This window comes from Bacillus sp. XF8 (assembly GCF_017498755.1).
GTDB lineage: Bacteria > Bacillota > Bacilli > Bacillales > Bacillaceae_G > Bacillus_A > Bacillus_A bingmayongensis.
Genome location: NZ_JAGDQK010000002.1, coordinates 57672 through 288357, shown reverse-complemented (window position 1 = coordinate 288357; position 230686 = coordinate 57672). Strand labels below are relative to the sequence as shown.

The 230686-nt window shown below is 35.7% G+C and carries 239 protein-coding genes, 4 pseudogenes, 6 riboswitches and 3 other annotated features (1 of these 252 running past the window's edge); of the genes and pseudogenes, 59 read left to right on the top strand and 184 right to left on the bottom strand.

The annotated features are described in order from the left end of the window. Nucleotides 1–152: 152 nt before the first annotated feature. The 22 genes and pseudogenes from J4P91_RS01930 to J4P91_RS01825 all read right to left on the bottom strand — a co-directional run bounded on the left by J4P91_RS01930 (nucleotide 153) and on the right by J4P91_RS01825 (nucleotide 20569). Nucleotides 153–689 (bottom strand): ReoY family proteolytic degradation factor, encoded by a 537-nt coding sequence (locus J4P91_RS01930; protein ID WP_017152508.1) that lies wholly within the window; start codon nucleotides 687–689, stop codon nucleotides 153–155. Nucleotides 690–762: 73 nt separating this feature from the next. Continuing rightward, a complete protein-coding gene (locus tag J4P91_RS01925) occupies nucleotides 763–2025 on the bottom strand; it encodes a tetratricopeptide repeat protein (RefSeq protein ID WP_017152509.1) in 1263 nt (420 codons plus the stop codon). A gap of 122 nt (nucleotides 2026–2147) precedes the next feature. Then, nucleotides 2148–3425, bottom strand: coding sequence for a 3-phosphoshikimate 1-carboxyvinyltransferase (gene aroA, locus J4P91_RS01920; RefSeq protein ID WP_207992723.1), 1278 nt, complete (start codon nucleotides 3423–3425; stop codon nucleotides 2148–2150). A gap of 383 nt (nucleotides 3426–3808) precedes the next feature. Beyond that, the gene (gene hisC / locus J4P91_RS01915) at nucleotides 3809–4921 is read right to left on the bottom strand and encodes a histidinol-phosphate transaminase (protein WP_017152511.1); all 1113 of its coding nucleotides are present in this window, start codon (nucleotides 4919–4921) and stop codon (nucleotides 3809–3811) included. 104 nt (nucleotides 4922–5025) lie between these two features. After that, nucleotides 5026–5196 (bottom strand): chorismate mutase, encoded by a 171-nt coding sequence (locus J4P91_RS01910; RefSeq protein WP_017152512.1) that lies wholly within the window; start codon nucleotides 5194–5196, stop codon nucleotides 5026–5028. Further along, nucleotides 5193–6284: a 3-dehydroquinate synthase gene (gene aroB / locus J4P91_RS01905; RefSeq protein ID WP_207992722.1), complete on the bottom strand. Its 1092-nt coding sequence runs from the start codon at nucleotides 6282–6284 to the stop codon at nucleotides 5193–5195. Before aroB ends, J4P91_RS01910 begins: the two co-directional genes overlap by 4 nt. Further along, nucleotides 6284–7456, bottom strand: coding sequence for a chorismate synthase (aroC, locus tag J4P91_RS01900; RefSeq protein ID WP_207992721.1), 1173 nt, complete (start codon nucleotides 7454–7456; stop codon nucleotides 6284–6286). Before aroC ends, aroB begins: the two co-directional genes overlap by 1 nt. Nucleotides 7457–7942: 486 nt before the next feature. Further along, nucleotides 7943–8389 (bottom strand): nucleoside-diphosphate kinase, encoded by a 447-nt coding sequence (ndk, locus tag J4P91_RS01895; RefSeq protein WP_017152515.1) that lies wholly within the window; start codon nucleotides 8387–8389, stop codon nucleotides 7943–7945. Between the two features lie 125 nt (nucleotides 8390–8514). Then, complete coding sequence (gene hepT / locus J4P91_RS01890; protein WP_207992720.1) at nucleotides 8515–9477, bottom strand: heptaprenyl diphosphate synthase component II; 963 nt, start codon at nucleotides 9475–9477, stop codon at nucleotides 8515–8517. 31 nt (nucleotides 9478–9508) lie between these two features. After that, on the bottom strand, nucleotides 9509–10222 hold the full coding sequence (locus J4P91_RS01885) for a demethylmenaquinone methyltransferase (RefSeq protein ID WP_207992719.1): 714 nt from the start codon (nucleotides 10220–10222) through the stop codon (nucleotides 9509–9511). 30 nt (nucleotides 10223–10252) lie between these two features. After that, nucleotides 10253–11008 carry a heptaprenyl diphosphate synthase component 1 gene (locus tag J4P91_RS01880; protein ID WP_207992718.1) on the bottom strand — a complete coding sequence of 252 codons (756 nt, stop codon included), beginning with the start codon at nucleotides 11006–11008 and terminating at the stop codon, nucleotides 10253–10255. A gap of 436 nt (nucleotides 11009–11444) precedes the next feature. Beyond that, complete coding sequence (gene folE, locus J4P91_RS01875) at nucleotides 11445–12014, bottom strand: GTP cyclohydrolase I FolE (RefSeq protein ID WP_017152519.1); 570 nt, start codon at nucleotides 12012–12014, stop codon at nucleotides 11445–11447. 121 nt (nucleotides 12015–12135) lie between these two features. Further along, nucleotides 12136–12408 (bottom strand): HU family DNA-binding protein, encoded by a 273-nt coding sequence (locus J4P91_RS01870; protein WP_001043860.1) that lies wholly within the window; start codon nucleotides 12406–12408, stop codon nucleotides 12136–12138. A gap of 412 nt (nucleotides 12409–12820) precedes the next feature. Then, the gene (gene spoIVA / locus J4P91_RS01865) at nucleotides 12821–14299 is read right to left on the bottom strand and encodes a stage IV sporulation protein A (protein ID WP_017152520.1); all 1479 of its coding nucleotides are present in this window, start codon (nucleotides 14297–14299) and stop codon (nucleotides 12821–12823) included. A gap of 237 nt (nucleotides 14300–14536) precedes the next feature. Further along, on the bottom strand, nucleotides 14537–15247 hold the full coding sequence (locus J4P91_RS01860; RefSeq protein WP_207992931.1) for a hypothetical protein: 711 nt from the start codon (nucleotides 15245–15247) through the stop codon (nucleotides 14537–14539). A gap of 109 nt (nucleotides 15248–15356) precedes the next feature. Continuing rightward, nucleotides 15357–15560, bottom strand: coding sequence for a DUF2768 domain-containing protein (locus J4P91_RS01855; protein WP_017152522.1), 204 nt, complete (start codon nucleotides 15558–15560; stop codon nucleotides 15357–15359). A gap of 483 nt (nucleotides 15561–16043) precedes the next feature. After that, on the bottom strand, nucleotides 16044–16295 hold the full coding sequence (locus J4P91_RS01850; RefSeq protein ID WP_000369751.1) for a stage VI sporulation protein F: 252 nt from the start codon (nucleotides 16293–16295) through the stop codon (nucleotides 16044–16046). A gap of 119 nt (nucleotides 16296–16414) precedes the next feature. Continuing rightward, a complete protein-coding gene (locus J4P91_RS01845; protein WP_207992717.1) occupies nucleotides 16415–17437 on the bottom strand; it encodes an NAD(P)H-dependent glycerol-3-phosphate dehydrogenase in 1023 nt (340 codons plus the stop codon). An 18-nt stretch (nucleotides 17438–17455) separates the two neighbouring features. Then, nucleotides 17456–18766, bottom strand: a complete 1311-nt coding sequence (gene der / locus J4P91_RS01840) for a ribosome biogenesis GTPase Der (RefSeq protein ID WP_017152524.1) — start codon at nucleotides 18764–18766, stop codon at nucleotides 17456–17458. Between the two features lie 124 nt (nucleotides 18767–18890). Further along, nucleotides 18891–19076: a capping complex subunit for YIEGIA gene (locus J4P91_RS01835; protein ID WP_017152525.1), complete on the bottom strand. Its 186-nt coding sequence runs from the start codon at nucleotides 19074–19076 to the stop codon at nucleotides 18891–18893. Continuing rightward, complete coding sequence (locus J4P91_RS01830) at nucleotides 19073–19966, bottom strand: YIEGIA family protein (protein ID WP_017152526.1); 894 nt, start codon at nucleotides 19964–19966, stop codon at nucleotides 19073–19075. Before J4P91_RS01830 ends, J4P91_RS01835 begins: the two co-directional genes overlap by 4 nt. Then, a pseudogene (locus tag J4P91_RS01825) lies at nucleotides 19959–20569 on the bottom strand (YphA family membrane protein). The gene J4P91_RS01830 and the pseudogene J4P91_RS01825 overlap by 8 nt, the downstream one beginning before the upstream one ends. 119 nt (nucleotides 20570–20688) lie before the next feature. On the opposite strand from J4P91_RS01825, the gene J4P91_RS01820 reads away from it, so the two are divergent. Then, nucleotides 20689–20823, top strand: a complete 135-nt coding sequence (locus J4P91_RS01820) for a YpzI family protein (protein WP_017152527.1) — start codon at nucleotides 20689–20691, stop codon at nucleotides 20821–20823. A 500-nt stretch (nucleotides 20824–21323) separates the two neighbouring features. On the opposite strand, the gene fni is transcribed toward J4P91_RS01820, so the two are convergent. From fni to J4P91_RS01800, 4 genes are all read right to left on the bottom strand, one after another. Then, nucleotides 21324–22373 carry a type 2 isopentenyl-diphosphate Delta-isomerase gene (gene fni / locus J4P91_RS01815; protein ID WP_207992715.1) on the bottom strand — a complete coding sequence of 350 codons (1050 nt, stop codon included), beginning with the start codon at nucleotides 22371–22373 and terminating at the stop codon, nucleotides 21324–21326. A gap of 12 nt (nucleotides 22374–22385) precedes the next feature. Then, complete coding sequence (gene rpsA / locus J4P91_RS01810; RefSeq protein WP_017152529.1) at nucleotides 22386–23534, bottom strand: 30S ribosomal protein S1; 1149 nt, start codon at nucleotides 23532–23534, stop codon at nucleotides 22386–22388. Between the two features lie 354 nt (nucleotides 23535–23888). Continuing rightward, complete coding sequence (gene cmk / locus J4P91_RS01805; protein ID WP_207992714.1) at nucleotides 23889–24566, bottom strand: (d)CMP kinase; 678 nt, start codon at nucleotides 24564–24566, stop codon at nucleotides 23889–23891. Between the two features lie 133 nt (nucleotides 24567–24699). Continuing rightward, nucleotides 24700–24873, bottom strand: a complete 174-nt coding sequence (locus J4P91_RS01800) for a DUF5359 family protein (protein ID WP_017152531.1) — start codon at nucleotides 24871–24873, stop codon at nucleotides 24700–24702. Nucleotides 24874–25083: 210 nt separating this feature from the next. On the opposite strand from J4P91_RS01800, the gene J4P91_RS01795 reads away from it, so the two are divergent. Further along, a complete protein-coding gene (locus tag J4P91_RS01795; protein WP_207992713.1) occupies nucleotides 25084–26058 on the top strand; it encodes an asparaginase in 975 nt (324 codons plus the stop codon). Nucleotides 26059–26084: 26 nt separating this feature from the next. Here J4P91_RS01795 and J4P91_RS01790 read toward each other — a convergent pair whose 3' ends face one another. The 11 genes from J4P91_RS01790 to J4P91_RS01740 all read right to left on the bottom strand — a co-directional run bounded on the left by J4P91_RS01790 (nucleotide 26085) and on the right by J4P91_RS01740 (nucleotide 36173). After that, entirely contained in the window at nucleotides 26085–27068 is a 984-nt protein-coding gene (locus tag J4P91_RS01790; protein ID WP_017152533.1) for a YpdA family putative bacillithiol disulfide reductase, read from the bottom strand. 112 nt (nucleotides 27069–27180) lie between these two features. Further along, nucleotides 27181–27711 carry a peptidoglycan recognition protein family protein gene (locus tag J4P91_RS01785; RefSeq protein WP_207992712.1) on the bottom strand — a complete coding sequence of 177 codons (531 nt, stop codon included), beginning with the start codon at nucleotides 27709–27711 and terminating at the stop codon, nucleotides 27181–27183. 77 nt (nucleotides 27712–27788) lie between these two features. Then, the gene (locus J4P91_RS01780; RefSeq protein WP_207992930.1) at nucleotides 27789–28025 is read right to left on the bottom strand and encodes a DUF3961 domain-containing protein; all 237 of its coding nucleotides are present in this window, start codon (nucleotides 28023–28025) and stop codon (nucleotides 27789–27791) included. Nucleotides 28026–28446: 421 nt separating this feature from the next. Continuing rightward, nucleotides 28447–29730, bottom strand: coding sequence for an NAD-specific glutamate dehydrogenase (gudB, locus tag J4P91_RS01775; protein WP_017152536.1), 1284 nt, complete (start codon nucleotides 29728–29730; stop codon nucleotides 28447–28449). 258 nt (nucleotides 29731–29988) lie between these two features. Continuing rightward, nucleotides 29989–30591, bottom strand: coding sequence for a genetic competence negative regulator (locus J4P91_RS01770; protein WP_017152537.1), 603 nt, complete (start codon nucleotides 30589–30591; stop codon nucleotides 29989–29991). Nucleotides 30592–30668: 77 nt separating this feature from the next. Next, nucleotides 30669–31568 carry a MerR family transcriptional regulator gene (locus tag J4P91_RS01765; RefSeq protein WP_207992711.1) on the bottom strand — a complete coding sequence of 300 codons (900 nt, stop codon included), beginning with the start codon at nucleotides 31566–31568 and terminating at the stop codon, nucleotides 30669–30671. 29 nt (nucleotides 31569–31597) lie between these two features. After that, a complete protein-coding gene (locus J4P91_RS01760) occupies nucleotides 31598–32374 on the bottom strand; it encodes a metallophosphoesterase (protein WP_207992710.1) in 777 nt (258 codons plus the stop codon). Between the two features lie 139 nt (nucleotides 32375–32513). After that, a complete protein-coding gene (locus tag J4P91_RS01755; RefSeq protein WP_207992709.1) occupies nucleotides 32514–33008 on the bottom strand; it encodes a LysM peptidoglycan-binding domain-containing protein in 495 nt (164 codons plus the stop codon). Between the two features lie 22 nt (nucleotides 33009–33030). Then, nucleotides 33031–33594 (bottom strand): CPBP family intramembrane glutamic endopeptidase, encoded by a 564-nt coding sequence (locus tag J4P91_RS01750; protein WP_207992929.1) that lies wholly within the window; start codon nucleotides 33592–33594, stop codon nucleotides 33031–33033. Further along, nucleotides 33575–35122, bottom strand: a complete 1548-nt coding sequence (locus tag J4P91_RS01745) for a RecQ family ATP-dependent DNA helicase (protein ID WP_207992708.1) — start codon at nucleotides 35120–35122, stop codon at nucleotides 33575–33577. The genes J4P91_RS01750 and J4P91_RS01745 overlap by 20 nt, the downstream gene beginning before the upstream one ends. Next, nucleotides 35112–36173, bottom strand: a complete 1062-nt coding sequence (locus J4P91_RS01740) for a YpbB family protein (protein WP_207992707.1) — start codon at nucleotides 36171–36173, stop codon at nucleotides 35112–35114. The genes J4P91_RS01745 and J4P91_RS01740 overlap by 11 nt, the downstream gene beginning before the upstream one ends. 227 nt (nucleotides 36174–36400) lie before the next feature. On the opposite strand from J4P91_RS01740, the gene J4P91_RS01735 reads away from it, so the two are divergent. Continuing rightward, nucleotides 36401–36649 (top strand): ferredoxin, encoded by a 249-nt coding sequence (locus J4P91_RS01735; RefSeq protein WP_017152544.1) that lies wholly within the window; start codon nucleotides 36401–36403, stop codon nucleotides 36647–36649. 118 nt (nucleotides 36650–36767) lie between these two features. On the opposite strand, the gene J4P91_RS01730 is transcribed toward J4P91_RS01735, so the two are convergent. Then, a complete protein-coding gene (locus J4P91_RS01730) occupies nucleotides 36768–37346 on the bottom strand; it encodes an ECF transporter S component (RefSeq protein WP_207992706.1) in 579 nt (192 codons plus the stop codon). A gap of 163 nt (nucleotides 37347–37509) precedes the next feature. Beyond that, a riboswitch (FMN riboswitch) is annotated at nucleotides 37510–37647 on the bottom strand. Between the two features lie 356 nt (nucleotides 37648–38003). On the opposite strand from J4P91_RS01730, the gene J4P91_RS01725 reads away from it, so the two are divergent. Then, entirely contained in the window at nucleotides 38004–38690 is a 687-nt protein-coding gene (locus J4P91_RS01725) for a hypothetical protein (RefSeq protein WP_017152547.1), read from the top strand. A gap of 28 nt (nucleotides 38691–38718) precedes the next feature. Here the strand turns inward: J4P91_RS01725 and J4P91_RS01720 are convergent, their stop codons facing one another. The 14 genes from J4P91_RS01720 to J4P91_RS01655 all read right to left on the bottom strand — a co-directional run bounded on the left by J4P91_RS01720 (nucleotide 38719) and on the right by J4P91_RS01655 (nucleotide 52439). After that, nucleotides 38719–39333 (bottom strand): peptidoglycan DD-metalloendopeptidase family protein, encoded by a 615-nt coding sequence (locus tag J4P91_RS01720; protein WP_017152548.1) that lies wholly within the window; start codon nucleotides 39331–39333, stop codon nucleotides 38719–38721. An 83-nt stretch (nucleotides 39334–39416) separates the two neighbouring features. Further along, nucleotides 39417–39998, bottom strand: coding sequence for a cob(I)yrinic acid a,c-diamide adenosyltransferase (locus J4P91_RS01715; protein ID WP_207992705.1), 582 nt, complete (start codon nucleotides 39996–39998; stop codon nucleotides 39417–39419). Between the two features lie 392 nt (nucleotides 39999–40390). Further along, a complete protein-coding gene (locus J4P91_RS01710; protein ID WP_017152550.1) occupies nucleotides 40391–42166 on the bottom strand; it encodes an ATP-binding protein in 1776 nt (591 codons plus the stop codon). Continuing rightward, the gene (gene resD / locus J4P91_RS01705; RefSeq protein ID WP_002056252.1) at nucleotides 42166–42882 is read right to left on the bottom strand and encodes a DNA-binding response regulator ResD; all 717 of its coding nucleotides are present in this window, start codon (nucleotides 42880–42882) and stop codon (nucleotides 42166–42168) included. The genes J4P91_RS01710 and resD overlap by 1 nt, the downstream gene beginning before the upstream one ends. Nucleotides 42883–43236: 354 nt before the next feature. Further along, nucleotides 43237–44394 carry a c-type cytochrome biogenesis protein CcsB gene (ccsB, locus tag J4P91_RS01700; protein WP_207992704.1) on the bottom strand — a complete coding sequence of 386 codons (1158 nt, stop codon included), beginning with the start codon at nucleotides 44392–44394 and terminating at the stop codon, nucleotides 43237–43239. A 14-nt stretch (nucleotides 44395–44408) separates the two neighbouring features. Continuing rightward, nucleotides 44409–46034 carry a cytochrome c biogenesis ResB family protein gene (locus tag J4P91_RS01695; RefSeq protein WP_207992928.1) on the bottom strand — a complete coding sequence of 542 codons (1626 nt, stop codon included), beginning with the start codon at nucleotides 46032–46034 and terminating at the stop codon, nucleotides 44409–44411. A gap of 150 nt (nucleotides 46035–46184) precedes the next feature. Beyond that, the gene (resA, locus tag J4P91_RS01690) at nucleotides 46185–46706 is read right to left on the bottom strand and encodes a thiol-disulfide oxidoreductase ResA (protein WP_017152554.1); all 522 of its coding nucleotides are present in this window, start codon (nucleotides 46704–46706) and stop codon (nucleotides 46185–46187) included. Between the two features lie 185 nt (nucleotides 46707–46891). Then, a complete protein-coding gene (rluB, locus tag J4P91_RS01685; protein ID WP_017152555.1) occupies nucleotides 46892–47620 on the bottom strand; it encodes a 23S rRNA pseudouridine(2605) synthase RluB in 729 nt (242 codons plus the stop codon). A 288-nt stretch (nucleotides 47621–47908) separates the two neighbouring features. Beyond that, a complete protein-coding gene (gene spmB / locus J4P91_RS01680; RefSeq protein ID WP_017152556.1) occupies nucleotides 47909–48439 on the bottom strand; it encodes a spore maturation protein SpmB in 531 nt (176 codons plus the stop codon). After that, nucleotides 48436–49032, bottom strand: coding sequence for a nucleoside recognition domain-containing protein (gene spmA, locus J4P91_RS01675; RefSeq protein WP_207992703.1), 597 nt, complete (start codon nucleotides 49030–49032; stop codon nucleotides 48436–48438). Before spmA ends, spmB begins: the two co-directional genes overlap by 4 nt. Then, entirely contained in the window at nucleotides 49025–50146 is a 1122-nt protein-coding gene (locus tag J4P91_RS01670) for a D-alanyl-D-alanine carboxypeptidase family protein (RefSeq protein WP_207992702.1), read from the bottom strand. The genes spmA and J4P91_RS01670 overlap by 8 nt, the downstream gene beginning before the upstream one ends. A 109-nt stretch (nucleotides 50147–50255) precedes the next feature. Further along, a complete protein-coding gene (locus J4P91_RS01665) occupies nucleotides 50256–51170 on the bottom strand; it encodes a superoxide dismutase (RefSeq protein ID WP_207992701.1) in 915 nt (304 codons plus the stop codon). Nucleotides 51171–51534: 364 nt separating this feature from the next. Continuing rightward, nucleotides 51535–52026 carry a DUF3907 family protein gene (locus tag J4P91_RS01660; protein WP_017152559.1) on the bottom strand — a complete coding sequence of 164 codons (492 nt, stop codon included), beginning with the start codon at nucleotides 52024–52026 and terminating at the stop codon, nucleotides 51535–51537. Nucleotides 52027–52049: 23 nt separating this feature from the next. Then, nucleotides 52050–52439 (bottom strand): hypothetical protein, encoded by a 390-nt coding sequence (locus J4P91_RS01655; RefSeq protein WP_207992700.1) that lies wholly within the window; start codon nucleotides 52437–52439, stop codon nucleotides 52050–52052. 217 nt (nucleotides 52440–52656) lie between these two features. On the opposite strand from J4P91_RS01655, the gene mprF reads away from it, so the two are divergent. Next, nucleotides 52657–55233: a bifunctional lysylphosphatidylglycerol flippase/synthetase MprF gene (gene mprF / locus J4P91_RS01650; protein ID WP_207992699.1), complete on the top strand. Its 2577-nt coding sequence runs from the start codon at nucleotides 52657–52659 to the stop codon at nucleotides 55231–55233. A 5-nt stretch (nucleotides 55234–55238) separates the two neighbouring features. On the opposite strand, the gene J4P91_RS01645 is transcribed toward mprF, so the two are convergent. Continuing rightward, nucleotides 55239–56006: a hypothetical protein gene (locus tag J4P91_RS01645; RefSeq protein WP_207992698.1), complete on the bottom strand. Its 768-nt coding sequence runs from the start codon at nucleotides 56004–56006 to the stop codon at nucleotides 55239–55241. A 329-nt stretch (nucleotides 56007–56335) separates the two neighbouring features. On the opposite strand from J4P91_RS01645, the gene deoD reads away from it, so the two are divergent. From deoD to J4P91_RS01625, 4 genes are all read left to right on the top strand, one after another. Further along, nucleotides 56336–57043, top strand: coding sequence for a purine-nucleoside phosphorylase (gene deoD, locus J4P91_RS01640; RefSeq protein WP_207992697.1), 708 nt, complete (start codon nucleotides 56336–56338; stop codon nucleotides 57041–57043). 188 nt (nucleotides 57044–57231) lie between these two features. Beyond that, nucleotides 57232–59046 carry a sensor histidine kinase gene (locus J4P91_RS01635; RefSeq protein WP_207992696.1) on the top strand — a complete coding sequence of 605 codons (1815 nt, stop codon included), beginning with the start codon at nucleotides 57232–57234 and terminating at the stop codon, nucleotides 59044–59046. Between the two features lie 107 nt (nucleotides 59047–59153). Continuing rightward, on the top strand, nucleotides 59154–59684 hold the full coding sequence (locus J4P91_RS01630) for a tyrosine-type recombinase/integrase (protein WP_017152564.1): 531 nt from the start codon (nucleotides 59154–59156) through the stop codon (nucleotides 59682–59684). Nucleotides 59685–59816: 132 nt separating this feature from the next. After that, a complete protein-coding gene (locus tag J4P91_RS01625; RefSeq protein ID WP_017152565.1) occupies nucleotides 59817–60011 on the top strand; it encodes a DUF3924 family protein in 195 nt (64 codons plus the stop codon). Between the two features lie 334 nt (nucleotides 60012–60345). On the opposite strand, the gene J4P91_RS01620 is transcribed toward J4P91_RS01625, so the two are convergent. Then, nucleotides 60346–61191, bottom strand: coding sequence for a DUF72 domain-containing protein (locus J4P91_RS01620; RefSeq protein ID WP_207992695.1), 846 nt, complete (start codon nucleotides 61189–61191; stop codon nucleotides 60346–60348). A 161-nt stretch (nucleotides 61192–61352) separates the two neighbouring features. Between J4P91_RS01620 and J4P91_RS01615 the strand changes: the two genes are divergently transcribed. Both J4P91_RS01615 and J4P91_RS01610 read left to right on the top strand, forming a co-directional pair. Beyond that, nucleotides 61353–62606: an ATP-binding protein gene (locus J4P91_RS01615; RefSeq protein WP_207992694.1), complete on the top strand. Its 1254-nt coding sequence runs from the start codon at nucleotides 61353–61355 to the stop codon at nucleotides 62604–62606. A gap of 449 nt (nucleotides 62607–63055) precedes the next feature. Then, the gene (locus J4P91_RS01610; protein ID WP_207992693.1) at nucleotides 63056–63490 is read left to right on the top strand and encodes a hypothetical protein; all 435 of its coding nucleotides are present in this window, start codon (nucleotides 63056–63058) and stop codon (nucleotides 63488–63490) included. Between the two features lie 100 nt (nucleotides 63491–63590). Here the strand turns inward: J4P91_RS01610 and J4P91_RS01605 are convergent, their stop codons facing one another. Further along, nucleotides 63591–65609, bottom strand: coding sequence for a transglycosylase domain-containing protein (locus J4P91_RS01605; protein ID WP_207992692.1), 2019 nt, complete (start codon nucleotides 65607–65609; stop codon nucleotides 63591–63593). A gap of 313 nt (nucleotides 65610–65922) precedes the next feature. Here J4P91_RS01605 and J4P91_RS01600 point away from each other — a divergent pair, with 313 nt between their 5' ends. From J4P91_RS01600 to J4P91_RS01590, 3 genes are all read left to right on the top strand, one after another. After that, a complete protein-coding gene (locus J4P91_RS01600) occupies nucleotides 65923–66543 on the top strand; it encodes a DUF47 domain-containing protein (protein WP_000231447.1) in 621 nt (206 codons plus the stop codon). Between the two features lie 11 nt (nucleotides 66544–66554). Further along, nucleotides 66555–67553 (top strand): inorganic phosphate transporter, encoded by a 999-nt coding sequence (locus J4P91_RS01595; protein WP_017152571.1) that lies wholly within the window; start codon nucleotides 66555–66557, stop codon nucleotides 67551–67553. 117 nt (nucleotides 67554–67670) lie between these two features. Further along, a complete protein-coding gene (locus tag J4P91_RS01590; RefSeq protein ID WP_207992691.1) occupies nucleotides 67671–68471 on the top strand; it encodes a sulfite exporter TauE/SafE family protein in 801 nt (266 codons plus the stop codon). Between the two features lie 291 nt (nucleotides 68472–68762). Here J4P91_RS01590 and J4P91_RS01585 read toward each other — a convergent pair whose 3' ends face one another. Beyond that, nucleotides 68763–68987, bottom strand: a complete 225-nt coding sequence (locus J4P91_RS01585) for a hypothetical protein (protein ID WP_003196257.1) — start codon at nucleotides 68985–68987, stop codon at nucleotides 68763–68765. 196 nt (nucleotides 68988–69183) lie between these two features. On the opposite strand from J4P91_RS01585, the gene J4P91_RS01580 reads away from it, so the two are divergent. Further along, nucleotides 69184–69696, top strand: coding sequence for a Crp/Fnr family transcriptional regulator (locus J4P91_RS01580; protein ID WP_207992690.1), 513 nt, complete (start codon nucleotides 69184–69186; stop codon nucleotides 69694–69696). 21 nt (nucleotides 69697–69717) lie between these two features. Here J4P91_RS01580 and hmpA read toward each other — a convergent pair whose 3' ends face one another. From hmpA to J4P91_RS01565, 3 genes are all read right to left on the bottom strand, one after another. Beyond that, complete coding sequence (gene hmpA / locus J4P91_RS01575) at nucleotides 69718–70926, bottom strand: NO-inducible flavohemoprotein (protein ID WP_207992689.1); 1209 nt, start codon at nucleotides 70924–70926, stop codon at nucleotides 69718–69720. Between the two features lie 219 nt (nucleotides 70927–71145). Beyond that, nucleotides 71146–71667 (bottom strand): hypothetical protein, encoded by a 522-nt coding sequence (locus J4P91_RS01570; protein WP_207992688.1) that lies wholly within the window; start codon nucleotides 71665–71667, stop codon nucleotides 71146–71148. A gap of 153 nt (nucleotides 71668–71820) precedes the next feature. Further along, nucleotides 71821–72918: a site-2 protease family protein gene (locus J4P91_RS01565; protein WP_207992687.1), complete on the bottom strand. Its 1098-nt coding sequence runs from the start codon at nucleotides 72916–72918 to the stop codon at nucleotides 71821–71823. Nucleotides 72919–73035: 117 nt separating this feature from the next. Here J4P91_RS01565 and J4P91_RS01560 point away from each other — a divergent pair, with 117 nt between their 5' ends. Then, nucleotides 73036–73233: a hypothetical protein gene (locus J4P91_RS01560; RefSeq protein ID WP_017152577.1), complete on the top strand. Its 198-nt coding sequence runs from the start codon at nucleotides 73036–73038 to the stop codon at nucleotides 73231–73233. Between the two features lie 53 nt (nucleotides 73234–73286). On the opposite strand, the gene J4P91_RS01555 is transcribed toward J4P91_RS01560, so the two are convergent. Beyond that, entirely contained in the window at nucleotides 73287–74138 is an 852-nt protein-coding gene (locus J4P91_RS01555; protein WP_207992686.1) for a YhfM domain-containing protein, read from the bottom strand. A 110-nt stretch (nucleotides 74139–74248) separates the two neighbouring features. Between J4P91_RS01555 and J4P91_RS01550 the strand changes: the two genes are divergently transcribed. Continuing rightward, nucleotides 74249–75025, top strand: a complete 777-nt coding sequence (locus tag J4P91_RS01550) for a class I SAM-dependent methyltransferase (protein ID WP_207992685.1) — start codon at nucleotides 74249–74251, stop codon at nucleotides 75023–75025. A 34-nt stretch (nucleotides 75026–75059) separates the two neighbouring features. Here J4P91_RS01550 and J4P91_RS01545 read toward each other — a convergent pair whose 3' ends face one another. Then, nucleotides 75060–75269, bottom strand: coding sequence for a hypothetical protein (locus J4P91_RS01545; RefSeq protein WP_207992684.1), 210 nt, complete (start codon nucleotides 75267–75269; stop codon nucleotides 75060–75062). Between the two features lie 483 nt (nucleotides 75270–75752). Between J4P91_RS01545 and J4P91_RS01540 the strand changes: the two genes are divergently transcribed. Together J4P91_RS01540 and brnQ3 are read left to right on the top strand one after the other, a co-directional pair. Then, a complete protein-coding gene (locus tag J4P91_RS01540; protein WP_207992683.1) occupies nucleotides 75753–77291 on the top strand; it encodes a bifunctional metallophosphatase/5'-nucleotidase in 1539 nt (512 codons plus the stop codon). Nucleotides 77292–77334: 43 nt separating this feature from the next. Further along, nucleotides 77335–77593, top strand: a binding site (T-box leader). A 57-nt stretch (nucleotides 77594–77650) separates the two neighbouring features. After that, nucleotides 77651–79006 carry a branched-chain amino acid transport system II carrier protein BrnQ3 gene (gene brnQ3 / locus J4P91_RS01535; protein ID WP_207992682.1) on the top strand — a complete coding sequence of 452 codons (1356 nt, stop codon included), beginning with the start codon at nucleotides 77651–77653 and terminating at the stop codon, nucleotides 79004–79006. A gap of 28 nt (nucleotides 79007–79034) precedes the next feature. Here the strand turns inward: brnQ3 and J4P91_RS01530 are convergent, their stop codons facing one another. From J4P91_RS01530 to gltP, 9 genes are all read right to left on the bottom strand, one after another. Continuing rightward, nucleotides 79035–79298 carry a DUF3992 domain-containing protein gene (locus J4P91_RS01530; RefSeq protein ID WP_207992681.1) on the bottom strand — a complete coding sequence of 88 codons (264 nt, stop codon included), beginning with the start codon at nucleotides 79296–79298 and terminating at the stop codon, nucleotides 79035–79037. 117 nt (nucleotides 79299–79415) lie between these two features. Then, nucleotides 79416–80048, bottom strand: a complete 633-nt coding sequence (locus J4P91_RS01525; protein ID WP_003196238.1) for a response regulator — start codon at nucleotides 80046–80048, stop codon at nucleotides 79416–79418. Nucleotide 80049: 1 nt separating this feature from the next. After that, nucleotides 80050–81102: a sensor histidine kinase gene (locus J4P91_RS01520; RefSeq protein ID WP_207992680.1), complete on the bottom strand. Its 1053-nt coding sequence runs from the start codon at nucleotides 81100–81102 to the stop codon at nucleotides 80050–80052. Continuing rightward, nucleotides 81102–81842 carry a cell wall-active antibiotics response protein LiaF gene (gene liaF / locus J4P91_RS01515; RefSeq protein WP_017152585.1) on the bottom strand — a complete coding sequence of 247 codons (741 nt, stop codon included), beginning with the start codon at nucleotides 81840–81842 and terminating at the stop codon, nucleotides 81102–81104. Before liaF ends, J4P91_RS01520 begins: the two co-directional genes overlap by 1 nt. Nucleotides 81843–81949: 107 nt before the next feature. After that, nucleotides 81950–82612: a PspA/IM30 family protein gene (locus J4P91_RS01510; RefSeq protein ID WP_207992679.1), complete on the bottom strand. Its 663-nt coding sequence runs from the start codon at nucleotides 82610–82612 to the stop codon at nucleotides 81950–81952. A 44-nt stretch (nucleotides 82613–82656) separates the two neighbouring features. Continuing rightward, nucleotides 82657–83013 (bottom strand): lmo0954 family membrane protein, encoded by a 357-nt coding sequence (locus J4P91_RS01505; RefSeq protein WP_207992678.1) that lies wholly within the window; start codon nucleotides 83011–83013, stop codon nucleotides 82657–82659. Nucleotides 83014–83183: 170 nt separating this feature from the next. Then, complete coding sequence (locus J4P91_RS01500; protein WP_207992677.1) at nucleotides 83184–84500, bottom strand: Na+/H+ antiporter NhaC family protein; 1317 nt, start codon at nucleotides 84498–84500, stop codon at nucleotides 83184–83186. Between the two features lie 94 nt (nucleotides 84501–84594). Continuing rightward, a riboswitch (SAM riboswitch) is annotated at nucleotides 84595–84700 on the bottom strand. 145 nt (nucleotides 84701–84845) lie between these two features. Then, on the bottom strand, nucleotides 84846–85370 hold the full coding sequence (locus J4P91_RS01495) for a ribonuclease FAU-1 family protein (protein ID WP_207992676.1): 525 nt from the start codon (nucleotides 85368–85370) through the stop codon (nucleotides 84846–84848). Nucleotides 85371–85432: 62 nt separating this feature from the next. Next, nucleotides 85433–86704, bottom strand: a complete 1272-nt coding sequence (gene gltP / locus J4P91_RS01490; RefSeq protein ID WP_017152590.1) for a glutamate/aspartate:proton symporter GltP — start codon at nucleotides 86702–86704, stop codon at nucleotides 85433–85435. A gap of 420 nt (nucleotides 86705–87124) precedes the next feature. Between gltP and J4P91_RS01485 the strand changes: the two genes are divergently transcribed. After that, nucleotides 87125–88417, top strand: a complete 1293-nt coding sequence (locus J4P91_RS01485) for a murein hydrolase activator EnvC family protein (protein WP_017152591.1) — start codon at nucleotides 87125–87127, stop codon at nucleotides 88415–88417. Nucleotides 88418–88614: 197 nt separating this feature from the next. Here the strand turns inward: J4P91_RS01485 and J4P91_RS01480 are convergent, their stop codons facing one another. From J4P91_RS01480 to J4P91_RS01425, 12 genes are all read right to left on the bottom strand, one after another. After that, on the bottom strand, nucleotides 88615–89973 hold the full coding sequence (locus J4P91_RS01480; RefSeq protein ID WP_207992675.1) for a sodium-dependent transporter: 1359 nt from the start codon (nucleotides 89971–89973) through the stop codon (nucleotides 88615–88617). A gap of 111 nt (nucleotides 89974–90084) precedes the next feature. Further along, nucleotides 90085–90332 (bottom strand) — a binding site (T-box leader). Nucleotides 90333–90669: 337 nt separating this feature from the next. Beyond that, nucleotides 90670–91287 carry an NAD(P)-binding protein gene (locus tag J4P91_RS01475; RefSeq protein WP_207992674.1) on the bottom strand — a complete coding sequence of 206 codons (618 nt, stop codon included), beginning with the start codon at nucleotides 91285–91287 and terminating at the stop codon, nucleotides 90670–90672. Next, entirely contained in the window at nucleotides 91262–92014 is a 753-nt protein-coding gene (locus J4P91_RS01470) for a sirohydrochlorin chelatase (protein ID WP_017152594.1), read from the bottom strand. The genes J4P91_RS01475 and J4P91_RS01470 overlap by 26 nt, the downstream gene beginning before the upstream one ends. Before the next feature lies 1 nt (nucleotide 92015). Then, on the bottom strand, nucleotides 92016–92792 hold the full coding sequence (gene cobA / locus J4P91_RS01465) for a uroporphyrinogen-III C-methyltransferase (protein ID WP_207992673.1): 777 nt from the start codon (nucleotides 92790–92792) through the stop codon (nucleotides 92016–92018). A 221-nt stretch (nucleotides 92793–93013) separates the two neighbouring features. Next, a complete protein-coding gene (locus tag J4P91_RS01460; protein WP_017152596.1) occupies nucleotides 93014–93226 on the bottom strand; it encodes a DUF3906 family protein in 213 nt (70 codons plus the stop codon). A gap of 11 nt (nucleotides 93227–93237) precedes the next feature. Beyond that, nucleotides 93238–94860, bottom strand: a complete 1623-nt coding sequence (locus J4P91_RS01455) for a nitrite/sulfite reductase (RefSeq protein ID WP_017152597.1) — start codon at nucleotides 94858–94860, stop codon at nucleotides 93238–93240. A gap of 11 nt (nucleotides 94861–94871) precedes the next feature. Next, the gene (gene cysC, locus J4P91_RS01450; protein WP_207992672.1) at nucleotides 94872–95465 is read right to left on the bottom strand and encodes an adenylyl-sulfate kinase; all 594 of its coding nucleotides are present in this window, start codon (nucleotides 95463–95465) and stop codon (nucleotides 94872–94874) included. A 12-nt stretch (nucleotides 95466–95477) separates the two neighbouring features. Beyond that, entirely contained in the window at nucleotides 95478–96614 is a 1137-nt protein-coding gene (gene sat / locus J4P91_RS01445) for a sulfate adenylyltransferase (RefSeq protein ID WP_017152599.1), read from the bottom strand. Between the two features lie 45 nt (nucleotides 96615–96659). After that, complete coding sequence (locus tag J4P91_RS01440) at nucleotides 96660–97364, bottom strand: phosphoadenylyl-sulfate reductase (protein WP_207992671.1); 705 nt, start codon at nucleotides 97362–97364, stop codon at nucleotides 96660–96662. A gap of 84 nt (nucleotides 97365–97448) precedes the next feature. After that, on the bottom strand, nucleotides 97449–97592 hold the full coding sequence (locus J4P91_RS01435; RefSeq protein ID WP_003196202.1) for a YezD family protein: 144 nt from the start codon (nucleotides 97590–97592) through the stop codon (nucleotides 97449–97451). 69 nt (nucleotides 97593–97661) lie between these two features. After that, nucleotides 97662–97769, bottom strand: a riboswitch (SAM riboswitch). Between the two features lie 114 nt (nucleotides 97770–97883). Then, complete coding sequence (gene lysA / locus J4P91_RS01430) at nucleotides 97884–99200, bottom strand: diaminopimelate decarboxylase (protein WP_017152601.1); 1317 nt, start codon at nucleotides 99198–99200, stop codon at nucleotides 97884–97886. A 182-nt stretch (nucleotides 99201–99382) separates the two neighbouring features. Beyond that, nucleotides 99383–99565: riboswitch (Lysine riboswitch) on the bottom strand. An 88-nt stretch (nucleotides 99566–99653) separates the two neighbouring features. Next, nucleotides 99654–100049 carry a DUF3888 domain-containing protein gene (locus tag J4P91_RS01425; RefSeq protein ID WP_017152602.1) on the bottom strand — a complete coding sequence of 132 codons (396 nt, stop codon included), beginning with the start codon at nucleotides 100047–100049 and terminating at the stop codon, nucleotides 99654–99656. Between the two features lie 207 nt (nucleotides 100050–100256). Between J4P91_RS01425 and J4P91_RS01420 the strand changes: the two genes are divergently transcribed. Together J4P91_RS01420 and pssA are read left to right on the top strand one after the other, a co-directional pair. Further along, nucleotides 100257–102143 (top strand): LTA synthase family protein, encoded by a 1887-nt coding sequence (locus J4P91_RS01420; RefSeq protein ID WP_207992670.1) that lies wholly within the window; start codon nucleotides 100257–100259, stop codon nucleotides 102141–102143. A 623-nt stretch (nucleotides 102144–102766) separates the two neighbouring features. Then, complete coding sequence (pssA, locus tag J4P91_RS01415) at nucleotides 102767–103474, top strand: CDP-diacylglycerol--serine O-phosphatidyltransferase (RefSeq protein ID WP_026049256.1); 708 nt, start codon at nucleotides 102767–102769, stop codon at nucleotides 103472–103474. A 31-nt stretch (nucleotides 103475–103505) separates the two neighbouring features. Here the strand turns inward: pssA and J4P91_RS01410 are convergent, their stop codons facing one another. From J4P91_RS01410 to ilvE, 20 genes are all read right to left on the bottom strand, one after another. After that, nucleotides 103506–104477: an NAD(P)-dependent oxidoreductase gene (locus J4P91_RS01410; RefSeq protein WP_207992669.1), complete on the bottom strand. Its 972-nt coding sequence runs from the start codon at nucleotides 104475–104477 to the stop codon at nucleotides 103506–103508. Nucleotides 104478–104626: 149 nt separating this feature from the next. Continuing rightward, nucleotides 104627–104791, bottom strand: a complete 165-nt coding sequence (locus J4P91_RS01405) for a DUF4025 domain-containing protein (protein WP_017152606.1) — start codon at nucleotides 104789–104791, stop codon at nucleotides 104627–104629. Between the two features lie 69 nt (nucleotides 104792–104860). Continuing rightward, entirely contained in the window at nucleotides 104861–105883 is a 1023-nt protein-coding gene (locus J4P91_RS01400) for a histidinol phosphate phosphatase domain-containing protein (protein ID WP_207992668.1), read from the bottom strand. A 12-nt stretch (nucleotides 105884–105895) separates the two neighbouring features. Beyond that, complete coding sequence (gene hisE / locus J4P91_RS01395) at nucleotides 105896–106219, bottom strand: phosphoribosyl-ATP diphosphatase (RefSeq protein ID WP_017152608.1); 324 nt, start codon at nucleotides 106217–106219, stop codon at nucleotides 105896–105898. Nucleotides 106220–106233: 14 nt separating this feature from the next. Continuing rightward, nucleotides 106234–106539, bottom strand: a complete 306-nt coding sequence (gene hisI, locus J4P91_RS01390) for a phosphoribosyl-AMP cyclohydrolase (RefSeq protein ID WP_017152609.1) — start codon at nucleotides 106537–106539, stop codon at nucleotides 106234–106236. Next, nucleotides 106536–107294, bottom strand: coding sequence for an imidazole glycerol phosphate synthase subunit HisF (hisF, locus tag J4P91_RS01385; RefSeq protein WP_207992667.1), 759 nt, complete (start codon nucleotides 107292–107294; stop codon nucleotides 106536–106538). The genes hisI and hisF overlap by 4 nt, the downstream gene beginning before the upstream one ends. Next, a complete protein-coding gene (hisA, locus tag J4P91_RS01380) occupies nucleotides 107288–108007 on the bottom strand; it encodes a 1-(5-phosphoribosyl)-5-[(5-phosphoribosylamino)methylideneamino]imidazole-4-carboxamide isomerase (RefSeq protein WP_017152611.1) in 720 nt (239 codons plus the stop codon). The genes hisF and hisA overlap by 7 nt, the downstream gene beginning before the upstream one ends. Continuing rightward, the gene (gene hisH, locus J4P91_RS01375) at nucleotides 107980–108609 is read right to left on the bottom strand and encodes an imidazole glycerol phosphate synthase subunit HisH (protein WP_017152612.1); all 630 of its coding nucleotides are present in this window, start codon (nucleotides 108607–108609) and stop codon (nucleotides 107980–107982) included. The genes hisA and hisH overlap by 28 nt, the downstream gene beginning before the upstream one ends. Continuing rightward, a complete protein-coding gene (gene hisB / locus J4P91_RS01370) occupies nucleotides 108610–109194 on the bottom strand; it encodes an imidazoleglycerol-phosphate dehydratase HisB (protein ID WP_207992666.1) in 585 nt (194 codons plus the stop codon). Further along, on the bottom strand, nucleotides 109194–110483 hold the full coding sequence (gene hisD / locus J4P91_RS01365; protein ID WP_017152614.1) for a histidinol dehydrogenase: 1290 nt from the start codon (nucleotides 110481–110483) through the stop codon (nucleotides 109194–109196). Before hisD ends, hisB begins: the two co-directional genes overlap by 1 nt. Nucleotides 110484–110498: 15 nt before the next feature. Next, complete coding sequence (gene hisG, locus J4P91_RS01360; RefSeq protein ID WP_207992665.1) at nucleotides 110499–111134, bottom strand: ATP phosphoribosyltransferase; 636 nt, start codon at nucleotides 111132–111134, stop codon at nucleotides 110499–110501. After that, complete coding sequence (hisZ, locus tag J4P91_RS01355) at nucleotides 111110–112372, bottom strand: ATP phosphoribosyltransferase regulatory subunit (protein ID WP_017152616.1); 1263 nt, start codon at nucleotides 112370–112372, stop codon at nucleotides 111110–111112. Before hisZ ends, hisG begins: the two co-directional genes overlap by 25 nt. Before the next feature lie 351 nt (nucleotides 112373–112723). After that, entirely contained in the window at nucleotides 112724–113302 is a 579-nt protein-coding gene (gene leuD / locus J4P91_RS01350; protein WP_017152617.1) for a 3-isopropylmalate dehydratase small subunit, read from the bottom strand. After that, nucleotides 113280–114674, bottom strand: coding sequence for a 3-isopropylmalate dehydratase large subunit (leuC, locus tag J4P91_RS01345; RefSeq protein WP_017152618.1), 1395 nt, complete (start codon nucleotides 114672–114674; stop codon nucleotides 113280–113282). The genes leuD and leuC overlap by 23 nt, the downstream gene beginning before the upstream one ends. After that, the gene (gene leuB / locus J4P91_RS01340; RefSeq protein ID WP_207992664.1) at nucleotides 114674–115738 is read right to left on the bottom strand and encodes a 3-isopropylmalate dehydrogenase; all 1065 of its coding nucleotides are present in this window, start codon (nucleotides 115736–115738) and stop codon (nucleotides 114674–114676) included. Before leuB ends, leuC begins: the two co-directional genes overlap by 1 nt. An 88-nt stretch (nucleotides 115739–115826) precedes the next feature. Further along, nucleotides 115827–117347, bottom strand: coding sequence for a 2-isopropylmalate synthase (locus J4P91_RS01335; RefSeq protein ID WP_207992663.1), 1521 nt, complete (start codon nucleotides 117345–117347; stop codon nucleotides 115827–115829). Between the two features lies 1 nt (nucleotide 117348). Further along, nucleotides 117349–118359: a ketol-acid reductoisomerase gene (gene ilvC / locus J4P91_RS01330; RefSeq protein ID WP_207992662.1), complete on the bottom strand. Its 1011-nt coding sequence runs from the start codon at nucleotides 118357–118359 to the stop codon at nucleotides 117349–117351. 27 nt (nucleotides 118360–118386) lie between these two features. Further along, nucleotides 118387–118899, bottom strand: coding sequence for an acetolactate synthase small subunit (ilvN, locus tag J4P91_RS01325; protein WP_016113993.1), 513 nt, complete (start codon nucleotides 118897–118899; stop codon nucleotides 118387–118389). Then, complete coding sequence (gene ilvB / locus J4P91_RS01320; protein WP_207992661.1) at nucleotides 118896–120596, bottom strand: acetolactate synthase large subunit; 1701 nt, start codon at nucleotides 120594–120596, stop codon at nucleotides 118896–118898. The genes ilvN and ilvB overlap by 4 nt, the downstream gene beginning before the upstream one ends. Before the next feature lie 72 nt (nucleotides 120597–120668). After that, nucleotides 120669–120897, bottom strand: a binding site (T-box leader). A 24-nt stretch (nucleotides 120898–120921) separates the two neighbouring features. Further along, nucleotides 120922–121818, bottom strand: coding sequence for a branched-chain-amino-acid transaminase (gene ilvE / locus J4P91_RS01315; protein ID WP_207992660.1), 897 nt, complete (start codon nucleotides 121816–121818; stop codon nucleotides 120922–120924). A 413-nt stretch (nucleotides 121819–122231) separates the two neighbouring features. On the opposite strand from ilvE, the gene J4P91_RS01310 reads away from it, so the two are divergent. Together J4P91_RS01310 and J4P91_RS01305 are read left to right on the top strand one after the other, a co-directional pair. After that, nucleotides 122232–122471, top strand: a complete 240-nt coding sequence (locus tag J4P91_RS01310) for a DUF3911 family protein (RefSeq protein ID WP_017152624.1) — start codon at nucleotides 122232–122234, stop codon at nucleotides 122469–122471. Between the two features lie 205 nt (nucleotides 122472–122676). Further along, the gene (locus J4P91_RS01305; protein WP_017152625.1) at nucleotides 122677–122916 is read left to right on the top strand and encodes a YkuS family protein; all 240 of its coding nucleotides are present in this window, start codon (nucleotides 122677–122679) and stop codon (nucleotides 122914–122916) included. Nucleotides 122917–123300: 384 nt separating this feature from the next. Here the strand turns inward: J4P91_RS01305 and J4P91_RS01300 are convergent, their stop codons facing one another. Continuing rightward, nucleotides 123301–123390 (bottom strand): hypothetical protein, encoded by a 90-nt coding sequence (locus J4P91_RS01300; RefSeq protein ID WP_017152626.1) that lies wholly within the window; start codon nucleotides 123388–123390, stop codon nucleotides 123301–123303. A gap of 114 nt (nucleotides 123391–123504) precedes the next feature. Then, nucleotides 123505–123906, bottom strand: coding sequence for a GerW family sporulation protein (gene ytfJ, locus J4P91_RS01295; protein ID WP_207992659.1), 402 nt, complete (start codon nucleotides 123904–123906; stop codon nucleotides 123505–123507). 234 nt (nucleotides 123907–124140) lie between these two features. Here ytfJ and J4P91_RS01290 point away from each other — a divergent pair, with 234 nt between their 5' ends. Continuing rightward, nucleotides 124141–124503 (top strand): imidazole glycerol phosphate synthase, encoded by a 363-nt coding sequence (locus J4P91_RS01290; RefSeq protein WP_207992658.1) that lies wholly within the window; start codon nucleotides 124141–124143, stop codon nucleotides 124501–124503. Between the two features lie 33 nt (nucleotides 124504–124536). On the opposite strand, the gene J4P91_RS01285 is transcribed toward J4P91_RS01290, so the two are convergent. From J4P91_RS01285 to J4P91_RS01270, 4 genes are all read right to left on the bottom strand, one after another. After that, a complete protein-coding gene (locus J4P91_RS01285) occupies nucleotides 124537–125880 on the bottom strand; it encodes a TrkH family potassium uptake protein (protein ID WP_207992657.1) in 1344 nt (447 codons plus the stop codon). A gap of 954 nt (nucleotides 125881–126834) precedes the next feature. Then, a complete protein-coding gene (locus J4P91_RS01280; RefSeq protein WP_000184937.1) occupies nucleotides 126835–126990 on the bottom strand; it encodes a hypothetical protein in 156 nt (51 codons plus the stop codon). Continuing rightward, entirely contained in the window at nucleotides 126977–127129 is a 153-nt protein-coding gene (locus J4P91_RS01275) for a hypothetical protein (protein ID WP_207992656.1), read from the bottom strand. Before J4P91_RS01275 ends, J4P91_RS01280 begins: the two co-directional genes overlap by 14 nt. Nucleotides 127130–127243: 114 nt before the next feature. After that, nucleotides 127244–127663: a MarR family winged helix-turn-helix transcriptional regulator gene (locus J4P91_RS01270; protein WP_017152631.1), complete on the bottom strand. Its 420-nt coding sequence runs from the start codon at nucleotides 127661–127663 to the stop codon at nucleotides 127244–127246. A gap of 372 nt (nucleotides 127664–128035) precedes the next feature. Between J4P91_RS01270 and J4P91_RS01265 the strand changes: the two genes are divergently transcribed. Both J4P91_RS01265 and J4P91_RS01260 read left to right on the top strand, forming a co-directional pair. Beyond that, nucleotides 128036–128479, top strand: coding sequence for a YrvL family regulatory protein (locus J4P91_RS01265; RefSeq protein WP_207992655.1), 444 nt, complete (start codon nucleotides 128036–128038; stop codon nucleotides 128477–128479). A gap of 66 nt (nucleotides 128480–128545) precedes the next feature. Further along, a complete protein-coding gene (locus J4P91_RS01260) occupies nucleotides 128546–129100 on the top strand; it encodes a thioredoxin family protein (RefSeq protein ID WP_207992654.1) in 555 nt (184 codons plus the stop codon). 24 nt (nucleotides 129101–129124) lie between these two features. Here the strand turns inward: J4P91_RS01260 and uppP are convergent, their stop codons facing one another. Further along, on the bottom strand, nucleotides 129125–129916 hold the full coding sequence (gene uppP, locus J4P91_RS01255; protein WP_017152634.1) for a bacitracin resistance undecaprenyl-diphosphatase: 792 nt from the start codon (nucleotides 129914–129916) through the stop codon (nucleotides 129125–129127). 194 nt (nucleotides 129917–130110) lie between these two features. On the opposite strand from uppP, the gene J4P91_RS01250 reads away from it, so the two are divergent. From J4P91_RS01250 to J4P91_RS01240, 3 genes are all read left to right on the top strand, one after another. Continuing rightward, on the top strand, nucleotides 130111–131469 hold the full coding sequence (locus tag J4P91_RS01250; protein ID WP_207992653.1) for an MATE family efflux transporter: 1359 nt from the start codon (nucleotides 130111–130113) through the stop codon (nucleotides 131467–131469). A 74-nt stretch (nucleotides 131470–131543) separates the two neighbouring features. After that, nucleotides 131544–131717 carry a 2-isopropylmalate synthase gene (locus tag J4P91_RS01245; protein WP_207992652.1) on the top strand — a complete coding sequence of 58 codons (174 nt, stop codon included), beginning with the start codon at nucleotides 131544–131546 and terminating at the stop codon, nucleotides 131715–131717. 17 nt (nucleotides 131718–131734) lie between these two features. Continuing rightward, a complete protein-coding gene (locus tag J4P91_RS01240; protein ID WP_207992651.1) occupies nucleotides 131735–131884 on the top strand; it encodes a hypothetical protein in 150 nt (49 codons plus the stop codon). A gap of 32 nt (nucleotides 131885–131916) precedes the next feature. Here the strand turns inward: J4P91_RS01240 and J4P91_RS28715 are convergent, their stop codons facing one another. Further along, nucleotides 131917–132186, bottom strand: coding sequence for a BlaI family transcriptional regulator (locus tag J4P91_RS28715; RefSeq protein WP_243763661.1), 270 nt, complete (start codon nucleotides 132184–132186; stop codon nucleotides 131917–131919). Between the two features lie 513 nt (nucleotides 132187–132699). On the opposite strand from J4P91_RS28715, the gene J4P91_RS01230 reads away from it, so the two are divergent. Then, nucleotides 132700–133608: an aminoglycoside phosphotransferase family protein gene (locus tag J4P91_RS01230; protein WP_207992650.1), complete on the top strand. Its 909-nt coding sequence runs from the start codon at nucleotides 132700–132702 to the stop codon at nucleotides 133606–133608. Here J4P91_RS01230 and J4P91_RS01225 read toward each other — a convergent pair. The 5 genes from J4P91_RS01225 to J4P91_RS01205 all read right to left on the bottom strand — a co-directional run bounded on the left by J4P91_RS01225 (nucleotide 133605) and on the right by J4P91_RS01205 (nucleotide 136679). Then, complete coding sequence (locus J4P91_RS01225) at nucleotides 133605–133766, bottom strand: hypothetical protein (protein ID WP_207992649.1); 162 nt, start codon at nucleotides 133764–133766, stop codon at nucleotides 133605–133607. The genes J4P91_RS01230 and J4P91_RS01225 overlap by 4 nt on opposite strands. 97 nt (nucleotides 133767–133863) lie before the next feature. Beyond that, nucleotides 133864–134637: a hypothetical protein gene (locus tag J4P91_RS01220; RefSeq protein ID WP_207992648.1), complete on the bottom strand. Its 774-nt coding sequence runs from the start codon at nucleotides 134635–134637 to the stop codon at nucleotides 133864–133866. Nucleotides 134638–134660: 23 nt separating this feature from the next. Next, nucleotides 134661–135107 carry a flavodoxin gene (locus J4P91_RS01215; protein WP_017152642.1) on the bottom strand — a complete coding sequence of 149 codons (447 nt, stop codon included), beginning with the start codon at nucleotides 135105–135107 and terminating at the stop codon, nucleotides 134661–134663. Continuing rightward, nucleotides 135100–135258 (bottom strand): hypothetical protein, encoded by a 159-nt coding sequence (locus J4P91_RS01210; protein WP_207992647.1) that lies wholly within the window; start codon nucleotides 135256–135258, stop codon nucleotides 135100–135102. The genes J4P91_RS01215 and J4P91_RS01210 overlap by 8 nt, the downstream gene beginning before the upstream one ends. 242 nt (nucleotides 135259–135500) lie before the next feature. Beyond that, nucleotides 135501–136679 carry a M20 metallopeptidase family protein gene (locus tag J4P91_RS01205; protein WP_374192004.1) on the bottom strand — a complete coding sequence of 393 codons (1179 nt, stop codon included), beginning with the start codon at nucleotides 136677–136679 and terminating at the stop codon, nucleotides 135501–135503. Nucleotides 136680–136988: 309 nt separating this feature from the next. Between J4P91_RS01205 and J4P91_RS01200 the strand changes: the two genes are divergently transcribed. The 5 genes from J4P91_RS01200 to dltD all read left to right on the top strand — a co-directional run bounded on the left by J4P91_RS01200 (nucleotide 136989) and on the right by dltD (nucleotide 141307). Next, nucleotides 136989–137135: a teichoic acid D-Ala incorporation-associated protein DltX gene (locus J4P91_RS01200; RefSeq protein WP_003206349.1), complete on the top strand. Its 147-nt coding sequence runs from the start codon at nucleotides 136989–136991 to the stop codon at nucleotides 137133–137135. A 12-nt stretch (nucleotides 137136–137147) separates the two neighbouring features. Continuing rightward, the gene (dltA, locus tag J4P91_RS01195; protein WP_207992646.1) at nucleotides 137148–138662 is read left to right on the top strand and encodes a D-alanine--poly(phosphoribitol) ligase subunit DltA; all 1515 of its coding nucleotides are present in this window, start codon (nucleotides 137148–137150) and stop codon (nucleotides 138660–138662) included. Beyond that, complete coding sequence (gene dltB, locus J4P91_RS01190; RefSeq protein WP_207992645.1) at nucleotides 138659–139825, top strand: D-alanyl-lipoteichoic acid biosynthesis protein DltB; 1167 nt, start codon at nucleotides 138659–138661, stop codon at nucleotides 139823–139825. Before dltA ends, dltB begins: the two co-directional genes overlap by 4 nt. A gap of 70 nt (nucleotides 139826–139895) precedes the next feature. Then, nucleotides 139896–140135, top strand: a complete 240-nt coding sequence (gene dltC / locus J4P91_RS01185) for a D-alanine--poly(phosphoribitol) ligase subunit DltC (RefSeq protein WP_016113973.1) — start codon at nucleotides 139896–139898, stop codon at nucleotides 140133–140135. Next, entirely contained in the window at nucleotides 140132–141307 is a 1176-nt protein-coding gene (dltD, locus tag J4P91_RS01180) for a D-alanyl-lipoteichoic acid biosynthesis protein DltD (RefSeq protein WP_207992644.1), read from the top strand. Before dltC ends, dltD begins: the two co-directional genes overlap by 4 nt. Nucleotides 141308–141325: 18 nt before the next feature. Here the strand turns inward: dltD and J4P91_RS01175 are convergent, their stop codons facing one another. Then, nucleotides 141326–142426, bottom strand: coding sequence for an NAD(P)H-dependent flavin oxidoreductase (locus J4P91_RS01175; RefSeq protein WP_207992643.1), 1101 nt, complete (start codon nucleotides 142424–142426; stop codon nucleotides 141326–141328). 120 nt (nucleotides 142427–142546) lie between these two features. Between J4P91_RS01175 and J4P91_RS01170 the strand changes: the two genes are divergently transcribed. Continuing rightward, a complete protein-coding gene (locus J4P91_RS01170; protein WP_207992642.1) occupies nucleotides 142547–143464 on the top strand; it encodes a S66 peptidase family protein in 918 nt (305 codons plus the stop codon). Nucleotides 143465–143625: 161 nt separating this feature from the next. Here J4P91_RS01170 and J4P91_RS01165 read toward each other — a convergent pair whose 3' ends face one another. The 3 genes from J4P91_RS01165 to J4P91_RS01155 all read right to left on the bottom strand — a co-directional run bounded on the left by J4P91_RS01165 (nucleotide 143626) and on the right by J4P91_RS01155 (nucleotide 145133). Beyond that, nucleotides 143626–144024: an SseB family protein gene (locus J4P91_RS01165; protein ID WP_017152650.1), complete on the bottom strand. Its 399-nt coding sequence runs from the start codon at nucleotides 144022–144024 to the stop codon at nucleotides 143626–143628. Between the two features lie 112 nt (nucleotides 144025–144136). Further along, the gene (locus J4P91_RS01160) at nucleotides 144137–144706 is read right to left on the bottom strand and encodes a cysteine hydrolase family protein (protein ID WP_207992641.1); all 570 of its coding nucleotides are present in this window, start codon (nucleotides 144704–144706) and stop codon (nucleotides 144137–144139) included. A 10-nt stretch (nucleotides 144707–144716) separates the two neighbouring features. Next, the gene (locus J4P91_RS01155; protein WP_243763660.1) at nucleotides 144717–145133 is read right to left on the bottom strand and encodes a carboxymuconolactone decarboxylase family protein; all 417 of its coding nucleotides are present in this window, start codon (nucleotides 145131–145133) and stop codon (nucleotides 144717–144719) included. Nucleotides 145134–145256: 123 nt separating this feature from the next. Between J4P91_RS01155 and J4P91_RS01150 the strand changes: the two genes are divergently transcribed. After that, nucleotides 145257–145715 (top strand): Lrp/AsnC family transcriptional regulator, encoded by a 459-nt coding sequence (locus J4P91_RS01150; protein WP_003196118.1) that lies wholly within the window; start codon nucleotides 145257–145259, stop codon nucleotides 145713–145715. A 95-nt stretch (nucleotides 145716–145810) separates the two neighbouring features. After that, entirely contained in the window at nucleotides 145811–145993 is a 183-nt protein-coding gene (locus J4P91_RS01145) for a DUF3913 family protein (protein WP_017152654.1), read from the top strand. A 48-nt stretch (nucleotides 145994–146041) separates the two neighbouring features. On the opposite strand, the gene J4P91_RS01140 is transcribed toward J4P91_RS01145, so the two are convergent. After that, complete coding sequence (locus J4P91_RS01140) at nucleotides 146042–147058, bottom strand: CPBP family glutamic-type intramembrane protease (protein WP_207992925.1); 1017 nt, start codon at nucleotides 147056–147058, stop codon at nucleotides 146042–146044. Nucleotides 147059–147185: 127 nt separating this feature from the next. Here J4P91_RS01140 and J4P91_RS01135 point away from each other — a divergent pair. Beyond that, nucleotides 147186–148157, top strand: a pseudogene (locus J4P91_RS01135) (alanine/glycine:cation symporter family protein); the annotation flags it as partial. A gap of 180 nt (nucleotides 148158–148337) precedes the next feature. Here the strand turns inward: J4P91_RS01135 and J4P91_RS01130 are convergent. From J4P91_RS01130 to J4P91_RS01060, 15 genes and pseudogenes are all read right to left on the bottom strand, one after another. Continuing rightward, nucleotides 148338–148640: pseudogene (locus tag J4P91_RS01130) on the bottom strand (ABC transporter permease); the annotation flags it as partial. A 33-nt stretch (nucleotides 148641–148673) separates the two neighbouring features. Further along, complete coding sequence (locus J4P91_RS01125; protein WP_207992639.1) at nucleotides 148674–149891, bottom strand: acyl-CoA dehydrogenase family protein; 1218 nt, start codon at nucleotides 149889–149891, stop codon at nucleotides 148674–148676. A gap of 13 nt (nucleotides 149892–149904) precedes the next feature. After that, nucleotides 149905–151092: a CaiB/BaiF CoA transferase family protein gene (locus tag J4P91_RS01120; RefSeq protein WP_207992638.1), complete on the bottom strand. Its 1188-nt coding sequence runs from the start codon at nucleotides 151090–151092 to the stop codon at nucleotides 149905–149907. 99 nt (nucleotides 151093–151191) lie between these two features. After that, nucleotides 151192–152574: a putrescine aminotransferase gene (locus tag J4P91_RS01115; RefSeq protein ID WP_207992637.1), complete on the bottom strand. Its 1383-nt coding sequence runs from the start codon at nucleotides 152572–152574 to the stop codon at nucleotides 151192–151194. Then, entirely contained in the window at nucleotides 152575–154068 is a 1494-nt protein-coding gene (locus tag J4P91_RS01110) for an aldehyde dehydrogenase family protein (protein WP_207992636.1), read from the bottom strand. A 206-nt stretch (nucleotides 154069–154274) separates the two neighbouring features. Next, nucleotides 154275–156404 carry a sigma 54-interacting transcriptional regulator gene (locus J4P91_RS01105; RefSeq protein WP_207992635.1) on the bottom strand — a complete coding sequence of 710 codons (2130 nt, stop codon included), beginning with the start codon at nucleotides 156402–156404 and terminating at the stop codon, nucleotides 154275–154277. A 142-nt stretch (nucleotides 156405–156546) separates the two neighbouring features. After that, nucleotides 156547–156795 (bottom strand): biotin/lipoyl attachment domain-containing protein, encoded by a 249-nt coding sequence (locus J4P91_RS01100; RefSeq protein WP_207992634.1) that lies wholly within the window; start codon nucleotides 156793–156795, stop codon nucleotides 156547–156549. A gap of 27 nt (nucleotides 156796–156822) precedes the next feature. Further along, complete coding sequence (locus J4P91_RS01095) at nucleotides 156823–157113, bottom strand: SAV0927 family protein (RefSeq protein WP_207992633.1); 291 nt, start codon at nucleotides 157111–157113, stop codon at nucleotides 156823–156825. An 18-nt stretch (nucleotides 157114–157131) separates the two neighbouring features. Next, a complete protein-coding gene (locus J4P91_RS01090; RefSeq protein ID WP_207992632.1) occupies nucleotides 157132–158412 on the bottom strand; it encodes a Glu/Leu/Phe/Val family dehydrogenase in 1281 nt (426 codons plus the stop codon). Between the two features lie 208 nt (nucleotides 158413–158620). Continuing rightward, the gene (locus J4P91_RS01085; RefSeq protein ID WP_207992631.1) at nucleotides 158621–159970 is read right to left on the bottom strand and encodes an APC family permease; all 1350 of its coding nucleotides are present in this window, start codon (nucleotides 159968–159970) and stop codon (nucleotides 158621–158623) included. Between the two features lie 393 nt (nucleotides 159971–160363). After that, nucleotides 160364–161332 carry a class 1b ribonucleoside-diphosphate reductase subunit beta gene (nrdF, locus tag J4P91_RS01080; RefSeq protein ID WP_207992630.1) on the bottom strand — a complete coding sequence of 323 codons (969 nt, stop codon included), beginning with the start codon at nucleotides 161330–161332 and terminating at the stop codon, nucleotides 160364–160366. 181 nt (nucleotides 161333–161513) lie between these two features. Further along, a complete protein-coding gene (nrdE, locus tag J4P91_RS01075) occupies nucleotides 161514–163598 on the bottom strand; it encodes a class 1b ribonucleoside-diphosphate reductase subunit alpha (RefSeq protein WP_207992629.1) in 2085 nt (694 codons plus the stop codon). Then, nucleotides 163585–163944, bottom strand: coding sequence for a class Ib ribonucleoside-diphosphate reductase assembly flavoprotein NrdI (gene nrdI / locus J4P91_RS01070; protein ID WP_207992628.1), 360 nt, complete (start codon nucleotides 163942–163944; stop codon nucleotides 163585–163587). Before nrdI ends, nrdE begins: the two co-directional genes overlap by 14 nt. 549 nt (nucleotides 163945–164493) lie before the next feature. Beyond that, on the bottom strand, nucleotides 164494–164811 hold the full coding sequence (locus J4P91_RS01065) for a hypothetical protein (RefSeq protein WP_207992627.1): 318 nt from the start codon (nucleotides 164809–164811) through the stop codon (nucleotides 164494–164496). A gap of 24 nt (nucleotides 164812–164835) precedes the next feature. After that, the gene (locus J4P91_RS01060; protein WP_017152671.1) at nucleotides 164836–165030 is read right to left on the bottom strand and encodes a hypothetical protein; all 195 of its coding nucleotides are present in this window, start codon (nucleotides 165028–165030) and stop codon (nucleotides 164836–164838) included. Between the two features lie 217 nt (nucleotides 165031–165247). On the opposite strand from J4P91_RS01060, the gene J4P91_RS01055 reads away from it, so the two are divergent. Beyond that, on the top strand, nucleotides 165248–165826 hold the full coding sequence (locus tag J4P91_RS01055; protein ID WP_207992626.1) for a GNAT family N-acetyltransferase: 579 nt from the start codon (nucleotides 165248–165250) through the stop codon (nucleotides 165824–165826). A gap of 36 nt (nucleotides 165827–165862) precedes the next feature. Here the strand turns inward: J4P91_RS01055 and J4P91_RS01050 are convergent, their stop codons facing one another. Both J4P91_RS01050 and J4P91_RS01045 read right to left on the bottom strand, forming a co-directional pair. Next, nucleotides 165863–166465 (bottom strand): histidine phosphatase family protein, encoded by a 603-nt coding sequence (locus tag J4P91_RS01050; protein WP_207992625.1) that lies wholly within the window; start codon nucleotides 166463–166465, stop codon nucleotides 165863–165865. A 94-nt stretch (nucleotides 166466–166559) separates the two neighbouring features. Further along, nucleotides 166560–166718 (bottom strand): hypothetical protein, encoded by a 159-nt coding sequence (locus tag J4P91_RS01045; RefSeq protein ID WP_017152674.1) that lies wholly within the window; start codon nucleotides 166716–166718, stop codon nucleotides 166560–166562. 231 nt (nucleotides 166719–166949) lie between these two features. On the opposite strand from J4P91_RS01045, the gene J4P91_RS01040 reads away from it, so the two are divergent. Next, the gene (locus tag J4P91_RS01040) at nucleotides 166950–167135 is read left to right on the top strand and encodes a YkvS family protein (protein WP_000683952.1); all 186 of its coding nucleotides are present in this window, start codon (nucleotides 166950–166952) and stop codon (nucleotides 167133–167135) included. A gap of 49 nt (nucleotides 167136–167184) precedes the next feature. On the opposite strand, the gene queF is transcribed toward J4P91_RS01040, so the two are convergent. The 4 genes from queF to queC are packed head-to-tail and all read right to left on the bottom strand — an operon-like array spanning nucleotide 167185 to nucleotide 169586. Continuing rightward, nucleotides 167185–167682: a preQ(1) synthase gene (queF, locus tag J4P91_RS01035; RefSeq protein WP_017152675.1), complete on the bottom strand. Its 498-nt coding sequence runs from the start codon at nucleotides 167680–167682 to the stop codon at nucleotides 167185–167187. Between the two features lie 38 nt (nucleotides 167683–167720). Beyond that, on the bottom strand, nucleotides 167721–168437 hold the full coding sequence (queE, locus tag J4P91_RS01030) for a 7-carboxy-7-deazaguanine synthase QueE (protein ID WP_017152676.1): 717 nt from the start codon (nucleotides 168435–168437) through the stop codon (nucleotides 167721–167723). Then, on the bottom strand, nucleotides 168430–168924 hold the full coding sequence (gene queD, locus J4P91_RS01025) for a 6-carboxytetrahydropterin synthase QueD (RefSeq protein ID WP_207992624.1): 495 nt from the start codon (nucleotides 168922–168924) through the stop codon (nucleotides 168430–168432). The genes queE and queD overlap by 8 nt, the downstream gene beginning before the upstream one ends. Further along, entirely contained in the window at nucleotides 168924–169586 is a 663-nt protein-coding gene (gene queC, locus J4P91_RS01020) for a 7-cyano-7-deazaguanine synthase QueC (RefSeq protein ID WP_207992623.1), read from the bottom strand. Before queC ends, queD begins: the two co-directional genes overlap by 1 nt. 93 nt (nucleotides 169587–169679) lie before the next feature. After that, nucleotides 169680–169723: riboswitch (PreQ1 riboswitch) on the bottom strand. Between the two features lie 233 nt (nucleotides 169724–169956). Between queC and J4P91_RS01015 the strand changes: the two genes are divergently transcribed. Next, on the top strand, nucleotides 169957–171165 hold the full coding sequence (locus J4P91_RS01015) for an ATP-binding protein (protein WP_207992622.1): 1209 nt from the start codon (nucleotides 169957–169959) through the stop codon (nucleotides 171163–171165). Nucleotides 171166–171176: 11 nt separating this feature from the next. Here J4P91_RS01015 and J4P91_RS28710 read toward each other — a convergent pair whose 3' ends face one another. The 4 genes from J4P91_RS28710 to J4P91_RS01000 form a co-directional block, all read right to left on the bottom strand. Further along, nucleotides 171177–171293: a DUF6254 family protein gene (locus J4P91_RS28710; protein ID WP_000018497.1), complete on the bottom strand. Its 117-nt coding sequence runs from the start codon at nucleotides 171291–171293 to the stop codon at nucleotides 171177–171179. Between the two features lie 281 nt (nucleotides 171294–171574). After that, a complete protein-coding gene (locus tag J4P91_RS01010; protein WP_207992621.1) occupies nucleotides 171575–172108 on the bottom strand; it encodes a DinB family protein in 534 nt (177 codons plus the stop codon). Between the two features lie 140 nt (nucleotides 172109–172248). Beyond that, a complete protein-coding gene (locus J4P91_RS01005; RefSeq protein WP_207992620.1) occupies nucleotides 172249–173943 on the bottom strand; it encodes a M3 family oligoendopeptidase in 1695 nt (564 codons plus the stop codon). A gap of 470 nt (nucleotides 173944–174413) precedes the next feature. After that, a complete protein-coding gene (locus J4P91_RS01000; RefSeq protein WP_207992619.1) occupies nucleotides 174414–174860 on the bottom strand; it encodes a MarR family winged helix-turn-helix transcriptional regulator in 447 nt (148 codons plus the stop codon). Nucleotides 174861–174937: 77 nt separating this feature from the next. Between J4P91_RS01000 and J4P91_RS00995 the strand changes: the two are divergent. Then, nucleotides 174938–175755 (top strand): annotated as a pseudogene (locus J4P91_RS00995) (ATP-binding protein); the annotation flags it as partial. Nucleotides 175756–175784: 29 nt separating this feature from the next. On the opposite strand, the gene J4P91_RS00990 reads toward J4P91_RS00995, so the two are convergent. Next, nucleotides 175785–176066 (bottom strand): aspartyl-phosphate phosphatase Spo0E family protein, encoded by a 282-nt coding sequence (locus tag J4P91_RS00990; protein ID WP_017152684.1) that lies wholly within the window; start codon nucleotides 176064–176066, stop codon nucleotides 175785–175787. A gap of 556 nt (nucleotides 176067–176622) precedes the next feature. Here J4P91_RS00990 and J4P91_RS00985 point away from each other — a divergent pair. After that, the gene (locus J4P91_RS00985) at nucleotides 176623–177390 is read left to right on the top strand and encodes a divergent polysaccharide deacetylase family protein (protein WP_017152685.1); all 768 of its coding nucleotides are present in this window, start codon (nucleotides 176623–176625) and stop codon (nucleotides 177388–177390) included. 60 nt (nucleotides 177391–177450) lie between these two features. Here the strand turns inward: J4P91_RS00985 and cbpA are convergent, their stop codons facing one another. The 10 genes from cbpA to J4P91_RS00935 all read right to left on the bottom strand — a co-directional run bounded on the left by cbpA (nucleotide 177451) and on the right by J4P91_RS00935 (nucleotide 187939). Continuing rightward, nucleotides 177451–178074 (bottom strand): cyclic di-AMP binding protein CbpA, encoded by a 624-nt coding sequence (gene cbpA / locus J4P91_RS00980; RefSeq protein WP_207992618.1) that lies wholly within the window; start codon nucleotides 178072–178074, stop codon nucleotides 177451–177453. 123 nt (nucleotides 178075–178197) lie between these two features. After that, complete coding sequence (locus J4P91_RS00975; protein WP_207992617.1) at nucleotides 178198–178827, bottom strand: class II aldolase/adducin family protein; 630 nt, start codon at nucleotides 178825–178827, stop codon at nucleotides 178198–178200. 910 nt (nucleotides 178828–179737) lie between these two features. Further along, nucleotides 179738–180520, bottom strand: a complete 783-nt coding sequence (locus tag J4P91_RS00970) for a DeoR/GlpR family DNA-binding transcription regulator (protein WP_207992616.1) — start codon at nucleotides 180518–180520, stop codon at nucleotides 179738–179740. 83 nt (nucleotides 180521–180603) lie between these two features. Next, complete coding sequence (locus tag J4P91_RS00965; protein ID WP_207992615.1) at nucleotides 180604–181788, bottom strand: saccharopine dehydrogenase family protein; 1185 nt, start codon at nucleotides 181786–181788, stop codon at nucleotides 180604–180606. Beyond that, a complete protein-coding gene (phnW, locus tag J4P91_RS00960) occupies nucleotides 181785–182882 on the bottom strand; it encodes a 2-aminoethylphosphonate--pyruvate transaminase (protein WP_207992614.1) in 1098 nt (365 codons plus the stop codon). The genes J4P91_RS00965 and phnW overlap by 4 nt, the downstream gene beginning before the upstream one ends. A 14-nt stretch (nucleotides 182883–182896) precedes the next feature. After that, on the bottom strand, nucleotides 182897–183691 hold the full coding sequence (gene phnX / locus J4P91_RS00955; RefSeq protein ID WP_207992613.1) for a phosphonoacetaldehyde hydrolase: 795 nt from the start codon (nucleotides 183689–183691) through the stop codon (nucleotides 182897–182899). 16 nt (nucleotides 183692–183707) lie between these two features. Further along, nucleotides 183708–185465 (bottom strand): putative 2-aminoethylphosphonate ABC transporter permease subunit, encoded by a 1758-nt coding sequence (locus tag J4P91_RS00950; RefSeq protein WP_207992612.1) that lies wholly within the window; start codon nucleotides 185463–185465, stop codon nucleotides 183708–183710. Continuing rightward, nucleotides 185466–186467, bottom strand: coding sequence for a putative 2-aminoethylphosphonate ABC transporter ATP-binding protein (locus J4P91_RS00945; RefSeq protein ID WP_207992611.1), 1002 nt, complete (start codon nucleotides 186465–186467; stop codon nucleotides 185466–185468). A 15-nt stretch (nucleotides 186468–186482) separates the two neighbouring features. Next, nucleotides 186483–187559, bottom strand: coding sequence for a putative 2-aminoethylphosphonate ABC transporter substrate-binding protein (locus tag J4P91_RS00940; RefSeq protein ID WP_207992610.1), 1077 nt, complete (start codon nucleotides 187557–187559; stop codon nucleotides 186483–186485). Between the two features lie 227 nt (nucleotides 187560–187786). Next, nucleotides 187787–187939, bottom strand: a complete 153-nt coding sequence (locus tag J4P91_RS00935; protein ID WP_000240797.1) for a hypothetical protein — start codon at nucleotides 187937–187939, stop codon at nucleotides 187787–187789. Between the two features lie 173 nt (nucleotides 187940–188112). Here J4P91_RS00935 and J4P91_RS00930 point away from each other — a divergent pair, with 173 nt between their 5' ends. Beyond that, nucleotides 188113–188448, top strand: a complete 336-nt coding sequence (locus J4P91_RS00930) for a DUF3905 domain-containing protein (RefSeq protein WP_207992609.1) — start codon at nucleotides 188113–188115, stop codon at nucleotides 188446–188448. 38 nt (nucleotides 188449–188486) lie between these two features. On the opposite strand, the gene J4P91_RS00925 is transcribed toward J4P91_RS00930, so the two are convergent. The 5 genes from J4P91_RS00925 to phaR all read right to left on the bottom strand — a co-directional run bounded on the left by J4P91_RS00925 (nucleotide 188487) and on the right by phaR (nucleotide 193781). Further along, complete coding sequence (locus J4P91_RS00925) at nucleotides 188487–189836, bottom strand: TrkH family potassium uptake protein (protein WP_017152697.1); 1350 nt, start codon at nucleotides 189834–189836, stop codon at nucleotides 188487–188489. Between the two features lie 23 nt (nucleotides 189837–189859). After that, a complete protein-coding gene (locus J4P91_RS00920) occupies nucleotides 189860–191053 on the bottom strand; it encodes an NAD(P)/FAD-dependent oxidoreductase (protein ID WP_207992608.1) in 1194 nt (397 codons plus the stop codon). 178 nt (nucleotides 191054–191231) lie between these two features. After that, complete coding sequence (phaC, locus tag J4P91_RS00915) at nucleotides 191232–192317, bottom strand: class III poly(R)-hydroxyalkanoic acid synthase subunit PhaC (RefSeq protein ID WP_017152699.1); 1086 nt, start codon at nucleotides 192315–192317, stop codon at nucleotides 191232–191234. An 83-nt stretch (nucleotides 192318–192400) separates the two neighbouring features. After that, complete coding sequence (locus J4P91_RS00910) at nucleotides 192401–193144, bottom strand: acetoacetyl-CoA reductase (RefSeq protein WP_017152700.1); 744 nt, start codon at nucleotides 193142–193144, stop codon at nucleotides 192401–192403. Between the two features lie 154 nt (nucleotides 193145–193298). After that, nucleotides 193299–193781 (bottom strand): polyhydroxyalkanoic acid synthase subunit PhaR, encoded by a 483-nt coding sequence (gene phaR / locus J4P91_RS00905; protein ID WP_207992607.1) that lies wholly within the window; start codon nucleotides 193779–193781, stop codon nucleotides 193299–193301. 198 nt (nucleotides 193782–193979) lie between these two features. On the opposite strand from phaR, the gene phaQ reads away from it, so the two are divergent. From phaQ to J4P91_RS00870, 7 genes are all read left to right on the top strand, one after another. Then, nucleotides 193980–194432, top strand: a complete 453-nt coding sequence (gene phaQ / locus J4P91_RS00900; RefSeq protein ID WP_017152702.1) for a poly-beta-hydroxybutyrate-responsive repressor — start codon at nucleotides 193980–193982, stop codon at nucleotides 194430–194432. Between the two features lie 42 nt (nucleotides 194433–194474). Next, entirely contained in the window at nucleotides 194475–194999 is a 525-nt protein-coding gene (gene phaP, locus J4P91_RS00895; RefSeq protein ID WP_017152703.1) for a polyhydroxyalkanoic acid inclusion protein PhaP, read from the top strand. A 101-nt stretch (nucleotides 195000–195100) separates the two neighbouring features. Beyond that, complete coding sequence (locus J4P91_RS00890) at nucleotides 195101–195544, top strand: MaoC family dehydratase (protein WP_207992606.1); 444 nt, start codon at nucleotides 195101–195103, stop codon at nucleotides 195542–195544. A gap of 172 nt (nucleotides 195545–195716) precedes the next feature. Continuing rightward, a complete protein-coding gene (locus J4P91_RS00885) occupies nucleotides 195717–195902 on the top strand; it encodes an alpha/beta-type small acid-soluble spore protein (protein ID WP_000241213.1) in 186 nt (61 codons plus the stop codon). 116 nt (nucleotides 195903–196018) lie between these two features. Further along, the gene (locus tag J4P91_RS00880) at nucleotides 196019–197338 is read left to right on the top strand and encodes a TrkH family potassium uptake protein (RefSeq protein WP_207992605.1); all 1320 of its coding nucleotides are present in this window, start codon (nucleotides 196019–196021) and stop codon (nucleotides 197336–197338) included. A 38-nt stretch (nucleotides 197339–197376) separates the two neighbouring features. Further along, a riboswitch (yybP-ykoY riboswitch) is annotated at nucleotides 197377–197551 on the top strand. A gap of 84 nt (nucleotides 197552–197635) precedes the next feature. Next, on the top strand, nucleotides 197636–198433 hold the full coding sequence (locus J4P91_RS00875) for a TerC family protein (RefSeq protein ID WP_207992604.1): 798 nt from the start codon (nucleotides 197636–197638) through the stop codon (nucleotides 198431–198433). A gap of 276 nt (nucleotides 198434–198709) precedes the next feature. Then, on the top strand, nucleotides 198710–199561 hold the full coding sequence (locus J4P91_RS00870; protein ID WP_207992603.1) for a formate/nitrite transporter family protein: 852 nt from the start codon (nucleotides 198710–198712) through the stop codon (nucleotides 199559–199561). A gap of 239 nt (nucleotides 199562–199800) precedes the next feature. Here the strand turns inward: J4P91_RS00870 and J4P91_RS00865 are convergent, their stop codons facing one another. The 9 genes from J4P91_RS00865 to J4P91_RS00825 all read right to left on the bottom strand — a co-directional run bounded on the left by J4P91_RS00865 (nucleotide 199801) and on the right by J4P91_RS00825 (nucleotide 207944). Then, nucleotides 199801–200055, bottom strand: a complete 255-nt coding sequence (locus J4P91_RS00865) for a cyclic-phosphate processing receiver domain-containing protein (RefSeq protein WP_207992602.1) — start codon at nucleotides 200053–200055, stop codon at nucleotides 199801–199803. Between the two features lie 15 nt (nucleotides 200056–200070). Further along, nucleotides 200071–200793: a prepilin peptidase gene (locus tag J4P91_RS00860; RefSeq protein ID WP_207992601.1), complete on the bottom strand. Its 723-nt coding sequence runs from the start codon at nucleotides 200791–200793 to the stop codon at nucleotides 200071–200073. 113 nt (nucleotides 200794–200906) lie between these two features. Further along, nucleotides 200907–201617, bottom strand: coding sequence for a LutC/YkgG family protein (locus tag J4P91_RS00855; RefSeq protein ID WP_207992600.1), 711 nt, complete (start codon nucleotides 201615–201617; stop codon nucleotides 200907–200909). Beyond that, complete coding sequence (locus J4P91_RS00850; protein WP_017152711.1) at nucleotides 201617–203038, bottom strand: LutB/LldF family L-lactate oxidation iron-sulfur protein; 1422 nt, start codon at nucleotides 203036–203038, stop codon at nucleotides 201617–201619. Before J4P91_RS00850 ends, J4P91_RS00855 begins: the two co-directional genes overlap by 1 nt. A gap of 16 nt (nucleotides 203039–203054) precedes the next feature. Beyond that, the gene (locus tag J4P91_RS00845; RefSeq protein WP_207992599.1) at nucleotides 203055–203774 is read right to left on the bottom strand and encodes a (Fe-S)-binding protein; all 720 of its coding nucleotides are present in this window, start codon (nucleotides 203772–203774) and stop codon (nucleotides 203055–203057) included. Between the two features lie 173 nt (nucleotides 203775–203947). Continuing rightward, nucleotides 203948–204637 carry a FadR/GntR family transcriptional regulator gene (locus tag J4P91_RS00840; protein ID WP_272942955.1) on the bottom strand — a complete coding sequence of 230 codons (690 nt, stop codon included), beginning with the start codon at nucleotides 204635–204637 and terminating at the stop codon, nucleotides 203948–203950. 262 nt (nucleotides 204638–204899) lie between these two features. Beyond that, the gene (locus tag J4P91_RS00835; RefSeq protein ID WP_207992598.1) at nucleotides 204900–206300 is read right to left on the bottom strand and encodes a sensor histidine kinase; all 1401 of its coding nucleotides are present in this window, start codon (nucleotides 206298–206300) and stop codon (nucleotides 204900–204902) included. A 1-nt stretch (nucleotide 206301) separates the two neighbouring features. Beyond that, nucleotides 206302–206976, bottom strand: coding sequence for a response regulator transcription factor (locus J4P91_RS00830; protein ID WP_207992597.1), 675 nt, complete (start codon nucleotides 206974–206976; stop codon nucleotides 206302–206304). Next, complete coding sequence (locus tag J4P91_RS00825; protein WP_207992596.1) at nucleotides 206973–207944, bottom strand: YncE family protein; 972 nt, start codon at nucleotides 207942–207944, stop codon at nucleotides 206973–206975. Before J4P91_RS00825 ends, J4P91_RS00830 begins: the two co-directional genes overlap by 4 nt. Before the next feature lie 256 nt (nucleotides 207945–208200). On the opposite strand from J4P91_RS00825, the gene J4P91_RS00820 reads away from it, so the two are divergent. The 4 genes from J4P91_RS00820 (at nucleotide 208201) to J4P91_RS00805 (ending at nucleotide 213498) form a co-directional block, all read left to right on the top strand. Continuing rightward, a complete protein-coding gene (locus J4P91_RS00820) occupies nucleotides 208201–209316 on the top strand; it encodes a CdaR family transcriptional regulator (RefSeq protein ID WP_207992595.1) in 1116 nt (371 codons plus the stop codon). 188 nt (nucleotides 209317–209504) lie between these two features. Further along, on the top strand, nucleotides 209505–210917 hold the full coding sequence (gene glcD, locus J4P91_RS00815) for a glycolate oxidase subunit GlcD (protein ID WP_207992594.1): 1413 nt from the start codon (nucleotides 209505–209507) through the stop codon (nucleotides 210915–210917). Continuing rightward, complete coding sequence (locus J4P91_RS00810) at nucleotides 210914–212242, top strand: (Fe-S)-binding protein (protein WP_207992593.1); 1329 nt, start codon at nucleotides 210914–210916, stop codon at nucleotides 212240–212242. Before glcD ends, J4P91_RS00810 begins: the two co-directional genes overlap by 4 nt. Before the next feature lie 458 nt (nucleotides 212243–212700). Then, a complete protein-coding gene (locus tag J4P91_RS00805) occupies nucleotides 212701–213498 on the top strand; it encodes a CAP domain-containing protein (protein WP_207992592.1) in 798 nt (265 codons plus the stop codon). A 90-nt stretch (nucleotides 213499–213588) separates the two neighbouring features. Here the strand turns inward: J4P91_RS00805 and J4P91_RS00800 are convergent, their stop codons facing one another. From J4P91_RS00800 to J4P91_RS00750, 11 genes are all read right to left on the bottom strand, one after another. Further along, the gene (locus J4P91_RS00800) at nucleotides 213589–214194 is read right to left on the bottom strand and encodes a DUF1648 domain-containing protein (protein WP_207992591.1); all 606 of its coding nucleotides are present in this window, start codon (nucleotides 214192–214194) and stop codon (nucleotides 213589–213591) included. Between the two features lie 90 nt (nucleotides 214195–214284). Next, on the bottom strand, nucleotides 214285–215208 hold the full coding sequence (locus J4P91_RS00795) for an RluA family pseudouridine synthase (protein ID WP_207992590.1): 924 nt from the start codon (nucleotides 215206–215208) through the stop codon (nucleotides 214285–214287). Nucleotides 215209–215308: 100 nt separating this feature from the next. Then, entirely contained in the window at nucleotides 215309–215725 is a 417-nt protein-coding gene (locus J4P91_RS00790; RefSeq protein ID WP_207992589.1) for a histidinol dehydrogenase, read from the bottom strand. A 269-nt stretch (nucleotides 215726–215994) separates the two neighbouring features. Then, nucleotides 215995–218190, bottom strand: coding sequence for an MMPL family transporter (locus J4P91_RS00785; protein ID WP_207992588.1), 2196 nt, complete (start codon nucleotides 218188–218190; stop codon nucleotides 215995–215997). A 128-nt stretch (nucleotides 218191–218318) separates the two neighbouring features. Next, entirely contained in the window at nucleotides 218319–218966 is a 648-nt protein-coding gene (locus tag J4P91_RS00780; RefSeq protein WP_207992587.1) for a phosphatase PAP2 family protein, read from the bottom strand. A gap of 243 nt (nucleotides 218967–219209) precedes the next feature. Continuing rightward, complete coding sequence (locus J4P91_RS00775) at nucleotides 219210–220259, bottom strand: polyamine ABC transporter substrate-binding protein (RefSeq protein WP_017152726.1); 1050 nt, start codon at nucleotides 220257–220259, stop codon at nucleotides 219210–219212. Nucleotides 220260–220299: 40 nt separating this feature from the next. Then, nucleotides 220300–221100 (bottom strand): ABC transporter permease, encoded by an 801-nt coding sequence (locus J4P91_RS00770; protein WP_017152727.1) that lies wholly within the window; start codon nucleotides 221098–221100, stop codon nucleotides 220300–220302. Nucleotides 221101–221106: 6 nt separating this feature from the next. Beyond that, nucleotides 221107–221952, bottom strand: a complete 846-nt coding sequence (locus J4P91_RS00765) for an ABC transporter permease (RefSeq protein ID WP_207992586.1) — start codon at nucleotides 221950–221952, stop codon at nucleotides 221107–221109. Then, a complete protein-coding gene (gene potA / locus J4P91_RS00760) occupies nucleotides 221949–222932 on the bottom strand; it encodes a spermidine/putrescine ABC transporter ATP-binding protein PotA (protein ID WP_207992585.1) in 984 nt (327 codons plus the stop codon). Before potA ends, J4P91_RS00765 begins: the two co-directional genes overlap by 4 nt. Before the next feature lie 233 nt (nucleotides 222933–223165). Next, a complete protein-coding gene (locus J4P91_RS00755; protein WP_207992584.1) occupies nucleotides 223166–224533 on the bottom strand; it encodes an aldehyde dehydrogenase in 1368 nt (455 codons plus the stop codon). Between the two features lie 295 nt (nucleotides 224534–224828). Continuing rightward, nucleotides 224829–227216, bottom strand: a complete 2388-nt coding sequence (locus tag J4P91_RS00750; protein WP_207992583.1) for an immune inhibitor A domain-containing protein — start codon at nucleotides 227214–227216, stop codon at nucleotides 224829–224831. 377 nt (nucleotides 227217–227593) lie between these two features. Between J4P91_RS00750 and J4P91_RS00745 the strand changes: the two genes are divergently transcribed. Both J4P91_RS00745 and J4P91_RS00740 read left to right on the top strand, forming a co-directional pair. Then, nucleotides 227594–227725 (top strand): anti-repressor SinI family protein, encoded by a 132-nt coding sequence (locus J4P91_RS00745; RefSeq protein ID WP_017152732.1) that lies wholly within the window; start codon nucleotides 227594–227596, stop codon nucleotides 227723–227725. Between the two features lie 82 nt (nucleotides 227726–227807). Then, nucleotides 227808–228131 (top strand): helix-turn-helix domain-containing protein, encoded by a 324-nt coding sequence (locus tag J4P91_RS00740; RefSeq protein ID WP_207992582.1) that lies wholly within the window; start codon nucleotides 227808–227810, stop codon nucleotides 228129–228131. Between the two features lie 94 nt (nucleotides 228132–228225). Here the strand turns inward: J4P91_RS00740 and calY are convergent, their stop codons facing one another. The 3 genes from calY to J4P91_RS00725 form a co-directional block, all read right to left on the bottom strand. Continuing rightward, nucleotides 228226–228819 (bottom strand): biofilm matrix protein CalY, encoded by a 594-nt coding sequence (gene calY, locus J4P91_RS00735; RefSeq protein WP_207992581.1) that lies wholly within the window; start codon nucleotides 228817–228819, stop codon nucleotides 228226–228228. Nucleotides 228820–229216: 397 nt separating this feature from the next. Further along, nucleotides 229217–229966, bottom strand: a complete 750-nt coding sequence (locus J4P91_RS00730) for a DUF4047 domain-containing protein (protein WP_207992580.1) — start codon at nucleotides 229964–229966, stop codon at nucleotides 229217–229219. Nucleotides 229967–230128: 162 nt separating this feature from the next. Further along, nucleotides 230129–230686 carry the 3' portion of a TasA family protein gene (locus J4P91_RS00725; RefSeq protein ID WP_207992579.1) on the bottom strand. The gene runs 30 nt beyond the window's last position, so the window shows 558 of its 588 coding nt (coding positions 31–588); its start codon lies beyond the right edge, outside the window; its stop codon occupies nucleotides 230129–230131.

The following is a 230686-nucleotide window of genomic DNA, read 5'->3' as shown; positions in this document are numbered from 1 at the left end:
CTTTACCTGGTATTCCATTCTAAATGACAGAACTTTCACTTTATATCTATTAAACCATACTAAAACAGGTAAAAAAAGAAAAACTACCTAATATAGGTAGTTTTTCTTTAAATAGTCGGAAATTTGTCAAAATTAAATAAAATGAATATTCCTTACAATCTTTTCAATTCCTCTGTTAACTTACAAAAAGCTTCCTTATCCTGATTGTCCAGCGCCTCATCAATTTGCTTTAACAGTCGATCCCTTCGAAATGAAAATACACTCTCTTCTAAAAATCGTTCTGCAAGTAAACGATCTTTTTCATTTACTTCAATATGCTTTGGTAAATACGGATTTTCTTCTAATACCGCTACATAATTTGCATTTTGAAACGATGATTTAAAATTAAGTTGAATATAAATATCCTCATCCCGATTTAAACGAATGTCATGAAACGATTTTTCTGCATCCGTCGTCATCACATTTTGTTTAAAGAAGTGAAACGGTGTATCTTTTACACAATTTGCTGACATCACTAAGCCACGAGGGCAATATTTTGCATGTTCTACGAAGTGGACTTTGTGCATTAATTGATCATGACTCATTAAATAATTTAAAATCCATACACATTCACGCTGTTTCAGTTGATAATTGTTTAAAAACCATTTTACAAAATCCTTCTTCTCGTTTACAGAAACAGGGGTATTCATAGCGCTTAGTCCCTCCTCTGTCTTTCTCTTTTCTTATTTAAATTCAAGAAGCAGCATTCACTTTCCTTCCAACTTATGAAAAATCCTCTAAATTATATAGCAATTCTTCGATGTGAATTTGTGTCGGGTCCAGTTGTAGTAAGCGTGTAAATACTTCTTTCGCTTCTTTTCGTAAACCTTCTTCTAATAGAAAATAACCGTACTCTTCCAAGAAATCCGGATGATTCTTAAAAGAAGTATATGCACTCTCATAGTGTTTTAATGCATCAGAATACATTTCTAATTGTTTTTTCGCAAATGCCAGATCCCAAAGCAATTGTGTATCTTGCTCTCCACTATCCATTGCATTTTCTACAACAGCAATTAGTTCTTCATATTTTTCTTGTTCTTTTAAGATATATGCATATTTTAATATCGCACCTAAATGTCCTGGATCAAGCTGTAATGCTTTTTGAAGCAACTCTTCCGCTTCTGCTAATTTTCCTATCTTCGCTGCAATGTTTGCAAGTTCTACATAAAGAGGCACAGATAACTCATCAATTTTAATTCCTTCATGAAGTGTTTCATAGCTTTCTTGAAGCATTCCCTCTTTTTCATAGCATTTAGCTAAATACATATATAATGATGCATATTCTGGGTCTAATTCTTTTAATTCTTGCCAAGCCCCAATTGATCTTTGATACTCTTCACCTTGATAAAGTGTAAATGCATAGCCAAATAAAGAATGAATATCTTTCTGTTCTTCTAACCCTTCTTCATAGTAAGTAATTGCTTCTTCCCAGTTTCCAATTGCACTTAACGTTTCTGCTAGGCGAAGGGCAATCACAACACCTCCCATTACTTTGTGATCAGAAAGTAATGACTGATAATAGGCAATCGCTTTTCGCTCTTCCCCTTTACTGCTATAAAGTTCTGCTAGTCCAAAAGTAATAACAGGCTCTTCTGGCATCATTTCTTTTGCTTTTAATAATTTTTGTTCTGCAACATCATCGAAGCCCTGCATTTGAAATAGATCCGCAACAAGTAATAGAGATTGAACATACAGTTCATCATCTTCAGGAATATCATGGAGTACTTCGATTGCCTCATCTTCTTTATCTAAATCAATATATAATTCTGCTAAAAATATTGTAAATTCACTTTCTTCGGGATATAACAAACGTAAATCTTCTGTAATCTCTAGCGCTTCATCAATAAATCCAAGCGTATGGTAGTAACGAGCAATATCATATTTCTCTTCGTCTGTCCCTTGTTTTACCAATTCTTTTAATTGTTCTAATCCTTTTTCTGCTTCGCCGTTTTCAATGTAAGAAACAGCTTGTTCAAACTTTTGCATAAATGTCTCCTTTAACTCTTATAATATTCTCTTCTGTTCATTAATCATAAACAACAGTCGTCATGTAAGCAACTAAAAGGCTGAAGAAAAGAACCTTCCCAAACTGAAAAGATTCTTTTGCTTCACAGAGATTCTAACTGCTCAAAAAAATTCGGATAGGATACAGCGACTGCATCACCATTTTCAATTTGCACTTCCCCTTCTGCTATACAAGACGCAATTGCAAGCATCATGCCAATGCGATGGTCTCCATGACTATTAACAATACTCCCTTGCAACTTCTGATTTCCATTAATGATCATACCATCTGGAGTCGCTTCAATTTCCACTCCCAATTTTCGAAGCTCATCAACAACTGTATCGATACGATTCGTTTCTTTTACTTTTAACTCCTCTGCATCTTTAATAATTGTTGTTCCTATCGCCTGTGTTGCTAGTAAAGCAATAATAGGAATTTCATCAATTAATCTTGGAATCAGTGAACCGCCAATTTCAATTCCTTTCAGTTCAGAAGTTTCAATTGTAATATCTCCACATGGTTCAAACTCTTCATTCCGGATATTACGAATTGAAATAAGTGCTCCCATTTCTGATAACACATCTAAAATCCCTGTTCTCGTTGGGTTTAAACCAACATTTTCCAATATAAGTTTACTATTTGGTACAATTACACCCGCTACTAGAAAAAAGGCTGCTGAAGAAATATCTCCCGGTACCTCTATTCCCCTTCCCACAAGCGATTGACCACCTTTTAAAGAAACCGTTTGCCCTTCTTTATTCACTTCGCAACCAAATGCACGTAGCATTCGCTCAGTATGATCACGTGATTGTAGCGGTTCAGTTACTGCCGTTACCCCTTCTCCTTGCAAACCTGCAAGTAAAATAGCCGATTTTACTTGAGCACTTGCTATAGGAGAATGATAGTGTACACCTTTTATATTTCCTCCACGAATTGATAAAGGCGTATACTGTCCATCTTCCCTTCCATCAATTTTCGCATTCATTTCACGCAGAGGGACTGTGACACGCTTCATTGGACGCTTTCCAATCGATGCATCGCCAATTACAGTACAATGAAAAGGAGTATTTGCTAAAATACCGAGCATGAGACGAATGGTGGTTCCTGAATTCCCTACATCTAGTACCTCTTTCGGTTCCTTTAATCCAGCTAACCCTTTTCCATATACAATGACATCGGTACCATCTTGTTCAATCATCACTCCTAATTTTTGAAAGCAAGCAATCGTACTTAAACAGTCTTCTCCTAATAAAAAATTTGATATTTTTGTTGTTCCTTCTGCTATCGCTCCAAACATCACGGCACGGTGTGAAATAGATTTATCTCCAGGCACAGCAATTCTTCCATTCAAACCATTTTTCCGCCTTATGAGTCTCCTCATTTTTTATCACCTCTATTAAAAATAATATATACTTTCGTATCCCTATATCATCTATATATCCATTTTGATTTTCTAACATATAAGTCGCTGCTACGAAGAACAAAAGATGATCTACGCTCGTTTTCTCTCTTTATTTTCACTTAACATGGGGCAAGTAGAGGAGCTGACCGCTTCTCTACTTGGCCGATGATTTCTCCCACCTAAAGTTTAGGTTTTATGTCGTTTTTTCAATTTGTATGTATATATCTTTTATTGTACTGCTTTCTTTCTTCATCGTGCAAATATGTTTAACTTCTCCCACGGCTAAAGGCGATGGGTTTTCTCGTTCGAAACTTTTATAATCTAAAAGAAAACGACTCCTATAATAGGAGCCGCTGCTTTTCTCAAGAATACGTTTCTTCTTTCTTGTTCTGCTCTTTCACAAGTTCCGTAAGCAATTCAATAATCTCATCATTCTCTTCTTTTAAACCAACCGTAATACGAATACCATCCGGCAAGCCAAACGCAGCACCTGAACGAACAATATACCCTTTTCGCATTAATCTTTCAAATGCTTCATTTCCAGGAATCCCAAGCTTTAAGAAGATGAAATTTGTTTGTGATGGATAATAAAAAACATCGTACTCCTCACAGAACGTATAATATTGATTTAACCCTTCGGCATTTTTCTTCACACACTCATGTAAAAACTCTTGATCTTCTATTGCAACTGACGCTACAACTTGTGCAACAGTCGACGTATTAAATGGTAGTCTCGCTACTTCTAATTGCTGTATGAGTTTTTCATTCCCTACAGCATAACCAATACGAAAAGCGGCTAAACCATATGATTTTGAAAATGTACGTAACACCATGAGATTTTCATACTCTTCAAGAAGTGGCAATGTTTGTGGGTAATCTTTCGCCCCCGCATATTCATAATATGCTTCATCCATAATTACGAGTGTTGACTTTGGAACCGCCTCTAAAAATGAAAGTAATTTTTGCTTTTCTACATATGTTCCTGTTGGATTATTCGGATTACAAATCCATACGATTTGCGTTTTCTCATCAATTTTCTCAAGCATTGCATCCAAGTCATGAATACCATCCTTAAGCGGCACTTCACGAACCTCTGCTCCTTCAATCACAGCATGGTGGTGGTATTGTGAAAATGTTGGATTTGCCATCACAACATTTGTACCTTTTTGTAATAAGGCGCGACTAATCATTTGAATTACTTCATCTAAACCACTACCAAATAAAAGTTGTTCTGGTTTCACATGAAGGTGCGCAGCTACTTTTTCACGAAGTTCAAAAGCTGCTCCATCTGGATATAAAGCATATTGCGTACTTAAGGAAGCTAAAGCTTCCTTTACACGTTTTGAACAGCCAAACGGGTTTTCATTAGATGCTAATTTTACAATTTTAGATAATCCATATTCTCTTTTTACTTCTTCAATGTTTTTGCCAGGTACATATGCTTTCAAAGTTAACAATTGCTCTTTTACTCTCATTTTGATTCCCCCTGTCATTTTACTAGATCAGGCCGCAGTACAATCGCCTTTTCTAAATATACATGCTCTACTTCATGATGTATTTTTTTCCATGACTGTCATCATTACACGAATACATTTATGTCAGCTGTCGTAGAAGTTAACACCGATACAATATCAGTGGGATAAATTCCATTATCATTTGCTATTCTTTTCACTAAACGCTCTGTCGCAGCAAATATCTCCTCAACTTCATTATGTTCGACTGTAATCGCGCCGCGAATTGCGCGAATCAAATGGATTCTCCCTCTCTTTGAAATGCTTCTAATGCAGTATGAACAGTCTTATCTGAAATAGATACGACATTTACTACCCCATATTCCTGCATAAGTACCATACGAATTATTCCTGCGTTCGCCTTTTTATCTTGCTTCATCACTTGTACAAGGCGTTCTATATTTAGATTCTTTGGCATATGCGGATAACCATACTGAGAAAACCAGCGCTTAATTTCTTTAAACCCGAGGTCTACCTTATAAATTTGTTCACTTAAAAATATAGCGAATAACATACCAATCGCTACTCCGTCACCATGTGTAACTTTTCCATACCCCATCTCTTTTTCAAGAGCATGTCCTAATGTATGTCCAAAGTTCAAGTGAGCACGTACACCTTTTTCCGTTTCATCTTGCGCTACAATATTCGCTTTTACAGGAATCGCTCTCTTTAGAATATAGATTAACTTTTCATCTCTTATATCTTCTAATGTCTTCACTTCACGCTTTAACCAATGATATAATTCCACATTACCAATCAGAGCATGTTTAATTGCTTCAGCAAATCCTGAACGCCATTCTTTTTCCGGTAACGAATTTAAAAATGGTGTATGATACAGCACCGCTTCTGGCTGATGAAACGCTCCAATCATATTTTTTCCTAATGGATGATTAATGGCAACTTTCCCACCAACTGCGCTATCATGTGCCAGTAACGTTGTTGGAACTTGAATAAAGCGAATACCACGCATAAATGTCGCCGCAACAAAACCAGCTAAATCACCAATCATTCCTCCTCCAAGTGCAACAACTAAAGAATGTCGATCCATCCCGTTTTCAAGCGCTGACGTATGAGCCGCATAAAAATTTTCAAATGATTTTTCTTTCTCTCCACTTGGAACAACAAATGAAAAAACATGTTTTTCTACTTGCAACGCATCCATAACTTCTTTTAAATGAAATGATGCGACAGATTCATCAGAAATGATCATTACATTAGAAACAGCTGGTTTCATATTTCGAACAAGCGTTGTCAAATGTGACAACACATCTTTCCCTACATATACATCATACTCTTTAGACTGCGTCTGAATATGTATTTTCTCCATTAAAACTCCCTCGCATATTCATTATGTTTCTTAATATTTTCACGAATACAATCCATACGATCCGCTCCAAATTGTTCTACTAGAGCTACTGCCAATTCCCATGCAACAACTGCTTCTGCCACAACGCTAGCTGCCGGTACAGCACAACTATCAGAACGTTCAATGCTCGCTGAAAAAGCTTCTTTCGTATCAATATCAACGCTTTGAAGGGGTTTATACAGAGTTGGAATGGGCTTCATGACACCTCGAACGACAACCGGCATACCTGTTGTCATACCACCTTCTAATCCACCCGCATGATTTGTTCTTCTTGTATATCCATCTTCTTTATCCCAAAGAATTTCATCATGCACTTGACTCCCTGGCTTATGCGCTGCTTCAAATCCAATACCAATTTCCACACCTTTAAAAGCATTAATGCTCATTACTGCGGCTGCTAATTTCGCGTCAAGTTTTCGATCATAATGAACATAACTTCCTACCCCAACTGGCATTCCTTCTACAATTACTTCTACAATGCCACCAATAGAATCCCCACTTGTTTTTGCATCATCAATTGCCTGCATCATTTTTTTGCCTGCCTCTTCATCTAAACAACGAACAGGAGATGCTTCTGTAATTTCTTGTAGTCGTTCTATTGAATCATATGTAAGCTTTTCTGCCTTCACACCACCAATTTCAATTACATGCCCTGCAACCTTTACACCTAACTCTGCTAAAAGTTTTTTCGCAACAGCGCCTGCTGCAACTCGAACCGTTGTCTCACGTGCTGAAGAACGCTCAAGTACATTTCTCATGTCACGGTGTCCGTATTTAATTGCACCATTTAAATCAGCATGACCAGGTCTCGGTCTTGTAATTTGTCTTTTCATTTCTTTTGCTTCTTGTTCAGTTAGCGGATCTACTCCCATAATCTTTGTCCAATGGGCAAAATCTTTATTTTCAACAACGAGCGCAATTGGGGAACCAAGCGTCCGTCCATGTCTGACACCACTGACAATTTGTGCTTGATCTTTTTCAATTTGCATGCGTCTGCCACGCCCGTAACCTTTCTGTCTTCTTGCTAATTCTTCATTTACATCATCTGCTACTAAAGATAACCCTGCTGGAATACCTTCCAAAATTGTCGTAAGCTGCGGACCATGAGATTCACCAGCTGTAATATATCGCATCGGTTATTCCCCTTTTCTTATAATTATTTTATCTCGCATTATTGGGAGATAAGAGGCTCTGACCGCTTCTATGCATGAACGGATTCTATCCCCCTCCTAAAAAGAAAGGTTTTCTATCGTTTTTTTCAATTTGTCTGTATATAAATCTATGGTGATTTGCCAGCATATAAGTCGCGACTATGAAACCAAAAGGAGATCCCCACTCGTTTTATCCCTTTGTTTTCACTTGACATGGGGTGGAAAAAGGATCTGACCGCTTCTATGCATAGGCGGATGCTCTCTCCCTCCTAAAAAGAAAGGTTTTTTATCATTTTTTTCAATTTATATACTTGTATAGAAGTTTCACTTTATGTATCAATATATCATACCGAGCCTTACTTCGTAACTATTTGAAACTAAAAAAGTGCAAGAAGAGTATTCACACTCTCCTTGCACTTTTCACTATTACCACAGTTATTAAAGCGTTTACAAATTATTTTAAAATAATTAGTAAATCCATTGATTCATTAATTTTGAGTAGTCTACCAATTCTTCTTCTTTAAAGAAAATACCAATCTCACGTTCTGCACTTTCTAGAGAATCAGAACCATGGATAATATTTTTCGCAACTGTTACACCAAAATCGCCACGAATTGTACCTGGTGCCGCTTCATGAGGTCTTGTGTTACCCATCATATTACGAGCAGTATTTACTACACCTTCACCTTGCCATACCATTGCAAAAACAGGACCAGATGTAATGAAATCTACTAATTCACCAAAGAAAGGTTTTTCTGTGTGCTCAGCGTAATGTTTTCCTGCAATTTCTGGAGTAACTTGCATTAATTTCGCACCAACTAATTGAAAGCCCTTTTTCTCAAAACGAGCTACAATTTCCCCAATGAAGGCACGTTGTACGCCGTCTGGTTTTACCATTAGAAATGTTTTTTCCATAAAAAATCTCTCCACTTCTGAATTATGTATGTAATTGTATATCCCCACACACATATTAACACCCTTATCACAATTGTGCAATAGTTTTGAAATAGAGAGATTATTTTATTTGTAAAAGAAAATCATTAAAATTTTCGTTTTCCAATATACTTTGCAACATTTTGCAACGCATATTTTGCCTGTCCACGTGGTAAAGGTTTTATCACCTCTAATGCTTTATGTAAATAACGTTCACTAAATGCAAATGCCTGATCGATTGCTGGACTTGTCTTAATGTCGTGAATAATTTCTTTCATCTCACTTGCAGTTGTATTTTCATGAACAGATACAATTTTTTCACGAAGCTTTGGATCTTCCATTGCATACAAAGCTGGAAGTGTGACGTTTCCTTGCAATAAATCTCCACCAGCAGGTTTTCCTAATTTTTCTTCTGTTGAAACGAAATCTAAAATATCATCAATAATTTGATAAGACATGCCAACAAAATAACCATACCAAAACAAACGATTTACAGTATCACGGCTTGCACCAGAAGCAATGGCTCCTAACTGACAACTAGCCGCAATCAACAATGCTGTTTTTCTCTTAATTCGTCGTAAATACGTTCTTAAATTTTGATTATAGTCATACTTATCCTTAATTTGTTCGATTTCACCTTTACATACTTCCAAAATTGTATACGACAATGCCTGGTGAGCTTCAGGAACTTCTAAATTCGTAATGCACTCAAGAGACTTTGCAAACAAATAATCTCCCGTATACATTGCGATACGATCTCCCCATTTTGCATTTACAGTTGCACTACTACGTCGCAGGAGTGCTGCATCAATTACATCATCATGCACAAGAGAAGCCATATGAATGAGCTCTAACGCAACGGCAACATGTTTAATTGCATCTAACTTGTAGTCTCCAAACTTCCCCGCAAGGAGCACAAAAACAGGACGAATTCGTTTACCACCAGCTTCGATAAGCTGTAGTGCCGCATCTTCTATTAGTCGTTGCTCAGAAGCAACAGTCTTTTTTAATTCCTTTTCTATTACATTAATATCCGATCGTAAAAAAGAGTACATAAGTTGTAACTTCATATTGTTCACCTTAACCTAAAAACGTCTTTTTCTATTTTGATTTTGGTTTAAATCCTAAGTGCATAGCTGCTACACCAAAGGTAAATGGTTTCACTTGCACATGTTCAAGCCCTGCCGATTCAAACATTTTTGCTAATTCTTTCATCCCAGGGAATGTGCTAGCAGACTCTTGAAGCCATGAATATTCCTTATAACTTTTCGCAAACATTTTTCCAAATAACGGCATGATGTATTTAAAATATAAAATATACATCTGGCGAAAACCAATCATCGTTGGTTGAGATGTTTCTAAACAAATCACTTTTCCACCTGGTTTGACTACACGCGCCATTTCTTTTAACACGTGCATATAATCTGGGACATTACGCAACCCAAAACCGATTGTTACATAATCGAATGTATTATCTTCAAATGGAAGTTCCATCGCATTCCCATGCATAAGTTCTACATGATTTAACCCTAAAGCTTTTACTTTTTCTTTCCCGACAGATAGCATATTTTCACTAAAGTCTAATCCATATACTTTTCCAGTTGTTCCAACAGCATCAGCAAGTGCAATTGTCCAATCAGCAGTTCCACAACACACATCTAACGCCTTACTTCCAGGCTGTACATCCATAATTCGCATCGTTTCTTTCCGCCATGCTTTATGTCTTTGAAAACTTATAACCGAATTCATTACATCGTATTTATCAGAAATTTTCTCAAATACATCATGTACTCTTTCTTCTTTTGATTGCTGCATGCTCTTACCCTTCTTCCAATATAAAATTGCTTATGTTTTCAATTTACCTTTTAAAGTAGAAACTACATCGCCCACTTCTTTATGACTTTGTAGAAATGTTTGTTCTTGTTTGTTCATTTCTTCCAACCACTCTTTAAAGACGGTTTCCACGTTTCTGTCATCATCATTTGATAGAGTTGCTTGAACCGCTTGAAAAACAGGTGCATTTTGTCTTTCAGCATGCAATTGATACTCTTTTTGAAGACGATTACTCCCTAATGCATACGCTATAAACGGCTTCCAATATGATAAATGAAAATGATCACATGTTTTTTGCAGAAGTGCCGATTCAATTGTCATAACGCTTTCTATTACTTCATCAACTTTTGTATACGCCTTCTGATACAACATAATTTTATGTTCATTAATTTCTTTAATACCTTCAGCCAGTGCACGAATCAGTACAATATCACTATTCATTGAAAGTAAATAATAATACAAACCACTATAATAGTCACCTGCAAGGACTGTAAGCTGACGGCGCTTATGAAATCCGCTCGTTTCTTTATCTGCTTTGTTTGACACCTTTTCATGTGTATCAAGAGCAATTTGCACAAGCATAATCGTTACCACATAGTGATCAATTTGTTCTTTATGTAAATTTGCACTTTTTAAAGCAGCATATAAAAGTACTACTTTTTCTTCATCAATAAATGGTTCTTCAATATAGTTTATAAAATAAGGATGGCGCAGTTTTGCTAGCAACTGCTCCTTTATATCCGCATACCCTCTGTAGATGTCACACACAAAAAATCACCCTTGTTTTCTAATTCATAAAACCTATTATAACACATACACTCTATTTTCTATAACCAAAACTTGGGGAATCAAAACAAACTACAATTTAGATTTCTATTCATACAATACGCATAAAAAACAAAAATTCACTCACCTATAAGTTTATGAACAGCCAGAAAAATATATGTAACTTTTTAAAGACTATATCTACCCCTTCATAAAGTGAAACTTTAATCAGTGGGGGGTTCTCCATCCCCCACTGATTATTAGCCCGCACCAATCGGGCTTTTACGGGCAGTTATCCCCCACCTATCTTTCTCGTTTCTCTCTGAATCTTGAGGTGGGGGTCTTACTCCCCGTTAATGCAGGATAAATAGCCAGAATCAAAAAGAAACTCTTATTAAAATGATATAAATAAAAAAGAAAAGCAGTTTCCCGCTTTCCTTTACTTTGCCTTAATAAAAGACAAGATTTCGCTACGTGCCGCTGCATCATTTTCTAGTACACCGCGCACTGCTGTAGTTACCGTTTTTGCACCAGGCTTTTTCACGCCGCGCATCGTCATACACATATGCTCTGCTTCAACAACTACCATCACACCATGTGGTTCTAGTACTTCCATAATAGAATCAGCTACTGTTGAAGTAATACGTTCTTGAAGTTGTGGACGACGTGCAATTGTATCTACAGTACGAGCTAATTTACTTAAACCCGTTACTTTTCCACCACGTGGAATATACGCAACATGAGCAACTCCATAAAAAGGAACAAGGTGATGCTCACACATCGAATAAAACGGGATATCTTTCACTAATACAAGTTCTTCGTGATCTTCTCCAAACACTTTATGCAAATGTTCCTTCGGATCTTCGTGCATACCTGAAAATACTTCTGCATACATCTTTGCAACACGTTTTGGTGTATCTAGTACTCCCTCACGATTAGGATCATCCCCAATCGCTTCTAAAATGAGGCGCACCGCCTGTTCAATTTGTTCTAAGTTAACTTTTGCCATCCGCAAGCCCTCCCGAAAAACCTAAAAGTGATACGAACACATTCTAGCATATTTATGATTTTAAAAGCAAAAAGAAGAGCTCCCAAAAAGGAAACTCTTCTTCCCTGTTAATATGTAAAGATTATTTAACCGCATCTTTTAACGCTTTACCAGGTTTGAATGCAGGTACTTTACTTGCAGCGATTTCAATTTCCTCACCAGTTTGTGGGTTACGTCCTTTACGAGCCGCACGCTCACGAACTTCGAAGTTACCGAATCCGATCAATTGTACTTTATCACCTTGTTTTAAAGCTTCTAAGATAGAATCAAAAACAGCGTCAACTGCTTTTGTTGCGTCCTTTTTAGAAAGGGAACTTGCTTCTGCAACAGCATTGATTAAATCTGTCTTGTTCATGCCATTCACCTCCTCCCAAAGATAAGACTGTATAATGATCATAAAATGAGTCTTACTTTCATTTGTAGGCAATTTTTACAAATTCTATACTACAAAGATGTAGATAAATCATTATCAACGCCTATATTATACGATTCTCCTGTATAATTCAATATTTTTAAAGAAATTGTTACTGCGAAAATGTGAAAAAACGATGAAACTTGACAATATGCTACAAAGTGTTAGATAATGTCTGTTTATTTGCTACCTGCGCCCCTATAAAGCGAAACTTCCATCACGAACCGGACGTTTACGGACATTTATCTCTCCACCTATCCTCCTCGCTTTTCTTTAAATCTTGCGGTAGGAGTCTTACTCCTCGCGAATAGCTGGATAAAAAAGCAAAAGCCCCCTTCAAGCAGGGAGCTTTTGCTTATAAAATAATGGCAATTAATCCGCCAGATCCTTCATTAATAATTCTTTCGAGCGTTTCTTTTAATTTATAACGTGCATTTTCAGGCATTAAAGACAATTTCGCTTGAATCCCTTCTCGAACAATTGAACTAAGCGAGCGTCCAAAGATATCAGAATTCCATATAGAAAGCGGATCATCCTCAAAATCTTGCATTAAATAACGGACAAGCTCTTCACTTTGTTTTTCAGTACCAATAATCGGCTCAAATGTAGACTCAACATCGACTTTAATCATATGAATAGACGGTGCAACGGCCTTTAATTTCACACCAAATCGCGATCCATGGCGAATAATTTCTGGCTCATCTAGACTCATATCAGCTAAGGCAGGTGCAGCCACACCATACCCTGTTTGTTTAACCATTCTTAAAGCATCTGAAACTTGATCATATTCCGTTTTTGCATGAGAAAAATCAAGCATCAACTTTAACAAATGATCTTTCCCTCTAATTTCTACACCTACAACTTCTTTTAATATTTGATCGTACAACTCATCTGGTGCATATAAGTCAATCTCCGCAACCCCTTGCCCCATATCAATCCCAGCTAAACTCGCCCGATCAATAAACTCATATTGACTAAACTGCCAAACAACGCGATCTACATCACGAAGCCGTTTTATATCTTTAACCGTCTCTTGAACAGCTTCTTGATAACTTTGACGTAACCAATGTCCTTCATTTAACACCATGACCCAGCTTGGTAGATTCACATTCACTTCCAAAACAGGGAATTCAAATAAAGCTTCGCGAAGTACATTGTAAACATCTGTTTCTCTTAAACTCTCCACACTCATTGCTAATACAGGAATATCATGCTCTTCTGATAAACTTTGACGTAACTGTTCTGTATCTGGATGATACGGCTGTACAGTATTAATAATCATGATAAATGGTTTACCTACTTCTTTTAACTCATTGATAACACGTTCTTCAGCTTCTATATAATCCCGTCTTGGAATTTCTCCAATCGTTCCATCAGTTGTAATGACAACCCCAATAGTAGAATGTTCTTGAATTACTTTACGCGTTCCAATTTCAGCAGCCTCATGAAACGGGATAGGCTCTTCATACCAAGGTGTATTAATCATGCGTGGGCCATTCTCATCTTCATACCCTTTCGCTCCAGGAACCGTATAACCTACACAATCTACTAATCGAATATTTACTTCAAGACCGTCATCAACATGGATGGAAACCGCTTGGTTTGGAACAAATTTCGGTTCTGTCGTCATAATCGTACGTCCAGCGGCACTTTGAGGTAATTCATCTTGTGCTCTCTGACGATCTGAATCATTTTCGATGTTCGGAATAACAACAAGCTCCATAAATTTTTTAATAAATGTTGATTTTCCTGTTCGAACAGCTCCTACAACCCCTAAATAAATATCACCGCCTGTGCGCTCAGCAATATCTTTAAAAATATCGACCTTTTCCAAGTGATTCCCTCCCTCAAAATTTTTGGGAATAATACAAGTTTGTATTCACATACAATAACCTTCATTGATGTTTTCTATCATATAAAATATTCTAGAAGTGCGGACAATATATCATATGATTTTGTCCTAAATTCATATGACTATTTAAAAAGAACTTTTTGTGTTCATCATAAGTTGTATTACATGAAAAAACCTTTCTTCTAGAACTTATTCGCTAAAAGAAAGGTTCATGACTTATCATTTAAAAAAAATTGGTTCTCCGTTTCTTACTGTATACGGTAAAGAGTATGCGGGCACAAATGGTGTATCTTTTAAAAGCATATTCCGAATATCTTCTCCCTCTTTCAATTTTTCTCCATTTTTTTGTAATATTTCATATAAATCCATTCGATAATCAACAAAAATCTCTCCTTTTTCATCGATTACAAGCGGTAACCCTTTTCCGGAATATGGACTTGTCACTTGAGGTACATCTTTATATCCCATTTTTTTGAAATCCAGCTCATAAACACCATCTGCAATAACCTTTTTAAAAGGAGGATATTGATGGTCATCGCGATACATTTGCAATTTCAGCTTGACATCTCGTATTTGTTCCGCCATTCTGACATCGAGTAACTTTACCGTTGGATTTGTTTCTACATCTACTAATACGTATTGATACACACCACCACTTTCATACGCATTTCCAGGTGCTTCTTGTATATAACGTGGTGCAATTTTTTGAAAATCAATGGGGTATTTTTGATAAATCGGTGTATTCAGGTCACGCGTTTTAATTGGTAATAAACCACTATTTTGTTCCTTATATGTATTGACTGCCTTTTGAACAGCTTGTAACTGATCTTCATAAGGGACAGCATTTTGTTTCATATTTTCTCTAGGATACATACATCCTGATAAAAGGCTTATACAACAAAATATTAAAATAACATAGTTTTTTTTCACAGACAATCCATCCTTTATTTTCTCACTCACATCCATTAAAGCTTGTTTACACATCTCCACCTACCTCCTCACAATCTACTTGAAAACAAAGAGTGGTGGTTATTCGTTCTTATTGTTCAACCGGTCCACTAAACACTACAAGGAAAATAACAATCCCAGATACAACCATAAGTGTATAAGCAACTATCGCTGTAATCCCTTTCAAAATTTTATTCTTCATTTTATGTCTACTTAATAAAATAAACACCACGGCAATAAACATAAACCCCATAGCCCCTAAAGAAAACCACATTTTTATAAGCCCTTCAGACATATACACACCCCTTAATCATTAAATTGTTTTTATACTATTTTAACAAATTAAAAATTTTAAATAAATAGAATCCACTATTTTATTATAAAACCACTCTTCTATATACACACAAATTGAAAATACGATATAAAACCTTTTTAGGCAGGAGAGAGCATCCGGCCGTGCATAGAAGCGGTCAGACCCTCTACCTGCCCCATACCGAGTGAAAACAACGAGAGTATATGAGTGTCTTCGTAGCAGCAACTTATATGTTGAAAATACAAAATGGATTTATATATAAATAAAATCAACAAAAATAAGCTTTAATTGATGAAAATCCCCGTTCCCCTCACTCCTTTACTTTCTGCTAAACTTTGAGACAAAAATAAAACCGAAGCGAATGTATCATCTTCGCTTCGGTTGACCAAATATGCCCACAAACAGCTCCATTTCCATTTTTCATAGCTATCGTATGCAATCCTCGAATCCATTGTTTCTCATACTTTATTTTTTAAACATTTTACTTAACGAGCTAAAATCAGTTGGCATATTATTATTAATAATCGCTTTTACAATTTGATCTTCTTGCTCTTTTGGTACCTCTCGCCCTGCCATTACTGCGACCTGATGGATTAATTGACGTAGTACTTTCTCATCCCGTAAATTTGCATTTTGTACAGATGACGCTAATTTAAAAATATCGTCTTTATTTACTTTCGCTTCTTTCTCAATATTATTGAAAATGTTATTATCCATTTCCTTCACCCTCTCTTCAAGTTACACTCCATCGTATGCAAAAAGAAATAAATGGTGAAAAGACCTAGAAAAACAAAAAGCTGTATACGTGCTTTTTGTTGCACGCATACAGCTTTTACTTATAATAAATCAGGTATCGCTTCAACTTCATGTTTACGAACACGACCCATCAATGACCCTACTGCATCTTTCACATTATTCCCATTGAATAGTACATCATATAAAGCTGCCGTAATCGGCATTTCAACTTCCATTTTCTCTGCTAATTCGTAAGCAGCCTTTGTTGTTCTTACACCTTCAACGACCATTCCCATACTGTCTAGTACTTCTTCTAAAGAATGTCCTTTTCCAAGCATATTTCCAGCACGCCAATTTCGGCTATGAACGCTTGTACAAGTTACAATCAAGTCACCCATTCCTGTTAAACCAGCAAACGTTAGCGGATTACCGCCCATCTTTCTTCCTAGACGAGCAATTTCTGTTAACCCTCGCGTCATTAAAGCGGCCTTAGCATTATCTCCTAATCCAAGCCCATCTGTGATTCCAGCGGCTAGCGCAATAATATTTTTTAATGCCCCGCCAAGCTCTACCCCGACGATATCGGGATTCGTATATACTCGGAAATAACTGTTCATAAACAAATCTTGCACTTCTTCAGCCGCTTCCATTCGCTTTGCAGCGGCAGTGACAGTTGTAGCTTGACGAAGCCCTACCTCTTCCGCATGGCTCGGTCCTGATAAGACAATAACATCCCGAATAAGATGTGCTGGAATTTCTTCTTCAATCATTTCCGAAATACGTTTTGAAGTACCCGGTTCAATTCCTTTACTTGCATGAATCCAAGTAATCGGCTGTGAAACTATATCTTTCATATTTCGCAATACTTCTCGATACGCTTTCGTCGGCACGACCAAGAGTACTGTATCTACATCTACTAATGCTTCTTCTAAAGAAGAGTAGGCTACGATTGTGCTTGGCAATGTAATCCCTGGAAGGTATCGACTATTCTCATGTTTCATATTGATTTCATCCATGAGCTCCGGACGATTTCCCCAAATGCGTACATCATGACCATTGTCAGCTAATACCATCGCTAACGCTGTTCCCCAGCTACCTGCTCCTACTACTGTGATTTTTTTCATAAAATCACATCCTCTCCATTAGTCTCTTGCTCTAGAAATAATTCGAATTGGCGTTCCTACGAAGCCAAATGACTCACGTAAACGATTCTTTAAGAAGCGCTCATATGAAAAGTGCATTAATTCTGGATCATTTACAAAGACAACAAATGTCGGTGGTTTCACCGCAACTTGTGTCGCATAGAAAATTTTCAGACGACTACCATTATGTGTTGGCGTTGGATTCATTGCCACCGCATCCATAATTACATCATTTAATACATTCGTTTGTACGCGAATGCTATGACTTTCATTCACTTCATTAATAACCGGTAATAATGTCTGTGTACGTTTTTTTGTTTTCGCAGATAAGAATACAATTGGCGCATAATCTAAGAACTGGAAGTGAGCACGAATATTTTCTTCAAATGCTTTCATTGTCTTTTCGTCTTTTTTTACTGCATCCCATTTGTTCACAACAATAATTACTGCTCGCCCTGAGTCATGTGCGTAACCAGCAATTTTCTTATCTTGTTCAATAATTCCTTCTTCACCATCTAATACAACTAAGACAACGTCAGAACGTTCAATCGCTCTCAGTGCACGTAGTACACTATACTTTTCGGTACTCTCGTATACTTTCCCTTTTTTACGCATTCCTGCTGTATCAATGATAACGTAATCTTGACCATCTTTACTATATGGTGTATCGACAGCATCACGTGTTGTTCCTGCTACGTTACTTACGATTACACGTTCTTGACCAAGCAATGCATTTACTAGTGAAGATTTCCCTACGTTCGGACGTCCAATTAATGAGAAACGGATCGTTTCGTCATCGTATGCTTCTTCTTCAATCTTTGGAAAATGCTTCGCAGCTTCATCAAGCAAGTCCCCTAATCCCAAACCATGTGTGCCTGAAATTGGGAATGGCTCTCCAAATCCTAATGCATAAAAATCATAAATTTCATTACGCATCTCTGGATTATCAACTTTATTTACAGCAAGTACAACTGGCTTTTTAGAACGATATAAAATTTTTGCAACTTCTTCGTCTGCTGCAGTTACACCGTCACGACCATTCGTCATAAAAATGATAACATCAGCTTCATCAATCGCTACTTCTGCTTGTTGACGAATTTGTGTCAAAAATGGCTCGTCTCCAATATCAATTCCACCTGTATCAATAATGTTAAATTCGTGATTTAACCATTCTCCCGCACTATAAATACGATCTCGTGTTACACCTGGGATATCTTCTACAATTGAAACTCTCTCTCCAACAATTCTATTGAAAATAGTAGATTTCCCTACGTTCGGGCGTCCTACTATTGCCACTACTGGTTTCGGCATATACTTTCATCCTTTCAACTTGCTTCTGTTTATTATGTAAAAAACCCTTCTTTGTGCAAGAAGGGATTTGCATTCCAGAATATTTCTCATCATATCAAAACATCTCATATTATATCATATGTTACTAATGTTTCACAATAATATATACATTCTCTTGCAAACGATGAGCAATACCGTCTAAAATCGCTTCTAAATTATTTGCTACAAATTCCATTTCTTCTTTTGAGCCACAAATAAATAAAGGTGCTCCCCCAGCAAACTTTTCTGGCGTCGTTGTAATTACAGCAAGAATATAGCTTTCTAATATCATCGCAGATCTCCCCTTCCTTTTGGGGCCTCTGATGACATATGAACCGCACTTTCTAATGTTGGTACATTTCCTATTACCGCAATCGCTTTTTTTACATCTTGATCTTGCGGGAGTACAAATACTCCTACTCTTCCATCTTCCAAATCACGCTTAGCTAATGGGACTAACGCCGGGGTTCCAGAATCTCTAAATATGCCTAATGCAACTGAAACATCATGCAAAATTGCTTGTCGTTGTCCAAGATTAGAAATCGTTACCCTTGCGTCAATAGACTTAGGCTTTAAAATAAAACCCATTCCATACTTCATAATTTCTTCTTGCCTTGCTGGCAATCCAATATTCATAATATAAATATTATCAATATATAGTCCTGCTCCTTCAAACCGGAGAGGAGCATGCTCAATGTCTACAAGATCACGTAACCTTTTACCAGACATCAATATTCTTGAAATAACGAATCCCGATATACCAGCAACTACACCAGCAATCCACGAATGAAAGCCTATATATATAAATGTTGTCACAAATGCTGTTAGCATCGCTAAATAGTTGCGACTTTCAAACACAAGAGCTATCCCCTCAATATATGTGTTTCCACGTGGTACAAGTTCATACCCATCTAATTGCTGCAGTGTATTTCTTTCCATATTTCGCACATCTCGGAATTGAGACGCAGCCAACGTCAAGAAAGTAATTGCTGAAAAATCCTTCTTCAAAATAGACGGAATAGCAATTGCTCCTAAAGCTGCTGCGATTAATCCCATAGCAATGTGAATGATTTTTCCATGTAAACGTGTCGGATACTGCCTCGTATCTGTGCGAAGCATCAAAATTCGCGTTACTGTTCCAGCAATGACGCCACATAAAATGGCTGGTGTATATTCAGTCATGTATTATCCTTGCCTTTCTTTTACATGTTTTTTTCTAAATTGTCCTCTATACGCCGATACTTTTACGATGTAAGACATCATCATAACAAGTAGTGTAGAAACAGCAATGATATCAAAAAATGTCAAACTACCAATTTCATATGGAAAATGCAGCCTGCGAAAAATAAACGTTACCAATATTTCTCCTTGTAGCGCTCCGGCATATAAAGAACATAGACGTAATAAACGATCTCGATGTAATAAAATTGACGCGTATACAAGAGCACCACTTAACATAAAGGTTCGATCAATAATAATCCAAATCGGATCATACACCTCTAATAAATGAAAGCTTGTATATAGCATAGCAATAATAAGCGCTGACAATAAGGCGTACATTTTTTTCCATATAGAATATAGAGCAATCCCAAAAAATGAAATACTGCCGAGTATAAGTGCATTTATTGATACAATGAAAGAAGCAATGGATACGGTTATTTGTGAACAAATAATAAATATTAGTATAACCGCACTAATTTTCCAGCGAACTTCATCTTTTTTCAAAAAAAATGTTGTAACAATCCAGCCCATCCACGCTAAAAAATAAAAATAACTTCCATCCATATTTTCCCCTCCTATCATTTCCATTATGGGAACTTTTTATGAAAACTAATCCTTTTCTTCTTTTTGCATAGTTTTTTCTTATAACAGCAACACTTTCTATTGAGGGGGTGTAGATAACGATGGGAAAAGACCGTCAAGAAAAGAAATTAAAACAATCACGCCGCGTTGAATCGGATCGTGATCAATCATTGCAATATCCTGGTGCAACTAGTCTGGATACACCAGAGCAAGCTCGTCAACAAAATCAGCATTAAACTTAAAAACGTCACTACTTTGCAAAGATTCAAAAGACAAGACCTAAAATTTAGCATGACATTAAATTCAATTTAGCTCCTGATGGACACAAAAAAAGATGGTTTCGGTACAGCACCGAAACCATCTTTTTATCACTTAAACTCAAAAAACTTTTCATTTAATTTTTAGATGTAGTGCATTTTCGCTAAACTGCATGATTTTAACTAACTTTAGGTAAAAAAACTCCCACCTCTAAGCGCTAGCATAGGTGGTAAGTAGTTCACAATAACAAACATCTATTCAAAATACAGTTTTTTCGTTTCTGCATTATAAATCCTATCACTTTGGTAAGCGTCAATTAAAAGGCTTTTTCCTGTAACAAAAGTATATGATCTTTACATTTTTTCCAAACAAGTCAAAATAAAATCTCCACCTGTACCAATGAACTACATATTATATCTTGCATATACACAAAAGAAAAAACCAACCGAATGGTTGATTTTTTCATCTCCTATTAATCCTATCTCATACTGTAATTCTTCGTATCAATCCCTCGCTGCGACAACCAATGATACGTATCACCTTTTACAATAAGCGGCACTCGCTGAAGCTCAGAAAGTGTGCTCGCTCCAAGAGCCGTCATAATAAATTGTAAGTCCGTATGTAAAAGTTCTATTTCTTCGATTAATTTGTCTACACCGTCATTCATTAATATACGTAAAAAATAGCCAGCAAAAGCCGTTGCCCGTGCACCAAGTGCGATCGCTTTTGCTACATCAAGCGCTGTTTGTATGCCACCAGATGCAATAAGAGAGAGGTTTTTATTTATTGAGGATGCTTCTATTATAGAGGCTGCCGTCTGAATGCCCCAATCGTTAAAATAAGAAAGCATTCGCTGCCTTCGTTCATTTTCAACTGCAGCAAAGTTTGTGCCACCATAACCACCAATATCTACAGCTGTAACGCCAACATTAGCTAGTTGCTGTACTGCTTCTTTACTCATACCAAACCCTACTTCTTTCACTATAACCGGAACCTGCGAACTTATAACAATTTGCTCAATCCGCTCTAATACGCCTGTAAAATCCCGATCCCCTTCTGGCATCGTTAGTTCTTGAATGACATTCAAATGAATTTGCAAAGCATTTGCTTCAACCATATCAACCGCTCGCTTTGCTTGTTCAACACTCGCTTCACTACCTAAATTTGCAAAAATGATGCCATTTGGGTTTACCTTTCGAACAATTCGATAAGAGGATGCTTCTCTTTCATCTTTTAACGCAGCCATTTGAGAACCGACAGCCATCGCAAGATTATGATGCTTGGCCACATGCGCTAGCTGTTCATTAATATGTAATGTGTGATCTCCACCACCACCAGTCATCGCATTGATAAAAATCGGCGAACTTAATGAAAGTTCGCCGATTTCCGTTTCAAATGTAATACTTTCATAACATGAATTTGGCAAGCTTTGATGGACAAAAGCAATGTCATGAAAGCCATGTATACGAGACTGTCCGGTGGAAAGAGCGTATTCAATATGTTCTAATTTTCGTTTTGCCCTTACCACTTGTACCCCTCTTTATTTCTTTAATTTTTTCAGTTGTTCACCAATAATATCACTAAATTGGAAAGTTGCAGATTCAGAAGTTGGCTCATATTGGCTGTAATCTTCTGTTTCATTATTTTCTTCAACAGCTTCTTTTATACTTAAAGAAATGCGTTTTTCTGCTGCATGTACCTCAAGTACTTTCACTTTCACTTCTTGTCCCATTTCTAATACTTCATTTGGATTTTTCACGTGGCGATTTGCAATTTGTGATACGTGCACAAGTCCTTCTACGCCTGGTAAAATTTCAACGAAAGCACCGAATGTAACAATACGCTTTACTATACCTTCTCGAACATCACCCGCTTTAACTTCAGCAGCAACATTTTCCCAAGGTCCTGGCTGAGCGGCTTTAATCGATAAAGAAATGCGCTGCGTATCTGCATCAACTGATAACACTTTGACTTTAACACTTTGTCCTTGTGTTAACACATCAGAAGGCTGTTCAACGCGATCATGAGAAATTTGTGAAATGTGTACTAAACCATCTACGCCACCAACATTCACAAAAGCACCGAAGTCAGTTAATCGTTGAACTGTACCTTCCACAACATCTCCTTCTTTTAAAGAAGAGATCGCTTCTTTTTTCTTCGATTCTAATTCTTGTTCTACAACTGCTTTATGTGAAAGAATAACACGATTCTTTTCACGATCTAATTCAACGATTTTCACCGCTAATGTTTTTCCTTTATAATCAGTAAAATCTTCTACATAGTGCATTTCTACAAGTGAAGCTGGAATAAATCCGCGGACACCAAGATCCACAACTAAACCACCATTGACAATATCTTTTACAGTAACATCAAACACTTCACCTGAAGTGAATTTTCCTTGCAGCTCTACCCATGCTTTTTCTGCATCAACAGCACGTTTCGATAATACAAGATCATCATCTTCTAATTTAATAACTTTTAATTCAAGAGTTTGGTCTAATTCTACAACATCGCTCGCTTTTTCAATATGAACGTTAGCTAATTCACTAATCGGAATAACGCCATCTGTTTTGTATCCAACATTTACAAGAACTTGTTTTTCTTCAACTTTCGTTACAGAACCTGTAACAACGTCACCCACTTGTAATGCTTTTGAATCCACAACTTCTTCATTCATTTTCTCTACCATGGAAATACCTCCCTACAGAATTGACAAAGCTTTTTTATGTATATACGAAATGAAAACAAATGCTTTCATTTGCATGTTATAAGAAATTTTTAGCATATACTCACTTTCAATACATACAGCAACCTACTTTTTGCCATACACTTCATAGAAGATATAGAAACCTATATAAATAGTATACAGCAAAATCTCCTTGAATAAAGTATGTTTTAAAATATAATAGCGAATATATTCTGACAGTTTCTCTTCTTTTACTAACTTCTTACAAATTGACTTATTTGTCAAGGAAAGCGTCTCACCATTCTCCACTATGCTAATATTTTTTAAAATAAAAAAGAAAGGGGCTTCCCCCTTTCTTTATTTTGCAAATGCTCCAGAAACAATATCCATAATTTTTTTGACAACCTCTTCAATTGATAAAGAAGTTGTATCTAATTCCAATGCATCATCCGCTTTTTTTAGCGGAGAAACTTCGCGCTCTGAATCTAGCTTATCACGCTCAGCAATCTCTTTTTTCAATTGCTCTAAACTAGAAGCAAAACCTTTCTTCGTGTTTTCAAGATGTCTACGCTCCGCTCTCTCTTGAACAGAAGCAAGCATAAAAATTTTCACTTCCGCATTAGGTAACACATGCGTACCAATATCACGACCGTCCATTACTACTCCGCCCTGTTCTGCTAGAGCTTGTTGGCGACGTACCATCTCTTCCCGAACAAGACGATGCTTGGCAACAATTGATACGCGATTTGTTACATTCGGTGTACGAATCGCTTCAGATACATCCTCGCCATTTAAGAAAACTAGTTGTGTATTTTCACCTTGCTGAAACTCAATATTTACATTTTTTAAAACTTCCATTAGACTTTCTTCATTTTCAATATCCACATTTTGCTTAAGAGCAGCATATGTAAGCGTACGATACATTGCACCTGTGTCAATATATACATAAGAAAGTTCTTTCGCAACAATCTTTGCGACCGTGCTTTTTCCAGCAGCTGCTGGACCATCTATCGCAATTGAAATTCGTTTTTCCATTGTAACACCTCATTTTTTTCACTTATATAACAAAATGAAAAGCAGGTACAAATTCCCTGCTTCTCCGTGTTTGTTTCATGTCGATTAAATCCTCAATTATTGTAGCACAATCCTTACTATAAGAAAATGAAAACTACTTATTCACTTGTAAAATATCCGTTGTATTTTTACTTGTAACTCCTTCATAATAAACGATTTTTGATAAATATTTTACTGTGGATTCTTGCATAAAGAGTAATTGAATAATGCACAGACAAATAAATTGAATCAATAATATACGAATTAAAACTCCCTCAATTTTTTTCAAAAAAAATATCCTCTTTTCATTTTTTCTCACTCATTCCAACAATTTACGATTGAAAAAATTTAAAAATCCGCTTACTTTAATTATTTCCAATATACAGTAGCTAACTTTATTTTCATTTCTGGTACAAACTTTTATACATTTCCATTGTCGAATCTAGCAAAAACATGGTATGTTCTAAATGTATTTTTTGATTGGAAAGGGGTATAAGCATTGAAAAAAATCCTAGTTTTACACACAGGTGGAACAATCTCAATGGAGGAAGATAAAGAAACTGGGGTTGTACAACCAGGGGAACAAAATCCTCTTTTAAAATTCATTCCTGATTTAGAGGATGATATTAATTTAATTGTTGAAGATGTCTTTCATCTTCCATCTCCTCATATGACTCCTAGTGAGATGTTACAATTACAAGTCATCATTGACGAAAGAGTTAAACATGAAGACATCCATGGTGTTGTCATTACCCATGGTACAGATACATTAGAAGAGACTGCCTATTTTTTAGATTTAACTGTACAAGCGAACATTCCAATCGTTGTAACAGGGGCAATGCGCTCTAGCAACGAATTAGGCGCTGACGGTTTATATAACTTTTTATCTGCTGTAAAGGTTGCAAGTAGCAACGAAGCACTTGGAAAAGGTGTTCTTGTCGTATTAAACGACGAAATTCACTGTGCAACAAATGTAACAAAAACACATACAAGTAATGTTGCAACATTTCAAAGTCCTCAATACGGACCAATCGGTATGGTGACAAAACGTGGCGTTGTCTTCCATCACGCTCTCGTACATCACGAAACATATATGGTCGGACAAATTTCTAAAAATGTGGTCGTGTTAAAAGCATACGCCGGTATGGATGATACATTATTAGCAGCAATTGAAACCCTACCGGTAGATGGGATTGTAATCGAAGCACTCGGTCAAGGTAATTTACCACCACGAACGCTCCCTAGTTTACAGCGCTTAATAAATAAAGGACTTCCAATTGTTCTTGTTTCCCGCTGCTTTAACGGAATTGTCCAAGACGTATATTCCTATGAGGGTGGAGGAAAACAATTAAAAGATATTGGGATTGTCTTCACCTACGGTTTAAATGCCCAAAAAGCTCGTATTAAACTACTTGTGGCTTTAGAATGTGCTCAATCTCAAGAAAAAATTCAACAAATGTTTATGCACGATTAAAAAATAAGCTGTCGAAATTCGACAGCTTATTTTTGTTCTCTTGATACAACTGTTTGTGTAATTGCTCCGCCATGAAATCTTCCATTCTCAATAAAAATTTCATTCGCATTATTTCCAGCTGCAATAACACCCGCAATAAAGATATTCTCAACATTCGTTTCCATTGTTTCTTCTGTATACACCGGACGCCCTGTTTCTTTATCAATTTCTACTCCCATTTTTGTTAAGAAGCCATGATCTGGATGATATCCCGTCATTGCAAACACAAAATCATTTTGAATCGTAAATGATTCTCCGTTACTTGTATACGTCAGTGTATGTTCGGTAATTTCTTTCACGTGAGCATGGAACCGCATTTGAATTGTACCATTACGCACTAATGCTTCAAATTCAGGTAAAATCCACGGCTTAATACTCTGTGAATATGCTTCCCCGCGATACAACACCGTTACACGTGCTCCAGCTTTTACAAGTTCTAGCGCTGCATCTACACTTGAATTTTTTCCTCCTATTACAACTACATCACGGTCAAAATATGGATGTGCCTCTTTAAAGTAATGGGATACTTTTTCTAAATTTTCTCCAGGAACGTTCATATAGTTTGGATTATCATAATATCCCGTTGCCACTACAATATATTTCGCAGTATATGTCTCCTTATTACCATCACGCTTCGTTGTATTTACTCTAAAGAAGTTCCCGTCTTTTTGCACTTGTTCTACGCGTTCAAATGCATTTACACGCACTCCTTTACGCTTTACCACTTCACGATAATACGCAAGCGCTTGATTACGAACCGGCTTACGATTTTCTGTAATAAAAGCAACATCACCAATCTCTAGTTTTTCACTAGATGAAAAAAACGTTTGATGAGTTGGATAATGATAAATCGCATTCACAATATTCCCTTTTTCAATTACTAGTGGATCGATTCCCTCTTGCTGTAGTGAAATCGCTGCTGCTAATCCACATGGTCCGCCCCCGATTATAATAACTGTTTCTTTTTGCATACTCGGTTCACTCCTAGTCTTCTGCTTCACTCTCTATTTATTACAAAACAAGAAAAAACCTACTTTCAGCAGTAGGCACCTATCTTTATTGTATTCATTTTTCATATATTTGTCATCTAAACGATACGTACATTCGATAGACGTCCGCTAAAAACTGTCTAAATCTTATTCCTTGTTGTCCAAATACATTTTCTGGATCAATCTTTCTCGTAGGATCAAGTTTTTTATGAGATACAATATCCGTTTTAGGATTTAAATTGAATGTATGACATAAATAAGCATGGTACCATGTAAACCGCGTGTAAGAATCCCAAAAATTAACAGTTCCTCCATAACACATTTCAACACCAATTGCTGCTTTATTTGCATCATAACCAAACAAATCGTTATCTGATGGTACACTATATCTTACGTGATATGCTACCTCATCAATTGGGATAATTTCTAAAATGGTTGTATCATCTACAAAAGTATGCGCCGATGCTTTTGGTTGCACTTCGTTAAAGTAATCACGATTTCCTATCGCATTGCTACCAGGATTCCCCGTATCATGACTTACAATAAATCTCACCTTTGAAAGACGGATTCCTGGTCGTGAGCTTCCGTATCCAATATAATTTCGCTCTATAGGGAACATCACCATGTTTATCAACTCCGCTCTAGAAAATTACCTTCTTCCTTATATATGTATTCAATCTCGATATCTATATAGCACATTTCTTACGCAAAGAGAAAATCAAAAATATTTGAAGTAAAGACCATAAATAATAAAATACTTACAGCCGTTCCATAAAACCCATAAAACCAAACACAGTCTTCTTTTGTATCTAAACCGAAAAATTTATTCACGGATTGTAACAAAGATGAACGTTTCACATGTTTTTTCCGTAAAACTTCTACCCGTTCCATAACATCTGTTGGCATCATAAATCTTTGGTCTGCTGTCATTTTCATTATTAATCTCTCCTTATTTTGTTTCCGTTTTGTTTATCTAAGGAAAGTATAGCACAAACGTTCGTACAGAACAAGCGTTCTTTTTTATAATCGAACATCCATTTTCAACATATTCCATCCCATTAACAGTAACTATTTATCCCGCTATTTGCGGACAGTAAGAAAGACCTCATCTCAAAATCCAGCGAAAACAAAGAAGTTAGGTGATGGATTAACTGCCTGTAAAAACCCGATTGGGAAACTTTATCCAATCCATTTTAAAAATAACATTATAATTCTCCATGCAATAGCTATCGATGCCCCAACAATACATACTCCAAATATTTTCAGTTCACTTACCTTTTTTATAATCCTTATTATCTATTTCAATAAAAAACGTGGTTTCCCTGAAGGAAACCACGTTCTCTCTAAACTTTTTGTTCTATTATACCCAACCTCTAAAGCGGCTAGCTTCTGCCATTTTACGTACACCAACCATATAAGCTGCTAAACGCATGTTCACTTTACGAACTTGTGATGTTTCATAAATGGAATCGAATGATCTTACCATTACTTTTTCTAAGCGTTGTTCTACTTCTTCTTCTGACCAGTAGTAACCTTGATTATTTTGTACCCATTCGAAGTAAGATACAGTAACACCACCAGCACTTGCTAATACGTCAGGAACAAGTAAAATACCGCGTTCTGTTAAAATTCTAGTTGCTTCTAATGTAGTTGGACCGTTTGCTGCTTCTACAACAATTTTCGCTTTAATATCCGCAGCATTCTCTTCTGTAATTTGGTTCTCGATTGCAGCTGGAACTAAAATATCACAATCAAGTTCTAATAGCTCTTTGTTTGAAATTGTATTGTTAAACAATTTCGTTACTGTTCCGAAGCTGTCACGACGATCAAGTAAGTAGTCGATATCCAATCCATTTGGATCATGTAGTGCACCGTAAGCATCAGAAATCGCAATTACTTTTGCACCAGCATCATGCATAAATTTAGCTAAGAAGCTACCAGCGTTCCCAAACCCTTGGACAACAACGCGAGCACCTTTAATGTCGATACCGCGTTTTTTCGCAGCTTCTCGAATACAGATTGTTACACCTTTTGCAGTCGCTGTTTCACGACCATGAGATCCACCTAATACAAGCGGTTTTCCTGTAATAAATCCAGGTGAATTGAATTCATCGATGCGGCTATATTCATCCATCATCCATGCCATAATTTGTGAGTTTGTAAATACATCTGGAGCAGGAATATCTTTTGTTGGACCAACAATCTGGCTAATTGCTCGTACATATCCACGGCTTAATCTTTCTAATTCACGGAAAGACATTTCTCGTGGATCACAAATGATCCCACCTTTACCTCCACCATATGGTAAATCAACAATACCACATTTTAAACTCATCCAAATAGAAAGTGCTTTCACTTCGTTTTCTGTTACGTTTGGATGGAAGCGAATTCCACCTTTCGTTGGACCAACAGCATCATTGTGCTGTGCGCGATACCCTGTAAATATTTTAACAGTCCCGTCATCCATACGAACTGGAATTTTCACTGTCATCATACGAATTGGTTCTTTAAGTAATTCATATACCTCGTTTGGATAACCCAATTTTTCTAGTGCTTCACTAATAACAATTTGTGTTGAATTTAACAATTCAAAGTGTTGTTCCCTTTGTTGTGTTTGTGTTTGAGCTCCCTTTTCGGCTACCATAGTAAGTAAACCCCCTGTAATTTCACTTGTTTAGTAAACCTTCATTGCCTAGTATACACCGTTAAATTTGGAATGCAATAGAAAACGCTAACAAATATATACAAACGATTTTTTATTGCAAGCGTTTTCACTATCATTATAGTCCTTTTATCACTTTTAGAAAAGTAAAATACTTAAATATTTAAATGTTTTTTATACTACAATGTATTTTAATCTCTTTAATATCGCAAAACACCAACAAAACCTCAGCTATTTATATTAGCTGAGGTTTTGTTTTAAGATAAAATACTTGTATATTTGCTGAATTGCTTGAGAATCCATTAATTCTTTTCCATATTCCATAATACGATAAATTGTCACTGTAGAAGAATTACCGTATTCCGCTAAAATCGCAATAATATCTGCCTTTAATAATGCTGTTTCTTCTTCCATCCAAAGATAAAAACGTCCATCCCATGTATAAAGTTTCCCTCCGGTTACACCGAGATTATACAAACGATTTGCCAAAGTAATCACATCTTCAAACGTTGCAAATTCATACAATATATGTTCACTCTCATCTAGAGTTACTTGCATTTCAATAAACTCATCACGAAACTCATCTTCTGTATCCGTTTCATGATTTTCTTTTGTAACAATCACAACCATTCCTTGTGCCTGTAAAGAAAAAACTTCAACTGCAATTGGACCATCTGCTTCAAATCCAAGTTCCTTATTTGCTTCTTGCATCATATCGCGAAATAACTGTTGCACTTTCGGAGCATTTTTCCATAAATCCTCCTTCGTCAATCCTCGCTCAGATAAATCGTCAAACGTTAGGAAAATTTTAATTTTATTATAATTCAAACGTTCCAACCTCATCTTGTAACCTCCCTACGTAACCGTTGTATCTAATTTTTATTATATGAAATAGAAAATAGATGGTTCTTTTCGAACAACTATTCCGAAACTTTTAACCATTCATCCCATTCTTTTTTTGTATCGCCAATGAATATATTTTGAAGTTCAACCTTGTCATCATCTGAAACAAACTGGCTTGCAAACCCAACAAGTCCAGTGCGGATCTTTGGATTGTGACTTTGCAACTGCTTAATCAAATTCAGCGCGTCTTTCAAATATCGCTCTTTTGAACATGATATAAACACATATTTAGGTGCAAATCGCTTGATGGCTATATGAATTTCATCTTCCTCTAGGCCTGTCCCCAAATACGTTGCTTGATAGCCTTTCAAACGTAAATATATCGTAAAAACAAAAAGATGTAATGCACTCAATTCTCCTGGTACACATATAGCCAAAGCTTTTGGCAAAATAAAATTAGTATGCGTATTATGATAAATCATTCCAATGCGTGAGCATAAAAACGACTCTACATACCGCTCTTGTACAGCTGTTATCTCATCATTTCTCCGCATAGTTTCTAATTTATCAACAATCAGGACAAATATATGAGTGATTACTTTTTCCATTGTATAAATAACAAATGCCTCGTTTAATAATTCACGGGCATGTATTTCATCAAATTTTAACAAATAACGAAGGATATCGTCCACTAAAAATACTTCTTTACTGTACGTCATCTCAGCTGAATTGTGATTTTGCAATCGATTGCTCTCTAATAACTGAACTGCTTGACCAATTGTAAACCCTTCATTTACTTTATTCATTAACCATTTTAAGATTCTAACATGCTCTTCTGTATATAGGCGATACCCAGCATCATTGCGCTTTGGAGCAATAATATGATATCGTCTCTCCCAAGCCCGCAGTGTACTTGGCTGAATTCCAAGCATATTCGAAACTGCTTTTATATTATATTTTCCTTTTAAAGTTGGCATATTTTCCCCACCTTTAAACCGAATATCTCTTAATTTTTTCCTTGCAACGTAATTAAGTGCGTTTGAGCTGGAGCTCGAAAACGTAACGGTATAAATGTAGTTCCATACCCGTTACTCACAAGTAAAGTTGTATTGGGATACTCATATACGCCACCTTTTAAATAACGTTTAGAATGAAATAAACGAATTTGCCCTCCATGAGTATGCCCACTTAATACGAGGGAAATTTGTTCTTGTCCAGACATTTTGTTTACAATAGCAGGATTGTGGCTAATAAGAATACGAAAACCATCTTCTTGACAATCTGCCAGCGCCAAGTCTAAACGATCTCGTTCTAATCCAACATCATCCACCCCTAATAAGCAAAGCTTGTCGCCACACTCTGATTCAAACAGCACTCGTGTATTATCTAAAATTTTCACACCATGTTCTAGTAACAACGCATCTAATTCATGATAGTCAATTTCATAATCGTTATTTCCCCATACAAAATATATAGGACCAATTTCACTTAATGTTTGAACATTAGCAGCAATTTGTGATAACGATACACCTTTCTCAGCTAAATCACCACCAATAATAACAAAATCAGCATTTCCTTTTACATTTTCAATTAAAGAAGGTGAAATAACTCTCCTATGAATATCTGAAATGAAAAATATCCTGACTTTTCCAAAGCTTTCCGGGAAATTTACAAATGATAAAGTATGCTCTAACAATGTATTACGCAATGCTTCTTTATACATCATAAAAAGACAAATGAAGCCAATACATATGAATGTGCCACCTAATCCAATCCATAACATATACTTTTCTCAACTTCCCTCTCAACAAAATATAATCCCATCAAACTATATTGTCATAAAGGTAAATAAAACCTTATCTGATATTAAAGGCTTCATTCACCTTTTTCAATTCACTCATACAATAATCATTTTACTGCTGCTATTCCTTCTCCACTTTTTCTTTAACAGGAATTTTCAATTCTTTTCCTACCTCTAACTGACCATCTTGTAAATTGTTATAGTTTTTTATAATTGTAGCCCCATCTTCATTCGGAAAATACTGTTTTCCAATACTTTCGAATGTCTCTCCCTCTTTTACAATGTGTGTTTCAAATTTCTCTGACTGTTTCTTTTCTCCTTCACCATGTTTATTTGAATCGAAAAAAATCACTTCAAACGCATTTTTTCCAGAGACATCATCCTTGTTTGCACTTTTTACTTCGATATACTTATCCGTATACCATAAAATACTAAGCGGTAACAAAATAAATAAAAATGTTAAAACCCGAACGAAAAAGTGATTAATCTTAAATTTAGATTTTTTCTTCTCATTATTTCTATGAATCTCACTTCGCGGCGGTAAACCTTCTTCTGTTTGCTCTTCTTCCAACTCTTCTTCCAGCTCTTCTTCAAAATCGGGAATTTGTTTTCTCATGCTGTTCACCACCACCTTCCACTTATTTTCTTAATTGAAGTCCCATTATAAAATCAACAAGAAAGTGTGCAAATATTGTTATAAACAAATTTCCTGTCCATTGAAATACATATCCAAACAGAAAACTAATCATACATACAAAGCAAAATAGAAATGGCTTCCTCACATATCGAATATGCAGAACAGCAAAAATAAGGCTTGCAATTACAAGTCCAAAATGCGTCTGTAATACACCTCGAAATAAAAACTCTTCAGCAAATCCAATAACAAACGTAATAACTAATAATTGTATTACAGAAATTCCTCGGAACATTCGATCATTAATTCCACCATCATCAAACCACCATTCTGGCAACACTTGCATTGCAATATAATCAAATAAAATAACACTGCCCGCAACCACGCTGCCTATTACAAGAATGGAAATGGGCTCCCATTTCCACAAATCATAAAATTCATTCCTATTTGGAAATAATATATAGGCTAACACGCAACCAACACCAATAATTATTAATTGTGTTATATAGAGATTAAGCCGTATTTCTTTCGGACCTATGTCTTCAATACTACGCCTTTGAATGCTCATCATTCCTCCGTTCTCCCATACCAAAGAGCAATTGTAGCTCCGCTTCCCAATTATAGTCGAAATTTGATTGTCTTGCTCGTCTTTTTTTGTAATCTTCTTTTGAAATACCACAGTAATCACAGCAGTTTTTTATCCGGGCTTCCTTCTTATATCCAAAATGATGTAGCATCTGTTCCCGCCTACACCCTTTATACTGTAGCCACGATTTCATATTTTCTAATTGACTATATTTATTCCGAAGACGCCTATCTACTTCTAACATTAATCTTTCCATTGTCTCATCTGACAAGGATTCCATAATGAGCTTCTTCTGTTGTATGATTTTCATCTTTTCTAAATGATAACGTATAAAACGCCAATGTTGCTCACTAAACCTTGCAGCATTATAACAAATTTCTTCCACATCTTCTATTGGCAATACTTTCGTTTGAAACATCTTTTCTTGTAGTAAAGAAAATAAAAATTGAATTTGTTGTTTATTTGGTAACTCATCCTCAATGATAGAAACTGGTAGATCATGATCCAAAGGACTACAAAGTAGAATTGCAATGCTTTCCTCTCCATCCCTCCCAGCCCTACCAATCTCTTGTAAATAAGAAGCAATATTTGCTGGATAATGAAAATGAATAATATACCTTGTATTCGGCTTGTTTACACCCATACCAAATGCGCTTGTACATATAACAAGCTGCAGTTGATCATTCATAAATTGCTGCTGAATTAGCATCCGCTCTTCATGTTCCATTCCACCATGATAAAATGCAACACCTACTATACCTTTACTCCTTAAATATTCTGTCAAGCGCTCCGTCCAAGCTCTGCTAGAACAATAAATGATTCCTGGCCCTTGTAAATAAGTAACATGCGTGAGAAGTGCTTCCTTTTTTTCTTCTATCGTTTGGACAAATTGTACCTCCATTGCAATATTCGGGCGGTCAATCGAATACAAATGCTCGGCTACATTTGTAAGTTTTAAACTGTTTATAATATCTCGTAATACTTCTTTTGTTGCAGTAGCTGTTAATGCCAATACAGGAGGGTGCCCAATAGCCGCTATAACTTGATCTAATTTTTTATAGTCCGTTCGAAAATCGTAGCCCCATTGCGAAATACAATGTGCTTCATCGACAACAAATAGCGAAATATGAATCTTTTTTAGTTCTCTTACTATTACTTCAGATCGCAACATTTCAGGCGAGACAAAAACAAATTTATAAGAAGATAATCTTTTTATCGCTTTCTTTTTTTCAATCAATGTACGAAAACTATTAAACGCGATCACACGGTCCTTCACTACATATTTGAGCTGTGCTACCTGATCTTCCATTAAGGATAGTAATGGAGAAACAATTAGTACTGTTCCATCTTGCATAAGGCCTGGAAGCTGATAACACATTGATTTTCCTCTTCCAGTTGGAAGCATTGCTACAACATCTTTTCCTTGTAATAAATCTGCAATAACCTCTTTCTGCCCTTGACGAAATTCGGTATAACTAAACCACTTATACAAATAATCCTCAAGCCTCATTTACAACCCCCATCTGTGCTAACACAAGACGAATTTCAAAATAAGAAACCGCTTCCCCTACCGCTTGCTTTAACACGCGTAACTTACGTGTTTCTAATGTTTCAATAACGTGCTGCACATGCTTGATTTTATTTTTTTCCATAAACATTTCAATAGAAAAATCTCTTTCTCGTAATGCAATTTCAACAAAATGATCTTCTATTGTTGCAACCTTTAAATTTCTAATTGTTGCAATTTCATCTAAAGAACGCCCTTGCCTCCAAAGTTGATATGTTTTCTGTGTTGATACACTAAACAAATCTGATCTTTCATTCGGATAAGAAATAATCTTTGTTAATAATGGAAAGTCGTTTTTATTATCCCGAACAGATTGAATAAAGAAATGAATAGTACCCCAAAATAAAAGATATACGCGAAATACATCTTGGTTTGTAATTTCTGCAAGTTGCTTTAATGTATATCCAATCCGTTTATACCCAGTTAGCCGATATGTAAAAATTGTTGCTTCAATCGGCAAAGTATCTTGTAGCAGCATATGCATCTCTTTCCATAAACTTTTCGCAAGTTCACTTCTTGCATACGGTATCCCGATGAGAAACTGCTTAACCCACATCATTACCTCTGTATCTTGTTGAATTGGAAGAAACTTGGCATTTTGCTGTTGTAAATTTGACACAGTTTGAATAATTAATGAAAGTCGTTTCCAAAAGATTTCACCAAGATCACCATAGTGCAAACCGTGTAAATACTGCGGAAAAGAACGTGTTTTTTTCCAAGTTTCCAGTTGTTCCATTCCAGTATCAGTTAAAATGTACGTATTTTCATGCACACTCTGAATCCATTCTTTATGTAATACACATTCAATTTCCTGATCATAATCAGAACGTTGTAATGATTTGTATATTCCAAATAGAAAAGAAATGTGAAATATATTTCCGTCTTGTAATGTTTGTGAAGAACGTTTCCCTTTTAAAAGGTGATAAATGGAAGAAACAGTTCGTTCACCATTTAATTGTTTTATACAATATAGTAAAGTATATTGTAACTGCATCACTGCTTCCACCTTTCAATTACATTTATATTTTCTATTGTATCAAACTGTACAGCATTTAGGCATTTTGAAAATCTTGTGAAATAAATCAAAAATAAGTTGACACCCTAATTGATAAGCATTATCATTATAATTTTATGTTGAAAAGTTTGAAAAACCGTTTTACAATAAGGTTATAATTTTTATAGCGAATATTTTCACATACATATTATCAGGAGGGAAAAAACATGGCAAAATATACAATTGTTGACAAAGACACTTGCATCGCATGCGGAGCTTGCGGGGCTGCTGCACCAGACATTTATGACTACGATGATGAAGGTATTGCATTTGTAACATTAGATGATAACCAAGGTATCGTTGAAATTCCAGACGTGTTAATTGATGACATGATGGATGCATTTGAAGGTTGTCCAACTGACTCAATTAAAGTTGCTGACGAAGCATTTGATGGCGACGCTTTAAAATTCGAATAGTCTTTTTATTAACTTCAAAAAATCCCCCTCATTTTTATGAGGGGGATTTTTTGTTATTTCTCTCACTTACAATTTTAAAAGCCATCAGCAGTATACTTACCTCTGATGGCCAAAATTTCTATGCATTTTTCATTTTTGCAAATACCCATACTTTCAAACGTGAAAACAGCGCTACAAACACAACTGTTACAACAATCCCTTTAATTAAATTAAATGGTAGAATTGCCGCTACAATCATTTGCCTCATACTACCGCTAGACATAGCAGGCTGATTTAAAAACCAAGTGTAAGCTGGTAAAATGATGAAATAATTTAACACACTCATAATTACCGCCATAGTAACCGTCCCTAACATTAACCCTGTTGTTAAACTTTTTACTGTGCGATACTTCCGGAATAGGAAAGCTGCTGGCCCAATAAATAGACACCCTGCAATAAAGTTTGCTATTTCTCCAACCGGAACCCCCGTTAAACTCCCTTGAATTCCGTAGTGAAGAATATTTTTTATCGCTTCTACAACTACACCTGCAATCGGACTAAAAATAATCGCTGCAATTAAAGCTGGCACATCACTAAAGTCAATTTTTAAAAACGGTGGAAGTCCTGGAAATGGGAAATCCAACATCATAAGCAAGTACGCAATACTACTAAGCATCGCTACGCTCACCATTTGTACTACACTGTTTTTTTGTTTCATCCTTCTCTCTCCTTTTCCATCGATCATCTCATGGAAAGTGGAAAGGTTCTGCTATGCCTACTTTTTTCTATCATGAAAAAACCCTTTGTGTTTTACACAAAGGGAGAATTTTTAGGCACATCAAACAGACGTTCAAATACTTATCTTTTTTGAACGCTTGAACCTCCATCTTCTCCCATCCAGACTGTACTGTCGGCTTTGGAATCTCACCAAATCCTGCCTTAGCGGCTCGCGGGCTTAGAACGAAAAGTAACTGTTCATCACCGCCGGTCGGGATTTTCACCCTGCCCCGAAGATAGACCGATATTCTATTTTCTCCACCATTATACAACATCATCATACAGTTGTGAATAAAAATGTTTATAACTTATGAATAGTAAGTAATGTTTTTATATGAATACCACATAAAGTGAAACTTTAATCAGTGGGGGGTTCTTCATTCCCCACCTATCTTCTTTACTTTCGCTGAATTTTGATGTGAGGGTCTTACTGCCCCTTAATACGGGATTAAAACAGCTATTGGATTACTTGACAACACAATCCATATTTTTGACAATTCGACTTTTTCCTTCATAATTCCCTAGTCATCCATACAGAAAAGTGATAAGATATTGAATTGTTAAGATAAGAGCATTTTCTTAATACGGAGGAAATGTCATGAGAAAAGAAAAAAGACACTCTATTCAAGAAACAATGAAAAAAAACTTAAGAAAAGAATACTTTTATTTAAAAAAGGAATTACTTTTCTACTGTCCAATTGATTTAGGTGCATTTTCAAGAGAAACATACTACGCTACTTTTGATGAAGAAGGAATTAGTGTTTATCAGTATGATAAAACAACAGAAAGCAAACTAAAGCTATGTGAGCGTCATCCATGGAACAGTTGGGATAAAGTAAAAATTGATCACTATTTAACAACATCGCAATTTATTTTCCAAGGAAAGCGTAATTGGATTCTCTCTCTCTTTCATAAAGGAAAAGAAGCGCAAAAAATAATAGAAGAACATACTTCTTTACAAACAGAAGTTGTTTCCCGATCCTTTTTGAAAAAACTTCCTGGTTTTCGTTCTAATACAATTTTAAACAAATACATTGGCAGCATCTGTTATACTGCACTTATTGCATTTTTATTAAAATGGATTATTCCATTCCAACAAATACAAGTTGCCTTGTATTCTTTTTCTATCGGTTGTATGCTCCTTGGTTTACTTTGCTTGACAATTGGACTAATCGAACCAACCATTGTATTATTTCGAACGCAGGAAAAAACGAGGGCAAAGGTCTTTTATTATTATAGCTATTTAGCTATTTCTGGGTTTATATGTGTCTTTATTTTTTGGTAAAAAAGAGCTAGTTCTGCTAGCTCTTTTTTTAATTTATATATAATTTTTGATTTGGGTAAATTTGATCTTGCCGCAACGCGTTTTTCACTTTTATCTCATAAACAGTCATACCAAACTTACGAGCAATACTGACCAACGTGTCCCCTTTTTGCACAATATATATCGACGATGAAGCCACTTGATTTCTTTCTTCATTTAAAACAAGCAATGGATTCATTGCATTTCTTTTCCCAAACGTCCAAGCACCTTTATGAACTTCTAAGTGCAGATGCGCTCCTCTTGATTCACCTGTGTTGCCCACTTCGCCAATTACCTCACCTCTTGCGATGCGCTCCCCTTGGAGTACATATCTCTTATTTAGATGAGCGTAAACAGCCTCATATTCTCCATGTTTAATAAATACTACATGTCCATAACTATTTGAAAAATAGGATTTCGTTACCGTTCCACCTCGAATCGCTGCAACCGGTGTTCCGATTGAGGCAGCTATATCAATACCATAGTGTTTTCCATTTCTTGTTCCAAAATAGTCACTAATTCTTCCATCTACAGGCCATGTCCATCGTCCGTCCTCAGCATAAGCATATACTTGAGAACTAAAAATCAATCCAAAGACAAGTATCCCGATTTTTAAGCCTTTCATATACATCCTCCGTTTTTTAATAACCGTCACACTTTCTCTATTGTGGGATATTACGGAAAAAAGTATACAAAAAAGAAAGTGAATTATTCCACTTCCTTCTCTTCTTTATTACGAAAAACAATTGCACTTCGTTTATATTCGACGTCGTTCACATTAAGACGAGCGTTTATCACTCTAGCAATTGCAAATAAATAATCAGATAATCGATTGACATATCGTAATACAACTTCATTTATTTCTTCTTGCTTTCCTAACGATACAATATGGCGCTCAGCTCTTCTCGTTACCGTACGTGCAACATGAATCATCGCAGACGCTGAGCTCCCACCAGGCAAAATAAAACGCTCTAGCGGCGGAGCTTCTTCTATGTAGCGATCAATTCGTTCTTCTAAATATATAACCATCTCTTCCGTTACTGTATACGGTAACTTTTGCTGTACAATTGCTAAATCTCCACCGCAATCAAACAACTCATGCTGAATCTTTTCAAGCTCATCATATATGTCTTGAAAGCGTTCTTCTTGAATCATAGTCATCGCATATCCAATATGAGAATTCGCCTCATCAATTGTTCCATACGCTTCTACACGAATATGATTTTTATCAACTCGCCCACCAACAATACTCGTTTGTCCTTTATCTCCTGTTTTCGTATATAGTTTCAAATATTCTACACCTCTCTTTTTAATGTTTACTCATTACACTAACTATCACAAGTATGATATGAAATTGTAAGTAACAAGGAGTATCTGCTTTCACCCATGCATGGAGAGATAAAGTGAAACTTTAATCAGTGAGGGTTTTCTCCATCCCCCACTGATTATTAGCCCTCACCAATCGGGCTTTTACGGGCAGTTGTCCCCCACATACCTTTCTCGTTTCTCTTTGAACCTTGGGGTAAAGGTCTTACTGCCCACAAATAGCAGGATAAAACAAAAAGCTCTAATATTCTTTATTCCATTGAGAAAATATTATAAACTCAAAAAAGAATAAAAATACTAGAACTTTTGTATCCTTTGTTAATGAATAACACCGTATTCACTTACAATAATATCACTTATATTGACTGATCTGGTAAATATACAGAGAATGTTGTCCCTTCTCCAACAACACTTGATATAGAGATTTTCCCATCATGACCTTGCACAATGTTTTTAGCAATCGCAAGCCCTAAACCAGTCCCACCTGTTTTCCCACGTGTTCTTGCTTTATCAGCTTTATAGAAACGATCAAATAAGAACGGAATATCTTCTTCAGGGATACCTGCACCTGAATCTTGTACTTCAAAGACTACTCCATTATTTTTCGTATCAATAACAAGCTTAACATGACCACCTGCATTTGTATGCCTAATTGCATTATCAATTAAGTTCGTTAATACTTGTTCCATACGATCCGGATCAAACGGATGTTGCTCAACCTGGTTACGGAAATCAACGGTTAGCTGCACTTCTTTATCCTGCGCAATTCCTTGGAATTTACGGCCAATTTTCTCAACAAACGGATGAATATCCACTTCAGATATATGCAATTCTACATGACCACTTTCCATCCGAGCTAAATCTAAAAGTTCATTTACAAGGCGTCCTAAACGAACAGATTCATCATAAATAATTTGTACAAACTCGTTTATTTCTTCTTTCGTTTGAACAACATCATCTAAGATCGCCTCACTATACCCTTGAAGCATAACCATCGGAGTACGCAATTCATGGGACACATTTGCAATAAAATCTTTACGCATTTTTTCAAGACGGCGTTCTTCTGTCATATCTCGAAGGACTGCGACAGCACCACGAATTTTCGTTTGATTATATAGTGGAGTCATAAGGACAACGTAGTTACCCTTTTGTAAATTAATTTCAATAACTTGCTGTTGCTCACTCTCTACTACAAGATGGAACAACTCAACAAGCTCAGGTGGTAAATTCCTACTTAACTCTAACTCTTTTTCTTCTTGCCAAACTTGTAAAAAGCGCTCCGCTGGCGGATTGATAACAACAACTTCACCCTCTTGATCCAGCGTTACAACCCCATCTGCCATACTGCTTAAAATACTAGAAAGTTGTTCTTTTTCTTGTTGCAGCGCATTAATATTAAACTTCAATTGTTTTCCCATTTGATTTAACGCCGTTGCTAGCTCTCCTATTTCATCTTGCGAAACCATAGGTGCTTTCGTATCAAATTTCCCGCGTGCTACTTCAAAGGCCACTTCACGCATTTTACGAAGTGGAGCTGTAATTCGTGTCGATAAGAAAAATGCAAAGAACGTTGTTAAAATAATTGCAATTCCCGCTGATAGAAAAATAAAATCTGTCGCTTTTTCCATACCTTGTTTCGGAACTTGCAATGATTGATACACAAACACCGCACTATGGTTCGATGATTGCAGTGGCTTACCAACAATCATAATATCATTTTCAGAATTTTTATTCTTTTTGTCGTTAGACACTTTTTTTATTTTTTCTTTATTTTCTTTTTTATCTATAAAAACAGCTGCTAAATCTTTATCCTTTTTCAGATCTTCTATTGTAAGATCTACCAGCCCTTCTTGTTTCGGTGAAGAAGAAACCTCATGATCCCCTTTCACAATAATAATTCGTGAGAGTGGATCAGCAAACTTATAGGCGATATTTTCAATCGTCTTTTCGTCTGCACCTTCTTCAATTAATTCCGAAACGCTTGTCGCTACTTTTGTAAGCCTTGTTTCACTCATTTCAATATAGTAATTGTCAAAAAACTGTGAAAGCAAAATGGCAACAAAGCCAAGAACAAATGAAACAAGAAGCAATATTGTCATCCATAGCTTTCCTACTACACTTCTCCAAAGCATCAGTCGCTCACAACCTCAAACTTATAACCAACACCCCATACAGTTACAATCATCTTCGCTGCATCAGATGATTTTTTACTTAATTTTTCACGTAAACGCTTTACGTGCGTATCTACTGTACGTAAGTCTCCAAAGAATTCATATTGCCATACCTCTTTTAATAATTGCTCACGATCAAATACTTTATCAGGAGCCTTTGCTAAAAATAGTAACAATTCATATTCCTTTGGTGTTAAATTGACTTCATCACCATCAGCTGTAACGCGATGCGCATCATTATCAATTGTTAAATGCGGGAATACAATAACATCTTTTGTTGTTGTATCTTGTGTAAAGAATGTCGTTGTCACAGAACGTCGTAGTACCGCTTTTACACGAAGAACTACTTCACGTGGACTAAACGGCTTTACGATATAATCATCCGAACCAACTTCAAATCCTTGCACTCTGTTTACTTCTTCACCTTTAGCTGTCAGCATAATAATTGGTGTTGCTTTTTTCTCACGAATCCCTTTACACACTTCAATTCCATCTTTTCCAGGCATCATAATATCTAATAAGATTAAATCATAGTCATTTTGCAATGCTTTTTCTAGAGCTTCATCACCATTATCAGCCTCATCGATTGTATATTGTTCTCTTTCTAAATACATTTTTAATAAACGACGAATACGATCTTCATCATCCACAATTAAAATTCTTGGTTCATTTTCCATTGCTTCCCGCTGCCCGTGAAAACATGACAACGGTTCACACCTACCTTTCTACAATGTAATACTGTTTTTACTCTTATCTCATAATTGACAATTCTAAAGTATTAGGCTTACACCTTAGACATTATGCTTCACAAGAATAATAAAGTTTGTTCATTTCTTTTCCAAAAATATGTATTTTTTTTGAACAGGGCATTTAGGCCTCGACATCATTTTACAAAATCAACCTTTACTTTGCCATGTTTTTCTCAAAAAAGAAAAGAAATTGACAAAAATAAAATAGGAAAGTGTCAACCACTTTCCTATTTTATCATGCTTAACTGAACAGTATGCTCCCTCTAAAAAAGAGATAAAACCTTACGCGTATGAGTGTAAACCAGCAATAATTAAGTTCACGACTATAAAGTTAAACATGATAATGGCAAATCCAATTACCGCAAGCCATGCCGACTTCTCACCATGCCATCCTTTAGATAGACGTAAATGTAAAACGGCAGCATAAAAGAGCCAAGTAATGAGTGCCCACACCTCTTTTGGATCCCACCCCCAAAAACGCGTCCATGCAATTTGCGCCCAAATCATCGCAAAAATTAACGCTCCTAACGTAAAGACTGGGAATCCAATCGCAATAGAGCGGTATCCAATTTCATCAAGTAAATCACTGTTAACGTTTTTCACTACTGGCTGAAGGGCCGCTGATACTCTTTTTCGTAAAATTAATCTCAATACAATATAAAGTCCTGTTCCAATAAACAATGACCAAATCACTGTGTTTAATTTCTTTGCATTTATGATAGCAGGCATTTCTGCAATAGGTTCAAGTTTTCCATTTGTTAGTAACTTCCCTTCATGCGGCCCAACTAGCGCGGGAAGATTATATTTCATCTCGACTTTTTGTTCGTTTTTATCTACCCATTGAAACTTCGCTTCATATTTCGTTGCCGAATAAACTGTTGTTACCGCTATGAATCCAACCGCGCAAACGAGTGTAAAAACGACTGTTTCCAGCCAAAATGTCCGTTTTGTCCTTTTTGACTGATCTACATTTTTAAGCAAATACATAACACCTGTAATAAAACTAATTGCTAAAATAGCTTGTCCAGCTGCTGCCGTTGTTACATGAATATGTAGCCAATTACTTTTCAGCGATGGAATAAGCGGGGAAATCTCTCTTGGAAACATACTTGCATATGCAATTAATAATAGGGCTACTGGTAAAGCGAATAATCCGACTATACTTACACGATACATGAAATACATGACAATAAAAGCCCCAACAAGCATCATGCCGAAGAATGTACCAAACTCAAAGAAGTTACTTACTGGCGCATGGCCTGAAGCTATCCACCTTGTTACAAAGTATACAGTTTGAGCGACAAATCCTAAAATTGTTATGGTTATACCTATATTCGCCCACTTCCGTCCTTTTTCTTTAATTGCTCCTCCGAAGAACAGTGTTGCAATTAAATATAAGATGAAAGCGGCAAATAGGAAATTACTGCTTATTTGCACCATATATTCTCCCCACCTTAACTAATTTTTTGATCATTTACTTTGTCATATGGTTGTGGAATTGTTGTTCCTTCAAGTACTTTTTCAATATCTTTCCGCAAGCCAAACCAGTTTTTATTTGTATGGCCAGCAATCCACCATTCATCTTTAACACGTTGTATCCAGATACGGCGATGATTCCAATACATCCCTTGAATCACACCAACCATGAAGATAAATCCTCCAATTCCAAGAATCCACAGTGTCAAATCTTTTCTTACGACAAGCCCTGTTGCATTGCGCATTTCTACTCCTGCAAAGGTCATTTTATATTGATTGTTTCCTTCTGGTTCTATGTTTTGTTGTATACCTACAAAACTCACTTCCCCTTCTGGCGTCTCTGGTGTAAACATTTTAAAAACAAAAGCTGGGTTGTTTGGAAGTTTTGTTTTTGTATTCGGCTGGCTATTCTCATCAAAATAAAAATCAGGAAAATAACTTAATAATTTTATAGAGTATCCGTCTCCTAAATCATATGTTTCTTTTGGATTTTCTAAGTTGACTTTAATAGGTTTCCATTTTTGCTGATTGTCTTTTTTCTGTAAAGAAAAAGACATACTCTTAAATTCATTTTCTTTAAAATCTAGTTGATATAGAGCAAACTGATCAAATTTAAGCGGTTCATTTACTCTAATTTCACTTTCCTTTACCTTCTCTAACTTTGGTTTTTGTCCCGCAACATTTTCTCCTATAGTTTTGTATAATACGGCGTTCGTTTGATAGTTTTTGACAATCATTTTATCGCCCACACGATCAATTGCATCATTAAATACTTTATCATCTTTACTTTTGTCATAAACTTCTTTTATAAACTTTTCATTCTTCAAATAATATTTTCCATCTGTTCCTGGTATCTCTTTCACTTCTCCATCACGTATCCATAGTGTTTCATCCACATACATGCTTGGAAGAAACCGTAGCATTGCTCCAAATAGAAAAATAATAAGACCAATATGATTCACATATGGACCCCAGCGAGAGAATCTACCTTTTTCTGCTAAAATATTTTCGCCTTCTACTCTTACATTGTAATTTTTTTTCTTTAAATTGGCTTGAATCTGCTCTAGATCCCCCTCTTTCGGAGAGCCTGTCCCATACAACCGTTGTCTCTTTAAAAAACTTGGGTGTCTTTTTACCCCCTGCTTTTTTAAAGCTTTATAAAGTGGTATTACACGATCTAAACTACATATCACAAGCGATACACCAATCGACGCAATTAAAATCATATACCACCATGAGCTATATAAATTATTAAAACCTAATTGGTAATATAGTTGTCCAAGAAAACCATATTCCTGTTCATAATATTCACTTGGTGTAACACCTGGAGGTATGTACATTTCTTGCGGAAATATGGTTCCAACTGCTGATGCTAATAGAGTAATGACAATGAGCCATACCCCTACCTTTACAGAAGAAAAAAAACTCCAAACCTTATCTACGATTGTTTTCGTATGAGTTAGAGAGCGCCGGGCACTCCCCTCATATCGCATATCTAATAATCTCGTACCTTCCTTATTTTCAAAAGGTTTCCCGCAAGCTTCACAAAAAATTGTGCCTATTGGATTTACATGTCCACATTCACACTTTATCTGTTCCAATATTCTCACCGCCTCTTGTTTCTATATATCATTGTATCTTCCAAGTGCAAGTTACCTCAATACTCAGAATTTTCAAGAGAGGTACTAAGACGAAGCAAAGCACCTCCATCTAACAAACACTTTTACTATTACGTTATGTAAAGGCTTTCTTTATTAAGGAGTAATTTTCTTTAAATATTCCTCCATTTGCTCCTTCGTTTGTGTACCCGTAATTTTCTCGATTACATTTCCTTCTTTATCAATCAAAAATGTTGTTGGCAGTGGTCCAACGCCATATGTACCGATTATTTCTTGCCCTTTATCAATTGCAACTGGGAACTTTAATCCGTATTGATTCACAAAATTTTTCACCGCAATATTCGTTTCATCTGCATCTAACGCGATGATTTCAACACCTTTTTCTTTATATTTAGGATATAATTCATTCATGTAAGGCATCTCTTTTTCACACGGTTTGCACCACGTTCCCCAAAAATTTAAAAATACACCTTTTCCTTTCAGATCCTTTAGCTCGATTTTCTTTCCTTCTAAATCTGTAACAACAAAGTTAGGTGCTTTTTTCCCGATTTGCATTTTTTCCTTATCAACAAAAAAACCTTGATAAAGTGTAAACCCTACTGCCACGCTTAAAATAAGCAAAATAAGAATGCGAAATAGTAAGCGATTCTTCTTCATACTCGCTCCCCTCTCTTTGATGAATTTATATGTAAACAATTTCTGCAACTACTAACTTGTCCCTTACTTCAAGCATTCGTTCCTTTTCGTATATATGTCTCCCTAACTACTCGCAAAAAGGTTGGTTTAACTAACCATCCGTGCGGAGATAAAACTCCCCACGGATGGAAGTTTCACTTTACCACTTATCGCGGTTTTGTAGAAGCAAGTGCACGTAGTTGTTTTACTTCATGAGGCGATAATTCTCTCGCATCACCAGGGCGTAAGCTTCCTGCTTCTAAGAACGCATAACGTTCACGTTTTAATTTCATTACTTTACAGCCAAGTGCTTCAAACATGCGACGAACTTGACGGTTACGTCCTTCATGAATCGTTAATTGTACAATTGCCATCTCTTTGCGTTTATCCCAAGAAATAATTTTCACACGTGCTGGCGCTGTCTTTCCATCTTCTAATACAACACCTTTTTCTAACATGCGAATTTTCTCCCCTGTTAATGGTCCTTTTACTTTTGCAACATACGTTTTCTCAACTTTATATTTTGGATGCATTAATATATTTGCAAAGTCACCATCGTTTGTCATAAGTAATACACCAGACGTATCATAGTCTAAACGTCCAATTGGGAATAGACGCTGTGTGATTTCAGGGAAAAAGTCTGTAACAACTTTTCTTCCTTTGTCATCTGATACACTGGAAATGACGCCAGTTGGTTTATATAGCAAGAAATAAACAGGTTCTTCTTTTTCAAGAGGGATATTATTTACTTCTACTTTATCTTGAGGAGTTACCTTCGTCCCTAACTCAGTCACTACTTTACCGTTAACTTTTACTTTACCTTGCTGAATAAGTTCTTCAGCTTTTCTTCTTGATGCAATTCCAGCTTGTGCAATCACTTTTTGTAATCGTTCCATTTCCTTTATTCACCTCAAATTTATCTTACCTTCATTAGAAGGAGTTGGCAACCGCCAGAGCATATGGCAGCCAGCCTAACATATCGTAAACAACATAGCTATGTTTCTAAACTTACAAAGGCCAAATTTGGTTTCAATTCTTTATTATTGTTTACCCTCATATAGTTGTTCACAACAAAAGTTCATTATTTTGTCAAAAATACTCCACAAAAAAACCACTATTAAGCCTACCCTTAATAGCGGTCGTATACGTATTATAAGCGAATTGACTCAAAAAATGAATACCGATTACTGAAACAATAAAGAAACAAACACAATAGAACAAATAATCCCAATCAAATCAGCAAATAACCCTACCTTTAAGGCATCTCCCATTTTACGAATACCAACAGCTCCGAAGTACACTGTTAAAATATAAAACGTTGTATCTGTACTTCCTTGCATCGTGGAAGCAAGCCTACCGATAAATGAATCCGGTCCATATGTAGCAATTAAATCTGTAGTAATACTTAATCCTGCCGAACCAGAAATGGGACGTATGAGCGCAAGTGGCACAATCTCTGCTGGAACATGAATCATATCTAGTACTGGCTTCATGACAGAAATCATAGCATCTAGCGCACCCGATGCCCTAAAAATAGAAATGGATACAAGCATCCCTACCATAAATGGCAAAATAGAAATAGCAATTTGGATCCCTTCTTTCCCACCTTCTACAAATGATTCGTACGTTGGCACCTTTTTTATCGTTCCATATAATAATATAAAGCCAATGACACACGGAATTACCCATAATGAAATCATATTAACAATACTCACTTTTTCCGCCCCTTTCTACTCCGTCTCCGGTAAAAATAGCGGTCAATCCAAATAGCTCCAATCATCGATAATACTTGTGCAATAAACGTAACACCAACAATTTCAGTCGGATTCGCTGATTCATACGTCATCCGAATTGAAATTACAGTAGTCGGTATCAATGTAATTGCAGATGTATTCAAAGCCAAAAATGTCACCATAGAACGACTTGCCGAATCCTTTCCCCCATTCAGTTCCTTAAGCTGTTCCATAGCTTTAATCCCAAGTGGCGTCGCTGCATTTCCTAATCCAAAAAAGTTTGCCATCATATTCGATAAAATAAATCCCATCGAAGGATGGTCTTTTGGTACTTCTGGAAACAACCTTTTTACAACTGGCATAAAAAATGAGACTAATTTCTTTAATAAGCCTGCTTCTTCAGCAATTTTCATTAAACCGAGCCAAAAGACTAAAACACTAATCAGCCCAATACAAATTGTTACTGCATCTTTTGACCCTTCAAAGACTGCTTTATTTACTTCCTCCATCGTTCCGTTCACCATCGCATATACAATTCCAATGATCGCCATCGCCACCCATACGAGGTTAACCATTTGTTCCAACACCTAACATATGAGAAAAGATTTCTCTCACATCATTCCAATATACTCCAGTTGTAGCAACTAACTTTCGCTTGCTATAAAACAAATTACGTTCCCCTACTTTTTCTTCATTAATATAAACAATTGTCTTTCCCACTTTTTCTCCATCTACTAATTTTGCACTCCTATCAAGTTCAACCTTTAACATAACTTGCTTTTTCTCATCTTTCGTTAGCGGTATAGAGAAGTCGTTTTTTGTATAAACATGATTTGCATATTTTTTTTCCTGCAGTCCAGAGAGTGCTCCTTGCCCTAGAACCTTCGTTAACTTATATTGTTTAAATCCTTGGTCAAATAAATACATATGGTCGTCCCAATCATTAGATGCATTCAGTGTCACTACAATTAAATCTAAGCCATCTTTCGAGGCTGTTGTAACAAGTGTACGCCCAGCTTTTTTTGTAAATCCCGTCTTTCCTCCTGTTGCAAATTCATAATAAGAGGTTACAAGTTTATGCTTGTTTTTCCATGGATAATCCCATGCTTTCGATTGATATGTTTTTGTTCCGAAAATTTTCCGAAACGTTTCATTTCCCATTGCATAGCGTGTTAAAAGTGCCATATCATATGCAGACGAATAATGCGTACCATCCCCATCTAAACCATGTGGATTTGAAAAATGTGTATCTTTCATTCCGATTTGTTTTGCCTTTTCGTTCATCAAATAAACAAATCCCTCTATGCTTCCCCCAATATTTTCAGCAATTGCTTGTGCTGCATCATTACCTGAACGAAGCATTAAACCATAAACTAAATCCTCTAGCGGTACTTTTTTTCCAGGTTTTAAATAAATTGCCGAACCCTCTACTCGAACAGCCTTATCACTAATAGGTACAGCTTCTTTCATTCTCCCTGATTCAGCAGCGAGTAAGGCGGTCATAATTTTTGTGATGCTAGCAATCTTTTGTGATTCGTGTTCTAACTTTCCATATAACACACGTCCTGAATGTTCTTCCATCAATATGGCATTATGGGCGCTTACATCATTCATTTGTGCATATGTATGAGTCGGTATAATACTTGCACACATTACAATAAGTGCAATTACAATCCAATTTCGTCTCATATTCCCCCACGTCCTTTTGGCACTTTTTGTACAAGTGTATGCTTGGCCCCTTAAAATATGAACGAAATATTCTTTTCTATACCAGCAAAAAAGACGCACAAATATGCGTCTAATACGGTGTCCACTCAAGTTGTTTCGCTCTTTCAAATCGCTTTTCCACATCGGGCCAATTCACAACATTCCACCAATTTTTAATGTACTCATCTTTTCGATTTTGGTACTGCAAGTAATATGCGTGTTCCCATACATCAAGCACAAGTAACGGTATCGTATCCCACTGTGTAAATAATTGATGAAGGGTACTTTGTAAAATTTCTAACCTTCCCGAACGAGGTACCCACACAAGAATCGCCCAGCCAGATCCTTCTACCTTCGATGCAGCTTCTGTGAAATGTTTTTGAAAACGTAAAAAACTTCCAAAATCTTTCTCGATTTCTCGAGATAATGCACCTCTTGGACTTCCGCCTCCATCCTTTTTCATGTTATTCCAAAATATCGTGTGTAAATAATGGCCTGAACCATGAAAAGCCGCTTCTCTTTCCCAATGCTTTATTAAATCAAATTTGTTTGTTTTCCTTGCTTCTTCCATCATTTTTTCTGCTTTATTCAGTCCTTCCACATAACTACGATGATGTTTATCATGATGGAGCATCATAATTTCTCGAGAAATATATGGTTCCAGCGCATTGTATGGATAGGGTAACGGAGGAAGCGTGTGGCCCCCAATTGGAACAGATCGCTCAGTATACGCTCTTTCATACAATTCATATTGTTCATTTTCTTGCATAAATACTTCTTGTAAGTGGTTCTGAATGTGTTCCACATCATCACTTATCTCATACAGTAATTCAGCATCTGTTTCATACTCATTTTCTTTCATACGGTCTAGTAGCATTTGAATTTTATAAGCAAGCATATGGACGTCATAAACTTCAGTTGCACGACTATCTAATACTTGAAGAACACTTTCACACCAACTTTCTACTTCATGAAAGTAATCTGTAAATACGCTTTGCTGGTTCATACAACGCGACACCTCCTTGATGCTATCCACTTTAACTATATTCAGCGCTTGCATCGTATATACCGTACAAAAAAGCAAAAGAAGCTAGTCTTTCTCTAGCTTCTTTGAGTATTCTCTAACACTTATATAAAACATATACTGGAACTATTCATCCTTACATGCAAGGACAGTAGTATCCTCACCTTATTATATATCCTTTCTGATTTTTCAACATACAAGTCACTGCTATGAAATCAAAAGAAGACCACCACTCATTTTCTCCTTTTGGTTTCACTTGGCATGGGGCTCCAAAAAGATCTGACCGCTTCTATCCACGACTGGATTCTCTCTCCCTCCTAAAAAATAATTTTCTTCCAATCTTATATTAATATTTGTGTAACATCTTTGTTTGATAGTCCGTTTCGTAATACTCCAGCTCCTCACGCATTGTTTGAAACTTACCTTCTAATTCTTGCATTACTTTTTCAATTGAGCGAGGTGGTACTTGTTGAAAAGCAATGGAATTTTTCCCTGTATATGCCGAGCGACTATTTTCATACCACTGATCACTTTTTGGTGAGAAAAATTCAGCAATTACTTGATGATAGATTTTATATAATGTTTTTTCGGCAGCCGTTTTTCGAAATGGTTGACTACTCAATAAAACAAGGCACGCATCCAATCCTTCTTCGCAAAATACAAGTAATCGTCTTAATGATGATAATAAACCTTCATAATAATATTTATTACCTCCTGGTGACTCTTCTAATAAAGAAGGTAATGTATGATAATTTACAAAATCAGTCATTAAAGCAATAACTCCTTCTAAAAATTCAGAAACTTGATGGGTTTGATTTTCAACCATTGAATTAGACATATCCTTTTCTCTCCTTTGCCATTTTACGCTATTTCTGCTTTTTTATTTTTATGTAACTCAGCCATTATGTTTTGTACTTTTACCACTGTTTTATCATCAAAATATTTTTGAAAATCCTCTATTACATTAATATATACACGTTTTTGTCCACGAAGTTCTTTACTTTTAACAAAACAAGCTAATGCAACGATATCACGTAAATATATGTCTTGTTCTTCTATTTTAAAAACTGGATTTCCTTCAAACGGAGTAATTTCTTGTAAAATTTCTTCAAAATAACGGACATATAATACAGAAAATGTTTTTTTTTGTTCCCCAAAAATATAAGTTACTTCAGATCGATTAAAGAAATCTTCTGATGTATTAGGTTGTGCTTTTTCTAGCTCATAGCCTGCGTAACCTATTATAACCATCCACTTTCCCTCTCTTCCTTATTTTGTTTTATTTTAACTCATTTTTCTGAATAAACAAAACTTTAATCCTTCATTAATTCTTAACAAAAATATATGATATTTCCATATTTATATAAAAAATAGTTTTTATATCCTGCGATTTACCTTTTTATTTTTCATGAAGTTTGTCATAATAAGAATATTGTCTCAGTTTTCTTATGCAAGGAGAGTTGTATTTATGTCGTTTTCGTGGAAACGTTTCTTACAAGTTGGAAAAATTATTTTCCCATTTGTTGTCTTGACAATTGTATTCTTTCAAGCTCGGAAAGAATTGTCAGGTATTTCATTTCGAGAAGCAATTGAAACAATTAAAAACATTCCGACTGGAGGAGTCTTTTTATCTATTACGCTCGGTGCATTTGCTGTTTCAACAATGTTCTTTTATGACTTTGTTATGCTCCGCTATTTAAAAGCAGATGTACCTGTTCAAAAGATTTTTCGTGTTTCATGGACTGCCAACACTTTAAATGGATTTCTTGGCTTTGGTGGCCTTGTTGGAGCGGGTGTACGAACAATGTTATATCGGCCCCACGTAAAAGAGAATGGTAAACTTATCAAAAGTATCGCTTGGATGACAACCGCCTTTATTAATGGATTAGCCCTTCTCTCATTCCTCGGTCTTATCGGAATACTAGATACACGTTTTATTCTGCATGAAAAGCCTTGGCTATGGCCTGTACTCGTCTTCTTCGCTCTTTTTGTACCGATATATATCGGGTTTTCTAAACTGAAAAATCGAAAACAAAAAACCGTAGAAGGACAAGAGGAAGAGAAAAACCCAACCGTTTTATACTCCATTGTTTCTTTAGTGGAATGGCTATCTGCCGGTATCGTCATGTATGTTATTTTAATGTTATTTGGAATTGAGATTGATTTCCGGAAGTTTTTAGGAGTTTATGTCATTGCGGCTTTAGCTGGCGTTGTTAGTCTTGTACCAGGTGGCCTTGGTTCATTTGATCTTGTCTTTTTGACTGGTTTAGGACAATACGGTATTGATACAGGCGTATTACTACCCGCTATGTTACTATACCGCCTTGTATACTATATTTTACCGTTTTGCCTCGGTTTAATTTTTGCAGCTTTTGAAATGACAGGAGCTGCTCTTAAAAAGATTGAAGATAAGCCATTTATCGCACCTGCTTTAGAAACAACAGGTGTCATTTGGACATTGCAACGTGATTTTTTAGGAAAACTAGGATCATGGGCATCCGCTGCATTAACTGTTTTTGCTGGCTTAATGGTTATCTTATCCACCATTTTACCGACAAGTATAAACCGTGCTCACGCGTTACATATTTTAGCTCCAAAACATCTCATTCAATTTTCTTTTAGTTTATCTTTAACATTTGGTATCCTTCTTCTTATTCTATCAAGAGGGATTTACTACGGAACGAAACGCTCCTACTATATGACAATTATTTCTTTAATTGGAGCAGCAATCTTTAACACATTAAAAGGAATTGATATTGAAGAGACTTTTATTTTATTAATTGTACTTGCAGTATTATATATGCTTCGCAAAAGATTTGTGCGTGAGAAAATGGAAGTGTCACTCTCTGATGTAGTCAAAGTATTTATATTTTTACTATTAACATTATACTTGTACAAAAACTTAGGCATCCTATTCGCAGGAGCAAAAGAAGCTTTTAAACCGGACTTTGTTGTTCGTAACATTACACAAGTAAAACGCAGTGCACTTGCAGCTGCTTTCTTTGTCCCAACCTTTTTACTTATCGGTTCCCTTATTGCGAATCGCTACCGTAGCGTATTTCCTGGGCAACCAGCAAACGATAAACGTTTGCAAAACTTCTTAGATGAATATGGTGGAAATGTACTAAGTCATTTAGGTTTTTTAGGAGATAAACAATTCTTCTTCAGTAGTGATGGAAAAGCACTTCTTTTATTTTCAACAACAGGAAAACGACTTGTGGTACTTGGCGATCCAATTGGAGATCCGTCTTCTTTCCGCATAGTACTACAAGAATTTTTAGCTGAAGCGGATCGATTCGGATATATTTGCGTTTTCTATCAAATTGAAAGCAAATGGATGAGCTTATATCATGATTTTGGCTATAACTTCTTTAAACTGGGTGAAGAGGCTGTTGTTGATTTAAATACGTTTACTATATCAGGTAAAAAACGTGCTGGATTACGTGCAACTTTTAACCGTTTTGAGCGTGAAGGTTATACATTTTCCATTCATCAACCACCATTTTCAGACGAGTTATATGAGGAATTAAAAAAAGTTTCAGATGCTTGGCTTGGAGGAAAAAAAGAAAAAAGCTTTTCTCTTGGATACTTTGATCGTAACTATATAAATCGTGCCCCTATTGCAACTTTATCTGATGCTGAAGGAAAAATCATCGCATTTACCACATTTATGCCCGTTTACCAAACTGGTGAACTTTCTGTTGATTTAATGCGCTATTACCCGGATGCACCCGGTGGGATTATGGATGCGATTTTCATCCATTTATTCCAATGGGCAAAAGAAAACGATTATCATTCTTTCAATATCGGTATGGCTCCGCTCTCTAATGTTGGTTTATCCACACAATCCTTCTGGTCTGAGCGCGTCGCTGCAGCAATTTTCAATAATGTTCGTTATACGTATAGTTTTAGCGGTTTACGGCATTTTAAAGAAAAATATAAACCAACTTGGAGCGGAAAATATTTAGCATTCCGAAAAAATCATTCCTTGCCAATTACAATGCTTGCCGTAACAAAATTAATAGGAAAACGAAAAAGCAGTTAGCATCACTAGCTGCTTTTTCGCTTCTGAACTTGGAGTATAAACTCTTTTCCATACTTTTTTCCGTTTATATAAAATGTGCCCCATATTTTATACGTCCCTTCTTCTGGGAATGTAATACGATATTGCAGTTCCTCTTCTTCATTTACAGGGACTGCATATAAAAAATGTTCTCGTTTTTCATCGACTATATAAAGTGACCCCTGTTCTCCAGTGCCCGAGCTAAATTTCACACTTTCTCCTTTCTTCATTTGTAGGTGAAATGTCAGTGTAGCTGCTTCATTTGGATGTAACGCTCCAAATAATAGCGACATTTGGTAATCGCCAATTTTTTTTGTAAGCACTGTGTCTTCTATTAAATTCTTTTGCTTCTTTTCTTTTTCCTCTCCCCCAAAATTCTTCTTAGAAAAAGACTGTTCTGTTTTACCATGATCCTCATATAAGAAAACTGTATAAGCTTTATCTTTCGTTCCGCTTGAAGACAGCTTATAAGAACCATTTCCAGCAAATGCAGGGGTGATTTGCTGAATTCCCTTTAACTGCTCGTCCACAATAATAGCTCTAATACGATCATTAACTCCACGAATTTCGTTGTTATTCTTATTAAACAGTTGAAATGTAATATCTGTTTTTTCATTTCCCTTTCTATTTTTTATATCCCATTTTACTTCTTGAATGTTCCCTGCTGTTTCTGTCGTTCCTTTATACTTTTGCATGTAAAAACCACCAGCTACAATAAGTAGTAAAGCAATTAGCCCAATGACAAGATTTTTCAAACAATCACCTGCCGTACTTTTTATAAATCATGAGACAATTATTACACCTATCCCTGTAAACGAAATATTGTTATGAATCCATTCTATGTTTTGTATAAGAATCCTCTATAAAATAAAGGAAAACGTTCACCAAAAGAAAAATTCACCATAAATAGTGAATTAAATAACAAACTATTTAAAACAGTATATCCTGTATATACTACAAACAAGAAAAAGATTTTAACTAACTTTGGATTAACTTAGGTGGTGAGTAGTTCACTTGGTAGGATTCCTAGTGTATAATGCAAATGATGTTGATTTATATCTATACATAACAAAGGAGGATTTTTATGAGCGTTCATATTGAAGCAAAACAAGGTGAAATTGCTGAATCTATCTTACTACCTGGCGATCCACTACGCGCAAAATATATTGCAGAAACATTTTTAGAGGATGTAACTTGCTATAACAATGTACGTGGTATGTTAGGGTTCACTGGAACTTATAAAGGAAAACGCGTCTCTGTTCAAGGGACAGGCATGGGTGTTCCTTCTATTTCTATTTATGTCAACGAATTAATCCAAAGCTATGGAGTGAAAAATTTAATTCGCGTAGGTACATGTGGCGCAATTCAAAAAGATGTAAAAGTACGTGACGTAATTATTGCAATGACGGCTTGTACAGACTCTAACATGAATCGTTTAACATTCCCTGGATTTGATTTTGCACCAGCTGCAAACTTTGATCTTTTAAAGAAAGCATATGATGCAGGAACAGCAAAAGGACTACACGTTCGTGTTGGTAATGTTTTAACGGCAGATGTGTTCTATCGTGAAAGCATGGACATAGTGAGAAAACTTGGCGAATACGGTGTTTTAGCTGTAGAAATGGAAACAACTGCTCTTTACACATTAGCAGCGAAATACGGTGTAAATGCATTATCTGTATTAACAGTAAGTGATCACATCTTCACTGGAGAAGAGACAACATCTGAAGAACGTCAAACTACATTTAACGAAATGATTGAAATCGCTTTAGACGCGGCAATTCAACAATAATACACAAAAGGACTTGTCATACGTCTGGCGAGTTCTTTTCTATTGTTTTCTAAATTAAATAATTACTTTATATGACTTTTTATAAAAAACTCCTCCAGATAGAGACAGATTTTCAGTCTCTACTTTCTTTTATCGTTTGTTATAATAAAGAAAATATTTATGCTAGTATTCTTTTGTGAGGTGAAGAAGTGAAAAAAAGAAGTATTGTCTTTAAACTATTTTTATTAACATCAACATTATTTACTGTTACCTTCCTCCTTTTTTTCCTTGGACAATCATTGTTTTTAGAAAAATTTTATATCAATAAAAAAGTTCAAACCGTCCAAACTGCTTTTGAAAAGTTTATATCAAGTTATGAAAAGAGTAACGGGACATTTGAGGAAATAAGAAAACTCAAACAAGAATTTCACGAAAAAACAAATGCTGAGGTCGTTTTATTAGATCCAAATGGAATTATAAAAGATGAAAATAATTACTATATTGAAATTGTAGATGAATCCAATAAATCGTATTCCATTCCACTGAACAATATTTTAACGAACGATGAATATACTAAATTTATGAATTTACAGTTAAAAAATAATGATATCATTCTTATAGATGGAATTTTAAAAAAAGACGTAATTATACCTGTTACCATTACGACACGTTATAATTCATGGCAAAATGATAACATCATCTCTGACTTTAAATTATTCGATATTGATTGGGCAAGCGCTAAGAAAAACAAATATGTAAAAGATACAAGACTTGGCATCCATACATTTAAGGGGGTTGTATCAAAAATACACCTTCCTTCCAAAAACGACCTCCGTCTCGCAAATAATTTAGAAACATTACAAGGCATTCAGCACTGGGAACTATCCGTAATGCTAGGTAAAACAAATTCAAATGAATTAACAACATTTACAATCGGAGAAGAGGAAAATGGAAAAAGCCAAATTTTTGTAAAGCCAGTCATCGAAAACCGTAAAGTTAAAGAATTTGCTTTTGCGATGACCTCCTTACAGCCTGTTAATGAAGCAATGCTCGTTTTAAAAGATTATTACGTCTATGCTTTAATTATCGTATTTCTTGTTATTATTTTATTATCCTTTTATTATTCAAAAATTATTGTTAAACCGCTTATTAAAATGAATCGAGTTACAAAAAAAATGGCTAATTTTGATTTCACTGAAAAGTTACCAGTTTCAGCAGATGATGAAATTGGCGGTTTATCTAGCAGTATCAATACATTATCTGTAAACTTAAAAGATCGAATAGATCGATTAAACGTTGCAAATACAAAATTACAACAAGATATTGAACGTGAACGCCAATTAGAAAAGACTCGAAAAGAATTTATTTCTGGTGTATCCCATGAATTAAAAACACCACTAAGTGTTATTAGAAGCTTTGCAGAAGGTATTAAAGATGGCGTCAGCAAAGATAACACATACTATACAGATGTTATTTTAGAGGAAACAGAAAACATGAATCGACTCATCGTCGAAATGCTAGAACTGGCGAAACTAGAATCTGGCACGTATAAATTAGAGATGGACCCTTTTTCACTTGGTGAGCTTGTTCAACAAGTATATACAAAGCTTTTATTTAGTATGGAAGAAAAACAATTACAAGTAGAAATCGATGCAAATCCTTATATATATGTCAAAGCAAATCGCAACCGCATTGAACAAGTTGTTGTGAATTTACTCAGCAACGCAATTCGTTATACACCTGACGGGAAAGAAATTCGTATTCGTGTTATAGAACATGAAGACAAAGTAAAAGTAGAAATTGAGAACACTGGTAATCCAATCCCAGATGAAAGTTTACAAAAAATATGGGATCGCTTCTACCGTCTAGATGCCTCCCGTAGCCGTCATACTGGGGGTACCGGACTTGGTCTATCGATTGTCAAAAACATTTTAGAGCTTCATCACGCCGAATATGGTGTGTATAATACCAATGATAGTGTCGTTTTTTATTTTGATTTACAAAAAGTAAAAGAAGTCAAATAATTTGTCTTAATTTCACGAGGAGTTCACATGAAATTCACACTCTCCCTTTATAGTAGTAAACAAGTTAATCCTTTCCTTTACACATATAACAGAGGAGAGTGCGTGAAATGAAACAAGCAGGACAACCTATTCAAAACGAAAAACAATTAGAAAAAATCAAAAATATACTTTTACAATCTTCGAAACGTGATGGCTTATTATTCGTATTAGCTGTAAATTCTGGCCTAAAAGTAAGTGAGATTTTACAATTAAAAGTCGGTGATGTCATCGATGAAAATGAAAATGTTCGTCACTCCATTTTATTTTACAATGAAAAAGTAAAAAAACATAAATGGTTTGCTGTAAACGAAGACTTACAGCATGCAATCGAAGATTACATGAGAGAACGTAAAACGTGGAAACGAAGTGAACCATTGTTAAAGTCGCAAAAAGGAACAAAATCCATTACAAGACAGCATGCATGGTATATTTTAAACAAAGCTGCAAAAGAAGTTGGTTTAGAAGGGATTAGCTCACATACACTTCGAAAAACTTGGGGATATTGTGCATACAAATCTGGTGTTGATATTGCATTTTTACAACACTTCTTTGATCATAGTACTCCATCAAAAACTTTAAAATATATCGGTATTGCATAAAAAAACAAGTATGGTTCTTATACATAAAAAAGGTTACCAAGTTTAAAGTTGGTAATCTTTTTTATGTTTCATTTTCTCTTTCCTTGTTTCTCCTATTTTGTAGTGGTACTCTAGTAATAAGGGGGAGAAATTATGAACACATTAACAATTGAATTACCAAAAGAAACGGTAGAAAAGCTTGGATTGTTAAAACAAGCCTATCAAAAGAAAACAGGTGCTACCATTTCAGAAAGTACACTCGTTCAATCTCTTATCTCAAGAGAGTTTATTCAAGAAATAACTCCATTTGATTTACAACAATATGTAACTGAAAAAGAACAGCTCTAGTAGCTGTTCTTTTTCAATTTCTTCTCTTTCTGCATTCATAATCCATTATATATTACTCTCACTTCTTATCTAGATTCTTATTTTCATTTACATCTGCAGAATTAAATAAATTTTTTATTTTATTTCTGAAAAACTATTGACAATGATAATGATAACCATTATCATTTATTACGAAGCCAACAATTGATGAATCAACCAAACGCTCAGTAACATTGTTACCCCTCTTTTTCATATAGAAAAACACTGTACATTCCCCCTGTTTGTACAGTGTTTTTCTTTTTATCCCGCTATTCGTGGACAGTAATCCTCCACTGATTAAAGTTTCAATTTATATTTATTCAAATAAATTGAGCTGTTCCGGCTTTGGTTCTCCATATGTAATATTCATCATTTCCATGAGATGCTTTGCATTATCCGCAGCATCTCCGCCTGAATTATTGTTAAATAATACATATATGTTCTTTGTCTTCTTCTGTAATTTCTCTAATCGTTCCACCCATTCTTCAAGCTCTTTTTTATTGTAGCGATATAAGCAGCGAACTGCTCGCCAATTTTCTCCTTTATCAAGCCATCCATGAATATTGCGACCATGAAAGCGTATCAGTGCCATTTCAGAATGTGTTGCTTCTAATACAAGTGGAACAGAACCAATTCCAGCTTGTGGTTCATCACAAATCGTATGAATCCATTTTTCCTGTTCTAAAAATTGTAATGTTTTATCATGCATATTGGGATTAAACCACGTTTGATTTCGGAATTCTATGGCACACGGCAATTCTTCCATTTTTTCTTTTGTATAACGAAGTAAATCTACATTTTTCTTCTGACAATCAAACCAAGGTGGGTATTGGAATAATATCGTCTTTAATTTATGTGCTTCTTGAAGCGGAACAATCGATTGTTTAAATGTTTCAAACATCTCATCAATATTTGAAAATGGAATCTCTCCTTGCATATGTCCCGTCATCCCTTGATACGCTTTAACAACAAACGAAAAATCTTTTGGTGTTTCCGTGGCCCATTTCATATAATTTCGAACTGGTTGCATGGCATAAAACGAACTATCGACTTCAACAATAGGAAAATATTCACTATATGTTCGCAATTTATTTCTATTTTCATAGGAATCTGTATATAAAGAATCATGATCTCCCCAACCTGTTAAACCAATTGAAATCAACTTTATTCCTCCTTATCTCGTTTCTGTCAATCAGTACATACCTAATTAGCGAAAACAAATACTTCAGCCTACTTAACAAAGTTTCAACTTTCTTCAAGAGCATCTTTATAAAATATGATATACTAGATGGAAGAATTTTTAAATTGAGGAGTTATTTATTTATGATTCAAGAGGATACTACTTTATCTCATGAAAAGCAAATAAAAGAATTAGAAAAAAAAGTACAGTTTTATGAGCAGTTGGTCAATCAATTACCACATCATTTTACATATGAAAACTCACAACTAGGTTTACAGTTACATAAAAAAGGGACTTCTCATTCCATTAATCGCATACTACAAGAAGATATAGAACCAAATTTTGTACTAACTTGCGATTCCTTATTTCTATTTGAGCAACTTGAAAAGCACTTTGTTCATATTTTTGATGTATTTTCACATCATGTCACTTTCATTGACAATAAAGGTACTATTACATTATGCAACCAATCTGCAGCAGATGATTTCGGAATATCACGGAGCGATATCATTGGCAAACCAATTCAAAAGTTATTAAACTTACCTGAAGAAAAAATTAAAGCTTTAGAAACATTACGAAGTGGAAAAGAAATCTATAATGAAGAAGTTCTAGATCAGAACTATGGGATTTGCAATAATCGTATCATTCGCGATTACAACGGAGAAACTTTCCGTATTATCAGTGTTTTTCATTATCTAAATACCGAGCGTGATGCTGAAAAACTCGCATTAGCTGGTCGAATTGCAGCTGGAATTGCACATGAAGTTCGTAATCCACTTACAACAGTACGTGGATATTTACAATTTTTACAAGAAAGTGTTTCACCTTCTAATAAAGAACTTTTTCAAAATCTACTCATTCCTGAACTAGATCGTGCAAATAGTATTATCACTAAATTTTTATCTATTTCAAAAGCACACGAATTTAAAAGAGAACCGTTTCCCATCAATACTTTTTTACGTGAATATATCCAACAGCTTCTAGCTAGTGAAGTATTTTTGCATAACATTTCTATTGAATATAAATTATCTCCCGAATTAGAAGACATACTAGTGAATATTGATCGACATGAGCTCATTCAAGTTTTCCTAAACTTATTTCAAAATGCTGTTGATGCAAAAAGTGATAAACCTTTATCCATCCAAATCACTAGTCATCGCTTAGATAATTTTGCTCGCATTACTTTTCAAGATAATGGAACCGGTATTCCTCCAGCGATTCAAGAATATATATTTGATCCATTCTTCTCTACAAAAGATGCAGGAACTGGACTCGGATTATCCGTAACAAGAAAAATCATTCAAAATCACAATGGAACTTTAAAAGTTTCTAGTAATGAAAATGGTACAACATTTATCATCTCAATTCCATTAACACAAAAAAGGGCGGGCTTATAGTATTTTCCAAAAGTAAAGGGAAACTTCCATCAGTGGGGATGAAGCCCCACTGATATAATTAAGTTAATATATTTAAAATATACAATTCATTAACTTTCAGCACACTTCCTAAGCTCTTCACCAATCGGTCCCCTCGCCACTATGTATTACAATTCCTTTTCCTCTTTCATGGGAAATATCATAAAACTTCATTAGGTTCGATGTCTCTTCAACTGTTTCACTTCTTTCAATATATCAATATAACCACTCTAGCTGTAAGCGTACGCTTACACAATGTCTCTTCCTCTATTCCAAACTCAATATATACAGTAAAAAATAACTAGCGACTATTTATTCCATCTTAAATGTTTAATTTCCTTCTTTACGTTTCTTTACTTCAAATTTACTCTAGCTTAACGCTTATTTTGTATGATAGATAACGAAGACAACGATATGAAAGAGGGATGAAAATGAAAGTCTTATTATCAATACGCTTTTGGATCGCCCTTATGTCATGCATAATTTTATGTTCAGGACTCTTTTTGACTTTAGAATACACTACTACATCAAAAGCAGCAGAAAATAGTGATATAGCTCCATATGAGCTATTATATGCAAAACCAAATACAGTACCCCAATCATCTTTGTCATCTAAAGAAAGAAGAGTTATCAAAGGAATGATTATTACAGAAGCTTCTTCCCATCATGACCTGGATCGGATTGCAAAAAAAATTAAAGAACAGTATAAAAACCAGAAAATCGATGAAATCATATTATCGATTCACAACAAAAATACTGGAAAATACGAAGAAGACCTACCTTATGAGCCACTCAGCAAAGGAACAATTTCCATTATTTATAATTCACAATCTCATTCCAACGCAATCGTTCGTCTCAATGAATAGTACTACACCTACTGAAAAAAGTTTCACTTCATAAAAAATCGAGGCCATTGAAAAACTTACATTTTTCAATGGCCTCATAATCATTCGCCTCTTTTTATTTTTACAAAAATGGAATCCACTCTTTTACTTTATCAATCCACTCTTTCTGTTGTTCTCTTCTCTGTTTTTCTTCTTCTTTTCTTCTTTTTTCTTCTTCAATTGTCTTTAATTGTTTTGAATAGTCAGCCTCTGAGATAAGTGACAAATGAAATGCTTTTTGAGTAGGATTTCCGGCAGCCTTTTTCATAATATCTCGAAACATTGTCGTTGTAATTTGACTACCACCTGGAACATAATGCTCGCTATCTGTTTTATCATACCCTACCCAAATTGCGCCAACAAGATCCGGAGTATAACCAACAAACCATGAGTCTTTCGCTCCGCTGCTTGGACCATCTACAAGCTGCGTGGTTCCTGTTTTTCCAGCAGTATCAATATTTTTCACCTTTGCTTTTTCGCCTGTTCCTTTTTCAACAACGCCTTTTAATAAATACGTCATTTTTTGAGCAACCTTTTCACTTGTTACACGGGTTTCTTTTTTATACCATTTCCCTACTATTTCTCCTTCAGCATTCTGTATTTCACGAATTGCATGCCCTTCAATTTGTACTCCATCATTTGCAAGTGTTGCATAAGCCTGAGCCATTACAAATGGAGAAGTTCCATTATGCATTCCCCCTAAAGCAATAGGGAGAGTACGGTCTTCTTCCTGTAGTGGAATACCGAAACGCTCTAATGACTTCAAACCTTTTTCTAATCCAATTTGTTCTAACAGCCAAACAGCTGAGACGTTATAAGACCTTGCAACCGCTTCATACATGGTAACATCCCCATGAAAAGTATGATCACTATTTTGAGGCGTATAATCCTTTATATTAAGTGGCTCATCTTTTAAAATATCATACACTTCATAGCCTTGCTCTAGTGCTGGTACATATACTGCAAGAGGTTTTAATGTTGAACCAGGTTGTCTTTTTAATTGCGTTGCATGATTAAATTGTAGAAATTGATACGTCCCTCTCCCGCCGACTAGTGCGGGTACACCACCAGTTTTCGGGTCCATCAAAACAATTCCTGTTTGCATAAGCTGATCAGCATTACTTCCTTGGAAATACTTATCGTTATTCACAACATCTTCTACTGCTTGTTGCTTTTTTGGATCCAGTTCTGTATAAATACGATATCCACCAGCTAAAATTTCATTTTGGGTCAATTCATATTTCTCCATTGCCTCTCGGACAATATAATCTACATACTGTGAATATTTCCCTTTATATTTATCATCAACACCTCGGCGTAATACAAGGCCTGTTTCTTGCTCCTTCTTGTATTGATTTTCTGTAATATAACCTTGCTCTTTCATTAAAGCTAAAACAACATTACGTCTTTCAATTGACTTATTAAAATTTTTATATGGTGAATAGGTTGATGGTGCCTTAATTAATCCTGCTATTGTCGCCGCTTCTGCTATTGTTAAATCCTTTACTTCTTTATCGAAATATGATTTAGCCGCTTTTTTTACACCCCAAGCCCCTTCACCAAAATAAATTTGATTCATATACATTTCAATAATTTCATCTTTTGTATACGTACGTTCTATTTTTTTTGTCAGAAAATACTCTTTAAATTTGCGCGAGAATGTACGTTCTTGCGTTAAAAACACATTTTTGGCAAGCTGTTGTGTAATCGTGCTACCTCCAGCCACCACTTCCCCAGCAGTAATATTCTTTATTATTGCACTCATAATCCCACTATAGTAAATACCACGGTGACTATAAAATTTCTTATCCTCTACTGCTACAATCGCTTGAATCATAATATCAGGGATATCTTTTCTTTTAATCCCTTCCGTCTTGGAAGAAGATAGCTTTGCTGCCACTTCTTTATTTGCATCATAAATAAGTGTTGGCTGCGGAACAGCCTGTTTTAATGCAGATATGTCTTGAATGGAGATCATTATATTTACCGCAATAAATAGGGTAACGAAAAAACCGCCAAAAATTAATAATATATTGCGCAGTTTTTTCCTCTTGTTGAACCACTCAAGCATTTTCTTGAAATGAGTGTTGTTCAATTTCATTTATTCACTTCCTTCATTTATTTACACTTCCGTTAGAAAAAGGAAGAAACTCTCTCCTTTTAAATTTATTATAATAACGCAATAGTTCGTCAAGTGTAAAGTATTTCTTTCACATTCATACTTTTTAAAAGAAGAGGACATTCTACAAGTAAGATATTCATTAGTCTTTAGTAATATTATTAATGCATCAATATGTATTATGTTAAGTTTTTGTAAACTTTTCGATAAAATGTTTTAAAAAACGACAGTTTTTTGTTAGAATTGACTAGCCAATATATTTTACATATATTACTTTATCGTGGGGGTAACAATAATGGTCTTTAAATCTAAAAAAGATAAATTTTCTGAAATGTTAATGAATGTTTCTGAAAATTTAAAAGAAGGCGCGCAGTTTTTCGTGGAGTATAAAATTAAAAATGCTAGCGATTTAAAAGAATTTTCTATGCGCATGAAAGAATATGAGTCAAAAGGTGACTCGTTTATTCACGAAATCATTATGGAGCTAAACAAAGCGTTTATTACTCCTATTGAACGTGAAGACATCCTACAGCTTGCAATGAGTATGGATGATGTATTAGACGGATTAGATCACAGTGCTGGTCTATTCGAAATGTATTCTATTACAGAAGCTGATGAATACATGATTAAATTCGTAGAAGCAATTAATCAATGTGCGATTGAAATTGCAAACTCTGTTGAACTAATGTCTAACAAAAAATTAGTCGACATTCGTACAAATGCGATTAAGATTAAGGATTACGAGTCACAATGTGATGATATTCGTCGTCATGCGATTAAGCACTTATTCTCTCGTGAAAAAGATCCGATTAAAATTATTCAATTTAAAGAGATTTACGAAGAGCTTGAAGAAGTAGCTGATAGCTGTCAAAGCGTTGCAAACGTATTAGAAACAATTATTATGAAGAACGCGTAAGGAGTTTGATCATGGATACACTCTTGATACTGACTGTTTTAGTAGTCATTTGCGCTTTAGCTTTTGACTTTATCAATGGATTTCACGATACAGCAAACGCTATTGCAACAGCTGTTTCGACGAAAGCTCTAAAGCCTAGACATGCAATTATTATGGCTGCTATTATGAACTTTTTAGGTGCAATGACATTTACAGGTGTAGCAAAAACGATTACAAAAGATATCGTTGACCCATTTGCCTTACCAAATGGTTCCCTTGTAATTTTAGCTGCTTTGCTTGCGGCAATAGCTTGGAATTTGATCACTTGGTATTATGGTATTCCAAGTAGTTCTTCGCATGCAATCATTGGCTCAATCGCAGGTGCAGCAATTGCTGCTGCTGGTTTTAGCTCGTTAAATTTTAAAGGGTTCATAAAAATTCTTGAAGCTTTAATCATTTCACCAATCGTTGCATTTGTTATTGGTTTTATCGTGTATAGTATTTTTAAAGTTGTCTTTAAAAACTTTAACTTAACGAAAACAAATCAAAATTTCCGTTTATTCCAAGTGTTTACCGCAGCATTACAAGCTTATACACATGGTACGAATGATGCACAAAAAGCAATGGGAATCATTACGATGGCTCTTATGGCAAATAACTATCATACTTCTAGCGATATTCCGTTCTGGGTACAATTATCTTGTGCGATCGCAATGGGGCTTGGTACTTCTGTCGGTGGATGGAAAATTATTAAAACTGTCGGTGGACAAATTATGAAAATTCGTCCTGTAAACGGGGTAGCTGCCGATTTATCATCATCACTTGTTATTTTTGGCGCAACATTTATTCATTTACCAGTTAGTACAACGCACGTTATCTCTTCTTCTATTTTAGGGGTAGGTGCATCACATCGTGTAAAAGGTGTAAAATGGGGAACTGCAAAACGTATGTTAATTACATGGGTTATTACACTTCCAATCTCAGCTTCTTTAGCTGCTTTATTCTATTACCTATTACATTTAATTTTCTAATTCAAAGTCGTCTTCCTTATTTTTCTAGGAAGACGACTTTTTTGTGAACAATCTTATTTCCTTTCAAAAAGTGTGTATAATGAAAGTTGTATTAGTTATACAGAGGAGTTGGCAATTTTGGAATACATCATGTTACTTTTCATTGGATTAATCGCAGGAACAGTCGGAAGCCTAGTAGGACTTGGTGGGGGAATTATCATTGTACCTTTACTGATTGGACTGCATAGTTTATCACCACAACTCGCAGTTGGAACATCAATTGTGACCGTAGTTTTCACTGGTCTCTCCTCTACTCTTACTTATATGAAACATAAGCGAGTAGATTATAAAAGTGGACTTATTTTATTTGTAGGGAGCGGTCCTGGAGGTATTATTGGATCGTGGGCAAACAAATTTTTGAATCAGGATTCTTTTTCTTTATACTTTGGAATTTTCCTTATTTTTGTATCTATTCTTCTCTTGTTACGTGATAAATTGAAACCTCTTTCCCTCTCAAATGCAACTGTTATTAAACGATCTTTCACAGATGCTGAAGGTAAAACTGTTCATTATCAATTCCCGCCGTTTCTCTCCATTATTATCGCATTTGCAGTTGGTTTCATTTCTGGATTATTTGGAATTGGTGGCGGTGCATTGCTCGTACCAGCAATGATGCTTCTTTTTGCATTTCCTGCACAAATTGCTGTTGCAACTTCAATGTTTATTGTCTTTTTATCAGCAATTGTAAGTTCTTTGACTCATATTTCTCTTGGCAATGTGAGCTGGATCTATGCATTGATTCTTATTCCAGGCGCTTGGATTGGTGGAAAAATCGGAGCTTACATTAATACAAAATTAAGCGGTAATGCGATTATTAATTTATTACGTATTACATTAATTATTCTTGGAACTAGATTAATTATTACTTCATTTCTATAACGCGTTCTTTTTAGAATGCGTTTTTTTATACGCAAGAATATAAAAATGTCCCTAACACAACACATAATACTGCACACACACACAACAACATTAAATTTGAAATATTTAATCTGTTCAAGTTGATCACTCCTATAGCTGTGGCTGTTATTCCTATAATAGCGAAAAAATAGGGACTTTGCCGTTACAAAGTGCTAACAATGCAAAATCAATTATTACAACTCTCATCCATTTATTACACGAATTCGTATAATCTATCGATTCAACAAAAAAAGATGTCATATTGACATCTTTTTAGTGAAGGAGTGACCATCCCATAAAATCTTCATGTACTTGACGTGCTCGTTTATCATTTCTATCGTACAATTCAGCGTAACTATCCGTTTCTTCGTCATAAGCCATTGTATAGATAATTTGACCATCTATTTCAACTGATAGAACGACTCCACCTTTCATCTCTTCCACATGTATTACAGCATTAGCTGGAATTTTCATATCAGTCATTTTCGCATCTAACAATATACTAAACCCCCTACAGCGTATTCATTGCTAGTACTATTACACACTAAATAGTATACTACTGTAATAGCATACATTTCGTCAATAAAATTGCTGTTTGGCGAGCTTATCTTCTTTTATATGTATATTTTTAATATGGAAACACTATAAATCGGTTAAAATGAACCAATAGGAATGCTTAAATGAGGTGCTAACATTGATTTTACATAAAGGGGATATATTATTTCGTCAAGGTGAAGAAGGACCATTATACTTTATTAAAACGGGGCTATTAAAAGTTATTCGATTACAAGAAGACGGGACACCATTTCTATTTAACATTATCGTACCCGGTGAGACAATCCCTCACCATTCTTTAATTTCACCAAAAGAGTATCATGGTACTGCAATTGCTTTAATTAAAACAGAGGTCCAGCCCATTGCATGTAATACATGGTACGAAAAATTGCAGGAAAACCCTGAATCGTATGCTGATATTGCTCTGCAACTACAAACGAAATTACGAATGATGCAGCAGCGAATTGATCAATTAACAACTGTTTCTCCAAAAGAACGTCTCCACCGTTTACAAGAGTGGTTCGCACTATATTTAGATGGAATTCCCATCTATGAAATATTAACACAAACAGAAATTGGGCAACTTATTGGTGTACGTCGTGAAACAGTAAATCGCTTATTACGGGAACAAACAAAAAACGAGATGAACTAACACCTCGTTTTTTTGTTTGCCTTATGATAAGCTTGCTGCTGGTCCGAAAAATTCATAATGAATGTGTTCAGGTGAAACGCCCCATTCTACTAAAGCCGCGTTAATATGCTTCATAAATGGTACCGGTCCACAGAAGTAAAATTCTGCTTCAGCCGTAGGAACAATGGATTGTAACCAATCTAAATCAATGAAACCTTCTTTATCAAAGTTTTTCATTTGTAAATCTTGTTCTGTTGGTGAAGAATAACAAGTGTATGCTTCTACTTGTTCATAATCGCTCTCTACTTGCTGTACATGCTCTTTCATAGCATGCACGTTACTATTTAATGCTGCGTGAATAAAGTATACTTTACGATTTGAATCTCGCTCAATTAATGTATTTAACATACTCATCATCGGCGTAATACCAACACCGCCACTGATTAACACAACCGGTGATTTTGAATCCATATTTAATACGAAATCTCCAGCTGGTGCACTTAGTGGTAAGATATCTCCCTCTTGGATGTGATTATGTAAATAATTAGATACCTTTCCATCCGGTGTCTCTGCAGCTGTTTCTCTTTTTACACTAATACGGTAATAGTCTTTTCCAGAAGCATCTGATAAGCTATATTGACGATTATGTGTATATGTTTCACCCTCTATATTTAATTGGATTGTTACATATTGACCAGGTAAGAATGAAGATAGCTCTCCTCCATCTTCTGGTTTTAAATAAAATGATGTGATTACATCGCTCTCTTTCTCTTTTTTTACAACGATAAAGTTACGGAAATCTTTCCATCCACCTTCTTTTTCCGCTGCCTCTTCATACATTTCTGCTTCTACACTAATAAATACATCAGCAATTACACCATATGCTTCTCCCCAAGCATTTAATACTTCTTCTGGTGCTCCTGCAACCTCTTTAATTGCTTGTAATAAACATGTTCCTACGATTGGATAATGTTCAGCTTTAATCCCTAAACTTCTATGTTTATGCGCAATTTGTTTTACAACAGGAACAATAACTTCTAAATTATCAATATACGTTGCAGCTGCATACACTGCACTTGCTAACGCCTGTTGCTGTCTTCCTTTTTTCTGATTTGTATGGTTAAAAATATTTAATAACTCTGGATGTTCCGAGAACATAATTTGATAAAATCGCGTCGTAATTTCAACGCCTTTTTCTTGTAATAATGGTACTGTTGATTTTACAATTTCAATTGTTTTTTCACTTAACATTGTATTCCACTCCTCTATTTCCTTATCTATTGTTATTGTAAACAAAGCTAAAATGGAAGGTTGTGATTTTAATCACTATAAACACGGTGTTTTTGTGAAAAATGTATGAACAATTTAGATTTATCCTGTTATTTGCTGCTAAACCAACCTATAAAAGTTTTTCTTCATATACCATCATATCTTTCCCAAAAGAAAATAAGCTAACCAAAATAGGCTAGCTTACGACTGGGCTTGTAGAGCTTGTTCAATTACTTGTACATCTTTTCCATTTCCAAACTCTGTATATCCCCATATATTTGTTTCCCCTGTATATTTATTTACAATAATATCTAAGTCATGATAAACACGATGAGCATAAACTACATATTCAATCTTCCGAACCTCTATGCCTTTTTTCAATATTTCATAACTTCGTCTTACATCTTGTTTTATCTTCTCATTTTTTATCTCCCTATGTATATCTTTTAAAGACGGTTCTTGTTCTTGAAACCACTGCACGAGATGATTCCAATCCCCTTCCGTATACCTCTCTGCTTTACCATAATTTAAGAGATTGTTATAATCTTCGTGTGTCGTGTGGATGAATTGTAATACTTTTTTCTTTTCTTCCACGTTTTCTACTTGCGGCAGTGCAGATACTCCAACAGGTTTACTCGCATAATGTAATAATACTCTCATTAAACTATAGCTTGTAATGCCCATCACAATAACAATTCCAAGTATCGCCCACACTCTCTTCATATACCAAACTCCTTTTCTACCATGAATGTTACATCTATTTCTATATAACTTCTTTTTTCAATTGGTACTTATATATACTGTTATATTTGTAACATTCTCTTGCAGAAACAGAATTCCTGTATAAATACTTCCCATCATTTCGACACTTTTTTTCTACACATTTCGCTGCGGCAGGTGATCTCGCAAAACAGCATACCCTTCATAAGCAGCATAACTAAGTATCGCAAGTAAGCCAATATAACAAGCAAACACTATCCATCTTGTTTTTGCATCCACTTTATAGTAGTCTTCTTGCTGTTTCTTTTCTTTTTTCCATTCGTTCATTTTTCTTTCTGATACTTCTAGTGCTTCTTTTATACGAATAGAATGCTCTTCTTTTTCATCTTCATATGGTACATAGTCAAGCGGCTCAAATTTTGGTAGTAAGTACTCTAATACTTCAATCTTTTTTCGCTCTCCTATTTCTAATTTATTCTCTTTTTCTCTTTGCTTTAGCAAATTCATTTCATGATGGATTATATAGATTGTTCGGTGAACAGCTTCTGTTTCTTGGAGCTCTTCTTGAAATTTCACAAGGTAAACCTTCATCACATCTATTTTATATCCTAATTCTTCAATTGGTTTATTTCGCTTCATTACCCTATACAGCTCCATACAACCGATTATAAAGATGAATCCCCCCATAATACTCTTAAAGAAAATAGAATATCCAAGTAATACAGCTAGACCCAATATCCAAATTTTTGTACTTACAACAGAAATAATTCGTCCCCCGTCTAGCGGAGAAACTGGAATCAAGTTAAAAAAGTTCAACATACTTCCAAGTATAATAACAAGAGCCCAAAAGGGTTCCTTTGTTATCATATATAGCGGAATTGCTGGTAAAAATGATAACAGTCCAAAAAAAGGACCCATATAAGCAAGGTAAGCTTCATCCTTTGCGCTTTTTGGCATCTCTTTCATTCCAATAAGAGCACCCATAAATGGAATAAAGATTGCTGGAGACGTAGGTATACCTTTTCGTTTCGCTGCCCACAAATGTCCCATTTCATGAACAAAAAGCAGATAAATCAGCGCTACACCAAATTTCCATCCATATATAGCAGCATATGCCCCAAGTGATAATAGCATACTCAATACTGTTGAGAACTTTGCGAATTTAAAAATCGCAAATACCCATTTCAACTTAGAAAGCAGAAATATTCCCACTGCCGCTACAATTCCCCATAACCCTTTTGTATTATTTTTCATCTCTCTCTCCTTCCATTTTCTTTTGCTCTTTTATTCCATATTTTTTCTTTTACTGGAAATCACGTTTATTTTATCCAATTTTAGCCAAAACTAATAACGAAAGGAGGTAGAGAAGAAATGACATTACAATCTTTCATAATTAGCACCCTTTCCTTTTTAGCTTCGGCACTAATCTTTTATACCGTTGGCTATGTCTTGCTATTAGATTTGTTACCAAAGCATCTATTTATTATTCTTATTATTCTTTCTGCTCTTATGATTTCCTATCTTATTACACGAAAATCACTAAATGAGCCGTCTACAAGAACAAAATAATAGAGTGGACCTTTTAGGTTCACTCTATTATCATTTCCTAGGAAAGAGTTTAGCTATCTTTGCAAATTAATTTTTTCACCATAATCTTTTACAATTTGAATAATATTTTGAAACACGCCTACTTTTTCTTCTTTATGATTTAATACTTGTAAATCATAATCATCGTAATAAGTTTCTAATGCTTTTATTTGAGAAGCTGATACATGCTCTATTGGTACAACAATACTCACTTCATATTTTTTATACCCCTCTTTCACTTTCTCACCTTTCATTACTTCACTTGTTTTCTTTCCAATCATTTGTTGTACTTTAGCAGGAAAAGTCAATTGAAAATAGTACACTTTTTCTTTTTCCAATGTTTTATATAAAGAATCCGAAATTGTATAAAATACTGTATAATTTATGTGCTTTTCATTTGCTTTAATATGGAAAGCAGTAATTTGCAAATCCTTTTTTGTCAGTTCTGTTAATACATTCTCTTTCGCATCATCGCTTATTGATTCAGGGACAATCGGGAGTATAGATAAAAGTTGTTCTGTATCAGATTTTGTAAGCATATACGTGTCCTTTTCATCTTGTAGCCAACCTTGGCGATCTTCTCCTCTTAACCATGCACGATATGTTTTCTTCTTTCCATTGTTCTCAATTTGAATTTCGTACTCTGGCTCTCCAAAACTCCCTGTTATTTGTTGTTTCTCAGCCCTATCAATAATATCGACTACTTTTTTTGCTTCCTCTTGTTTTAAAACCTTTTCGAGCTTTCCTTTCTGCATAATTATTACTTGCATACTTTCCTGCATAGTATTCACCGTCTCTTCTACTTGTTTTTTCTCCTTTTTTTGTTCAACTTGACTACAAGATGCTAATAAAAAAAGGAATATAATTAGCAAATACTTTCTGCTCACTCCAAATCCTCCTATCTAGAACAATAAGAAAAGCTTATTGTCCTTGAAAATGAAACAAAAACGTTATGTATGATGAAATGAGATATACTAAACACGAAGGGAGGTTTCATATGTCCATTAATTTTCATGATGCTACTAATAAATACACCTATGCTGCGCGAAAAGCAGATTTTTCTTGGTGTGAAATGATCCAAAATATAATTGATGTGAGTGGTAAAAACATAATCGATATTGGCTGCGGTGGTGGTATTTATACGAAAGAACTGGCTCTTATCGGAGCTAACAACGTTGTTGGCTTCGATTTCTCAAAAAAGATGTTGCAAGCAGCGGCAGAAAATTGCGCTTCCTTCCAAAACATCTCATTCATTCACGGTGATGCCCACCATATGCCGTTTGCTAATGAAGCTTTTGATATTGTGATTTCTCGTGCTGTTATCCATCATTTACAAGACATCCCGAAATTTTTACAAGAGGCCTCACGTATCTTAAAGAAAAATGGAATGCTTATTCTTCAAGATCGCACCATCGAAGATTGTACAATTCCCGGAAGCACAAAACATATTCGTGGATATTTCTTCTCCGTCCATCCTAAGCTCATTCAAATAGAGGAAAAGCGAAGACCGAAAGCAACGCACATACTACAATTAATAGCACAAAACGGCATGCACCCACTTCCCCTTCAAACAATGTGGGAAGTACGAAAAATCCATGATTCCATTGAAACACTACTACAAGATTTATCACCACGAACAGGCCGATCTATTTTATACGAATTAACGGACAATGAACTTTCTCAGCTTCTACATCATATTCATACTGAGCTACACAACATAGCTCCGATTATCGAACAAGATCGCTGGACCATTTGGAGTGCCACAAAATCTTAAGAAAGCCTCACATAATTTTGTGAGGCTTCTTCTTTCATAACCTAATTTTGCAACACTCTTGATATCCTCCACTTCTGGCCTGTGCACTTCCACACTTTGGACATACTAAATATCTAGATTGACTTGTCAACAAACTACCTTTTTGTAAGAGTAACACTTCTGCTTGTTTAAACGAACGCGAATAATATAACCATATGAAACCACAAATTACTATAATTCCAAACAATACACCCATCGCAAGCATTTCCGTCACCTCTTTTTGGTTTGTTCTTTCCATCAAGTGGATTGTAGTATTATTCTCTATTGATAAAAAAGATTCCTGCCTTCCTGTTTTTAATTGTCATATTTCTCAAAAAAATTTACATTTCTTCTATACTTTTACGTACTTTTTACAAAAGATTCCCTCCCACTCCTCATACAATAAAGTGAAACTTCCATCAATGTAGGTTTTCTCCATTTCCCAACATATAAATTGCTGCTATGAAAAACAAAAAGGAACCCATACTCATTTTCTCCCCTTTGTTTTCACTTCGCATGGGGCAGGAAAAGGATCTGACCGCTTCTATGCATAGTCGGATCCTCTCTCCCATCTAAAAAGAATGATTTCATGTCGTTTTTTAATTTATATGTATATAGTTAGATGATTACTATCCATCCGTGCAAGAGAAATACGCGATCAACCAGTGAAATCCACACCTTAAAATAAGTTTAATAGAGGAGTGTTAATATGAACTATTTTCTATTACTCCCTTTTCTTATCAAACTGATTTTTTCCGCTCTATTCTCTCCTTCTCCACCTACCGATGTATCCGTGCAAATTCTCGGCCTCAATGATTTTCACGGTCAATTAAATACAACTTCAACATTGCACGGTAAAGCCGTAGGACGCGCTGATTACGTAGCCGCTTATATTGAATCCTACCGGGATAAAAACCATAACACCCTACTTGTTCATACAGGAGATATGATTGGCGGGAGTCCTCCGATTTCAGCACTGTTTCATGATGAACCAACAATGGAATTTTTAAATAATCTTCAATTTGATGTCGGTACAATAGGAAATCACGAGTTTGATAGAGGCCCTGATGCTCTGCAACAATTGATTAGTGGTGACTCCTCTACAGAAGCAAATTCGTTTTCAGGCAGTTCATTTCCTTATGTATGTGCCAATGTTTTAGATAGTAGCACGAAACAGACTCTCTTCCCTCCCTATACAATTAAATGGATTGATGGTATTCCAATTGCCTTCATTGGTGTCGTTACAAAAGATACTCCCTTTCTAACGATGCATACCGATATGTCCTCTGTTCTCTTTTTGGATGAATCTTCTTCCATTAATTCCTATGTACATCAACTACAAAAGAAAGGTATTCATGCATTTGTTATTCTTGCCCATCTTGGCGGTAATACAACAGGAGGTAACACAAACGGCGCTTTAGCTGCTTTGGCAAATCAGTTAGATACTGACGTTGATATTATATTTGGTGGGCATAGCCACTCTTATATAAATGGCAATGTAAACGGAAAACTACTTGTTCAAGCGTATTCATATGGAAAAGCCTTTTCAAACGTAACTGTTACATTAAATCATCAAACGAAAGATATTACGAAGAAATATGCAACAATTGTCCCTGTTTATCAAAATGCAATTTCTCCTGATTTACACACAAAAAGCTGGATAGATTCTTACGCCTCAAAAATCCAATCTAAAGTAGATGAACAACTGGGAGTAACCGAATATGAGTTAACACGGAATCAAAATGAACACGGCGAGTCAAAATTGGGAACCTTTCTTGCCATAGCTCAGCGTCAAACTATGCAAGCGGATATTGCTTTTGTAAATCCTGGAAGCATTCGACATAATTTACAAAAAGGAAAAATTACGTGGGAAGATACTTTCCTCATACAACCATTCGGCAATCCATTAATAAAAATGGAGTTATCTGGAAAAGAAATTCGAAACGTCTTGCAAGAGCAATGGCAAGGAGAAACTCGCATACTACAAGTTTCAGGCATTCGCTATAGTTGGAAAAATAACGCCATCCAAACAATTTCATTAGAGAACGGGAGACCTTTACAAGACGATCAAACATACTCTGTTGTGGTCAACTCTTTTTTAGCAAATGGAGGAGATAAATTTATAACTTTCAAAACAGGAAGAAATCGTATAAAAGGCCCGACAGATCAAGAAGCTTTTGCAAACTTTATTCGTTCCACTTCTCATATAAATACACTTCCCCAAAACTTTATTCAAAAAACCTATTGACTTTATAAAAAAAACATGCAAAAATACTGTCAGAATACTTAAACAAAATTCATTGACGAGAACGAGTACGTTATAGGGCTGTTCCCCAGAGAGTTGGTATCTTGCTGAAAGCCAATGTTCAGTGCGTAACCGAAAATCATCCCCGAGAAGTAGAACTGAACGATGTAGTAAGTTCTTACCGGCTGTCCCCCGTTACAAGGAACACGTATCATGTTGTACGTTGCAAAGCCGCATACATATAGATGTATTTCTATGTGTATGAACTAGGGTGGTATCGCGGGTAAATATAACTCGTCCCTTTTTAAGGGGCGAGTTTTTTGTGTTCTTACGGATGAATTTTTACAAAAGGAGGAAGAAGAATGAACACTGTATCAAAAAAACATGTTTTTTTCACAGGTCTTATGCTATTTTCTTTATTTTTTGGAGCAGGTAATTTAATTTTCCCTCCAATGCTTGGACAAAATGCTGGTGACCACTTTTGGCCAGCAATGCTTGGATTTTTACTAACAGGGGTTGGTTTGCCACTATTAACTGTTATTGCCATCTCTCTTTCAGGTAATGGAATGCAACAACTTGCAAGTCATGTTCACCCAATGTTCGGAATTTTCTTTTCAATTGTTATCTATATTGCCATTGGCCCATCTATGGGAATTCCGCGTGTCGCTAACGTCGCTTATGAAATGGGTGTTAGTTCTTTCCTACCAGAAACAATTCAAACAAGTAGCTTAGCCTTATTTCTTTATACAGTTATTTTCTTCGCTATCGTATATTGGCTCAGCTTAAATCCTTCTAAACTAGTAGATCGAATCGGGAATGTGTTAACACCTATTTTATTACTTTCTATTTTCGTATTATTTGTAAAAAGTGTATTTACACCGCTTGGACAATCAGGTCCAGCAATACAAGAGTATCAAGCTTCTCCTATTTTTAAAGGATTTATGGAAGGGTATTTAACAATGGATACAATCTCGGCTCTTGCATTTGGAATTATCGTCGTGAATGCAATACGCTCAAAAGGTGTAAAAGATCGTAAAGCAGTTGCAATTGCAACGACAAAAGCAGGACTTATTGCAGCTACAGGACTCGTACTCGTATATGGGGCACTTGGCTGGCTAGGTGTAACGAGCGTTTCACTTGGATATGCCAAAAATGGTGGTCAATTACTTACAGTTATCGTTCAACAACTATTCGGTCCATATGGTCTTTCCTTATTAGCACTCATTGTTACACTTGCTTGTTTAACAACATGCGTTGGACTTGTATCAGCATGTAGCCAATATTTCTCAACATTATTTACAAAATTTTCATACAAAAGTTTAGCTGGCACAATTTGTGCACTAGGACTTTTAGTAGCAAACTTAGGCTTAACAAAAATTATTGCAATCTCTGTACCAATTTTACTTGTTGTATATCCAATCGCTATCGTACTTGTACTACTATCACTACTTCATAACTATTTCGGTGGTTATCGTTCTGTTTATGTCGGCTCTTTAATTGGAGCTGCAGTCGTAAGTATATTTGATGGATTAAAACAAGGGAATGTGCCGGTGACATTCATTACTTCTTACTTTGAATTTATTCCATTCTATAACGAAGGAATCGGTTGGGTCTTACCTGCATTAGCTGGTGTAATCATCGGCCTTGTAGTCGCAAAGTTAAAAGGTACAAAACCAGTACCACTAATGGAAACCTCTTCTGAACCTAAAGTATCCTAGTAAAAAAACTCCCATTTCAGGGAGTTTTTTACACTTGATAAGAAGTATGATTAAAACTACTTACTTTATATGCTTTCGTATAATACTCAAGATTCGTATCAACTGTTTCTACTTTCACAACATCATAGCTATCTTTTTGTTTTATTAGAAATAAATAATATTCTTCTGTCGCTTCAATTATCGCAATACGCTCTGTTTCAATATCATATTGCTCCTTAAGTGATTGCAATGCATTCACATAATTTCCTAAGCTTTTGCTTTTCTCCATTTCAAATACTGTTTGAACTAACATACATTCTCCCCCCTTTGTATGTACTGTTTCTAATTAGATGATAACGCTTTCAAATAAATGCGTCAATAAAGAAAACTTCCACCAATGAAACAAGTCATATCCAGTGGAAGTCTCACCTTATTTCGTTAATTGGTGTCGAAACGCATAAATAACGGCCTGCGTACGATCACTCACATTCAATTTATTTAATATATTACTTACATGCGTCTTCACTGTTTTAAGTGCAATAAATAATTCATCTGCAATTTCTTGATTACTTTTTCCCTCTGCAATTAATAATAAAATTTCAAACTCTCGTTCTGTTAAATCTTCATGAAGTGGCTGCTCTTTCTTTTGGCGCATACGAGACATCATTTTCCCAGTGACTTTCGGCTCGAGTACTGTTTCCCCATCGTAAGTCGCTCGTACTGCATCTGCGATATCACTCGCTCTTGATGTTTTTAATAAATAGCTCGTTGCACCTGCTTCAATGACAGGATATAGTTTTTCATCATCTAGAAAACTTGTGACGACTACAATTTTTGCTTCAGGCCATTCTTGAATAATTGCACGGGTTGCCTCAACACCATCCATTTCATCCATGACAAGGTCCATTAAAATAATATCTGGCTTTAATGCTAATGCTAATTCTGAACCTTTTCTTCCATTTTCTGCTTCTCCGACTACTTCGATATCTGGTTGAGTCGATAGATATGCAGATACACCCATTCGAACCATTTCATGATCATCAACAAGCAATACTTTAATCACACTACTCCCCCTCTCTCTCTATCATAATTGGTACTTTCACTTCAATTTGTGTACCTTTACTCGGAAAACTTAATACCTTTAATGTTCCACCAATTTCATGGACACGCTCTTGAATAGACCTTAGACCATACGACCCAGCCTTATTAACACCTACTTCAAACCCAACACCATCATCAATGATTTTTAAAATAGCATATTGATCAATTTGACGAAGACGTACTTCCGTTTTCTTTGCTTTGGCATGTCGCAATGTATTAGACAATGCTTCTTGTACAATACGGAATAAATGATCTTCCACACCTTTTTTTAATTGGATCGGCTCAATCAACCATTCAATTTTCATATGTTGTTTTCTTGAAAGCTCTGTTAACAATTCTTCTATACCTTCTGTTAATTTTTTACCCTCTAATTGCACAGGACGCAAATGAAGAAGCAATGCCCGCATTTCTGATTGTGCATTGACAACCATATTTTCCACAAGCTGCAATTGCTTTTTTGTTGTTTCTGGAATTTGAGCTACTTGTTCATTAATAGCTGACATCATCATAGACATTGCAAAAAGCTGCTGACTCACTGAATCATGCAGTTCCCTTGCTAATCGATGCCTTTCTTGAGAAATAGCTTCTTGCCTCATTTCTTCATTCCAATGAGCTCGTTCATTCGTTACTTTTTGAAATAACCCGGCCTGTTCCTCTAATCTTCGAGCCAGCGCGATGACTTTTCGCTCTACTTCATGAAATTCATCTTCCGCAGTAAACGAAACATCCTTTGGAAAATTTCCGCGCTCTACCTCAAACAAGAAAGTATTTAAGCCTTGGATACGCTGCTGCATATAATAGCCAATTGCATACCCTACAATTCCTCCAATAAGAAGACTTGTACTCATAATTAACAAACCGATTGGAACAGAAGCAATGGATTCTTTCCACAATAAAGCATATACATCTTGCCCGCTTTTCCATACATATACAATCGTACAAATAAGTGCGATGCTAACAGAAGATAACATAGAGTAACGAATATACATCCATGAAATATTTCCTTGTTTTTTCATTATACTTTCCTCACTTCCGTATCGCCTACGACAAGCGAAGAAATGATTTTAATACGACGAGGAGCTTCTTTATACTGTTCTGTTTTGAATGTAACATTTCGATTAAATCCTGTCTCTTCATGTCCTGGAAGTAGTACTCTACCAACAATAACAGAATGGTTTAAAGATAATTCAATATCATACGGGACATACAAGCGGATGTTACCAATGACACCTCGAATAACAATAACTGTTTCTCCTTCTGGAATCATTGCCGTCGTCAAATCAATTTCAACATCACCGACTCCGTACTGGACATTAATATCTTCTAACTCATAAATATGGTCCATCATTCTTATGTTACCAGCCATTATATTCTTAAGGTATGGTTCTGTACGATAGATTTGTTTTTCTTCATCTATATATCCTTTTTCCTTAATTTCTACTTGTACAGTTTTTGGTTTCTGCTGTCCCTGAATAAGCTGATAACCAATGAAAGCTAAACAAGCAAATACAACGAGTACGAAGGCCGCTGATGAAAACAGGAAGAATAAAAATACAATTCCCCCGACAAATAAAAACACATTCCCTCTCACATAACGATTCTTTTTTCGATAGTGCCTTCCGAACATAATCATAATAAACGCAAAAATAAGGGCACCCGGTTCAAAATGTCCGAGAACCATATCAAGAAAAAGACCAAATCCAAATATGATAAGGAGCATCCCCACTAGTTGTGATTTTGAAAATTGTTTCTTCATTTCAGCTCCCCCCTTCTTGTTACATATAAATAGAAGAAAAAGGTATTGCTTTCCAACACCTTTTCTCCTATCACTATATTATAAGCTCGTTTTATAATATACTACAATTATTTTATTACTTCTTTGTCTAAAGATACTTCATTTTTTTCTTTCATTTCACGTTCAAGTTTTGCAATTTTCATATCAAATGTATCACGCTCATGCTCTTCATTCATGCGAAGCTCTAAATCACGAATGTGATCTTCAATTTCTTCGAATCGTAAGAATGGATTATTCTCATCCATTTTATGAAGAGCTGTATTCATACGACGATTCGCATGGGCCATGTTTTCGCGTGCCATTAATTCCATACGCTTTGCATTCATTTCTTTTAGCTTATTTTTCATTTCAGAAAGACGGCGTTCTAACTCATCAATTTGCTCCACTACACCTGCATACATTTCTTCTAAGCGAGCTACTTGCCCTTCATAGTATGCTACTTCTTCTAATGCACGTTCATGCAATGGCATTTCTCCTGCTTCTTGCGCAATTACAGCTTGCTTTGATCGCTTATTTACGAAATAACGAGCTTGCTCAAGTTCACGAGCAAAGTTAGATTTTAATGTTTTATGACGCTGAATTAATTTTTCAATTTTTGTTACTTCACGCTCGCTATCACGTAAATATTGATTTAACATAGCAATTGGATTTTTTCTTTCTTTCTCATCTAAAACATTATGAAAATCTGCTAAAATTGCATCGCGTACACGTCCGAATAAAGATTGTTTCATTATAATCTTCCTCTCTTCTACTTTATGATTTAAATTATTTTATATTAGTTTTTCATTAACTTGTTCCACTCATCTTCAAAGTTGCTATATGGTTTAGAACTTTCTGAAGCGGAATCAACTACTACATCTTTTTCTTTTTTCCACTCACGGTACCCGTAGTATAGAACTACTAATGCTGCGATACCGATTAATGCTGGGGAATGAGATAGAGCGATTGACAAGCCGATTAAACCGGCAATACCCCAAGCTAACTTTCCAAAAAATGATTGTGCTCGCACAAATGATTTATAGCTCCAGTACACAATTCCTGCTCCAATTGCGAATCCTACAATACCAGCAAGACTACCAAGAGCAATTAAAGCCAAAATACCGGCTGCGATAAACGTTAGAAATTGTTTCATCTTGTGCTTGCCTCCCTTCGATTTGATACTCTTATCTTAACTATTTTTTCGTTTTTCCATAACGAGCTTAAGAACCGTTTTCGCCTCAGACTTAAGACCTATTCCAAGTCAGCCTTATATTAGGGGGAATATAAAGAAAAAGGATGCCTTGTATAAGGCATCCTTTTTCTTTATGCTGTTTTATGATATTGTTTTTTTTTCGCTACTTTTGAAAACCTTGGAAAACCAATTAAAATAGAAACTATACCACATACCCCAACTAAGATTGGATAAAACGCATATGGCAGCAATTCAATCGGAGACAATGCAGCAAAACCTGCCGCCGTCAACATTTGAGCACCATATGGAACTAATCCTTGTACACAACATGAGAAAAGATCCAATACACTCGCCGATTTTCGTGGATCAATTTCATATTGATTCGCAATATTTTTTGCCAGTGGTCCAGTAAAAATAATAGAAATTGTATTATTCGCAGTACACATATTCGTCATACTAACTAAACCAGCAATTCCAAATTCAGCACCTTTTTTCGAACGAATATTACGTGTTAATACGTCCATTAAATACTGAATACCACCATTATATTGAATAATTTCAACCATTCCGCCGATTAAAATTGATAAGAGCACTAGCTCCATCATGCCATTAATTCCTGTTGTTACACTTTTAAAGAAGCTTGCCAATGTGTAGCTACCATCAATAAGACCGATAATACCTGATAAAACTGTTCCACCCGTTAATACAATCAGTACATTCCAACCAAGTAGCGCTGTTATTAATACACCCGCATATGGTAAAATTTTCACCCAATCGAATGCATGAGCTTTTATTTCTGTATCATTTCCAAGTGTAAGCATAACCAACAGTACAATTGTAATAACCGCAGCTGGTAATACAATTAAAAAGTTTGTTTTAAACTTATCCTTCATTTCCGTCCCTTGCGAGCGAACCGCTGCAATTGTTGTATCAGAAATAAATGATAAATTATCACCAAACATCGCTCCACCAACAACTGTCGCCATTACTAGTGCAATAGAAATATCTGTTTGCTGGCTAATACCGACTGCAATTGGCGCTAACGCTGCAATTGTTCCCATCGAAGTCCCCATCGCTAATGAAATAAAGGACCCTATAACAAAAATTCCTGCAACGATAAACCCTTGTGGCAAAATAGACAGCGCTAAGTTTACTGTAGAATCAACTCCACCCATTCCTTTTGCTGTTTCAGAAAACGCACCAGCAAGTACAAAAATTAATACCATAATCATAATGTCCGGATTACCAGCCCCTTTGGCAAACCGTTCTACTTTTGATGTAAAGCTTTCTTGTCTATTCATCGCTAATGCAGTACCTACAGCAATTAAGATTGCTACAAGTATCGGCAATTTATAAAAATCACCTGTAATAATTCCAGAACCAATAAATAGCGCTAAGAATATTCCAAGCGGTAATAATGCTAAGCCATTCCCTTTCGTTTGTTTCAAAATAACATCTCTCCCTAGTTCTAAACCTTTTCTATCTCATAACAAAAGACCTCTTCCGAAAAGAAGAGGTCTTATACATTTATAAGAAACACTCTTCTCATCTTTCAAGCACATGCTTGCTGGATTTGGCACAGCACTCTGAAATCGAGTCCGCTGCCGAGGCATCGTAGGGCCAGTCCCTCCGCCTCTCTTTATAAGAAGGTTTCATATTTTATTTTTAATAATAATTTCTTTCCTAACTTTACTCGCTTACAAAACAAAAGTCAATTATTATTTGTATAATTTTTTTTGGTATTTTTTGATATTTATACAAAAACGCGAATGTATCAATCATTTTAAAGAGAACTAGTTTCCTTTTAATTTTTGAATTTCTGTTTCTAAAATTGCAAACCAGTAAAACTCTCTTCTTTTGATTGTTGTAATAATCCATTCTGCCGTACGCCAAGCTAAATCATATTCTTCCTTAGAAACATCCTCAGTCCTATACGCTTCTCCTAATTCCTCTTCATCTAATAGATAAATCTCACCGTTCGGTAATGTTACTACATCTAAATATAAATCATCAAAATACGGCAGACCACGCTCATCTACTTTATATTCTTTCGCCACATCGATATAATATTGTACCAAATTCTTCTGCTCATCTAACATAGCTGTAATGGCAAAGTTTTTATCATTTATAAAATATTGCACCCACGTATATCCATCGTTTACAATACAAAGTTCTCTATCGTTATACCCTTTATAACTAGGCTCTTTCACTTTCAGTATATGCAATATGCCTAACATGCCTTCTTCTATGCTCTTCACCGTATACGTCTTCTCTATTAATCGCTCCCAAGAAGAACCGTTACCGTACTTACGTTTCATAACTTCTCCTCCCCTATACAGAAAAGCTCTCACATATTATGTGAGAGCTTTTCAAATTATAATTATGCTGCTTGTTTATTGGAAATCTCTTTTAAATAAGCTTGTCCTTTTTCAGCGTCATATTGACCTTCCCACTTAGACATAACAACAGCTGCTAAAGAGTTACCTACAACGTTAACTGCTGTACGTGCCATATCTAGAATTCGGTCAATACCTGCAATAAATGCTAAACCTTCTGCTGGAATACCTACTGTACCAAGCGTTGCTAATAATACAACGAACGATACTCCTGGTACACCCGCAATCCCTTTAGATGTAACCATTAATACAAGCAATAATGTAATTTGCTGTGTAATGGATAAATCAATACCGTACATTTGCGCTAAGAAAATTGCTGCAATTGCTTGATATAGTGTCGATCCATCTAAGTTAAACGAGTAACCTGTTGGAATAACGAAAGATGTAATTGCTTTCGGACAACCGAATTTCTCCATCTTCTCCATAATTTTCGGTAAAACCGTTTCTGAGCTCGCAGTAGAATACGCTAAAATCAGCTCGTCTTTTAAAATTTTGAAGAATTGGAAAATGTTGATTCCGAATATTTTCGCCGTAAGTCCTAGTACAACTACAACAAAGAAGATCATTGCTCCATATACGACAATTAATAATTTCCCTAATGGAATTAATGAAGATAGACCAAATGTAGAAACTGTAACACCAATTAAAGCAAATACACCGAACGGTGCAAATTTCATAACTTGGTTCGTTACGTAAAACATTGCATCAGCTACGCCTTGGAAAAATTGAAGAACTGGTCTTCCTCTTTCACCGATTGCTGCAATCCCTAAACCAAATAGTACAGAGAAGAAAATGATAGCAAGCATATCACCATCAGCTAATGATTTCATAATATTCGTCGGAACAATGTTTACAAATGTATCTGCAAAAGAGTGACTCTGTACTTGTTCTGTCGTTTGAGTATATTTTGAAATATCTGTCTTTGTTAATTCATCCATATTTACGCCTTTTCCTGGTTGGAAAATATTCGCTACCAGTAGACCAACAACAATTGCAATTGTTGTAATAATTTCAAAATAAATAATTGTCTTTCCGCCTAGTCGTCCTAGCTTTTTCACATCACCAACGCCAGCAACACCAACAACGATGCTCGCTACGACAATTGGTACTACGATCATTTTAATTAATCGAATGAAAATATCACCAATTGGTTGTAAGTATCCTGCAACTGCGTCATTACCATAAAAAATCGCCCCAACTGTAATACCAAGCGCAAGACCTATTAAAATTTGCCATGCAAGTCCAATTCTCTTCATAACTTGCTGCAACCCCCTTCTTAAATGCTTTAACTCTATTTTTCTGTCTTTCTATAAAGCCAAGAAATTAAGAGTATTACATATTATTCGACAATTCACTACATTTGTCCCTGTTAAAAATGATAAATCAAAAAATGAAATCTGACAACAAAATAAGTTTGCGTGAACGCAAATATTTTTCTTGACAAGAACAAAACCCATGTCAGAAAACCTAACATGAGAACGATTCCTTAAAGTGTTTATCAATATTCTCTTTACATTATTTCTATCATATCAAACGACATAATATACAGAAATTACCTCATTTCCGACAATTCATAGTACATTTATAAAACTTTCTTTACATTATGATTACAACAATAGACAGTATTCTTCCAATTATGATATATACATCATAGGGAAAGGAGCTAGACCACTATTATGAAAAAGAAATTTGTAGCTTTCAGCGTCTTAGCAGCAGGCACTATTTTTGTTTCTCCGTTGCAATCACCTGCATATGCGGAAACAAGTCAAGATAAATTGTCTAATATTCAGTCCGAATTAGAGGGCAACCAACAAGAATTACAGGACAAGTCGGCAGAAAAAGAACAGATAGAAAAAGAAATACAAGACTTACAAAAAAAGATTGATGATTTAACAGCTTCTATTAATAAGAATGAAGCTGATTTAAACGATATAGAAACAGAAATTAGTAAAACACAACAAACAATTGCCGAGAAAAAGAAACGTATCGAGCAATTGCAAACAAATATTGACACCCGTCAAGATGTCATTAAACAACGACTACAATCCATGCAAGAAAAACCAAGAACAAATATCATAACTGAAGTATTGATGAACTCAAACAATTTCGCGGATCTTGTAGATAATATGTATTCCGTTAGCTTGATTTTAAACAACGATACAGAAATTGTAAAAAAACAAACAACCGATCAAGAAACTGTAACAACAGAAAAAGAAGCTGTTGAAAAGAAAGAACAACAACTGAACGAATCAAAGCAAAAGTTGGAGCAAAAACAACAAGAGCTTCAAAAAAATCAACAAGAACAACAAGCACTTATTAGCGATTTACACGCCAAAGTATCAAAAGTAGATTCTGAAATTGAAGGTCTAGAAGAATCTAAAAGCATTTTAGAAAATCAACGCCAAGCTGTTCAAAAAGCAATTGAGGAAGAAAAACGAGCAGAAGAAGCTCGTAAAGCTGAAGAAGCACGAAAGGCAGAGGAAGCTCGTAAAGCTGAGGAAGCACAAAAACAGGCTTCACAAGCCGCTTCTGCTAAGGAAGATGTACAAGCTGCTCCAACACCACACGATACAAATAAAAGTGGCTTTATAAAACCAGCAGCCGGAAGATTCAGTTCAGGATTTAACGACCCTTCACGAGGTCACCACGCTGGTTTAGATATCGCAGCTTCTGGTACAGTACCAATTGCAGCAGCTGCTGATGGTGTTGTAATTCGATCTGATATGTCATCTAGTTATGGAAATGTTGTCTATTTATCACATCGTATGAACGGCAAAACATATACAACAGTATACGCTCATATGAGCAGCCGCTCTGTATCTGTCGGACAAACTGTAAAACAAGGACAACAATTAGGTTTCATGGGAAACACTGGACAATCTACTGGTCAACATTTACATTTTGAAATTCATATTGGTGAATGGAATGTAGGTAAAACAAACGCAGTAGATCCAGCTCCTTATATTTAACGATAAAAAACTCGGCACATGCCGAGTTTTTTATATAAATAATACATAATATAAATAATCTAGATGGAGTTATATTGTCCCGTCCGTCATTATTTATTATTTTTATATACCCTAAAACATACCATTTACTTAACGATTAAAATGAATAAAAACTACAAAACTAAAAATCAAATTAAAAAGCGGGAAAGATTCCCCGCTCATTTTATAAACATTTTAAATACGCCAATTGCATTTAAAAATACAATCACTACCGTTACTGGAATAATATAACGTAGTAAGAAAAACCATAAGTTAAATAATGTTTTCCCTTTTGTTTCTGTAACTTCTAATTCCTTCATTAATAAATCTTTACTCATTTTATTCGGTACAAACAATGAAATCGCTAGTACTCCTAACGGCAGCAATACATTACTTACCGCAAAATCCACTAAGTCAAAAAATGTTTTTCCAAAGACTTTTACATCACTCATAATACCAAATGATAGTGCAGATGGAATTCCAACCACAAAAATGAGTAATCCAATGATAAATGATGCTGAAGGACGTTTTTTCTCATTATCTTTCGCTACAGATGCCACAACAATTTCAAGCATCGAAATTGCGGAAGTTAACGTTGCAAAGAAGAATAAAATTAAAAACATAATAAAGAAAAATTGTCCGAATGGTATTTTCGCAAATACAGCCGGAAGAACAATGAATAATAAACCAGGCCCTTCTGTTGGTTTAACCCCTAATGCGAAGATTGCCGGGAAAATGGCTAGTCCCGCAAGCACTGTAATAAAAACCGTTAAACTCACAATTGATGTTGCTGATTTTGCTAAATGCTCTTCTTTCTTTAAGTACGAGCTGTATGTCACCATTACCGAAGCACCTACTGTTAGTGAAAAGAAAGATTGTCCCATTGCATATAAAATCGTATCGGCTGTTAGCTTTGAAAAATCCGGTTTTAAGAAAAACTCTACACCAGCCCAAGCACCGTCAAGCGTAAGAGCACGAATAATAATAGCAATAAACAAAATAAATAATAGCGGCATCATATACTTACTTGCCTTTTCGATTCCTTTTTCTACACCTTTACTTACAACAAAAATCGTACAAAGCATAAAGATTAACTGAGCACCTACTGCGCTAGCAGGATTCGAAATTGTTTGTTCGAACAATTTTCCATATTCAACTGCCCCACTCCAAAAGTTTCCTGTCACACTATAATATAAATATAATAAAATCCATCCACCGACAACACTATAAAAGGATAATACACTAAAACAAGTGACAACTCCCATACGACCAATCCATGGATATAATTTACTATTTGGTACTAACAATTTATATGCCGTAACCGCTTCTTTTTGTGTACTACGACCAATAACAAACTCCGCTAAAAGAAGAGGCATACCAATAAATAACGTTAATAATAGGAAGACTAGGAAAAATGCTCCTCCCCCTCCATTACCTGCAACGTATGGAAACTTCCATATTGCTCCAAGTCCTACTGCGGCTCCGGCTGCTGCGAGTACAAAACCAATTTTCGACGTCCATTGCTGTGTTTCTTTCATCGTAATTTCTCCTTTTCTGAATATTTTTATTTTTCTCAATTATACACTTTCATTTCATACTCGCCCACCTCCTTTAGAAAATAAAAAAGTCCCCTACACGCTACTATGCATGTAGAGGACGATATATGTAATAGAATACCGTGGTACCACCTCGATTGGATTAAAAAATCCCACTTGTTCAGGTACAGGAAAAATTCCGATACCCTATCCTTGTAACGGCGGAACCCGGGTTGCCTACTAATCTGTTCAGCATACCTCTCGCAAGCCCATTCTGTATATTTTATCGTACCGGGCTCACACCTTACCCCAGCTCTCTGAACGCATCAAATATACGTACTCTTCTTGCTCATCGATTTCATCTATTGAAGTTACTTGTGATTATAGAGTAGATTATTATATTTGTAAAGAAGAATTTAATTTATCCAGCTATATAAAGTGAAACTTCTATCAGTGAGATGTTCTTCATCCCCACTGATGAAAAACCCTCATTAATCGAGCTTTTGCGGGATAAATCCATTTTAATTTCCCCACATATAAATCGCTGCTATGAAAACCAAAAGATTGCCTGTTCTCGTTTGCTCACTTTGTTTTTACTTGGCATGGGGCACGCTTCTACGCATGATCGGATACTCTCTTCCACCTAAAAAGAAAGGTTTATCTCGTTTTTTTATTTATATTTTCAGCAATACGTGTATTCTATTCTACACATAGCCTTTCATCTAACTCTTGTAAAAACCTTTCCCTTTTTTGCTGATTTTGAATATATTCAAGCTTCAACACTTCTTGTAATAAAATATTCTGCCTTCTTTTTTCTAGAGACAATTTCTTCACTTTCATTCTCACTTCATATAAAAAATCAAGGTAATCTTCATACACCTCATCGTATTTCGCCGCAATATCATCCCGAATTTTTTTCGCAAGTTTTGGACTTGCACCTCCAGTAGAAACGGCAACATTGAGCCTCCCTCGGTGAATAGCTGCCGGAAAATGAACATTTCCGCTTTCGGGGTTAGTAATTACATTAACAAGCTGGTTTACTGCCGCATCTTGTGCAATATGTTCATTTAATATTGCATCACTTGTAGCTGCTACTACTAAAAACGCGCCTTCTAGATCACCTTTTTCATAGTCTTTTTGAAACCAACGAATATGTTTCGATTCTACAAGTTTTACTAAGCTCGCATCTAATGCACGACTCACTACAACTACATTTGCCCCTGCTTTTAGTAAAGGAGCGATTTTAAATGATGCCACTTTTCCACCACCAATGACAACAACACGTTTCTTTTCAATTCGTACTGTAAGTGGATACACACTCATCTCCCCTTAATATTTCTTCCGTTCTCTGAATTAGCATCTCTTGAAACATACGATTTTTCCCTAAATAAGGACTTACATATATATTTGTAGAATGGTATCCACGCACTTCCTTCTCAATATGTTTCATTAATAGACCCGTAAATAATAAATAAGGCAGAATGACAACATTCTCCTCATTTCGTTCTACAATTTCTTTTAATTCCCCCTCAAATCGAGGCTCTGCTGCGGCTAAATAACATACTTCTACCTTTCTAACTTTCTCCTCTTTTTCAAACAGAGAAGCAATACGCTTCATATCTTGTAACGTCTCAGGATCACTACTCCCCCTTGCAACTAGCAATAAAGTCACTTCACTTTCATACTCTTTAATGCCACTTCCCTCATACGTAGCCGATACAAGTGATTCCGAAACACCAAACGGATTTCCGTAAGTAATTGCAATGTAAGGAAATTTATTTTGCATTTTTTTTAATTCATTTGGGATATCTTCTTTCACATGCCCTGCTGCTAATAAAAAGACAGGAACAACGACAATTTCTGTTGCTCCTCTTCTTACGCAATTAACAAATCCTTCTGAAATAACAGGCTGTGCTAACTCTAAAAAACACAGTTCTTGAATAGGAGCTGATACACGGTTCATACAAGAAGAAACAAAACCTATCGCTTCTTCTTTTGCCTCTTTCAGCCTACTTCCATGACATATATATAACACAGCTTTCATTTTATAACACTCCGCTTACTGGATACGTAATGTCAGCCTGTTGTTCAAACCAATGGATTTTTTCACGAAAACGAACAACTTCCCCGATTACAATCATACTCGGATTTTGGATCTGCGCTTTTTCAGCAATCGTTACAATTGTCCCTAGCGTTCCTGTAATGGTTCGCTGAGATGATGTAGTTCCCCATTCTACAATAGCAACTGGCGTATCTTCCCCTTTTCCATGTTTCAAAAGCTGTTCACATATATAAGGAAGATTACTTACTCCCATATAAACAGCAAGCGTGTCGACACCTTTCGCTAAGTTTTCCCACTTCACTTCTTCTTCAGCACCATCTTTTCGGTGCCCTGTCACAACAGCAAAACTTGCGCTCGCATCTCGGTGTGTTACAGGAATACCCGCATATGCCGAAGCAGCTATCCCTGCTGTAATGCCAGGCACAATTTCAAACGGAATACCATGCTTCGCTAACGCTTCTGCTTCTTCACCACCTCTTCCGAATACAAATGGATCCCCGCCTTTTAATCGCGTTACGATTTTTCCTTTCTTTGCATATTTAACAAGAAAGGCGTGAATGGTTTCTTGTTTCATCGTATGATAGTTTGGCAATTTCCCACAATATATTAAGTCAGCATCTGGCTTTGCATAAGAAAGTAATTCTTTATTTACAAGTCGATCATATAAAATAACATCCGCCCGCTCGATACACTTTACTCCTTTTACAGAAATTAAATCTGGATCTCCCGGTCCTGCCCCAACAATATACACCTTTCCCATCATCTCTCCTCATTTCTACTATAAAGTGAAACTTCCATCAGTGAGAAGTTTCATCCCCCACTGATGGCTAGCCCTACAAATCGGGCACTAACGGGCAGTTAGCTTCTTTGATTTCCTAAAACCTTAAATTGAGGTTATTACTGCCCGTTAGTGCGGGGTAAAGTGAAACTTCCATTCCTATTACGAATGGAAGTTTCTATTCAAATCAGTGTCATTTTGTATTACAACGTTTCCTGCTCATGAATGACAAATGCTGCACCTTTTCGAATCTTCTTTTTTTCATATAGAGAGATTTCCTTCACTTCTGGCAGCGGTAAAAAATACTTCTCTAATTCTACCTCAACAAGTCTAAATGCCTGTTCCTCACTTTGTGCAACAACTACTACAGGAACAACATCATTTGCCAATACTGCTTCAAAACGATACAAATCCATATTGCTCCCTCCTAAGATGCAATCACTTCTTCTAAAATATGATTCAATGCTGCTTGTAAATCTTCTACTCCAACGCGTTCTACAAACTCATAAAATGTTTCAGCTGGCAGTTTCTGCTCTTTAAAGTATGTTAAAAACGATACAAGAACATTCGGAAGATCTTCCCCATCAATTTTCCCTTTTAATTTTTGGTTATAGACACCACCATCTAATAACGTACCACCTACATAAATTTCAAACGCTTCAACAATTCCTTTTTCTTTCGTTTTTAATTTCACTCCTTGCAAACCAATGTCCGCAATTTGTCTTTGTCCACATGAATTTGGACATCCTACCATATGAATGCGAACGGGAACATCTAGAACAAGCTGTGTATCTAAATAATCTGCAATATTACGTAGCCTTTCTTTTGTTTCTACTAATGCAAGGTTACAATACTCAATACCTGTGCATGATACTGCATATCCTATAAAAGATTTTGGACTTGCAGAAATAGTTTCAAATAAAGGCTCTTTTAACAGCCCTTCTATATTTTCTTCCGGAACATTCGGAATAATGAAGTTTTGTGAGTTACATGTGCGAATTTCACCATTCCCATACTGTTTCGCAATTCTAGCAATTTCAAAGAACTCTTCAGAGTGTAAACGCCCAACCGGTACATTAAAGCCCACATATGATAAATCACCTTGTTTTTGCTTATGAACACCGTAGAAATAACCCGCATTCCATCCTTTCAAAGCATCCTTTCCTTTATCATGTAAAGGCTCTGTATATTCTAATAATTTTTCTTTAAATTTTTCCGCACCCCAATCGGCAACTAAAAATTTCAAACGTGCTAAATGTCGCTTTTCACGATATCCGAAATCACGGAAAACTGTAGCTATTGCAATTGCTACCGACTTCACTTGCTCAGGAAGAATAAATAAATCTAACTCCTGCGCTAAATACGGACGGGCAGATAATCCACCGCCTACTCGCAGATGAAATCCTTCCACGGTTTTTCCATCAATCTCTTTTGTAGCCGGAGTAAAGGCAGCACAGTTAATTTCAGCATTTGCTGCATTATATACGTTTGTGCTAATTGACATTTTAAACTTTCGAGGCAAATTCGAAAATTCGTCATTATGTTGGAAGAACTCATATACCTCTTTTACAATTGGTGCTGTATCAAATAATTCATCACCATCAATACCAGCGAGAGGGTTCCCAATAATATTTCTTGTAATATCACCACAAGCTCCGGCTGTTGATAATCCTACTTTTTCTAAGCGGTTAAAAATATCTGGTATTTGACCAATTTCAAGCCAATGGAATTGAATCGCCTGTCTTGTAGTAATATCAAGAACATCACGACCATAATCTTCCGCAATCGAAGCCAATACCTCCACTTGTTCATTCGTTAAAATACCAGAAGGAATATTAACGCGCATCATAAAGTACCCTGCTTCTTTTGGGCGCTGTAAATATAACCCCGCCCATTTAAAGGAATCCCACTCTTCTTTCGGAATAGAATCAAATCCATTTTCAGCATAATACGGAATCGCTTTAAAGATTTCCAATCCATCTTTTTCTAATTTCTTCTTCTCTGTAGCATTTAACTTTTCATTGTTTGCCCACACTTTTTCATAACTCATTTTTATTCCCCCTATATAAAGCTACGCTCTTGTAAGTAACCGATAATTTGTTCTGCACATTGTTCGATTGAATAAATATGTGTTTCTACCACTACTTCTGCCTCTACAGGTTTTTCATATGGCGAATCAATACCGGTAAATTGCTTAATATCGCCTTGTCTCGCTTTTTTATAAAGTCCTTTTGGATCACGTTTCTCACATTCTTCTATTGGACACTTTACAAACACTTCGATAAATTCATTTTTTTCGAGAATATCTCTTACTTGTTGGCGATCCACTCGAAATGGAGAAATAAATGCTGTTAGTACAATTGTCCCTTGATCTACAAATAACTTCGCCACTTCACCAATCCGGCGAATATTTTCTGTCCGATCACTTTCGGAAAATCCTAAATCTTTATTTAAACCATGACGAATATTATCGCCATCTAGTACATAATTCCCAATATTTTTTTCGAACAATTTTCGGGCAACCGCATTTGCTACTGTTGATTTTCCAGAAGCTGATAATCCTGTGAACCAAAGTACAAAACTGTGGTGACCACTTTTCTTTCGTCTTTCCTCTTTTGAAACAGATGCTGTATGCCAAGTTATATTTACGTCCATCCTACTCTCTCCTTATTTTGTAACGACTTCTTTTTGTAAACCACGAATTAATATTTCTACAACTTCTTTACGGCTAAATTCACTTGGTGGAATTTCTCCATTTCGCAACATTTCTCTTACTTTCGTCCCTGATAAAATAACATGCTCTTCTTTACCATGCGGACATGTTTTCGTAGAAGCCATCGCTTCACATTTTGTACAGTAAAAACTATGCTCAAAGAAGAGTGGTGTAATCCCTAACTCTTCTACTGTAAAATTCGTAAAAATCTCTTGTGCTTCGTACGTACCGTAATAATTACCTACCCCAGCATGATCACGTCCCACGATGAAGTGTGTACAGCCAAAGTTTTTTCTAACCAGCGCGTGAAATATCGCTTCACGTGGCCCCGCATAACGCATTGCTGCTGGAAAAACACTTAAAAAGACACGATCACTTGGATAATAATTTTTCAAAAGCACTTCATAACTTTCCATACGTACATCAGCCGGAATATCATCTGATTTCGTTTCACCAACGAGCGGATTTAAAAATAAGCCATCTACAATTTCCAGTGCAGACTTTTGAATATATTCATGCGCACGATGAACAGGATTTCTCGTTTGAAACCCTACCACTGTTTTCCAGCCACGTTTCGCAAATTCGGCACGTGTTTCACTTGGATCTAAATGATAAGAATCAAACTTATCATTTTCAAAACGCTTCACAAGCGTAATTGTTCCCCCAACATAAATATTTGGCCTGTCATATAACTTTTTCACACCTGGATGGACAGTATCAGCCGTTTTATAAACAAGCAATGCTTCCTTTTCCTTATCCGGTGTAAAAATATCTTCTATTTGAATAACACCATACGTGATTCCTTCTTTGACAAGACGAACCTCTTCACCAATTTGAAGTTGTTCTGCCTGCTCCTCGGTTATTGGTAGTGTAATAGGTATACTCCATACATCACCGCTTACTAAACGCATTTTTTCTATAACAGATTGATAATCTTTCTCCTTTAAAAAGCCAGTAAGTGGGCTATAACCACCTGTTGCAAGAAGCTCTAAGTCACTTAAAGAAATTTTGTCCAATTCAATTTCTTTTGCAATACCTTTTGTTTCACATGTTTCATCAACACGATTTACTAATTCATTTGTTTCATTCATCTTCCTGTACGCCTCTTTCACATATATTTAAAATCAATCATGACCTTATTGAAAATGAAGGCCACATTCCGTTTTCATCTTTCCAGCCCATCGTCCGTCTCTTGAATCTCCACCTTCTCCCACAGGCAACGTACATTTTTCACACCCTATACTTGGGTAACCGACGTCGTGCAATGGATTGTAAGGTAAACCATGCTTATATACGTAACGCCATACTTCCTTCCACGTCCAATGAATAAGTGGACAAATTTTAATAGATTTGAAGCGATGGTCTTGATTGATAAACCTTGTATGTTTCCGCGTTTCAGATTGTTCCCTTCTTAGCCCTGATATCCACGCTTTTCCATTCAATAAAGATTCTTCAAGCGGTAAAATTTTTCTTAATTTACAACAGAGGTTTGGATTATGCTCCCACAGCTTATCGCCATGCTTTTTTGCTTGCTCTTCAAGCGTAAGCGATGGTTGCTTTTCAATAATTTCGAGATCCGGAAACCTTTCGCGCACTCGTTTAATTAAATCGTATGTTTCTTGAAAATGAACGTTTGTATCTAAAAATACAACTTTCGCAGATGGATTTACTTGGTTTATAAGATGTAACAAAACCATTCCCTCTACACCAAAGCTACATGCATATACAATTTCACTCTCATAATGTTTATAGGCCCACTCTAATACTTGTAACGCTCCTTTTGTTTCATCTTCCTCAGAAAAAGAAACGAAATCCTCTTTCCACATTTCATACGTCAGCATGTTTTTCCCCCTGTAACGCAAAAAGACGGTTTTAATCTAATAAAATAGATTAAAACCGCCTCTAGTTTTTCTAGTCAGCGCTTTTTACTTTAAGCGTACTTTTTCACTTTTCTCAAGCTGAATCACTTTTCCATCTTGCACAACAATTGTAATAGAACCATATTTCATATCCGCAAGCATCGTTTGAATTTTCTCAGCTACTTCGTCAAAATGTCCACGCACTCCCACGAACAGCCCCCCTTTTTATTCATAAAAAAAATCTTTTCCATTTCGAAAAGACTGTTCGGTAATATATTTACCTTATCTTTCAAAATGGATGCCATTTTGCTGGACTTAGCACCTTGCTTCTATAAGCAGGTTGCTGAGCTTCGTAGGGCCAGTTCCCTCCGCTTCTCTTGATAAGCTTTGTATTTGTATTTTATCATAATTCTGATTTTTTTCAATCCTAGTTTTCCGATATATTTTATATTTTTTATTTTTTTAAAAGGAGTTGCTCCATTTGAACAACTCCTTTTAGCATTATACAAGCTCTTTTATACGTATGCGATCGTTCCCAATTATGTTTTCATATGTTTCTCGTTCAACAACCACTTGTGATGTTCCACCTTTTGCAAATACTACAGCCGGTCTGCGAATACGATTGTAATTATTCGCCATAGAATATCCATATGCTCCGGTACAAGAGATCGCTAACAAATCTGCTGAAGCAACTTGCGGCAGTTTTATATCCCAAATAAGCATATCCCCACTCTCACAACACTTTCCAGCAATCGAAACAACTTCTTCAGCCTCTTCTTTTCCTCGATTTGCTAACATTGCCTCATAACGCGCTCCATATAAAGCTGGTCTTAAATTATCTGTCATTCCCCCATCGACTGACACATATTTACGAATACCCGGAATATCTTTTACAGCTCCCACTGTATAAATTGTTGTTCCTGCATCCCCAACAATACTACGCCCTGGTTCAATCCATATTTCTGGAAGAGGATAATTATTTCGTGTAAATTGGTCTCTCACTGCCTCGGTTACAGCATGCACATATGTTTCAAGTGTAAGTGGTGTATCTGCTTCCGTATAGCGAATTCCAAAACCTCCGCCGACGTTTAACACTGTTACAACATAACCAGTCTGTTCTCTTATCTCTTCTAAAAAGTTATGCAATACTTCGATCGCCCGAACAAATCCTGCTGTTTCAAAAATTTGTGATCCAATATGTGAATGAATACCTAACACATTATAATTTGATTTCTCTAACGCTATTTGAATCGCCTGCATTGCCTGGCCGGTAGAAACTCCAAAACCGAATTTCGAATCATCTTGCCCTGTTGTAATATATTCATGTGTATGCGCTTCTACTCCAGGTGTAACTCGGATTAATATATTTACAATTTTTCCATACTGCTGTGCTAAGTCATGTAATATTTCCATTTCAAAGAAATTATCTACCACAAAGCAGCCAATATCTGCTTGCAGCGCCATTATAATCTCTTCTTCCGTTTTATTATTACCATGAAAATGAATGCGTGATGCAGGAAAACCAGCTTGCAAAGCAGTGTACAATTCGCCTCCAGAAACAACATCTAAAGACATATTTTCTTCACGAGCTACTCGGCACATCTCCATGCACAAGAACGCTTTACTTGCATACGCTACTTGGTAAGAGAACCCACTTTCCTGGAAAGCACGATGAAATGCGCGACATTTCTCCCGAATAGAAGCTTCATCGTATACGTAAAGTGGTGTTCCATATTGTTTAGCTAGCTGCGTTGTATCGCAGCCTCCAATTTCTAAGTGTCCTTGCTCATTGATTCGGCTTGTGCCGTGTAAATACATTTGAATTCCTCCCTTATTTCCTCTAAAACTCATAACCCCAATCTTCTTCTATTCATTGCAGCGCGTTTTTAGATAAACAAAAAACGCGCGGAACAATGTTCACACGCGTTTCTTATTAGGAATAATGTATCATGAAAAAATAAACGAGTTGTTATCTTCTCAAATAAGAAACCGCATCAACATCTCCAAATAGCTCTCCATAAAATAAAATCTTATGACAGTACTACATTTATTCAATGTAGTCCCAATATATGAATGACGTGGTCACTCTTATATTTCGGCAATAGTCCCTTTCAATCTATGATCACGGATTCCACTAAATCTCCCATAGCTTACTCTTTCCTATCGCGGCCTCTACCTTTGAGAGTAGATGAGGTAAGTCTATTTAATTTTCAAACATCTTATGTTGGTATTAACAATACCAAACGAATAAATTATTTGTCAAACAATTTTTCACATTGTTTTTTTACAATTTAATTTCGTATCATTTGGCAAGCGCTTTATATCTATTTTTTTCACAGTCCATTCTCCTTCATCATTATCAAACGTAATTTTTATTTTTTCAAATGGCGGAAGCACTTTCCCACCTATGCCTGCTTCATATTTCGTCACTTCAATTACAGCTTGAAATAAATATGTACCACTATACAATTTTTTTAAACTAACAATCTTCGGACATTCATACGGTTTTTGTTTCCCATAATGCTTCTGAATCGCTACATTTATTTGTGGAAACAAAACGGAATAAAGAGCATCTTCTAATAACGGCGCATCATATTGTGCAGTAAAAACTGTAGGAGTGGAAAAGAATAAAAAACCACTACATATGAAACAAAATAACTTTTTCATCATAACCTCCGTATCAAAATGCGATATGGTTATTGTCTCCGTTTTCTTTTTTTCTAACCAATTCTTATAAAAATCATCCACAATTCTGTTTTGTTTTCGTATAATAGTACATAAAGATAAACGACTGTTCGTATATATAAAGTGAAACTTCTATCATTAGAAATACAATCACTAGAACCGTCACTTATAGTAGGAGAGGAGTATATTATGCTACAACATTTGTTTCCAAAATTACGATTTGCACTTGTTGCAGTCGTTTTATTATGGATAAAAACATATATTGTGTACAAGCTAGCCTTTGATATTAAAATTGATAGCTTCTTCGAAGAAATGATGCTATTGTTTAATCCAATTGCTTCATTGCTTTTATTTTTTGGTCTAGCTTTATTAGCATCAAAATATCGAAATCAAATTATTATTGGAATCAGCTTTTTACTGTCATTTATTTTATTTGGAAACGCGATGTTTTATGGGTTTTATAATGACTTTGTCACATTCCCTGTTCTATTCCAAACCAATAACATGGCTGATTTAGGAACAAGTATTAAAGAACTATTTACGTACAAAACATTACTTCTATTTGCGGATGCAATTATTCTAATGTTTATTTCACGTAAGTTCCCAAACTTTTGTGATAACACGCCACTATCTCGTTCTGAAAAACGGAGCTTTTTTGGTGGTATAACAGCTCTATTAGCATTACAAATTATTGTTTCGGTCGTTCATAAGCCACAATTGTTTTCACGTTCTTTTGATCGTCAAACCGTTGTGAAAAATCTAGGTTTATACACGTATCATCTATTTGACATTACACTTCAATCTAAATCTTCTGCAGAGCGTGTATTCGCAAGTGGAGACGGTTTTTCTGAAATTAAGAACTACGTGAATTCAAAAGATACACAAGCTGATAAAAGCTTATTTGGAGTTGCAAAAGGAAAAAATGTCATTCTAATTTCAATGGAATCAACACAAAATTTTGTTATCAACAAAAAAATCAATGGAAAAGAAATTACTCCATTTTTAAATCAGTTTATAAAAGATAGTTATTACTTCGATAACTTTTATCATCAAACTGGACAAGGAAAAACATCCGATGCTGAATTTATTGTAGAAAATTCATTATATCCATTAGACCGTGGCTCTGTATTCTTTACACATACAAACAATGAATACACAGCAACTCCTGAGTTGTTAAAAAAATATGGATACTATTCCGCCGTCTTTCATTCGAATGATAAAACCTTTTGGAATCGGGATATCATGTATCCAGCACTCGGATACGATCGTTACTTTAACCTAAATGATTATATAGGAACAGAACAAATGTCTGTTGGTTGGGGGTTAAAAGATAAAGAGTTCTTTGAACAATCGATCTCAAAACTTAAATCTTTACCAAAACCGTTTTATACAAAATTTATTACATTAACAAATCATTTCCCGTTTCTTTTAAATCCAGAAGATCAATATATTAGTGAGTATAATTCTGAGAGCGGTGTACTAAATCGTTATTTCCCAACCGTTCGTTATACAGATGAAGCTCTTAAACTATTTATCAATCGATTAAAAGAAGAGGGTTTATACGATAATTCAGTTATTGTTATTTACGGAGATCATTACGGAATTTCTGAAAATCATAATGCTGCTATGGCACAATTTCTCGGTAAGGAATCCATAACTCCATTTGATTCGATGCAGTTGCAACGTGTACCACTTATTATTCACGTTCCTGGTCAAGAAGGAAAAGTCATTTCAAAAGTATCTGGACAAATCGATATAAAACCAACATTACTTCATTTACTTGGTATCAAAACAAACCAATCTATTGAATTTGGTACTGATTTATTTACCAAAAATGAACAAACACTTATGATTATGCGTGATGGTAGTTTCGTAACAAACGATTATGTTTATACAAAAAATATGTGCTATAAAAAAAGCACAGGTGAACTGATTGATTCAACGATTTGCCAGCCGTATATTGAAAAAGCGAAAACAGAATTAAATTATTCTGATAAACTTATCTATGGAGATTTATTACGATTTGATCCTAACAATAAATACAAAACGGGAACAATGATAACTAAATTTGAATAACCTTAAAAGCACCCTCGGATAACAATTTGAGGGTGCTTCTTTCTTAGCTAAATCTTTACCATTTCATAAACATGGTAACTTTATTATATGAATACAAATTTAAAAACTGACATAAAACCCAATCTTTATGTGGGAGAGCGCATCCGGCCATGCATAGAAGCGGTCAGCTCCTTTTTTAGCCCCATGCCGAATGAAAACAAAGGGAGAAAATGAGCGGAGATCTGTTTTTGTTGTCATAGCAGTGATTTTTATATGTTAAAAATCAAAAAACTGATAGAAACCCTTTCTTTTTAGGTGGGAGAGAGTATCCGACCATGTATAGAAGCGATCAGCTCCTTTTCCTGCCCCACGCCAAGTGAAAACAAAGAGAGAAGGCGAGTGCAGGCCACCTTTTGTTATTCATAGCCGCAGCTTAGATGATGAAAAATCAAAATGGATTTATACAGCTTCTCACTTCAAAGGTCCAATAGAAATAAAGAAGCTAAGCACTGGATAAACTATTCGTGAAATCTTTCATGAAATGGGAATTTTTTCGTACGTGGAAAGAAATTTATGTTATGATAAAAAAAGTAAACTTTCATACACTAATTAAGAATTTATTACAGAAAGCAAGGGATCAGATTTTGTATAGAGCAGCAATTCCAAACTTATTTACGCTCGGAAATTTATACAGTGGATTTTTATCAATCGGCTATGCATCTTTAGGGTATTATAAACCAGCTGCTATTTTAGTACTAATCGGGATGATGTTAGATAGTCTTGATGGCCGGCTAGCTCGTTTATTGCGTGTTGATTCACAAATGGGGAAAGAACTTGATTCACTAGCAGATGTTGTAACATTTGGAGCTGCGCCTGCAGTTTTAATGTACTACACTTCCTTTTCCAATTATGGAATTATCGGACTATACATAGCAGGACTATTCCCTCTGTTCGGAGCATATCGCTTAGCGCGCTTCAATGTAACGCCTTCATCTACTTCTATGAAGTATTTCACTGGTGTTCCTATTACTGCAGCAGGAGGACTCGTTGCCTTCTTAACACTATTTTCACATACCATTCCAAAAATTGTCCTCATTACGGTATTTGTAACGTTTGCATTTTTAATGGTAAGTCGTATTCGTATCCCAAGTTTAAAAGATGTACCAATTCCACGATACAGTATTATTGTTACACTCTTTTTAATCGGAATTATTTATACAATGTATAAAACAAGCTTTGGCAATATTTCAGTATTTCTGTTCATTGCCATCCCACTTTATATTTTGTATATGTTATCTCAATTTATTAGGCAAAGACCTTCTCATAAAAAACGAGCAAATAAAGAAAAATAAAGAGACACCTTCCAAGCCGGAAGGTGTCTCTTTATTTTGTAACTAATTCCTTTTGATTCACAGGCGCTAATGCTTCTTTTCCTTCTAACACAGCTAAAATGTTACGTACTGCCATTTCAGCCATGGCATCACGTGTTTCAAACGTTGCATTTCCAACATGCGGAGTAAGGACAACATTTTTCAATCCCTTTAATCTCTCTGTAATTTTCGGTTCAAACTCAAATACATCAAGAGCCGCCCCTTCAATTTCATTTGTCTCTAACGCATGAGCAAGCGCTAGTTCATTCATAATTGGACCACGCGCTGCATTTACAATATATGCTGTTTTCTTCATCATTTTAAATTGTTCTTCATCAATCATATGATGGAGACTTGGATTATACGCACAGTTAATCGTAACAAAATCTGCTGTTTGTAACAGTTCTTCTAACGTTACATACGTTGCTTCCAATTCGTTTTCTGCCTCTAGCTTACGATTTGGACCTGTGTAAATAATATTCATTCCAAATGCTTTTGCACGTTTGGCAACTGCTTTTCCAATTTCCCCAAGACCGATAATTCCAATTGTCTTTCCATATACTTCTCGACCAAGGAAAAAGAGTGGTGCCCAGCCATTAAATCCCACTGTACGACATAATGTATCTCCTTCTGGAATTCGTCTTGCCGCAGCTAAAAGAAGAGCAAATGTTAATTCTGCCGTTGCTTCTGTTGAAACTTTCGGTGTATTTGTAACTGTAATTCCTTTTTCTGCTGCATACATGTAATCGATGTTATCGTAACCCGCACCATAATTAGCAATGACTTCCAAATTAGGTGCTGCATCAATTACCTCTTTTGTTACCTTTGTAGAAAGTAAGCTTAGCAGTGCATCTTTATCCTTCACACGTTTTGCTAATTCTTCGCTACTAATTAATTCTTCTTTGTCATACATTTCTATTTCATGATTTTGTAATAACTGTAATCCGATTTTTGGAATGTTTCCTGCTACTAATACTTTTGCCATTACTAAGCACCTCTTCTATTAAAAAATAGGAATTTCCTTATATTATATTGTAAGAAATCTAAGTTAAAAAAGCCAAGGAATTTGATTACAGTTCTGAAAACTGACACTTTTTCTCATAAGAAAAAGGGAGATGGAGATCTCCCTTTTCCTTATTGTTCTTCACTAGATTGTTTTCCAAGCTTTGCATCAATCGTTCCTTCTGCTACCGTATCACTAATTTGTTCTTGGATTACAGAGTTGACTTCCTCGTTTGTTTGAGAAGTATAACTTTGATTCGTCACTTTCATGTTCTGTTTGTTATTTTGTTTTGCCATTTAAAACCCTCCTTTATCATTCTTTCTTATTTTGAGCAAAAAGAAAGGTTTTCATCACAAAATCATTTTTCAATTTGAAACAGTTGTTGATTCTTTTTCAAGCAACTGCATCTTCCTCACCCGTTTTTCAAATGTAGCTACATGAGAGATACCATGATTACGTAATGTTTTCACATTTTCCTCGACATAATTTCCTAAATCATTTGGATAATGAGCATCTGATGAAAGAGTGATTGGTACTTTATGCTTTGCTAAAACTTGTAAATAAAGCGGACTTGGACACATTTCTCGAACAGGATAACGATAATATAACCCAGCATTTACCTCCGTTGCTGTATTTGTTTCTAGTAATACCTTAGCAATTCTTTCATAATATGGAACCTGCACATTTTCATCTAATCGATAATTAAACACTTTTATATTATCAAGATGAGCTACAATATCAAATACCCTGGAACGAATTGCTTTTTCGACTGTCGCAAAAAACGTATCATATAATGCATGTAACTCATGATTTTCAAAATATTCTTTCGTATCAGGGTTATCAAATCCCCAGCCATTAATAAAATGGACAGAACCAATCACGTAATCCCAATCTCCTAATGCCAATAAATTTTCTAGCTCTCGCTCGCCACCAATAAAATAATCAGCCTCAATCCCGAGACGCAGTACTACTCCTCGTTTTCTCCAGCGCTCCTTTGCCTCTTGGATCGCCTTTGTATAATCGTAAATCGATGCTACCCGTACTTGATCTAACCATTCTTTCTGCAAACGCCCGAGCTTTGATTCACTAATATCTACATATTTCTCGTAATACTCCTTTGCCTCATAAAAGCGATAGAGATGATCAACAATACCGACTTCTTTTATTCCTTTTCGCAGCGCTTCTTCTAAATAGAAATCAATCCACTCTACTGTAAATGGCCCTTCCTGCACTCTTTTTTGCAAGCGTTCTTGTGTTTTCATGAGCCATTCAATGGAATTCTTTTTCTCTTTGAGCGGTTGATAATATTCTAGCGCTTCATTTATTCTCGCCAACCATCGTATTGAATACGGGCCTTCCTCTAAATGAAGGTGATAATCCACTTTCATAGTTTCTCCCCCTTATAACGTATCAATTTTTTTACGCTCTCCTATTTTTGAGAGCTTCCCTTGTCTCTCTTTCATTTCTTCTAACACATCTTCTAATGGAATATTTTTTGCAGCCAGTAAAACAAAGCAGTGATAAATAACATCGACCATCTCTTTTATAAGCTCTTCTTTATTATCATTTTTTGCAGCGATGACGACTTCTGTACACTCTTCCCCTATTTTTTTTAAAATCTTATCTTCACCTTTTGTAAACAAATAATTTGTATATGATTCCGAAATTGGATTTTCTTTACGCTGCCCGATAGTTTCATATAAAGACTTCAGTACATCTTCCATTCTCAAGGTCCCCCTTATATGATTTTATAATGAAAGCATGATTTCTCACCTGTGTGACAAGCTGGCCCTACTTGCTTCACAATAATTACAATTGAATCTTGATCACAATCTAAATAAAGAGATTGAACATACTGCATGTGCCCGGACGTTTCTCCTTTATTCCATAACGCTTGCCGAGAGCGTGAATAAAACCATGTTTTTTTCGTTTCTAACGTCTTTTCATATGCTTCTTCATTCATATAAGCTAACATTAAAATTTCTTTTGTTCCTTCTTCCACCACAATAGCTGGCAACAGTCCTTTTGAAAAATCTGGCGTCATAATCTCACCTCAATTTTGGCTCCTCGTAATTTTCGCTTTACTTCTTGCACAGTAGATTCACCGTAATGAAAAATAGATGCTGCTAGAGCGGCATTTGCTGACGTTTTTTGAAATACTTCTACAATATGCTCGGCACTTCCACACCCTCCTGAGGCAATTACTGGAACCGAAACCGTTTTAGAAATTTTTTCTGTCAAACTAAGATCATAACCATCCTTTGTTCCATCTGCATCCATACTTGTAAGTAAAATTTCGCCTGCTCCTAACTGTTCCACCTGTTTTGCCCACTGTACAGCATCGATACCTGTATCAATCCGTCCACCATTTACATATATATTCCATTTATTTTCTTTTACTTTCCTTGCATCCATCGCTACCACAATACATTGCGAACCAAAATGTTCGGCACCTTCCCCAATTAACTTTGGATTTCGCACCGCAGCTGAGTTCAGCGAAACTTTATCTGCGCCTGCTCTTAGCAAAGTATACATATCTTGGACAGTTGAAATCCCCCCTCCAACTGTAAGTGGAATAAACACTTTTGACGCCGCCCTCTCTACAACATCCACAATTGTTTTTCTACCTTCATGCGTCGCTGTAATATCTAAAAAAACAATTTCATCTGCACCTGCTTTATTGTACAAAGCAGCTATTTCAACAGGGTCTCCGACATCTTGTAATCCCACAAAATTCACACCCTTTACAACACGACCTGCTCTCACGTCTAAACAAGGAATGATTCGCTTCGTTAACATATCTTCGTCACCTGCAATGCATCTTCTAAATTAATTGTTTTTTCATATAACGCCTTACCAATGATTACACCGTATACATTCATATCATTCAACTTCTTTACATCTTGCAATGAACATACTCCGCCCGAAGCAACAATACGGATTGCTACCGCCTTCTGTAGTAATTGCAATTGCTCAAAGTTCGGTCCCTCTAACGTACCGTCTTTTGCAATGTCTGTAAAAACGATAGCTTTCACACCGACACTTTCCATTTCCTTCGCAAGGTCAATATAAGAAATTTCAGACACATCTAACCAACCTCTTGTGGCAACGTAACCGTTTTTCGCATCAATACCAACGATAATGTTTTCCCCATATAAACGAACCGCTTCTTCTAAAAAAGGACGATCATACAATGCAGCCGTTCCTAAAATAACTTTTTCTACTCCTACCGACAATAACATTTCAATTGATGCAAGAGACCGCACTCCACCTCCCACTTGGACTGGAACACGAACAGCTTTACATATGTCTTCAATTACAGATAAATTTACAGATTGCCCAGCAACAGCTCCATCTAAATCAACAATGTGTAACATTCTTGCTCCGAACTTTTCAAACAATAACGCTTGAGCGACTGGGTTTTCATTCATAACCGTTTCCTTTTGAAATTCTCCTTGATAAAGCCTAACACATCGTCCTTGTTTTAAATCGATAGCTGGGAAGATTTCCATGATTCTACCACTCCTTTAAAATTCCTTAATATTTGTATCCCGATATCACCACTTTTTTCAGGATGAAACTGCGCTCCAAATATATTTCCTTTCGCAACAAATCCTGGAATATCAATTTCATAGTCACTACTTCCACATACAACCTCACTTGGACAATCTGCATAATAGGAATGAACGTAATACACAAATGAACCATCTTCTACTTTATTCCACAATTCAATTTCTCGCTTCTTCTTTAATTGATTCCAGCCCATATGCGGTATTTTATAAGGAACTTCCAGCTTTCGGATCACTCCTGGTAACAAACCTATCCCTTTTGTTCTCTCAATTTCTTCACTTTCTTCAAATAAAAGTTGCATCCCTAAACAAATTCCAAGAAGTGGTTTCTCTTGCGCTCCAATTTCTTGAATCACTGAAACAAGACCTTTTTCCTGCAAGGCAATCATTGCTTTTGGAAAAGCTCCAACTCCTGGTAAAATCACACCGTGACTTTGTAATATTCTCTCTTTATCATCGGTTACAATATGCTTAGCTCTAATACGTGTTAATGCTTGTTCAACACTGCGAATATTCCCCATTCCATAATCTACAATCGCAATCAATTACAACATTCCTTTCGTAGAGTTTACACCAACAATTTTGTCATTTTTGTCTACTGCTTCGCGCAGTGCACGTCCAAATGCTTTAAATATCGCTTCAATTTTGTGGTGGGTATTACTTCCATATAAAATGCGAGCATGTAGTGTTATATTCGCAGCATGGGCAACCGCTCTGAAAAACTCCTCTGTCAGTTCAGTATCAAAATCTCCTAACTTAGGATTTTTCAATTCACCTTGAAAGACAAGATAAGATCTTCCGCTTATATCAACTGCTACAAAACCTAAGGCCTCATCCATTGGTACATATGCCGCTCCATAGCGGTTAATTCCCTCTTTATTTTGCAATGCTTCTTTCAAACAATTTCCAAGTACAATACCAACATCTTCAACAGTATGATGAGCGTCAACAAACACATCACCTTCCGCTTCAATTTGCAAACCAAATCGCCCATGCTTTGCAAACAAAGTTAGCATATGATCAAAGAAACCAACACCCGTTTGAATCGAAACGTTTGTACTTTCATCTAGTTGTAAACTCAGTTTAATTTTTGTTTCTGTCGTTCCTCGCTCTTGATTTGCCTCACGCATTATTTCTCCTCCTCAAACCGAATTTGAATCGCTCTTGCATGTGCATGTAATCCTTCTTTATCCGCGAGCGTTGTAATATGATGCTGAACGTTTTGTAGCGCTTCCTTCGTATACGATACAAAACTTGATTTTTTCACAAAATCATCTACTGATAACGGCGAAAAGAAACGTGCTGTTCCACTTGTTGGCAATACATGATTGGGGCCTGCAAAATAATCCCCGAGCGGTTCTGGAGCATATGGGCCAATAAAAATTGAACCTGCATGCTTAATATAGCCTAAGGCAGTCATCGGTTCATTTATGTGTAACTCTAAATGCTCCGGCGCTATCTCATTCGACAATTGAAACGCCTGCTCTAGCGAAGGAACGACTAGAATTGCTCCGTTTCTTTCTATCGATTCACGAGCTATTTCACTTCTCGGTAATGCCCGAAGTTGTTGCTGTATCTCTCTTTCTATCTCGTTAGCAAGGTCTACACAAGTTGTAATACAAATTGCTGTTGCTCTCACATCATGCTCAGCTTGAGATAATAGGTCTGCTGCAATAAAAGACGCATTCCCAGTTTTGTCAGCAATTACAACGATTTCAGATGGTCCAGCAATCATATCGATATGAACAGCTCCGAATACTTCCCGTTTTGCAAAAGCCACATATATATTCCCAGGACCAACAATTTTATCAACTTTCGGAATCGATTCCGTCCCAAATGCCAATGCTGCAATCCCTTGCGCTCCGCCTACTGTATAAATTTCATCTACACCAGCAATTTCAGCCGCTACTAAAATATGCGGATCTATCCCCTCTTTTCCTGGTGGTGTAACCATAATAATTTTCTGAACGCCGGCAATTTTGGCAGGTAATACATTCATCAATACAGATGATGGATAAGATGCCGTTCCTCCTGGTACATATACCCCAACTGTTTGCAATGGTCTAATCAGTTGACCACGAATCACACCTTCATTTTCACAATCTAAAAAGGATTGTCTTTTTTGTTTTTCATGGTATGAGATGATATTTTTCTTTGCTTCTTGCAATGCTTCTAGAAATGAAAAATCTACATATTTACTTGCTTGTTCAATTTCTTCTTTTGTAATACGAAACTTTGTTACTGCGACACCATCAAAAGTCTTTGTATAAGAAATTAGTGCTTCGTCTTTTCTTTTTCTCACTTGTTCAACAATTTTTCTTACACGTAACTGCACAGTTTCTTCTATTATATTAGCCTGTTCTCTTAGCTTCTTTATTTTCTTCAGCGCTTCCATATAGTCCTTATAAATAACCTCCATCATAATCCCCCCTTTTTATTTACCTGAGGCAATTGCACACTCCATTTTATGGATAATATCGAATATTTCGTCTTTTTTTGTTTTTAAAGCAGCTTTATTAACAATCATTCGAGCAGATATTGAATACATTTCTTCAAATATAATCAATCCATTTTCTTGTAATGTTTTTCCTGTCTCTACAATATCAACAATTGCATCTGCTAACCCGAGCAATGGAGCTATTTCCACAGAACCTTCTATTTTTATAATCTCTACATCTTCTCCCTTATCACGAAAATAGTTGGAAGTAATATGCGGATACTTTGTGGCAATTCTCTTTTTCCGATAACCTTTCGGATTATATGTTGGGATAGAGGCGACACAAAACTTACAACACCCCACTTCTAAATCAACCATTTCATATATATCTTTCTCGTATTCCATTAAAATATCTTTTCCAACAATACCAATGTCTGCAACACCATGCTCTACATAAGTTGCAACATCTACTGCTTTCACTAGAATGAATGAAACATTTCTACTAGCGCTTTGAAATACAAGCTTTCTTCCTTTATCCAGCAGTTCCGAACAATCGATCCCGACTTTTTCAAACAGTGGAATGACATGTTTCTCAAGTCTCCCCTTTGTTAACGCAATTTGAATGTTACGCATGAAGTGTCCCCTTCCTTTTGTATTACCCATTTTTCTTTCCACACATATTCTACTAATGCTTTTCCAGTCGCTTCAATCACTGTTACAATCCCATTCTTCTTTGCAAACTGAAATGTATCTTGCAAATTCTCAAACATAGATAGTTCCACTTTCCATCCATCTTTCTGAAGTAAACCACCTAGTCTTTCTGCTTCGGCTATCATATCTAACGAATAATGAATAATCATATCTAATTTTTTTCGTTTGAACGGTTTTTGTTGTTCTTGTAATGTCCGAACAATTTGATTTACTTGTACAGCTAACCCAACTGCTGGCATCGGCTCTCCAAAATTACCAAGCAATTCATCGTATCTTCCGCCACTAACAATTTCTCCCCCAATGTCATATATATATCCTCTAAAAATAACTCCTGTATAATAATGCAAATGCTGAATCATCCCAAGATCAATCGATATATACGAACCATATCCTAATTTTTCAATCGTTTTATAGATTTCTTTTACCCGTTCGATCGCTTGCTTCATTTCATGATTTGAAGCGAGCTTTTCCGCTTCTTCAATTACTTCAAGTTTCCCAAATAATCTTGGTAACCTTTCAAGTAACTGTACCGTTTCATCACTTCGATCTAAATTCTTTTCTTGTAAAAAACGGGATAGCTCCGCATAATTTTTACTTTCAATATACGTACGTAAGAGCGACTCCTCTTCTTCTCCAAATGACAGCTTTTTAACAATACACTTGTATAACTGCACTTGCCCTAATTCTATTGTAAAAGACTGAATCCCTACAGCTTGAAGAGCATGAATTGCACTTATGATACATTCAATTTCAGCACGTATATTATCAATCCCAATGATTTCAATACCCGTTTGGATGATTTCATTGTATTTTCCAGATAGTGATTCGTTTGCCCGAAATACATTCCCACTATATGTTAGTTTCAAAGCCAAATCCTCTCGAAGCGTTCCCATTACCCTTGCTAGAGGAATTGTCATATCAGGTCGCAAAATGATAATGCGCCCTTGTTGATCAAAAAATTTATACATTTTCTCTTCATCTATCGGCCTATTACGAAAAGCAAAAACATCATAAAATTCAATCGTGGGTGTTCGAATTTCCTCATATCCCCTTTCTAAAAAAGCACGTCGTAATTTTTGTTCAACTTCTTCTATTAACGTGCACTCCTCAAATACATAATCTCTTGTTCCATCTGGATTTGCTCGTTTCCATTTCGTCATACCGCTTCACACTCCTTTAAACTCTAATTAGCAAACTTCCTATTCTAGTGTATGCCCACCAAAGCAATCACGAACAAAATAAAAAGAGCCTTGTAGAAAAAATACCTACAAGGCTCTTTCATAGAGTGTAGGTACAACGGGAATAACCCTTGTACCTACACGTTGTTCACGCTAGGTTCAAGGGTTTATGTATGATGATGTAATTGTGTAAGCATATTGATAGGTTGTAATGTAAACATTATCCTTACTCCCTTTCTCCTCTTGTTTTCACATAGTATATAATACAAAATTCAGAATGTAAACACAATTATAGCCTTATATGTATTTTTTTATGACAGCTCGCTAAGAAAATTAGCGAGCTGTTTTTTGTTCATATTCTTGAATTTTTCGTTCATATTGAAGCGTGATTCCAATTTCATCTAAGCCACTTAATAGCTTTTCTTTCCACATCGTCTCAATTGTAAAATGAAAACGATGTAGTGGAGTTGTAATCACTTCATTCTCTAAATCAACTTCTATGACATCTCTTGGATCAACAGCTGCTAGTTTTTCACGCATTTCTTTTTCCATAACGATTGGCAGCATGCCATTTTTCGTACAATTCATATAAAAAATGTCTGCAAATCCCCCGGCAATAATAACACGAAATCCATAGTCAGCAAGTGCCCATGGCGCATGCTCTCTTGATGAACCACAGCCAAAATTTTCACCTGTAATGAGTATACTTGCTCCTTTTCGCTCAGCTGCATTTAGTGGAAAATTCGGATTCTCTTTCCTATCATCCTCATAACGCCATTCATCAAATAAAAATTTCCCAAAACCCGTTCGTTCAATCCTCTTCAAATATTGTTTTGGAATGATTTGATCTGTATCAATATTATCGTTCATTAGTACAGCAACAGTTCCTTTATGAATACGAAATGGCTCCATCATAACTCTCCTTTCTCACATCAACAAAATGACCATAAAGTGCTGCGGCTGCAGCCATTGCTGGACTTACAAGGTGTGTTCTTGCACCTTTTCCTTGTCTTCCTTCAAAATTACGATTCGAGGTTGACGCACAATGTTCACCTTCTGGTACTTGATCCGGATTCATTCCAAGACACATAGAACACCCAGGCTCTCTCCATTCAAAACCTGCTTCTTCAAATATACGGTGCAGTCCTTTTTTCATCGCTGCCTCCCTCACTTGTTTTGATCCTGGTACAACAAGTGCCCGTACTCCTTCTTTTACTTTTTTTCCTTTTACAATAGCTGCGGCAATTTCTAAATCCGATAAACGAGAGTTTGTACAGGAACCAATAAATACATGCTGGATCGGAATTTCAAATGCACTTTGCCCTGACTGAAGCCCCATATAAGCAAAAGCCCGTTCATCATTTGCATCACGTGTTTCTGGTAAACATTCGTCAATGCGCATACCCATACTTGGATTTGTTCCCCACGTTACATATGGTGCTAGCGTTGTAACATCAACTGAATAAACAATATCGTATACCGCATCCTGATCTGTATAAAGTTCACTCCAGTTTTCTACTACCAAATCAAACTCTTTCGGTGCATACTGACGTCCTTTTACATAAGTATATGTCTTTTCATCCGGTGCAATTATTCCCGCTTTTGCCCCACCTTCAATCGCCATATTACAAAGCGTCATGCGCTCTTCCATTTCCATATCTGTAATTGCTTTGCCGTAAAACTCCATTACATATCCTGTTCCAAATGCTACCCCATATGTAGCGAGTAGGTGTAGAATAATATCTTTCGCATATACACCTTTTGGTAACTTTCCTTTCAATTCAATGCCCATCGCTTTTGGTTTTCGTTGCCATAATGTTTGAGTGGCTAATACATGCTCCACTTCACTTGTACCAATTCCAAATGCCAGTGCTCCAAAAGCTCCATGAGTTGCCGTATGGCTATCACCACATACAATTGTTTTTCCTGGCTGCGTCAGTCCAAGCTCCGGACCAATAACGTGAACAATTCCTTGCGCTTCATCATCAATATCCGCTAATGGAACATTAAATTGTTTACAATTATTACGAAGTGTATCTAATTGTTGCTTTGCAATGCGATCTGTAATGTTCCAAACATCCTTTGTTGGAATATTATGATCCATCGTTGCAAACGTTAAATCAGGTCTTCTCACATTCCGATTCGCAAGCCGCAAGCCCTCAAAGGCTTGCGGTGATGTCACTTCATGTACAAGATGAAGATCAATATATAGTAAATCTAATCCATTTTCATTTGTCTCGACAACATGCCTTTCCCACAACTTATCTAGTAATCTTTTCCCCATTATCTCCCTCTCCCAACTAGCGCTTGTTCTTCCATTTCTTGAAGTACAGCCTCTGTAAACGAAGTTGTTGTTTCATTTCCGCCTATATCAGATGTATATTTTCCAGATTGGAGTACTGCAACAATCGCCGCTTCAATCGCATTCCCTTCTCTTGTTAATTCAAATGACTGTCCAAGCATCATCGCAACCGAACGCATCATCGCAATTGGATTCACTTTATTTTTCCCTGCAATATCTGGCGCTGATCCATGGATTGGTTCATATAGCGAAGGTCCATTCTCTGCATGGCTTGCTGATGGAAGCATTCCAAGCGATCCTGCTAATACAGATGCTTCATCACTTAAAATATCACCAAATAAATTTTCTGTTACAATAACATCAAACCGAGCTGGATTACGAATCAATTCCATCGCGGCTGCGTCTACTAAAATATGTTCAAGTTCAACATTCGGATAGCGAAGCGCTACTTTTTCTGTTACTTCCCTCCAAAGTTTACTCGACTCTAAAACATTTGCTTTATCAATAGAAGTGACTTTTTTACGACGTTTACTTGCCAATTGAAATGCATATGAAACAATTCTCTCAATTTCATGACGATGATAGGTGAGCGTATCTGTCGCTACCTCTTCTGTTCTTTCTTTTGGGAAGGAGAAATAAATCCCACCCGTTAATTCACGAACGACAACAAAATCTACCTCATCAGCTGCTTTTAGTGGTGACAAATGTGAAGTCGCTGCATCTACAGTGACGGGACGAACATTAGCAAATACACCAAGCCCTTTTCGCAGTGCAAGCAATCCTTTTTCTGGTCTTTCTTTCGCTTCGTCCCAGCGTGGTCCACCAACCGAACCTAATAATACAGCATCACTTGCTAAACATGCTGCTAATGTTCTTGACGGCAATGGTTGCCCAATCGAATCAATCGCCGCCCCTCCAAATTGTTCATCTTGTAAATAAAAATGATGACCATATAACCTTTCTACCATGTGTAACACTTGCTTGGCACTCTCCATAATTTCTGGTCCAACACCGTCACCTGCTAAACAAACGATACGTTTTTCCAACGATCAGCACCCCTTTGTTTTTTTATTTACTGATTATTCTGAATTTATATAAATGAAGCAGGGGAATATTCCCCCACTTATCAAAACGTTACTTTGCAAGGAGCAACAAAGCCTTTAGTTTTCCCGCTGCATGTACATAGGCTCTAGCTGATGCCTCTAATACATCTTGTGCAACACCGAAACCTGAAACTTGATGGGTTCCTTCTTTCAATTCAACATGCACATGAGCGAGTGCATCCTGCCCTTGTGTAATGGATTGAATACGATAATCAGCTAACTCACACTCAAGTCCTAAAATTCTTTGAATTGCATTATAAATCGCTTCAATACTCCCTGCTCCTGTTGCTGCATCTTCGTACACATTCCCTTCCTCATCCGCTAGTGCAACCGTTGCACATTGTGTACTGTTTGATACAAAATGTACTTGTAGTTGTTTAATATTATACTGCTGTGTTGAAAATGCAGTTTCTCCTAGTACTAATGCGCGTAAATCTTCTTCTGTAATCTCTTTTTTACGATCTGCTAATCTCTTAAATGCGCTGAATGCTATATCTCGCTCTTCTTCCGTAAACTCATAACCGAGTTCCTTCATCTTTTCAGTAAAAGCATGGCGACCAGAATGTTTTCCAAGTACAAATAAATTTTGCGCTTCACCAATTAGTTCTGGTTCAATAATTTCATATGTCGTTACTTCTTTTAATACACCATCTTGATGAATACCTGATTCATGCGCAAATGCATTTGCTCCCACAATTGCCTTATTTTTCGGAATGATCATACCCGTTAAACGACTTACTAATGTACTTGTTGCTTTAATCTCTTTTAGTGTTATAGCAGACTCGGCTTCATAATAGTCTTTTCTAATGTGCAAAGCTACTGCTACTTCTTCCAAAGCAGCATTACCTGCACGCTCTCCAATCCCATTTATCGTCCCCTCTACTTGCAATGCCCCGCCTTCAATCGCCGCCAATGAATTCGCTACTGCCATACCAAGATCATCGTGACAATGACAAGAGAAAATAGTTTTTTCATAAGACGGAACATATTCTTGTAAGTATTTAAAAAGAGAATAATATTCTTCTGGATTTGTATAACCTACTGTATCAGGAATATTAATAACATCCGCTCCAGCACGAATCGCAACTTCCACAGCTTCTGCTAAAAAAGGATGAGCCGTTCTCGTTGCATCTTCTGCCGAAAATTGTACTGTAGGAAATAAAGATTTCCCTAAAGTTACAGAGCGATGAATACTATCTAACACATCCGCCTTTGACATACAAAGCTTATATTTCATATGAATATCACTCGTTGCCAAAAAGACGTGTAATCGCGGAGATGCTGCATTTTTCAACGCTTCATACGCTCTCTGAATATCACTTTCCTTCGCCCTTGCCAGACTCATAACGGAAGCATTTTGAATCGTTTCCGCAATGCGTTTTACTGAGCGGAAATCACCTTCAGAAGCTGCTGCAAATCCTGCTTCCATCACATTGATCCCGAGTTTTTCTAACTGCCTGGCAATCTGTAACTTTTCTTGTTCATTTAAATTGACTCCGGGTGATTGTTCGCCATCACGAAGCGTCGTATCCATGAACAAAATCTGTTTCATATTATTTAACCTCCGCCTTTACTTTCGGTTGTACAAACGGCATCATTTCACGTAATTTACGTCCAACAACTTCAATTTGATGTTCATTTTCTTGTGCGTTCGTTGCATAGAAATGTGGTTTTCCTGCTTTATGCTCTGCAATCCATCCTCTTGCAAATGTACCATCTTGAATTTCTTTTAATACTTCACCCATCGCTTTTTTCGTATGTTCTGTTACAACGCGTGGTCCTGATACAAAATCTCCCCACTGCGCCGTATCAGAAACAGAATATCTCATATTTTCAAGTCCACCTTCATACATAAGATCAACAATGAGCTTTAGTTCATGTAAACATTCAAAATAGGCAAGTTCCGGCTGATAACCAGCATCTACTAATGTTTCAAATCCTGCCTTTACAAGTGCAGTAACACCTCCGCAAAGTACAGCTTGTTCTCCAAATAGATCCGTTTCTGTTTCTTCTTTAAATGTAGTTTCTAATACCCCAGCTCTTGTTGCTCCAATGCCATCTGCATAAGATAATGCTTTTTCAGTAGCTGTTCCTGTTGCGTCTTGGTATACAGCAAATAACGCTGGGACCGCTCCACCTTCAGCAAAAGTACGACGCACTAAATGTCCCGGTCCTTTTGGCGCTACTAGAAATACGTCTACATCTTCTGGTGGTGTAACTTGATTAAAATGAATGTTAAATCCATGTGCAAACACCAATGAATTTCCAGCTTGTAAATTCGGTTCAATTTCTGCTTCATACACTTCTGGCTGTAGTTCATCAGGCAGAAGAATCATTACTACATCCGCAGATTTTGCAGCTTCCGCCACTGAATATACAGCAAAACCATCCTCTTTCGCCTTTTCCCATGACTTTCCTTTTCGAAGTCCAACTACTACTTCAAAACCATTGTCACGTAAGTTTTGCGCATGAGCGTGACCTTGTGATCCATATCCAACAATTGCTACTTTCTTCCCCTTTAATACATTTACCGCTACATCTTTCTCATAATAAACTTTTGCCATATTCTTTCTCCCCCTATATTAAAATGATTAATGAATTAACATAATTTGTTTATCTTGTTTTTTCATACTACGCGTAAATGCAGTAACACCTGTTCTTGCAATTTCTTTTAAACCGTATGGGCGCATTAGCTCTATGAGAGCTTCTACTTTTTCCTGTGTACCCGTTACTTGTACGACGATGGAATCCTTCCCAACGTCTATTACAGCGGCTCGGAACGGTTCAATTAAACTATATAATTCTGCTCTCGATACACTTGTTGTCGCTACTTTAATAAGAGCTAGTTCCCTTGCAATCATCGCTTCTTCTGTAATATCGGATACTTTCAACACATCAATTTGTTTATGGAGCTGTTTTATTAGCTGCTCCACTTGTTGTTCGTTTTCAACATGAACAACAAATGTCATTCGTGAAATATCAGACGACTCTGTATGTCCAACAGAAATACTTTCAATATTAAAATGTCTCCTGGTCATCACACCCGTAATTCGATTTAAAACCCCGCTTTGATTTCGAACGGTTGCCGTAACAATCCTTTTCATCGCTTTTCCACCCCCTCCATTTGGTGAACACCTTTTCCTGGAGCAACCATCGGCATAACTTTTTCAGACTGCAGTACCCTGCAATCAATTACAACAGGCTCTTGCAAAGCAATCGCTTCTTCTAACTGGTCCTTTGCTAATAATGGATTTTCAATGCGTATCCCTTTTATGCCATACGCTTTTGCAAGTGCTACAAAATCAGGCTGACAAGGGAGCAAAGAATGAGAATATCTTTGGTTATAAAATTCATCTTGCCACTGTCTTACCATCCCTAACGCTTCATTATTTAAAATCAAAACTTTAACTGGTAAAGAATGTTCCTTCAATACACTCAGTTCTTGTAATGTCATTTGAAAACCAGCATCTCCAACAATTGCTACAACCAATTCATTTGGTTTTGCTATTTGTGCACCAATAGCAGCTGGAAATCCAAATCCCATTGTGCCTAATCCCCCAGATGTTACCCAGTTATCAGGATTCTCAAGCGGATAATATTGAGCAGCCCACATTTGATGCTGTCCAACATCTGTCGTAACAATCGCTTTTCCTTTTGTAATTTCGTGCAGCATATCAATTGCTGCTTGCGGTTTAATTACTTCAGCACCTTGATCATAAGAAAAAGGATATTGTTCTTTTCTGCTTTTTAAAAGCGATAGCCATGCACTATGATTTTCTTTCCCTCTTTTACAGGAGAGCATTGCCTCTAAAGCATGCTTTGCACTAGCCACGATCGGAATTTCTGTAGGAACGTTTTTGCCAATCTCTGCTGGATCAATGTCAATATGTGCGACCGTTGCACCTTTTGCAAAATACTCTAAATTCCCAGTAAGACGATCATCGAATCTTGCACCGATATTTATGAGTAAATCACACTCATACAATGCCATATTCGCTGTATAGGAACCATGCATCCCTCCCATTCCTAGAAATAATTTATCACTTGGCGGAAATCCACCTAGTCCAAGAAGTGTATGAACCACTGGTATACGATACATTCGAGCAAAATCTGTTAATTCTCGCGTAGCTTTCGCATGCAATACGCCGGCTCCAGCTAAAATTAATGGTTTTTCTGCAACATCAATTGCTTGTAATAACTTGTTAATTTGCAAGAGATTCGGCTCATAATTTGGTTGATACCCCGGTAAATCCATTTGCACATTGCTACATCGTTCCCCCTTTTCTACTACCATATTTTTCGGAAGATCAATAACGACCGGTCCTGGTCGACCTGTTTTTGCAATATGAAATGCTTCTTTAATAATTCTTGGTAAATCTGATGCCCTGCGCACTTGATAATTATGCTTAGTTACCGGCATCGTAAGTCCCATAATATCCGCTTCTTGGAAAGCATCACTTCCTATCAACGTTGTAGCTACTTGACCTGTAAAAACAACAAGTGGTAATGAATCAATCATTGCATCTGCAAGACCGGTAATTACATTTGTTGCACCCGGACCGCTTGTCGCAATAACAACACCTGGTTTCCCGGTAACCCGTGCATATCCTTCTGCTGCATGGATTGCTCCTTGTTCATGCCTTGTTAATATATGAGGAATTTCACAATCGTAAATCGCATCATATAGCGGCAGAACAGCTCCTCCAGGATAACCAAAAATAACTTCCACATCTTCCTTTTCTAACGCTTCTAACAACAGCTGTGCACCAGTTGCCATTTTCTCTTCCGTTTTCGAAGACATCTCTCTTTTAAACCTCCTTTAAAATTGTTTTATGCAATAAAAAAATCCTACGTCCACACTCCAGCTATGTGCTGAAGGGACGAAAGATTTCGTGGTACCACCCTTCTTCGCAAGAATAATTCTTGCCTCAGTGACTCAGGGATGAGTCTAGCTAATAACGGAGCTACCGTCTAAGCCTAGACAACTGCTTCAGCTTAGCACTCAAGGGCGATGTTCGTCGACGTGAACCATCGGTTTGCAGCAACCACCGACTCTCTGTGAGGCTTCACAATCAACTACTCCTCCCTATCAACGCTTTACAAATTTATAATTCATTACACTTCTATCATCCAACTTTATTTTCTTCGTAAATTTTCTCTCCATCTTCTACAACTAATTTACGAAACTCTTCTAATAAACGATTTGTATGTGGACCCGTTTTTCCAGACCCAATCGTTCTTCCATCAACTGTCGTAACTGCAATAACTTCAGCTGCAGTTCCTGTTAAAAATACTTCATCAGCTACATATACATCGTGTCTTGTAAATAATTCTTCTCTTACGTCATATCCAAGCTTTTCTCCAATTTTCAAAATAGCGTTTCTTGTAATGCCTTCTAATGCTCCTGCAGAACTTGGCGGTGTAATTAATTTATTTCCTTTTACTATAAACACATTATCGCCAGATCCTTCTGCAACATAACCTTGTTCATTTAACATAAGTGCTTCTTGCACACCAGCAAGCTTCGCTTCAATTCGAACTAAAATATTATTTAAATAGTTTAAAGACTTTACTTGTGGTGTTAATACATCCGGACGATTACGACGCGTCGCAACGGTCACAACCGGTATACCTTTTTCGTAATATTCAGATGGAAATAAAGATAACTGTTCCGCAATTACAACCACATTCGGTTTCGAACAAGAATCAGGATCTAATCCAAGATTCCCAGCTCCCCGTGATACTACTAAACGGATGTACCCATTAGATAGCTTATTTTGACGAATCGTCTCAACAACAATTGCTGTCACTTCTTCTAACGTATATGGAATTTCCAACATAATGGATTTTGCGGACTCGTATAAACGAATAAGATGTTCTTTAAGCCTGAAGACATTGCCACTGTAGACACGAATCCCTTCAAACACCCCATCGCCATATAGATAACCATGATCATATACTGAAACTTTTGCTTCGTCTTTTGGAACAAATTCTCCATTTAAGAAAATCCATTGCTCATTCACTTCAAAGCGCCTCCTATGTTCTGTGAATTTTTTATTGTTTCCTAGTTTACTCTCCTTTTTAAATAAATCAAGTTAATTTTTAGAAAATTTATAATTTTTAAATTTATGAACATCCTTATTTATATTGATTTATCAACATTGTTAACGTTTACAAAATGTCAAAAAATTTTTTTCGTCATTTTTCACTATAAAAAATATTTGCTTAGAAGAAGGATTTTTGTCAAATGATGCGAATCTATTGTATTCAATAAACGGACGTCCGATTTCGTATATTCGGGAATAAAAACGACTTTTGATTGATAAGGGGGGAAAAAGCAAAATAACATTGTATAAAAATAACAATCATATTTTCCATGTAACTTTCATAATCCTATTTAAAAAAAACGAATTGTCAAATGAAGGAGGAAAATAATATGGCATGTGTACAAATTAAAGGAACGAGACAAGAGGTAGTAGAAATGTTACAACTATTTGATTTAATGGATACGAAAGGCTTGTGTAAATTTAACAATTACGTAGAGGTGCATCCAAATGAAGAACAGAATAACAACTTCACTGCCTCGATTGACATTCAATCAAATGATGATTCTACTCAAGATCGATTAAATGATCAGTTCGTTAGTCAAATGCTTACAGGTGTGTATAACGACTAATATATTAAGTGTTTTTCTCCCTTCCCCTCTAATCGGGCTTTTATGAACTATTATCCCCCACCTCTTTGTTTTCTTTGAATTTTGAGGCGGGGGATTTTACTATCCATAAATAGTGAATAAGCCATTTCCCTACCACCTTTTTCTTAAAAATATAAATATTACCTGGAAAATAGAGCATATTACTAGATGGTAGGAGGTGAAAATTATGGCGAAAATCGGTGTTGAAAATTCTTTAACAGATGTTCAACAAGCATTACAACAAAAAGGATATGAAGTAATTTCACTACGCTCTGAAAATGACGCGCAAGGATGCGATTGTTGTGTCGTAACTGGGCAAGATTCTAACGTAATGGGAATTAGTAATGTAGCTACGAAAGGTTCTGTAATTGAAGCAAGCGGCTTAACAACGGATGAAATTTGTCAACAAGTTGAAAGTAGACTATAAAATATCGTGTCTATTGTATGTACCTTATATAAAAAGAGAAGCCCCCTTATGAAAAAGGAGACTTCTCTTTTTTATATTCACCTAACGGGAAAGTAACATATACTGGATGAAAGCCCTACCTCTCTCTCATCAACACGGTTCCTCTGACCGCTCCTGATACACTAGTATGTGTATAAGCTTATAAGTGTAACTTTTAGGGTCTGTTCACAAAAGTTGTTGATAAAATTACCCGATCTTTCGCAAACTTTTCATGTTACATTTATAAGAAATATCCAATATATACTAGCTGCAACCGAGACACGAAATATTATTTTATCATTTAATAACAAATCCGTCAATATTCATTTTAACAAAACAAAAACAGACATCCTGATTTGTCTGTTTTTAGAATGGAGCTTTTTCTTTTACTACATACACAACAAATCCGCTTACTAACATACACAAGCCGACAGTAAAATCCTTGATGTTAATCATAACTACCTCTCCCTTATTTCATTAATCATATATATTTACTTTCAGTTATATTTATCGTCCTTAAACACACTTTTTCTAATATATCATAATTCCTAAAAAATGCAAATTTACTTTTTAACGACCGTTTACAAACTTATCTACAGTACTTGGAACTGTATTTAAAGCCTTTTCAATCAAGTGTGTACCACTATGTAAATGTAACACTTGCACACCACCAGATCCCACTACTAAAAAAGCAACCGGGTCGATTGAAACTCCAGCACCACTTCCGCCTCCAAACGGATGCCCTTGTCTCACCTCTTTTTGTTGTCCTTGTCCTGCCACACTTTTTCCTACAGACGTTTCTCCTTTAAAGTCACTTCCCCCTGCACCAAACCCAAAAGCAACTTTTGAGACAGTTAAAACAACATTTCCGTCCGCTGTTGAAACAGGGCTTCCGACAATTGTATTTACATCAACCATCTCTTTTAAATTTGTCATTGCAGTTTTCATTAAGTTTTCAATTGGATGTTCCATCATTTAAACCACCTTTTTCCTCTTAATTCTTTTTTATATTTTCCAAAATAGAGGAACTCATACCAAGTTTTACAATTCATAAAAAAACACTGATCCATTATCAACTTTCTTCACCCTACAATATAAAAATAGTATAAACCCCCTTCACTTCAGCCCGATAAAGCGATAATGTGGCTATCTATTTCTTGCCGGATAAAAAAGAAAAAGATATACATACTACTAATGAACCTTGTTATGAAAGGAGACATTATTTTGACTGATAAATTTAATGAACAACGTAGAACTGAAGAAGGGGATTATAAAGAAGAATACGCAGCAGAGGTTGCTCCTCAGCGTATCAACTATGATGATAAAGACGATGCAAAATCCAAAACAGCAGGATCTACAGCAGGATTTATCGCACTTGCCCTTGCTGTATTATCACTCTTTACATTTCCTACACTCTTCGGACTCGTTTCTGTTTTACTAGGTATTTATGCCTATAATCGTGGAGCTACTGTGACCGGTGGCATCGCTGCTATTGTGGGCGGCATCGCTGCACTTGTTGCTCTTTTATTCCGCGCTGCAATCATCGGTTTATTGTTCTCACTTTTTTAAAGAAAAAAGGTATCTCGCTTTTTGCGAGATACCTTATCCTGTGAAAACATCCTCTGATGGGTATCGAATTTTTTGTTTGGCTGGTCGCGCTAAAGAAAATACCAATGTTAATGGACCGATTAATCCACAAAACATAACAAACATAATAATGCATTTTCCAATTGCAGATAACTTAGCCGTAATTCCCATCGTCAATCCAACTGTACCAAACGCTGAAATTGTTTCGAATAAAAGTTGAATAAAACTAAAGTTTTCTGTAAGCATTAATAAAAATACTGCTGTAAAAATAAGAATTTGGCTCGCAACCACAATCGCTAACGCTCTCGTTACCGTTGACATTTTGATTGTACGCTGAAATAAAACAAAATCTTCCTTCTTTCTAAAAAAGGAAATAACCGATGTAATTAAAATTACAAAAGTCGTTAACTTAATTCCTCCACCTGTTGAAACACTTCCTGCACCGATAAACATTAAAATCATCGTAAACAATATAGATGACTCTTCCATTCCTCCATAATCAACCGTATTAAATCCTGCTGTACGCGGTGTAATTCCTTGAAAAAATGAAGCCCATAGCTTTTCACTTAAAGATAATGATCCTAATGTTTTTACATTATTATACTCCAATACAAAAATCACAATCATTGCAATAACATTAAGGGCGATTGTTCCAAGAATCATAATTTTTGAATGAAGTGATAATTTTTGAAAACTACGGCTATACCATATATCAATTAATACAGTAAATCCTAAACCACCTATAACGATTAAAGAACAAATCCCAATATTAATAATAGGATCCCCTACATATCTTGTTAAATTATCTGGCCATAATGCAAATCCAGCATTATTATAAGAGGCGATAACATGAAAAATACTATAATATAAACCTTTACTAAAACCAAATTCCGGGATAAATCGAATGGATAGAAAAACAATTCCCACTAACTCAATACAAATAGAAAAAATAAAGACACGTTTCACTAGTTTTACCAGACCACCAATATTCGTTTGGTTAAATGCTTCTCCAATTAATAATCGATGACGTAAACCAATTTTTTTTCCTAATACCCATACAATTAAAATTGCGATTGTCATTAATCCAAGTCCACCGGTTTGAATTAAAAACATAATGACAATTTGACCAAACATTGTAAAAGTACTTGCAGTGTCTACGACTCCTAAACCTGTTACTGTCGCTGCTGATGTTGCTGTAAAAAAAGCATCTACCCAGCTAATTGGTTCTTTTGTTGCGAATGGTAGTTTTAATAACATTCCTCCGACAATAATTAAACAAAAAAAGCCCGTTGCTAAAATTTGCGGTGGACTTAATCGTATAAAACGATTGTAAAATCCTTGTTTTTTTGTTGCTTGCATATCACTAACTCCCTTAATAAAATAGCCCCTCTATCCGTATACTAATAGTCCCTTTTGACTGGATAAAATCTTAGGGAAAGTAATTTTCCACCTAATTTTTTTCAATTCCTCATACTTTTAGAGTACACTCATTAGTGTGGATAAATCTTTATACTCTCATAATATAGTTGAGCATAATCCTTTTTTTCATAGATTTCAACTTATATTTTCATATGATTCTAAACAACTATCAGTAGATTGTTTCTCTCTTATTCCCCTAATAGAAGCTCCTTACTTAAAAAGCTTTCATTAACAATTCTTTCTCTACTTTCACTGAACCTTAAAGTTTTGGTATTACTACTTGTTAATACAGAATTCAACTAAAAGATTCTTATACCTTTCACTTCGAATTCACATTGAAGTCACATCTATCTTTTATATTAGAACTATCGAAGCTGTTCCTCCCTAATAATGAGACATTCCCCAGTGTCTCGAACAGCTTTCCATCCCTAATTAAAATTGACATAAATTTTTCCCCTTCCATGACCATCTTGTACCAACAAGATGGTCTATTTTTTTATTCACCATTAATGGCACCCTGACTAATTCAATAACAATCCATCCGACTACGAAGCCCCTAACTATTTTCTACCTTTCGTTTCCTATTCAAAAAGAGGGGAATTTTTAAAATCCCCACACCTTTCACTTCAAGTTCACATTGAAGTCACATCTATCTTTTATATTAGAACCATCGAAGCTGTTCCTCCCTAATAATGAGACATTCCCCAGTGTCTCGAACAGCTTTCCATCCCTAATTAAAATTGACATAAATTGTCCCCTTCCATGGCCATCTTGTATGAACAAGATGGTCTATTTTTTTATCTTAAAATACAATTCAAATTCATATTCTTCTATATCAGAAAACAAATATAATACAGACAGCTCAGCAGCCTCATAAAAAAGGAGTGAATAGATTCACTCCTTTCTTGATTTGCTTCCTTTTTTCGAACGATATTCTTTTCCTTTATTGTCATTACCAGTTACAAATTCCGAACTAAACTCTTGTTGGAATTGTCCTGTTTTCGGTGAACCTTGATTTCCACTTCCTTGACTACCGTTACGATTCGTCATCTTGTTCCCTCCTTTCATCTTCCATCATTGATAGTATGTCTTTCCGATCACGATCATACACATCACATTCTTTTATATAAAAAAATTCAATTTTCATTTTATATAAAGTGAAAATCGAATCAGTAGAAGTTTTCTTCATCCCCCACCTAACTTCTTTGTTTTCGCTGAATCTTGAGATGAGGGTTGCGGGATAAATAAAAAATCCCCCAAACAAGGAAGAATTCTCTACTAATCATAATTCATATAGCTTTTTCTATATAAGTTTTTGCGAAATAGATATCATTAGATGCATCTCTTCTTCAGATAAAGCTGAAAATCTTTCTTGTAAATACTTTTTTTTCGCAAATTCCATTTTTGCAACTAACTCTTTTCCTTGTTTCGTAATTTCCAAATATACAACACGACGATCAGATGTAGAACGTGAACGCGTCACAAAACCTTTATTAATTAGCTTTTCTGTAACAGCTGTAATATGACTGTTTGATACATGCAGTTCATTCGCTACGCGAGAAACCATCTCTTTTTCATTACGATTTAATATACGGAGTACGAGAAACTCATTCCATGGTATGTAATCTCCAAAAATTTTTCCAATATCATTACGCAATGAACGAAACATAGCAAAAACATTTGCCGATAAATCCTCCATTAATTGTTCACGATTATGAGACAACGTTTACATCTCCCTTTTATTTCATATAGTTAAATAAAAACTTTATTAATTATATTACCTTATATCTTACATTTTGTCATCTTTTTTTCCTATACAATCCTTTATAATACATTTACTTACTCAGTAGATACAATCCAAACACAAAACCCGGTAGTAAAAATTCTCCTTCATTTACTAGAGCACGTATTATTTAATATCCATTTTGAAATAAATGATACAGGTTGCTTTTCTAACATGCTGAAACTCACATCAGCCAGAAAAAGGGTGCGATTTGTCGCATCCTTTTTGTTTTGATTTCCAATTGAATATTCATGCTATAATAAATCATGAAATATTTCCCATTTTGTAAGATGAATGATTTGGAGGTGTATTATGAATTCAGATGAAGAAAAGTTTTCGGATTTAAGCGGAAAAGATAAAACAATTGTTATTAGTAGCATTACCCTTCTTATAATTTTTGCTATTGCACTTATCTTCTTTATGTATGTCGGAGTTTTTCGTCTCATTGGTGTAGAATATACATCACGAACTGCACTACTTCTCTTTTTTTTATTAGCCCTTATACTAGATGGAATTAGTAGTTTCTTAATTTTATTTTTCAAAGTACTTTTAACCCCCCTACTCAAACACATGCCAAAATGGATGGCCTTTTCACTTCTTTCTCTCATAGAAATCTCACTTGATTGGCTCGTTATTCATATTGCAGATGATTGGATGGAAAGCGTTACGATTTCAAATAGAGCTGAACTACTTATTGTCCTTGTCTTTTTTACCTTGGATAAAGTATGGCCTACTGATAACAAAAAGAAAGAGTAAGATTACAAGCATTTCACAATAAAAATTGATACAATAAAAACAAAATATATGAAAGAGGTGTTACATATGACATTACAACAATGGGCTGATAAAGGTATGTCCTTTGATACATATGTAAATGACATGACTGTAAATCAATATGAATTACTACATATTTATAATAATTTTTTAATTCCGAACGAATTGCTTCCCGTTTTAGAAGAACGTCAAAACGACGGATGGAAAGTTATTGTACTAACCGCTGATTGGTGCGGTGATGCCCTTCTATGTGTACCTATTATGAAACGAATTTGTGAAGTTTCTAATATTGATATGCGATTACTTATCCGCGATGAAAACCTAGAATTAATGGATCAATATTTAACGAATGGAACAGCACGTGCCATTCCAATCTTTATTTTTATTGATAAGGATGGAAACGAACAAGCAGTTTGGGGACCACGCGCTCCAAAAGTACAAGAATTAGTAACTTCTATGCGTGCTACATTACCTGAAAAAGATGATCCACAATTTGAAGAAAAACAGAAAGAAATGTACGCTAATTTCCGAGCAACATTAGCTGATGACACTTCACTTTGGGAACATGTCATGGAAAGTATGATTGAAAAAATAGTAAAATAAAAAAACTGCCAAATGGCAGTTTTTTTACATAATGAAGAAATAGAACACCGCAGCTAAAATAAAACGATAATATGCAAATGGTGTTAACTTTACACGAGCTAATAATTTTAAGAATGAAACAATCGCAAGCATCGCTACAAGGAAAGCCGTAATAAAACCAGTTGCAAATAATGTGATATCTGCTGAACTTAATACGTCCCAACTTTTAATTAAATCTAATCCTGACGCTGCAACCATCATTGGTACCGCTAAAATAAATGTATATTCAGCAGCTGCTGTATGAGATACACGAGCTAATAATCCACCACTGATTGTAGATCCAGAACGTGAAAATCCTGGCCATAATGCTAAACATTGGAACATTCCAATTGTGAATGCTTGTTTATACGTGATTTCATCTAATGTTTTTGCTGTACTTGGTCTTGAAAATTTTTCAGCGACAATCATTAAAATCCCACCAACGATTAAACTAACAACAACGGGTCCTGGTCCAAATAAAACTTCTTTAATTTTACTATGGAATAACACACCAATTACTCCCGCTGGAATCATACCAATAATGATATGTAATAAATTTAAAGATGGCCCTTGTGTTACTTTTCCAATCCCAACCAATGACCATAAACGTTTCCAAAATACAACGACAACTGCTAAAATCGATCCCAATTGGATGACAACTTCAAATACTTTTGCTCTATCATCATCAAATCCAATTAAATGTCCTGTTAAAATCATGTGTCCCGTTGATGAAACCGGTAAAAATTCCGTTAACCCTTCAACAGCTCCCATGATTAAACCAATTAACCAATCAGCCACGAGTAGTGCCTCCTTAATACCTTATATGTACTTTTTTTCACACCTTATCATAATACCTTATCCATTTTCAAAGTGCATCCTTTTTTTCATTCTTTCAAAATATAACAGTACATTCACATATATGTATTTCTTTTCTATTTTCTTATTAAATTGTATGATAGAAAGAGTTTGGTCCTACATAGAAAGGAGCTTTTATGAAAGAAACCAATTCATTCTTACAAAAAATAAAACAATTTGTATTACTATTTTTCCCGATTTTTGTAACGCAAATGTCTTTATTTGCAATGAGCTTTTTTGATACAACAATGTCAGGTCATGCAAGTGCTACTGATTTAGCAGGCGTTGCAATTGGAACAAGTATATGGATTCCTGTTAGTACTGGATTAACAGGAATCTTAATGTCTACTACTCCTATTATCGCTCACCTTGTTGGCTCAAAACAAAAAGAGGATGTTCCTCATGTCGTCATACAAGCCGTATATTTAGCAATTGGAGTTAGTTTACTTGTTATTTTCATCGGTTTCTTTGCCGTTTCACCAATTCTAAAAGGCATGCATTTAGAAGAGCAAGTTGAACACATTGCTTCTCAATTTTTAAGCATTATTGCAATTGGTATCATTCCTTTATTTGTCTATACTGTATTACGTGGGTTTATTGATGCATTAGGAAAAACGCGTACAACAATGATTATTACACTGCTTTCCTTACCTATTAACGTCATTTTAAACTATGTATTTATTTTTGGTCATTTCGGCTTTCCGAAACTAGGAGGCGTTGGCGCAGCAATTGCTTCTACCGCGACATATTGGTGCATTTTATTTATTACGATTATTATTATCCGAACGAAAGAACCCTTTGCATCTTTTGGTATCTTCAGACGTTTATACCGACTTTCTATTTCAAGCTGGAAAGAATTATTAAAGCTTGGGGTACCTATTGGATTTGCCATCTTTTTTGAAACGAGTATTTTTGCTGCTGTAACACTCATGATGAGTAATTTTAGTACAACAACAATTGCTGCACATCAAGCAGCAATGAACTTTGCTTCGCTTTTATATATGACACCTTTAAGTTTAGCAATGGCTATGACAATTGCAGTTGGTTTTGAAGTTGGAGCAAGTCGCTATGAAAATGCAAAACAATACAGTTTTATCGGAATTGGTTTGGCACTTGCTTTTGCCTTATTATATTCTATCCTACTCTTTTTCTTTGACGATCAAATTGCATCTATTTATACAACAGATATTGCTGTTCATGATTTAGCAAAAGAATTTCTCATTTTTGCAATTTTATTTCAAATCTCCGATGCAATTGCTACTCCAGTGCAAGGTGCACTCCGTGGTTATAAAGATGTGAATATGGCGTTAATTATGACACTTATTGCCTACTGGATCATCGGTCTACCACTCGGTTATATATTAGCAACCTATACTTCTTGGGCAGCGAAAGGTTATTGGATCGGTCTTATTATAGGACTAGCATTTGGAGCTACCTTTTTGCTTGTTCGTCTCTTTCAAGTACAACGTAAATATAAACCACAAGAAAGTCACTAATCATAGTGGCTTTTTTCATCATGCATAGTTCCTCTTTAAACGTGTAACATAATGAAAAAGAAAGGTGTAAATCTATGGATGAAAAGAAAAAACAGCAGCACTACGATGAGGAATTTGCTCCTGAAATCTCACCTGGATACAGACAAGATATTCATAAACCGCCTCAATATAAAAACACTTCCTTTTTAATTGGAATTAGTATTTTCGGGGCAATACTACTTATACTCATTTTTTTCGTCTACTTTTAATGAAAGGAGAATTATGTATGGCAAAACAATCCTCAATCTTTTCTAAAAGAGTTGTAAAAACACAAAAAGGTTATGCAGGTAATTCTGTAAATGTGCATAAGCAAATCGAACAAGGGAATTTAGAAATCGCAAAAAAAGAAATTGGTCAACAAAACGAGAACCTTTAAAAATGAAAATGTCCCCAGTTACTGGGGACATTTTATTCTACATGTTGCCGCTGCTCCTTAATCTTAAACACATTATTTTCTTTTACAATCCTCATCTTATAGTTTAAGCTCATTTCATCTCTCTTACCATTCTCAATACCCGAAACATAAGCTATAGCACAGTAAGTAAAGCTTTCATCCGATTCTTCGCATATTTCTTCATTAGCAAATTTATATTTCAAATCATGAAAACGATTCGGATAATAGTTTCTCATTAATTGTTCATAACCACTCTCTTTACTATCTTCCGCAAAGATTTCCATCCCTATCTTTTTTATCCCCTTTTTAACATGAATAGCAAAGACAGATAATTGCGCTGTAACAAGATACTCATCGATTCTTTTCTTTTCATCAAAAGTTAGCTGTTGTACTTCTTTTCTCTTTAATTCGTCAGATATTTGATACTCACTTTTCGGCTTAAATTTCGCAAAGGCTTGAATTTTATAAAGTGAAACTTTAATCAGTAAGGGGGCTCTTTATCCCCTGACTGATTATTAGCCCTCACCAATCGGGCTTTTACGGGCAGTTGATCCCCCGCCTAACTCTCCTTTGCCTTCGTTGAATTTTTAGGTGCAGGGTCTTACTGCCCGTTAATGCGGGATAAATTCCTAAAAACAAAACACAAACGAACAATATCATCATTGCTATTTTTTTGTTTTTATTTCGCATCATGTACCCTTTCTTTAAGTCATTCATCTTATTTTATCATAAAGAAAGAAAATTCTGTTATTATAGAATTAACATAGCTTATCCAAAAAAGAAATGAGGAAAATCATATGCACCCTTACAGGCAATATATACAACAAGCACTATCGAATATCGCCATACACTCTTATGAACAAAATGATAATGGCTGGGATAATGTAGCCTTTATTATTAATAATGAATGGCTCTTCCGTTTCCCACGTAAATCCAAGTATGCAGAGCGAATACCTCGTGAAAAACAACTATGCGATGTACTTTCTCAATCATTACAAGAAATAGAAGTTCCAAAATACCACATTTTATATAAAAACGAATCAGATTTAATTCCATTTTGTAGTTACTATAAACTCATTCATGGAGAGCCATTAACAGCACAAACAATAGAAAGATTAACTGTAAAAGAACGTGAAACAGTTATCACGCAGCTTGCTACCTTTCTCGCTTTTTTACATACCATCCCGATAGAACATGCTGTAAACTGGAAGTTTGATGCTGAGAAGCCTATCTCATATTGGCGACAGGTTCAAACGAAATTACACGATTATCTTTCTCCAACACTTACATCGCTTGAAAGAATAGCTTTTGATTGTTTATTCGAAGATTTTTTTGAACATATGCATACATCTGATTTCCAAAAAACAATGATCCACGCTGACTTGACACATCATCACATTTTATTTGATGGGGAGAAAAGAAGCGTTGCTGGTATTATCGATTTTGGTGATGCTCAAATTGGAGATCCTGCCTTTGACTTTGCTGGATTATATAATGATTTCGGTAGCGAATTTACAGAGGATATATATAAACAATACTGTACTCTCACTCCCCATCATGATTCATCTTTCTTTAAGCGTGTCATTCAATTTTATCAATATAGTCCATTGCTCCATAACCTTGTTTATAGCTTTGAAACAAATAATGAACAGGAAATTAAAAACAATCTAAAGAATTTACAAACCATACTTCAGGGAACGAATTAAGTTCTTTCCCGATTCTCCTTTTCCTCGTATATCATTAACTTCTTATCCATTTCTACAATTAATTTATACATTTGAAACGCCTGCAAAATTTGCAATTGAATGGAGAAAGGAGCCTGTTGTTCTTTTAACCATTGAAATACTTTCACTTCATTTTCCATTGTTTATTCCCCCCATCATAAGTTCCCCTACGTATATACCGTAAATGATGAAAAGCTTTTCATGTCAATAATAAAAAGGATGCAATTTTGCATCCTTTTAATGTAATATAGATTTTTTATGAATTAGTGTCTCTTGCTCTTTGTCTACTTTACATTCATTTCGAAAAGCACAACCATTACATTCAGAGCGAAATGTACGTTCTGTGTAATGTTCTGGTTGCTGTAACATCTCTTTCATCCTATGTAAATCACTCATACCAACTATAATATCTTGCTCTTTTGGAACATAATCATACCTAGTTCCTTCTATTAAATTAACAATTTCAATTTTTTCAGGAAGAACTCCAAAAGCTTTATAACTAAAAACAGCCGTTAGCTTCTGACAAAGAGCAAGCATCTCTTCATTTGCATCAACAACATACTTTTTAATTACAAACGATTGCGCGGACCATTCACCAACTTCAAACGTTAATGAAATGTGCACACCTAACTCTTCCATATATGTTTGTAATTTTTCATATAAAAATAAAGGCGGTGTTTTACTTGCATCATGTTTCACAAACTGCAGTAGATGGTCTGTTAGCTTTGCAAGAACAATATAATATTCCGCTTTAGAAGAGAACATGCCAATACGTACTTTACTCCAATGTCTTTCTAGTAGTTCTAACAGAAGCACTGTTGTTTGTTTTACTACCGGTGATGTGTAATAGTCACTAATAATTTGATTTACAATTGCTTGAATCATTTGTTGCCATTCAAATGAAGAAGGTTCTCTTCTTTTTATATGGCGAAAATAAAACTTATGTGGACAACGCATAAAATCATATAAATGATAATCTGTCATCGTTTTAATTGATATTTTCCCCTGCACCCATCTTCATCTCCCTCTCGCCATTAAGAAAGGTGTTTTACAAATTCAGCACCAAATTGAAGACATTTCTCTACATCTTCATCTTCCGGCGTTAATTCTACTTTTAGCCCTTCCATTACAACTTCAGCACCGCGCTCTCGTAATTTTTCTTCTAAAATATCAACAGCTGCACCGTATTTCGGATAAGCAGAATCACAAGATCCAAATACCGCTGCTTTTTTACCTGTTAAATGAATTTCTTCCATTTCATCATAAAAATCTAAGAAATCATCAGGAAGTTCACCATCTCCCCACGTATACGCTCCTAAAATAATCCCATCATAGTCTTCTAGTACAGAAGCCTCTGGCGTAGTCATAATGTCAATCACTTCAATCTCATTTCCTGTTTCACGAATCGCTCCAGCTATATGATCAGCCATCTCCTCTGTATTTCCACTCATACTTGCAAAAATCATTACAAATTTACTCAACTGACTCTCTCCCTTGATTATGTATATCTTTTTCTATTTTATTTGTTTTTTTCTCATCTACATATTCAGCACGAATTACATTTCGTTGCCATTCTATATATTTATCTTTATTTTTAAATTCCCTTTGTCCAAGGCGAAATGCTTTTCTCATCTCTCCCTCATCCATTCTTTTATCTGTTTATCTCACTGATAATAATTATCAATTTCAACTATATAACTAGATTAATTGAAAACGATTATCAAAGTCAATAACTATTTTTAAAAAAATAATGAAATGGTACAAGCTTGTCTGCCAGCTATTCATATACTATAAATGAGCATAGTTCTTTCTCAACCCTCTCTAACGGAAAGACATAGAAGCAACTGCGTTAATCGCAGTTGCTTTTTTTATTTTTAAACTTTTAGTAAATTCATTGTTGCTTGTAAAAATAACTCTGTCCCATTAATTAAAGCTGATTCATCCACATCAAATTTTGGATGATGATGCGGATAACAAGTCTTGATTTTCTCATTTCCAGTTCCTAGTTTAATAAAACAGCCTGGCGCTTTTCTTAAATATGCCGAGAAATCTTCCCCTCCCATTGAAGGAGCAAGCTTTACAATTCTATCTTTTCCAAACAACTCTACCGCACTTTCTTCTACTATTTTTGTAATAAACGTATCATTGATGACCGGGTCATATCCATAACGATATGTATACGTATATGTTGCGCCATGTGCTTCTGTAATTCCTTTAGCAATTTGTTCAATCATCTCTTCTGCTTCTTTTCTCAAGGTTTGATCAAAAGAACGAACTGTTCCCATCAAATGTGCTGTATCAGGAATAATATTATCCGCTGTTCCTCCATGAAATTGTGTTACAGAAACAACTCTTTGCATAAAAGCACCTGTATTTCTAGATACAATATGTTGTAAATTGGCAATAATTTGTGCTCCAACTGTTATTGGATCAATCGTTTCCTCTGGCCTAGCAGCATGTCCTCCTCTCCCTTTTACTTCTATTGTAAATACATCGGGGGCAGCCATCATCGGTCCATATACAATCCCAATCTTTCCCGTTTCTAATCCAGACATAGCATGCAAGCCGATAATATAATCTACACCGTCCATTACACCGGCTTTTACCATTTCCTGCCCACCGCCAGGATACACTTCTTCAGCATGTTGAAATAAAAGGCGAATTTCCCCATCCCAATCCTCATTCATGTTCGCTATGGCTTCTGCTGTACCTAATAAAATAGCGGTATGTGCATCATGCCCACATGCATGCATAACTCCCGGAGTAACTGATGCATATGGTTTAGACGTCTCTTCTTGAATTGGCAGGGCATCCATATCTGCACGAATTGCTACTACTTTGCCATCTTTCTTTCCTTTTTTCTTTGCCATCACACTATACGTGGTCGGTCTTGTCACCTCGAAAGCTGCAAATGAACACAATGTATCATATATAAACTGTGAAGTTTTTTCTTCTTGGAATGATAGTTCAGGAAATTGGTGAAAATGCCTCCGCCACTTTATAATATTCTCCTCTGATACATATGCCTGCCATCCCTTTTTCAAATGATCCATTCCTGACAACCTCCCTTTCATTCTTCACATTGCTTATTTCACTGTGATGATTCAATTTCCTTGTAAGATTTTCATTTTCAAAAACGCTTTATACATTCCCTGCTCATTAAAAAAACAAATCCATTACAAATTCATATAGAATGTAATATAATTGCTAAGTTAGGGATTTTCTTTTTTAGTATTTAGTGCTACTATCAAAAAAGAGCCTTTTGTCTTATTTTTACCTAAAATGTGGAATTTTGTTTTTTTCACAATAATGTAGGACATGATACCTACATATAGTTATTATTTCATAAGAGAGGGAAAGAGATGGAAAGATTAAAAGAGATATGGTCTCGACCACTCACACAATGGTTTGCAAAAACTTTTTATTACCTTGCAATATTGTTTGCATTGCTTTGGTTGTATGGATTCCATGATACAAACACAAGCACATTTATTTACAATGAATTTTAGGGTGGGAACGTTATGAAGTTATTAGAACAAATCGAAAAATGGGCGGCTGAAACACCTGATCAAACCGCTTTCGTTTGGCGAGATGCGAAAATTACGTACAAACAATTAAAGGAAGACTCTGATGCACTAGCTCATTGGATTTCTTCTGAGTATGCAGATGATCACTCACCAATTATGGTTTACGGCCATATGCAGCCAGAAATGATCGTTAGCTTTTTAGGGTGTGTCAAAGCTGGACATGCTTACATTCCAGTAGATTTATCTATTCCAGCTGATCGTGTACAACGGATTGCTGAAAGTTCTGGTGCGAAATTACTTCTATCACCAGTAGAAGTAGCAGTAACTGATTTACCAGTTCGCATCATATCTGAAAACAACTTAAAAGACATTCTCTTTACTCATAAAGGGCAAACTCCAAACCCTGAGCTTGCAGTAAAAGATGATGAAAACTTCTACATTATTTACACGTCAGGGAGCACAGGTAATCCGAAAGGTGTACAAATCACTTACAATTGTCTTGTAAGTTTTACAAAATGGGCTACCCAAGATTTCAACTTACAAACAGGACAAGTATTTTTAAACCAAGCACCCTTTTCATTCGATTTATCTGTGATGGATGTTTATCCATCGTTAGTAACAGGTGGTACGCTTTGGGCAATTGACAAAGATATGATTGCACGTCCAAAAGATTTATTTGCTTCTTTAGAACAATCAGATGTACAAGTATGGACATCCACACCATCTTTTGCAGAAATGTGTTTAATGGAGCCATCTTTCTCTGAAAGTATGCTACCAAATATGAAAACATTCTTATTCTGCGGTGAAGTATTATCAAATGACGTAGCAAGAAAACTAATTGAACGTTTCCCAGAAGCAACAATTATGAATACGTACGGTCCAACAGAAGCAACTGTAGCTGTAACCGGCATTCATGTTACACAAGAAGTCGTTGATACGTACCAATCACTTCCAGTTGGTTACTGTAAATCTGATTGCCGTATTCTTATTATGAAAGAAGATGGTACGATTGCACCAGATGGTGAGAAAGGTGAAATCGTAATCGTTGGTCCAAGCGTAAGTGTTGGATATTTAGGAAGCCCTGAATTAACAGAAAAAGCATTCACAGTTATTGATGGCGAACGTGCCTACAAAACAGGAGATGCTGGCTATGTAGAAAACGGTCTCCTTTTCTATAATGGTCGTCTTGATTTCCAAATTAAATTACATGGTTATCGAATGGAATTAGAAGAAATCGAACATCACCTTCGTGGTTGCTCTTATGTGGAAGGAGCTGTCGTAATTCCGATTAAAAAAGGTGAGAGATACGATTACTTATTAGCGATTGTTGTTCCAGGAGAGCATTCATTTGAAAAAGAATTCAAATTAACATCTGCAATCAAAAAAGAACTCAATGAGCGATTACCAAATTACATGATTCCAAGAAAATTCATGTATCAATCTTCTATTCCAATGACACCAAATGGAAAGGTAGATCGCAAAAAATTATTGAGTGAGGTTACAGCATGACCGCATATGGATCATTTTATTTTTTCGCCATAGTGGGCATTTTATTAATACCTACTATTATAGCTGGATTAAAAGGTAAAATGCTGCGCAAATATAATGCTTTTCTAACGCTAGTCATGCTTGCAATTATCTTCTCTGATAAACCAAAGCAAGCAATGATGTTAGCAGCATTTATTATTTGGCAATACGTCCTTATTAAAGGCTATTTATTATTAAGAAAACAAAATAATAATACGTTTATGTTTTACATGGCTGTTATTTTGTCGATTTTGCCACTATTCTTAGCAAAAATCGCACCGTTTGTACCTGAATTAAAATTTGTTGTTTTTCTTGGTATGTCCTACGTAACATTTAGGGCAGTACAAATGGTATTTGAAGTTCGTGATAATTTAATTAAGGATTTCACATTCTTTAATTTTTGGGAGTTCGTTTTATTCTTCCCTGCTATCTCGACTGGACCTATCGATCGCTATCGTAGATTCCAAAAAGATATTCAAAAACCACCAAGCGCTGAAGAATATCAAAAATTACTATACACAGGGATTAACCGTATTTTTCAAGGCTTCCTGTATAAATTTATAATTGCATATTTGTTACAGAAGCATTTTGTTGATGCGGCATTTGCAAATCAAGATTCCATTTTCTCTAATGCAATCTATATGTATAGTTACAGTTTATACTTATTCTTCGATTTCGCTGGTTATAGCGCATTTGTAATTGGTGTCAGTTATATGATGGGTATTAAAACACCAGAAAACTTTAATAAACCATTTATCAGCCGTAATATTAAAGACTTTTGGAACCGTTGGCACATGAGCTTATCATTCTGGTTCCGTGACTTTATTTATATGCGCTTTGTCTTTTTCGCAACAAAGAAAAAATTAATAAAAAATCGCTATACGATTTCATATATCGGGGCATTTTTAAACTTTTTCATTATGGGAATTTGGCACATTTTAGGTGAACATGTATATCAATACATTATTTACGGTCTCTATCATGCTGCTTTGTTTATTTTGTTTGATATTTTCGAGCGAAAAAACAAGAAGCATAAGTTTTGGCCAAATAATAAATTCATGCATGTCCTTGCAATTGTGATTACGTTCCATTTCGTATGTTTCGGTTTCCTAATCTTCTCTGGTCACCTTAACAGATATTTCTAATGAATAACTTCTTTTCTTACAGCTAGGAAGTTACACATAATACATTTCGGATATAAAGGAGATTTTAAAAATGGCAGAATTTAAAGATCAAGTATTAGATATTTTAGAAGAAGTTTGTGAAAACGATATTGTAAAAGAAAACCCAGATGTACAATTATTTGAAGAAGGTATCCTTGATTCTTTCGGCACAGTATCTTTATTAGTAGAATTCCAAGAACGTCTAGATATCGAAGTATCTATTTCTGATTTTGATCGCGATGAGTGGGCAACACCAAACATGATCATTAAAAAGTTGGAAGATATCCGATGAAAAAAGCAACCTTTGGACCGATGCTCTTAGCATTGGCCCTTTTTGCTGTATTCCTACTTATTCCAACACGCTTTCTACTTCCACTTGTAAGTGATAAGAAAGTAGAACAGGCAGCAACTTCTTTAAAACAAGAAAAGATACAAAGTATGGTTTTACAGCAAAAAATGTTAGAAGATCCGAAATACCTTCCGATGTATGGTTCATCGGAATTTGCCAGAATGGATGCTTTTCATCCATCCAATTACTTTAAAGTAAAACCAGAAGGATTCACACCATTTCTTCTTGGACGTGGTGGAACACAAGACCTTATCCATGTGCTAAACTTTGCATCTACAATGGATCAATTAAAAGATAAAAAAATGGTCTTTATTCTTTCACCACAATGGTTTGTACCACAAGGAATTGATGAAACACACTTTGCACCTAACTTTTCTAAACAACAAGGCTATCATTTCCTTTTCAATAATGATCTAAAGCCTGAAATGAAAAAACAAATTGCAAAGCGCTTATTAAACTTTGAAATTGTAAAAAAAGAAACATTATTAAAAACATCTTTAGAAGGTATCGTCTATGATGATACGAAACATAAAATAAAAGCACTTGCTGCGAAACCTTTCGCTTATCTTTACCGTAATATTTTAGATCGCAAAGACATATTTACAGCAATGTTCAATATTAAACCGCATAAAGAACAACTTGATCCAGCATTGAAAAAAATGAACTGGGATGAGGCGCGTAAACACGCAGATCAAACTGGTGAATTAGAATCTAGAACAAATCAATATGGTATCGAAGATAGTTACTTCAATAACAAAATTAAAAAGAAATTGAAGCAACGCAAAGGTTACTTAAAAAATGATGCTTATGATCAATCACCAGAATATGAAGATTTACAAATTGCGCTTGATTTATTAAAGCAATCTGGTGCAAAACCACTCTTCATTTCTATTCCTGTAAAAGGTCCTTGGTATGATTATGCTGGATTCCCAAAAGAACGACGCGAATTATACTATAAGAAAGTTAATGAGCAAATTAAGCAAGCTGGCTATCCAATTGCTGACTTCTCAAACCATGAGTATGATAAATACTTCTTAAAAGATCATATGCACTTAGGATGGAAAGGCTGGGTATACATCGACGAAGCCATCCAGCAATTTTATAAAGCAAACTAATAAGAAAGACCGCTTGAATTATTCAAGTGGTCTTTTCGTATATATACTTTGTAATTTTTCTACGCTTACCTTTACTTCTGCCATCACCCGTTCAACAATTTGCTGAACTGACTCTTTTCTCGCTAACGAAGAAGCTTGCCCAGCCCAAAGTGACATATATTCCTCTTTATTTTGTTTTGCAGCTTCTTGACGTATTTTAGAAGTTAATACATTTTGAACTGGATACATTGGGAGTCGTTCTTCTTTTTCTTTATGTTGTTCTATAAATGTATTTCGAATCCCCCTTGCATATTTTCCAGAAAATGATCTCGTTATAGTTGTACTCGTATCTGTACTCTGCAGTACTGCTGTTTTATGTACCTCATGTGTAATGCTTTCTTCACTTGTTAAAAATGCCGTCCCCATTTGAACGCCTTCTGCACCCAATACATAAGCAGCAACAACACCTTGTCCATTCATAATGCCTCCTGCTGCTACAATTGGGATATGTGGTACTGCGACTACTAATTGAGGAATTAAAGCAAAAGTACCGATCATAGAATCTTGTTCTTTGCCAATAAAAGTTCCGCGGTGGCCTCCAGCTTCGCTACCTTGCCCTACAATTACATCTATCTCTAATTCAGCAAGCACCTTCGCTTCTGCCACATTTGTCGCTGTTCCAATTATCTTTATGCCCTCTTTCTTTAATAATGCAATCTCCTCTTGTTCTAACGTATGAAATGCAAAGCTTACAACTGGTACTTTTTCTTCCACTAATACTTGTAATTGTTCTTTATAACTTTTTGGAAGTTGCAATGCTTGTTCTTTATTTTCTTCTATACCTAACTCGTCTTTTATGGATACAAGTAACTCCTTCGCTTCTTGTACCTTTTCATCTTCAACTTCTATTTCCTTCGTAAGAAGTAAATTTACGCCAAATGGTTGATCCGTTAATTTACGTATTTTATGAATAGCATCTCGAATTTGCTCAGGACTCATATAACCAGCCCCAAGCGTTCCTAATCCTCCACTATTACATACAGCCGCAACAAGTTCTGGTGTCGTAATCGCACCTGCCATGCCTGCTTGAATAATTGGATACTTTATTTGTAATACATCAGTTACCCTACTTGTAAACATTTTTCTTTTCTCCCTTCTTATTCACTCTTATATTTTCTTGATTCAATAAACTTTCCCCTTCTTTTAACAGGATTGAACTTCTTATAAACGAATATATTGAAAGTGAAGGAGGAGATTGAAATGATTCAGCCAAATGCCTTACAACAAGGCGATACGGTAATGATTATTGCTCCTGCAGGACCACCAGTAATAGAACACGTTCTTACAGGAAAAAAAGTATTAGAAACTATGGGCCTATCTGTAATAATTGGCCAAAGCGTTTACGAGAAATACGGCTATTTAGCTGGAAATGATACAATCCGCCTTCAGGATTTACATAAAGCATTTGCAAACCCTGAAGTCAAAGGCGTTTTTTGCGCAAGAGGTGGATATGGAAGCGGTCGTCTCCTTCCTCATATTCAATATAAACTCATTCAAAACAATCCAAAAATTTTTTGGGGATATAGTGATATTACCGCTTTGCACATTGCTTTTTCACAATATGCAGGACTTGTTACTTTTCATGGGCCGATGATTGAAGAATTAGGAAAAGGGATCCATTCTCTCTCCTTATCTTCTTTCAATCAACTATTCCATCCGTATTCAACTATTTTACCCGGAGCAGAATGTATCACGACTACATCTACCTGCATTGTTTCTGCTCCATTAGTTGGGGGTAATTTAACAGTTTTAGTAAGTACACTAGGTACCCCCTATGAAATCTATACAGCAAATAAAATTGTATTACTTGAAGATGTTGGAGAAGAGCCGTATCGTATTGATCGCATGTTCAACCAATTACGTTTAGCAGGAAAATTGAATGAATGTGCAGGAGTTGTCTTCACAAGCTGCCATGATTGCATAGCCTCAAAGCAGTCTCTATCATTACAAAACATATTGTATGACTATCTCGCTTCATACAATATTCCTGTATTATTCGGTCTTCCTATTGGGCACGTGCAGCCAAATGTCGGAATACCACTTGGTATAACTGTTACAATGGACACTGAAAGAAATACTCTTTCTATCCCTCCAGGTATAAAATTTGTTCCACATTAACACACAGTAAAAGCTCAATAGGTGAATACTACTAATTATCATTGAAGAAAATACTCTATACACCTTTTCATTCACAAAAAAAGGAAAAGCATGTATCGCTTTTCCTTTATATTTTCTTTCCTTATACCGAGATGATTATAAGGAATGCTGACAATAATTTTTTACTGATAATAATTAAATATACGTCCAGATGCTATATCCGCAATTTCTTCTGGAATAAATGTTTTGCTAAGCTCTGTTCCAACATTCAATACCGCCGTTGCTTCTTGATCTAGATTTTCAAATAATTCTTTTCCACGTATCGTGATAAGGGGCGTTTCTTCCGGCAACACTTCTTTCACAAATTCTAATTGTGTAAAGAACGGTACGATCCATCTACCTTCTCCTTGGAAGTAACGCAAACGCAGTGTTCCTTCTGATGCAGAATCATCCGCCTCTATAGATCCAGCAACATAAAAATGAGTTGTTAGCAACAATTCATAAAATTCCTTTTGTTTTTGTTTATCATCTTCTGCTAAAACGAGTACTGTTTCTATCTTCTTTACTGGAATTTGTTCCATATGCTGCCACCCCTATTTTCAAAATGATTATACTTAGATTATACGAAATATTCTTATTTTTTTCTACATAATTATTCAAATATTTTATTGAAATAGTATCAATCATTTTTAGTTACAACTGCCCCATCCTTACCTTCTCTAATATTCCCGATGTTGTAGCAATGGTAGCGAATTCCTCATGAAGATTTACGAGGGTCATATTATGAATTTCTTCTGCGCAGTATTGTACACCGTCTGGTCCCTTTCGATTAAACGTAGCTGTTGCATCGCTTACTAAATACGTTGAAAATCCTAGATTTCCAGCCATCCGTGTCGTTGTTTCTACACAGTGATTCGTCGTTAATCCAACAATAATAACCGAGTTACAATTCTTCTCTTTTAATCGCTTTTCTAAATCTGTTCTAATAAATGCACTATTAACACACTTTTGAATAACAATCTCACCTTGTAATGGCTGCACTTCCTCTTTGAAATTAACTGTTTCTGCATCTGGGTGAAACATCGATTCTACGATTTCTTTATTCACATGCTGAATGTGAATAATAGGTAACCCTCTTTTTCTCCATTCTTCCAATAAACGTTTCATATTTTCTTCTGCAAAAGGGTTATTTCGTTCTCCCCAATACGGTAGATCAAATGCTTTTTGCACATCAATAATAATAAGTGCTGTTTGATTCGACATCATTGACCTCCTACTCTGCTGGCTGTAATTGAAATAAAAATCCAAGTTGTTGTGAAGCAGTAATAAAGCAAATATATGTACAGAGCTCTATAATCTCCGTCTCATTCCAATACTGTTTTAACACATCAAACATCTTATCATCTATCGCTGAACGATTATGTACAAATACATGTGCAAAAGTTACAGCAGTACTAATCTCTTCTATCTTTTGCATATCATCTGGTTTTCCCTTTGCCATGCAGTACGGACATTCATTTCCAAATGCAAGTGTTCTTCGTACTTGTTCTTTTAACTCCTTGGACAGAGTCCCTGTTTCATATAATGTATTCTCTAATGAACTCCAAGAGTGTAATATATCTGGACAATGACCTAATAATTTTTGAAACTTTGTTTCTCCTATATCTGATAATGAAATTCTCTCCATCATTTCTCCCCCTATTCCTTTCTATTTTATTGTAAAATAAAATAGATCCTTTTCATATTTCATATGAATCTTTATTTATATATTTTCTTTACAAAAATCATTATTTTACTGGAGGTATATTTACATATGCAATTAGATCGTGTAGATCGTAAAATTTTAAATGAATTATATAACGATAGCCGCCTCTCTATGCGGGAATTATCAAAACGCGTAAACTTATCTGCACCATCTACTGCAGAACGTGTTCGTAAGTTAGAAAATGAAGGTGTCATTCAAAAATATACAATTGATATTGATTATAAAAAAGCTGGGCTTGTTTTAGACTGCATTTTAGAAATTACCTTAAAAAATGGTGATACTACGCGCATGCAGCAATTTATTCAATCGTATCCATCCGCAAGCTTTTGTTATCGCGTAACAGGAAGCCTTTGTTATATTGTGAAAATTTCTGTTCCATCATTAGTTGAACTGGAAGAATTTATTAATGATGTTTCTTCATATGCAACAACTGTTTCTCATATCGTCTTATCAGAAGTATCCCTTACTCCTGATATTGAACATATTTTCCCAGAAGAACAAAATTAATTTTTATTCAAATTTTAATGAAAAACCCCTTACAAAAAGAATAAAAATGTTTTATTATGTATTAAAATACAAAAGTTCAAGAAAGGGGCATTACATTGAAAATTTGGTTTTACGAAAAAACTTTGCAAGAAGATGATTTACTTGGCATTTGGGATAATGTTCCCACCATCCCTCGAATTGGGGAAAAGGTGGAAATTTTAAAAACCGTTCGGACAGTTACAGATATTAAATATGTTAAAAACGGAAACAACTTCCACGTTGAAATTGTTATCCATTAAAATAGCAGCTCTCCTCAAGTATATCGGAGAGCTGCTGCTTTTCGTTTGTTATTGTTGTTCTGTTTTCCTTATAATAATTTGATTATTCTCTACCGTAACCGCTACATAATCATTCTCTTCTAATCCAAGCTGATTCACAGCTTCATCTGGCAGTTCTACAGCCATAAATCGCTCCGTTAACACGACTTGACTATATGTTTCATTTTGCGGTACTGATAAAATTGCCTTATCTTCATGAATAAAACGAAGAGGTGGTACTCCTACTTCTTTTACAGTTCGCCAATTTTTCCGAATAAAAGGTACCAACCATAGTAAGCTTATCAAAATTATAACAAGTCCAATCCATAAATTACTTTGTCCTTGTAATTCAGCAATCGAAATGGTATCATCAGTTCCTTCACCACTCGTTAATTGGATCGTAGTTGCAATACAATTATTCAATGCATGAACAGCAATATTCATCCATATATTTCTCGTTTTTATGTAAAGAAGACACATCACAACGCCGAATATAAAAGCACCAACAATATCAAAATGTCCTAAACCAAAAATAAGCGAAGACACAATCACAGCTCGTTTTATTCCCCACTTAAAAGCCATACGCTGTAAGAAGAAACCTCGAAAAATAACTTCTTCCATAATAGGTGCAAAAATACACGCTGAAATGAAACTGAATATCTGTGTGTAAATACTGCTCATATCAATTGCACCATTATCATTCAACATATCTACTAGAAAATCAGGAAAAATATGTGCTAATATGTAAAATTGAATAAAAGAGACACCGAATGAAAAAATCATTCCCATTGCAGTTGCAACTATAATTAACTTCCAATTTAATCGTGACGATTTATCAAAGAAACTAGTAAATATGATATTATTTTTTTGTGTTTTTATATATAGCCATAATAGTGGAAATACAAAAAACACCGAAACTTGCAATACTACATCCATAACAATGTCTGAAGCTCCTACAAAAGCTAACGGTAGCACTGTTACTAACATACCTAAAATCATCCATGCAAAAAAACTACGAAGCCGTATACGTGAAAATGCGTACTGAATAAAAAACACCTCCAAGATGATATATTTACATTGTAATATGAATATCATTAAAATTCTTCCTATTTTTCTCAGTTCACTTGCAACTAATATGCCTATTAAAATATATAATAAGAAATCTACTTTTGAAATTTTCTCAGTTTTAATTACAGTTAGTTTCGGACTAGTTTTTAACGCTGCACAAGCTAATACCGTAACTTCTGCATTCGACGGAGCTTTTCATATTGATTCAAAAATCGTTGGGATTTCATTAGCTGTACTAATCTGTCGTTATCTTCGGCGGTGTAAAACGAATTGCACGCGTCGTAGAAATGATTGTACCAATTATGGTGATCATTTACGTGGCAGTTGCATTATTTGTTGTCATGACAAATATTACATTAATTCCAGAAATGATAAAAGAAATTTTAGCGCATGCATTTGGTATAAAAGAAGTTGCTGGTGGTAGCTTCGGTGCAGCAGTTTTACTCGGTGTTAAACGTGGTTTATTCTCCAATGAAGCTGGTATGGGTAGTGCACAACGAGCAGCGACTGCTAACGTAGCACACCCTGTTAAACAAGGTTTCATTCAAACACTTGGTGTCTTTACAGATACATTATTAATATGTAGCTGTACTGCTTTTATTATCCTTTTATCAGACGTCCACGCTGGAACCGATTTAAATGGGATTCAGTTAACACAAGAAGCGTTAAAAACGCATATTGGTCCTTGGGCTCCACTCTTTGTCGCAGTGGCAATCTTCTTATTTGCTTTCAGTTCTCTAATGGGAAATTACTACTATGGCGAAACAAATATTGAGTTCTTAAATGGAAGTAAAACAACACTTATGATTTATCGTATCGCTATAATTGGTATGGTATTCTAGGTTCTGTGGCAACAATTCAAGTTGTCTGGGATTTAGCAGACCTATTTATGGGCGTTATGGCAATCTTCAACTTAGTTACAATTATTTTCTTAAGCAAATACGCATTTGCTGCACTTCGGGACTATATGAAGCAAAAAGAAGCTGGACAAGATCCTGTCTTCTACGCTGACAGCATTCCTGGTTTAGAAAACACAGCATGCTGGGATCGTGAAAAAACAGAAGAAAACGTTGGTTAAGGAAAATCCCCGCTTGCTACGGGGATTTTTTCTATTTCATAAATACATATATAGCTCCACCAAGTAATGTTACTAGAAATACAAACCACATTGGTTCCATGAAGTCTTCTATGTATGGACGGATGCTTCCTCCCGCCTAAAAAGAAAGGATTTTCATCTATTCTTGTTCATATTAAAATTTTATAATACATTTCGTTTTTGGAATAACGCACTTGATGCAACGAGCAATACTACGAAATATGCAATTACAAGTAATAATGATGTTGTGAAAGTAAATTCTGTAAATGTTGGTTCTGCGCCACCGCTAATTAATTTATTACTGTCGTACATACTTAAATTCAAATGGAAAAATACAACAAATTTCGTAACACCCTTTGCAAACATCATGAGCACCATATTAATTGCTCCTTGCAAGAAGAATAAAAATAATGTAATGATTAATGGTAATACTGATTTTCTAAAAACATTTGCCAAGAAAAAGGCAGTGTAGTGAGAGCTACACTGCCTTTTATTCTTCTATTTCGTTATCACTTCTGCCTCATTTTCTTCAAAAGGCCACTTCGGTAACATATTACGAAGTTCCTTATCAGAACGATAACCAAGTGCGTATTCCGCTTGCATAATCGTATGAATTTCACGTGTTCCTTCGTAAATAACTGGAGCTTTTGCATTTCGTAAGTATCGTTCTACTGGAAATTCATTTGAATATCCATATGCACCATGCACCTGTACTGCATCATTTGCCGCTTCAAATGCAGCGTCACAAGCAATCCATTTTGCTAAAGACGTTTCACGTGTATTACGCTTCCCTTTATTTTTTAGCCATCCTGCTTTATACACTAATAGCCTTGATATTTCTAGATTCGCAGACATTTTTGCAATCATTTGTTGTACGAGCTGATGTTTTCCGATTTCTTTTCCAAATGTCTTACGCTCTTCACAATATTTTACGCTCGCTTCTAAGCTTGCTTGAATAAGTCCACATGCTCCTGCCGCCACTGTAAAACGTCCATTATCCAGTGACGCCATCGCAATTTTGAATCCTTCCCCCTCTTCTCCAAGAAGGTTTGCCACTGGTACTTTTACATCATCTAAAAATACTTCACCTGTATTTCCAGCCCTGATACCAAGCTTGCCTTTTATCGCTTTTGTCGATACTCCTAGAAATGTTCGTTCTACAATAAAACAAGAAATACCTCGGTGCTTTAATTCCGGATTTGTTTTCGCAAATATTAAGAAATGATCTGCAACATCACATAACGAAATCCATGTTTTCGATCCATTTAATACGTAGTAATCGCCTTGTTTTACCGCTGTTGTTTGCATAGCAACGACATCTGATCCTGCATTTGGTTCCGTTAAACCAAACGCCCCAATCTTTTCACCTTTTGCTTGTGGAACAAGGTACTGTTGTTTTTGTTCTTCCGTTCCCCATTGAAGGAGTGTCATGCTATTTAATCCCGTATGTACAGATACAGCTGTACGAAAAGCTGTATCACCGCGTTCTAATTCCTCGCAAATGATAGCCAGCGTATTATAATCCATGCCTACGCCACCATACTGCTCTGGAATACAAACGCCCATAAATTGCAGCTCTGCTAAACGCTTCAAGATTTTTTCTTCAAAATGCCCTTTTTCATCCCATTCTTTAATGTACGGAATAATTTCATTATCTACAAAGGATCTCACTACTTTTCTAACACTTTGTTGTTCTTCTGTTAAAGAAAAATTCATTTGTAATACCTCCTTATATCCATTGATTTCTTTTCATTTCCATAATGCTTTCCTGAGAATAACCCAGATTTCTTAAAATTTGTTCTGTATGTTCACCGTGCAAGGGTGGATGTTTCTGCATCTGCACTGGTGTCTTTGTAAGATTTAATGGTGAACCTACAAGTTTAAGGTTCTCAATTGTCGGATGTTCCATATGAATTGTCATATCTCTCGCCACTGCCTGCTCTGTCTCTAACGCTTCTTTCACATTAAGAATTGGTCCATTTGGAATCCCTGCTTCATCCAAAAGTTGTTTCCACTCTTCTTTCTTTTTCTTCTTCATTTCATTTGCAATAATATTTACGAGCTCATCTTTATACTGAAGGCGACCTGCATTTGTTTTATAACGTTCTAAACTGGATAAATCTTGTCTACCAAGCAACACACAAAACTTATAAAACTGTTCGTCATTTCCAACCGCAACAACAAGATCCCCATCTTCCGCCTTAAATACTTGGTACGGAACAATATTCGGATGCTGGTTTCCAAGTCTCTCTGGCAATTCTCCTGTACACAAATAATTACTCGCTACATTTACTAATGCCGCTAATTGTGAATCAAATAAAGAAATATCAATTTCTTGCCCTTCTCCCGTCCTATTTCGGTGCTGCAGGGCGGCTAAAATCCCGATACACGTAAAAAGACCTGTGAGTACATCTGAAATTGCAACACCTACTTTGGCAGGCTCTTCATCCCTTCCTCCTGTTATACTCATAAGGCCACTCATCGCTTGAATCATATAATCATAACCTGGCAGATATGAAGCAGGACCCTTTTGGCCAAAACCACTAATAGAAGCTAGAATAATATCTTCCTTCACCTCTTGTAACACTTCATAACCAAGACCCATTCTCTCTAGTGTTCCCGGCTTGAAATTTTGCACAACGATATCAGCATGAGAAACAAGCTTTTTCAAAACATCCTTTCCCATTTCTGATTTTAAATTTAATGTAATAGATTCTTTATTACGATTTGCACAAAGAAAATATGCACTTTCTCCTCCGGCAAAAGGTGGCCCCCACCCTCTTGTATCATCACCATTTCCTACATTCTCAACTTTTATTACCTCGGCCCCTAAATCACCGAGAATCATCGTGCAAAAAGGACCGGCAAGAACCCTAGATAAATCAATAATTTTGATTCCTTGTAATGCTCCTTCCACTCCTTATCCTCCTATAGTAAAAACCAGTAAAACCATTGAGAAAGAAAGGTGACATGGTGGTTTTACTGGTTTGTATTTACAAGTTATTGTATAAAAAAATTATTGTGCTTTTACTTGTGCTAACACTGATTTAAATGCATTGATTACCGTATCTACCTCTTCATAACTAATTGTAAGTGATGGTTCAATACGAATTGTTTTCGAATTAATTAAAGTTCCAGCTACAAGGATTCCTTGATCAAACATTGCTTTTGATACTTCATATCCAATCTCATCTTTATGGAATTCAATACCAATCATTAAACCTTGGCCACGAATTTCAAAGACTTTGTCTTCATGCCCTTCTGCTGCTTTCTTCAATCCGTTTAAGAAGTACTCCCCAACTTCCGCAGCTCGTTCTGGTAATTTCTCTTCCAATAATACATGGATTGTTGCAATTGCAGCAGCACATGCAAGTGGATTTCCGCCAAATGTTGTTGTATGCATAAATGGATTTTCAAACCAGCTTTTGAATACTTTTTCTTTGGCAACAATTGCACCTGCTGGCATTACGCCCCCACCAAATGCCTTCGCAAGACAAATAATATCTGGCACCACATCATATAATTCTGCAGCAAACATTTTTCCTGTGCGTCCCATTCCAGTTTGCACTTCATCAAAAATAAGTAGTGATCCAAATTCATCACAGAGTTCTCTTACTTGTTTCAGGTAATTTTCTGGAGGTAAAATAATACCACCTTCTCCTTGAATCGGTTCTAAAATAACAGCCGCAACATCTTCTCCTACTAATGCACACGTTTCAAATGTTTTTCTCATCATCTCGATATCACCAAATGGAACGTGACGGAAACCTGGAATTAATGGTAAAAATGGTTTACGGAACATTCCTTTTGCTGTTCCAGATAGAGAGCCAAGGCTCTTTCCGTGAAAGGCGCGCGTTGTTGAAATGAAAGTTGTTCGTTCACTGTACATTTTCGCTAGTTTTAATGCTGCCTCCACACTTTCTGTCCCACTATTTGTAAAGAAAGCATATTTCAAATCACCAGGTGTAATATCCGCTAAAATTTTTGCAAGAATCGCACGAAGTGGATCTAATAAGTCCTGACTATGCAATGCTTGACGCTTTAATTGATCCGTTACAGCTTTTACTACCTTCGGATTACGATGCCCAACATTATAAATCCCAAATCCACCTAAACAATCAATATATTTTTTACCATTGATATCCATAAAGCAAGATCCTTCATCAGACCATTCTACTGCTGCAAATTGACCATCTTTTGTTACCGTTTTTCTATATGCAAGAAAACCAGGATTTACGTGTTCTCTAAATCCATCTACTGTTTCTTTTTGGATCCAGTTCGCCTCTTCTTCAGAAACTTTCTCTTTTTCGATTAGTTGCAGTACTTTCGTAATATAATCATTTACACTCGTATTCTTCACATCTTGTTCGTTAAATTTACTTTTCACATTCGTTCCCATCTATTTCACTCCTATAGTTTTTTTATTTGCAAACCAACCAATTGGTTCTACTTCTAGATTTATATTAATCTGCTTAATTTCTTGGAATTCCTCTAAACCAAACGTTCCTAAACTACGACCGATACCACTTTGTTTATATCCGCCCCAAGGCGCCTCGTTGTATGTTGGATGATAACTATTAATCCACGTAATTCCTGCGCGAAGCTTGCGGATTACACGCATCGCTTTTGCACCATCAACTGTGAACACACCTCCAGCTAAGCCGTAATCTGTACCGTTCGCTAGTTCAATTGCTTCCTGTTCACTCTTAAATTTTTGGATAACTACAACAGGACCAAAAATTTCTTCCTGCACAATACGCATATCAGGTTTTACATTGACAAAGACCGTTGGTTCAATAAAGAAACCATCACCTTTCACATCCGCTAGTATACGCTTTCCTCCGCAAGCAATTTCTGCTCCTTCATCTTTCCCAATCTCAATATAGCGTAATACTTTTTCCATATGCTCTTGACTTACAAGCGGCCCCATCTCTGATTCTGGGTTATTACCAGGGCCAACATTAATTTGTTTTGCCCGTTCTACGAAACGAGTAACAAATTTATCGTAAACGCTTTCTTCAACAAGAATTCTTGACCCTGCTGAACATACTTGACCAGTACCTGCATAAATACCAAATAGGGCATAATCGACAGCCGTTTCAAAATCTGCATCTGCAAAAATAATATTTGGTGATTTCCCTCCAAGTTCTAGCGAAATTTTTTTCATATTATCTGCCGCTGTTCTCATAATGTGCTTTCCAGTCTTCGTTCCACCTGTAAAAGAAATCATATCTACTTTATCGCTCGCCGCAATTTCATTTCCTACTATTAGCCCTGCACCCATCACCATATTCGCAACACCTGTTGGTAACTCTACTTTTTCAAAGATTTCGAATAACTTTGTTGCAGTGATTGGTGTAACTTCAGAAGGTTTAAATACAATCGTGTTTCCAGCCGCTAAAGCAGGAGCAATTTTCCATACACTCATAAGTAACGGATAATTCCAAGGAACAATTAATCCACAAACACCAACTGGCTCTCTAACTACCATAGCTTGCATTGGATCAGCTACATGATATGTTTGTCCATCAGGTTTTGTAATAAGCCCTGCATAATAACGGAAACAGGCCGCCGCATCTCCAACATCACCTTCTGCCTCACGATACGTTTTCCCGTTATCCATCGTTTCAAGGCGAGTAAGTTCTTCCATATTTTTATCAATCTCATCTGCTATTTTAAATAAATAAGATGCTCTTTCAGCAGCGGATGTTTCTGACCAAATTCCGCTATCAAAAGTCGCTCTTGCCACTTCTATCGCGTATTTCACATCCTCAATTGTCCCTTCAGGTGCATATGCGATAACCTTGCCATTCGCAGGGTTAATAATAGGTCTTTTCTCTTGATTACTAGAATCTCTCCATTCACCGTTTAGATACATTTTTAAATCTAGCACTGTATATAATCCCCCTTTGTCAATCGTTCATATATTATATAAGCAATAATTGTGCCAATATTTTAAATACGAAGGAATCCTACAAAAACTGACTATTCCCTCCAGTAGAACATATGAACTTATGCATTTTTGCATAGGTTATTACATTTCGCATAATTACGGATTCAAAAAAAAGGAGCAGCTTATGTAAGCTACTCCTTTTACTTTTAAAAATATGGAATTGTATCGATTGCCATTTCTTTTTCATTCACGATTTTTTGATATTTACGACTAACAGAAGATTGGCTAATTCCAAGGGCTTTCGCTGCCTTCGTCGTTGTTTTATACTGCTTCATTGCGAGTAAGATTAATTGCTCTTCCACAGAATGTAACGCTTCATGTAAGGGTAACACTCTTGTAATAACCGGTTTTGACTTTTTAAAATCATATCCAGGAGTTAGGAATTTACTAACAAATTCAGCTTCAATAACTGGATCATCTGCCGATACTACTAAACGTTCAATCATATTCTGTAACTCTCGTACATTTCCTGGCCATGAATAAAACTCTAGTAAGTTAAGTGCATCAGGGGTTAAGTGATAGTTTCTATTATATTTTTCATTTAACTGCTGTAAGAAATGAAATGCGAGTACTGGAACATCTTCCATTCGTTCTCTAAGCGGCGGAACTTGCAGTGGAATTACATTTAAGCGATAAAATAAATCTTCACGGAATGTACCAGCCTCCACCATTTTTTCAAGACTTTTATTCGTAGCAGCAATAATTTGAACGTTTATTTTTGTAGGTATCGTACTTCCAATCGGAATTACTTCTTGTTCTTGTAACACCCTAAGTAATTTCACTTGTAAATGTAAAGGCATTTCTCCAATCTCATCTAAAAATAATATGCCTTGATCAGCTCTCTTAAAGTATCCTTCTTTTCCATTTTTGTCAGCGCCAGTAAAAGCACCCTTCGTATAACCAAATAATTCACTTTCTAATAATGATTCTGGAATCGCACCGCAATTTAATTTTAAAAATGGCTTCGCAGAACGACTTCCAAGTTGATGAATCGCTTGTGCGATGACTTCCTTTCCAACGCCTGATTCTCCAGAAATAAGAACATTTGAAGAAAAGTCAGCGATTTTTTTTGCTTGATTAATAATTTGCTCCATTTTCGGACTACAATAAATAAGTTTCTTAAGAAAGCGATCTTTATTTTTAAAGCTGTCTAACTCTTTCTTATATTGTTCAGATATCTTTTTTATCTCATGCAATTCCGTCTTTAATCGCGTTGCTTCTGTAATATCTCTTGAGGCAATAATAATACGATGAAGCTCTCCATTTTCATTAAACACAGGATTTCCAACGGCTAATATCTTTCTACCGTTTTTTGTCTCTTGTACAATCGATACCTTTTTTTGTTGTTCCAACACTAATCGCGTAACGGATGGACTAAATAACCCTTTTTTCTCTAAGTCTAAAAGATTTTTTCCTAAAAGATCCTTCAAATCGCCTCCCCAAAAATCATTGATAACGGTTTCACTATAACGGATTAATTCCCCTTTATGATTGACTACTAATATTTCATCATAAATGCTAGATAAAATTGCATGTAAATCTTTATTTAAATCCTTTATATATTCAATTTCCATAGCCATATCCTCAACCATCGGTAAATCTTGCACAATAATAACCATTCCTTCAATTTTTTGATCGAAGCTTGGAATTGGACTGTAGTCAACTAATACTCCCATCTCATTTGTTATTTGCAATTGATTTAAAATCGTTTTTCCCGTTGCAAATACATTGTTAATATGCTCCCCATTAAAAATCTGTTTTGCTGGTACATTCAGTACTTTTTCAGGAGTAGATTTAATCATCTTCAAACCAGATTCATTACAATTTACAATTTTCTTTTCACGATCTACTACAAAAATCCCCATTGGAATAGACGTTAAAATGATTTTCAGTATATCGACACTTTTATTTTCTTGCTTAAATAGTTCTGCAAAAACATCCTCTCTTCTTATGTATCCTGTTAATTCTCCTATTTCATTTTTCACTATGGCAATAGGTGCCCCGATAATTTGAAATAGAGCTGTTAAGGAAATATTTTTGCTAAGATGACATATTGTATCTAGTGAAACAGTATTTGAAAGTAATGCTTGGGTAGTTAGTCCCTCACTTCTTGATAGCAGATCCTTCACATGGACGTATGCAAATAATTGATCTTCTCTTTTTAAAAACAGAAAAGATTCTTTTATATTTTTAACATCTATATTCCATTCCTTTTCAGGTTGATCGATAGGTACAGAAACAATAGGTCTAATTTTTTTATGAGCAATGGAAAACATTCTGCTAATCCTCCTTTGAACTACTTAACTTGTATTGTAACATTAAAAACAGATTTTTTTAATTAATCTGATAATATACATTTTTTACTTACTTTAATAAAAAAAGGAAGATGAATGGTTCCATCTTCCTAATTGTCTATAATTAATCACTACCACTAATTAAAATATCTTCCTGAATATAAGCTAATACCATACCTGGAATTACTTTATCTCCTGCTTCTACTTCTAAAGATTGTACTTCTCCGCTACATCCCATTTTGATTACTTCCATCTTTCCATTCATATCTTTAATAGCAAATAGCGGTTCCCATTCATAAATTCGAGCGTCCTTATCAATAGACACTTTTTCAACCGTTCCATAGCATGGACTTGTAACTATCTCATAATACAAAATGAATCATTCCCTTCTCTTATTCTATTAATATTGTTCTGCCAACATTTGTGACTGAAGAATCATGTGAAAAAAACTTTGAAAATCTTCTACATCTTCTACTTCAATCCCTAACTTAGGTGCCCAATATTGTTCCTGTTCAATATCTTCTTGACTTAATAGAATCATTCTTCCATTTTGAATAGATGTGACCATTGCTTTTCCAAAAAACTGCTGTGAATAAGCAACCGCTAGATCATATCGATGATGATTCGACACAATACAGTAATAACCAACTGGTTGTTTTTCAATTTCTTCTAATAGAATATCAAGTTTCATTTGATTCCTCCTTTTAACTTAAAAATGCAACCAACCTCTTAGACGCGATGCCTCTACAATTTTACGAACTCCTTCTATATAAGCAGCGATTTTCATATTTACCCCAAACCGTTTTGAAGTGTTGAATACATTAGAAAAGCTAGATGTAATTTTCTCTTTTAAACATTGGTCAACATATTGCTCTGTCCAATAATATCCTTGGTTATTTTGGCACCACTCAAAATAAGAAACAATAACCCCTCCAGAGTTCGCTAAAATATCTGGGACAACTAAAATGTCTTTCTCTTCTAACATCGCTATTGCTTCTTTTGTTGTCGGACCATTTGCAGCCTCAATGACAATCTTACACCCAAGCCTTTCTGCATTATGTTTCGTAATCACTCCTCCAATTGCTGCTGGAATGAGTACATCACATTCCTTTTCTAACAACTCTTGGTTAGAGATTGTTTTACTAAAAAGGTTCGATACGACACCAAAAGAATCTCGATTTTCTAGTAAATAAGGAACGTCTAAACCGTCTGGATTATAAATACCACCTAAAGCATCAGATACTCCTACTACTTTCACACCAATATCATATAAATATTTTGCTAAATAGCTTCCAACGTTTCCAAACCCTTGAATGATTACTTGCATATTTTGAAGCTGAATATGTTTTAGCTCACTAACTATTTGAAGCGTGTAAAACACTCCTTTAGACGTAGCTGTTTCCCGTCCTTGTGATCCTCCTAGCATTAATGGTTTTCCGGTAATAAAGCCTGGAGAGTCAAATTCTCTAATATGATCATATTCATCCAGCATCCAAGCCATAATTTGCGCATTTGTATACATATCAGGTGCTGGAATATCTTTAGTAGGTCCAACAATTTGGCTTACCGCTCTTACATAACCACGGCTAAGTAACTCTAATTCTCTGAAACTCATCTCCTGCGGATTACAAATAATCCCGCCCTTCGCACCTCCATATGGAAGTCCCGTTACTCCACATTTCAAGCTCATCCAACCAGCAAGCGCCTTTACTTCCTCTGCTGTAACATCTGGATGAAACCGAATGCCACCTTTTGTTGGTCCTGCTGCATCATTATGCTGGGCACGATACCCTTGAAATACTTTTGTTCTTCCATCATCCATTCGAACAGGAATACTTACTTCTAAAAAACGCATCGGCTTTTTCAGAAAATCGAATACTTCCTCTGGATAACGCAAAGCCTGGAGTGCTTCTTTTAATATGGCCTGAAATTCCTCTAAAGGATTTTCAAGTTCAACTGTAGTTGTATGTTTTTCTGATTGAATTGCCACGATAACACCTCATTTTTATATTTTTACTAATTGTATAAAGCAATAATCGTGCCAATTGAAAATATCGTGTTAATCGTATTGTCTCAGCCTTCTCACTTATATTTTTTCTTCCCTTCCTTATGAACAGTTGAATGATTTATGCAACCTTGCATGACTTTAAAATCTCCAAAATTAAAAACACCGGATACAACCCGATGTTTTTGTTATTTTACATTTCCTGCACTTCTTCAAAATGCATTTGCGGAGGTGCTGAACGGAACATTTTTGTAATATATAGAAGATAACCGATTCCAATAGCAGCCCAGCTAAGTCCAAGAATAAGTGAGTGAATATTGAGGTTGAACCAAAGTACAGCGACTGTCCCCGCCCCTAAGATAGGCATCACTAAAAAATTAAAAAAGTCTTTTACTGTTTTATATCGTTTTTGCTTGATTACATAGTAAGAAATGACTGATAAATTAACAAATGTAAATGCAATAAGCGCTCCGAAGTTAATAAGGGAGGCTGCTGTTTCTAAATCTATGAACATGGCTGAGAGTGCAATAACTCCTACAAAAATAATGTTATATACTGGAGTTCGCAAACGAGGATGAATGTATCCAAATATCTTTTGCGGGATTACATTATCTCGCCCCATTACGTATAATAATCGCGATACACTTGTATGGGAAGCTAAGCCAGACGCCATTGTTCCCATAAATGTTCCTACCAAAAAGAAAGTTTGAAATAATTTTCCGCCAACGTATAGCGCAATTTCTGGAGCTGCTGATTCTTGATCTTTGAATACAGATGCATCTGGGAAAAAGGATTGTGTAAAGTACGTCGTAACGATGAATAAAATTCCGCCAATTAAAGCAGTAAGAAAAATTGCTCGAGGAATCGTTTTCTTTGCGTTTGGTGTTTCTTCTGAAAATGTAGTTACCGCATCAAAACCTAAAAATGAAAAACAAAGAATTGTGGCCCCTGCAACTAACGGTGATATTTGTATATCTGATTGGAAAAACGGCTGAATGGAAAAAACTTCTCCTGTTCCCTCTCCCGCTAATAAGCCTTTTATAACTAGAAAAACAAACACAGCCATTACTAGCACTTGAAATGTTACTAAGAACGTGTTGAAATTAGCAGTAACATTCACGCTAATAATATTTATAAGTGTAATCAGTAGAACAAAGCCAATGACCCATGCCCAGTCTGGAACACTTGGAAAAAGTGCTGACATATAAATTCTCGTTAATAGTGCGTTCACCATCGGTAGAAACAAATAATCCAATAATGCTGACCATCCAACAAGAAATCCAAGCCTTGCACTAATTGTCTTCTGTGTATACGTATAAGCCGATCCCGCGGTAGGAAAAACTTTTACCATTTTGCCGTAGCTTGCAGCTGTAAACAACATCCCTGCTAATGCAATAAGATAGGCCCCTGGAACATGCCCACCCGTTTTTTCAGAAACGATCCCAAATGTATCAAATCCCACCATTGGTGTCATATACCCAACGCCTAGCATAACAATTGACCAAAGTCCTAATGAACGTTTCAAACCAACTACTTTTCCCACCTATCATTCCTCCTACTTTCTCTATCTAATTTCCATGTAAAGTTTGATAACTAAACAGAAAACGCTTTCAACAAACCGTATATGTTATATATCTCATTCCAAAACCTCCTTATTTGTTTTTTTAATATTCATGCAATTTTCGAGCCAAAATTTCTGTTAAGTAAAAATCCATACGAAAAAGAATATATAGGTGAAGTAGTATGCATATTAATCTTCATTTTTTTATTCATTTTGACATAAGTTATTCAATCTCACATACCGCTAAATACAAATGATGTGAAATTTTAATCAATCAGGAAATAAAAAGACTATCATGAAATAATAACATTATGTAAACTATTCATAACAAAAAAAGCTGCCTTATATGAAAGGCAGCTTTTTCAATCTTATCTATTAAAAATTAAATACAAAATCATCGTCTGATAATTTTTCAACATTTGTTGCTTTTACATAACCATTCCCTTTTACAGAGAAGAAATCATGGTTTTTCGTATCTGTACGTAAACCATTTAATACGATTGGGTTAATTTCTTCCTCTTCAAAGTGTGGTTCTAATCCTAAGTTCATAAGTCCCTTATTCGCATTGTAACGAACAAAGCGGTTTACATCTTCTACAAGACCAATGGATGTATAAATTTCTTCTGTATATGCAGTTTCAATTTCATACAGTTCCATTAATAGTTCTTGTGTTTCTTTTTGCACTTCTTGTTGCTCTTCTGTAGAAAGTTCCGCGAAGATTTGTTGTGCTAAAATACCGACGAATACGCCGTGAATGCTTTCGTCGCGAATTATTAAGTTAATAATTTCACCACTTGCCGTCAATTTCCCTTGCCCTGCTAAATATAGTGGATAGAAGAAACCACTATAGAACAAGTAACTTTCTAAGAACACACTTGCCACCATAGCCATATATAATTCTTTTTTCGTTACTTGTGGCTTTAATAAACGGCGATAGTAACCTGTAATAATACCTGCTTTTTTCTCAAGCAATGGATGGCTATCTACCCATTCAAAGATCTCATCAATTTCTTCTTCTGTTGCAAGTGTCGTGAAGATATGACTGTAACTCTTCGCATGTACTTCTTCCATAGCACCCATGAAAGCTAATACACTTTTCGCTTGTAAATTCTCAAGATGAACAAGTACAAGTGGCATCCCTTCGCCGCCCTGTTTTGTATCTAGAAGCGTTAAACCTCCTAGCACACGCTTATATGCAATCTGCTCTTCTTTTGATAATTGCACCCAAGTATTTTTGTCAGAAGATACAGCGATCTCTTCTTCTGTCCAAAACTGAGCGATGTTTTGCTTCCAAAACATTAAACTAAAATCGTCTTCTTTTTTGTTCCAGTTTACCGCGCGCATTGAATCGCCCCTTCTCTATCAATAAGCTCGTCTAACATGCGGTAAAGCTTTCAGTTTGTAATGAAAACTTAACCGCATGTTAGACGTCTTAAATTTTATAACTAAGCATGAGCAGGGTCAGAAAAACCCTGCTCATGATGTCTTATTCTTTATTTTGTATATCAATCAATTATAGTTTGCATCAAACTGTACAAGCAACACACTCTTCCACGCTTAACTTACGTGTTCTTGTATAATACAAGCTCTTTAATCCTTTTTTATGTGCGTAGATGTAATAACGTGCTAATTCACGAGTAGAAATATCGCTATTTACATACAGAATTGTACTAATTCCTTGGTCAATATGCTCTTGAATTTCTGCGATTAAATCAATTAATTTAAACTGATTCATATCGTAAGAAGATTTATAATACCAGAACGTATCTTTTGATAAATATGGCATTGGATAATATGTTGTCGCATTTGCATACGTTCTTGATTCGATTTGACTTACGATTGGCATTACGCTTGAAGTTGCATTTTGAACATAACTAATCGATTGTGTTGGCGCAATAGCTAAACGATATGAGTTGTATAAACCGTTTTGCTGCACTTGTTCTTTTAGACTTGTCCAATCTTCTTTTGTTGGAATATAGATTCCTTCAAATAACTGCTGCACTTTCTCCGTTACAGGACTATAATCTGTTGTCTCATACTTTTCAAAGTATGTGCCGTTTGCATAATCCGACTTATTGAAGTCTTTAAATGTTTCGCCCTTTTCTTTCGCAATTCCCATACTCTTTTCAATAGAGTAGTAATTTAACATCATAAAGAATGTACGAACAAATTCTTTCGCTTCTGCACTTTCATAAGCAATTTTATTTTTCGCTAAATATCCGTGTAAATTCATTGCACCAAGTCCAACTGAATGAAGCTCATCATTTGCTTTTTTTACAGTTGGTGCGTTCGGAATAATAGTCATATCAGAAACAGCTGTTAAAGCTTCCATTCCTGCATGAACCGCTTCACGAATTTCTTTATTCTCCATAACGTTTACGATGTTCAATGATCCTAAGTTACAGTTAATATCACGACGGATAATGTCATCTGTACCGTAGTCATTGATTTCGGATGTTTCTTGTAGTTGGAAAATTTCTGTGCAGAGATTCGACATCTTCACAGTTCCAATATCCTTTAATGGATGTTGCTTATTCGCATTTGATTTAAACATTAAGTATGGATAACCAGACTCAAGCTGAATCATTGCAATTTTAATGAGCATATCACGCGCACTAATATCAAGTGGCTTCTTCTTCACCTTTGGATTGCTCATCAGTTCATCGTACATTTCGTCGATATCTATATCATCTAAATGTTTTCCGTACTCTTTATATACTGTATATGGTGCGAAAACATGGAATGGTTCATTTTTCTCAGCAAGCTCAAAGAACTTACTTGGAACGATAATACCGATTGATAGAGACTGAATACGGCTCTTCTCGTCGGCATTTATTTTTTTTGTATCAAGGAATTCAATAATATCCCAATGGAAAATGTTTAAATATACTGCACCGGCACCTTTTCGTTGGCCCAACTGATTCGCATATGAAAACGAATCTTCAAGTAATTTCATAACTGGTACAACACCGCTTGCTGCGTTATCGATGCCTTTAATTTGCTCACCGCGTGCACGTAGCTTAGAAAGGTTTAAAGCTACTCCTCCACCAATTTTCGATAGCTGCATCGCCGTATTAATATTAAATCCAATTGAATTTAAGCTATCATCCATCTCTAACAAGAAACAAGACACCATTTCTCCTCTTCTGCTTCTTCCCGCATTCAAAAAGGTTGGTGTCGCTGGTTGGTAGTTTTGTTTTACAATCATGCTCGCAAATTGTTTTGCTTTGTTAACATCACCGCGTCCTAAGTATAATGACACAATTGATACACGATCTTCGTAGCTTTCTAAGTATTGTTTTTGATCATTTGTTTTTAACGCATAATCCTTATAAAACTTAGATGCCGCCATATAAGATTGAAACGTGAAGTTTTCACCGTATGCAACGTTGTATACTTCCTCTACTTCCTCCAACTTATACTCGTCCAGAACGTTGTAATAGTAGTCATGTTCATTCATATACTCAATTCGCTCTGCCACGCTTTCAAAATGAACAGTATTCGCTCTCGCTTCTTCCATAAAGACTTCTAATGCTTCTTTATCTTTATGAAGCTGATAGAAACCGTCTTGCATTTGCGTGATTTCATTATTCAGTTCAATGTGTCGCAATCTCCCGCACCCTTTCTTTAAAATATTCTACATCTTTATTTGTTCCAGATAACTCAAATTTTGATACAATCGGTACTTCGTATCTGGTTGAGATTTTATCTGCACTTGCCCCGAACATATCTCCCCAGTTGCGATTGCCACTTGCAGATACGCCTTTTAAATTTGCATTATTGCGCTCTAAAAATTCTAAAACACGTTCCGGCACATTTCCAAAACCTGTTGTATACGTAATAAGAACAAAATCTTCGTCTACTATTAGATCTTCATTAATTTGAACGGCCGGCATATTTAATTTGTGGATGAAACGTTTCACGTTTCCTGTCATAGAATCATATGCAACCAACATTTCCGACCCTCCCTTTCTTTCTTTAATATCTAGATGCCGTTTCATGATTTCCCTATATATTGTATTACGTTTCAAAACAAGACACAAGATATATGTATAAATTCTTTCTTTTTTTAACTTTTACTTTTCGACATAACAAGTCGTTTTTTTTCAATACAAAGACTATGAAACAACATTCTAAAACTCATGTCAATAAAGTGCTTTTCGAAAAAGTTGTCAACGAATTTAACCATTTTCATAAAAATGTTAACAGTATGTTTTGTAAAAAACGATAAATGCTGGAGAAATTTCTTTCTCCAGCATCACACAAAAAAGAACAGACTTGAAATTGTAATCTGTTCGAAACCGGTTACACATTATTCAAATCACACAAGTAAGAATTTCTCTCCCTTGTGGATGAAACATTTATTACATCGAATACATACATATACTTTCTTTTTTGTTACATAATAAAAAATATCATTATTAATGGAAAGGACAATTATTATGGTACACCAATTTATTTGTTAGCGTGCTGAGAATTTTAAAAGGTGGTACACAAAGCGTCACTCATTCGCAATGTTCAATACGTAAAATATCCTTTATAAATAAATGGTGAAAATTCCCGTCTGTATCTTGCATTGTAAAAACTGGTGCTTCTTCATCAAAATATACAACCATTCCCTCTACATATTGATTCATATGCTGAAATTTCACAGTTGCTCGAATTTTAGTTTCTTGCTCATATGCTACTTTCAATTTTTCTATAACTTCTTTCGTACGTTTCCGTTTCTCTGGAAACATAACCATTCCTACGAATCGTTTTCCTGTGCCATCTTTCCACATATAATCCCAGTGCGGTAAAATACCTTGTTTAAATTCTCCCATAATTCTCCTCTCCTTTTCCCTCTATTAAGAACGCGGTGTTTCTGTATATGTATAAATAATTTTCCCGCCGCGCTGTGCATTCCCACTGAAATGTTTAAAATCTTCTCGATTTACTACAACCTCACGAAACGTATAAAATACATCCTTAGTTACAACATACTCTTCTATCTCTCCATTTTTCAGTTGATCTAAAATCGCATTTGCTAATTGTTTATCCATGTATTTCACCTCTCTGCAATATTTTATCCTATCTTCCACAAGTCGACAATGTTAAATTTTTTATATTCACAGCAAATATCATATACTAACATAACGGTTCACCCATACTGGATCTATTCGATATCCAAGCTTATCTTATGAAATTTCAGAAATTGATGAATTACTAATTGAAATTTTATTTTATGTTACAATAAGAATGACAACTAGGAGGGATAATATGATTCGGAAAGCAAAGAAGACAGATGCGAAGGCAATATCTCCTTTATTGTATAACGCTCTGCATGAAATTGCTGAAAAGATCACAGGTGCGAAGGTAGAAACAGAAGTATTGACAGGGCTTGAAACTTGGTTTTCAAAAAAAGAAAATCGACTTAGCTACGAGAACTGTTTCGTTGAAGAACAAGATGGACAAGCAGTTGGAATTATCGTAGCCTATCATGGCAGCCACGCAGAACAACTAGATACTCCAATTGTAAAACACTTACGAAAAATCCATCAAGATTCATCTATTACGCTAGAAAAAGAAGCTGAGATCGATGAATATTATATTGACACATTATCCGTTTCAAGCGCATACGGCGGACGAGGTATCGGTTCAAAATTGATTCAAGCAGCAGAAAATGATGCCTATGAAAAAGGCTATGAGAAAATTGCATTACTTGTAAATTTAGAAAACAAGCGAGCTTTCTCTTTATATAAAAAACTTGGTTACCAAAAGGATAAAACAGTCATGCTTGTTGGAGAGCCATATGCTCATTTAGTGAAGCCACTATATAAAAAAGCTTTCGTTTCTTAAAAAAAGCACACGATTCTTCATTGTAATCGTGTGCTTTTATATTAAATTGGTATTTAGTATATTTCCATTCATCGCTTCATGAAATGTATAATCTGTACAACTCCATGGTTTCCTATGAAAAATAGGGGGCCCAGACCATCCTCTAGCACGCAGCTCAGCTCCAATCATCGTATTAAAATAACTGTGCCCTATGAGCGCAATATGTCCATGAACTAAAGCATATCCAACTAACTTATCAACTGCCTGCTTTGCTCTTCCTTGCGCTTCACGATAAGACTCAACACCTTTAGAATATCCAATCACCCATAATGTGCGCCCAATAAATGTCCATATTTCAGGTTTACACTTCACCCATTTCGGAACAAAGAAGCTAGATGGTACTTCTGCCTCTCGGAAAAGAGAATTTTGTATAAAAGAAAGGGAATTTGTTAATTCTGCAGCTGACTGTACTGCACGTTTTTGATTACTCGTTACAATAAGCTTTGCAGATTCAATTGCTTCAACCGTTTCAATTGGTATGTCTGTACTTTTTTTCATGCCATCTAAATCGTACCGCTCCACCCATTTACGAAACGATGATACTGTCATTGGTTCTGTAACATTGTTTAAGCAACCGTGACGAATAAAAGAAATTCGCATCTTCTTCACTCCCCATTTCCCGTTCATCACCTATATTATTATGCACTTTTGCTTATTGTCATCATACCATGGAGAAAGAGAAAGGCATACTTCCTTACATATCTGCACCGCTCTCATGAGTAATAGAAGCATGTACACCATCTAATCCATCAAAATATGTACCTGTTTCATGGCTCCGAATTATTTTTAATTGCTTATATGAAAATAAGAATAAAAAAATCATTATAACACTTCCGACAATTTTAAGTACCATTTTTACCGCCCCCAATTTATTATACCCCTATATACTGATATAAGCACTTCTTTATCCATTCCCTCTCCTAAAACAGAAAAATACTTTATACATATCTTACGAAAAATGACTATTTTTTGAAATTTCATCATGGAAACATTTACAAACAGGGGAATATAGTTCAAAATAAAGGGAAATAAAAAAGAACGAACTTGTTCTTTTTTGGTAAAACTGTAACAAGGAGAGTTGCTTATGAAAATCGCAGAAACTGGAGATATTATCGAATTTAAAGGTGGAATGCAAGGCCGTGTTCAAAAAGTAAATAAAAACTCCGTTATTGTCGATATAACAATCATGGAGAATTTTAGAGAACTAGATATGGAACCTCTTACAGTTGTAAATCACAAAAACTATACAGTTATCAATCAACATGCATAATATAATAGAAAAAAAAGGATCTGTATGATACATACAGATCCTTTTTTTATTAACGATTATCGATTGTTTCAGGGTATAAATCGTGATTCATCATGCGATATTCTGCCATTTTTTCATATTTTGTACCAGGACGACCATAATTACAATATGGATCAATTGAGATACCACCACGTGGTGTAAATTTCCCCCACACTTCAATATAACGTGGGTCCATTAATTTAATTAAATCATTCATAATAACATTCATACAATCTTCATGAAAATCTCCATGGTTACGGAAACTAAATAAATATAATTTTAATGATTTACTCTCCACCATTTTTTGTTCTGGAATATAACTAATATAAATCGTTGCAAAATCTGGTTGCCCTGTTTTTGGACATAAACTTGTAAATTCAGGACAGTTAAATTTTACAAAATAATCACGATTTGGATGATTATTATCAAATGTCTCTAAAATTTCTGGGCTATATTCAAATAAATATTTTGTATTTTGATTTCCAAGTAGTGTTACATCTTTTAAATCTTCGTCTAATCTTCCTGCCATTCTGTATACATCCCTTCAATTCAATTCGTAAGCGTTTCTTATACGCCCCGCTTATTCCCCCATACTAACGCATGGAGCTGAGGTAATACTTTTGCATCATTCATCGCTTTGCACTGAACAGCTTTTTCGATGAGCCATTCATATTTTTGCAATAAATTCCTAATAAGCATCGCATCATCCACTGTTTTTGTATCATCATTTCCAACTTGTAAGAAAAATGGTACATGCGGGTAACGCTCATGCACTTTTATCGCATATTCAAAATCGTGATCATCAAACACGACGACTTTTAAACTAAAATCTTTTCCTGCTAATCTTTCAATAACAGAATCTAACATGATAAAATCTGTTTTCATCTGTGAACTTGGCGGCTTTGGCGAGATGGTTACTTCATCAATGCGCAGCAACCATTCTTGCCATTTACTTCCCTGCGTCTCAATAGCGGTACGAATTTTCTTTTCTTGTAATAAAGACAGAAAACCATCTAAATTTTTCAATAGCACTGGATTCCCACCTGAAATTGTTACATGCGAAAAATTTTCTCCACCAATTTCAACAAGTTCACTCCAAATTTCTTCTGGTGTCATTTGTCTAATTTGCTCTTTGGCTGATCCATCCCAAGTAAAGGCAGAATCACACCATGCGCAACTATAATCACACCCTGCTGTGCGGATGAACATCGTCTTCTGCCCAACAACCATTCCTTCACCTTGAATGGTTGGACCGAAGATTTCTAAAACGGGGATTTTACTCACCGATCATCCACTCCCGTCTGACTTCCGCATAACTTGTTGGTGTTTCAAATAGACGAACAAATTCAACACGTGCCCCCTTGTATTCATTAACACGATTCTCTTTTATAAGTGCTTCAGCCATCTTTTCATAAATCCAAACGACCATATTTTCAGCCGTCGTATTCATCGCTGGTAATGTTTCATTTAAATAACGATGATCTAAATAAATTTCAATTTCATTCTTCCAAATTTCTTTTATATCTCCAAAGTCAATAGCAAGTCCAATCTCATTCACATAACCACTAATACCAAACACAACTTTATATGTGTGACCATGTAAATTTTTACATTTCCCTTCATAACAGTGCAAATGATGCGCTGCATCAAATGTAAATTCCTTACTTACCATCACTCGTTTATTATGATATTTCAGTTGTTCACGTTGAATGTCCTTGTCCACTTTTTGTAAATTTTCTACAATGCGAAATCCAAAAAAATTCTGTTCCATTATATATTCGCTCCTTCGCGTTCTTGTAAATACGTATCTAAACCTGCTTTACGAAGTTTACAAGCTGGACATTCACCGCAGCCATCGCCAATTATTCCGTTATAACATGTTAATGTTTTTTCTCTAACAAACTCGAATGCACCAAGTTCATCTGACAATTTCCATGTTTCTGCTTTATCAATCCACATCAGTGGTGTATGAATAACAAATGGATAATCCATAGATAAATTTAAAGTAACGTTTAACGATTTCACAAATACATCACGGCAATCAGGATAACCGCTAAAATCAGTTTCACATACGCCCGTTACAATATGACGTGCTCCAACTTGTTTTGCTAGCACAGCTGCAAATGATAAGAATAGTAAATTCCGTCCATCTACAAATGTTGATGGCAATTCACCTTCTTCATGTGTAATCTCCATATCCGTTCTCGTTAACGCATTTGGAGCAAGTTGATTTAATAAGCTCATATCAAGTACTGTGTGTTTAATTCCTAACTCTTTCGCAATGTCAGCCGCACAATCAATTTCTAACTTATGACGTTGGTTATAATTAAACGTCACCGCTTCTACTTCTGCAAACTGCTGCATTGCCCAAAATAAACATGTTGTACTATCTTGGCCACCACTAAAAACGACAACTGCTTTTTCTTTTTTCATCTCACTCATTCTCCTTCTCTACTACGAATAAGAAGAAAGAACGTTCTTGAACTGTCACAATAAAAAAACAAAACAATACCTAAGGATATTGTTGTTTCCATAGTTTTTTATAGAGGGAGTTCGCGAACCTCTCCCATGTTATACATGGAATTTCTTCTTTCATTGACAACACATATTGTAACATACTGTATCTCTCTCGGAAAAACTTCTGATTTTTCTGTTTTTTAATGGAATTCAGATTCATTTTCTTGTATTTTAATAGTATGATTATACTTAATTAATACCATACACATGAGAATAGCGAGGGGGCATAAAACTGAAGCTCTTTATCATTCACCTCTTTTTAAACATATTATTGATTCTCGTTATAATGCTAGTATATCACCTATTTTGGAATCAAAAAGGCAAGCATTCACCTAAACTAAATTCAATTATATTTATATTACTTTGTAGTACTACCACAATACTTTGCATTTTTTTTGCAGCCAAAACGAATACTGGATTTCAATTTGATATGCGTCATATTGTATTAATTGTTGGCACATTAACAGGAGGTCCTATTGCCGGTGGAGCTGTTTTAGTTGTATTAAACGTATACCGTTTCTTATTAGGAGGAATGGGGATCATTCCATCCGCCATTGGCTCGATTCTCTTATATATTGTTTTACTTTCCACATATAAATTTTTTAACAAAGGTTCTAATCATATAAAACTTATGCTTGCTATTTTATATAGTCTTACATACGGATTCGTTTGGGTTTCTGTGTTCCTTATCAAAGTGTCTAATTCTGAAGACTATCTCCCTCATATTATTGCGTATCAACTATGCGCAACAATGGGTACAATTCTTATTCTCTATTTATTGAACATACTTCAATTGCAAGTTCGTTTACAAGAAGAACTTATTAATGCTGAAAAATTTCATCTTATTGGAGAAATGGCTGCTTCTATTTCCCATGAAATTCGTAATCCTTTGACTTCAACAAAAGGTTTTTTACAACTTCTACATTCTGACGAATGCTCTGAAAAAGATCGAAAATTATACACAGAAATAGCTATACATGGGATTGAACAAGCAAATCATGTTCTCACAGATTATTTAACATTTGCAAAACCAAGTATTGAAAAAGAACAAGTTTTACAATTAGAAGATGAATTGCTTCATGCACTATCTCTTATTACGCCATTAGCTAATTTATCAAATGTCCGCATACACTATCTAAAACAAAGTAGCGATTTTCTTATTACTGGTGAAAAACAGAAATTTAATCAATGTTTGTTAAATATTCTAAAAAACTGTATTGAAGCCATGCCTAAAGGTGGCGATCTTATCCTCACACTAGTTCCCGACCATAAGCATATTCAATTGTATATAAAAGACAATGGAATCGGCATGGATACAGAACAAATAAAGCGCCTTGGCTCTCCATTCTATTCTACAAAAGAGAAAGGAACTGGACTTGGGATGATGGTCGTATTCAGCGTCATCAAAGCAATGGGCGGAAAAATCGATATTACAAGTGAAAAAGGTATTGGTACAACCTTCCTACTAACCTTTCCACTCATACAAAAAACGTGATGAAAATTTCATCACGTTTTTTCTGTTTCATCAACAAGTTCAGCAAAAGTTTTTACTTTTCCATGCGGTTTTTGGTTTTCTTTTCGCGCCTTCCAACTACGCTCTTGCTCTTTCTTTTTGTGTGACATGCTTTCAACTCCTTCTATGTTCTCTTTATGTATTATTCCAAAATAAGAGATAAAAATATGCATTAATCCAGCTTCTTCATCCTCCACCAATAATTAGCCCTCATTAATTAGGATTTTATAGGAAGTTTATCCCCCACCTAGCTTCTTTTTCAGAATCTTGGTGCATGAGTATTATTACTTACTGCCTGCAAATAGCAGGATAAAATAAAAGAAGCGAGATAACTACTAACTCGCTTCTTCTATTTATTACATATAGTTCCCAAATGAATAGGTACTTTTCTTTATCTTTGCAAAATCGCATATTTCGCTTCTTTTAACTGTGTAAGATGGCGCTGTTCATGTAAATCAAGGAATTGAATCCATTGATATAAATTAAGTTCCTGAAACACAGGGTGTTTTAACGAATTTTCAAATAATTCTTTTTCATCTATAACACTGTGCAATGTATGCAATAATTCTGCTCGTGAATGTTCAAGTAATTGAATTATTTGTTGTTTTTTCATTAATGTCTCTGTTGGTTGCATTTGCTGAGGAGCTTCTCGTTTATGTGTTCGATCAAGAGTAAGTTGGAGATCTTTGAGTGGGACTACTTTTCTGTCTTTTTTCTGTAAAGCATACACCAGAGATGATGTAACAGATTGTTCAACTAAGTGCAGATGATGCAAAATTTGAGTGATACTCCATTTATCACGACGCGGTTTTACATTTACTTCCGTATCATTTAACATCTCAATTTCTGATAATAGGGTGTTTCTTGTAGATTGTAACGATTGCAGCACAGTTTCTAAACTAACATTCATATTAGATTGAAGCATAATTCTCCCCCCTCTTTTTTGGTAAAAAGAGGCGCTTCTAATTTAGAAACACCTCTTTAAATAAATCTGAATTTTCTTATATTATCTCATTATTTTATGAATGTGTCGATTATAAAATATGAAAAAACCAAGGTTGATTTTTACAATTTTGTGTCATCCACTGCATGTAACCATGATTGAATCTCAGTGATTACACCTTGTACACACCCATCTGTAAATGGAGATGTCAAATTCGCACCTTCTACTAATTGTAAGAAAGATTGACTTCCGCCCTTCTGGCAAAGGTTCACATAGTCTTCCCACGCTTCTTGTCTATTGTCTCTTGCTCGCTTCCAAAATTGCAGTGCACAAATTTGAGCCAATGTATAATCAATATAATAGAAAGGTGAGCTATAAATATGTCCTTGGCGTTGCCAGAAACCACCACGTTCTAAATAATCATTATCTTCATAGTCTCGATGTGGTAAGTACTTTCTTTCAATATTACGCCATGCTGCTTTGCGTTCCTCTGGAGATACTTCTGGATTTTCATATACATAATGTTGATATTCGTCGACCGATACACCGTATGGTAAAAATAGAAGTGCTGAACTTAAATGAGAGAAATAATATTTATCCGTATCTCCCTCAAAGAATAATTTCATCCATGGCCATGTGAAAAATTCCATACTCATAGAATGAATTTCACACGCTTCATACGTTGGCCAATTGTACTCTGGAATTTCAAACTTACGGCTCTCATATACTTGAAAAGCATGACCTGCTTCGTGTGTTAACACATCAATATCACCTGATGTTCCATTAAAGTTCGAGAAAATAAACGGTGCTTTATAATTTTCAATGTATGTACAATAACCGCCGCCAGCTTTTCCTTTTTTTGCAACTAAATCTAATAATTCATTGTCTAACATAAAGTTAAAAAATTCATCTGTTTCTTTTGATAATTCTTTATACATCGTCTTTCCATGATTAATAATCCACTCCGCATCTCCCTTTGGAGTTGGATTACCTGTTGCATATTCAAAACTCTCATCATAGTAAGCCAGTTTTTCTATACCGATGCGTGCCTTTTGTCTATTTCGTAATTCTGTTGCAACTGGAACGATGTAATCTAGTACTTGTTTACGATAATTCGCTACCATTTCCGCATTATAATCTGTGCGATACATTCTTGCATATCCAAGTTCAACAAAGTTTTTAAAACCAAGTGCTTGAGCAATCTTCGTTCTTACTTTTACAAGTTCATCATAAATACGGTCTAACTCTTCTTCATGCTCTGCTAAAAAACCGTAGTACGCTTCACTTGCTCTTTTACGCATATCTCTATCTGTATGTTGCATAAAAGGCCCAAGTTGTGATAAAGTTCTTTCTTCTCCTTCAAAATCAATTTTTGCAGCAGCTAAAAGTTGTGTATACTGCGAAGATAATTTATTTTCCAATTGTAAATCTTTCACAATTTCATCTGAATATGTTTTCAAATCACATTCTGCTAAAGCAAATAACTGTTTCCCATAATAAGCCTCCAGCTCATCCCGAAACGGAGAATTCATCAATGCTTTATAATATTTCGTTCCATATCCTTGTACAATCGGAGAATACTCATCAAAGAAATCTTGTTCTTTCTTATAAAATTCATCTGTTGTATCAACAGAATGACGAATATAACAAATATTTCCCATTGTACCAAAGTCATTGCGAATCTCATTAATTAAACCAATTACTTGCTTTTGCTCTTCCACTGTCTTTGCATTCTCAAATTGTTCTAAAGCTACAGTAAATTTTTCTTGTAACTCTTCTGTATTCGGGCGTTTATATTCATAGTTCTGAAACGACATGAATACTCCTCCTCTCGATTATATGTACCCTTACTATATTTCCATTTCCCTTTCTAAATTCCCTTTTATTCTTCAACAAAATTCGTCAGAAGCTGTAACATTCATTCCACACTTCTTCTTGAGCTGTAAATATATACGAAAGAAAGTGCAACTTCCATTTCAAGGGGATTCTTCATCCCCCCACTGATTATTATCCCTCACGAATCGGGCTTTTACGGGCAGTTAATGCGGTATACACAAAAAAGCCTTTGATCATTTCACATCGAAAGCTTTTTACACATGTTATATAAACTCACTTTGATTTTTCAACATATAATCCCCTGCTTCACATAAAAAAAGATGACCTGCACTCGTTTTCTCTCTTTGTTTTCACTTGCCATGGAGCTGACCGCTTCTATGCATGGCCGGATGCTCTCTTCCATCAAAAAAGAAAGGTTTTCTGTCGTTTTTTCAATTTGTACTTATACATATCACTTTTCATATTTTCCAATTTTTTTAAGTAAAGATAACAATTCATTTTTCTCGTCTTTTGTTAACATTTCAAAAGAATCATGTATAACTTTTTCATGACTTGGAAAAATAGACGCGATGAAGGTCTCTCCTTCCCCTGTCAACTGTGCATATATAACACGACGATCATTCGGGCATGGAATTCGTTTTACAAGTCCCTTTTTTTCTAACTTATCGACAACATACGTAATACTTCCACTTGCAATTAAAATACGCTCCCCAATTTGTTGAAGTGGCTGACTGCCTTTATGATATAGCAATTCTAACACAGCAAACTCAGTTGGATTTAGTCCGTTACTTTGTATTGATTTATTTGTAGTATCCATAACAAAGCGGTGCACACGCGATAGTGCAATAAACACTTTTAAAGATTGAGAAATATCTTCTCGCTCATCATTCGATTTCATACGATTTCAACCCTTCACTTAAATTCACAAAGATTCGAGACAACCTATCAAATAAAAAGGTTATCCATAACTGGTAAGTTTCCGTTTTTCCATTATCTATTCATAAAACAACTTTATACCAAACGGTTATGGTAGAATCTCTCATTACTTTATTTTTTATGACGATTTTATTTTTACTCGTTCAATATATTTTACTGAAACGCCAAACAAAATTGAAGAGACAACAAAATGAAATACAAAAAAATTGAATTAGTTGGTACCTTTGAGCTAGTACAGCTCACGAAATCCGGAATCCACTTACCGGCATTAAAGGTCTCGTAACACTCTTAAAAGAAACACACACTCAAGAACAAGACCAATTTTATTTTTCTGTTATTGAACAAGAAATAGAACGTATCAATGAAATTGTTAGCGAATTTCTTATTCTTGGCAACTCAGCAGCGATTATTGAAAAAAGTATGATGTAAGAGATATTATTAAAGAGGTATCATTAATTATTCAATCGGAAGCACATTTGTATAATATTATATTTACCTTGCAGTTACCAGACCATCCTGTTCATATCCGTTGCTCAAAAGATCATATGAAACAAGTGGTTTTAAATATTACAAAAAATGCAATTGAAGCTATGTCATCTGGTGGTATATTAACAATTCAGGTAACCAGTAATAAAGAACACGCGCAATTACAAATTGTTAACACAGGAAAAGGTATTCCAGAGCATATTAAAAAACACCTCTTTCATCCGTTCTTTACTAGTAAAGATACCGGAACAGGTCTTGGCCTTGTCATATGCAAACGAATTATAGAAATGTATGATGGACAAATTGTCATTGATAGCAAAGAAAATAAAGGAACCACTGTCCATATAAAACTTCCATTAGATCCCGCATAATTATCCTTCTCTAAGGAGGGTAATTATGTTTATTTCATAAAAGCAGTCACAAACATTTTCCAAAAAGCACTTGATTTCCCTTCATATTCTATTTGAAAAAAAGGTATCTTCATAAATGTTAACCATCTTGGTGTTTGTTGTTCTTTATAGCGTTGATACTGTAAAATAAGCTTGTCCAATTCTTGACTCACTTGAATTGTTTCCGTACTGTTTAATCCGTTTGTTAAACCTAAACGAATCATTTCTTCACGTTTCATATGAATATCACGCGAAAGCTTTTCCATTGTGTACTTCCGTTTTGCTGTAAACATCCATATCCCCCTCATTATTCTTCCATACTCTCTACTTCATTTTCACTCCATACATTCAGGCTGCAAATGTATATTTCATTTGAATTGGAATACTCAGAATTTTTAACATTTTCTCCCTGTAATTTACAAATCTTTATCCTCACTTTGAGAATTATTACAAATTATTCTATCTTTGTAAATACATTCGCAATAATAGACATTTTTTTCATGTTATTTTTTTCAAATGACAAATAAACACTGATTTTTTAAATTTTTGATTTACGTTACTTCGACATTTTTCTCGTTTAATTTATCTAAAAAACGCAAATCATAATTATAGATTTGCGTTTCCATTTTCACAAATAAAGTAGTCTACCCTATTTCATTGGAAAAAGATAAATTTCCTATAAAGAAAAACTTCCCTCACGAATTGGGCTTTTACGGGCAGCCCGCTCCCCACCTAACTTCTTTGCTTTCGCTGAATTTGGAGGTGGGGTCTTACTGCCCACGAATAACGGCATAAACTTGATGGAGTTATACTTACAACCAATCACTCAATCAGAAAGGAACTTCTTATATGCGTAAACATATCATTACTTTTTTTATTTCATTATCTATTGTCATTTTTCCTCTTCAAACGTATGCTCATACAAATAAGGTCGCCATTGTAATCGATGACTTTGGAAATAATATGAAGGGAACGGAAAGGATGCTATCCCTTCCCATTCCACTTACTGTAGCCGTTATGCCCTTTCTTCCATCTACAAAACAAGATGCTGTAGCTGCACATAAAAAAGGCCATGAAGTCATTATTCATATGCCCATGGAGCCTATTAAAGGAAAGAAAGAATGGCTTGGCCCTAAAGCCATTACAACTGATTTAAGTGATCATGAAATTGAAGATCGGATTGAACAAGCGATCCAAGAAGTGCCACATGCAATCGGGATGAACAATCATATGGGCTCGAAAGTAACAGCTAATGAAAGAATTATGCGAATCATACTATCAGTATGTAAAAAGCATGGGCTATTTTACTTAGATAGTAAAACAAATCCCGATAGCGTAGTACCGAAAATCGGAAAAGAATTAGGAGTTCCTATTGTAGAAAACCAATTATTCTTTGATGACGTTTATACATCATCTCATATTACAAAGCAAGCACAGGTACTCTTGCAAAGAATTAAAGAAAAACCTGTCGTAGTAGCAATTGGTCATGTCGGCCCTCCTGGGGAAATTACTTCTCGTATTATTGAGTCCACCATTCCTAGAGTACGTGAACATGCAGACTTTATTTTCTTATCCGATCTTGCCCTCTCACCACCACCAGTTTCCAAACAAAAATAGAGAACAGCTATATGCTGTTCTCTATTTTTTATACTGCTCTTACACCAATGTGTAATAACCTCATATATGATCTATATGACTAACGCGAAACCCTTTTTTCTCTATTTTTGCAATTAATGTTTCTAATGCTTTTTCACTTAAGTCATCTGTAATGTTCACAATCACACGCCGAATATATTGATCACCATTGTCCAATGTAAATAATCCACCAATATGGTAAGACCTGAACAACGTTCCTAACTCTTTAATTGTTCCCTTACAATCTTGCGTTGCGATTGTTATTATATAACCACCTGTTTGCATTCCAAATGAATCTTCAATGACATCAAATATATTAGAATGTGTTAAAATACCAACAAATTCATTGTACTCATTCAATACAGCTAAAAATGGAAGACGCCTGATTACATAAAAGGCCCGAAAAAAAGAATCCTTTTCAAAAATAAATGCAGATTTATCTTCCATAATATCTTCCACACATATATCATCTAAACCTTCATTACATTTACGTTCTAAAATATCTACTTTATAAATAATCCCTTTAAATCTTTTCTCATCTTCTGCAAGCACAGGAATCGCTCTATATCCCTTCTCGTTCATAATTTTTAACGCCTGTTCCCCCAAATCATTCCCTTTACAAAATGTCACCTGTTGTTTCGGCAGAAAATGATATTTAACTCGCAAAATACGTTCCTCCTCACATGACGACATGTAATCTATATATAATAAGGAGATCCATATTTTATGAGTAGAATTACTTTTTAAAACGCTTTCATTTATTGATTCGCATGTAACCGAAAATTCTCTTTACATAACTGAACTCTTCGTTCCTTTAATCATTAATAATTTCACATGATAGTTCATTAAATATTCTAAACCTTCTAGCCATTTTTTTGTCTCTTCTGGAGTACTTCCCCATACAATCATTCCATAATTATGAACGAGTACCGCACCGCCACCTTCTACAAAACTCGGAACTTGATCCTCTAATAAATCAGCGAATTTCTTTTCATTTTCTACAATTGGAATTGTAATCTCTGTAATACCTTCTTTTCCAAAAACACGCTCTACACTACGCTTTTCAAATGTAACGATTCCTTCTTTTCCATATAACTCTGACATTAAATGACTATCTACAGTTTGGACTTGTAAAATACATTCCGCTTTACTTTTTTTATAAATATCAGCATGCATAAACGATTCAACAGCTGGTTTTTCATCGGTTTCGAATACTGGCTCACACATATTATTAACGACAATAAAGTCTTCTTCTGCAAATAAGCCTTTATCTCTTCCTTCAATATTTACTAAAAATGTTAATGGTTCTTGTGATGTCCGCATAGATAAACTAATTTTTGTACCATAAAACCAATCACGAAGAGCTAATTCCATTTTTATATCTTTCAGCTCTTTCCATTTCTTTAAAAAAAATAACATTTCGTCACCCCCATGAGAATATCACTATAATGATTTAGGCATTTCTATGTAAAAGAAGTATTTTTTTGATTATTCTAAAAATTTAATTGAATTATCACATGAGAATCTCTTTTTGTCAATACGATTTCTGCGTCCACTTGAAATTTAGGCAAATGTCACACAACAAAAAAAGCTCTTTCACAGAGCCTTTTTGTTTATCATTTGAAGCATCTCACTCTTTTCTTGTTCATTAATAATACCGAGCTTTTGTAATACATTCGCATACAATATAAGTTTATTATACAAGCGTTCCGACACCTCTTCCCCTTCTTTCCTCCAGTCAACTTTTTTTCTATTGGTAAATTATATGAAGAGAACCGAAAAATGTGTCCACTTTTTGCACTGATGCAAAACTTTTCAAATCCTCTCTCATCACTATATCTCCATTTTAATTTTCCAACATATAAGTCGCTGTTATGAAGAACAAAAGGTGACCTGCGCTCGTTTTCTCTCCTTGTTTTCACTTGGTATGGAGCTAAAGTGAAACTTTAATCAATGGGGGTTTTCTTCATCACCCACTGATTATTAGTTGAACCAATCGGGCTTTTAGGGGCAGTTGATCCCCTACCTACCTTCCTCGTTTCTCTCTGCATCTTGAGGTAGAGTCTTACTGCCCGTTAATGCGGGATAAACCACTTCTATGTACGACCGTTCCTCTTCCAATCAAAAAAGTTATTTCAGTTTTTCAATCTGGATATATAAATGGCGGTTATGAAAATAAAAGAAGATTTCCACTCATTTTCTCCTTCTGTTTTCACATGGGGTGGAGCTAAAAAAGGCACTGACCGTTTCTAGCCATGAGCGGATCCTCTCTTCCATCTAAAAGGAATGCGTTTATGTCAGTTTTTCCACTAGGACAAGAAGCATATATTTAACTAATCGTCCAGCGAATATTATTTTTTGTAATTAATTCTTCAAAACTAGGCGGCATTTTTTTATCGCAAATTACGTGCTCAATATTAGAAAAGCCGGCAATTCGATAATTTCCTTTTACCCCAAGCTTTGTATGATCACATAAAACAAATGTATTTTCCGCTAATTGAATCATTGCTTCTGATAACTTAGCTTTTTCCAATTCAAAACTCGAGACCCCAAAGCTAGGTAACAATCCATCAATTGAAATAAATGCCTTATGAAAATGAAACTGACGAATGACTTGCTGTGAAATAGATCCTGATACACGACAGTGTTTTGGAGACACTTTTCCTCCAATAAACAATACTTCCCCATCAAACATCTTTTTATTTATAGAAGAAATTAATTGGGTTGCAACAGGAAATGAACTCGTCACAACAGTTAATTTTTTCCGATGAACAAGATAAGGAACCATTTGCAGCGGTGTGCTTCCATCATCGATAACAATTACATCTCCATCTTCTACAAAAGTTGCTGCTTTATAGCCGATTCTTTTCTTTTCTTCAATATATAGCATTTCTCTTTCTAACATAGGGGGCTCTATACCTGCTCCCGGAAGTTGAACCGCTCCCCCATATACTTTCTTCAACTTCTTTTCCCGATCAAGCTCTTCTAAATATCTGCGAATGGTTTCTGTTGATACTGAAAACTCACTTGCTAACTCTGAAACTTTCACTTTTCCCTTAAACTCTACTTTTTCAAGAATACTACGCTTTCTTTCTTCACCAACAACAGACATCACTTCACCTCATTTATCTCACTTATTTAGGCAACCTAATCCCATCTCAAGATTTTGAGATGGGATTCATATGGGGATTTCACTTACACAAAATCATAGCTTTCTTCTACTACACAAGCTTCTTCATGAATACAGATACCTCGTTTTTCTAACTCATCAAAAATAATCTTTGGATTTTGAAAAGCTTCTTCAGGCGTTACAATCCCTTTTTTATTCACTTCACCCTTCGCAATTAACTCTGTCGCAATTCCAAATGGAATTCCTACATTTCTTGTGTAAGCTCTCAGGTTTTCCCATCCTTCTACAGATCCGTCAGAAGTAGGATGCGTATGATATAAAACATGGCACTCTTTTTGACCATTTTTCTTTCCGACTACTTCTACATGAAGCGCATATCCATAGACCTCTGTTTCTTGTCCTTCTTTTGATTGCAGTAAATAGTTTGATATACAATCTAGAATACCAATCTCTTTACCATTTACTTCAATTTTGTCATTACGTAATATACCATAATCGTATAAAGCTCGAACAAGCTGCATATTTTGTTGCGGCCAAGTTCCGCGTGTTTCAATAAGCTGCACTCCTTTATCTTTTAACGCTTTAGCTAACGTGATTGTTTCAGAGTGAGGAATGATATACTGAACAGCTTTCCCAAATGGTGCAGGTAATTCAATTTCCCTTGGACGTGCAAATGGAGGGACTTGTTTAAATTCACCATTTTCAAATACTGTACGCGTCGGTAATTTCGGGTCATATTCGTATGTTGTCGTTTCTGTAATCGACGCTGAGAATGCAATCGGACGATAAGATCCATGACTTACACGTACTGACTCTACTGAATCTAACTGATTCGCTGCATACATCGCCATCATTTGTGTCACACCTGGCGTCATACCAAATCCCGGCAAACAAGTTTTTCCGTTTCGGACAAATGCATCATGTGACTCATTTTCCTCACCAAATCCATTTAAATTCACACCATGGCACCCAGCTTCAGCGATACAGCGAGTAGATAATCCATTTAATTTAATCGTCGTACCATCCATGACAATATCATAGCCTTTCATTTTCACTACTGTATCTTCATGATTTGTAACATCTACTTGTACAAAATCAACGCGCGGATCATCTAGCCATGCTACTACTTTTCGTCCTTCTTCTTCATTAAAATCAGCAACCGTAATTGTTTCAAAAGATGAAAATTGAACTAAGTCCAAAATTGCTTCACGACAAATTTTACCGGCTCCACCTAAACAAAATACTTTCATCCTATAACAGCTCCTTTTGCAATGCTATCTACTAATCGATGAATATCATCTTCATGCACATCACCAATATTGCCAATTCGGAACGTATCTACTTTCGAAATTTTCCCTGGATAAATCACAAATCCGTGCTGTTTGAGTTCATTATATAATCTATTAAATCCAAAACCTTCTTCTGGGTAAATAAAAGATGTAATGATAGGAGATTGATATCTTTCATCTACTAACGACTGAAAACCAACCTCTCTCATTCTCTTTACTAATACTTGTTGGTTATTACGATAGCGAGCATTTCGAGCTTTAACCCCGCCCTCTTCTTCTAGCTCAAGCAATGCTTGATAAAAAGCTCGTACAATATGTGTTGGTGATGTAAAACGCCATTTTCCATTTTGAGCTTCCATCGTTTCCCACTGATCATAAAGATCTAATGATAACGAACGAGCTTGACCTTTACATTTTGCTAATTCATCACGCTTTGCAATTACAAATCCAAACCCTGGAACACCTTGGATACATTTATTTGCACTACTAATCATAAAATCAATTTGTAAATCAGCAATATCCATTTCTACACCGCCAAAACTACTCATTGCATCAACAATCGTAACTTTTCCGTACTGTTTCCCTAAATTACATACATCGGCGATTGGATTAATAATTCCTGTTGTTGTTTCACAATGTACAACAACAACGTGCGTAATTTCTGGATCTTTTTGCAACAAATCTTCTATTTCTACAAGATTTGTCGGTTCCCATTCTTCTGTTTGGCTCACAACCACATCAATGTGTAACATCTCTGCCATTTGTACGATTCGCTTTCCATACGCGCCATTCGTACAGACAAGAAGTTTTCCTTCTTTCGGAATCACCGAACCGATAACTGATTCAACAGAAAAAGTACCACTTCCTTGCATTAAAACTGCTGTATATTTTTCCTCTTCCTTTGTTGCTAATGCTACAAGGCGGCTTCGTACTTCTTGTACCATTGTGTTATATTCCACATCCCATGTACACCAATCGTATAGCATGACTTCTTTTACAGTTTTTGTTGTAGTTAATGGTCCAGGTGTTAGTAATAAATAGTGGTTCTCCTTCATGATCCATACCCCTTTTATGAAATGATAAGTTCTTGTTTTTCGATATGTTCAATTACATTCGGTAAATCTTGCATCGTTTCTATCGTAAAGTGAGCCCCATTCTCAATGAAACGCTTACGAACCACTTCCATTTTTTCTCGAAGCTCTACTGGATCCATATTTTCAACTTCCTCTTCAGTTAAACCCAGTTCACTGCTACCAAGAATAACACCAACTGTCCACATTCCTGCATTTTTACCTTCCTTCATATCTGACACTGTGTCTCCAACCTTAATCATATGATTCATTGGATATACCCCAAGCTGCATTGCATTCTTATAACACATCCACGGATACGGACGACCAGCCGGAACCTCATCTGGTGTAACAAGAAAATCCGGCTCATATCCTTGCTCTTTTGCTTCTTTTGCAACAATATCCATCATTTCTCTTGTATACCCTGTTGTGGAACCAATTTTAATACCCTGTTCACGTAAATGTGAAATCACATCTTTCACTCCATGAATTGGAGTGGCATAACGCGGTAAAAGAGAAAAGAGAATTTCTTCAAACTCTTCATACATTTCCTGAATATCTGTCTTCGTTGGTAATTGTCCAAAAACTCGCTTCCATTCTTCTCTAATACGAGGCATTTCTGTTAATGCGCGAACATGATCAATTTTTAGTAACCCCATTGGTTTACGTGCTTCTTCGGCTGTAATGACAACACCGCGTTTATGAAAGATTTCCATAAAGACTTCTAATGGTGCAAAACAGCCATAATCAACTGTCGTACCAGCCCAATCAAAAATAATCGCTTCAATTTTCATCCTTCCATCACCCTTCTTATCTTTTTTGCCATAATGATGTTCGATTACGAACAGCTTTTGTTCCCCATTCATACAGGACTCTAACTACAATATTCGTTACAACAATGAGCACACTCATCGCTGCTGCCGGCGCAACATTTCCAGCATCATCCATATTCACAATTGAAACAGCTGCCAATTTAAAATCAGCTGCATATAAGAAGACAACTGCCGATACAGTTACCATTGAATTCACAAAATAGTACATCACCATTTCTAAAATCGCTGGTAGACACATCGGTACCGTCACCCGAAAGAATGTTTTATAAAATGGAATTCCCATCGATTGCGAAACAAGCTCAAATTCTCGGTCCAATTTCTTTAACGCAGTCGTTGCTGTAACAAATGTTACGGAATAAAAGTGAATAATATTCACAAGTACAAGAACCGCGATTGTACCATACAAAGGATGGAATGGATTTGTTATTTCCCATCCCCAAAATTGAATCGTAGGTTGACTAAAGAAAAAGACATAGCCTAGTCCAAGTACTAATCCTGGAATAGCAAGTGGGACAATAGAGAAAAAGTAACCCACTTTTCTAAAGAATTCTAGTTGTTGAGTCTTTTCAATGGCATATGCAAAAACAAATGTTAGGATTGCTCCAATAATTGCTGTGATTGCTGAAACAATGACACTATTTTTAAACGCTGCAATTCCATCTCCTGTTAAACTTGAGAAGTTGAAGTGCTCAAGTGTAAATGTCATATTATATGGCCATACTTTTACACTTGCTGCAACACCAACTGCAACAAATAAAAGAATGATCATGAGTGTAATGATAGTGCAATATACAAATGAAATCGCATCTCTTTTTTTATTAGTAGAAATTCGATATGGCACTGCTTTTGAAGATAAAAAATTCGCTTGTTTCCTTTGGGTAATCCGGTCCACTGCAAATGCAAATATAGCTGGAATTAACAAAATCATTCCGACCGTCGCACCCATTGGCATATTTTGTTGTCCAATTACTTGCTTGTATACATCTGTTGCAAGCACATTATATTGGCCACCTACAATTTTCGGCGCCCCAAAATCAGTAAAACTAAGTGTAAATACTACAAACATTGCGCTGATTAGCCCGTATTTCACACCAGGTAATGTAACGGTGAAAAATTGTTTTACTTTTCCTGCCCCTAGCATATTGGATGCTTCATATAGACGATAATCTGAACCTTGAAAAGCAATTAATAAAATGAGAAATGCTTGCGGAAACGTATAAATAACTTCAGCAATTGTAATTCCAACAGGTCCATACAACGGAATGTGTAATCCTTCAAATAGACCAAATAGCCCCTTTGTTACTAATCCTTGATTACCAAATAAGTATGTGAGTGCAATACCGTGCATCATCGTTGGTGCAAATAACGGTAATAGTGCTATATACTGAAACAGACGTTTACCAAAAACATTCGTACGCGCAATTGCGTATGCATAAGCGAACGCTAATGTAACTGAAATAATGGTCGTAAGTCCTGAAATCCATACAGTATTCTGCAACGACTGAACAAGGGTTGGTGTTGTAAAATATTTGCTAAAGTTTGCAACACCAACGAAAGCACCGTCTTTATCATAGAAAGCTTGTGTAAACAGTTGCAGTAGTGGCAATACAAGCATTACAAGAAATGCAAGAAGCATACTGACAACTAACAACCTTTGTATCCACTCTTCTTTCCCAATACTTCTCTTAATTGTTCTTCTAGAAGCTTCTGTTTTATAGTTTTCTAACATTTCCATCTATACAATGACCTTCTTTCCATATGACAGCATATGATTTTCTGAAAATGAAATTTGAAGTGGTTTTCCTTTTCGAATACAATTTTGCTCTGCCACCGATGCTAATATATCCACAACAATTCGCTCATTATATAGATGTGTCTTCTCTTCTACTACACGTACTTCCGTTCGATATACAGATCCACGAAACTCCATATTTTCTACAACTGTTTTCATTCCATTATTTTGTACAATCATTACGTGTTCTGGACGAATTGCTTGTTTCCTGTCATTCTCCGAAAAGAAATTAATAGAACCAATAAAATCTGCAACAAACGGATTCGCTGGCTTTTGATAAATCTCCTCTGGTGTTCCAATCTGCATAATCTCCGCATGATTCATGACAACAATTTTATCAGCCATCGTTAATGCCTCTTCTTGATCATGCGTCACCATAACGGTTGTAACTCCTACTTTTTCTTGTAACTCACGCATTTCTCTACGTAATTTCTCGCGCACCTTTGCATCGAGTGCAGAAAGTGGCTCATCAAGCAATAGAATATCAGGAGACAGCGCGAGCGCGCGTGCAAGCGCTACTCGCTGCTGTTGTCCCCCAGACATTTGAGCAGGATATTTATCTTTCACATTCAACAAATCAACAAGCTCTAATGCTTCTATTGCTTTCTCTTTTACTTCCGCTTTTGAGTATCGCTTCGTTTTCAATCCATATTCAATATTTTCAAGTGCTGTTAAATTGGGGAATAATGCATACGATTGAAAGACCATTCCTAAATTTCGTTTTCCAGGTGGCAATGCTGTAATATCTTTTCCATTAACAGCTATACTTCCTGCTGTTGGCTCTTCTAAACCGGCCAAAATACGAAGTAGCGTCGTTTTACCACAACCACTTGGACCTAGTAAACAAACAAACTCATTTTTTTTCACTGTAAAAGAAATATCTTTTAACGCTGTAAACGCATCAAACTGTTTTTGAATATGTTGAATTGATAAATATTCGCTCATTTTTCTCTCTCCCACTTACTTTTTCGGTTCTGCTTTTTGACCAAACTCTTTTTCCCAACGCTCTAAAATTTTATCGCGGTTTTCAGCTGCCCATTTAAAATCATTATTTTTATATAACTTTTCTGTCACATCTTTTGGGAAACCATCTGGAAGTTTATAATCATTTTTAATCGTCGCAAATCCATTTTTCTCAAAATATAACTTCATAACATCATCTGTGATTGCCCAATCTAAAAACGCTTTAGCAATCTTATCGTTTTTCGCATTATCTTTCTTAATTAACGCATTAGCTTCTACTTCCCAGCCCAACCCTTCTTTTGGAAGAGCAACTTCAATTGGTGCACCTTTTTGTTTTTCTTTTAAACCGCTATAAATCATAGATACTCCAACTGGATATTCTCCAGCACCTGCTAATTTTGCTGGTTTTGATCCAGAGTGAGTGTAAGTTGCGATATTGTCATGAAGTTTCTTCATGTAATCCCACCCTTTATCTTCACCCATAATTTGCAGCCATGCAGATACTGTTAAAAATCCTGTTCCAGAAGAAGCTGGATGCGGCATAACGATTGTTCCTTTATATTCTGGTTTTGTTAAATCTTCATATGATGTTGGCGTCGGTAAGTTTTTCTTTTTGAGCTCTTCTTTATTAATAGCAATCCCTGTCATAAACGCCGTATTTCCAACCCATTTCTCAGGCTTTTTATCATCTTTAAACTGCGGAAGTACACGATCTACACCTTTTGGAGAATATTCTTTTAACATTTCTTTCTTTTCTAGAGCTAAAAGACTAGAAGCTGCTGTTCCCCATACAACATCTGCTTGTGTATTTTTTCCTTCCGCTAACAATTTCGCTGTAATAACCCCAGTTGAATCACGAACAATATTTAATTTCACATCTGGGTATTTCTTTTTAAAGGAATCAAGATAAATAGGTACAAGTTCTTCTTCAATTGCTGTATAAACTGTTAATGATCCGGATAATTTGTCATCTTCTACTTTCGCCCCAGCAGTTTCTTCTTTCTTGGCACCACACCCCATTAATAAAGAAAATACTACCCCGGTTGCTACAGCTTTAAAGAATGTTTTTTTCACTGTTTCTCTCTCCTTTTATTTTTCTTATGTACAACTCCAATATAAACGCCAAGTGTAAAAGCAGTATTAAACCAACATTAATCTTTTGTTTGTTGTTTGTTTTTGTGTAATACGTTGCTACTTCAATGTTTTTTCATGTTTTTCTCCCACTAAAAAACAGAAAATTTACAAATAATTAAAAAAAGGTTAAAAATCCCACAAAAAAATGAGGCGTTTGTAAAAACGCCTCATTTTTGCTTACCCTTTTTTGAATTACGATTTGCATATTTCGCTGGATTTTCATTTTCATACTCTACCGCAAATTCCGCATCTGGCAGGCTTTCTTTTGGGGTTTTATTATGATTCATTGCCGCATGTTGCTTTACTTTTCGTTTTACCATTTATAATACCCTCTCTCACTGTAATGACATATCACTTTCTATATTAGTTTGAGAAAACATTCGAAAATTATTGATGGGAAGTGTTAACAAGTACAAAGTAATATATATAGGGAAACATTATATATGAACAAGGAATTGATACTTCCTACTCTAATAAAGAAGGAACGATTATTTTGAAGAAAAAACAACAAATTGATTCACCTATTTTAGAAGAAACACTTCCGCATCAGATGAATTTTCCTTCCTTTAAAGGTACAGGAAAACAAATGCAACAACCTTTTATCAATCAATATGATGTTGTAATTGGAGATAGTAACTACAATTCAAAAAATAGCCCACTTAACAATTGGAGTGATGAAGTTGATCCAGCCATCATGGCTGGTGAGGAATGGATTCATCCAACAAATGATATCGGATGGATTTCAGAAGAAAATCAAGAATTATTACAGAACAAAGCTGATAGAGCTGAAGATTCATTTATGCACCCTCAATTTGGCATTAACGATTAAAAAACCATTCTACCTTCATAGGTAGAATGGTTTTCATGTTATCCAATAATAATTCTCTCTTTTGGATATTTATAGCGAGGTGGTTGTTCTCTTCCACCACTTGCCAAAATGAATGTTAAGATACCAACACGACCAATAAACATAAGAACAATTAATACAAGCTTTCCGATTGTACTTAAATCAGAAGTGATACCTGTTGATAGTCCAGTCGTTCCAAATGCAGAACATACTTCAACAATTAAACTCATTAATGGTACATTTTCAGTCATTGACAAAATAAATAATGCAGAAGCACATAATAAAATCCCCATCGTCATAACAACAGACGCTTTTAAAATATCTTCTTCATGTAATTGCCGCTTAAAGACACGTACCGTTCTACCACCTTTTGCAAACGTATATAGGGAAAGAATATTTACAGCAAACGTCGTCGTACGTATCCCTCCCCCAACTGAGCTTGGAGAAGCACCAATAAACATTAAAACACTCATAAATAAAAGCGTTGGCTGTGACAATTCCCTTATATCCATTGTTGCTAATCCACCACTTCTCGTTGTAACGGATTGAAATAGCGTATAAAATACTGTTTCATGCCAAGATTTTCCTAATAAAAATTGATTTCGCTCCAATAAAAAAATAACGATTGTTCCAACAATAACAAGCGAGAAAAATGTCGTTGTTGTCAGTTTTGTAAATAATGAAAAACGAAACAATTGATGTTTTTTCTTGCTCAAATATTGTTTCACTTCCATTAATACAGGAAATCCAATTGCTCCTAAAATAATAAGTAGCATATGGATAATTTGTACAATATAGTCATTTTTATATGGAATAAGCGACTGGCCTGTTAAGTCAAATCCACCATTCGTCGTCGCACTAACAGCGGCAAAAAAACCATGAAAATACGCTTCTTGCCAAGTTGGAAAATAGAGTAAAAACCTTGTACCTAAGAGGAGTGCTCCAATCGCTTCTATTGAAACAATCAAAATTAAAATAGACCGCATGAGCTCAACAAGACCTGACAAATTCCCCTGGTTATGGTCTGCCATAATTAACCTTCTTCGCTGCAAGCCAATTTTTTTCCCTGTTAACATCCAAACAAATGTACCAAGTGCCATAATTCCTAAACCGCCTAATTGTAATACAAGCGCTAAAATAATAATGCCTGCCGTATTAAACGTATCTGGAATAGAAACCACTGAAAGCCCTGTAACACTCACGGCACTAACAGATGTAAATAACGCATCTATAAATGTCCACTTTACACCTGGTTTAATGAAAAATGGGAAACTTAATAAAATTACCGAAACAATTACTGCTATAAAATAAAACAAAACAATAAGCTGCACCGGACGTAACTTTTGTAAAAACTTTTTTATATCTCTCATTCCATCACTTCGCTACCTTTTTTCTATCGATTAAACAAAGAAAAATCACCTTTCCCTTTATTTGTAAATAAATGTTGAAATAGCTTTGCAAATACCATTCCATAGACCGTTCCATTTCCCCCATAAGGTAATGCATAGTACAAATTAGGGATTTTACTATCTTCTTTAAAAATAGGCAAACCATCATGACTTCCCCCAAATGTAGCAGCCCAATAATATTCAGCTCTTACATTTGAAAGATTTGGAAACATCTCTTGTATAATTTTAGTAAGCACCTCTCGTTTATGCAATAACTTTGTATCACCAAATTTCTGAAATTGCATTGCTTCATCCAATCCACCTACAATAATTCGATTCTTATATGTACGAAAATATAAATATGGCCGAGCAGTTTCCCAAATTAATGATTGTTCGTGCCATCCATTAAAATGCTCTTGCTCATTTGTAACAATGGCATAAGAAGTTGTTACCGTTGTATTCGCTTCCTTTTTCCCAAAGAGTGTTTCATATCCTGTAGCCATAATCACTGATTTCGCTACAATTTTCTGACCTATTTTTGTGTAGGAAACCAAATCTTTTTGAACAGATTTAATATGCATAACCTCTGTATTTTCGAAAATAGAAGCCCCTAGTTGGTTTGCTTTATGTATAAGTCCATGTGCTAACAGATACGGATTTACTTCTGCATCTCCCCCTGTATATAATGCCGCCGGTTTTGTAAATGAATAGCGCTTCTTAATATCAGATTCTGTAAAATACTCAACAGGAAATCCATAACGTTGCAATGTACGGTATTCCTCTTGAAGAAATGAAATATCTTCACTTTTACTTGCATAATATAGGCTTCTTTTCGGAATAAAATAGGGGTCAATATCTAGCATTGGAATAACTTGTTCCAATGTTCGCAGTGCCTCATAACAAAGTCCATAAGCTCGTACTGCTTTTTCTTCTCCAAATGTATGAATCATAGAATTTAATGATTTATCATGAGCAAATTGGAGTATTCCTGTATTCGCAAGTGTGCTCCCATTTGCAATTTTTCGTTTATCTATCAATATAACCTTCATTCCTAACAACGTTAAAAAATATGCAATATGAGCACCCGTTTCACCGCTCCCCACAATCAACACATCACATATCATATCATTTTCTAGTAGCGGATAACAAGGCATACAAGCTTCTTCATGCCAAAACAAATTCCCAAATGTTAGTTTCATAATCCTACCTCTAAAGTTGAATTTCCTCCTATTTTTCATCATTTCAAAAAAAAAATTCCAACTAGCTTACACTAGTTGGAATTCCTATAAAAGGCGCTTGGTCCATCCATTATAAAATGCGACTTTAATTAGTTCCACGAATAGTAGAACAAATCTTATCACCAATCACTGCTTCACTTCAATTAGAGCGTTCTTCAAGCCAATTTCCAACTGTAGGATACGTTTGTTTTACAGCCGTTCCGCCATATACAACTGACATATGTCCTGTCGGTAGGCACACATACTGTTTATCTGTACTAGAAATATGATCAAGTAACGCCTCTACTTGGCATGGCAGTGCAATATGGTCACGTTTTGCAGAAATATTTAAGACATTTGCCTTAATGTTTTCAAGTTTCACTTTTTGTCCTCGAATTACAAGCTCACCTTTAACCAATTTATTACCTTGATAAAAATCGCGAATCCACTGTCGATATGATTCACCTGGGAATGGAATACCATCTCCAACCCATTTTTGAATCAGCTTCCAGCTTTCAACAAAACGCTCATTTTCTGAGCGGTCAAGTAACGCAACATACGGACCAACAAAGTTTGTAATCGGTTTTAACATTTTATTTCCAAAATCAATCATTTCTGGTGGGATATTTCCGAATGTATCTACCGCTTTATCTAAGTTAAAATACTTTTCATCTAATAATGGACCATATAATCCTGTTTCAGAGAAATCAAATGGACTTGTCATAAAAATTAAATTCCGAATCGGCATATGCGGGTGAAGTGCTGCATAAATGGATGTTAGCGTTCCCCCCATGCAGTAACCAAGTAAAGAAATCTCGTCCGATTTTGCAGTTCGCATTACCTTTTTAACTGCTTTTGCAATATAGTCGAACACGAAATCATCAAATTTCAAATGACTGTCTTCTAACCCAAATGTACCCCAATCAAGCATATACACATCAAAACCACGATCTACTAAATATTCCACCAAGCTATTTCCTGGTGTTAAATCCATAATATATGGTTTATTAATTAGCGCATAGATTAATAAAATTGGAACCGAATGTGTTTTTTCCTGCTTTGGAATGTAACGATACAGCTTCGTTTTATTTTTAGTCCAAATAACCTCTTTTGGAGTTAAACCTACTTGTGGCTCTGGTTCACGCAGTAAAACCTCACTCGCTCTTTTAAAACGACGATATGCTTTTCGGTATTCTTCTGGGTATAGTTCTAATTGCTTTTCCCATTCTGTTACGAATGTAGTCATTTTCCTATCTCCTTTTTGATTGATTTCCTTCTTCAAGAAAGAAGTGCACTCCTGCTATGGATATGCACTTTCTCCTTCCTTCATTACATATATAATCCGCCGTTAATATTTAACTGTTGACCAGTGATATACGCTCCATCACGGCACAGGTATACAACACCCTTTGCAATTTCATCTGCTTGACCAAAACGCTTCTTTGGAATCTTAGAAACGATTTTTTGACGAACATCTTCTGGTACTTCTGCTACCATTTCTGTATCGATGAATCCTGGGCAAATCGCATTTACTGTTACATTTGTTTTCGCAAGTTCTAGCGCTAATGATTTTGTAAACCCTAACATACCAGCTTTTGCTGCCGAATAGTTTGTTTGACCAAATCCACCAGCTTGCCCAATAATAGAGGAAATACTAATGATTCTTCCCTCCTCTGATTCTGTTATGTAAGGAAGTGCAGCACTTGTTGTATTAAACACACTACTTAAATTCACGTCGATTACGCGATCCCAGTCTTCACGATTCAACTTTTTGAAAGTACGATCTCTTGTAATACCAGCATTATTGACAAGAATATCTACCTTACCAAAATGATTCACAGCTTCATCTACAAGGCGCTTCGCATCTTCTAACTTAGAAACATCTGCCTGAACTGCATATACATCATGACCCTCTGTTCCTAATTCATTCACTAAATTTTCAGCCGCTTCTTTACTGCTATTATAGTTAATAACAACCTTTGCTCCTTCTTTTGCTAACGCTACTGTAATCGCTTTACCAATTCCTTTTGCTCCACCTGTTACGATTGCTACTTTACCATTTAATTGAGTCATTTCTTTTCCCCCTTTAATGAATTTGTGAACGATAATGAATGAAATTGGCACTTGTATAAAAAGTCCCATATATAGATTTTTTCGCCGTTTATCCTGTCTCAAAAAGAGGTTCTCCCTACCCTTTTGGTGACATTTAAACAAAGGCGCTTCTTCATCACTTTTTATTTTCTGGTTTCACTGGTGCTTTCGCCGCTTCTTTCACGGGTTCCTGTAACTTTGCTAACACTTCATTTTGTTTTTCAAGTAATTCTAAAATCTTGTCTACCTTATTTTCCAATGTATGAATATCTTGTTTCACTTTTGTTACGTCGCGTTTTAACGTAGGAGATTGTCCTAGAGATTCTGCTTTTTCTTCCAAAAACTCCTCGATGTTATCAACTTTATTTTCTAAGTTAATAACAAGCGTAGCTACTCTTGCTATATCTTCTTGGGTTGGCATGTTCACTTTTTCTAAATATCCCTTTGTTGCATCATTTAACATCTTCTGATAAAACAAATTCAAATCTAGAACGCTTCCCATCCAAGCAGAATACTCTTCTGTTTTGATTGTTTCATTGAGCGCTTTTCCCCAAAATGTTTCGGTCTGTTCATAAGCTTCTTTCCATGCTTGTAGTGGATCGAATTTTTGATCAATCACTTCTCCTACACTCCTTTATTCGTTTTTGAAACAATTCAACCTATTCACTATTTTCTAATATTCTGAATAAAACTTCAAGTCTGTATTTTATTTTTTTCTATATTCCAACAAATGTATTGACATTAAAAACAGATAGGTGTAAATTGCACTTATAAGCAAAAAATTCCATCTAACTGATTCATGAGGTGATGTACAATCATGCTACATAATGAACCAGGCCAACAAGAAAGTTTGGAAAAAAACCAAGCGAAACAACCAAACTCCATGCCAAAAAACTTCTTAGTTCCCTTCTTACTTCTCTGTCTAAAAGACTGGAGTCTTCACGGTTACAAACTGATTCAAATGCTAATGGATATCGGCTTTTCTTCTGTTGATCAAGGTAATGTTTATAGAACATTACGCAAGTTAGAAAAAGAAAACCTTATTTCTTCTACTTGGGATACAAGTGAAGGAGGGCCAGCAAAGCGAATTTATTCTTTAACAGAATATGGAGAGCAATATTTAGCAACATGCGCGACCTCTTTTGAACATTATCAAAATATGCTGCGGACGTTTTTCACGTTATACACCAACGCATTCTTTCCATTTTCTAATTCTCCAGAAAAGGATGAGAAAAACTCTTCATCTTCACCTGGTGGTACAGCAGAATAATCTGCGTTCACAATATGCAAAAAAACATTTGGAGGTCAAACCATGGAAACTAAACCATACGAACTTGTCGATGCATTTTGGAAAAATTGGTCACATTCTCTTTCCCTTTTCTCTTCAGCAGGAAAACAATTAGAACAACTTACTTTAGAAACATTAAAACAACAACAGGATGCTTTGCATAAATTAACAGCAGGAGTAGATGAACTGGAAAAAGAGCTACAACAATTCACTGCCCAATTTAATAGTCAATATACAGAATACGTGAAGCAATTCACAGGTAACTCCTTAAATGAACAAATTAACGAATGGAATGAAAAATGGAACGAACTTTCTAATCATATTCATCAACTTACTGTGTCTCCAACAAAAACATCTTTGTCACTTCTTACTCAAACGAGCGGCCAGTTTGAAGAAACAACAAAACAATTCATTGAACAACAACAAATCCAACGTGATGAGGTTCAAAAACAACTGGAAGGTTTTTTGGAAGAATTCAAATCTACACAACTGGAACTCGTAAAAAAGTTCGAGGAAAATTCAAAAAATCTATTTACTTCCATCAAGTAAGGAAAATGTGGCAGCTTACCGCAGAACAAACTAGACTCTTTCTTCCTCCCATTACATCAAGATGGCTTACATTTTTCAATATGGAAAAGAAGGAGGAAAAAATGAATCCATTTCAAGAAGCGCAGTCTGTTCAAGAGCTTCATTATGATGAGATTCAAGTTGGCGATCAAGCATCCTTAACAACAACGATTACTGATGAAGACATTATCACTTTTGCAAAACTGACTGGGGATGTAAATCCAATTCATATTCTAGACTCTTTTGCAAAAACAACAATGTTTAAAGAAAGAATTGCACACGGTATGCTTGTTTCAGGATTTATTTCTACCGTTCTTGGAACAAAATTACCAGGAAAAAATACAATTTATTTATCACAAAATGTATCATTTCGTGCACCTGTAAAAATTGGTGACACCTTACGCGTAGTCGCAGAAGTTGTCAAAAAACGTGATGATAAAAAAATTATTACGTTGCAAACAAATGTATATAATCAATTGAATGACATAGTTGTCGAAGGTACAGCAACAATACTGAAAAAAGAGTAGCACATTTGCTACTCTTTTTTCGTATCCAAGAACTTCTAATCTCACCGATTACTTCCGTGTATGGCCAAACATATAACACATACACTAACAATACCAGTTTATACAGTGAGCACACCCCTTCACTGCTCATTAAAAACAAATAAACCGGAATATAAATTAGGATGTGTTATTAATGGTAAAAACAAATAAATTACTTGTTCCTGGTGCTGAGCAAGCATTGGAACAATTTAAATATGAAATTGCTCAAGAATTCGGTGTAAGCTTAGGTTCTAATACAGCATCTCGTTCTAACGGATCTGTCGGTGGCGAAGTAACAAAACGTCTCGTTTCCTTAGCACAACAGCAATTACGTGGATAACCCTATAAACAATGGCTTCAGGAGGCAGATACATTCTGCCTCCTTTCCTTTTCAACATATAACCTCCTCTTTTTTCACATACTATAAACAGCAAATAACAAAGAAAGGTGTACACTATGAAACGTATTAACATCGGAATGAGCCCGCCCCGCGTGCTTATTTTATCTTTTGTCATATTATCTATTGTGGGGACATGCCTATTAAAACTTCCCATCGCTACTACAACTTCAATATCTTGGCTTGATGCCTTATTTACAACTGTTTCTGCATTTACGGTTACAGGATTAGGGGTTGTCGACACTGGAAAAATATTCACATTGTTTGGTCAACTTGTTATTTTAACACTCATTCAAGTTGGTGGTCTTGGAATTATGAGTTTTGCCGTACTGATCGCAATTATGCTCGGAAGAAAAATTGGTCTCCAAAACCGTATTTTATTACAACAAGCACTAAACCAAACAAATATCGGTGGAATCATCCGTCTCGCAAAATCATTATTTCTATTTTCTTTTACTATTGAATGTTTTGCTACCCTTCTTCTTGCTTTTGAATGGATTCCAAAATACGGTGTTTCCAGTGGATTATATTATAGTTTTTTTCACGCGATTTCGGCATTTAACAATGCTGGATTTTCTATTTGGACTGATAACTTAATGTCACAATCTCATAGTATACTCGTCAACATAGTGATTTCTTCTCTCATTATTTTAGGTGGAATTGGTTTCACAGTCATAGTGGATATAAAGAAAAAACGAAACTTTAAGAACCTTACGTTACACTCTAAACTTATGATCTCGTTTACTCTTATTGTAAATGTAGCTGCTACAATTTTAATTTTTATATTTGAATTCCATAATCCAATTTCCATGAAAGGATTTACACCGTTTGAAGAAGGACTAGCAGCCTATTTCCAAGCTGTTTCCACACGTACAGCTGGATTTAATACTGTAGACATAGCACAACTAACAAAACCATCACTTTTACTAATGATGTTACTCATGTTCATCGGCGCTGGTAGTGCTTCAACAGGCGGAGGCATTAAATTAACAACCTTTTTAATTGTGTTATTAGGAGTACTTAAATTTTTGCAAGAGCAAGATGATATTGTCATCTTTAAAAAATCAATCAAAGATGGTTTGATTGTAAAATCACTTGCCATTGTAGTCATTTCAATCTCATTTATTTTCTTCGCTATATTAATTTTAAGTATCACCGAACAAGTTCCCCTCTTAATGAGTGCCTTTGAAGTATTTTCGGCATTTGGGACTGTTGGTCTGAGTATGGGACTTACCCCTAAACTTACAATAATCGGGAAGCTAACCATTATATTTATGATGTTTTTTGGAAAAATGGGCCCTTTAACATTAGCGTTTACTTTTGCACGTAAAAAACAAAGAAAGGTAAAATATCCGAACGAAGACATTTTAACAGGTTGACAAACATTTACAACATCCATATAATGAAAATACAATAGCATATTTCCAAAGGGGAGTAGCGTCCAAGAATTTATTCTTGGAAACAAAGTCGTCATTACGTAGAACCTAGTTCTTCCGGCTTTGTTGGCATTTTCATTACATATGTCTAGCAAGACCTTTGCCTATCAACGGCAGAGGTCTTTTTTATATTCATTTCCAGTTCCTTACATCGTTGATAGGTTGGAGTATGGGGAAACTAAACAGTGGGGAAAACCTCTTCACTTGTTTAGGATTTATATAAATGAGAGGAGAATGTACATGGATGTATCATTATTATTGGAGTATGGTTGGGTATTATTAATTTTAGTTGCACTGGAAGGAATTTTAGCAGCTGATAATGCGCTAGTTCTTGCAATCATGGTAAAACATTTACCAGAAGAAAAACGAAAAAAAGCATTGTTTTACGGATTAGCAGGAGCTTTCGTCTTCCGTTTTGGATCATTGTTTATGATTTCTTTCTTAGTCGACGTATGGCAAGTGCAAGCAATAGGTGCGATTTACTTAATGTTTATCGCCGGTAACCATTTATTCAAAACTTACGTTAAAAAGAATACACATGAGGAATCTGAAGAGCAAGAAACAAAGAAAAAACAAGAAAACTTTTGGTGGACAGTATTTAAAGTTGAAGTTGCTGATATTGCGTTTGCTGTTGATTCTATTTTAGCAGCTGTTGCATTAGCGATGACTTTACCAAAAACAGGTCTTGGTACAATTGGTAGCCTTGATACAGGACAATTCCTTGTTATTTTTGCAGGCGGTATGATTGGATTGATTATTATGCGATTTGCTGCATCTGCTTTCGTACAAATATTAAAACGTAAACCAGGTTTAGAAACTGCTGCTTTCTTAATCGTTGGTTGGGTTGGTGTTAAATTAGCTGTTTACACATTGGCTCACCCTGCTTTAGGCGTTATTCCACACGGTTTTCCAGAGTCTACTCCATGGAAATTAGGCTTCTGGATTGTATTAATCGGAATCGCAGCTGGCGGTTGGTTTTTATCAAAAGATACAAATGTCCAAACTACACAAAAGAATTTGGATGAAAAAGCGCTGTAAAAACAGCGCTTTTTTCATTTATCTCACATTAACTATGTCTCTCAAAAAATAGATGGATAACAACAAATCCATTAGACATCTTTTTTAGATAAAACTTCCCTTCCCCTATACTTTTACAAACATAAAATATTATACCACATTTTGTTAGCGCTTTCATTTTAAGGTATGTCCTTTTTGTGAAACATTGCACAAACTTATTGAAACTAAAAGTAAATACGTGTACCTTATTCATATGAGGAGTATTTACAGACAATGTACTAAAGGAGCGTATTACTTATGCTAGAACAAGGATTAGCTTACGTTGTACAACTTGCGCAGAAGAAGAAAAAAATGCTGGATGCAAATCCAATGCAATACTTCATTCGCGCTGCACTAGCTGGCATCTATATCGGTTTTATTATTGTATTATGTTTTAAACTAGGTAACTTTTTTCATATCGCAAATTCACCCGGAACATATTTAACAGCTTCGATGTTTTTTGGTATTGCCCTTATATTAATTATATATGGCGGAGCTGAATTATTTACAGGAAATACAATGTATTTTACAGTTGCAACTTTACGAAGAGAAACAACAATTGTCGATACACTTCGCAATTGGGGTGCTTGTTATGCAGGTAATTTAGCAGGTGCAATATTTTTTGCATTGCTATTTTATGCAACTGGTATTTTTGAAACAATTGATCATGAACATTTAATGAGTAAAGTCGTTGAAATAAAAATGGGAACACCAACAGTGCAATTATTTTTCAAAGCGATTTTATGTAACTGGCTCGTGTGTCTTGCATGTTTCCTTCCTTCTCAAGTAAAGGGAGATACAGCAAAAATACTTATTATGATGTTTCTTGTCTTTACTTTCTTCTTATCTGGTTATGAACATAGCATTGCAAACTTATCATTATTTGCACTATCTTTATTATCACCACATCCTGATACAATTTCTTTCGCTGGTGCTATCCATAACTTAATTCCGGTTACAATCGGTAACATTATTGGTGGCTCCGTATTCGTTGGTATGGTATATCACTATATAACAAAAAATAATCCAGAACCTAAAATGGCAGAAGATAACGCAGAATCGGTTCAGCCAGAAGAGATCATTCCTTTACAAGCACATATGAAACATTAAGAAAAAAGTTCCAAGGGTTTCCTTGGAACTTTTTTAACTTCCCGTACATTTTACTTGTATATTTCGGGAAATATCTCCCGCTTCCTTTCCCTTATTTACCCCGCATTAACGTGCAGTAAGACCTCCACCTCAAAATTCAATGAGAGCAAAGAAGTTAGGTGGAGGATCAACTGCACGTAAAAGCCCGATTGGTTCAACTAATAATCAGTAGGGGATGAAGCTCCCTACTGATTAAAGTTTCACTTTATCCGCTCTAACATGTACTGCATACCAATTGAATCATTTGTATGTAGATGAATTTCCTGTACGTAAAGACCTTCCGTGCAAAAAATTTCTAAAAAATCCAAACCACTTTTCTGACGCCATCCCATATTATAATCAAGAGATAGGATACTCACATCATAGTCTCTAACAATTTTGACAGCATCTTCTACCGTTGTTACTAAAACATAACCGAATGGACAAGGTCTTTGATCATCCATATACACGTTCATCCTCTACCTCTCCTTTTACTCCAAATATATCATAACCAAATAACAGACTGTTCCAAGTGCAATAAACGGTCCAAATGGCAATGGTTGCCTGGATGTAATACGCTTTAATAACATGCCAATTCCTAAAAAACAAAGGCCTAAACTAGAAGCAAAGCAAAGCGCAATAAAGATTGCTTTCGCCCCTATTATAAATCCAAGCAATGAAAGTAATTTCACATCGCCTCCTCCTAGTCCATTCGGAAATATGATTTGAGCGAGATATAACACAATAAATATCGTTACTCCACCGATCAAGCCGTCCCACCAAGGAACGAGTGAAATAAAAATACGTTCTATTATAAATAAACAAGCAAAATAGAGTAAAATCACATCTGGAATCAACATATAGAATAAATCTGTCATTGTAATAATAATGAGTAAAGAAAGTAACGTCCATATAAGAATTAGTTCTTTCTCCATTCCAATCACACACGCAGAAAAAAGAAATGTTCCCCCTGTTATTCCCTCAAACAATATATAAGTAAAGGGGATTTTCATTTTACAATGATTGCATCGACCTCTTTGCAAACAAAACGAAATAATTGGAATAAGTTCTTTTAGCCTTAGCGTACGGCGACAATAGTGACAATAAGAACGCGGGGCAATAATGGATTGTCCAATCGGAATACGCACGGCGACAACCGTATAAAAAGAACCAAGCACCGTTCCTATTAAAAAAGCATATAAATAAAATGTCATACCACCCTCTCCTTTCCTCAAAAAATATAGCAAAAAGAGCGCGGTACTTCCATTTCACATTATCTTTGTTCTAATAAAAAAGCAGGCCATTTCTTAGCCTGCTTTTCTCCATTTTACACTACAAAATAATATGCTTTTAAAGGTCCATGTACACCTACAACAAGATTCATTTCAATATCAGCTGAGTTACTTGGTCCCGTAATGAAGTTAATACAAGATGCTACTGCTTCTCCATTCTCTACACGCGTATTCATATCCTGAACCGCTTGTGTAATACGTGGAACAAGGGTTTCACGCGGTATAATAGCAAAGTATACAGTAGGTAGGAAATGTAAAGAACGCCCTTGTCCTTTATGACTTTGCACGACAATCGTTCCCGATTCTGCTAACGTATAATCACTAAATGCAATACCGATATTTGCTTTTTCAGCTAAGCGAATATTTTCTTCTTTTTTCTCTGGATCCCAAGCGTTTACCTCAACATTTTGGCTCGGAAGCTCTGTAGAAAATAAAGAGTTCAAACCGTACGTATTAAAACGTTCGTCCTTCGATAATAAAATAGGTCCGCCACCGTTTTCAGCAATTACTTTTTGAATGGCTGTACTCAGTTCATCCTTTGTCGTTTCAATTACAGTCGTATGAATGTTCGTACACTGTTTCTTAAATACCTCTAGCAATTCTTCCTCTGAATAATCTTTCAACGTTTCTAGGTTTACATTATTTTTCCAAGTGGGACGCTGCACTCCTTCTGTTTTACGTGCACGCCCGAGTTCTTTAGCAATATTCTCTAAAAAGGAATCACGGTTTTGAATTGTCCCTGTCATCAGTCGTTCCCGCCTTTCTTATGATCTTTATACCAATCACGGAATCTTTCCTTACTTGGAGCTGGAAACTCACGAATATCCGTCCAGTTTTTCAGCGGTCCTACACCCTTCGTTACACGATTACCAGATGTAAATGGACTCATAGCAGTCGGAGCAATTTTTGATCCCATTTTATATAAAGATGCGGAAGACGCACCCATACTAAACATCTTCATTGCTAATTTTTCTGCAAGCGGTGCGCGTCCTTCTTTCTCAACAATGACCTGGCGATGTTTTAATAACAAGTCATGTAATGGAATTTTTACTGGACAAGCTTCTGTACATGCTCCGCATAAACTAGAAGCATATGGAAGCTCTTTATAATCGTCATAGCCACCTAAAAGTGGTGTTAATACTGCTCCAATTGGACCAGAATAGATTGATCCATAAGAATGACCACCAACATGACGATATACAGGACATACGTTTACACAAGCTGCACAGCGAATACATTGCAACACTTGACGGAATTCAGAACCTAAAATTGTAGAACGTCCATTATCAACAACAACTAGATGGAATTCTTCTGGTCCATCTACTTCCTCTTGCTGAATTGGTCCTGCTACCGTTACATAACTTGTTAATTTTTGACCAACCGCACTGCGGCATAGTAAACCTACAAGAACATCTAGTTCTTCCATAGTTGGAACCATACGTTCCATACCCATTACTGCAATTTGTGTTTTTGGAATAGACATAACAAGGTCAGCATTTCCTTCGTTTGTGACTAAACAAAGAGAACCTGTATTTGCAACTGCGAAGTTACATCCCGTTACCCCAATTTCAGCATCCATAAATTTTTCACGAAGTTGTTTACGAACAAACTTTGTCATTTCATATGGATCATCAGAATTTTCATACCCAAGCTTTTCTTTAAATACATCACGAATTTGAGTTCTGTTTTTATGAAGTGCTGGTGCGATGATATGAGATGGTGGATCGTTATCCACTTGTAAAATGTACTCACCTAGGTCACTCTCCAGCACCTCACAACCTATTTCTTCAAGCGCATGGTTCATACTAATTTCTTCCGTTACCATCGACTTTGATTTCACAACTTTTTTAGCTTGCTTCTTTTTCGCTACTTCTTGAATGTACTGAGCTGCTTCTTCTTTCGTTTTCGCAAAGAAAACATGTCCGCCTCTTTTAGATACATTTTCACTCAGTTGCATTAAATAGTAGTCTAGGTTTTCTAACGTATGCTGGCGAATTTGTTCACCAAGTTCACGCCACTCTTCCCAGTTTCCTAATTCATCGGCTGCTTTTAATCGATTTGTATATAAACGCGTTTGTGCAGAAGATACTGCACCGCGCATAAATGAATCTTGAATTCCATCGCCAACGCGATCATTAAATTTTTTCTCACTGATTTTCATAGACATAGCTTATGTTCCCCCTTCATGAGCGACTATTCAATACCTCAGCAATATGCATAACTTTTACTTCTTTACCTAAGCGCTCAATACGTCCGCCAATGTTTAACAAACACCCACAGTCAGCACCAATTAAATAATCAGCACCTGTTTCCATCACGCTATCTACCTTTTCATCAACCATTTGCTCAGAGATTGGTGTCATTTTAACTGAAAACGTTCCCCCAAAACCGCAACAATTTTGTACGTTTGGTAATTCTTTTACAGTTAATCCTTTTACATTCGATAGTAAAATCCCTGGTGCTTCTTTTACTCCTAGCAAACGTGTCATATGACAAGATTTGTGAACAGTCGCTATTCCTTCTAAGCTAGCTCCAACATCTGTAATTTTTAACACATCTACAATAAATTGTGTTAATTCATATGTTTTATCTGCCACTTTTTGTGCACGCGGTGCCCATTTTGGGTCATCTTTAAAAACGTGTGGATACTCATGAAACATTGTCGCACAAGAACCAGATGGTGTAACGATATATTCTGCATCTTCGAAAGTTTCAATCATATGTTTCATCGCTTCTTTTGCTGCTTCTACATGACCGCTATTATAAGCTGGTTGTCCGCAGCAAACTTGAGCTTCTGGAAATTCAATTTCACAACCTAAATGCTCCAACAATTCAACCGTTGCTTTACCGACGTTTGTTTCAAACATATCGACTAAACAAGTAACAAACAAAGTAACTTTCATAATTATGATTCCCCCTCATTACAACTTCGCCAACAATCATATGGTCATCAGATGACTTAACGGAAAGAAGAAGCTAGGCATAACCAATTCTGCCTGATCCTCCCTTTCTAAAAGAAAACGCTTACCTAATCTTTCTCTATTTTATCAGAAAAATGAAATTTTGAAAGATTAAATCATGAATTTATATCTTGTCTACCTGTGACAATATGTTCTACATTTGTTAAATGATTTAGCATTGCTTGCTGTGCCAATTCTACATCTTGCTCCAATACCGCATCATAAATAGATTGATGCTCTTCTAAAAGTCGTTCTGCTGTCGTTTGTTCACCATATAAAATAATGCGTCTTGACTCACCAATCGTCTCAGCAATCATTTCCGAAACATGATTCATAAGTTCGAGTAAGATGTTATTATGCGAAGACTCTGCAATCCCCATATGAAAATGAAAATCCGCTTTTTCACCAGCTTTTTCATCTCCAATACTCTTTGCCATTTCATCTAACCAATGCTTCATATTTTGTAAATTATCTTCCGTACGCTTTGCTGCAGCTGCTCGAACTGCCCCCACTTCAAGCACTTTTCGTACTTCTAATAAATTTAAAATATCTTCCTTCCTCATTAACAACGTATTATTTAACGATTTTGTTAATGCTGAAGAGTCGAAGTTCTTCACATATGTCCCTTCTCCTTGTTTCATTTCAATTAAGCCCATTGCTCGCAAAGCACTCAGCGCTTCGCGAACTGCAGATCTGCCAACTTGAAACTGCTCAGCTAATTGGTGAACAGGAAGAAGTTTGTCACCAGGTTTTAACGTACCATTTTTAATCATTGTTAAAATGGCTTCAGATACCTCTTCGTAAATTTTTTTCGGTTTAATAGATTTGTATTCCAGTTAAATCACCTCAGTATCATCCAAACAACAATTAAAACGATTTATAAGAACATAGCATCCATACCTATTTTAGAACGAATTGGTAAGAAGTACAAATGTTTTGTTCATAAAATCGTCAAATTTTTGCTATATGGAGGGAATTAATGGTTTTAATTACCATTATTAGACCATATCTGGTTTTTCCACCTGTATTACAGCCTTCCCTCTGAAAAAGAAGAAGCATGCTTTAAGACTAAAACATGCTTCCTTCTTCATTTATATGTAACTTTATTATAATTGTTGTTCCATTTCCCTTTTCACTTTTCACTTGCCATTCTCCATCATGAATATGCACAATTTGTTTTACAATCGCAAGTCCCAGCCCTGTACCACCATGCTGACGACTTCGAGCTTTATCTACCCGATAAAATCGCTCGCCAAGCTGCTCTAAATGCTCAGCATCAATACCAATTCCCGTATCCTTTATTCTCAATTCACACTGCCTATCTGTTTTCTTCAATTGTATAGAAATGTTGCCATTTTGATTTGTATAACGAATAGCATTATCTAACAAGTTATGAAGCACTTGTTGCATTCGATCTTCATCAATCATTACAATAATGTCTGGATCAAGATCCGTTGAAATACGCAGTTGTTTCTCTGTACATTTCAATTCGTATGTTTCAAGCACATCTTCAATGAGCTGTGCAAATACAATTGGTTGTTTCTTTAATGGAAAATGCTCTCCTTCCAGCTGCGCTAGGTCTAACAAATCGTGCACAAGCCGCTGCATGCGCCCCGCTTCTTTATGGATAAGCTGCGTAAATTTCGATTGCTGTTGTCCCTTTGCTACACCATCTAAAATCGCTTCACTATACCCCTTAATATAACTAAGTGGCGTCCGAAGTTCATGCGAAACATTCGCTAAAAATTCCTTTCGTTTTGCATCTTCAGTCTCCAATGAAGTTGCCATTTTGTTAAACGCTTTACCTAGACGACCAATTTCATCCTCAGATGAAATTGTAATACGCTCAGAAAAATCTCCTGTCGCCATATGATTTGCAACTCGTTCCATTTGTGAAAGCGGCTTTGTAATTGCAATAATAATTTTTCGGCCAATCCATATTGTAAGCAAAATCATAACGAAAGCTAACGGAGCTAAAATAAGTCCCATATCATAGATTAAATCTTTAATACTCTTTAATGGAATATATGAGTACACAATCCCAACTAACTTCTTGCCTTCTAAAACAGGAATGACAACTCCCATAATATTACGATGAAAATGTTCTTCATATCCAACCTTCGTAACTGTTTTTCCATCCAACAATGTTTGTCTATCACTCTCACTAATAAGAGAATGATGATGTACATCAAAAGGCAAACAAGCACTTAAATCACGCGGATTGCTCACAAAAAGTACATCCGCAGTCGAGATACGATCAAATGTCTGAACTTTCTCCTCAAATACTGATACCCCTTCATGTTTGCTATATTGTGATACGAGTCGTTTCCCTTCTATCACTAATGAGTCTTCGATATTTTGAACATATAACTTTTCATATGAATATAAGGACACGAAATAAAGAAAAGAAACTGTTACACATACTGCACATACCACCGTAAGCCAAAGCTTTTGTACCATCGTAAACATGTTACACCTCAAATTTATAACCTACACCCCAAACTGTTTGAATGTAGTTTCCGCTTTCTCCAAGTTTTAAACGCATCGTTTTCACATGTGTATCTACCGTTCTCGTACTTCCTGCATAATCATATCCCCATACTTTTTCAAGTAGTTGCTCACGGCTAAATACTTGTCCATTATGCCCGCAAAGAAAATACAGTAAATCAAACTCTTTTACCGTAAGGGAGATTGTCTCACCGTTTGTCTCAATTTTCCTGCTTTTTTCATTGATTCGGATTGGACCAAATTGAAGCTCTTCTTGTTGTTCTTCTTGCTTTGTATATCTTCTTAATACAGCTTCCATACGAGCGATGAGTTCTCCAGGGCTAAACGGCTTCACAATATAATCGTCTGCACCAATTCGTAAGCCATTGACGCGGTTCCATTCTTCACCTTTTGCTGTTAAAAAAATAATCGGTACATCGGATGTCTTTCGAATTTCTTTACAGACTGAAATTCCATCCATCTCTGGCATCATAATATCTAAAATGACAAAATCGTAATGATTTATTTCTAACATATGTAGGGCATCTTTTCCATTCTCTGCTTCTCCCCACTCATATCCAAAATTATCTAAATACATGCCAACAAGCTGTCTCATATCACTTTCATCATCTACAAGTAATACTTTATATTTGTTCATTTCTCTCTCCCTTCTCGCTGCGTGAGTTGAAATGGTCCCTTTCCAACTGCAATCGTTTGTTTTATTTTCATATTCTGTATATCAATTACATACACTTCATTACTATCATAACTTGCCACATAACCTTCTTTTCCACTTTTCAAGAAAGCAAACGGATTGGATCCTACTTCAATTGCTCCTACTTCTTGATAAGTGTGAGCATCAAACTTTCTAAGCATATTTGATCCATGACTTAAAGCATACATAAATCGTTTATCACCTGAAATACTAACTGGCATAAATGGTGCATGTAAGGAACGGACCATCTCTCCATTACTTAATGAATAAACTAAAACTTTCTCATTCACTTGCTTTCCATCACCATGTCCACCAATCCATATCTCCTTACCATCAGCGCTGACCATGGCCCCAGTTGATGCTGGTGGTACCATAAAAGAGTGTATAACTTTCTTTTTCTCTAAATCGATTGTAGATAGCTGCGTGTCATAAAAATTTAATACATGTAACTGTTTATCATTCTGCACCATCGTTAACGGACCTTTCCCTACAGAAACACTGCCTGTCTCTTCTCCATTTATCGTAAAGAATCGTACTTTCTGTTCATTTTGATCGGCCATAAACAATTGTTTTCCATCATTTGCTACGATGACATTCGTAATTCCTTTTCCTGTCTTCCATTTGTTCACTTGGTTTCCTTCTGTTAACGAGTATATATATGCATATTCTAACTGCTTACCATATACAACCATGTCTTCCCCACTTGGAAGTAGCGCGATTCCTGTAATCGGTTCTTTTAATTCCCATGTTGTTAATATCTTTTTCGATTTTTCATCAATAAAACTAACGCTACCTTCTTTAATATTTGTCGTTATGATGATACTTTTATTTTTAGCAATTGGTGTATATGAATTACCTTGACACCCTGCTAACAGAACCAAAAAACATAGAAGAAAAAAGTATTTCTTCAAAAGATTCCCTCCATCTTTAGATGATTTCGTTATAACTGTAAAATAGCAAATATTTGTGAAGAAAATGTGAAATCTTCCTATCTTAATAAAGTGAAATTTTAATCAGCGGGGGATTTTCTTCATCTCCACTGATTATTAGCCTCATCTAACATCTTTGCCTATGCTATATTTTAAGGTGAGGGTCTTACTGCCCACGAATAGCGGAGTAAAACTACATATATACTGTACAACAAATAGAAATAGAGGTGTGCAAATTATGCTTTTTCCCGATTTAGCCAACAAAATTGTCCGCGAAGTTCGAAGGCTAATTACCGAAAATATTATAATTATTGATATACAAGGTACGATTATCGCTAGCACAGATGCTACGCGAATCGGACTATTTCACGAAGGTGCCCTTCGCTGTGCGAAAGAAAAGAAAACGGTCATTATTACGAAAGAAGATGAGCGATATTTACAAGGAGTAAAAGCAGGAGTGAATCTGCCCCTCCTATTCCATGATGAAGTAATTGGTGTTATCGGTATTACGGGTGAACCCGAGAATATTTCGCAATACGGAGAAATATTACGAAAAATGACCGAATTATTAATTCATGAAAATTACTTTTTAGAACAACTAGAACTAGAGCAACGTTCATATGAAGCTTTTGTTTTTGACTGGTTACAAAGCAATGATTGGTCTCCTAGTTTTCTTGATCGCGCAAAGACACTCGGTATTGATTTACATAAGAAAAAGCAACTTATTTTATTTTCATTTGATCAAGATGACACGATGCTACAGCGCAAAATTTGGCAGCATATGCGTAACTTATTAGCTAAAGAGGAACTATTTGTACGCTGGGGAAATGACCGTTTTATACTATTTACAGCAATGGAAACAAAGAAAAGAACTTTTCAATTTTTAAAGAAATTAAAACAAGATTGCGAATCCTTATTTCCGATTACACTATATATTGGTATCGGACAAACTGTCATGCCAAATAAAATGCGTGTATCATACGAACAGGCATTGCGTGCCCTTTCGGTGGCCTTTGAAACGAAGGGTATTATATTTAATGAAGATTTACGTTTAGAAATGTGTTTACAAGATATTACTGCTGAAACTCGTGAAGAATTTCTTCAACGCACCATTTACAGTTTGCTGCCTGCAACTGAACTCATGCAAACACTGCGCTTATTTATCGATCATAATCAATCCTATAAACAAACAGCAGAAATGTTACACATTCATATTAATACATTACATTACAGACTTAAAAAAATAGAAGATTATACAGGACTCGATCCAAAACAATTTAAAGATTTAATTATTTTATACTTCGCACTTCTTTTATTAGATAATCATACAAAAAAAGATAGTAAAACCAATTAATCTTCAGTTAATTATACATAGAAAGAAATCCCCTACTTTTTTATGATTATAATGAAAACACTGTTACAACGTGTATATTCTTATTTTCTTACTATCAGTAAATATTTAGTAACACACCACTGAATGATGAAATGAGTCAAACTCTTATGAATAGGATAAACAAGTGAACAGTTTGAGGGGGATTTTTAATGTTAGAACAACATATTATTGATTCATTCGTATCTATTGTTGGCAAAGATAATGTAGATACGTCCAACATGGGACGTTTAACGTATAGTTACGATGCAACTCCAAATTTCCAAGCAATGCCCGATGCGGTTGTCGCACCACGCAATACGGACGAAGTAGCTGAAATATTAAAAGTATGTAATGCTCATAAAGTTCCAGTTTACGTTCGTGGCTCTGGAACAAACCTTTGCGCAGGAACATGTCCACTTGAAGGCGGAGTTGTTTTGATCTTCCGCCATATGAATCATATTTTAGAAATAGATGAAGAAAACTTAACAATTACCGTGCAAGCTGGTGTCATTACGCTTGATATTATTAAAGCTGTCGAAGAAAAAGGACTATTTTATCCACCAGACCCAAGCTCAATGAAAATTTCTACTATCGGTGGGAATATCAATGAAAATTCCGGCGGCCTACGCGGCTTAAAATACGGTGTAACACGAGATTATGTAATGGGCCTTGAGATTGTCTTGCCAAATGGTGATATCATTCGTACCGGTGGTAAATTAGCAAAAGATGTAGCTGGCTATGATTTAACTCGTCTATTCATCGGCTCTGAAGGCACACTTGGTGTTGTAACAGAAGCCATTTTAAAACTTGTTCCAATGCCTGAAACAAAGAAAACAATGCTTGCATTATATCAAGACATTAATGAAGCTGCTCGTGCTGTATCAGCAATTATTGCCAATAAAATCATTCCAGCAACACTTGAATTTTTAGATCAGCCAACTATTGAAGTAGTAGAAGAATTTGCACAAATTGGTTTACCAACAGATGTAAAAGCAATTCTCCTAATCGAACAAGACGGTTCTCCTGAAGTTGTTAACCGCGATATTGAAAAAATGGCTGAAGTTTGTCGTTCTATGCATGCGGTTGATGTTCGTGTTGCAAAGGACGAAACTGAAGCAGATGCACTTCGCACAGCACGCCGCAGCGCGCTCTCTGCTTTAGCAAGACTGAAACCTACTACAATTTTAGAAGATGCTACTGTACCACGTTCTCAAATTGCTCCTATGGTTGAAGCAATTAATGCCATCGCTAAAAAATATGATATTTCTATTTGTACATTTGGGCATGCTGGTGATGGAAACTTACATCCAACATGTATGACTGATGCTCGCAATGCAGAAGAAATGCACCGTGCTGAACAAGCCTTTGCAGAAATCTTCGAAAAAGCAATTGAACTTGGTGGTACCATTACAGGTGAACACGGCGTTGGTGCCATGAAAGCCCCTTATTTAGAGTTAAAATTAGGAAAAGAAGGCATCGCTGCTATGAAAGGTATTAAGCAAGCTTTCGATCCACATAACATTATGAATCCTGGAAAAATGTTTGCCAAGGACTCTCGTAAAAGAGTGGTGGTAGAAAAATGACAACATTAAATAAGGAACAGATTCAAAAAGAATTTAAAGAACGTCTGAATGAAGATGAATTATTAAATTGTATGCGATGTGGGTTTTGTCTGCCGACTTGTCCTACCTATATTCAATCTGGATATAAAGAGTCTCATTCTCCCCGCGGTCGTATCGCTTTAATGAAGGGCGTTGTTGACGGCTTAATTGAACCGGATGAAGATGTTGAAAACACATTAAATGTTTGTCTTGGCTGCCGCGCTTGTGAACCTGTTTGTCCATCTGGCGTAAACTACGGACATTTATTAGAAGAGGCACGGGATATTATTAATCAAAATAAAAAATTCTCTATGCCAGTCAAAGCTGTTCGCAAAATTGTATTTGAAGGGTTATTCCCTCATCAAAATCGCATGCGAACATTAACAGGACTAATCGGTTTTTACCAGCGCTCTGGCTTACAAACGTTAACACATAAAACAGGCATTATGAAGTTGTTCCCTGACACACTTGCAACAATGGATCTCGTCTTACCAAAAATACCGAAGATGAAAGAAATGAAAAACCGTCCTGAGTTTTTACCAGCTGAAACAACAAAGAAAAAGCGTGTTGCTTTCTTTACTGGTTGTTTAATGGACACTATGTTTTTGGAAACAAACAACGCTACAATGAAGCTCCTTCAGCTTGCTGGCTGTGATATTGTGATTCCAAAAGAACAAAGTTGTTGCGGGGCACTGCATGGTCATGCCGGAGAAAAAAGCGGCGCAAAAGAGCTTGCAAAACGAAACATCCAAGCCTTTGAAGATTTGAAAATTGATTATATTATTACAAACGCCGGTGGTTGCGGCGCGTATCTCGTAGATTATGACTACTTATTAAAAGATGACCCTAAATGGGCGGAACGCGCAAAACAATTTGTCGCGAAAATAAAAGATATCACTGCTATTTTAGTAGAATTAGATTTTCATAAACGAACTGATTTACGTCTTTCCCCGCAAATTATTACATATCAAGATTCTTGTCACTTACGTAATGTTATGCGGACATCTTCTCAGCCACGTATACTACTGCAAGCCATTCAAGGTGTGACATATCATGAAATGAAAGAAGCAGATCGTTGTTGTGGTTCTGCTGGTATTTACAATATTGTACACTCTGAATTATCCATGGAATTCTTGGACTACAAAATGGAGCGTGTTCATGAAACAGATGCAACAACCATTGTCACTGCAAATCCAGGGTGCTTACTACAAATGAAACTCGGCATTGAACGGGAAAAACTTTCCCATAAAATGAGAGGCATTCATATTGTAGATCTATTATTAGAAGCAGTTGAATCGAAATCGTAATATATGTAACAATGTGAAAACGGCTATCTCCTTCTTCTATGTAAAGAGATAGCCGTTTTTTTATTCGCTACAAGATTAAAAATATGTTACCGTCTGTAAAAAAAGAACAACAAAAAGATTACAGTCTCGTAAAAAAGCATCCATTATATTCCTCAAAAAAAAGTAGAAACCCTTGATATGAATGGTTTCTACCTTTCTTTAATAGGTAATTATAACCAAAACATCCCCTTAATAAGCGAGGCAGAAAATGCTGAAATTTCCTTTTACAATCTAGTTCCCTCTCATTTTACCTCATATTTAAATCTAGGATAAAATAGGAAATTTTATAGTCTATGTATTTTTTTCCATCTTTTTTCCGTCAATTTGTATGCTACGATGAATTTGTCAGTCAGACAGGCTGTCAAAAATAAATCTGTGTGAGAACAGTTAAAAAACTTTTATATAGGGGGACACATGTCATGAAAAAACGTGTTTTATTATCTGTAGCAGCAGCAACTGCATTTACATTCGGAGCATCTACTCTTAATGCGGAAGCATCAACAGTACAACCATCTACAATAAAGATTCAAAATGTTCAGCAAGCTAAAGTTGCTATGCAACATATGAATCAACAAGAATTACAATCTTTCTTACAATCTATGGGAATGCAATCTCTAGCACAATGGAATCAAGTACAATTCCAACAAGGTAACTGCTTCATTCCTGGTCAAGAGCCAAACGTACCTGCACCAGAAACAACTAAACCTGTAGAACAAAAACCAGTTGAAAACAACGAAACTGCTAAACCAGAAGCACAAAAACCTGCTGAAAACAACAATAACAACAACGAAACACAAAAACCTGCTGAAAATAAGCCTGCTGAAGAATCAAAAGGTTCTTTAAGCGAATTTGAACAACGCGTTGTTGAATTAACAAACGCTGAGCGTACAAAACAAGGCTTACCAGCATTAAAAGTTGACGCTGAATTAAGTAAAGTTGCACGCGCTAAATCTGAAGATATGCAAAAAAATAACTACTTCGATCATAACAGCCCAACATACGGATCTCCATTCGATATGATGAAGAAGTTTGGTATTTCTTATAAATCTGCAGGTGAAAATATCGCACAAGGCCAACGTACACCAGAAGAAGTTGTACAAGCTTGGATGAATAGTGCAGGTCATCGCGCAAATATTTTAAATAACGGTTATACTCACATTGGTGTTGGCCATGTAGAAAATGGAAACTACTGGACACAACAATTTATTACGAAGTAAGTATATAAATCAAAACCTTTCTTTTTAGGCGGGAAAGAGCATCCGACCTTGTTTACATAAAAGGAGTCTCCTGTTATGGAAGACTCCTTTTTATGTTTCATAATTTTCTAGTATATATGAATACAAAATACAAAACATAAAAGAGATAGCTCCAAAACTAATTACACCAATTAGTAGATAAAATCCCCATTGTAGTTTCAGGAACAAACAAATTAATATGATAAGTGACATGTATCGAAAAATACGCTGACTAAACAAGCGTATTTTCTGTAACACAATCGGCTCCTCTTCTTTTTTTCTTCCTTTTTTAAATCCTTTACTAACCATAAAAAGAAACGCACTAATTCCTATTATAAGACCAGTTTGAAATGGTATATCTATTCCTGTGCCAATAGCAAGAATAAGCATATGAATAAATAATAAAAATAGAGATACATTCTCTTTAAATCTCATCGCAATATTGTGGTCGTTCTCATTAAACTTATATACGTAATGTGAAATTATATACAACAGACCATGAAAAAAAATAATAAGACAAGGAATAAATAACGCAACAACTTGTTTCCTTGCATATTCATTCGGTTCACCATTGTGATTCCAGTGCACCGCTAGATAATTCGGTAAATATGGATATAGAAACAACGTAAATAGAAAGCAAGCAAAAAATATACCTATAATATATTTATATCTTACCAAGTAATCTTCACCTCTCTTTTCTATTTACGGCTTCGATTTCCACAAAAAATTTCCTGCATAAAATATATTTCTCAACTAAACAGAAAAACTTTACTTGTTCGACATTTTAAAAGATTCCATGATGTTATTTAAATGATTAGGAAGTGGCACCTCTACTGTTATCTCTTCTTTTGTAATTGGGTGTAAAAAAGCAATCCGCATAGCATGTAAAGCTTGACTTGACATATATGTAGCTTGCCCACCATATAACATATCACCAATTAGCGGATGACCACTATGACTCATATGAACACGAATTTGATGTGTTCTTCCTGTCTCTAATTGTAATGTTACAAGCGTTACATCTTGATTCTTAAAATATTTCTCTACTCGGTAATGCGTTACCGCTTGATCACCTTTTAAAGAAACGCGGCGTCTTGTTGCATGATGTCGATCTCTTCCAATCGCTGCATCAATCACTCCTTGCTTCTTTTTCACTTTCCCTTCCACCAATGCTAAATATGTTCTCTTAATTTTACGCTCCATTAATAACCGATCCATAATAGCACCTGCTATCCCATGTTTCGCAAATACAACACCACCCGTTGTGTCTTTATCCAATCGATGAACATGACGTACTTTCGTCTCTACACCTTGCATTTGTAAATGAAAAGCAACGAGGTTCGCAAGTGTTCCTGTTCCATCTTTGCTAGAAGGATGCGTATCCATATGCGCAGGTTTATTTGCAATTAATACATGATCGTCTTCAAATATCACTTCTAAATCACCGAACTCCGGCTGAACACCATACTCTTCCTGGATAAACATATGAACTTGCAGTTTATCGCCTTCTTGTAAAGATTCACTCCATCGTTTTCGTTCTCCATTGACAATAATACCTTTTTCCATACGAAGCCTGTGTAATAGTTTTTTTGGGACGCCCCATTCTTCTTTTAGCAAAGAATCAATGCTGATACCGCTCCATTTAGCAGGAACCGTAATTTCGCACCATTCTCCCTTTCTTTTCATTTCCATGCTTTATCCACCTTATTTCTATTGATTCTACTATTGTAACGGAAATTGATTCATTATGCATTGTTTAACGCAAAAGACAGTCCACATAATAGACTGCCTTCTAAGCACGTAATTTCTTAATTTCTTGTAACGTTTCTTCTGCTTTTTGCTCATAAGAGAAATCTTTAAAGAAGTCTGCTAATCGCTTATAGTCGTTGTAAGCATCCAATAAATCATCTATCGTTTCTTCCTTAGAAACTTGTGGCTTTGCTTTCATTTTTACTGGGTATCGATAACCAGACATCTCATGTATTTTATAATATTCTTCCTCCACTTGAATTACTTTCACAAGTTCCTCTTCTTCAGCATCCATTGTATACCCATCAAATTCCCTCAGTAATTCGTAAATAATATGAGTCCATTCATCTTTTGGATAAAACCCTTTTTCTAGCCTATAGCCGACAATGCGATACATGTGCCCATCATTTTCTGCAAACTGTACAGTATCATTTAACTTAAATTTAAAATAGCGAAACATTGTCTTCACCTGCTTTTATATGTATTGTTCTTACCACATACTATTTGCAAAAAGAGGGTAATGCTATTCATAAAAAAGCACTCATCTATAAGAGAAACCGCTAAAAAACTTTTCTTTTTGGGAGAGAGAAGAGATCCGCTTTTATGTTCATAGCCGTGATTAATGTGCCAGTAAATCAAAATGAACATATATGGAAAGAATGGTAGATTAAAAAAGGCCATTGAAAAACTTCCGTTTTTCAATGGCCTCTCTACAAGGTGAGCGCTTTTTCAATCCGATGATTTTACTTCTTTCTTTCGAAACGGCAGCCACCAGTTCCAATCTCCGAACATTTTCATTAAACTTGGTACAAGCATGAGCCTAATAATCGTTGCATCAAGAAAAATAGCAAGTGCCACACCAAGCCCCATCTGTTTTACTGGTAAAATATCAGTAAATGCGAATGCTCCTGTTACAACAATCATAATAAGAGCAGCTGATGTAATAATACGACTCGTTGATACAAGTCCTTCTAACGTTGCCTTATCATTATCTCCTGTCTCTTCATACAATTCATGGATACGAGAAATAAGAAATACTTCATAATCCATACTTAAACCGAATACAAGGCCGAATATAAAGATTGGTAACACGAATAAAACTGAGCTTTCTTCCAATCCAAAATGTCCACCCTCAAATAGCCAAATAACAATACCAATGGTTGCACTTAAACTAAGTACATTCATCACGATAGCCTTAATTGGAATAAGTATAGAACGGAATGCAAATAGCAAAATAAAGAAAGTGGAACCGAATATAACAGACATCCCAATCACAACTTTATCTTTAATTTCATCTTCTAGCTCTTGTTGAAATGTTGTCATACCACCTAAATAATACGTAATACTATCATCTTTATACGTGTCTTTAAAATCACGCACCCATTGCTTTGCAGTCTCTGCTTTAGGCTTTGTATCCAAGAAAATTTGAAGAGTTGTTTTGTTTCCTTTTGTATATGCTTCAAGTACAGGTTCCACTTGCGTACGCTGTGGGGATTGTAACAATGTAGCGAGCTGTTCAGGTTTCATACCATTTAGCTCATCATATAGACTTTTCACCTTATATACATGCTTATCTTTTTTCAGCTTTTGAACAACATCTTCTATCTTCTGTAAACTTTCTTTCTCTATGATATTACTTTTCGTCTCTAGTACTACTGTAACATCGGCATGTGTTTTTACAATTTTATTGAACGACTCTTCATACCGCTCATATGCAATTCGTGTATCACTTTTCTCCGGCAATGCTTCTACACCGGGAAATTGAAGGTTAGCGGTGCGAAGCGGTAACAAACAGACAATAATAAACGTTGTAACAACGATAATCATCATAATAGGATGCTTCATAACAAATTGAGCGAACTTACGCCACAGTTTTGAAGTGCGAGGTGCAGTTTGATTTTTTTTCAATAATCGTTTCCCTATTAACGATAACAAGGCGGGAAGAAGTGTCAGTGAAAATAATATACTCATTACAACAACAATCATCCCGCTAATTGCAACAGACTGAATATAATCAATTTCAAAGAAAAATAAACCGGATAAACCAACAAATACACATAATCCGGAAAATACAATGGCACGTCCCGCTGTTTGATATGTGACAGCTATTGCCTCTTTTACTGTCCGATGTGCCACTTCCTCACGAAATCGATTCACAAATAACAGTGCAAAATCAATTGACAAAGCAAGCCCGATCATAGGTGCAACATTTAATACAAAAATAGATAACTCTTTATCTATACCGATAAAATATAAAATTCCCATTGTACTAAGCACACTAAGCGCTCCATTTACAATCGGCAAGATCGATGCAAGCAAACTACCGAATGAAAATAGTAATACAAGAAAGGCAATTGGCAATCCAATCATTTCTGCTACTTTCAAATCATTTTGTGTTCGCTCATTAATTTCTTCATTAATCTTTGGAAAACCTGTTGGTGATACTTTCAAAGTATCGTTACTTTCCTTTTTTATTTCTTTTGCAAATTGTAATGTCTTTTCATTCCGTTCTTTACTTGTTTTCCCGGAAAATAAAATCGTCGCATATGCAATATCGTCTTGCAGCATTCCTTTATTTTCTAACGGGTGATGAAATGAATCATACGTTTCTTTCATTTGAATGTTTGTTATAATTTCTTCTATTCGTTTTTGAAAGGTTTCGTTTGAAATCCCTTTATTCTTCTGAAAAACAAGAAGGAGCGTATCTTGAGACTGCTTAAAATCTTTATCTAAAATTGCTTTTGTCTTTTGATAATCTCCTTTTGTTTGAAAACCATCGCCTCCTAATACTCCTGGAAGTTTTGGTGCAAAAATACCAAGTGCTATTGCTAATACGACTAATGCAACTATGACTGTATAGCGAGATTGATAAAGAAAAGTACCTAGTTTCCCCCATTTATCTATTTTATGTACATTTGTCTTCACACATCTTCACCTACTTTATATAATTAGTGAATCCCTCTATATTTTAGCACATCCGGGCATAATCAATTATGAAACACCATAAAAAAACATCCGAAAAAACCAGTAATCTAGGCTTTTCCGGACATTTCTCATCTCTCTTGGTTCGCTCCAAGCCGCTCTGAAAGTAAGCGATGAAAATAAATAGTCATAATTAATAAAATACCACTTAAACAATAACCAGCTAAAATATCAGTCGGATAATGTACAGATAAAATAATCCTACTTAATCCAATCCATATGATTAATAGTGCCATAGCAAGTGTAATAACAACTTTCCCAGCCACATTTTTTACGTTTGCAGCAATAATATAAGCAAGGAATCCATACGTAATAATGGATAGCATAGCATGTCCACTTGGAAAACTGTATCCAAGGGCATCAAGCGCTTCATTTAAGCTCGGACGATCTCTTTTCGCAATTTCTTTTATTCCTTTATTCACGAGATGCGTTATTAACACAGCCGTCGGATAAACAACCATCGCTACATAGTAACGTTTCTTCCAAAAAGCGAGAAGACTAAGACTAAGCGTGCTAATAATCCCAATTGCAGATCCCATCTTCGTAAAATATGAAAAAAACGCAAGCGAGCTTTCTGTTTGCAATCCCCTTACAAGCCCTTTTACATATTCATCAATTGCTGTCGCACCTCCAGCTTGTACCTTCCAAGCAATGAGAGCAAATGCAGTGAATAATAAAATCATACAAAAAAGCTCATATCGATGTAATTTCTTTTTCAATTTTTTCCTCCCACTATGAAAAAATGCGATTTCTATTTAGAAACCGCATTTTTATTATATATCCAATGTAATTTCCAACATATAAATCGCAGCCATGAAAATAAAAGGAGCTTTCCACTCATTTTCTACTTCTGTTTTCACGCAGCATGGGGCTGAAAAAGGATCTGACCGCTTCTACGCTCGGCCGGATCCTCTCTCCCACCTAAAAGATTAGGCTTTTTGTCAGTTTTTCAATTTATATACTTATTTCCCTTTTGTTTTTAACTCTGTCCAATAACGATCATACTCTTTTAATTTATTGTCTACATCAACAAGCCACTCTGTACGATTTAATTCGTCTTGCGATAAGAAAATCATGTGGTTTTCACGATACTCTTTACTGTGAAGTTCCCATGCTTTTTCATTTGGGTTACTATATCCAATGGATTCATAGTTTTTCACACTTACTTTTTCATCCATTAAATAGTTCATAAACTTCTCTGCAAGTTCTTTATTTTTCGCACCTTTTGGAATTGCTAATGTATCCGCCCAAATTGTACCGCCTTCTTTTGGAACGACATACTCTACATCTTTATTATCTTTTGCAATGAACGCTGCATCTCCAGACCAAACTGTTCCAATCCAAGCGTCCTCTGTAATAAATTTTTGTTTAATATTATCTGTATCAAATGCTAGTAAGTTAGGAAGTAATTTTTGCAAGTCAGTAGCTGCTGTTTTTAACTCCGCATCATTTTGTGTGCTGTTTGAAAATCCGTTCTTTTTCAGACCCATTCCTAATACTTCACGAGAATCATTTAATAAAGTAACATGGCCTTTATATTTCTCATTCCATAAGTCGCTCCAACTTGTTGGTACTTCTTTTACATGCTTTTTATTGTAAGCAATTCCTGTTACACCCCAAGTATATACAAGCGAGTATTTATTCTCTGGATCAAATGCAGGTGTTTTAAAATTGGAAACAAGATTGTTTACATTTGGAATGTTCTTTTTATCCAATGGCTCTAGTAAATCCATTTTTGCCATCGTTTTAACCATGTAGTCCGACGGTTGAATCAAATCATATTTTGCACCGCCAGCTTGTAATTTCGCAAGCATCTCTTCATTACTTGCGTATTTATCATAGTTAATTTTCACGTTATATTTTTTTTCAAAATCCTTTAACACTTGCTCATCAAAGTTATCAGCCCAGCTATAAATATTTAGCTCTTCTTTCTTTTCACCACAACCAGCAAGTACACCGGCAACAAGGCTGAAGCTAAGCGCTGCACCAGCTATTGTTTTCATCCATTTCATCGAATCATTACCTCCTTGTTCTTTGTAATTCATTTGCTTCTTATAATGGAAGATGTCCCCCAGAGTTTTCTTCACCATCTGCACCTTTATTACGGAATAGTTCTGATGCAATCATTAATCCAACAATCACAACAATTAATATTGTAGAAAGAGCATTAATTTCAGGTGTTACACCACGTTTCACCATACTATAAATATATAATGGCAATGTTGTTGATCCTGGACCAGACACGAAGAAACTAATCACAAAGTCATCGATTGATAATGTGAATGTTAATAATGCTGCAGAAATAACACCAGGTGCAATTCCAGGAAGCGTTACGTAACGAAACGTTTGCCACGGAGTTGCTCCTAAATCATTCGCGGCTTCTTCTAAATCACGTCCCATACCAGAAAGACGTGCTGCTAAAATCACAACAACAAATGAAATACTAAATGTAATGTGCGCAATAATAATGGTAACTTGTCCAAGTTCCATTCCAATTTGACTAAATAAAATAAGTAAAGATAATCCCATTAAAATATCAGGAATTAAAATCGGTAAATATACAAGGCCATTAATTGCCCCTTCAAAACGATATTTATAACGATGTAATGCAACAGCGAAAATCACACCAAGAACTGTCGTCACAACTGTCGTCACAATCGCAATTGTAATACTATTTATAAATGCATCAATAACATCTTGCTTTTGAAATAGATCTGTATACCAATGGAATGTAAATCCTTCCCATTCTGCGTTAATACGAGAATTGTTAAAAGAATATACCATAAGAACCATCATTGGAAAATACAAGAACAATAAAATTAACCAAGAATAAGAAACTAAAAACTTCTTCATCTTTGTCTATTCCCCTCCGTTTCCGTATTTATATACTTTCGTTACACGATAATATAAGTAAATTAACAGAACAGAGAACAGCACGACAATAATTGATAACGCTGATCCAAATGGCCAATCACGTGCACCTAAGAATTGGTTTTGAATAACGTTCCCGATTAATGCTACTTTCGATCCACCCATAACGTCTGATACAACAAACATTCCAATAGATGAAACAAATACTAAAATCGAACCAGTAGCAACCCCTGACATTGTCATTGGCAATGTTACATGCCAAAATGCTTTCATCGGTGTTGCCCCTAAATCATATGCAGCTTCTAACTTACGTTTATCAAGCTGCTCAATAGCTGCGTACACTGGTAAAATCATAAACGGTAGTAAAGAATATACCATTCCTAATATTACTGATGGTGTATTATATAATAAATTTAACGGTTCATTAATAATACCTAATTTCAGTAATAATGTATTTACAAGGCCTTGTGAACGTAAAATAACAATCCATGCATATGAGCGCACAAGAAAATTAATCCAAAACGGAATCGTTGCTAATAATAATAAAACAGAACGATATTTACGATCAACAATTGTAATTGTATATGCAAATGGATAACCAATGAGTAAACAAATTGCTGTCGTAATAACTGCAATTTTGACTGTTTCCCATAGTGTATTCATATACAACGAATCAAACACGCGCGATATATTCTCTAATGTGAATTGCATTTCCACTGTTCCGTATGCCCCGCGCTGCAAGAATGCAAATGCTAATACGAATAAAAGCGGAAATAAAAAGAAGATTAAGAGCCATGTAACTGTAGGTAATGCGAGTAGTTTCCCTTTTCTCAATTTAAGGTCACCTCATCCTCTTGTTCCCAGCCTACATATACATTATCACCGATACTCCACTGCGCTGCTTCTTCTGCAGTTTGATACGCCATTAATAGTTCAGATGTTTTTTCATCACGTACATACAGCTTTTCCATATTTCCAACAAATTCAATATCTTCAATATGTCCAAGATGGTATTCTTTTAAAATTGGTTGCTCAACCGAACGTATTTTCACATTTTCAGGGCGAACTGCTACGTAGTTTTCCCCATTTTTAATAATATTATTTTCACCAATGAATGTCGCAACAAACAATGTTTTCGGTTCTTTATAAATTTCTTTTGGCGTTCCGATTTGCTCGATATGCCCTTTATTCATAACAACAATGCGATCACTCATGCTCATCGCTTCTTCTTGGTCATGCGTTACATAGATAAACGTAATTCCTAAATTACGCTGTAAATTTTTCAATTCGCGTTGCAAATCTTTTCTTAATTTAAAATCAAGTGCCCCAAGTGGCTCATCTAGCAATAACACACGTGGATTATTTACGATTGCTCTTGCAATTGCAACACGCTGCTGTTGTCCACCAGAAAGCTTGGCAGGCTTACGATTACGGAATTCTAGTAACTGCGTTAAACGCATCGCTTCTTCTGCACGTTCTTTTTGTTCCGCTGCTGATACTTTTTGCATCTTCATACCAAAACAAATATTTTTCTCCACCGTCATATGTGGAAATAATGCATAGTGCTGGAACACTAAGTTCATATGACGCTTATAAGGTGGTAAATCATTGATTCTTTCTTCATCAAGTAAAAGATTACCCTTTGTAGGGGTTTCAAAACCTGCAATCATACGAAGTAACGTTGTTTTACCACAACCACTAGGTCCAAGAATCGTTAAAAATTCTCCTTCTTTAATATCTAAAGAAAGAGGTGGAATAATCACTTGATCTCCAAAATGTTTTTCTACCGCTTCAACTTTAATAATCTTTTTCATTTTCCCGTCCTATCTACCTCAAATTTTCACTCTTTATATTCATGAATAAATATTAGTTTTCTATATTTTTTTGTTTCGATCCAAACAAAAATGATTGTTTAACAGCGTCCTCTTCTATTCTTTATGTAGTATGTTTGATTCATTTTTGCATGATACATATGTCGAACAGAAAAACCCCTTCAGGCGAGAAGGGGTTTTTATCATACGGCTGCGCCTACTGATAAACACCATCATCATTTTAACAACTTTCGTATAAATTTTAAAGCACTTTTTGTAGAAGAATAACGAATTTTCATATCAAATACTGTAGATTGAGACAAAATGCTTTTATAGTGCGAAAATGTGTGAAAACTTTGTTTTCCATGATAACTTCCTAATCCGCTACTTCCAACGCCGCCAAAGGGTAAATATGGCGTAGCAAGATGATACACAACGTCATTTATACAGCCACCGCCATATGAAATATTACTTGTAACTTGTTTTTGAATTTCTTTATTCTCTGAAAATATATATAAAGCTAATGATTTAGGTTGTCGTTGAATACTTTCAATGATATCCTCTATTTTCTCATACTCTATAATCGGCAAAATCGGGCCAAAAATTTCATCTTCCATAATGGAATCCTGCCATGTAATATTCGTTACAACACTTGGCTCAATATGCAGAGTTTCTTTATTATATTTCCCACCAATTTCAACCTTTCCATCTTGTAAAAAAGAACATAACCTTTCAAAATGACGTTTACTGACAATCCGAACATAATTTTCATTTTGCAGTGGTTTTTCTCCATATTGATTTTTAATTTCAATTCGTAACGCTTCAATAAATTGTTCTTTTACAGAAGAATGAACATAAATATAATCCGGTGCAACACACGTTTGTCCCGCATTTAAGAATTTTCCCCAAACAATACGCCTTGCTGCTATTTCTAATTTTGCATCATCATGCACAATACATGGGCTTTTCCCGCCAAGCTCTAACGTAAGAGGTATCAATCTTTTAGCCGCTGCTTCCATGACAATTTTCCCCACTCCAACGCTGCCTGTGAAAAAAATATAATCAAACGGCTCTTTTAACAGCGCTGTACTCTCATCAATACCGCCTTCAACAACCGCAACCAGTTCTATCGGAAATAATTCTCTTAACATTGTAGCAAGAAGATTCGAGACATTAGGTGTTAATTCCGACGGTTTTAAAACAACTGTGTTTCCAGCCGCTAAAGCCCCTACAAGAGGTGCAATCGCAAGTTGGAATGGATAATTCCACGGAGCCATTACAAGGGTAACACCATAGGGCTCTGGAACTACTTTCCCTTTCGAACCAACATGTGTAAGTGCTGTACGAACGCGCTTTGGCTTACTCAATGAAGAAAGATGTTTCATTAAAAATGAAATTTCCTTTAATACGTATCCAACCTCTGTCGTAAATGATTCATGATCTGATTTATTTAAATCTAATTTTAACGCTTGAAAAATATCAGACTCAAAACGCTGAATCCCTTCATATAATCTTTTTAAATGTTGCTTTCTTTCTTCTATATTTCTTGTATGACCTTTATAAAAATATGATTTTTGCTCGTTCACAATAGAAGTGATATTCATCTACTATTCCCACCTTCTATGTTTATATTGATTTTTCAACATATAAGTCACTGCTACGAAAAACAAAAGGTGACCTGCACTCGTTTTCTCTCTTTATTTTTACTCGGCATGGGGCAGGAAGAGGAATTCTCCTCTTCTATGCATGACCAGATGCTCTCCCCCACCTAAAAGAAAAAGTTTTTTATCAGTTTTTCTATTCTTAAAGTTTCATTATATATGAGTTTGTATTTCATATATAATACATTTGCTCAAAAAAAAGCTGTTGAAAGGAAAACCTTCAACAGCTTCTTCATAATTAACGATATAAGCGAACTGCACCTGCAGAATTATCATCAGCTTGACCTACTACTTCAAACTTCAAGCCAAGTTTCGGTAAGATACGTCCTGCATCTGGAATTTGTTTGTTAATATAAGCTTTAGAATCATCGAATTTCGCTACACCTGCTAATCCATTGTATTCAAATGTTCCACGAGTTGGTGATACAACCTTCCAAGCTGGTGTTTGATCGAAAGAGAACGCCGCATCAGCAATTTGATAACGTGTACTATCTTTAAATGTTGGCTTACCATTTAAAGTTCCTGCAATTGCTTCAGGATGAGAATCAACTACACCAAGGAATCCATATCCTGGATGTACGCCAACCCAGTTATCTGTATAACTTGAATCTGCATACCATACAACCATACCTGTGTTATATACTGGACCACGAGCAAATTTTAACGCTTCATCAGCACCAGCATAGTTTCTCCACTCTAAATAGTAGTTATGGGTTTTCTTCTCAATTCCATTTGAAACAACAAAACCATCTAACTTAAACTGAGTATCGCCTTCTGCATCATCAGAGAATACAACATTACCATCCACTGTTAACGTTGCATTATCAAGAGTAAAGCCGTTTAATGCTAAGCCACCGTCAGTCACATATTCAAACACAAGCTTTACTTTCTTACCTTTAAATTGGCTTAAATCATACGATTTGTCTACCCATTTTCCAAGAGTTGTATCTGCACCATCTTTTACATTTTTATTACCAATCGTATCGACTAATGTTTTCGTTCCGTCTTCAGCCACAGCATGTACTTCTAAGTAATCATAGTCTGTTTCAATTTCATACAATGATTTGTAATCAAACTTTGCATTTGTTGCGTTTGTTAAATCGAATAAAGGTGTTTCTAATGTAGTATGAAGATCATCGCCTTTTGTACTATAGTAGTACTTCTTACCAAATGCAGGCTCAATTCCTTTTACCTCTTTATCTGGTAAGTTAACACGAATCATACCTGGTCGAGCAGTTTTTGTTACACTTTGATCTAAATATGTTGCATACCCGATTCCTCGATTTAACTTATCATAATCTACTTCCGCAATATTCGCCCAGTTCCCACCAATTGTTTTTTGGAAGAACTCCTTGTTTTGCGGAGAGAAACTTGTTGGCGTCGTTCCAGCAATGTTACCTGTCCAGCTACCGCCACTCATAATAGACCATGACTGAACTGGTTCACCGCCGCCAGAATATTTTGTATCATACTCATCTGGAAGACCTAAATCATGACCATATTCGTGTGCGAATACACCAACTGCTCCATCTTCTGGTTCAATTGTGTAGTCGAATGCTGCCATTTTACCGCCCCAATATGGAACTTTTGCTTGTGTACCATCAATCGGGAATGGTTTTTGACCAATTGTCCAGCGGTGTGACCAAATCGCATCGTCACCTAATTTACCGCCGCCAGCTTCTTGTCCAACACCAGCATGGATAACCATTAAATGATCAATTAAACCGTCTGCTTGATTTTGATTACCATCACCATTTACATCATATTGATCAAATTGATCAAATTCTGATAAATCAAGACCGCTATCTACCGCTGCTTTTAATGCATCTTTGATAAGGTCACGAGGTCCTAATGGGCCTTTATTATCGTGGCCATCCCCAGCATCTGCACCATAGTCAGCTGCTTTTCCTGGAACTGTTAACCACTTTGTAACTGTTCCATCTACTGTATAACTGCCACCAGATTGTTCTTCATAATACTTCTTAAATGTTTCAATTTTACTTCCATCATCTAATGTAAATGGTTCGTCACCAAATAACATTTTTTGATAATGCTCTTGATTGAAATCCTCAGAATACATATAACCAGGTTCTTTATCAATATTGTTATGCTTAAAGTCAGCATACTCAACAAGTAGTACAAGCACTTTATCCTTACGAACATCCCCATTATACTCTTTTGCTTTTGCAGGAGTCGTTGGTACTTTACCATTTAATGCACCTTTTGGTGGCACTGCTCCAGCTCCGTTACCATTTGCTGGTTTATCTAACTTTTCTTTTGTTTCTGCTTTTGCATCTTTTACCTTCTTCAGAAAATCAGATGCTTCTTTTGTAACAGAATCCCCAGTTGTTTCTTCTTTTCCAGGTTTGTCACCCTTCTTTTTCTCTACATACTTTTCGACAGCTTTCTTTGTTTCTTCTTTTGAAGCGGATGAATCAATTACCCCTCGTTTTTTCAGAGCATCAGCTAAACGCTCTTCTGGAATTAAATGATCATCAATTGGGCTTGTTGTAGATGTTTTTACAGGTGTTTCTGCATAAACAGACTGACTACCTACCCCAAACGAACAACCAAGAACAGCTGCTACCGCAAGTGTTGATAGCACTTTGAATGGTTTCTTTTTCATCCCATTTCCTCCCCTAATAAGAATATGTACTAATATTTAGATAATAATAAAAATTCAGTAACTTTTCAATAATTTGTTTTATTTTGCGATATTTTGTAAAATTCGTAATATTTTTGTAAAATTCCATGTTATTTATAAAAATGTTTCTCAATATGTCAGTTATTTCTGAAGATATTGATAAATTTCTATAAAACTATTACAATTTCTTTATAGAATGACAAAACAGTAACTTCTTCATTGGTTTTACCTACAAAATATACAATAAATTAACATTATTTTTACCAAATTAACTTTTCAAAATATTATAATGTGTTTAAATGATTGTTTATTTTGTACGATTCATGACATGACAATTGAACATTAGGGAGGAATACATTTTGTACAAAGACAAGGCAGATACGCTAGATCAGGATTGGATTGATTTAATGCTCGAAGCTTTAGATGCGGGAATCGCTATTCAAGATATCGAACACTTTTTCCAACGCATGAACCAACCTACTGGAAACTAGCAGAGGCGTTCTTTTTAACGAAATTTGTGTTATACTAATGACATCATAAGCCGACTACATACTTACAGAAAGGTGCGCAAAGATGATAGGAGAACGTATAAAACGCCTTCGTTTGCAAAGAGGGATTTCTTTAACAGAACTTGCTGAAAAAGCTGGTGTCGCAAAGTCTTACATCAGCTCTATTGAACGAAATTTACAAAAAAACCCTTCCATTCAATTTCTTGAAAAAATCGCAAATGTTCTACAGATACCAGTTGACACGCTCCTCCACGATGAAACAACATCCGAAAGCCAATTAGATTCGGAATGGACACATCTCGTCAAAGAAGCAATGAACTCCGGTGTCTCAAAAGAGCAATTTCGTGAATTTCTAGAGTTTACAAAATGGAAGAAAAACCAGAAATAATATAGACAAAAAGGGGTGCATACTGGGGAGCACTCTTTTTTATTTACAAAAAAAGCGGGGAACCCCCGCTTTTTTTGTGTTATTTCTTTATTAATTATTTCTCTTCACCTTCAGTTTGGTTTGCATTAAATGTCCATTCTAAGTTTAATGCATCGCCTTGGAATTTATTTTGATCCTCTTTATTGTCTACAAACTCAAATTGTACCCATAGATAGTCTTCAGTTCCTGGTTGTAAACCACCCTCTTCACCCCACTCTGGAGCAAAGATATCTTTTGCTAAAAGGTCTGGATCTGCCTTTTGTAACTCTGCTAATGTTGTTTCATATACTGGCTCACTTTGTGTATCCCAGTTCCAAATGAAATTAACTTTAATGTGCTCAGCAAAATCTTCCCCAGCATTATCACCTTTAGCATCTGTTACCGTATACTTCGTTGCTAATTTAACATCTTTAATTGCTAATGTGCCGCTGTTCTTTAATAAGAACTCTTTCTTAACAGTATCCCCTGGTTTAAGATCCTTAATATCTACAATCGTTTTAGGGTCTAAAGTAAGATCTAATGTGCCCGCTGCAAACGTATTGTTCGATACTTCTTTGTCACTAAAGTAAGCGAATGTTCCTCCACCGATTAAAGATAATCCCAATGCTGCTGAAGCGACTCCCATACCTAATTTTTTCTTTAAACTCACTTTAAATTCCCCCTAGCTGTTTTTTATTGTTATCTCTTAATGTAGGATAAGAGGTATAACTAATAGAACGACTATTATTTTTCTACGGCCAATGTATGTACAATACCCCTTAAATTTCTCTGTTCTTTAAAAAACCACCTTATGTTCATTATAAAGAACATAAGAGTGTAATTGCAACCATAAAATAACATTAATTTATTTCTCAATATTTTACAGAATATTCGAAACGATAATCCCTTTATAATGGAAGATCCTTACAATCGGTAGCAGGTTTTTCCGCTAATATGAAGTGAAACTTTATTCAATGAAGGGTTCAAAATCCCCATCACCAATCGGGCTTTTACAGACAGTACTCCCTACTGAATTTTAATATGGAAGTGTTACTGTCCGCGAATAGCTACTGTGCTACTTTTGTAGATTGTTCCTTAGATTGCTCCTTAGGTGGATTTCCCGTTTCTGTTTCTTTTGGGTGCTTCTCCTCTTTTAGCTGATTATGTTGAATCGTTTCTTCTACAGTTGCTATTTCTTCTTTCTTTTCAGGCGGTGCTATTTGTTCTGCTGGCTTTTCTACTTCTTTCGCCTGCTCACTTAGCTTTTGCTTTTCCTTTTCATCATCTATTTGCTTTTGGAATCCTTGAATTTGTTCATCTATTTTTTGCAAGTTTACTTGCTTGTCTACATTCTCACAAATTTTCTTAATAAACTCTACACCAGTTTGTGTAGAATGAATGATTTGCTGATTGGATTCTAAATTACGATCCTTTTCACGTTCTACTAATTGGTTATAATAACTTTCAATCTCTACGTATATGTTTTGCAATGCTTCACGCTCAGGAACAATCTTTTCACGTTGTTGTTTCCATAAGTTCAGCTTTTTTTCAAGAGCTTCTACAGAATTGGTTTCTAGTTCTTTATTCATCTCATCATATGCATGTAAAATAGATTGTTCATGCTGCTGAGCATCGTTTTTTAATACATCTATTGTTTTCGGAAATACAGGTGCCGCGGAAATAACAGCTTGAACCTTTTGCTCTTTTACAAAAGCAGCTTCCGTATGAGTAACAATTTGAGAGCCCATATAAAAAGCACCTGAACACATACATGGTAATATGAGCATCGCTTTTATCCTCTTTGAAGTTTTTGACATTATACCCTCTCCCATTACGTGCATTTCATGTTCTTTATGAAGAACTTATACATTCATTATAATGAAGTTGTATTTAAATGAAAAGAAAAAGCTATATCATTTTTCACTCAATTTATTCCTTATATCGATCAAAAAGAAAAAAGCTATCATTTTGATAGCTTTTTATCTTTCCTCACCTTTTGTTTGCTGTGCATCAAATGTCCATTTCAACTCAAGCGTATCTCCTTGGAACTGATTTTGATTTTTCCCATTATCTACAAAATCAAATTTCACTTTAAATGTATCCTTGTTTCCCGCTTTAATTCCCTTCTCATCTAATACCTCAGAAAGTGCATCATCATTAACTGGTACCGATGGTTTTCCTATTAATTGAGATAATTTCTTTTCTTTTATAATCGCATGTCCCTTGTCCATATTTCTTAAAATCGTTACTTTAATATGGTCACCAAAATCTTCAGTATTATCACCTTTCGCATCTTTCACGCTATATTCTGAGTGTAATAAAACTTTTTCAATATCTAATGTCCCGCTATTTACCAATTCAAAATCACGAATGATTGTATCACCAGGCTTAATATTATTAACATTAATAATTGCTGTCGGATTTGCAGTTAAATCAAGCGTACCTGCCACAAATGTATTATTTGTGACTTCTTTATCGCTAAAGTACGCATATGTTCCTCCTCCAATTAATGCCGCTCCCATAATTGCCGAGGTAAT

What these genes read in the sequence shown, in the direction of transcription:
- J4P91_RS00795 (WP_207992590.1), bottom strand. Translation starts at nt 215,208, where the DNA reads ATGGAAATGAAAAGAAAGGGAGAATGGTGCGAAATTACGGTTCCTGCT.
- J4P91_RS01925 (WP_017152509.1), bottom strand. Translation starts at nt 2,025, where the DNA reads ATGCAAAAGTTTGAACAAGCTGTTTCTTACATTGAAAACGGCGAAGCA.
- J4P91_RS01155 (WP_243763660.1), bottom strand. Translation starts at nt 145,133, where the DNA reads ATGATGGAGAGAATTTCATTATCAGATATAGGAGAAACAAAGTTTCAA.
- resA (WP_017152554.1), bottom strand. Translation starts at nt 46,706, where the DNA reads ATGAAGAAGAATCGCTTACTATTTCGCATTCTTATTTTGCTTATTTTA.
- rluB (WP_017152555.1), bottom strand. Translation starts at nt 47,620, where the DNA reads ATGGAACGATTACAAAAAGTGATTGCACAAGCTGGAATTGCATCAAGA.
- J4P91_RS01285 (WP_207992657.1), bottom strand. Translation starts at nt 125,880, where the DNA reads ATGCAAGCAACAAAAAAACAAGGATTTTACAATCGTTTTATACGATTA.
- J4P91_RS01750 (WP_207992929.1), bottom strand. Translation starts at nt 33,594, where the DNA reads ATGAGCATTCAAAGGCGTAGTATTGAAGACATAGGTCCGAAAGAAATA.
- J4P91_RS01710 (WP_017152550.1), bottom strand. Translation starts at nt 42,166, where the DNA reads ATGCTTTGGAGAAGTGTAGTAGGAAAGCTATGGATGACAATATTGCTT.
- sat (WP_017152599.1), bottom strand. Translation starts at nt 96,614, where the DNA reads ATGAATGAAACAAATGAATTAGTAAATCGTGTTGATGAAACATGTGAA.
- J4P91_RS01230 (WP_207992650.1), top strand. Translation starts at nt 132,700, where the DNA reads ATGCACCCTTACAGGCAATATATACAACAAGCACTATCGAATATCGCC.
- J4P91_RS01655 (WP_207992700.1), bottom strand. Translation starts at nt 52,439, where the DNA reads ATGGTTATAATAGGTTACGCAGGCTATGAGCTAGAAAAAGCACAACCT.
- J4P91_RS01570 (WP_207992688.1), bottom strand. Translation starts at nt 71,667, where the DNA reads ATGAAGAGAGTGTGGGCGATACTTGGAATTGTTATTGTGATGGGCATT.
- J4P91_RS01790 (WP_017152533.1), bottom strand. Translation starts at nt 27,068, where the DNA reads ATGCAAAAAGAAACAGTTATTATAATCGGGGGCGGACCATGTGGATTA.
- J4P91_RS00925 (WP_017152697.1), bottom strand. Translation starts at nt 189,836, where the DNA reads ATGAGAGATATAAAAAAGTTTTTACAAAAGTTACGTCCGGTGCAGCTT.
- J4P91_RS00985 (WP_017152685.1), top strand. Translation starts at nt 176,623, where the DNA reads ATGCGTAAACATATCATTACTTTTTTTATTTCATTATCTATTGTCATT.
- J4P91_RS01595 (WP_017152571.1), top strand. Translation starts at nt 66,555, where the DNA reads ATGGATACACTCTTGATACTGACTGTTTTAGTAGTCATTTGCGCTTTA.
- J4P91_RS01460 (WP_017152596.1), bottom strand. Translation starts at nt 93,226, where the DNA reads ATGGATTTGTATCGTTTTGAAGCAGTATTGGCAAATGATGTTGTTCCT.
- J4P91_RS01770 (WP_017152537.1), bottom strand. Translation starts at nt 30,591, where the DNA reads ATGAGGTTGGAACGTTTGAATTATAATAAAATTAAAATTTTCCTAACG.
- potA (WP_207992585.1), bottom strand. Translation starts at nt 222,932, where the DNA reads ATGAAAAAGATTATTAAAGTTGAAGCGGTAGAAAAACATTTTGGAGAT.
- hisA (WP_017152611.1), bottom strand. Translation starts at nt 108,007, where the DNA reads ATGGAAATCTTCCCAGCTATCGATTTAAAACAAGGACGATGTGTTAGG.
- J4P91_RS01425 (WP_017152602.1), bottom strand. Translation starts at nt 100,049, where the DNA reads ATGAAAAAGTTATTTTGTTTCATATGTAGTGGTTTTTTATTCTTTTCC.
- J4P91_RS00865 (WP_207992602.1), bottom strand. Translation starts at nt 200,055, where the DNA reads ATGAACGTGTATATGGATGATCAAAGACCTTGTCCATTCGGTTATGTT.
- J4P91_RS01725 (WP_017152547.1), top strand. Translation starts at nt 38,004, where the DNA reads ATGAGAAAAGAAAAAAGACACTCTATTCAAGAAACAATGAAAAAAAAC.
- phaP (WP_017152703.1), top strand. Translation starts at nt 194,475, where the DNA reads ATGGAAACTAAACCATACGAACTTGTCGATGCATTTTGGAAAAATTGG.
- rpsA (WP_017152529.1), bottom strand. Translation starts at nt 23,534, where the DNA reads ATGGTAGAGAAAATGAATGAAGAAGTTGTGGATTCAAAAGCATTACAA.
- J4P91_RS00975 (WP_207992617.1), bottom strand. Translation starts at nt 178,827, where the DNA reads ATGTTATTTTTTTTAAAGAAATGGAAAGAGCTGAAAGATATAAAAATG.
- hisB (WP_207992666.1), bottom strand. Translation starts at nt 109,194, where the DNA reads ATGCGTGAGGCAAATCAAGAGCGAGGAACGACAGAAACAAAAATTAAA.
- J4P91_RS00855 (WP_207992600.1), bottom strand. Translation starts at nt 201,617, where the DNA reads ATGACAGGGACAATTCAAAACCGTGATTCCTTTTTAGAGAATATTGCT.
- J4P91_RS00965 (WP_207992615.1), bottom strand. Translation starts at nt 181,788, where the DNA reads ATGAAAGTATTTTGTTTAGGTGGAGCCGGTAAAATTTGTCGTGAAGCA.
- J4P91_RS28710 (WP_000018497.1), bottom strand. Translation starts at nt 171,293, where the DNA reads ATGTCACACAAAAAGAAAGAGCAAGAGCGTAGTTGGAAGGCGCGAAAA.
- hmpA (WP_207992689.1), bottom strand. Translation starts at nt 70,926, where the DNA reads ATGTTAAGTGAAAAAACAATTGAAATTGTAAAATCAACAGTACCATTA.
- J4P91_RS00860 (WP_207992601.1), bottom strand. Translation starts at nt 200,793, where the DNA reads ATGACATTTTATTTATATGCTTTTTTAATAGGAACGGTGCTTGGTTCT.
- J4P91_RS01055 (WP_207992626.1), top strand. Translation starts at nt 165,248, where the DNA reads ATGATTCGGAAAGCAAAGAAGACAGATGCGAAGGCAATATCTCCTTTA.
- dltA (WP_207992646.1), top strand. Translation starts at nt 137,148, where the DNA reads ATGAAGTTATTAGAACAAATCGAAAAATGGGCGGCTGAAACACCTGAT.
- queC (WP_207992623.1), bottom strand. Translation starts at nt 169,586, where the DNA reads ATGAAAAAAGAAAAAGCAGTTGTCGTTTTTAGTGGTGGCCAAGATAGT.
- hisI (WP_017152609.1), bottom strand. Translation starts at nt 106,539, where the DNA reads ATGACGCCAGATTTTTCAAAAGGACTGTTGCCAGCTATTGTGGTGGAA.
- J4P91_RS00870 (WP_207992603.1), top strand. Translation starts at nt 198,710, where the DNA reads ATGCTAGAACAAGGATTAGCTTACGTTGTACAACTTGCGCAGAAGAAG.
- resD (WP_002056252.1), bottom strand. Translation starts at nt 42,882, where the DNA reads ATGGAAAATGAACCAAGAATTTTAATTGTGGATGATGAAGATCGTATT.
- ilvN (WP_016113993.1), bottom strand. Translation starts at nt 118,899, where the DNA reads ATGAAAAGGATTGTTACGGCAACCGTTCGAAATCAAAGCGGGGTTTTA.
- J4P91_RS00845 (WP_207992599.1), bottom strand. Translation starts at nt 203,774, where the DNA reads ATGAAAGTTACTTTGTTTGTTACTTGTTTAGTCGATATGTTTGAAACA.
- dltC (WP_016113973.1), top strand. Translation starts at nt 139,896, where the DNA reads ATGGCAGAATTTAAAGATCAAGTATTAGATATTTTAGAAGAAGTTTGT.
- gltP (WP_017152590.1), bottom strand. Translation starts at nt 86,704, where the DNA reads ATGAAGAGAATTGGACTTGCATGGCAAATTTTAATAGGTCTTGCGCTT.
- J4P91_RS00740 (WP_207992582.1), top strand. Translation starts at nt 227,808, where the DNA reads ATGATAGGAGAACGTATAAAACGCCTTCGTTTGCAAAGAGGGATTTCT.
- J4P91_RS00890 (WP_207992606.1), top strand. Translation starts at nt 195,101, where the DNA reads ATGAATCCATTTCAAGAAGCGCAGTCTGTTCAAGAGCTTCATTATGAT.
- J4P91_RS01510 (WP_207992679.1), bottom strand. Translation starts at nt 82,612, where the DNA reads ATGAAACAATCTTTATTCGGACGTGTACGCGATGCAATTTTAGCAGAT.
- J4P91_RS01260 (WP_207992654.1), top strand. Translation starts at nt 128,546, where the DNA reads ATGACATTACAACAATGGGCTGATAAAGGTATGTCCTTTGATACATAT.
- mprF (WP_207992699.1), top strand. Translation starts at nt 52,657, where the DNA reads ATGTCGTTTTCGTGGAAACGTTTCTTACAAGTTGGAAAAATTATTTTC.
- J4P91_RS00830 (WP_207992597.1), bottom strand. Translation starts at nt 206,976, where the DNA reads ATGAACAAATATAAAGTATTACTTGTAGATGATGAAAGTGATATGAGA.
- J4P91_RS01015 (WP_207992622.1), top strand. Translation starts at nt 169,957, where the DNA reads ATGCTAGTATATCACCTATTTTGGAATCAAAAAGGCAAGCATTCACCT.
- J4P91_RS00730 (WP_207992580.1), bottom strand. Translation starts at nt 229,966, where the DNA reads ATGTCAAAAACTTCAAAGAGGATAAAAGCGATGCTCATATTACCATGT.
- hisC (WP_017152511.1), bottom strand. Translation starts at nt 4,921, where the DNA reads ATGAGAGTAAAAGAGCAATTGTTAACTTTGAAAGCATATGTACCTGGC.
- phaQ (WP_017152702.1), top strand. Translation starts at nt 193,980, where the DNA reads ATGCTACATAATGAACCAGGCCAACAAGAAAGTTTGGAAAAAAACCAA.
- J4P91_RS01855 (WP_017152522.1), bottom strand. Translation starts at nt 15,560, where the DNA reads ATGTCTGAAGGGCTTATAAAAATGTGGTTTTCTTTAGGGGCTATGGGG.
- J4P91_RS01625 (WP_017152565.1), top strand. Translation starts at nt 59,817, where the DNA reads ATGAACACATTAACAATTGAATTACCAAAAGAAACGGTAGAAAAGCTT.
- J4P91_RS01540 (WP_207992683.1), top strand. Translation starts at nt 75,753, where the DNA reads ATGAACTATTTTCTATTACTCCCTTTTCTTATCAAACTGATTTTTTCC.
- cmk (WP_207992714.1), bottom strand. Translation starts at nt 24,566, where the DNA reads ATGGAAAAACGAATTTCAATTGCGATAGATGGTCCAGCAGCTGCTGGA.
- spmA (WP_207992703.1), bottom strand. Translation starts at nt 49,032, where the DNA reads ATGGTTAACCTCGTATGGGTGGCGATGGCGATCATTGGAATTGTATAT.
- J4P91_RS01040 (WP_000683952.1), top strand. Translation starts at nt 166,950, where the DNA reads ATGAAAATCGCAGAAACTGGAGATATTATCGAATTTAAAGGTGGAATG.
- J4P91_RS01405 (WP_017152606.1), bottom strand. Translation starts at nt 104,791, where the DNA reads ATGGCAAAACAAAATAACAAACAGAACATGAAAGTGACGAATCAAAGT.
- J4P91_RS01300 (WP_017152626.1), bottom strand. Translation starts at nt 123,390, where the DNA reads ATGATTAACATCAAGGATTTTACTGTCGGCTTGTGTATGTTAGTAAGC.
- aroA (WP_207992723.1), bottom strand. Translation starts at nt 3,425, where the DNA reads ATGAGGAGACTCATAAGGCGGAAAAATGGTTTGAATGGAAGAATTGCT.
- leuC (WP_017152618.1), bottom strand. Translation starts at nt 114,674, where the DNA reads ATGGGGAAAAGATTACTAGATAAGTTGTGGGAAAGGCATGTTGTCGAG.
- J4P91_RS00755 (WP_207992584.1), bottom strand. Translation starts at nt 224,533, where the DNA reads ATGAATATCACTTCTATTGTGAACGAGCAAAAATCATATTTTTATAAA.
- J4P91_RS01505 (WP_207992678.1), bottom strand. Translation starts at nt 83,013, where the DNA reads ATGAAACAATTTCTAACGTTTATCGCAGCCGGTATTTTGGCTTTAATT.
- dltB (WP_207992645.1), top strand. Translation starts at nt 138,659, where the DNA reads ATGACCGCATATGGATCATTTTATTTTTTCGCCATAGTGGGCATTTTA.
- dltD (WP_207992644.1), top strand. Translation starts at nt 140,132, where the DNA reads ATGAAAAAAGCAACCTTTGGACCGATGCTCTTAGCATTGGCCCTTTTT.
- ccsB (WP_207992704.1), bottom strand. Translation starts at nt 44,394, where the DNA reads ATGGTGCAAATAAGCAGTAATTTCCTATTTGCCGCTTTCATCTTATAT.
- J4P91_RS01175 (WP_207992643.1), bottom strand. Translation starts at nt 142,426, where the DNA reads ATGTTTACAAGTAGGGTAACTGATGTATTACAAATAAAGTATCCAATT.
- J4P91_RS01150 (WP_003196118.1), top strand. Translation starts at nt 145,257, where the DNA reads ATGCAATTAGATCGTGTAGATCGTAAAATTTTAAATGAATTATATAAC.
- cobA (WP_207992673.1), bottom strand. Translation starts at nt 92,792, where the DNA reads ATGGGAAAGGTGTATATTGTTGGGGCAGGACCGGGAGATCCAGATTTA.
- J4P91_RS01850 (WP_000369751.1), bottom strand. Translation starts at nt 16,295, where the DNA reads ATGGATAATAACATTTTCAATAATATTGAGAAAGAAGCGAAAGTAAAT.
- J4P91_RS01550 (WP_207992685.1), top strand. Translation starts at nt 74,249, where the DNA reads ATGTCCATTAATTTTCATGATGCTACTAATAAATACACCTATGCTGCG.
- J4P91_RS00880 (WP_207992605.1), top strand. Translation starts at nt 196,019, where the DNA reads ATGAAACGTATTAACATCGGAATGAGCCCGCCCCGCGTGCTTATTTTA.
- ytfJ (WP_207992659.1), bottom strand. Translation starts at nt 123,906, where the DNA reads ATGGAACATCCAATTGAAAACTTAATGAAAACTGCAATGACAAATTTA.
- aroB (WP_207992722.1), bottom strand. Translation starts at nt 6,284, where the DNA reads ATGGAGAAAATACATATTCAGACGCAGTCTAAAGAGTATGATGTATAT.
- J4P91_RS01730 (WP_207992706.1), bottom strand. Translation starts at nt 37,346, where the DNA reads ATGAAACAAAAAAACAGTGTAGTACAAATGGTGAGCGTAGCGATGCTT.
- J4P91_RS01245 (WP_207992652.1), top strand. Translation starts at nt 131,544, where the DNA reads ATGGATGAAAAGAAAAAACAGCAGCACTACGATGAGGAATTTGCTCCT.
- deoD (WP_207992697.1), top strand. Translation starts at nt 56,336, where the DNA reads ATGAGCGTTCATATTGAAGCAAAACAAGGTGAAATTGCTGAATCTATC.
- J4P91_RS01160 (WP_207992641.1), bottom strand. Translation starts at nt 144,706, where the DNA reads ATGTCGAATCAAACAGCACTTATTATTATTGATGTGCAAAAAGCATTT.
- J4P91_RS00775 (WP_017152726.1), bottom strand. Translation starts at nt 220,259, where the DNA reads ATGAAATGGATGAAAACAATAGCTGGTGCAGCGCTTAGCTTCAGCCTT.
- J4P91_RS00805 (WP_207992592.1), top strand. Translation starts at nt 212,701, where the DNA reads ATGAAAAAACGTGTTTTATTATCTGTAGCAGCAGCAACTGCATTTACA.
- J4P91_RS01060 (WP_017152671.1), bottom strand. Translation starts at nt 165,030, where the DNA reads ATGGATAAACAATTAGCAAATGCGATTTTAGATCAACTGAAAAATGGA.
- J4P91_RS01335 (WP_207992663.1), bottom strand. Translation starts at nt 117,347, where the DNA reads ATGAAACAGATTTTGTTCATGGATACGACGCTTCGTGATGGCGAACAA.
- J4P91_RS00935 (WP_000240797.1), bottom strand. Translation starts at nt 187,939, where the DNA reads ATGGTAAAACGAAAAGTAAAGCAACATGCGGCAATGAATCATAATAAA.
- J4P91_RS01835 (WP_017152525.1), bottom strand. Translation starts at nt 19,076, where the DNA reads ATGATATTAGAAAGCTATATTCTTGCTGTAATTACAACGACGCCAGAA.
- J4P91_RS00970 (WP_207992616.1), bottom strand. Translation starts at nt 180,520, where the DNA reads ATGTCTGTTGTTGGTGAAGAAAGAAAGCGTAGTATTCTTGAAAAAGTA.
- J4P91_RS01545 (WP_207992684.1), bottom strand. Translation starts at nt 75,269, where the DNA reads ATGCTTGCGATGGGTGTATTGTTTGGAATTATAGTAATTTGTGGTTTC.
- J4P91_RS01290 (WP_207992658.1), top strand. Translation starts at nt 124,141, where the DNA reads ATGAAAGGAGACATTATTTTGACTGATAAATTTAATGAACAACGTAGA.
- J4P91_RS01930 (WP_017152508.1), bottom strand. Translation starts at nt 689, where the DNA reads ATGAATACCCCTGTTTCTGTAAACGAGAAGAAGGATTTTGTAAAATGG.
- J4P91_RS00910 (WP_017152700.1), bottom strand. Translation starts at nt 193,144, where the DNA reads ATGACTCAATTAAATGGTAAAGTAGCAATCGTAACAGGTGGAGCAAAA.
- J4P91_RS01095 (WP_207992633.1), bottom strand. Translation starts at nt 157,113, where the DNA reads ATGAAACTTGATATTCTATTAGAAGAAATTGAAAAACAACCAGTTGGT.
- J4P91_RS00920 (WP_207992608.1), bottom strand. Translation starts at nt 191,053, where the DNA reads ATGAAACTAACATTTGGGAATTTGTTTTGGCATGAAGAAGCTTGTATG.
- J4P91_RS01520 (WP_207992680.1), bottom strand. Translation starts at nt 81,102, where the DNA reads ATGAAAAAACAAGGAAATATTTCATGGATGTATATTCGTTACTCTATG.
- J4P91_RS01565 (WP_207992687.1), bottom strand. Translation starts at nt 72,918, where the DNA reads ATGAAAAATAATACAAAAGGGTTATGGGGAATTGTAGCGGCAGTGGGA.
- J4P91_RS01310 (WP_017152624.1), top strand. Translation starts at nt 122,232, where the DNA reads ATGGCATGTGTACAAATTAAAGGAACGAGACAAGAGGTAGTAGAAATG.
- J4P91_RS00875 (WP_207992604.1), top strand. Translation starts at nt 197,636, where the DNA reads ATGGATGTATCATTATTATTGGAGTATGGTTGGGTATTATTAATTTTA.
- lysA (WP_017152601.1), bottom strand. Translation starts at nt 99,200, where the DNA reads ATGTATTTACACGGCACAAGCCGAATCAATGAGCAAGGACACTTAGAA.
- J4P91_RS01885 (WP_207992719.1), bottom strand. Translation starts at nt 10,222, where the DNA reads ATGCAGCAATCAAAAGAAGAAAGAGTACATGATGTATTTGAGAAAATT.
- phaC (WP_017152699.1), bottom strand. Translation starts at nt 192,317, where the DNA reads ATGACTACATTCGTAACAGAATGGGAAAAGCAATTAGAACTATACCCA.
- J4P91_RS01745 (WP_207992708.1), bottom strand. Translation starts at nt 35,122, where the DNA reads ATGAGGCTTGAGGATTATTTGTATAAGTGGTTTAGTTATACCGAATTT.
- J4P91_RS01660 (WP_017152559.1), bottom strand. Translation starts at nt 52,026, where the DNA reads ATGTCTAATTCAATGGTTGAAAATCAAACCCATCAAGTTTCTGAATTT.
- nrdI (WP_207992628.1), bottom strand. Translation starts at nt 163,944, where the DNA reads ATGTTGGTTGCATATGATTCTATGACAGGAAACGTGAAACGTTTCATC.
- J4P91_RS00950 (WP_207992612.1), bottom strand. Translation starts at nt 185,465, where the DNA reads ATGGAAATGTTAGAAAACTATAAAACAGAAGCTTCTAGAAGAACAATT.
- J4P91_RS01440 (WP_207992671.1), bottom strand. Translation starts at nt 97,364, where the DNA reads ATGCTGACGTATGAAATGTGGAAAGAGGATTTCGTTTCTTTTTCTGAG.
- J4P91_RS00945 (WP_207992611.1), bottom strand. Translation starts at nt 186,467, where the DNA reads ATGAGCGAATATTTATCAATTCAACATATTCAAAAACAGTTTGATGCG.
- hepT (WP_207992720.1), bottom strand. Translation starts at nt 9,477, where the DNA reads ATGAAGTTACAACTTATGTACTCTTTTTTACGATCGGATATTAATGTA.
- J4P91_RS01485 (WP_017152591.1), top strand. Translation starts at nt 87,125, where the DNA reads ATGAAAAAGAAATTTGTAGCTTTCAGCGTCTTAGCAGCAGGCACTATT.
- J4P91_RS01400 (WP_207992668.1), bottom strand. Translation starts at nt 105,883, where the DNA reads ATGAAAGTGGATTATCACCTTCATTTAGAGGAAGGCCCGTATTCAATA.
- J4P91_RS01470 (WP_017152594.1), bottom strand. Translation starts at nt 92,014, where the DNA reads ATGAAAGCTGTGTTATATATATGTCATGGAAGTAGGCTGAAAGAGGCA.
- J4P91_RS01755 (WP_207992709.1), bottom strand. Translation starts at nt 33,008, where the DNA reads ATGAGAAAACAAATTCCCGATTTTGAAGAAGAGCTGGAAGAAGAGTTG.
- J4P91_RS01005 (WP_207992620.1), bottom strand. Translation starts at nt 173,943, where the DNA reads ATGTCGTTTCAGAACTATGAATATAAACGCCCGAATACAGAAGAGTTA.
- J4P91_RS01765 (WP_207992711.1), bottom strand. Translation starts at nt 31,568, where the DNA reads ATGCCAACTTTAAAAGGAAAATATAATATAAAAGCAGTTTCGAATATG.
- J4P91_RS01610 (WP_207992693.1), top strand. Translation starts at nt 63,056, where the DNA reads ATGAAAGTCTTATTATCAATACGCTTTTGGATCGCCCTTATGTCATGC.
- hisG (WP_207992665.1), bottom strand. Translation starts at nt 111,134, where the DNA reads ATGCGTAACATTCAAATTGCGTTAACAAAGGGGAGACTTGAGAAACAT.
- folE (WP_017152519.1), bottom strand. Translation starts at nt 12,014, where the DNA reads ATGGCAAAAGTTAACTTAGAACAAATTGAACAGGCGGTGCGCCTCATT.
- J4P91_RS01050 (WP_207992625.1), bottom strand. Translation starts at nt 166,465, where the DNA reads ATGCGAATTTCTTTTATTCGTCACGGTTGCTTAAACAATGTTACAGAA.
- J4P91_RS01200 (WP_003206349.1), top strand. Translation starts at nt 136,989, where the DNA reads ATGGAAAGATTAAAAGAGATATGGTCTCGACCACTCACACAATGGTTT.
- J4P91_RS01530 (WP_207992681.1), bottom strand. Translation starts at nt 79,298, where the DNA reads ATGTTAGTTCAAACAGTATTTGAAATGGAGAAAAGCAAAAGCTTAGGA.
- nrdF (WP_207992630.1), bottom strand. Translation starts at nt 161,332, where the DNA reads ATGCGCGCGGTAAACTGGAACAAAAAAGAAGACGATTTTAGTTTAATG.
- J4P91_RS01600 (WP_000231447.1), top strand. Translation starts at nt 65,923, where the DNA reads ATGGTCTTTAAATCTAAAAAAGATAAATTTTCTGAAATGTTAATGAAT.
- J4P91_RS01720 (WP_017152548.1), bottom strand. Translation starts at nt 39,333, where the DNA reads ATGAAAGGCTTAAAAATCGGGATACTTGTCTTTGGATTGATTTTTAGT.
- brnQ3 (WP_207992682.1), top strand. Translation starts at nt 77,651, where the DNA reads ATGAACACTGTATCAAAAAAACATGTTTTTTTCACAGGTCTTATGCTA.
- J4P91_RS01760 (WP_207992710.1), bottom strand. Translation starts at nt 32,374, where the DNA reads ATGTTATGGATTGGATTAGGTGGCACATTCATATGTATTGGCTTCATT.
- J4P91_RS28715 (WP_243763661.1), bottom strand. Translation starts at nt 132,186, where the DNA reads ATGGAAATCTTTGCGGAAGATAGTAAAGAGAGTGGTTATGAACAATTA.
- J4P91_RS01115 (WP_207992637.1), bottom strand. Translation starts at nt 152,574, where the DNA reads ATGGGAACGAATGTGAAAAGTAAATTTAACGAACAAGATGTGAAGAAT.
- J4P91_RS01275 (WP_207992656.1), bottom strand. Translation starts at nt 127,129, where the DNA reads ATGAAGAAAACTTCTACTGATTCGATTTTCACTTTATATAAAATGAAA.
- J4P91_RS01240 (WP_207992651.1), top strand. Translation starts at nt 131,735, where the DNA reads ATGGCAAAACAATCCTCAATCTTTTCTAAAAGAGTTGTAAAAACACAA.
- hisD (WP_017152614.1), bottom strand. Translation starts at nt 110,483, where the DNA reads ATGGAGGTTATTTATAAGGACTATATGGAAGCGCTGAAGAAAATAAAG.
- J4P91_RS01105 (WP_207992635.1), bottom strand. Translation starts at nt 156,404, where the DNA reads ATGTTTTCCATTGCTCATAAAAAAATTAGACCTATTGTTTCTGTACCT.
- J4P91_RS01670 (WP_207992702.1), bottom strand. Translation starts at nt 50,146, where the DNA reads ATGAGACGAAATTGGATTGTAATTGCACTTATTGTAATGTGTGCAAGT.
- J4P91_RS00750 (WP_207992583.1), bottom strand. Translation starts at nt 227,216, where the DNA reads ATGAAAAAGAAACCATTCAAAGTGCTATCAACACTTGCGGTAGCAGCT.
- J4P91_RS01455 (WP_017152597.1), bottom strand. Translation starts at nt 94,860, where the DNA reads ATGAGTTATGAAAAAGTGTGGGCAAACAATGAAAAGTTAAATGCTACA.
- J4P91_RS01265 (WP_207992655.1), top strand. Translation starts at nt 128,036, where the DNA reads ATGAATTCAGATGAAGAAAAGTTTTCGGATTTAAGCGGAAAAGATAAA.
- J4P91_RS01665 (WP_207992701.1), bottom strand. Translation starts at nt 51,170, where the DNA reads ATGAACCAGCAAAGCGTATTTACAGATTACTTTCATGAAGTAGAAAGT.
- J4P91_RS01210 (WP_207992647.1), bottom strand. Translation starts at nt 135,258, where the DNA reads ATGAGAAAAGCATTTCGCCTTGGACAAAGGGAATTTAAAAATAAAGAT.
- hisE (WP_017152608.1), bottom strand. Translation starts at nt 106,219, where the DNA reads ATGGAAGATGTACTGAAGTCTTTATATGAAACTATCGGGCAGCGTAAA.
- J4P91_RS01205 (WP_374192004.1), bottom strand. Translation starts at nt 136,679, where the DNA reads ATGGATCATTTGAAAAAGGGATGGCAGGCATATGTATCAGAGGAGAAT.
- J4P91_RS01000 (WP_207992619.1), bottom strand. Translation starts at nt 174,860, where the DNA reads ATGAAATCGAATGATGAGCGAGAAGATATTTCTCAATCTTTAAAAGTG.
- der (WP_017152524.1), bottom strand. Translation starts at nt 18,766, where the DNA reads ATGCCGAAACCAGTAGTGGCAATAGTAGGACGCCCGAACGTAGGGAAA.
- gudB (WP_017152536.1), bottom strand. Translation starts at nt 29,730, where the DNA reads ATGGTAGCCGAAAAGGGAGCTCAAACACAAACACAACAAAGGGAACAA.
- J4P91_RS01010 (WP_207992621.1), bottom strand. Translation starts at nt 172,108, where the DNA reads ATGCTTCAATCTAATATGAATGTTAGTTTAGAAACTGTGCTGCAATCG.
- cysC (WP_207992672.1), bottom strand. Translation starts at nt 95,465, where the DNA reads ATGGACGTAAATATAACTTGGCATACAGCATCTGTTTCAAAAGAGGAA.
- J4P91_RS00850 (WP_017152711.1), bottom strand. Translation starts at nt 203,038, where the DNA reads ATGTCTATGAAAATCAGTGAGAAAAAATTTAATGATCGCGTTGGCGAT.
- J4P91_RS01125 (WP_207992639.1), bottom strand. Translation starts at nt 149,891, where the DNA reads ATGAATTTTTCTTTAACAGAAGAACAACAAAGTGTTAGAAAAGTAGTG.
- queD (WP_207992624.1), bottom strand. Translation starts at nt 168,924, where the DNA reads ATGGAACAGAATTTTTTTGGATTTCGCATTGTAGAAAATTTACAAAAA.
- J4P91_RS01305 (WP_017152625.1), top strand. Translation starts at nt 122,677, where the DNA reads ATGGCGAAAATCGGTGTTGAAAATTCTTTAACAGATGTTCAACAAGCA.
- J4P91_RS00820 (WP_207992595.1), top strand. Translation starts at nt 208,201, where the DNA reads ATGCTTTTTCCCGATTTAGCCAACAAAATTGTCCGCGAAGTTCGAAGG.
- J4P91_RS01280 (WP_000184937.1), bottom strand. Translation starts at nt 126,990, where the DNA reads ATGACGAATCGTAACGGTAGTCAAGGAAGTGGAAATCAAGGTTCACCG.
- J4P91_RS01250 (WP_207992653.1), top strand. Translation starts at nt 130,111, where the DNA reads ATGAAAGAAACCAATTCATTCTTACAAAAAATAAAACAATTTGTATTA.
- J4P91_RS01845 (WP_207992717.1), bottom strand. Translation starts at nt 17,437, where the DNA reads ATGAAAAAAATCACAGTAGTAGGAGCAGGTAGCTGGGGAACAGCGTTA.
- J4P91_RS01615 (WP_207992694.1), top strand. Translation starts at nt 61,353, where the DNA reads ATGATTCAAGAGGATACTACTTTATCTCATGAAAAGCAAATAAAAGAA.
- J4P91_RS01560 (WP_017152577.1), top strand. Translation starts at nt 73,036, where the DNA reads ATGACATTACAATCTTTCATAATTAGCACCCTTTCCTTTTTAGCTTCG.
- glcD (WP_207992594.1), top strand. Translation starts at nt 209,505, where the DNA reads ATGTTAGAACAACATATTATTGATTCATTCGTATCTATTGTTGGCAAA.
- J4P91_RS01495 (WP_207992676.1), bottom strand. Translation starts at nt 85,370, where the DNA reads ATGAAACGTAAGTACGGTAACGGTTCTTCTTGGGAGCGATTAATAGAG.
- ilvB (WP_207992661.1), bottom strand. Translation starts at nt 120,596, where the DNA reads ATGTCTTCGAAAACGGAAGAGAAAATGGCAACTGGTGCACAGCTGTTG.
- hisF (WP_207992667.1), bottom strand. Translation starts at nt 107,294, where the DNA reads ATGTTAACGAAGCGAATCATTCCTTGTTTAGACGTGAGAGCAGGTCGT.
- J4P91_RS01420 (WP_207992670.1), top strand. Translation starts at nt 100,257, where the DNA reads ATGCTACAACATTTGTTTCCAAAATTACGATTTGCACTTGTTGCAGTC.
- J4P91_RS01870 (WP_001043860.1), bottom strand. Translation starts at nt 12,408, where the DNA reads ATGAACAAGACAGATTTAATCAATGCTGTTGCAGAAGCAAGTTCCCTT.
- liaF (WP_017152585.1), bottom strand. Translation starts at nt 81,842, where the DNA reads ATGAAGAAACAATTTTCAAAATCACAACTAGTGGGGATGCTCCTTATC.
- J4P91_RS01410 (WP_207992669.1), bottom strand. Translation starts at nt 104,477, where the DNA reads ATGGCAAAAGTATTAGTAGCAGGAAACATTCCAAAAATCGGATTACAG.
- J4P91_RS01785 (WP_207992712.1), bottom strand. Translation starts at nt 27,711, where the DNA reads ATGGTGATGTTCCCTATAGAGCGAAATTATATTGGATACGGAAGCTCA.
- J4P91_RS00790 (WP_207992589.1), bottom strand. Translation starts at nt 215,725, where the DNA reads ATGTTTCGCTATTTTAAATTTAAGTTAAATGATACTGTACAGTTTGCA.
- hisZ (WP_017152616.1), bottom strand. Translation starts at nt 112,372, where the DNA reads ATGACGAAATGGAAACGAGCAAATCCAGATGGAACAAGAGATTATGTA.
- J4P91_RS01045 (WP_017152674.1), bottom strand. Translation starts at nt 166,718, where the DNA reads ATGGTACTTAAAATTGTCGGAAGTGTTATAATGATTTTTTTATTCTTA.
- phnW (WP_207992614.1), bottom strand. Translation starts at nt 182,882, where the DNA reads ATGAAGGAGAACCACTATTTATTACTAACACCTGGACCATTAACTACA.
- ilvC (WP_207992662.1), bottom strand. Translation starts at nt 118,359, where the DNA reads ATGGCAAAAGTTTATTATGAGAAAGATGTAGCGGTAAATGTATTAAAG.
- J4P91_RS00835 (WP_207992598.1), bottom strand. Translation starts at nt 206,300, where the DNA reads ATGTTTACGATGGTACAAAAGCTTTGGCTTACGGTGGTATGTGCAGTA.
- aroC (WP_207992721.1), bottom strand. Translation starts at nt 7,456, where the DNA reads ATGCGATATATTACAGCTGGTGAATCTCATGGTCCGCAGCTTACGACA.
- J4P91_RS00770 (WP_017152727.1), bottom strand. Translation starts at nt 221,100, where the DNA reads ATGAAGAAGTTTTTAGTTTCTTATTCTTGGTTAATTTTATTGTTCTTG.
- J4P91_RS00990 (WP_017152684.1), bottom strand. Translation starts at nt 176,066, where the DNA reads ATGTTTACAGCAAAACGGAAGTACACAATGGAAAAGCTTTCGCGTGAT.
- phnX (WP_207992613.1), bottom strand. Translation starts at nt 183,691, where the DNA reads ATGAAAATTGAAGCGATTATTTTTGATTGGGCTGGTACGACAGTTGAT.
- J4P91_RS01605 (WP_207992692.1), bottom strand. Translation starts at nt 65,609, where the DNA reads ATGAAATTGAACAACACTCATTTCAAGAAAATGCTTGAGTGGTTCAAC.
- J4P91_RS00810 (WP_207992593.1), top strand. Translation starts at nt 210,914, where the DNA reads ATGACAACATTAAATAAGGAACAGATTCAAAAAGAATTTAAAGAACGT.
- J4P91_RS01735 (WP_017152544.1), top strand. Translation starts at nt 36,401, where the DNA reads ATGGCAAAATATACAATTGTTGACAAAGACACTTGCATCGCATGCGGA.
- leuD (WP_017152617.1), bottom strand. Translation starts at nt 113,302, where the DNA reads ATGGAGCCATTTCGTATTCATAAAGGAACTGTTGCTGTACTAATGAAC.
- J4P91_RS01065 (WP_207992627.1), bottom strand. Translation starts at nt 164,811, where the DNA reads ATGGGAGAATTTAAACAAGGTATTTTACCGCACTGGGATTATATGTGG.
- ndk (WP_017152515.1), bottom strand. Translation starts at nt 8,389, where the DNA reads ATGGAAAAAACATTTCTAATGGTAAAACCAGACGGCGTACAACGTGCC.
- J4P91_RS01170 (WP_207992642.1), top strand. Translation starts at nt 142,547, where the DNA reads ATGATTCAGCCAAATGCCTTACAACAAGGCGATACGGTAATGATTATT.
- J4P91_RS00885 (WP_000241213.1), top strand. Translation starts at nt 195,717, where the DNA reads ATGGTAAAAACAAATAAATTACTTGTTCCTGGTGCTGAGCAAGCATTG.
- J4P91_RS01830 (WP_017152526.1), bottom strand. Translation starts at nt 19,966, where the DNA reads ATGACTGAATATACACCAGCCATTTTATGTGGCGTCATTGCTGGAACA.
- queF (WP_017152675.1), bottom strand. Translation starts at nt 167,682, where the DNA reads ATGGCAGGAAGATTAGACGAAGATTTAAAAGATGTAACACTACTTGGA.
- J4P91_RS01225 (WP_207992649.1), bottom strand. Translation starts at nt 133,766, where the DNA reads ATGGAAAATGAAGTGAAAGTATTTCAATGGTTAAAAGAACAACAGGCT.
- J4P91_RS01630 (WP_017152564.1), top strand. Translation starts at nt 59,154, where the DNA reads ATGAAACAAGCAGGACAACCTATTCAAAACGAAAAACAATTAGAAAAA.
- J4P91_RS01165 (WP_017152650.1), bottom strand. Translation starts at nt 144,024, where the DNA reads ATGGAACAAATTCCAGTAAAGAAGATAGAAACAGTACTCGTTTTAGCA.
- J4P91_RS01480 (WP_207992675.1), bottom strand. Translation starts at nt 89,973, where the DNA reads ATGAAAGAAACACAGCAATGGACGTCGAAAATTGGTTTTGTACTCGCA.
- J4P91_RS01740 (WP_207992707.1), bottom strand. Translation starts at nt 36,173, where the DNA reads ATGCAGTTACAATATACTTTACTATATTGTATAAAACAATTAAATGGT.
- J4P91_RS01820 (WP_017152527.1), top strand. Translation starts at nt 20,689, where the DNA reads ATGGGAAAAGACCGTCAAGAAAAGAAATTAAAACAATCACGCCGCGTT.